Origin of the sequence: Alloalcanivorax sp. C16-1 (genome assembly GCF_046507805.1) — a bacterium.
In the GTDB taxonomy this organism is placed as follows: Bacteria; Pseudomonadota; Gammaproteobacteria; order Pseudomonadales; family Alcanivoracaceae; genus Alloalcanivorax.
Genome location: NZ_JBKFTK010000002.1, coordinates 564,660 through 773,237 on the forward strand (window position 1 = coordinate 564,660; position 208,578 = coordinate 773,237).

General features: G+C 67.4%; 187 protein-coding genes and 1 tRNA gene (1 of these 188 cut by a window edge). 109 read left to right on the plus strand and 79 right to left on the minus strand.

Annotated elements, in window-relative coordinates; translation table 11 throughout:
• The 5 genes from ACLD0W_RS09795 to ACLD0W_RS09815 all read right to left on the minus strand — a co-directional run.
• A protein-coding gene (locus ACLD0W_RS09795) for a hypothetical protein (RefSeq protein ID WP_410307294.1) crosses the window boundary here: on the minus strand, positions 1-8 show its start. The gene continues 661 nt to the left of window position 1, outside the view; only the first 8 of its 669 coding nucleotides appear in the window; it begins with the start codon at positions 6-8; its stop codon lies beyond the left edge, outside the window.
• Positions 9-85: 77 nt separating this feature from the next.
• A complete protein-coding gene (locus ACLD0W_RS09800) occupies positions 86-415 on the minus strand; it encodes a DUF3325 domain-containing protein (RefSeq protein WP_410307295.1) in 330 nt (109 codons plus the stop codon).
• Positions 412-2,019 carry a PepSY-associated TM helix domain-containing protein gene (locus ACLD0W_RS09805; protein ID WP_410307296.1) on the minus strand — a complete coding sequence of 536 codons (1,608 nt, stop codon included), beginning with the start codon at positions 2,017-2,019 and terminating at the stop codon, positions 412-414. Before ACLD0W_RS09805 ends, ACLD0W_RS09800 begins: the two co-directional genes overlap by 4 nt.
• A complete protein-coding gene (locus tag ACLD0W_RS09810; protein WP_410307297.1) occupies positions 2,016-2,312 on the minus strand; it encodes a DUF3649 domain-containing protein in 297 nt (98 codons plus the stop codon). The genes ACLD0W_RS09805 and ACLD0W_RS09810 overlap by 4 nt, the downstream gene beginning before the upstream one ends.
• Before the next feature lie 112 nt (positions 2,313-2,424).
• Positions 2,425-3,834, minus strand: coding sequence for an MATE family efflux transporter (locus ACLD0W_RS09815; protein WP_410307298.1), 1,410 nt, complete (start codon positions 3,832-3,834; stop codon positions 2,425-2,427).
• Between the two features lie 33 nt (positions 3,835-3,867).
• Here ACLD0W_RS09815 and ACLD0W_RS09820 point away from each other — a divergent pair, with 33 nt between their 5' ends.
• The 4 genes from ACLD0W_RS09820 to ACLD0W_RS09835 all read left to right on the plus strand — a co-directional run bounded on the left by ACLD0W_RS09820 (position 3,868) and on the right by ACLD0W_RS09835 (position 8,337).
• Positions 3,868-4,398, plus strand: a complete 531-nt coding sequence (locus ACLD0W_RS09820; RefSeq protein ID WP_410307299.1) for an elongation factor P hydroxylase — start codon at positions 3,868-3,870, stop codon at positions 4,396-4,398.
• Between the two features lie 82 nt (positions 4,399-4,480).
• Complete coding sequence (locus ACLD0W_RS09825; protein ID WP_410307300.1) at positions 4,481-5,002, plus strand: sigma-70 family RNA polymerase sigma factor; 522 nt, start codon at positions 4,481-4,483, stop codon at positions 5,000-5,002.
• Positions 4,999-5,997: a DUF4880 domain-containing protein gene (locus tag ACLD0W_RS09830; protein WP_410307301.1), complete on the plus strand. Its 999-nt coding sequence runs from the start codon at positions 4,999-5,001 to the stop codon at positions 5,995-5,997. Before ACLD0W_RS09825 ends, ACLD0W_RS09830 begins: the two co-directional genes overlap by 4 nt.
• A gap of 105 nt (positions 5,998-6,102) precedes the next feature.
• A complete protein-coding gene (locus ACLD0W_RS09835) occupies positions 6,103-8,337 on the plus strand; it encodes a TonB-dependent receptor domain-containing protein (protein WP_410307302.1) in 2,235 nt (744 codons plus the stop codon).
• A 66-nt stretch (positions 8,338-8,403) separates the two neighbouring features.
• On the opposite strand, the gene betT is transcribed toward ACLD0W_RS09835, so the two are convergent.
• The 10 genes from betT to arsC all read right to left on the minus strand — a co-directional run bounded on the left by betT (position 8,404) and on the right by arsC (position 18,612).
• The gene (gene betT, locus ACLD0W_RS09840) at positions 8,404-10,422 is read right to left on the minus strand and encodes a choline BCCT transporter BetT (RefSeq protein ID WP_410307303.1); all 2,019 of its coding nucleotides are present in this window, start codon (positions 10,420-10,422) and stop codon (positions 8,404-8,406) included.
• A gap of 114 nt (positions 10,423-10,536) precedes the next feature.
• The gene (locus ACLD0W_RS09845) at positions 10,537-11,865 is read right to left on the minus strand and encodes a DUF58 domain-containing protein (RefSeq protein WP_410307304.1); all 1,329 of its coding nucleotides are present in this window, start codon (positions 11,863-11,865) and stop codon (positions 10,537-10,539) included.
• Positions 11,862-12,845, minus strand: a complete 984-nt coding sequence (locus tag ACLD0W_RS09850; protein WP_410307305.1) for an AAA family ATPase — start codon at positions 12,843-12,845, stop codon at positions 11,862-11,864. The genes ACLD0W_RS09845 and ACLD0W_RS09850 overlap by 4 nt, the downstream gene beginning before the upstream one ends.
• Entirely contained in the window at positions 12,842-14,083 is a 1,242-nt protein-coding gene (locus ACLD0W_RS09855) for a DUF4350 domain-containing protein (protein WP_410307306.1), read from the minus strand. Before ACLD0W_RS09855 ends, ACLD0W_RS09850 begins: the two co-directional genes overlap by 4 nt.
• A complete protein-coding gene (locus ACLD0W_RS09860; protein WP_410307307.1) occupies positions 14,080-15,588 on the minus strand; it encodes a DUF4129 domain-containing protein in 1,509 nt (502 codons plus the stop codon). The genes ACLD0W_RS09855 and ACLD0W_RS09860 overlap by 4 nt, the downstream gene beginning before the upstream one ends.
• Positions 15,575-16,552 carry a stage II sporulation protein M gene (locus ACLD0W_RS09865; protein WP_410307308.1) on the minus strand — a complete coding sequence of 326 codons (978 nt, stop codon included), beginning with the start codon at positions 16,550-16,552 and terminating at the stop codon, positions 15,575-15,577. Before ACLD0W_RS09865 ends, ACLD0W_RS09860 begins: the two co-directional genes overlap by 14 nt.
• Positions 16,549-17,271 carry an RDD family protein gene (locus tag ACLD0W_RS09870; RefSeq protein ID WP_410307309.1) on the minus strand — a complete coding sequence of 241 codons (723 nt, stop codon included), beginning with the start codon at positions 17,269-17,271 and terminating at the stop codon, positions 16,549-16,551. Before ACLD0W_RS09870 ends, ACLD0W_RS09865 begins: the two co-directional genes overlap by 4 nt.
• A complete protein-coding gene (locus ACLD0W_RS09875; protein WP_204430393.1) occupies positions 17,261-17,602 on the minus strand; it encodes a DUF2069 domain-containing protein in 342 nt (113 codons plus the stop codon). The genes ACLD0W_RS09870 and ACLD0W_RS09875 overlap by 11 nt, the downstream gene beginning before the upstream one ends.
• Before the next feature lie 14 nt (positions 17,603-17,616).
• Complete coding sequence (gene wrbA / locus ACLD0W_RS09880) at positions 17,617-18,225, minus strand: NAD(P)H:quinone oxidoreductase (RefSeq protein WP_410307310.1); 609 nt, start codon at positions 18,223-18,225, stop codon at positions 17,617-17,619.
• A gap of 21 nt (positions 18,226-18,246) precedes the next feature.
• On the minus strand, positions 18,247-18,612 hold the full coding sequence (gene arsC, locus ACLD0W_RS09885) for an arsenate reductase (glutaredoxin) (RefSeq protein ID WP_410307311.1): 366 nt from the start codon (positions 18,610-18,612) through the stop codon (positions 18,247-18,249).
• Positions 18,613-18,714: 102 nt separating this feature from the next.
• Between arsC and ACLD0W_RS09890 the strand changes: the two genes are divergently transcribed.
• From ACLD0W_RS09890 to ACLD0W_RS09900, 3 genes are read left to right on the plus strand one after another with little or no spacing between them, the layout of a single operon-like run.
• Positions 18,715-20,007: a YihY family inner membrane protein gene (locus tag ACLD0W_RS09890; RefSeq protein ID WP_410307312.1), complete on the plus strand. Its 1,293-nt coding sequence runs from the start codon at positions 18,715-18,717 to the stop codon at positions 20,005-20,007.
• Complete coding sequence (locus ACLD0W_RS09895; RefSeq protein WP_410307313.1) at positions 20,000-20,284, plus strand: acylphosphatase; 285 nt, start codon at positions 20,000-20,002, stop codon at positions 20,282-20,284. Before ACLD0W_RS09890 ends, ACLD0W_RS09895 begins: the two co-directional genes overlap by 8 nt.
• Positions 20,281-21,159, plus strand: coding sequence for an alpha/beta fold hydrolase (locus tag ACLD0W_RS09900; RefSeq protein WP_410307314.1), 879 nt, complete (start codon positions 20,281-20,283; stop codon positions 21,157-21,159). The genes ACLD0W_RS09895 and ACLD0W_RS09900 overlap by 4 nt, the downstream gene beginning before the upstream one ends.
• A gap of 8 nt (positions 21,160-21,167) precedes the next feature.
• On the opposite strand, the gene ACLD0W_RS09905 is transcribed toward ACLD0W_RS09900, so the two are convergent.
• Entirely contained in the window at positions 21,168-23,162 is a 1,995-nt protein-coding gene (locus tag ACLD0W_RS09905) for a tetratricopeptide repeat protein (RefSeq protein ID WP_410307315.1), read from the minus strand.
• A gap of 82 nt (positions 23,163-23,244) precedes the next feature.
• Entirely contained in the window at positions 23,245-24,630 is a 1,386-nt protein-coding gene (locus ACLD0W_RS09910) for a GlyGly-CTERM sorting domain-containing protein (protein ID WP_410307316.1), read from the minus strand.
• A 219-nt stretch (positions 24,631-24,849) separates the two neighbouring features.
• Here ACLD0W_RS09910 and ACLD0W_RS09915 point away from each other — a divergent pair, with 219 nt between their 5' ends.
• Positions 24,850-26,355 (plus strand): fumarate hydratase, encoded by a 1,506-nt coding sequence (locus tag ACLD0W_RS09915; RefSeq protein ID WP_410307317.1) that lies wholly within the window; start codon positions 24,850-24,852, stop codon positions 26,353-26,355.
• Positions 26,356-26,525: 170 nt separating this feature from the next.
• Positions 26,526-27,368, plus strand: coding sequence for a hypothetical protein (locus ACLD0W_RS09920; RefSeq protein WP_410307318.1), 843 nt, complete (start codon positions 26,526-26,528; stop codon positions 27,366-27,368).
• 14 nt (positions 27,369-27,382) lie between these two features.
• On the opposite strand, the gene ACLD0W_RS09925 is transcribed toward ACLD0W_RS09920, so the two are convergent.
• The 7 genes from ACLD0W_RS09925 to ACLD0W_RS09955 form a co-directional block, all read right to left on the minus strand.
• On the minus strand, positions 27,383-28,360 hold the full coding sequence (locus ACLD0W_RS09925; protein WP_410307319.1) for an alpha/beta hydrolase: 978 nt from the start codon (positions 28,358-28,360) through the stop codon (positions 27,383-27,385).
• Entirely contained in the window at positions 28,354-28,728 is a 375-nt protein-coding gene (locus tag ACLD0W_RS09930) for a hypothetical protein (protein ID WP_410307320.1), read from the minus strand. The genes ACLD0W_RS09925 and ACLD0W_RS09930 overlap by 7 nt, the downstream gene beginning before the upstream one ends.
• The gene (locus ACLD0W_RS09935; RefSeq protein ID WP_410307321.1) at positions 28,725-29,183 is read right to left on the minus strand and encodes a MaoC/PaaZ C-terminal domain-containing protein; all 459 of its coding nucleotides are present in this window, start codon (positions 29,181-29,183) and stop codon (positions 28,725-28,727) included. Before ACLD0W_RS09935 ends, ACLD0W_RS09930 begins: the two co-directional genes overlap by 4 nt.
• Positions 29,173-30,690 (minus strand): acyl-CoA synthetase, encoded by a 1,518-nt coding sequence (locus ACLD0W_RS09940; protein ID WP_410307322.1) that lies wholly within the window; start codon positions 30,688-30,690, stop codon positions 29,173-29,175. The genes ACLD0W_RS09935 and ACLD0W_RS09940 overlap by 11 nt, the downstream gene beginning before the upstream one ends.
• 76 nt (positions 30,691-30,766) lie before the next feature.
• On the minus strand, positions 30,767-33,235 hold the full coding sequence (locus ACLD0W_RS09945; protein ID WP_410307323.1) for an NHL repeat-containing protein: 2,469 nt from the start codon (positions 33,233-33,235) through the stop codon (positions 30,767-30,769).
• Between the two features lie 92 nt (positions 33,236-33,327).
• Complete coding sequence (locus ACLD0W_RS09950) at positions 33,328-34,083, minus strand: enoyl-CoA hydratase/isomerase family protein (RefSeq protein WP_410307324.1); 756 nt, start codon at positions 34,081-34,083, stop codon at positions 33,328-33,330.
• Entirely contained in the window at positions 34,080-34,739 is a 660-nt protein-coding gene (locus tag ACLD0W_RS09955; RefSeq protein WP_410307325.1) for a TetR/AcrR family transcriptional regulator, read from the minus strand. Before ACLD0W_RS09955 ends, ACLD0W_RS09950 begins: the two co-directional genes overlap by 4 nt.
• 324 nt (positions 34,740-35,063) lie before the next feature.
• On the opposite strand from ACLD0W_RS09955, the gene ACLD0W_RS09960 reads away from it, so the two are divergent.
• The 6 genes from ACLD0W_RS09960 to ACLD0W_RS09985 all read left to right on the plus strand — a co-directional run bounded on the left by ACLD0W_RS09960 (position 35,064) and on the right by ACLD0W_RS09985 (position 40,956).
• The gene (locus tag ACLD0W_RS09960) at positions 35,064-36,287 is read left to right on the plus strand and encodes a substrate-binding domain-containing protein (RefSeq protein ID WP_410307326.1); all 1,224 of its coding nucleotides are present in this window, start codon (positions 35,064-35,066) and stop codon (positions 36,285-36,287) included.
• 72 nt (positions 36,288-36,359) lie between these two features.
• Positions 36,360-37,160: an ABC transporter ATP-binding protein gene (locus ACLD0W_RS09965; RefSeq protein ID WP_410307327.1), complete on the plus strand. Its 801-nt coding sequence runs from the start codon at positions 36,360-36,362 to the stop codon at positions 37,158-37,160.
• Position 37,161: 1 nt separating this feature from the next.
• Complete coding sequence (locus tag ACLD0W_RS09970; RefSeq protein ID WP_410307328.1) at positions 37,162-37,887, plus strand: ABC transporter ATP-binding protein; 726 nt, start codon at positions 37,162-37,164, stop codon at positions 37,885-37,887.
• A gap of 31 nt (positions 37,888-37,918) precedes the next feature.
• A complete protein-coding gene (locus ACLD0W_RS09975; protein WP_410307329.1) occupies positions 37,919-38,977 on the plus strand; it encodes a branched-chain amino acid ABC transporter permease in 1,059 nt (352 codons plus the stop codon).
• A 13-nt stretch (positions 38,978-38,990) separates the two neighbouring features.
• Positions 38,991-40,187, plus strand: a complete 1,197-nt coding sequence (locus ACLD0W_RS09980; protein ID WP_410307330.1) for a branched-chain amino acid ABC transporter permease — start codon at positions 38,991-38,993, stop codon at positions 40,185-40,187.
• Positions 40,177-40,956 carry a 3-hydroxybutyrate dehydrogenase gene (locus tag ACLD0W_RS09985; RefSeq protein ID WP_410307331.1) on the plus strand — a complete coding sequence of 260 codons (780 nt, stop codon included), beginning with the start codon at positions 40,177-40,179 and terminating at the stop codon, positions 40,954-40,956. Before ACLD0W_RS09980 ends, ACLD0W_RS09985 begins: the two co-directional genes overlap by 11 nt.
• Before the next feature lie 250 nt (positions 40,957-41,206).
• On the opposite strand, the gene minE is transcribed toward ACLD0W_RS09985, so the two are convergent.
• The 4 genes from minE to ACLD0W_RS10005 all read right to left on the minus strand — a co-directional run bounded on the left by minE (position 41,207) and on the right by ACLD0W_RS10005 (position 45,744).
• Entirely contained in the window at positions 41,207-41,461 is a 255-nt protein-coding gene (gene minE / locus ACLD0W_RS09990; RefSeq protein WP_138772247.1) for a cell division topological specificity factor MinE, read from the minus strand.
• Between the two features lie 2 nt (positions 41,462-41,463).
• Positions 41,464-42,276 carry a septum site-determining protein MinD gene (gene minD / locus ACLD0W_RS09995; protein ID WP_410307332.1) on the minus strand — a complete coding sequence of 271 codons (813 nt, stop codon included), beginning with the start codon at positions 42,274-42,276 and terminating at the stop codon, positions 41,464-41,466.
• Positions 42,277-42,313: 37 nt separating this feature from the next.
• On the minus strand, positions 42,314-43,030 hold the full coding sequence (minC, locus tag ACLD0W_RS10000) for a septum site-determining protein MinC (protein WP_410307333.1): 717 nt from the start codon (positions 43,028-43,030) through the stop codon (positions 42,314-42,316).
• Between the two features lie 257 nt (positions 43,031-43,287).
• Positions 43,288-45,744 carry an acyl-CoA dehydrogenase gene (locus ACLD0W_RS10005; RefSeq protein ID WP_410307334.1) on the minus strand — a complete coding sequence of 819 codons (2,457 nt, stop codon included), beginning with the start codon at positions 45,742-45,744 and terminating at the stop codon, positions 43,288-43,290.
• Positions 45,745-45,941: 197 nt separating this feature from the next.
• On the opposite strand from ACLD0W_RS10005, the gene ACLD0W_RS10010 reads away from it, so the two are divergent.
• The 3 genes from ACLD0W_RS10010 (at position 45,942) to ACLD0W_RS10020 (ending at position 48,959) form a co-directional block, all read left to right on the plus strand.
• Positions 45,942-46,844 (plus strand): tetratricopeptide repeat protein, encoded by a 903-nt coding sequence (locus tag ACLD0W_RS10010; RefSeq protein WP_410307335.1) that lies wholly within the window; start codon positions 45,942-45,944, stop codon positions 46,842-46,844.
• Between the two features lie 281 nt (positions 46,845-47,125).
• Positions 47,126-48,421 (plus strand): ammonium transporter, encoded by a 1,296-nt coding sequence (locus tag ACLD0W_RS10015; RefSeq protein ID WP_410307336.1) that lies wholly within the window; start codon positions 47,126-47,128, stop codon positions 48,419-48,421.
• A gap of 151 nt (positions 48,422-48,572) precedes the next feature.
• A complete protein-coding gene (locus tag ACLD0W_RS10020; RefSeq protein ID WP_410307337.1) occupies positions 48,573-48,959 on the plus strand; it encodes an SCP2 sterol-binding domain-containing protein in 387 nt (128 codons plus the stop codon).
• Positions 48,960-49,020: 61 nt separating this feature from the next.
• On the opposite strand, the gene ACLD0W_RS10025 is transcribed toward ACLD0W_RS10020, so the two are convergent.
• Positions 49,021-49,560, minus strand: coding sequence for a molybdenum cofactor guanylyltransferase (locus ACLD0W_RS10025; protein WP_410307338.1), 540 nt, complete (start codon positions 49,558-49,560; stop codon positions 49,021-49,023).
• A gap of 86 nt (positions 49,561-49,646) precedes the next feature.
• Between ACLD0W_RS10025 and ACLD0W_RS10030 the strand changes: the two genes are divergently transcribed.
• From ACLD0W_RS10030 to ACLD0W_RS10050, 5 genes are read left to right on the plus strand one after another with little or no spacing between them, the layout of a single operon-like run.
• Entirely contained in the window at positions 49,647-51,659 is a 2,013-nt protein-coding gene (locus ACLD0W_RS10030) for an ATP-dependent DNA helicase (RefSeq protein WP_410307339.1), read from the plus strand.
• Positions 51,637-52,299, plus strand: a complete 663-nt coding sequence (gene tsaB / locus ACLD0W_RS10035; protein WP_410307340.1) for a tRNA (adenosine(37)-N6)-threonylcarbamoyltransferase complex dimerization subunit type 1 TsaB — start codon at positions 51,637-51,639, stop codon at positions 52,297-52,299. The genes ACLD0W_RS10030 and tsaB overlap by 23 nt, the downstream gene beginning before the upstream one ends.
• A 58-nt stretch (positions 52,300-52,357) precedes the next feature.
• Positions 52,358-52,792, plus strand: coding sequence for an acyl-CoA thioesterase (locus tag ACLD0W_RS10040; protein WP_410307341.1), 435 nt, complete (start codon positions 52,358-52,360; stop codon positions 52,790-52,792).
• A gap of 12 nt (positions 52,793-52,804) precedes the next feature.
• Positions 52,805-53,602, plus strand: coding sequence for an undecaprenyl-diphosphate phosphatase (locus ACLD0W_RS10045; protein WP_410307342.1), 798 nt, complete (start codon positions 52,805-52,807; stop codon positions 53,600-53,602).
• 17 nt (positions 53,603-53,619) lie between these two features.
• A complete protein-coding gene (locus ACLD0W_RS10050; protein WP_410307343.1) occupies positions 53,620-54,336 on the plus strand; it encodes a class I SAM-dependent methyltransferase in 717 nt (238 codons plus the stop codon).
• Between the two features lie 25 nt (positions 54,337-54,361).
• On the opposite strand, the gene plsB is transcribed toward ACLD0W_RS10050, so the two are convergent.
• A complete protein-coding gene (gene plsB / locus ACLD0W_RS10055; protein ID WP_410307344.1) occupies positions 54,362-56,920 on the minus strand; it encodes a glycerol-3-phosphate 1-O-acyltransferase PlsB in 2,559 nt (852 codons plus the stop codon).
• 334 nt (positions 56,921-57,254) lie between these two features.
• Between plsB and ACLD0W_RS10060 the strand changes: the two genes are divergently transcribed.
• Positions 57,255-58,148 carry a DMT family transporter gene (locus tag ACLD0W_RS10060; RefSeq protein ID WP_410307345.1) on the plus strand — a complete coding sequence of 298 codons (894 nt, stop codon included), beginning with the start codon at positions 57,255-57,257 and terminating at the stop codon, positions 58,146-58,148.
• A 100-nt stretch (positions 58,149-58,248) separates the two neighbouring features.
• On the opposite strand, the gene ACLD0W_RS10065 is transcribed toward ACLD0W_RS10060, so the two are convergent.
• On the minus strand, positions 58,249-59,838 hold the full coding sequence (locus ACLD0W_RS10065; RefSeq protein WP_410307346.1) for an aldehyde dehydrogenase family protein: 1,590 nt from the start codon (positions 59,836-59,838) through the stop codon (positions 58,249-58,251).
• Between the two features lie 333 nt (positions 59,839-60,171).
• Between ACLD0W_RS10065 and ACLD0W_RS10070 the strand changes: the two genes are divergently transcribed.
• Complete coding sequence (locus tag ACLD0W_RS10070) at positions 60,172-60,372, plus strand: hypothetical protein (protein WP_410307347.1); 201 nt, start codon at positions 60,172-60,174, stop codon at positions 60,370-60,372.
• A 150-nt stretch (positions 60,373-60,522) separates the two neighbouring features.
• Here ACLD0W_RS10070 and dapE read toward each other — a convergent pair whose 3' ends face one another.
• Genes dapE through map form a run of 6 tightly spaced genes read right to left on the minus strand, consistent with a single transcriptional unit; the run spans position 60,523 to position 67,799 of the window.
• Positions 60,523-61,665 (minus strand): succinyl-diaminopimelate desuccinylase, encoded by a 1,143-nt coding sequence (gene dapE, locus ACLD0W_RS10075; protein ID WP_410307348.1) that lies wholly within the window; start codon positions 61,663-61,665, stop codon positions 60,523-60,525.
• Complete coding sequence (gene dapD / locus ACLD0W_RS10080; protein WP_410307349.1) at positions 61,665-62,699, minus strand: 2,3,4,5-tetrahydropyridine-2,6-dicarboxylate N-succinyltransferase; 1,035 nt, start codon at positions 62,697-62,699, stop codon at positions 61,665-61,667. Before dapD ends, dapE begins: the two co-directional genes overlap by 1 nt.
• A gap of 38 nt (positions 62,700-62,737) precedes the next feature.
• The gene (locus ACLD0W_RS10085; protein WP_410307350.1) at positions 62,738-63,085 is read right to left on the minus strand and encodes an ArsC family reductase; all 348 of its coding nucleotides are present in this window, start codon (positions 63,083-63,085) and stop codon (positions 62,738-62,740) included.
• Between the two features lie 2 nt (positions 63,086-63,087).
• Positions 63,088-64,269 carry a succinyldiaminopimelate transaminase gene (dapC, locus tag ACLD0W_RS10090; protein WP_410307351.1) on the minus strand — a complete coding sequence of 394 codons (1,182 nt, stop codon included), beginning with the start codon at positions 64,267-64,269 and terminating at the stop codon, positions 63,088-63,090.
• 18 nt (positions 64,270-64,287) lie between these two features.
• Positions 64,288-66,987, minus strand: a complete 2,700-nt coding sequence (locus ACLD0W_RS10095) for a [protein-PII] uridylyltransferase (protein WP_410307352.1) — start codon at positions 66,985-66,987, stop codon at positions 64,288-64,290.
• Positions 66,988-67,022: 35 nt separating this feature from the next.
• Complete coding sequence (gene map, locus ACLD0W_RS10100) at positions 67,023-67,799, minus strand: type I methionyl aminopeptidase (RefSeq protein ID WP_410307353.1); 777 nt, start codon at positions 67,797-67,799, stop codon at positions 67,023-67,025.
• Between the two features lie 308 nt (positions 67,800-68,107).
• On the opposite strand from map, the gene rpsB reads away from it, so the two are divergent.
• From rpsB to ACLD0W_RS10245, 29 genes are all read left to right on the plus strand, one after another.
• Complete coding sequence (gene rpsB / locus ACLD0W_RS10105; RefSeq protein WP_410307354.1) at positions 68,108-68,866, plus strand: 30S ribosomal protein S2; 759 nt, start codon at positions 68,108-68,110, stop codon at positions 68,864-68,866.
• Between the two features lie 64 nt (positions 68,867-68,930).
• Positions 68,931-69,809 (plus strand): translation elongation factor Ts, encoded by an 879-nt coding sequence (gene tsf / locus ACLD0W_RS10110; RefSeq protein ID WP_410307355.1) that lies wholly within the window; start codon positions 68,931-68,933, stop codon positions 69,807-69,809.
• Positions 69,810-69,998: 189 nt separating this feature from the next.
• Complete coding sequence (pyrH, locus tag ACLD0W_RS10115; RefSeq protein ID WP_410307356.1) at positions 69,999-70,742, plus strand: UMP kinase; 744 nt, start codon at positions 69,999-70,001, stop codon at positions 70,740-70,742.
• A gap of 2 nt (positions 70,743-70,744) precedes the next feature.
• Complete coding sequence (frr, locus tag ACLD0W_RS10120; RefSeq protein ID WP_410307357.1) at positions 70,745-71,302, plus strand: ribosome recycling factor; 558 nt, start codon at positions 70,745-70,747, stop codon at positions 71,300-71,302.
• A gap of 89 nt (positions 71,303-71,391) precedes the next feature.
• A complete protein-coding gene (uppS, locus tag ACLD0W_RS10125) occupies positions 71,392-72,177 on the plus strand; it encodes a polyprenyl diphosphate synthase (protein WP_410307358.1) in 786 nt (261 codons plus the stop codon).
• Complete coding sequence (locus ACLD0W_RS10130) at positions 72,171-72,995, plus strand: phosphatidate cytidylyltransferase (protein ID WP_410307359.1); 825 nt, start codon at positions 72,171-72,173, stop codon at positions 72,993-72,995. The genes uppS and ACLD0W_RS10130 overlap by 7 nt, the downstream gene beginning before the upstream one ends.
• A 17-nt stretch (positions 72,996-73,012) precedes the next feature.
• On the plus strand, positions 73,013-74,224 hold the full coding sequence (gene ispC, locus ACLD0W_RS10135; RefSeq protein WP_410307483.1) for a 1-deoxy-D-xylulose-5-phosphate reductoisomerase: 1,212 nt from the start codon (positions 73,013-73,015) through the stop codon (positions 74,222-74,224).
• Positions 74,218-75,531: an RIP metalloprotease RseP gene (rseP, locus tag ACLD0W_RS10140; protein WP_410307360.1), complete on the plus strand. Its 1,314-nt coding sequence runs from the start codon at positions 74,218-74,220 to the stop codon at positions 75,529-75,531. The genes ispC and rseP overlap by 7 nt, the downstream gene beginning before the upstream one ends.
• Entirely contained in the window at positions 75,528-77,900 is a 2,373-nt protein-coding gene (bamA, locus tag ACLD0W_RS10145) for an outer membrane protein assembly factor BamA (RefSeq protein WP_410307361.1), read from the plus strand. The genes rseP and bamA overlap by 4 nt, the downstream gene beginning before the upstream one ends.
• A 9-nt stretch (positions 77,901-77,909) precedes the next feature.
• A complete protein-coding gene (locus ACLD0W_RS10150) occupies positions 77,910-78,404 on the plus strand; it encodes an OmpH family outer membrane protein (RefSeq protein ID WP_410307362.1) in 495 nt (164 codons plus the stop codon).
• Positions 78,405-78,408: 4 nt separating this feature from the next.
• The gene (gene lpxD / locus ACLD0W_RS10155; RefSeq protein ID WP_410307363.1) at positions 78,409-79,425 is read left to right on the plus strand and encodes a UDP-3-O-(3-hydroxymyristoyl)glucosamine N-acyltransferase; all 1,017 of its coding nucleotides are present in this window, start codon (positions 78,409-78,411) and stop codon (positions 79,423-79,425) included.
• Between the two features lie 38 nt (positions 79,426-79,463).
• Positions 79,464-79,901: a 3-hydroxyacyl-ACP dehydratase FabZ gene (gene fabZ / locus ACLD0W_RS10160; protein WP_410307364.1), complete on the plus strand. Its 438-nt coding sequence runs from the start codon at positions 79,464-79,466 to the stop codon at positions 79,899-79,901.
• Between the two features lie 94 nt (positions 79,902-79,995).
• Positions 79,996-80,766, plus strand: a complete 771-nt coding sequence (gene lpxA / locus ACLD0W_RS10165; RefSeq protein WP_410307365.1) for an acyl-ACP--UDP-N-acetylglucosamine O-acyltransferase — start codon at positions 79,996-79,998, stop codon at positions 80,764-80,766.
• A gap of 10 nt (positions 80,767-80,776) precedes the next feature.
• On the plus strand, positions 80,777-81,931 hold the full coding sequence (lpxB, locus tag ACLD0W_RS10170) for a lipid-A-disaccharide synthase (RefSeq protein WP_410307366.1): 1,155 nt from the start codon (positions 80,777-80,779) through the stop codon (positions 81,929-81,931).
• On the plus strand, positions 81,928-82,608 hold the full coding sequence (gene rnhB / locus ACLD0W_RS10175; protein ID WP_410307367.1) for a ribonuclease HII: 681 nt from the start codon (positions 81,928-81,930) through the stop codon (positions 82,606-82,608). Before lpxB ends, rnhB begins: the two co-directional genes overlap by 4 nt.
• Positions 82,601-86,143, plus strand: coding sequence for a DNA polymerase III subunit alpha (gene dnaE, locus ACLD0W_RS10180; RefSeq protein ID WP_410307368.1), 3,543 nt, complete (start codon positions 82,601-82,603; stop codon positions 86,141-86,143). The genes rnhB and dnaE overlap by 8 nt, the downstream gene beginning before the upstream one ends.
• A gap of 114 nt (positions 86,144-86,257) precedes the next feature.
• The gene (accA, locus tag ACLD0W_RS10185; protein WP_410307369.1) at positions 86,258-87,229 is read left to right on the plus strand and encodes an acetyl-CoA carboxylase carboxyl transferase subunit alpha; all 972 of its coding nucleotides are present in this window, start codon (positions 86,258-86,260) and stop codon (positions 87,227-87,229) included.
• An 18-nt stretch (positions 87,230-87,247) separates the two neighbouring features.
• Positions 87,248-88,582, plus strand: a complete 1,335-nt coding sequence (tilS, locus tag ACLD0W_RS10190; RefSeq protein WP_410307370.1) for a tRNA lysidine(34) synthetase TilS — start codon at positions 87,248-87,250, stop codon at positions 88,580-88,582.
• A gap of 264 nt (positions 88,583-88,846) precedes the next feature.
• Complete coding sequence (locus tag ACLD0W_RS10195; protein WP_410307371.1) at positions 88,847-90,490, plus strand: CTP synthase; 1,644 nt, start codon at positions 88,847-88,849, stop codon at positions 90,488-90,490.
• Positions 90,491-90,502: 12 nt separating this feature from the next.
• Positions 90,503-91,351: a 3-deoxy-8-phosphooctulonate synthase gene (kdsA, locus tag ACLD0W_RS10200; RefSeq protein ID WP_410307372.1), complete on the plus strand. Its 849-nt coding sequence runs from the start codon at positions 90,503-90,505 to the stop codon at positions 91,349-91,351.
• A 24-nt stretch (positions 91,352-91,375) separates the two neighbouring features.
• Positions 91,376-92,665: a phosphopyruvate hydratase gene (gene eno, locus ACLD0W_RS10205; protein ID WP_410307373.1), complete on the plus strand. Its 1,290-nt coding sequence runs from the start codon at positions 91,376-91,378 to the stop codon at positions 92,663-92,665.
• A 39-nt stretch (positions 92,666-92,704) separates the two neighbouring features.
• Positions 92,705-93,031 (plus strand): FtsB family cell division protein, encoded by a 327-nt coding sequence (locus ACLD0W_RS10210; RefSeq protein ID WP_410307374.1) that lies wholly within the window; start codon positions 92,705-92,707, stop codon positions 93,029-93,031.
• Positions 93,006-93,737, plus strand: a complete 732-nt coding sequence (ispD, locus tag ACLD0W_RS10215) for a 2-C-methyl-D-erythritol 4-phosphate cytidylyltransferase (protein ID WP_410307375.1) — start codon at positions 93,006-93,008, stop codon at positions 93,735-93,737. Before ACLD0W_RS10210 ends, ispD begins: the two co-directional genes overlap by 26 nt.
• Positions 93,719-94,219 carry a 2-C-methyl-D-erythritol 2,4-cyclodiphosphate synthase gene (gene ispF / locus ACLD0W_RS10220; RefSeq protein ID WP_410307376.1) on the plus strand — a complete coding sequence of 167 codons (501 nt, stop codon included), beginning with the start codon at positions 93,719-93,721 and terminating at the stop codon, positions 94,217-94,219. Before ispD ends, ispF begins: the two co-directional genes overlap by 19 nt.
• A 2-nt stretch (positions 94,220-94,221) precedes the next feature.
• On the plus strand, positions 94,222-95,244 hold the full coding sequence (gene truD / locus ACLD0W_RS10225) for a tRNA pseudouridine(13) synthase TruD (RefSeq protein ID WP_410307377.1): 1,023 nt from the start codon (positions 94,222-94,224) through the stop codon (positions 95,242-95,244).
• Between the two features lie 67 nt (positions 95,245-95,311).
• Complete coding sequence (locus ACLD0W_RS10230) at positions 95,312-95,968, plus strand: protein-L-isoaspartate(D-aspartate) O-methyltransferase (protein ID WP_410307378.1); 657 nt, start codon at positions 95,312-95,314, stop codon at positions 95,966-95,968.
• Positions 95,965-96,882 (plus strand): DUF368 domain-containing protein, encoded by a 918-nt coding sequence (locus tag ACLD0W_RS10235; protein WP_410307379.1) that lies wholly within the window; start codon positions 95,965-95,967, stop codon positions 96,880-96,882. Before ACLD0W_RS10230 ends, ACLD0W_RS10235 begins: the two co-directional genes overlap by 4 nt.
• 34 nt (positions 96,883-96,916) lie before the next feature.
• Positions 96,917-97,669 carry a peptidoglycan DD-metalloendopeptidase family protein gene (locus ACLD0W_RS10240; protein ID WP_410307380.1) on the plus strand — a complete coding sequence of 251 codons (753 nt, stop codon included), beginning with the start codon at positions 96,917-96,919 and terminating at the stop codon, positions 97,667-97,669.
• Positions 97,670-97,671: 2 nt separating this feature from the next.
• A complete protein-coding gene (locus ACLD0W_RS10245) occupies positions 97,672-98,589 on the plus strand; it encodes a cation diffusion facilitator family transporter (RefSeq protein ID WP_410307381.1) in 918 nt (305 codons plus the stop codon).
• 48 nt (positions 98,590-98,637) lie between these two features.
• Here the strand turns inward: ACLD0W_RS10245 and ACLD0W_RS10250 are convergent, their stop codons facing one another.
• Together ACLD0W_RS10250 and ACLD0W_RS10255 are read right to left on the minus strand one after the other, a co-directional pair.
• Positions 98,638-101,355, minus strand: a complete 2,718-nt coding sequence (locus ACLD0W_RS10250) for an efflux RND transporter permease subunit (RefSeq protein WP_410307382.1) — start codon at positions 101,353-101,355, stop codon at positions 98,638-98,640.
• Between the two features lie 70 nt (positions 101,356-101,425).
• A complete protein-coding gene (locus ACLD0W_RS10255; protein ID WP_204429555.1) occupies positions 101,426-101,857 on the minus strand; it encodes an SRPBCC family protein in 432 nt (143 codons plus the stop codon).
• Positions 101,858-102,033: 176 nt separating this feature from the next.
• Between ACLD0W_RS10255 and ACLD0W_RS10260 the strand changes: the two genes are divergently transcribed.
• The 3 genes from ACLD0W_RS10260 (at position 102,034) to ACLD0W_RS10270 (ending at position 105,066) form a co-directional block, all read left to right on the plus strand.
• Positions 102,034-102,963, plus strand: coding sequence for a helix-turn-helix domain-containing protein (locus tag ACLD0W_RS10260; RefSeq protein WP_410307383.1), 930 nt, complete (start codon positions 102,034-102,036; stop codon positions 102,961-102,963).
• Positions 102,964-103,033: 70 nt separating this feature from the next.
• Positions 103,034-103,936: a fructosamine kinase family protein gene (locus ACLD0W_RS10265; protein WP_410307384.1), complete on the plus strand. Its 903-nt coding sequence runs from the start codon at positions 103,034-103,036 to the stop codon at positions 103,934-103,936.
• A gap of 14 nt (positions 103,937-103,950) precedes the next feature.
• On the plus strand, positions 103,951-105,066 hold the full coding sequence (locus ACLD0W_RS10270) for a 4-phosphoerythronate dehydrogenase (RefSeq protein WP_410307385.1): 1,116 nt from the start codon (positions 103,951-103,953) through the stop codon (positions 105,064-105,066).
• Here ACLD0W_RS10270 and ACLD0W_RS10275 read toward each other — a convergent pair.
• Complete coding sequence (locus ACLD0W_RS10275; RefSeq protein WP_410307386.1) at positions 105,041-105,211, minus strand: PA1571 family protein; 171 nt, start codon at positions 105,209-105,211, stop codon at positions 105,041-105,043. The genes ACLD0W_RS10270 and ACLD0W_RS10275 overlap by 26 nt on opposite strands.
• A 60-nt stretch (positions 105,212-105,271) precedes the next feature.
• Between ACLD0W_RS10275 and ACLD0W_RS10280 the strand changes: the two genes are divergently transcribed.
• From ACLD0W_RS10280 to ACLD0W_RS10300, 5 genes are all read left to right on the plus strand, one after another.
• On the plus strand, positions 105,272-106,417 hold the full coding sequence (locus ACLD0W_RS10280; RefSeq protein WP_410307387.1) for an ATP-NAD kinase family protein: 1,146 nt from the start codon (positions 105,272-105,274) through the stop codon (positions 106,415-106,417).
• A 271-nt stretch (positions 106,418-106,688) separates the two neighbouring features.
• Positions 106,689-108,272 (plus strand): ShlB/FhaC/HecB family hemolysin secretion/activation protein, encoded by a 1,584-nt coding sequence (locus tag ACLD0W_RS10285; RefSeq protein ID WP_410307388.1) that lies wholly within the window; start codon positions 106,689-106,691, stop codon positions 108,270-108,272.
• A 25-nt stretch (positions 108,273-108,297) separates the two neighbouring features.
• A complete protein-coding gene (locus ACLD0W_RS10290) occupies positions 108,298-115,563 on the plus strand; it encodes a DUF637 domain-containing protein (protein ID WP_410307389.1) in 7,266 nt (2,421 codons plus the stop codon).
• On the plus strand, positions 115,556-115,876 hold the full coding sequence (locus ACLD0W_RS10295; protein ID WP_410307390.1) for a hypothetical protein: 321 nt from the start codon (positions 115,556-115,558) through the stop codon (positions 115,874-115,876). The genes ACLD0W_RS10290 and ACLD0W_RS10295 overlap by 8 nt, the downstream gene beginning before the upstream one ends.
• 67 nt (positions 115,877-115,943) lie before the next feature.
• Positions 115,944-116,588 carry a hypothetical protein gene (locus ACLD0W_RS10300; protein ID WP_410307391.1) on the plus strand — a complete coding sequence of 215 codons (645 nt, stop codon included), beginning with the start codon at positions 115,944-115,946 and terminating at the stop codon, positions 116,586-116,588.
• A gap of 52 nt (positions 116,589-116,640) precedes the next feature.
• On the opposite strand, the gene ACLD0W_RS10305 is transcribed toward ACLD0W_RS10300, so the two are convergent.
• Positions 116,641-118,572 (minus strand): transglycosylase SLT domain-containing protein, encoded by a 1,932-nt coding sequence (locus ACLD0W_RS10305; RefSeq protein ID WP_410307392.1) that lies wholly within the window; start codon positions 118,570-118,572, stop codon positions 116,641-116,643.
• Positions 118,573-118,728: 156 nt separating this feature from the next.
• On the opposite strand from ACLD0W_RS10305, the gene ACLD0W_RS10310 reads away from it, so the two are divergent.
• On the plus strand, positions 118,729-119,697 hold the full coding sequence (locus ACLD0W_RS10310; protein WP_410307393.1) for a methyltransferase: 969 nt from the start codon (positions 118,729-118,731) through the stop codon (positions 119,695-119,697).
• Here ACLD0W_RS10310 and ACLD0W_RS10315 read toward each other — a convergent pair.
• The 3 genes from ACLD0W_RS10315 to ACLD0W_RS10325 all read right to left on the minus strand — a co-directional run bounded on the left by ACLD0W_RS10315 (position 119,694) and on the right by ACLD0W_RS10325 (position 121,568).
• Positions 119,694-120,566 carry a DNA ligase gene (locus tag ACLD0W_RS10315; RefSeq protein WP_410307394.1) on the minus strand — a complete coding sequence of 291 codons (873 nt, stop codon included), beginning with the start codon at positions 120,564-120,566 and terminating at the stop codon, positions 119,694-119,696. The genes ACLD0W_RS10310 and ACLD0W_RS10315 overlap by 4 nt on opposite strands.
• A 139-nt stretch (positions 120,567-120,705) precedes the next feature.
• Positions 120,706-121,008: an addiction module antidote protein gene (locus ACLD0W_RS10320; protein WP_410307395.1), complete on the minus strand. Its 303-nt coding sequence runs from the start codon at positions 121,006-121,008 to the stop codon at positions 120,706-120,708.
• On the minus strand, positions 121,005-121,568 hold the full coding sequence (locus ACLD0W_RS10325) for a type II toxin-antitoxin system RelE/ParE family toxin (protein ID WP_410307396.1): 564 nt from the start codon (positions 121,566-121,568) through the stop codon (positions 121,005-121,007). The genes ACLD0W_RS10320 and ACLD0W_RS10325 overlap by 4 nt, the downstream gene beginning before the upstream one ends.
• 30 nt (positions 121,569-121,598) lie before the next feature.
• Here ACLD0W_RS10325 and ACLD0W_RS10330 point away from each other — a divergent pair.
• Positions 121,599-121,672, plus strand: a tRNA-Gly gene (locus ACLD0W_RS10330).
• A gap of 236 nt (positions 121,673-121,908) precedes the next feature.
• Positions 121,909-122,928 (plus strand): isopenicillin N synthase family dioxygenase, encoded by a 1,020-nt coding sequence (locus ACLD0W_RS10335; RefSeq protein WP_410307397.1) that lies wholly within the window; start codon positions 121,909-121,911, stop codon positions 122,926-122,928.
• A 51-nt stretch (positions 122,929-122,979) separates the two neighbouring features.
• On the opposite strand, the gene ACLD0W_RS10340 is transcribed toward ACLD0W_RS10335, so the two are convergent.
• The 4 genes from ACLD0W_RS10340 to ACLD0W_RS10355 form a co-directional block, all read right to left on the minus strand.
• Entirely contained in the window at positions 122,980-123,618 is a 639-nt protein-coding gene (locus ACLD0W_RS10340) for a peroxiredoxin (RefSeq protein WP_410307398.1), read from the minus strand.
• Between the two features lie 160 nt (positions 123,619-123,778).
• Positions 123,779-125,245: a DUF3336 domain-containing protein gene (locus tag ACLD0W_RS10345; protein ID WP_410307399.1), complete on the minus strand. Its 1,467-nt coding sequence runs from the start codon at positions 125,243-125,245 to the stop codon at positions 123,779-123,781.
• 146 nt (positions 125,246-125,391) lie between these two features.
• Positions 125,392-126,429 (minus strand): AraC family transcriptional regulator, encoded by a 1,038-nt coding sequence (locus ACLD0W_RS10350; RefSeq protein ID WP_410307400.1) that lies wholly within the window; start codon positions 126,427-126,429, stop codon positions 125,392-125,394.
• A gap of 4 nt (positions 126,430-126,433) precedes the next feature.
• A complete protein-coding gene (locus ACLD0W_RS10355; protein WP_410307401.1) occupies positions 126,434-127,138 on the minus strand; it encodes an SIMPL domain-containing protein in 705 nt (234 codons plus the stop codon).
• An 84-nt stretch (positions 127,139-127,222) separates the two neighbouring features.
• Between ACLD0W_RS10355 and apbC the strand changes: the two genes are divergently transcribed.
• Both apbC and dcd read left to right on the plus strand, forming a co-directional pair.
• Positions 127,223-128,308 (plus strand): iron-sulfur cluster carrier protein ApbC, encoded by a 1,086-nt coding sequence (apbC, locus tag ACLD0W_RS10360; protein ID WP_410307402.1) that lies wholly within the window; start codon positions 127,223-127,225, stop codon positions 128,306-128,308.
• Between the two features lie 113 nt (positions 128,309-128,421).
• Positions 128,422-128,991: a dCTP deaminase gene (gene dcd, locus ACLD0W_RS10365; protein WP_410307403.1), complete on the plus strand. Its 570-nt coding sequence runs from the start codon at positions 128,422-128,424 to the stop codon at positions 128,989-128,991.
• A 6-nt stretch (positions 128,992-128,997) separates the two neighbouring features.
• On the opposite strand, the gene ACLD0W_RS10370 is transcribed toward dcd, so the two are convergent.
• The 4 genes from ACLD0W_RS10370 to purM are packed head-to-tail and all read right to left on the minus strand — an operon-like array spanning position 128,998 to position 132,101.
• Complete coding sequence (locus ACLD0W_RS10370) at positions 128,998-129,720, minus strand: DUF3108 domain-containing protein (RefSeq protein WP_410307404.1); 723 nt, start codon at positions 129,718-129,720, stop codon at positions 128,998-129,000.
• On the minus strand, positions 129,717-130,460 hold the full coding sequence (locus ACLD0W_RS10375) for a DUF3108 domain-containing protein (protein ID WP_410307405.1): 744 nt from the start codon (positions 130,458-130,460) through the stop codon (positions 129,717-129,719). Before ACLD0W_RS10375 ends, ACLD0W_RS10370 begins: the two co-directional genes overlap by 4 nt.
• Positions 130,411-131,061 carry a phosphoribosylglycinamide formyltransferase gene (purN, locus tag ACLD0W_RS10380; protein WP_410307406.1) on the minus strand — a complete coding sequence of 217 codons (651 nt, stop codon included), beginning with the start codon at positions 131,059-131,061 and terminating at the stop codon, positions 130,411-130,413. The genes ACLD0W_RS10375 and purN overlap by 50 nt, the downstream gene beginning before the upstream one ends.
• Positions 131,058-132,101 carry a phosphoribosylformylglycinamidine cyclo-ligase gene (gene purM, locus ACLD0W_RS10385; RefSeq protein ID WP_410307407.1) on the minus strand — a complete coding sequence of 348 codons (1,044 nt, stop codon included), beginning with the start codon at positions 132,099-132,101 and terminating at the stop codon, positions 131,058-131,060. Before purM ends, purN begins: the two co-directional genes overlap by 4 nt.
• 162 nt (positions 132,102-132,263) lie before the next feature.
• Between purM and ACLD0W_RS10390 the strand changes: the two genes are divergently transcribed.
• The 3 genes from ACLD0W_RS10390 to sthA are packed head-to-tail and all read left to right on the plus strand — an operon-like array spanning position 132,264 to position 135,518.
• Positions 132,264-133,376 carry a DUF2066 domain-containing protein gene (locus ACLD0W_RS10390; RefSeq protein ID WP_410307408.1) on the plus strand — a complete coding sequence of 371 codons (1,113 nt, stop codon included), beginning with the start codon at positions 132,264-132,266 and terminating at the stop codon, positions 133,374-133,376.
• A complete protein-coding gene (gene hda / locus ACLD0W_RS10395) occupies positions 133,373-134,059 on the plus strand; it encodes a DnaA regulatory inactivator Hda (protein WP_410307409.1) in 687 nt (228 codons plus the stop codon). The genes ACLD0W_RS10390 and hda overlap by 4 nt, the downstream gene beginning before the upstream one ends.
• 58 nt (positions 134,060-134,117) lie before the next feature.
• Positions 134,118-135,518, plus strand: coding sequence for a Si-specific NAD(P)(+) transhydrogenase (gene sthA, locus ACLD0W_RS10400; protein WP_410307410.1), 1,401 nt, complete (start codon positions 134,118-134,120; stop codon positions 135,516-135,518).
• On the opposite strand, the gene smrA is transcribed toward sthA, so the two are convergent.
• The 3 genes from smrA to ACLD0W_RS10415 all read right to left on the minus strand — a co-directional run bounded on the left by smrA (position 135,519) and on the right by ACLD0W_RS10415 (position 137,305).
• A complete protein-coding gene (gene smrA / locus ACLD0W_RS10405) occupies positions 135,519-136,112 on the minus strand; it encodes a DNA endonuclease SmrA (RefSeq protein ID WP_410307411.1) in 594 nt (197 codons plus the stop codon).
• Positions 136,113-136,287: 175 nt separating this feature from the next.
• Complete coding sequence (locus ACLD0W_RS10410) at positions 136,288-136,455, minus strand: hypothetical protein (protein WP_204429603.1); 168 nt, start codon at positions 136,453-136,455, stop codon at positions 136,288-136,290.
• A 97-nt stretch (positions 136,456-136,552) separates the two neighbouring features.
• Positions 136,553-137,305 (minus strand): glutathione S-transferase N-terminal domain-containing protein, encoded by a 753-nt coding sequence (locus ACLD0W_RS10415; protein WP_410307412.1) that lies wholly within the window; start codon positions 137,303-137,305, stop codon positions 136,553-136,555.
• Between the two features lie 236 nt (positions 137,306-137,541).
• Between ACLD0W_RS10415 and ACLD0W_RS10420 the strand changes: the two genes are divergently transcribed.
• A complete protein-coding gene (locus ACLD0W_RS10420) occupies positions 137,542-138,753 on the plus strand; it encodes an acetyl-CoA C-acetyltransferase (protein ID WP_410307413.1) in 1,212 nt (403 codons plus the stop codon).
• Between the two features lie 23 nt (positions 138,754-138,776).
• The gene (locus ACLD0W_RS10425; RefSeq protein ID WP_410307414.1) at positions 138,777-140,942 is read left to right on the plus strand and encodes a 3-hydroxyacyl-CoA dehydrogenase NAD-binding domain-containing protein; all 2,166 of its coding nucleotides are present in this window, start codon (positions 138,777-138,779) and stop codon (positions 140,940-140,942) included.
• 64 nt (positions 140,943-141,006) lie between these two features.
• Here the strand turns inward: ACLD0W_RS10425 and ACLD0W_RS10430 are convergent, their stop codons facing one another.
• The 7 genes from ACLD0W_RS10430 to ACLD0W_RS10460 are packed head-to-tail and all read right to left on the minus strand — an operon-like array spanning position 141,007 to position 146,710.
• Positions 141,007-142,281, minus strand: a complete 1,275-nt coding sequence (locus ACLD0W_RS10430) for an MSMEG_0569 family flavin-dependent oxidoreductase (protein ID WP_410307415.1) — start codon at positions 142,279-142,281, stop codon at positions 141,007-141,009.
• On the minus strand, positions 142,278-142,589 hold the full coding sequence (locus ACLD0W_RS10435) for an MSMEG_0570 family nitrogen starvation response protein (RefSeq protein WP_410307416.1): 312 nt from the start codon (positions 142,587-142,589) through the stop codon (positions 142,278-142,280). The genes ACLD0W_RS10430 and ACLD0W_RS10435 overlap by 4 nt, the downstream gene beginning before the upstream one ends.
• Complete coding sequence (locus ACLD0W_RS10440; protein ID WP_410307417.1) at positions 142,582-143,577, minus strand: sll0787 family AIR synthase-like protein; 996 nt, start codon at positions 143,575-143,577, stop codon at positions 142,582-142,584. Before ACLD0W_RS10440 ends, ACLD0W_RS10435 begins: the two co-directional genes overlap by 8 nt.
• 9 nt (positions 143,578-143,586) lie before the next feature.
• Positions 143,587-144,129 carry an MSMEG_0567/Sll0786 family nitrogen starvation N-acetyltransferase gene (locus ACLD0W_RS10445; protein ID WP_410307418.1) on the minus strand — a complete coding sequence of 181 codons (543 nt, stop codon included), beginning with the start codon at positions 144,127-144,129 and terminating at the stop codon, positions 143,587-143,589.
• Positions 144,126-145,229, minus strand: a complete 1,104-nt coding sequence (locus ACLD0W_RS10450) for an MSMEG_0568 family radical SAM protein (RefSeq protein WP_410307419.1) — start codon at positions 145,227-145,229, stop codon at positions 144,126-144,128. Before ACLD0W_RS10450 ends, ACLD0W_RS10445 begins: the two co-directional genes overlap by 4 nt.
• Positions 145,186-146,217, minus strand: coding sequence for a Nit6803 family nitrilase (locus ACLD0W_RS10455; RefSeq protein WP_410307420.1), 1,032 nt, complete (start codon positions 146,215-146,217; stop codon positions 145,186-145,188). Before ACLD0W_RS10455 ends, ACLD0W_RS10450 begins: the two co-directional genes overlap by 44 nt.
• A gap of 10 nt (positions 146,218-146,227) precedes the next feature.
• Positions 146,228-146,710 (minus strand): MSMEG_0572/Sll0783 family nitrogen starvation response protein, encoded by a 483-nt coding sequence (locus tag ACLD0W_RS10460; RefSeq protein ID WP_410307421.1) that lies wholly within the window; start codon positions 146,708-146,710, stop codon positions 146,228-146,230.
• Positions 146,711-146,939: 229 nt separating this feature from the next.
• On the opposite strand from ACLD0W_RS10460, the gene ACLD0W_RS10465 reads away from it, so the two are divergent.
• The 12 genes from ACLD0W_RS10465 to ACLD0W_RS10520 all read left to right on the plus strand — a co-directional run bounded on the left by ACLD0W_RS10465 (position 146,940) and on the right by ACLD0W_RS10520 (position 161,634).
• Entirely contained in the window at positions 146,940-148,340 is a 1,401-nt protein-coding gene (locus ACLD0W_RS10465) for a PLP-dependent aminotransferase family protein (RefSeq protein ID WP_410307422.1), read from the plus strand.
• A gap of 122 nt (positions 148,341-148,462) precedes the next feature.
• Positions 148,463-148,975 carry a GNAT family N-acetyltransferase gene (locus ACLD0W_RS10470; RefSeq protein ID WP_410307423.1) on the plus strand — a complete coding sequence of 171 codons (513 nt, stop codon included), beginning with the start codon at positions 148,463-148,465 and terminating at the stop codon, positions 148,973-148,975.
• Positions 148,972-149,250 carry a DUF6916 family protein gene (locus tag ACLD0W_RS10475; RefSeq protein ID WP_410307424.1) on the plus strand — a complete coding sequence of 93 codons (279 nt, stop codon included), beginning with the start codon at positions 148,972-148,974 and terminating at the stop codon, positions 149,248-149,250. The genes ACLD0W_RS10470 and ACLD0W_RS10475 overlap by 4 nt, the downstream gene beginning before the upstream one ends.
• A 42-nt stretch (positions 149,251-149,292) precedes the next feature.
• On the plus strand, positions 149,293-149,721 hold the full coding sequence (locus ACLD0W_RS10480) for a DUF6916 family protein (protein ID WP_410307425.1): 429 nt from the start codon (positions 149,293-149,295) through the stop codon (positions 149,719-149,721).
• Between the two features lie 3 nt (positions 149,722-149,724).
• A complete protein-coding gene (locus ACLD0W_RS10485; protein WP_410307426.1) occupies positions 149,725-150,240 on the plus strand; it encodes a phage tail protein in 516 nt (171 codons plus the stop codon).
• Positions 150,241-150,252: 12 nt separating this feature from the next.
• Positions 150,253-150,768 (plus strand): phage tail protein, encoded by a 516-nt coding sequence (locus ACLD0W_RS10490; RefSeq protein WP_410307427.1) that lies wholly within the window; start codon positions 150,253-150,255, stop codon positions 150,766-150,768.
• Positions 150,769-150,777: 9 nt separating this feature from the next.
• Positions 150,778-151,305, plus strand: coding sequence for a phage tail protein (locus ACLD0W_RS10495; RefSeq protein WP_410307428.1), 528 nt, complete (start codon positions 150,778-150,780; stop codon positions 151,303-151,305).
• Positions 151,306-151,408: 103 nt separating this feature from the next.
• On the plus strand, positions 151,409-158,284 hold the full coding sequence (locus tag ACLD0W_RS10500) for a choice-of-anchor Q domain-containing protein (protein ID WP_410307429.1): 6,876 nt from the start codon (positions 151,409-151,411) through the stop codon (positions 158,282-158,284).
• Between the two features lie 92 nt (positions 158,285-158,376).
• The gene (locus ACLD0W_RS10505; protein WP_410307430.1) at positions 158,377-158,988 is read left to right on the plus strand and encodes a biliverdin-producing heme oxygenase; all 612 of its coding nucleotides are present in this window, start codon (positions 158,377-158,379) and stop codon (positions 158,986-158,988) included.
• 8 nt (positions 158,989-158,996) lie between these two features.
• Positions 158,997-159,809, plus strand: a complete 813-nt coding sequence (locus ACLD0W_RS10510; RefSeq protein WP_410307431.1) for a hemin ABC transporter substrate-binding protein — start codon at positions 158,997-158,999, stop codon at positions 159,807-159,809.
• A 16-nt stretch (positions 159,810-159,825) separates the two neighbouring features.
• Positions 159,826-160,806, plus strand: a complete 981-nt coding sequence (locus ACLD0W_RS10515) for a FecCD family ABC transporter permease (protein ID WP_410307432.1) — start codon at positions 159,826-159,828, stop codon at positions 160,804-160,806.
• A gap of 3 nt (positions 160,807-160,809) precedes the next feature.
• On the plus strand, positions 160,810-161,634 hold the full coding sequence (locus ACLD0W_RS10520) for a heme ABC transporter ATP-binding protein (RefSeq protein WP_410307433.1): 825 nt from the start codon (positions 160,810-160,812) through the stop codon (positions 161,632-161,634).
• A 55-nt stretch (positions 161,635-161,689) separates the two neighbouring features.
• Here the strand turns inward: ACLD0W_RS10520 and ACLD0W_RS10525 are convergent, their stop codons facing one another.
• From ACLD0W_RS10525 to ACLD0W_RS10545, 5 genes are all read right to left on the minus strand, one after another.
• The gene (locus ACLD0W_RS10525) at positions 161,690-162,313 is read right to left on the minus strand and encodes a tetratricopeptide repeat protein (protein ID WP_410307434.1); all 624 of its coding nucleotides are present in this window, start codon (positions 162,311-162,313) and stop codon (positions 161,690-161,692) included.
• Positions 162,314-162,320: 7 nt separating this feature from the next.
• Positions 162,321-164,840 (minus strand): PKD domain-containing protein, encoded by a 2,520-nt coding sequence (locus ACLD0W_RS10530; protein WP_410307435.1) that lies wholly within the window; start codon positions 164,838-164,840, stop codon positions 162,321-162,323.
• Between the two features lie 28 nt (positions 164,841-164,868).
• Positions 164,869-167,640, minus strand: coding sequence for a TonB-dependent receptor domain-containing protein (locus ACLD0W_RS10535; protein WP_410307436.1), 2,772 nt, complete (start codon positions 167,638-167,640; stop codon positions 164,869-164,871).
• A 100-nt stretch (positions 167,641-167,740) separates the two neighbouring features.
• Positions 167,741-168,724, minus strand: coding sequence for a FecR family protein (locus ACLD0W_RS10540; protein ID WP_410307437.1), 984 nt, complete (start codon positions 168,722-168,724; stop codon positions 167,741-167,743).
• Positions 168,725-168,833: 109 nt separating this feature from the next.
• Positions 168,834-169,358 carry a sigma-70 family RNA polymerase sigma factor gene (locus ACLD0W_RS10545; protein ID WP_410307438.1) on the minus strand — a complete coding sequence of 175 codons (525 nt, stop codon included), beginning with the start codon at positions 169,356-169,358 and terminating at the stop codon, positions 168,834-168,836.
• 263 nt (positions 169,359-169,621) lie between these two features.
• On the opposite strand from ACLD0W_RS10545, the gene ACLD0W_RS10550 reads away from it, so the two are divergent.
• Positions 169,622-170,041 (plus strand): PaaI family thioesterase, encoded by a 420-nt coding sequence (locus ACLD0W_RS10550; protein WP_410307439.1) that lies wholly within the window; start codon positions 169,622-169,624, stop codon positions 170,039-170,041.
• Here ACLD0W_RS10550 and cynS read toward each other — a convergent pair whose 3' ends face one another.
• Genes cynS through ACLD0W_RS10570 form a run of 4 tightly spaced genes read right to left on the minus strand, consistent with a single transcriptional unit; the run spans position 170,042 to position 173,636 of the window.
• On the minus strand, positions 170,042-170,485 hold the full coding sequence (gene cynS / locus ACLD0W_RS10555) for a cyanase (RefSeq protein WP_410307440.1): 444 nt from the start codon (positions 170,483-170,485) through the stop codon (positions 170,042-170,044).
• A 47-nt stretch (positions 170,486-170,532) separates the two neighbouring features.
• Positions 170,533-171,879, minus strand: a complete 1,347-nt coding sequence (locus tag ACLD0W_RS10560) for an FAD-dependent oxidoreductase (protein WP_410307441.1) — start codon at positions 171,877-171,879, stop codon at positions 170,533-170,535.
• Positions 171,876-173,030, minus strand: coding sequence for an acyl-CoA dehydrogenase (locus tag ACLD0W_RS10565; protein WP_410307442.1), 1,155 nt, complete (start codon positions 173,028-173,030; stop codon positions 171,876-171,878). The genes ACLD0W_RS10560 and ACLD0W_RS10565 overlap by 4 nt, the downstream gene beginning before the upstream one ends.
• A gap of 57 nt (positions 173,031-173,087) precedes the next feature.
• The gene (locus ACLD0W_RS10570) at positions 173,088-173,636 is read right to left on the minus strand and encodes an OsmC family protein (RefSeq protein WP_410307443.1); all 549 of its coding nucleotides are present in this window, start codon (positions 173,634-173,636) and stop codon (positions 173,088-173,090) included.
• A gap of 539 nt (positions 173,637-174,175) precedes the next feature.
• Here ACLD0W_RS10570 and ACLD0W_RS10575 point away from each other — a divergent pair.
• From ACLD0W_RS10575 to ACLD0W_RS10595, 5 genes are all read left to right on the plus strand, one after another.
• Positions 174,176-175,018 (plus strand): ABC transporter ATP-binding protein, encoded by an 843-nt coding sequence (locus tag ACLD0W_RS10575; RefSeq protein ID WP_410307444.1) that lies wholly within the window; start codon positions 174,176-174,178, stop codon positions 175,016-175,018.
• Positions 175,019-175,045: 27 nt separating this feature from the next.
• On the plus strand, positions 175,046-176,299 hold the full coding sequence (locus ACLD0W_RS10580; protein WP_410307445.1) for an ABC transporter substrate-binding protein: 1,254 nt from the start codon (positions 175,046-175,048) through the stop codon (positions 176,297-176,299).
• The gene (locus ACLD0W_RS10585) at positions 176,296-177,117 is read left to right on the plus strand and encodes an ABC transporter permease (protein WP_410307446.1); all 822 of its coding nucleotides are present in this window, start codon (positions 176,296-176,298) and stop codon (positions 177,115-177,117) included. The genes ACLD0W_RS10580 and ACLD0W_RS10585 overlap by 4 nt, the downstream gene beginning before the upstream one ends.
• The gene (locus ACLD0W_RS10590) at positions 177,072-178,733 is read left to right on the plus strand and encodes a sigma 54-interacting transcriptional regulator (RefSeq protein ID WP_410307447.1); all 1,662 of its coding nucleotides are present in this window, start codon (positions 177,072-177,074) and stop codon (positions 178,731-178,733) included. The genes ACLD0W_RS10585 and ACLD0W_RS10590 overlap by 46 nt, the downstream gene beginning before the upstream one ends.
• A 107-nt stretch (positions 178,734-178,840) precedes the next feature.
• Complete coding sequence (locus ACLD0W_RS10595; RefSeq protein ID WP_410307448.1) at positions 178,841-179,431, plus strand: 2-hydroxychromene-2-carboxylate isomerase; 591 nt, start codon at positions 178,841-178,843, stop codon at positions 179,429-179,431.
• Here the strand turns inward: ACLD0W_RS10595 and ACLD0W_RS10600 are convergent.
• Both ACLD0W_RS10600 and ACLD0W_RS10605 read right to left on the minus strand, forming a co-directional pair.
• A complete protein-coding gene (locus tag ACLD0W_RS10600) occupies positions 179,428-181,131 on the minus strand; it encodes an ABC1 kinase family protein (RefSeq protein ID WP_410307449.1) in 1,704 nt (567 codons plus the stop codon). The genes ACLD0W_RS10595 and ACLD0W_RS10600 overlap by 4 nt on opposite strands.
• A gap of 86 nt (positions 181,132-181,217) precedes the next feature.
• Complete coding sequence (locus ACLD0W_RS10605) at positions 181,218-181,724, minus strand: hypothetical protein (protein ID WP_410307450.1); 507 nt, start codon at positions 181,722-181,724, stop codon at positions 181,218-181,220.
• Between the two features lie 293 nt (positions 181,725-182,017).
• Here ACLD0W_RS10605 and ACLD0W_RS10610 point away from each other — a divergent pair, with 293 nt between their 5' ends.
• The 3 genes from ACLD0W_RS10610 to ACLD0W_RS10620 all read left to right on the plus strand — a co-directional run bounded on the left by ACLD0W_RS10610 (position 182,018) and on the right by ACLD0W_RS10620 (position 185,680).
• On the plus strand, positions 182,018-183,019 hold the full coding sequence (locus tag ACLD0W_RS10610; RefSeq protein WP_410307451.1) for an AraC family transcriptional regulator: 1,002 nt from the start codon (positions 182,018-182,020) through the stop codon (positions 183,017-183,019).
• A 183-nt stretch (positions 183,020-183,202) separates the two neighbouring features.
• Positions 183,203-185,005: an alpha/beta fold hydrolase gene (locus ACLD0W_RS10615; RefSeq protein ID WP_410307452.1), complete on the plus strand. Its 1,803-nt coding sequence runs from the start codon at positions 183,203-183,205 to the stop codon at positions 185,003-185,005.
• A 57-nt stretch (positions 185,006-185,062) separates the two neighbouring features.
• Complete coding sequence (locus ACLD0W_RS10620) at positions 185,063-185,680, plus strand: hypothetical protein (RefSeq protein WP_410307453.1); 618 nt, start codon at positions 185,063-185,065, stop codon at positions 185,678-185,680.
• A gap of 17 nt (positions 185,681-185,697) precedes the next feature.
• Here ACLD0W_RS10620 and ACLD0W_RS10625 read toward each other — a convergent pair whose 3' ends face one another.
• Positions 185,698-187,233 (minus strand): cryptochrome/photolyase family protein, encoded by a 1,536-nt coding sequence (locus ACLD0W_RS10625; protein WP_410307454.1) that lies wholly within the window; start codon positions 187,231-187,233, stop codon positions 185,698-185,700.
• A gap of 150 nt (positions 187,234-187,383) precedes the next feature.
• Here ACLD0W_RS10625 and ACLD0W_RS10630 point away from each other — a divergent pair, with 150 nt between their 5' ends.
• From ACLD0W_RS10630 to ACLD0W_RS10655, 6 genes are all read left to right on the plus strand, one after another.
• Positions 187,384-188,424, plus strand: coding sequence for an AraC family transcriptional regulator (locus ACLD0W_RS10630; protein WP_410307455.1), 1,041 nt, complete (start codon positions 187,384-187,386; stop codon positions 188,422-188,424).
• Positions 188,411-189,283: a formyltetrahydrofolate deformylase gene (purU, locus tag ACLD0W_RS10635; protein ID WP_410307456.1), complete on the plus strand. Its 873-nt coding sequence runs from the start codon at positions 188,411-188,413 to the stop codon at positions 189,281-189,283. Before ACLD0W_RS10630 ends, purU begins: the two co-directional genes overlap by 14 nt.
• 15 nt (positions 189,284-189,298) lie before the next feature.
• Positions 189,299-190,339, plus strand: coding sequence for a 23S rRNA (cytidine(2498)-2'-O)-methyltransferase RlmM (rlmM, locus tag ACLD0W_RS10640; RefSeq protein WP_410307457.1), 1,041 nt, complete (start codon positions 189,299-189,301; stop codon positions 190,337-190,339).
• Positions 190,329-191,564 carry an MFS transporter gene (locus tag ACLD0W_RS10645; RefSeq protein WP_410307458.1) on the plus strand — a complete coding sequence of 412 codons (1,236 nt, stop codon included), beginning with the start codon at positions 190,329-190,331 and terminating at the stop codon, positions 191,562-191,564. Before rlmM ends, ACLD0W_RS10645 begins: the two co-directional genes overlap by 11 nt.
• Positions 191,557-191,799: a sulfurtransferase TusA gene (gene tusA, locus ACLD0W_RS10650; RefSeq protein ID WP_410307459.1), complete on the plus strand. Its 243-nt coding sequence runs from the start codon at positions 191,557-191,559 to the stop codon at positions 191,797-191,799. Before ACLD0W_RS10645 ends, tusA begins: the two co-directional genes overlap by 8 nt.
• A gap of 160 nt (positions 191,800-191,959) precedes the next feature.
• Positions 191,960-192,919, plus strand: coding sequence for a DegV family protein (locus ACLD0W_RS10655; RefSeq protein ID WP_410307460.1), 960 nt, complete (start codon positions 191,960-191,962; stop codon positions 192,917-192,919).
• Here ACLD0W_RS10655 and ACLD0W_RS10660 read toward each other — a convergent pair.
• The 4 genes from ACLD0W_RS10660 to ACLD0W_RS10675 all read right to left on the minus strand — a co-directional run bounded on the left by ACLD0W_RS10660 (position 192,907) and on the right by ACLD0W_RS10675 (position 197,205).
• Positions 192,907-194,460: a BCCT family transporter gene (locus ACLD0W_RS10660; protein WP_410307461.1), complete on the minus strand. Its 1,554-nt coding sequence runs from the start codon at positions 194,458-194,460 to the stop codon at positions 192,907-192,909. The genes ACLD0W_RS10655 and ACLD0W_RS10660 overlap by 13 nt on opposite strands.
• Positions 194,461-194,473: 13 nt before the next feature.
• Positions 194,474-195,367 (minus strand): carbon-nitrogen hydrolase, encoded by an 894-nt coding sequence (locus ACLD0W_RS10665; protein ID WP_410307462.1) that lies wholly within the window; start codon positions 195,365-195,367, stop codon positions 194,474-194,476.
• Positions 195,368-195,397: 30 nt separating this feature from the next.
• On the minus strand, positions 195,398-196,399 hold the full coding sequence (locus ACLD0W_RS10670; RefSeq protein WP_410307463.1) for an agmatine deiminase family protein: 1,002 nt from the start codon (positions 196,397-196,399) through the stop codon (positions 195,398-195,400).
• Positions 196,400-196,500: 101 nt separating this feature from the next.
• Positions 196,501-197,205 (minus strand): hypothetical protein, encoded by a 705-nt coding sequence (locus ACLD0W_RS10675; RefSeq protein ID WP_410307464.1) that lies wholly within the window; start codon positions 197,203-197,205, stop codon positions 196,501-196,503.
• Positions 197,206-197,400: 195 nt separating this feature from the next.
• Between ACLD0W_RS10675 and ACLD0W_RS10680 the strand changes: the two genes are divergently transcribed.
• Positions 197,401-198,636: a lipoprotein-releasing ABC transporter permease subunit gene (locus ACLD0W_RS10680; RefSeq protein ID WP_410307465.1), complete on the plus strand. Its 1,236-nt coding sequence runs from the start codon at positions 197,401-197,403 to the stop codon at positions 198,634-198,636.
• Positions 198,629-199,321, plus strand: coding sequence for an ABC transporter ATP-binding protein (locus ACLD0W_RS10685; protein WP_410307466.1), 693 nt, complete (start codon positions 198,629-198,631; stop codon positions 199,319-199,321). The genes ACLD0W_RS10680 and ACLD0W_RS10685 overlap by 8 nt, the downstream gene beginning before the upstream one ends.
• Before the next feature lie 160 nt (positions 199,322-199,481).
• On the opposite strand, the gene ACLD0W_RS10690 is transcribed toward ACLD0W_RS10685, so the two are convergent.
• Complete coding sequence (locus tag ACLD0W_RS10690; RefSeq protein ID WP_410307467.1) at positions 199,482-199,979, minus strand: DUF2062 domain-containing protein; 498 nt, start codon at positions 199,977-199,979, stop codon at positions 199,482-199,484.
• Between the two features lie 151 nt (positions 199,980-200,130).
• Here ACLD0W_RS10690 and ACLD0W_RS10695 point away from each other — a divergent pair, with 151 nt between their 5' ends.
• The 8 genes from ACLD0W_RS10695 to murB are packed head-to-tail and all read left to right on the plus strand — an operon-like array spanning position 200,131 to position 208,475.
• A complete protein-coding gene (locus tag ACLD0W_RS10695; protein WP_410307468.1) occupies positions 200,131-202,401 on the plus strand; it encodes a ComEC/Rec2 family competence protein in 2,271 nt (756 codons plus the stop codon).
• 22 nt (positions 202,402-202,423) lie between these two features.
• Positions 202,424-203,059, plus strand: coding sequence for a MotA/TolQ/ExbB proton channel family protein (locus ACLD0W_RS10700; protein ID WP_410307469.1), 636 nt, complete (start codon positions 202,424-202,426; stop codon positions 203,057-203,059).
• The gene (locus ACLD0W_RS10705) at positions 203,056-203,481 is read left to right on the plus strand and encodes an ExbD/TolR family protein (protein WP_410307470.1); all 426 of its coding nucleotides are present in this window, start codon (positions 203,056-203,058) and stop codon (positions 203,479-203,481) included. The genes ACLD0W_RS10700 and ACLD0W_RS10705 overlap by 4 nt, the downstream gene beginning before the upstream one ends.
• Entirely contained in the window at positions 203,478-205,229 is a 1,752-nt protein-coding gene (gene msbA, locus ACLD0W_RS10710; protein ID WP_410307471.1) for a lipid A export permease/ATP-binding protein MsbA, read from the plus strand. Before ACLD0W_RS10705 ends, msbA begins: the two co-directional genes overlap by 4 nt.
• Complete coding sequence (gene lpxK / locus ACLD0W_RS10715) at positions 205,222-206,205, plus strand: tetraacyldisaccharide 4'-kinase (protein ID WP_410307472.1); 984 nt, start codon at positions 205,222-205,224, stop codon at positions 206,203-206,205. Before msbA ends, lpxK begins: the two co-directional genes overlap by 8 nt.
• Before the next feature lie 13 nt (positions 206,206-206,218).
• Positions 206,219-206,992, plus strand: coding sequence for a 3-deoxy-manno-octulosonate cytidylyltransferase (gene kdsB / locus ACLD0W_RS10720; protein ID WP_410307473.1), 774 nt, complete (start codon positions 206,219-206,221; stop codon positions 206,990-206,992).
• Complete coding sequence (locus tag ACLD0W_RS10725) at positions 206,989-207,471, plus strand: low molecular weight protein-tyrosine-phosphatase (protein ID WP_410307474.1); 483 nt, start codon at positions 206,989-206,991, stop codon at positions 207,469-207,471. Before kdsB ends, ACLD0W_RS10725 begins: the two co-directional genes overlap by 4 nt.
• A complete protein-coding gene (gene murB / locus ACLD0W_RS10730; RefSeq protein WP_410307475.1) occupies positions 207,468-208,475 on the plus strand; it encodes a UDP-N-acetylmuramate dehydrogenase in 1,008 nt (335 codons plus the stop codon). Before ACLD0W_RS10725 ends, murB begins: the two co-directional genes overlap by 4 nt.
• Positions 208,476-208,578: the final 103 nt, after the last annotated feature.

The window sequence follows — 208,578 nt, forward strand, 5'->3', positions numbered from 1 at the left end:
TTTGCCATAAGAGCCTCCGCGTACGCCGCTGATTTCAGCGTAGACGCACAGCGAAAAGCGCGCAAGCGTTGTTTGTGGTCGGCGCTTAAACCACGAGCCCCACGCACGCCAGCACCGGCAGCACCAGCGCCAACGGCACCGCCAGCCGGGGGCGGTAGGGCAGCAAAAACACCAGCGGCAGCCCGGCCAGCGTGACCATGCCCAGGGTCATGGACAGGGCCAGCCCGGTGGGCCAGCGGTACTGGCAGCCGGCCATCATCAGTGCCAGCAGCGCCCAGCCCAGCACCCGGAACACCCGCAGGCGGCGCTCGCCGGGTTTGCGGCCGAGCATGGCCTCGTGGTGGCGTTTCATGGCCAGCGCCAGGGCGGTGAGGCCGGCGTAGCCGAGGGATCCGATCAACGGCAGCACGGTCATGAGGCGGTTTCCCCTTCGGGCAGAGCGCGGGCGGCGCGGCCCGCCCGCGCCGGTTTGCGCACCGGTCGGTGGCCGGCCAGGCGCCACAGGGCGTAGCCGGCCCCGGCGGCGATCGCCAGGCAGACCAGATCGAAACTGGCCAGGGCGCCGTGGCGCCAGGCGATGGCGCTGAACAGGTGGCTGTGGGTGGTGGCCAGGTTGACCAGGGGCACCGCCAGCCACAGCAGGGCCAGCGCCGCCAGTTGCTCGATCCAGCCACGCCGGTGCGGGCGCACCAGGGCGTGCAGCAGGGTGGCCAGCCAGGTCAGAAAGAACACGCGGATTTCCCAGCTCTCGCGGCCGGCCAGGTCGGCGGGCAGCAGCCGGTTGGCGATAAAGTACCCGGCCATGGCGGTCATCAGGCCGGTGATCGCGGCCATGTTCAGGCCGTTCACCAGGCGCAGGTTGAAGCCCGGTTGGCGGCCGCGCAGTTGCTGGCTGCGCTTTGACACCCACAGCAGCATGCCGGTCACCGCCATGGCCGAGCCGACCACGCCGAACAGGAAGAACAGCCAGCGGGTGGCCGGGTCGGCGAAGCGCGCCAGGTGCAGGTTCACCATCAGGTTGTAGATGCGCGCCGAAGCGCCGTCGTCGTACAGGCCCGGTTTCGTTTCCAGCAGGTCGCCACGGCCGTCGAACACCAGGGTGGGGTTGCCGCCCCGGCGCCGGTCGGTGATCGCCGCTTCCTTGCCGGTGCTGATCTCGATGCGGGCGTTGTCCCGGTTCGGCCAGCTCACGCTGATGCGTTGGGCGGGCTGGCCGAAGGTGGCCTCGGCCCGGTTCACCAGCGGCTGGATGGCGCCCACCATGGCCGCCGGAGAGCCGCCGGTGGCGACCGCTTCCTGGCGGGGAAAGACGTCGTTGAAGAAGCCCCGCCAGCCCTCTTCATAGGCCGCGTTCATGCCCCAGGGCATCAGCATCACCATGAAGATCAGCAGGCCCGAATAAGTGATCATGAAATGAAAGGGCAGTGCCAGCACGGCGGTGGCGTTGTGCGCGTCCAGCCAGGAACGCTGGCCTTTGCCGGGGCGGAAGGTGAAGAAATCCTTGAAGATCTTCTTGTGGGTGATCACGCCGCTGACGATCGCCACCAGCATCATCATGGTGGCCACGCACACCAGCCAGCGCGCCCAGATACGCGGCACCCCGTAGAGCTCAAAGTGAAAACGGTACAGGAAGTCGCCGCCCCGGCTGGCGCGCGGGGTCAGGATCTCGCCGCTGCCGGCGTCCATCTCCACCTGCTCGCCGTGCCGGCGCCCGCCGCCCTCGGCGGCCTCCGGGGTGTCCGGCTGCCAGCGCAGCTCGGCCACCGGGGACCGCTCTTGAGACAGGATGATGTCCCAGGCGCGCGCATCCGGCGCCGTCGTGCCCAGGGTCGCCCAGGCCAGTTCCGGGGTGGCTTCCGAGGCCACCGACTGGTGCAGCTCCGGGGCCATCCAGAAGGAAATCTCATCGCGGAAATACGCACTGGTACCGGTGATGAAGATGGCCACCAGCAGCCAGCCCAGCAGCAGGCCGCTCCAGGTGTGCAGCCAGGCCATGGATTGTCGCAGACCGCCTTTCATGCGCCCCCCAGCCAGGCCAGGGCGGCGCACAGGGCCGCCGGAATCAGAATGCCGCCCCAGGCCCGGGCCAGGCTGCGAGTGCCGAACGCCCACAGCACCGCCCCGGTGTAGATCACGAACGAGAGCAGGGTGCCGGTGAGCACCGCGTCCGCCCGCGCCATCGGCAGCCACAGGGCCAGAGCGGCGGTGGCCGCCGCCGCCAGGGCATAACCGCCGAACACGGCGACCACGGCACGCAAGGCCACGCCCAGGCGCGGCGAGCCGGCGAGCCGTTGGGAAGAAAGTTTGGACATGGCATCCCCGACGCCAGGATTAAATAAGAATCGTTATTATCCGCATATAGGAAAGGGATGCAATGGAGAATGCGTTCTTTGTCCGTCCGATCACGGCTGAAGCGCAACGCCGTCAGGCGGCTTGCTCCACGGTTGCCTCGTCCTGCCGCGCGGTCGCCGCCAACGGCTGCCGCAGCCGCCAGCGCAGGCGCAACGACAGCAGCACCGCGGCGGTGGTGAGGCCGGCCACCAGGCCGATCCAGAAGCCCGCGGGCCCCATGGCCGGCACCCACAGGTCGGTGAGGCCCAGCACATAGCCCAGCGGCAGGCCCACGCCCCAGTAAGCGAACAGGGTCATCACCATCGGCCAGGCGGTGTCCTCGAAGCCGCGCAAGCAGCCGTTGGCGCTGACCTGCACCGCGTCGGAGATCTGATACAGGCCGGCGAACAGCAGCAGATGGGCGGCCAGCTCGATGATCCCCGGATTGCCGGTGTAGATATGGGGAATCCAGGCGCGGGTCAGCATCAGCAGCAGACCGGCGGCCAGGCCGATGGCGGCGGTGATCAGCAAGGAGCAGCGCACCGCCACGGCCAGGGCATCCCGGTCGCCGCCGCCCCGGGCGCGGCCCACGCGGACGGTGGCGGCGATGGCGAAACTGAGCGGCAGCATGAACACCAGCGAAGTGAAATTCAGGGCGATCTGATGGCCGGCCACGGTCTCCGGACCCAGCCGGCTGATCAGCAGGGCGATCACCGAGAAGATGCTGACCTCGAAGAAAATCGACAGCCCCACCGGCAGGCCCAGGCGCAGCAGGTAGCCCAGGCTGGCCGGCTCCCAGTACCGCTGGCGCAGGGTCAGCCGGGCCGGACGGTAGATCGGGTGGCGCTTGATGTAGCCGCCCATCATCAGCGCCATGGACCACATCACCAGGCTGGTGGCCCAGCCGCAGCCCACGCCGCCCAGGGCCGGCAGGCCCAGCTTGCCGTAAATCAGCAAGTAGTTGGCGGGAATGTTGATCAGCAGGCCCGCCACGCTGATCAGCAGCACCGGCCGGGTGTGGTTCATGGCCTCGGTGTAGCTGCGCAGGGCCAGCAGCACGGCGGCGCCGGGCATGCCCCAACTGAGCGCATCCAGGTAGCCCTGGGCCAGCGGGCGGATCGCCGGGTCCACGTCCATCAGGTGCAGCACCGGCGCCATGGCGCGCAGAATCAGGGCGCACAGCAGCCCCAGCCCCAGCGCCAGCCACAGCCCCTGCTGGGCCAGCGGGTTCACCCGGTGGTAAGCTGCGCCGCCGAGATGGCGGGCCAGCACCGGGGTGGCGCTGGTCAGCACCCCGGTCATGAACAGGAACAGCGGTACCCAGATGCTGGCGCCCACCGCCACCGCCGCCAGATCAGCGGCGCCCACCCGGCCGGCCATCACGGTATCCACGAAGCCGTTGGCGGTCTGCGCCAGCTGGCCGCCGAGGATCGGCAGGGCGAGACGAAGCTGCGCGAGGTATTCACGACGATGCAAGGACATGGTGGACCAGGGTCGGGGCACGGGGCGGCTACCATACCGCAAAGCGGCGCGCCGGTGCACCGCGCCGCCGACCTGGAAGCGCTGTTCCACGACACCTTTCACGCCGACTTCGCCACGGTACTGGAAGGCGGCTTCGAGGAGCCCGTCTATCTGCCCGGCGCGCCCCACCGGATTCGCTATACCCGTGACTATTTCCGTAGCGCCCTGCACGAGGTGGCGCATTGGTGCGTGGCCGGCCCGCGCCGCCGGACGCTGGAGGATTACGGCTACTGGTATGCGCCGGATGGCCGTGACGCCGGCCAGCAGGCCCGCTTTCTGACCGTGGAGGTGCGACCCCAGGCGTTCGAGGCGCTGTTCTGCGCCGCCTGCGGGCACGACTTCCGGGTGTCGCTGGACAACCTGGACGGCGACCCCGGCGACGCCGATCGCTTCGCCGATGACGTGGAGCGCCTGGCCCGGCGGCTGATCGGGCAGGGACTGCCCGAGCGCCCGCGCCGTTGGGTGGCCGCCCTGGAGACGTTCTACGGCACCACCGACCGTTCCCTGGCGGCGCGTCTGAGTGCCGTTTTCCCGACCGCGCCCTGACCGCCCGGGGCTTGCCTCCCCTGGGCCCCTGCTTTATATTCCACTGCTATTGATAATTATTCCTATTTGTATTTGCAATCTCATGGCTGCCACCACCCTCAATGCCGCCCGCAGCGCCGATGTGGGCGCGCTCTACAATGATCACGCCCGCTGGTTGTTCGGCTGGCTGCGTGGCCGCCTTGGCGGCAACAACGCGGACGCCGCCGATCTGGTGCAGGACACCTACGTCCGCCTGATCGACTCCGGGCGCTACCCGCCGCCAGGGGAGGGCCGGGCCTTTCTGACCCGCATCGCCGGCGGTCTGGTGATCGATCTGCACCGGCGGCGCCGTCTGGAAAACGCCTATCTGGAAGCGCTGGCCGCCCGGCCGGCGCCGGTGGCGCCGTCCGAGGAGGAGCGCGCCCTGGTGCTGGACCTGCTGGTACGCCTGGATCAGGTGCTGGACCGGTTGCCGGGCCGGGTCAGCCAGGCGTTTCTGCTGTCGCGCTTCGAGGGCCTGACCTACGCGGCGGTGGCGGAGCGGCTGGGCGTGTCCCAGGCGGCGGTGCGCAAGTACATGCTCAAGGCCACCCTGGCCTGCCTGCTGGCGCTGGACGAGCCATGAGCGAGGCGTCCCATTCGCTGAGCCGTTATGCCCACCGCCACGGTCTCGATCCGGCCCGGCTGGAAGCCGCCCTGGACTGGCAGGTGAGCCTGTGGTCCGGCGACCCCGACGAGAGCCTGCGGCGGGATTGGGCCGCCTGGCTGGCCGCCCACCCGGACAACCAGCGGGCCTGGGCCCAGGTGGAGCGGCTCGCAGGCCGGCTTGGCGAGGTGCCCCAGGACGTGGGCCGCCACTCCCTGGCCCGGCGCGGTCCGCGTCTGGGGCGCCGGCAGGTACTCGGCGCCCTGGCGCTGCTGGGTGTGGGCGCGCTGACCGCGCGTGGCGGCTGGGTGCAGCGCTCCCTGGCGGACTGCCGGGTGGGGCCCGGCGAGCAGCGTCGCCTGACCCTGCCGGACGGTTCCGGGCTGATGCTCAATACCGCCAGCGCGGTGAACCTGGCGTTCCAGGGCGAGCGCCGCATCCGCGCGCTGCCCGGGAGCGAGATCGCCCTGGACAGCCGGGGCGCCGGCGGCACACCGCTGTGGATCGAGATGGCGGAGGTGCGGCTGGGCGCCGCCGACAGCCAGGTGGTGCTGCGGGATTACGGCGAGCGGCTAGGGGTGTCGGTGTTGGCGGGCCGGGTGAGTGTGCTGTCCGGGCCGGGCGCATTGAGGTCCATCGCGGCCGAACCGCCTTTGGTGACGACACTGGCCGGCGGGCAAGCCGCCTGGCTGTCCGCTGATGGGGTGCGGCGTTTCCCGCTGGACCGGGACGCGGCGCTGGACTGGACCCGAGGCGTGCTGCGCGCCGACCGGCAACCGCTGGGCACTTTCCTGGCCGAGCTGGGCCGCTACCGCCACGGCCTGCTGTATTGCGACGACGCGGTGGCCGGGCTGGTGGTGTCCGGCGCCTTTTCCGTGCGTGACACCGATTACACCCTGGAATCCCTGGCCCAGGCGCTGCCCATCGCGGTGCATTACCGCACTCCCTGGTTGGTGCGCGTGTCCGCCGCCTGAAAAAAAATCCATTTGGGCGTAGCACTTTTCCGATCTGGTTCGGGGTACCGGTATAGCCACCGGATTTTCACCGGCAAAAAACTCACCCCTGCAAAGGATCGGAGAATGAAGCGTTCTTCCACGTCACGGCGTCGTCTGCCCGCCGCCGGACTCAGCCTCGCCCTGTTCGTTACCGCTCTGGCGCCGCTGCCGGCGGCCGCCGCCGAGGCCCGTGATTACCGGATCGAAGCGGGCCGACTGGATGGCGCCCTGAGCCGTTTCGCCAGCGAGGCCGGCGTCACCCTGGTGATCGACGGTCGCCTCACCGACGGCAAAACCAGCGCCGGCCTGGAAGGTTCCTACCGGCCGCGGGCGGGCCTGGAAGCGCTGCTCGCCGGCACTGGCCTGGAAGCGGTGCGCCAGCCCAATGGCAGCTACCGGTTGCGGCGGCTGCCGGAGAGCGTCAAGGGCGAACACCGTCTGAATCAGATCAACGTGACCTCCGCCTCGGCCTCCGGCCGGGAAGTGGACGTGGTCAACGCGCCGGCCAGCATTTCGGTGATCGGCCAGGAAGAACTGGAAGGCAAGTCCTACCGGGACATCACCGAGGCGCTGCAGGATGTGCCCGGCGTATACGTGGACGACGGCCCGTCCGGCAAGGGCGGCACCGAGGAAATCTCGATCCGTGGCATGGACAGCAAATACACCCTGATCCTGGTGGATGGCCGCCCGCAGGGCTCCGGGCAGTCCTATTACAACGGTTTCGGCAGCGGCGCGGAATACGGCTGGTTGCCGCCGATCTCCGCCATCGAACGCATCGAGGTGATCCGTGGCCCGATGTCGTCCCTGTACGGCTCCGACGCCCTGGGCGGGGTGATCAACGTGATCACCAAGAAAACCCCGGACCAGTGGGGCGGCAACCTGACCCTGGAGCGCACCTGGCAGGAAAACCACGACTCCGGCGACTACCAGCAGCAGCGCTATTACCTGAGCGGCCCGCTGGTGGCGGACACCCTGGGCTTCACCGTCAGCGGCTCGCGCTACCTGCGCGACGAGGACGAAATCGAAAGCGGCTACCGCCAGTTCGACCGGGACAACACCACCGCGCGCCTGACCTGGACGCCGGTGGAAAACCAGTCCCTGTCCCTGGAGGCCGGTTACTCCACCCAGGAAAGCGAAGGCAGCGCCGTCAACACCGGCTCCGATTCCGAGCTGTACACGGTGCGCCGCCACCAGGCCATCAACCACGACATTCTGTGGCACGGCAACATCGACACCCAGAGCTGGGTGCAGCGCGAGGAGCTGGAAAACCAGACCCAGAACGCGCTCTACGAGCGGGTCACCGCCAACACCGCCACCGCCGTGCCGATCGGCGACCACGTGCTGACCGTGGGGGGCCAGTACCGTGAACAGAAAACCGAGAACCCGACCCGCGCCATCGGCGAACCGAACCTGGAACGCTGGGACATGGCGCTGTTCGCCGAGGACCAGTGGTTCGTCACCGATCCGCTGGCACTGACCGCCGGCCTGCGCTGGGTGGACGACGAGAACTACGGCAGCGAAGCGGTGCCCCGGGCCTACGCGGTCTATAACGTCAACCCGGCGTTCACCGTGAAAGGCGGTGTCAGCGCCGGCTATCGCACGCCGGATCTCAAGCAGGGCGATTCCAACTGGGTGGAAGGCGGCGGCGGCCGTTCCGTGGACGGCGGCGACATCGGTAACGACGATCTCAAGCCGGAAAAGAGCCTGACCTACGAACTGGGCGGCCACTGGCAGGCCGACAACGGCGTGGAAGCCTCGGTCACCGTGTTCCACACCGACTACGACGACAAGATCGAGAAGCCGATCCTCTGTGACCGCATCGACGGCACCGACGTCACCTGTCTCTATCAGGGCTACGACTACGAGAAGCTCTATCAGTACACCAACGTGGACGAAGCCCGCATCCGCGGCGCCGAGGTGACCTTCGCTTTCCCGATCGGCTACCGGGTGTCGGTGAACACCAACTACACCTTCACCGACAGCGAGCAATTGTCCGGCGCCAACAAGGGCAACCCGCTCAATGATCAGCCCCGTCACCGCGCCAACATCGGCGTGGACTGGCGCGCCAACGACATCACCCGGCTGTGGGCCAAGGCCCGCTACAAGGGCCGCGCGGAGCAGGTGGCCGGGCGCGGCGGCCTCACCGAGGAGTACCCCAGCTACACGCTGGTGGACACCGGCGTGGTGTACGGCCTGACCGACATCGTGGATGTGTACGCCAGCGTGCAGAACCTGTTCGACAAGACCGTGGGCAACGACAACTTCGGTCGTATCCTGGACGGTCGTCGCTACAGCGCGGGGATTTCGGTGAATTTCTGAGGGGGATCGCGACTAAAGTCGCTCCTACACCGCTTCCTTGTAGGAGCGACTTTAGTCGCGACGGTTTTATCGAAGCATGTGCAGGAAGTGCATGTGCTTCTCGTACTGATCCAGCACGTCGCTGATCACCTGCTCCCGGGTGAAGCCCATCAGGTCGTAGTCCTGACCGCCCTCGCGCAGAAACACATCGGCGCGGAAATACTGATCCGTATCCGCGTGCCGTTTGGAATGATCCAGCTGACGCATGGTGATCGACGGCCGCGCATAGCCGCGCACGCGCACGCCATAGATAAAGTCGGTTTCCCGGGCGTGGCTGACCACCAGGGTGGCGCGGTCGTCGCTCTCACGGACTTCCACTTCCAGGCCGTGGCCACGCAGCTCGTCGGCCACCGCGTTCAACGCCGGGGTCGCCACCTCGCGGACGAAATGCAGCACCCGGGCCCGGTTGGGGAAGCTCACCATGCCGCGCAGGCGGGTTTTCCAACCGCCGGTCACCGGCGTGTGGCCCACATGGATGGTGGCCGGCGCGGTGCCCAGGTTGGTCTGGAAACTCTGGCGGCGGATGCCCTCGATGCGCAGCGAACGCAGCAGGCCGAAACAGGCCAGCAGCAGCACCATGGCGAACGGCAGGGCGGAGGCGATGGTGGCGGCCTGCAGCGCCCCCAGCCCGCCGGCCAGCATTAGCGCGATGGCCACGATGCCCTCGGAGCTGGCCCAGAAAATGCGCTGCCACAGCGGCGTGTCGTCGTGGCCGCCGGAGGCCAGCATGTCCACCACCATGGAGCCGGAGTCCGACGAGGTGACGAAGAACACCACCACCATCAGCGTGGCCACCCCGGAGATAAAGCCGGACCAGGGGAACTGTTCCAGGAAGTGGAACAGCGCCACCGCCTTGTCGTTGTCCACCTGGGCGGCCAGTTCCGGGTAGGTGCCGTCCAGAATCATCTGAATGGCGGTGTCACCGAACACGGTCATCCAGAACAGGGTGAAGCCCGCCGGCACCAGCATCACGCCCAGGGCGAATTCGCGGATGGTACGGCCCCGGGACACCCGGGCGATGAACATGCCCACGAACGGCGACCAGGAAATCCACCAGCCCCAGTAAAACAGGGTCCAGCCGCCCATCCACTCCTGGGGTCCGTTCTCCGCCTTGGGCTGATAGGTGTAGAGGTTGAAGGTCATGTTGACCAGCTCGGACAGGTAGGCGCCCAGGTTCTGCACATAGGCCTTGAGCAGGAACACGGTGGGGCCCAGCGCCAGCACGAACAGCAGCAGCAGGAAGGCGAGGCCCAGGTTCAGCTCCGAGAGGCGGCGGATGCCGCCGTCCAGGCCGGTGACCACGGAAATGGTGGCCAGCCCGGTGATGCCGATGATCAGGCCGGTCTGCACCCATTCGTTCTTGGGAATGCCGAACAGATAGGTGAGGCCGGCGTTGACCTGCTCCACCCCGAAACCCAGGGAGGTGGCCACGCCGAACACGGTGCCGACCACCGCGAACACGTCCACCGCGTGGCCCATGGGCCCGTAGATTTTCTTGCCGATCAGCGGGTACAGCGCCGAGCGCAGGGTCAGCGGCAGGTTATGGCGGAAGCTGAAATAGGCCAGGATCAGACCGACGATGGCGTAGATCGACCAGGCGTGCAGCCCCCAGTGGAAGAAGGTGGCGCGCATCGCCTCCTTGGCGGCGGCGATGGTGCCGGGGTCCGCCAGCGGCGGGTCACTGAAATGCAGCACCGGCTCGGCCACGCCGAAGAACATCAGGCCGATGCCCATGCCCGCCGAGAACAGCATGGCGAACCAGGACGTATAGCTGTAATCCGGTTCCGAGTGATCCTTACCCAGTTTGATGTCGCCGTAGCGGCTGATGGCCAGAAAAAACACCAGCGAAATCAGAATCGCCACGGTCAGGATGTAGAACCAGCCCGCTTCGGAAATGATCCAGTCCTTGATGTCGGTGAAGAACGTTTCCGCGGTTTTCGGGAGGATCACCGAGAACAGCACCATGGCGGCGATGATCGCCACCGAGGAGAAGAAAACGGGCGGGTTGATCAGGACCTTGGGCCGGCTTTCCGGGGCTTGGGCCATCGTGGGGCTCTCCTTATCCATGGGCCGAAGTGAGGCAATCCCCAGAGGCTAACATAGCTTGTTCGTGAGCAAAGCGTGAGGTCGGATCGCGACGTCAGTCGCGATCCCTGGCGGCTAAAGACGCCCGGCCCGTTTCAATTGCTGATAGGCGTGGCCGAGGCGCTCGGCCAGGGTGGCCGGGGTGGCGGCCACCAGATGGGCGCCGGCATGGCGCAACCGCAGATGCAGATCGCGGCGCTGTTCGTGCTCGCGGGCGTCGGCGGCCACCCGCAGGGCGTCGTCCAGGTCCGTCACCGGCGCCTGGCGCAGGGCGGCCTGCTCGGGCAGCTCCATGTCCGCCACCATCACCAGGTGCCGGTGGCCGAGCAGGCGCACGGCGGTGAGCAGATCGTCCGCGTCCTCCGGTTGCACCCGGCTGATGATCACCACCAGCGCGCGGCGGGTCCAGCGTCCCTGGAACTGCCGCGCCGCCTGACTGAAGTCACTGGCCCGGTCCGCCGGCTGCACGTCGTGGAAGCCACGCAGCAGGCTCTGGATGCCGTGCTGCCCGTGCACCGGATCCAGCCAGCGCGGCTGCTCCCCGGAAAACAGCAGGGCGCCGGTGCGGTCGCCCTGGCGCAGCGCCGACCAGGCCAGCAGCAGGGCGGCGTTGAGGCCGTGGTCGAAGGCGGTCAGGCCGCCGATGGGCAGCGCCATGCGGCGGCCGCCGTCGAGCAGTATCCAGACGGTCTGGTTCTGCTCGTCCTGATAATGGCGGGTGATCAGCCGGCGGCGCCGGGCGGTAGCTTTCCAGTCGATGCGGCGCGGGCTGTCGCCGGGCTGGTAGTCACGCAGTTCGTGGAATTCCAGCCCCTCGCCCTGGCGCGGCTGCACCCGGTTGCCGAAGCGGCTGCGGCTGCGATCCACCGCCAGCGCGGCGCGGGAAATCGGCGAGAAGTCCGGGTACACCGGCACCGCCCGGTCCGCGGCGATGCGCCGGCGCGATTCCCACAGCCGGCGCGGCGACGGCAGCCACAACTCGATGGGGCCGAACCGCACGGTGCCGCGCCGGCTGGGGCGATAGGGGTAGTGGATTTCCACCTGGCGGTGGCCGGGCACCAGATCCAGGGCGCGGGGCAGGCCGGTGTCCACGTCGTCGTCCGGGTGATGGTCCGCCACCAGCCAGCGCTCCGCCTTGCCACCGGTCTCCAGGGTCAGGGTCACGGTTTGTGGCACGCCCACCGACAGCGCCGCCGGCAGGCGCCGGCTGGCCGCCGGCGTGGGCCGGCGCCGCAGCCTGAGCAGATCGTCCAGGGCCCACACCGCCAGCAGCCCGCCGAGCAGCGCCCAGCCCAGCAGCAACGGCAAGGCCAGCGGCGCCGCCCAGAACCGCCCCAGCAGCGGCAGCACGCCCAGGGCGGCCCAGACGAGCAGGGCCCGGATCAGCCGCGCGCCGGGTCTCATTGCCGCGGCGCCTCCACCTGTTCGAGAAGCTGCTCGAGCACGGATTCCACGGTCTGGCCTTCAATGTCCGCGTCCACGCCCAGGCGCAGCCGATGGCGCAGCACCGGCGCCGCCACCTGTTTGACGTCGTCGGGAACCACGAAGTCGCGGCCGGCCAGCAGCGCCTGGGTCTTGGCGGTGCGCGCCAGGGCGATGCTGGCCCGTGGCCCGCCGCCCTGCACCAGGCTGGGGTGGTCGCGGGTGGCGCGCACCAGCCGCAGGATGTAGTCCACCAGGGCGCGGTCGAGAATCACCGCGTCGGCCTGCCGGCCCAGGGCCAGAATGCCCTCGGCGTTGGCCTCCGGGGTGAGCTGGGCGGCGTCCAGGCTGTCCGGCAGGCGCCCGTCCAGCACCATTTCCATCATCCGTGCCTCGTCCTCGTGGCTCGGATAGTCGATCAGGATCTTGAACAGGAAGCGATCCAGCTCCGCCTCCGGCAGCGGGTAGGTGCCTTCCTGATCCAGCGGGTTCTGGGTGGCCAGCACCACGAACGGCGGCGCCAGCTCGAAGCTTTCCCCCTCGATGGTGATGCGGCGCTCCTGCATCACCTCCAGCAGGGCCGCCTGGGTCTTGGCCGGCGCCCGGTTGATCTCGTCGGCCAGCAGCAGGTTGGTGAACGCCGGGCCTTTGCGCACCCGGAAGTCGCCGCTCTGGCTGTCGAACAGCACATGGCCGGTGACGTCCGAGGGCATCAGGTCCGGGGTGAACTGGATGCGCTGGAAGTCCAGCTCCAGCACCCGCGCCAGGCTGCGCGCCAGCAGGGTCTTGCCGAGCCCGGGCACGCCTTCGATCAGCACGTGGCCGCCGGTGATCAGGGCGATCATCACCTGCCGGGTAATGGCCGGCTGGCCGATCAGCACCTGGTTGAGTTGCGCTTCAATGCGGCCGGCCAGGGCGGTGGCCTGGTCCGGGGTCATTTCCGCGGGAGTATCGGTGATCATAATCGGCTCCTGATCTGTTGCAGTACGGCCACCCGGCGAATCCAGCCGGGACGGTCCACCGGCGAGGCGTCGAGCGCCTCGCGCAGGTCGTGTTCGGGCAGCGCCAGCCGCTCCGCGGCCAGCGGCAGCGCCTGTTCCGGGTCCGGGTGCAGCAGTGCCAGCCGCCGTCGGGCGGCGTCGCGCAGCGGCGCCAGCAGGGCTTCGCCCTGGCCGGTGCGCCAGTGGAAATGGCCCAGGGCGCGCAGGTGCCCCAGGTAGTCGGTGGTGTCGCGGGCCGGCGGGCGCCACAGCGGGCCCGGTCGCGGCAGGCGCCGCCACAGCCACAGGGCCAGGGCCAGCACCAGCGCCAGGATCGGCGGCCAGGCATGTTCCCACAACCACAGCGGCAGGGGCGGCATGTCGATGCCCTGCACGAACCACACCGGCCCGCCGCCGTCGGTCAGCTGGCGCAGCAGCCAGGCGTGGTCGAAATAATGCAGGTGATCGTTGTCCCACAGCCGCAGTCCGGTGGTGGCGGTGACCCGGCCTTCGCCCACCGCCACCTGCACCAGCTTGAGCCCCTGGTCGTTGCCCGCCAGTACCGAGTAGTGCAAACCCTCGCCGCCCTGGTAGCCGAGCACCAGGGGATTGTCGATGCGCAGCCGGCGGGGCAGACCGTCGAAGTCCCGGGTCAGTGCCGGCGCCGCCCGGGGCGGCGCCTCGCAGGTCAGCCGTTCGCACTGGCGCCGGGTTTCCTCGTCGTCGTTGCCCAGGCAGTACTCCAGGAACAGGCTTTCCATGGGCTGGAAGCGGCCCAGCAGTTCGGCCATGGGGTCGTCGTCCGGATCCTTCTCGGGCAGCCGGCGGGCGTTGATGCCCACCTGCTCCAGCAGCGGGTCGGCGCGCTCCCGGTCTTCGTCCCGGTCGCCGTACACCGGCCGCGCCGCCACCACCAGATGGCCGCCGGCGGCCACCCAGGCGAGCAGCCCCTCGATGCGGTCGCGGCCCAGGTCGCCCCGGTATGGATCCATGATCAGGGTGGTGTCGGTGGCCGGCAGGGGGAACAGGGCGCGGGTGCTGAACACCCGGCGGGTGTCGTGGTGCCACTCTTCCAGCAGAGTGCGCGCCGCCAGATAGGGATCCCGGGCGGCGGCCTCCGGGTAGGCCGGGGCCATGTAACGCACCGGTTCGGTGGCCCAGTAATAGCCGCCCACCAGCGCCGCCACCGCCACCAGGAACAGCACCGTCCAGCGCTTCATCGCGGGTCTCCGGCGAGCGGCGGGCGCAACGCCCGCCAGCGCGCCATCAGATCGCGCACGGCCTGCTCGTCGCTGGGCCGGTGGGCCCAGGCGGTGCGGGTCCAGGCGTTCACCAGCGCGGTCAGCCAGGCAATCACCGGCGCGCCGTCCAGCGCCCGCTGGTAGGCGCGCAGGCAGTCCTGTTCGGTGGCGCCGGCGGTGAGCGGCAGCGGCCGATAGTGGAACAGGGTGACCAGACCGTCGCGCAGCAGCAGCGCCAGGGCGGCGCGCACGTCGCCCCGGGCCAGTTCCTGGTCGAGGGCCCGTTCCAGGTCCGCGGGCAGGCTCTCGGCGCGGGTGTCCAGGCCGGCCACGCGCACCGGCATCACCGGTTTGCCGTCCGCCCCGCGACCGCCGATGCCGGGCACATAGCGGCGCACCATCATCACGATCACCACCGCCAGCAGGGCCAGCAGCAGGTAGCCGAGGCCGGTGATCAGTCCGTCCGGTACGTTGAGCGGGTCCCGGCCGTCGCTGTCCGATTCCCGGTCCAGCAGCCGGCGCAGCAGGTCCTGCCACCAGCTGTCGCCGTCGTCGTCGCGCAGGGACTCGCGCAGGCGCCGGTCCTGGCGCTCCTCGAAGGGCATGAAGGTGTCCGAGGCGAGCAGGTCGATGGCCTGTTGTTTGGGGTCGGCCTGATCGGTCGCCGGTGCCTGCGCTTCCACCGGGTGCGGCGCGGCGCCGAACAGCACCAGCAGCAATGCCAGGGCGGCGCCGCCGCCGGCCCGGCGGCGGCGCTCGCCGATGCGGGTCAGGCCCAGCTGCAGGTCCCAGCCTTCCAGCCAGGTGCGCTGATTGAGATAAAGGGCGAAGGAGGTGGCCACGTAGAGCGGTTCGGTGACCGCCAGCACCAGATACCAGGCCAGATTGATAAAGCCCCACTGCAGCTGGCTTTGCTCCTGGAACCAGACGCTCCATTCCAGGTTGAACTGCCAGGGCACCAGCGTCATGGCCAGCACCACCAGGGCCACGGTCATGGCGTGTTCCAGGCCCAGCACGGTGAAGGTGAGCGTGCCGGCGCGCTGCCCCGGCGGTCGCAGCAGCACGGCGATACGCCCGGATACCCGCGCCCCCCGGTTGCCCTCCAGCTGCCAGACGCCGGTGAGAAAGCCCCGGGACGGGCTGAAGCGGCGCCAGGTGAGCTGGGCGGCCAGACCGTTGAGGCCGTACTTGGGAAAGGCACGCAGCAGGGTCAGCGGACCCGGATAGTCGTCGAACAGGGCGCGGCTGTAGAACGCCAGCAGGGGCCGCTCCCAGAGCGGCTTCAGCCACCAGAACAGCAGCAGCGGCCAGACGCTGCGGGTGGCGGCGGCGTAGCCCGCCAGCAGCGCGAACGGCAGGGCGGTGAACACCAGCCACACCAGGGAGGCCTGGCGCCACCAGCGCCGGTACAGCCGGGTGCCCACGTCCACCGCCTGCCAGCTGGTGCGGGGGGCGAGCCGGGCATTGATCCTATTCAGATCCATGACGGCTTCCTTGCGCGCGGCCAGCCAGCAACAGGTACAGCAGCACCAGGGCCCAGCACACCGCGCCCACGGTGTACTTGATCTGGGGGGCCAGTTCCCGGGACGACCAGAACGCCTCGATAAAGGCGGCGGTCACCAGCAGGAAAAACACCCCGTACATCACCGGCAGGCATTCCCGGGCGGCCCGACGAATGGCGTCCACCCGGCTCCAGGAGCCCGGCGCCAGCACCGCCCAGCCGAGCCGCAGGCCGGCGCCCCCGGCCAGACAGATGGCGGTCAGTTCCGGCGCGCCGTGGGCGATCACGAAGGTGAAGAACGGCTGCGAGGCGCCGGCCAGGCTCAGATGGGCGGCGGCGGCGCCAAAAAAACTGCCGTTGAACAGCATGGCGAGCAGCGCGCCGACGCCCAGCAGCAGCCCGCCGGCGAAGGTGCGGAAGGCGATGCCGATGTTGTTGTAGATGTAGTAGCCGAACATCATCACATCGTCGGCCCGGTCGCGGACGTCGGTGTCGCGCAGATCCGGGTGGTACATTTCCTCCAGGTCGGCCACCTGGTCCGGGCCCACCACCGTGTGCACCAGCTCCGGGTCGTACTGGATCAGGCCCCAGACCAGCAGCGCCGACAGCACGAAGGCGGCGCTGCTGATCAGGTGCCAGCGCCACTGCCGGCGCACCGCTCGCGGAAAGCCGGCGGCGAAAAACGCCGCCAGGCGCGGCAACAGCGGTGTGCGATGGCGGTAGAGCTGGCGGTGGGCGCGCAGCATCAGGTCGTTGAGGTAGTCCTGCAGGGCCAGGCTATAGCCGCGCTCCCGGGCCAGCGCCAGTTGATGGCAAAGGCTCTGATAGTCGCCGGCGAAATCGGCGGCGGCGCTGCCCGGCCGGCGGGTTTTTTCCAGGGTCTTGAGGGTCGCCTCCAGGCGTTCCCAGAGCGGCCGGTAACGCTGCTCGAACTGGCTCTGCCTCACCGCGCCGCTCCCTGATCGGATTCCCGGGCCGGGTCGGCGCCGACGGGTCCGCCGAGCACATGGCGGGCCACCCGGCGCAGTTTTTCCAGCGCCGCCGGCGCTGGCTGTTCCGGGTAGGCGAGCCGCGCCAGTTCCTGCTGGCGTTGCTCGGAGAGCGCCGGCGCCCGTTCACTGAAGGCCAGCAGCACCAGCTGATCCTCCCGGTCCAGGGGCCAGTCCGGGGCTTCGCCGGCGCCGCTCTCCCGGACCCGGGTGGCGGGTGGCGCCGGCAGATGGATCACCAGGGTGTCGGCGGCCAGATCACCGAGCCGTTGCTGGCGCGGCGAGATCAGCATCACCACGAAGCCGGTGAGATAGCAGATCGGAAACAGGTCGGCGGTGCGCAGCAGGTTGCGCACCAGGCTGCCGTTGAAGGTGAGCGGCGCGCCGTTACCGTGCACCACCGCCAGCTTCACCGCCCGTTTGCCGGGGGTGCGGCCCTGCCAGAGCATTTCGAAGAACACCGGGTAGAACCATTCAAGCAGAAACATCAGCAGCAGGTAGAGGCCGTAGCCGTGGCCGCCGAACAGCATCAGCGGGATCGACAGCACCAGCAGCACCAGCCCGCGCAGGGCCAGGTCGATGCCGTAGGCCAGGGCCCGCGGCAGCGGGCCGGCCAGCGAGAGAGAAAGACGGGCCCCCTCCGGCGTATCGATGTGCAGCTGGTCATCAATCCGCACGGCCGCCCCGGCGGATCAGCTGCATGGCGGCCAGGAACATCACCACCGTCAGCGATACCTGGACGATGGCCAGGGTGCGTTGGGGCGGCGGGTTCAGGCATTGCAGCACATAGCCACAGAAGTAGAACAGCAGCAGGAAACACAGCCAGGTGAGCGAGCGCGGATGCAGGGTGATCGGCGCCACCATCATCAGCAACAACGGCAGGTACAGCACCAGCGCCATGATTACCGAGGCGGCCAGTGGCGCATTGGGCGGCGTGAACCAGAATTGCGCGGCGATGCCGAGCAGCAATAGCAGCAGGTAGCAGCCCCGTAACACAAAACCCAGCATATTCATCCTTAACGTTATGGTGCCTGTAAAGGGCGGCCCATCTTGCGCGCCAGCTCCGCCAGGCGTTTCCCCAGGGCCCGGGCGATGGCGCTTTCGTCGTCGGTGGTGGTGGCGTCGCCGCGCTCGCCGGCCACATGGCTGGCGCCGTAGGGCGTGCCGCCGCCGGTGGTGCGCATCAGCGCGGTTTCCGAATAGGGCACCCCGGCCAGCACCATGCCATGGTGCAGCAACGGCAGCATCATCGACAGCAGCGTGCTTTCCTGGCCGCCGTGCAGGCTGCCGCTGGAGGTGAACACCCCCGCCGGCCGACCGATCAGGCCGCCGGACATCCACAGGTCACCGCTTTGGTCGAGAAAATACTTGAGCGGCGCCGCCATGTTGCCGAAGCGAGTGGGCGAGCCCAGCGCCAGCCCGGCGCAGCCGGCCAGGTCGTCCTGGGTGGCGAAGGGCGCGCCGCTGTCCGGCACCGGCGGGGCGGTGGCCTCATGGCTGGCGGACACCGGCGCCACCGTGCGCAGGCGCGCCTCCAGACCACCGGCTTCCACGCCACGCGCCACCTGCCGGGCCAGATTGGCCACCGCGCCGGTGCGGCTGTAATAAAGAATCAAAATATAATCGTGCATGGCGTCTGGTTTATCGCGGCTTCAGCCGCGATTCTCCCCGATCAATGCCTGGACGTTTTCCGGCGGGCGCCCCAGCACGGCCCGCTGGCCCTTGACCACCACCGGACGTTCCAGCAATTTCGGGTAACGCGCCAGGGCCTGGATCACCGTTTCGTCATCGGCGTCCGGGCTGAGGCCCGCTTCCTGGTAGTCGGCTTCCTTGACGCGCACCAGCTGGTGGGCGCTGGAAAGGCCCAGTTTATGGACCAGGTCGCGCAGGGTGTCGGCGTCCGGGGGCGTGTCCAGATATTTGATCACGCGCGGTTCGATGCCGGCGCCTTCCAGCAGCGCCAGGGTCTGGCGGGATTTGGAGCAACGCGGGTTATGGTAGATGGTGTACTGTGCCATGGTTCGACGCCGTTGTTTTGCCAGGATGCAGGGCATTGTACGGCACCGACCGCCCCCGGCAAGCCGGGGCGATGCCGATAGGAAGAGGAAGTGGACGACAGGGTGAAAACCGATCAGAACGATGCGCCCGTGATCCCGTTCCGCGCCCGCGCGGAATCGGTCTGGGCGTTTTTGAAATTGCTGCGCCGTCAGTTCGTGGAGGACGGCTGCCCCGCCGCCGCGGCGGCGCTGACCTATACCACCCTGTTCGCCATCGTGCCGATCATGACGGTGATGTTCGCGGTGATCGCCTCGATCCCGGCGCTCAACGAGCGCGGCATGGTGATCCAGAAATGGGCATTCGAATACTTCGTGCCGTCCGCCGGCAACCAGATTCTCGGCTACCTGGCCACCTTTACCCAACAGGCCACCAACCTGACCGGCCCCGGCGTGGTGATGCTGATCATTACCTCGGTGTTGATGCTGCGCACCGTGGAGCAGGCGCTCAACCGTATCTGGCGGCTGCCCAAGGCGCGCAAGGGCATGGTCAGCCTGATGACCTACTGGGCGGTGCTGTCCCTGGGGCCGCTGCTGCTGGGGGCGGGCATGGGCATTTCCTCCTACCTGACGTCGGTATCGCTGATCAGCGATACGGTGGCCTACTTCGGCGGCGTACGCGCCTGGCTGTCGGTACTGCCGTTCTTCTTTACCTTCGCCATGCTGGCGCTGCTCTATATCGTGGTGCCGAACACCTCGGTGCCGTTCCGGCAGGGGCTGCTGGGGGCGGCGGTGGCGGCCTTGCTGTTCGAGCTGGCCAAGGCGGCGTTCGCCCAGTTCATCAAGCACGCGCCCAACTATCAGGTGGTGTACGGCGCCTTCGCGGCGGTTCCGCTGTTCCTGCTGTGGATTTATATTTCCTGGATCCTGGTGCTGCTCGGCGCCGAGCTGGTGCGCACCCTGGTGGTGTTCCAGGAGCACCGCCGCAAGGTGCCGCGCACCCAGGCGTTGCTGCGGCTGCTGCGGGTGTTCTGGGAGCGCCAGCGCCACGGTCGGGTGCTGCGCAGCAATGAGGTGCGCCAGGTGATGCACGAGTCCGGCGTCACCCACTGGGACGAGTTCCGCAACCTGCTGCAGGACTGCAAGCTGATCAAACGCACCGAGGAGGGCGGCTACGTGCTGACCCGGGACCTGCGGCGGCTGACCCTGTCCCAATTGCTGGCCATGGTGCCCTGGCCGGCGGAGCAACAGTTGCGCGTCAACGCCCACGGCAAGGAGCCCTGGGAGGCGACCCTGAAACAACGCTGCGACGAGGCGCGGCGCGGCCTGCACCGGCCGCTGGAGTTCAATCTGGAGGCCCTGTTCGAAAACCGGGTCGACGAGTTCCCCACCAACGAAGGCGACAAAAAAGATGAATAATAATGCCGTGATTGCCCGGCAGGTCACTGTCCGGGGACGGGTGCAGGGCGTCTTCTATCGCGCCGCCACCCAGCAGCAGGCGCGCCGCCTGGGCGTGGCCGGCTGGGTCCGCAACCTGCCCGATGGCCGGGTGGAGGCCTGGCTGGAAGGGTCGGACCAGGCGGTGGATACGCTGATGGCCTGGATGCGCGAAGGGCCGGAGCAGGCCGAGGTCACCGGCCTGTGCGTGTGTGAGGTGACGCCGCGATCACTGAACGATTTCGAGGTCGATGCATGAAGCAGGTGGAACTGGTCAACGGACACCTGCGCTTTCCGGCGCTGCTCACCGGCGACGGCGAGCCGGTGATTCTGCTGCACGGTTTCCCGGACACCCATGAAAACTGGGCGGTGCAGATGAAGCTGCTGGCCGACGCCGGCTACACCTGCGTGGCGCCGGCTCTGCGCGGCTACGCGCCGTCCTGCCAGCCGGGCAGCGGCGATTATTCCCTGCACGCGGCGGTGGACGATCTGCTGGTGTTCGCCAATCAGCTGGGTGGCCGCGTGCACCTGATCGGCCACGACTGGGGCGCGGCGGTGGGCTACCTGGCCTGCGCGCGCTACCCGGAATCCTTCTGCACCTTCAGTGCGCTGGCGATCCCGCCGCTCAAGCGGCTGCCCAAGGCCCTGCTCAAGGTGCCCGAACAGATCAAGCTGAGCGGCTACATGCAGTTCTTCCAGCTGCCGGTGGCGCCGGAGGCCTGGCTCAAGCGCGACGGCCTGAGCGGCGTGGACGCGCTCTGGCACCGCTGGTCCCCGGACTGGGACCCGGGGCTCTATCTGGACAATGCCCGGCACACCCTGGGCGAGCCCGGCGTGCTGGGCGGCGCCCTGGGCTGGTACCGGCACCTGATCCGGCTGTGGCGCAAGGAGCAGCGGGAAGTGCAGGAATGGCTGGCTCTGGACGTGCGCGTACCTACCCAGGTGCTGATGGGCGAGAACGATGGCTGCATGAGCCCGAAGCTGCTGGATCACTGCCTCAACAACGACGACTTCCCCGCCGGCCTGTACGTGGAGCGGCTGGAAGCCGCCGGCCACTTTCTGCACCTGGAACGGCCGGAAGCCGTGGCCGAGCTGCTGATCGCCCACCTCAAGCGCGGTGAGTGCCTGGTCTGATCCCCGGATCAAGGCGCCCTCAGCATGATGTCCCAGGCGTCCTGCAGTTCAGTGATCGCGCGCGAGTCGTGAAAAATCGCGCCGTTGTGTTCGCGCAGAAGGGTGTGCCAGTGACCGCGCAGCGCCGGGTCGGTGGCGACGCTCACGGCCAGGTCCACGTAGTGGCCGGTGTCGCGGGCGATCAGGCCGGTGAGGCCCATGCGGCGGTACAGGCCGCTGGTGAAGTTGCCGCGCAGCAGCGGCGAGGGCAGGGTGATCAGCGGCACCGCCAGGCCCAGGGCGTCAAAGCTGGTGTTGGCGCCGGTGTAGTGGGGCGGGTCCAGGGCCACATCCACCTGATTCACCAACCCCAGATAGCGTTGCCGGTCCATGCGTGGCAATAGACTGACGCGCTCGGCCAGCGGGCCCAGGCGCCGTTGCAGGCGCTGCCGCAGCGGGGCGGTTTCGGCCCCTTCCTGGCTGCCGATCAGCAGCAGACGGCCGGTCGGGTCCCGCTCCAGAATCGCCGCCACCAGCGGGTCGAAATCCGGGTGGATTTTGCGCGGGTTCTGGTGGCACAGATAGAGATGCTCGTTGTCCGACAGGCCGAAGTCGGCGCGGCCGGGCGGGCGATCGGCCAGCCGGGGCGGTTCCGCCCAGGTGAACATATTGCCGGGCATGGTCAGCAGCGGTTCCCGGTAACGCTGTTGCGCGTCGTCGGTTTCCACCAGGTCCGAGGACAGAAAGAAATCCATGCCTGGAATGCCGGTGGTCAGCGGCCAGGCCCAGCTGGTGTACTGCAATGGCGCCGGCCTCAGCCAGGGCAGAAAGTAATTGAACGAGTCCGAGCCCACTTCCCAGTGATAGAGCAGGTCCAGCCGCGCCGCGCGCAGTTGTTCGGCGGCCTGGTCCACCCGTGGGCTGAGCGCCAGCCAGGTCAGGCCGTCGTCGCCCAGGGCGGCACGGGTCTGGCGCAGCGCCGGGCGGGTCACCGCCACCACGATGTCGAAGCGGTGCCGGTCCAGGCGCGGCAGCACGCCCCGCAGGCTACGGATAAAAATGCCTTCGTGGCCGTGGTTGACCACCATGCCGATGCGGCGCCGGTCGCCGCCGGCGCGGGGCGTGGGCGGTTCGAAAGCGGGCAGGCGCGGCGCGATCATGTCCGCGTAGGCGCTTTTCAGAAGGTGATCGTCGCGGCCCTGGTACATCAGGGTGGGGGGCGGCTCGGCGCCGCTGTGCTCCAGTAAGGTAAGGTCCAGTTGGCCGGGGCGGTCCCGCCAGCGCTCGATGGTGGCGGCGAAGCCGTTCCGCCAGGCGTCGATGGCGGCGTTGTCCTCGAACACGTCCGGGCACAGGGTGTCCGCGTGCAGGGCGTGCCACCAGTGTTCCGGTCTGAGCCCGGCCACGCGCCGGTAACCGTCGGCGGCCGCTTCGGTGTGCCCCTGGCGTTCCTCCGCCACCGCCAGGTTGAGATGGCCGTCGGTGTAATCCGGCGCCAGCGTCAGCGTGTCGCGCAGCACCCGGGCGGCTTCCGCCGGGTGGCGCTGGAGGATGTGCGCGCTGGCCAGGTTGTTGAGCACCTTCGCATGGCGGGCGCCCGGCAGGTGTTTCAGGGCCTGTTGGTAGCTGGCGCGCGCGTCGTCGTAGAGCCCCGCGTCCAGTTGGGCGTTGCCCTGGTTGTACCAGCCGTCGCCGTGGTCGGGTTGGCGGCGCAGCGCCTCGGCGTAGTGTGTCAGCGCTTCGTCGAGCCGTCCGGCGCCGCGCAGGGCCAGGGCCAGATTAAAGCGCGCCACCGGCTGGTCGGGCATCCGCGCCACGGCGCCCTCCAGCACCGCCACGGCGGCGTCGAACTGGCCCAGCCGCCGCAAAATCTCGCCCTGGTTGATCACCGCCGCCGGCACGTTCGGGTAGCGCGCCGCCAGCGGCGCCAGCAGTGCCAGCGCCTCCTCGAGCCGTCCGTCACCGGCGAGCGCCAGCGCTCGTTTCAGGGTCTGTTGCGGGGAGTCTTGGATAGGATCGCTCATGCAAAGCAACGATACCGGCATTGGCGCCGTTTAGGGAGAGCAACCGCCGACGCCCGGATGGGGCCGGCGGTTTGGTGACCGGCTAGCGGCGAACGCGGCGGCGCAGGGCCAGCAGGCCCAGGCCGAGCAGGGTCAGCAGACCGGTGGCGCCGCCGTTATCGTCGTCGTCTTCTTGCGGCGCCGGTTCCGGGTCAGGGCTTTCCGGCAGAGGCTGGACCAGCGCCTTGATCTCATGGGCTTCGCCGTCCTGCCGCTGGAACCACACCAGCGCCGCCATGGCGTCCGTGATCACCACCCGGGTGGCCAGGGAATAATCGACGGTATCCTCATCGCCACTGACAATGGGTACCGGAGCACCGACGGAGGCGTCACCGTCCACGCCGGCCACCAGACTGACCGGCGGCTGGTCTTGCCGCCAGTCGCTCCAGGTGGTGAGCAGCTGGTCACCGTACAGGGCCAGCCCCAGCGGCGGGATCGGCATCGATATCTCGGTATCGTTGGCGATCAGGAAGCCGGCGCCGGCGGTGCCGTCGGCCCGCCGGCGCTGGCCTTGAACGGAGGTCACCGGCTGGCTGTCCACGGCTTCCATTTGATGCCATACGCCCACGAAGCCGCCGTCCTCATCCGCCATCAGGGTGGGGTACACCTGGCTGAGGCTGGCGCCCTGCTGGCTGCCGTCGTCCAGGCGGAAGGGCGCCTGGTCCAGGGCGGTGCCGTTGATGTTGAAACGCTGTGCTTGCAGGACCTGGCCGTTGTCGTAGGCGCTCCAGGCCGCCAGCCAGGTGTCGCCGTGCATGGCCAGTGCCATGGGGAACAGGGTATTGCCGGCCTGGGCAAGGGTTTGGGAGTCGCCCATCGGCGTGCCGTCGGCATTGAACCGCCGGATCTGATACTGGAAGCGCTCGGTGTTGTTTTCCGGGTCTTCCAGGGTCCAGCCGAGGACGAAGGCGCCGTCCTGGTTCACCGCCAGCGCCACATCGCAGTGCATGCCGGAAGAATCGGGGGCCCATTGCATGATGCCGGGCATGCCCTCGCTGGGGAGCAGGATATAAGCCACGGTGTCGGTGCAATCGTTGCCGCCGACGTCCGCTTCCCAGGCCACCACCAGATCGCCGTCCGCATCGGCGGCCATCACCGGGTTGCTCAGGCTGATCGAGCTGGAGGGGTCGCTGTACACCGTCTGCGTACCGCCGATCGGCGCGCCGGTGCTGTCGAACCGCGCCAGCTTGATGGTTTCGTTGACATTGTCCAGGTTCCGTTCCAGCCAGGCCACCGCGAACCGGCCGTCGGGCAGGGCGGCCACGTCGAAGTTCTGCAGGCGCAGGTCGTTGTCGGCGGTATAGAGGGTGAGCGGGTCGCCGGGCGCGGGATCGTCCACCGGATCCGGTGCGGCGTGGGCGGGAGCGTGAAACAGAGCGGCACAGACCGCCATCGCCAACGGCGTGCGTTGGAAAGCAGTTGAAGACATCGGATTGTTCCCCCAAGGGTAAAATAGGCAGTAAAAGAAGTGGCCGGGGGCTTTTTTTAGAGATATTCCACCGCCGATCCATCGAGCAATATAGCATCTTTTTGCACATTCACCATTCGCATATCGCCCCGAGTCCGGGCAGGGCGGCCGGTGGGGTCGCCCGCTTCCCGCTGGCGACGTATAATGCGCGCCCCGAATCCCAGCAGTCAGGAGTGCCCCATGACGGTGATCCGCCAGGACGATCTGATTCAGAGCGTCGCCGATGCCCTGCAGTACATCTCTTACTACCACCCGGTGGATTTCATTCGTGGCGTCAAGGAAGCCTACGAGCGGGAAGAGAGCAAAGCGGCCAAGGACGCCATGGCGCAGATTCTGGTGAACTCCCGCATGTCCGCCATGGGGCACCGGCCGATCTGTCAGGACACCGGCATCGTCACCGTGTTCGCCAAGGTGGGCATGAACGTCACTTTTGAAGGCGACATGTCGTTGGACGATATGATCAACGAGGGGGTGCGCCGCGCCTACAACCACCCGGACAACGTGCTGCGCGCCTCGGTGCTGGCGGACCCGGACGGCAAGCGCGCCAACACCAAGGACAACACCCCGGCGGTGATCAACTACTCCATCGTCCCCGGTGACACCCTGGAAATCGATGTGGCCGCCAAGGGCGGCGGTTCCGAGGCCAAGTCCAAGTTCGCCATGCTCAACCCGTCCGATTCCGTGGTCGACTGGGTGCTCGAGCAGGTGCCGAAGATGGGCGCCGGCTGGTGCCCGCCGGGCATGCTCGGCATCGGCATCGGCGGCACCGCCGAGAAGGCCATGCTGCTGGCCAAGGAATCCCTGATGGACCCCATCGACATCCACGAGCTGCAGGCCCGTGGCGCGCAAACCCGTTCCGAGGAACTGCGCCTGGAACTGTTCGAGAAGGTCAACGCGCTGGGCATCGGCGCCCAGGGCCTGGGCGGCCTGACCACGGTGCTGGACGTAAAGGTGGCGGATTACCCGACCCACGCGGCCAACAAGCCGGTGGCGATCATTCCCAACTGCGCCGCCACCCGCCACGCCCATTTCGTGCTGGACGGCAGTGGCCCGGCGGACCTGAAGGCGCCGGATCTGGAAGAATGGCCGGACATCGCCTGGGGCAATGACGAGGGCGCCAAGCGCGTCAACCTGGACACGGTGACCCCGGAAGAGGTGCAAACCTGGCAGCCCGGCGACACCCTGCTGCTGTCCGGCAAGCTGCTCACCGGCCGCGACGCCGCCCACAAGCGCATGGTGGACATGATCGCCAAGGGCGAGGAGCTGCCGGTGGACTTCACCAACCGCTTTATCTACTACGTGGGTCCGGTGGACCCGGTGGGCGACGAAGTGGTGGGCCCGGCCGGCCCGACCACCGCCACCCGCATGGACAAGTTCACCCGCACCATGCTGGAGAAGACCGGCCTGATCGGCATGGTCGGCAAGGCCGAGCGTGGCGACACCGCCATCGAGGCGATCCGCGACAACAAGGCGGTCTATTTGATGGCCGTGGGTGGCGCCGCCTACCTGGTGTCCAAGGCGATCCGCAAATCCCGCGTGGCCGCCTTCGAGGACCTGGGCATGGAAGCCATTTACGAGTTCGAGGTGGAGGACATGCCGGTGACCGTGGCGGTGGATTCCACCGGCGAATCGGTGCACAAAACCGGCCCGGTGATCTGGAAAAAGAAAATCGCCGAATCCGCCTGACCCCGCCTTCCCCGTGCCGCCGCCGGGCGGCCGGGGAACCAAAACCAAGGCCCGTGTTCGTACAACACCGGGGAACGTGGAGCCGCCTTGCCGGTTCCACGTCTTGGTTTTCGTTTTCCGTCGTCAATTGGTTGTTCATGAAACGACGTTCGCCGTTTTGGCTTTTGATTGTGGGTGTGGGCAGTCTGGCGTTGTCCGGTTGTGCTTCCCTGATGGACTCCGGCGCCTCGCTGCTGGGCCGTGAACCGGTGCCGGCCCGGGTGGCCGGCCTGCCGCTCAGCGACCTGGCCACGCTGGGCATCGACGGCGGCGCCTGCGCGGAACTGGCGGAAGCCCGCCGCCAGGACCGCCGGGTCAGTGGCCGCTGGCTGCGCGAGGAGGGGCTGCCGGCCTGTGCCCGCCGCATCGAGCAGGCCCGTGAGGCGCGTCGCTACGACCGGGAGCTGGACCGGCTGGTGGAGCAGGCCTGGCAGGCCGAGCGGGCCGCCGAGCGTGAGCGGGCCCGCCAGCGGGCCGAGCGGCAGCGGGTGCGCGAGGCCATGGAAGCGGCCCGCCGCGACGCCGAGGAGCGCCAGGAGGCCAACCGCAAGGAAGACAACCGGTCGCGGTTGCGCGAGCGGCTCGCCGACGCCCACATCCTCACCATCCTCGAGAACGTGCCCGACCAGCCGCTGGCGTTTTCCCTGGGGCAGCCTTCCGAGCGCACCCTGAAGAATTTCCTCGCCTGCCTGGAGGTCGGCTATCCCAATCAGGGCTACCAGGTGGACCGCAAGGGCGATGACCTGACGGTGACCGCCCTGCAGGCGGACATGCTGCGCGGCGACGTGGACATCCGCGCCCATTTCGTCAATGTCTGGGACACCTGGATGCTGGAGTCCCTGCGCGTGGCGGAGATGACCGCCGACACCCCCCGGGACCGCTTCATGCTGGCGCAAAACCTGATGGCCGGGCCCTGCTACGGCATTGATGAGCTGCTCTGGCGTGGTGCCGATGAGGAAGGCAATCGCGGCTGAAGCCGCGATCCGCGTCAGCCGTTCAGAAACGCCCCGATCACCCGATAACTCTCCGCGCAGGCCTCCGGCACCAGATCCTCCAGATTCAGCCAGGCATGGATCATGTCCGGGAACGGTTGATGACGGGCGGCCACGCCGGCGGCGCGCAGCCGTTCCACGTAGGCCAGGCCCTCGTCGCGCAGCGGGCAGAAGCCGGCGGTGAGCACCAGGGTTTCCGGCAGCCGTTCGCTGATCGGCCTATGCAGGGGCGAGGCGTTCCGGCGCCGTTGCTCGTCCGGGGCGGCACCGTCCTGGAAATAGTGCTCGAAGTACCAGTGGATGCGCGAGGCTTCCAGCAGATAGCCGCGCCCGTTTTCGGCCACCGAAGGGTGATCCAGGGTGTAATCCAGACTGGGGTAGATCAGCGCCTGTTTGTGAATGCGCAGGTCCGGGTCGTCCTGGGCCAGGGCACTGACGGTGGCCGCCAGGGCGCCGCCGCCGGAATCGCCCACCAGGTTCAGCGTCCGCGTGACCCGGCGCCCCTGCCGGGCCAGCACCGGCCACAGGTGGCGGGCTACCGCCAGGCAGTCCTCCAGGCCCAGCGGATAGGGGCACTCCGGCGCCAGCCGGTATTCCACCGACACCACCAGTTGGCCACTGGTTTTCGCCAGCCGCCGGGCGATGGGGTCGTAGACGCTGACGCCGCCGGCCATATGGCCACCACCGTGCAGAAACAGGGTCACCGGTTTTTCCCGCTCCGGCGCCGGATCGTAGAGCCGCACCGGCACCGGGTAGGCGCCGGTGGGGATCATCACATCCCGCACCCAGGGCAGGTCCGGGCCGCGCGCCACCAGGGTGGCGGTCATCGCGGCCATGCTCTCGCGCACCGTCACCGGCGTGGCTTCCACGCCTCGGGCGGCCTGGTCGGCCAGCAGTCGGTTGAGGCGTTCCAACCAGTCGGCCAGGGCCGGGTGCGGCTGGTCGGCTTTCCGGGCGCCGGGGGGCGTCAGCATTGAAACAGCACCAGCGCTTCGCCGTCGCACAGCAGGCGGCCGTCCTCGCCCAGGCAGCGGGTTTCCAGATTCACCAGCGCCTTGTCCCGACGCAGGCGGCTCACCGCCACGCTGGCGGTGAGCGCTTCGCCGGGGCGGCCGTGGTCGTGGAAGCGCATGCTCTGCTTCAGGTAGTTGGTGCCGTGGCCGGGCAGTTCCTCGCCCAGCAGGTAGGAGAACAGGGCGGCGATCAACGGTTCCGGCACCGTGTCCCAGTCGCCGTCGAATTCCGCCAGCCGGCACCATTCGGCGATGTCGTCGTCGCTGTAACGGCGGGTCACCTCGGCGCGGTCGCCGATTTCCAGGGTGTTGAAGCGGGGCTGTGTCATGGGCGGGCCTCCTGGTTCGCCTTCCGGTTCAGCTTGAGCCGGCAACGGCCTTCCAGACAGACCTGACGGGATTCGTTTTCCACCCGGGTGATCAGCTCCAGCCGGTCGTTGGCGGGCGGTGCCACGATGTCCAGATGCACGGTGAGCGGTTCGCCGGCGAACGCCGGGTTGGGGAACATCAGGTCCTGGCTTTCCAGCTCGGCGCCCGGGTAGTTGTGCGCGATCAGGCCGCGCACCGCGGTGAACAGCAGCATGCCGTGGGACACGGTGGCGCCGAAGCGGGTGCCGGCGGCGTAGTCCGGGTCCACATGGATCGGATTGTGGTCGCCGCTGAGCGCGGCGAAGCGGTCGAAGTGCGCCTGTTCCAGGACCTGCTCGTATTCGGTACCGCCGATTTCCTGCTCGTAATCGTCGTCGTCGAACCCTTCGTCGTCGTAGCCGTCGTTATCGCGCATCACGCAACTCCTGTTTGGTGACTTTGCCCAGGGCATTGCGGGGCAGGGCGTCCACCCGCTGGAATACCTTGGGGACTTTGTAGCCCGCCAGCCGCTCGCGGCAAAAGGCGCGCAGGCTGTCCTCGCCCGGGTCGTCGGCGCCGGCGCGCAGGCCATAGCAGGCCTTGCCCACCTCGCCCCATTTTTCATCCGGCATGCCCACCACCGCCACCTCCGCCAGGGCCGGGTGCTGTTCGAGCACCTTTTCCACCTCGGCGGGGTAGACGTTCTCTCCACCGGAAATGTACATGTCCTTCCAGCGATCGACGATGTAGTAGCAGCCGTCCTCATCGCAACGGGCCACGTCGCCGCTGTGCAGCCAGCCGTCGGCGCGGATCGCCTCGGCGGTGGCCTCCGGACGGTTCCAGTAGCCCGGTGTGATATTGGGACCGCGAATCAGCAGCTCGCCGGCTTCGCCCTCGGCCACGTCCTGGCCATCGCGGTCGACGATGCGCACCTCGGTGAGCAGTTGCGGGCGACCCACCGAGCCGATCTTGTCGATCACCAACTCTTCATCCAGCAGAAACACGGTGGGTCCGGTTTCCGTCATGCCCATGCCGGTGCGCACGCGAATGCCTTGATCCACGTAGCGCTGCGCCACCGGCAGCGACAGCGGCGCGCCGCCGCAGCCCCAGGAGCGCACGCCCTTGAGACGGTCGCCGCTGAAGTCCGGATGTTCCAGCAGGGCCTGGTAGACCGCCGGCACGCCGAAGAAAATGGTCGCCCGGTTTTCCAGCACTTGCAGGGCCTGATCCGGGTCGAAGGCGCGCGCCACCAACACGCAGCCGCCGGCCAGGAACACCGCCGAGGAATACAGATTGATGCCGGCGGTATGGAACAGGGGCAGTACATTGAGCAGCACGTCGCGGCCGGTCAGGTCCACCGCCAGGCCGATGTTCAGGTAGTTGGCCATCATCATGCGGAAGGTCTGGATCACGCCCTTGGGCCGGCCGGTGGTGCCGGAGGTATAGAGCAGGTACCAGGGCGTGTCCGGGTCCTTGTCCGGGTGGGCGCTCAGGTCCGGTTGCACCGCCGCCAGATCCTGGTGGTAGTCGCGCTGGCCCCCGGTGGCGCCGTCCAGAGCCACCAGGGTCAGCGCCGGATGCTGGTCCGCCAGGGTGGCGGCCGCCTCGGCGAACTCGCCGCCGAAGATCAGCGCGCCGGGCGCGCAGTCCTCCACCAGCACGGTCAGTTCCGGCACCGCCAGCCGCCAGTTCAGCGGCACCAGGATCAGGCCGGCCTTGGCGCAGCCGAACAGCATGGCGAAGAATTCCGCGCGGCTGTGGCCCAGGAAGGCGAGACGGTCGCCTTCCTTCAGGCCCCATTGTTCGCGGGCGGCGGCGGCCAGCCGCGCGGCCCGCTCGTTGAACCGCGCATAATCGTAGCGTTCGCCGCTTTGCAGATCTTCCAGCGCCGGGCGGTCCGGCGTTACCCGCGCCCGGTGGGCGAGCAGGTCGAACATCTCCATTTTTTTATTCTCCCGGTTGTGCGGTATTCAGAGTATCGCGACTGAAGCGGAAGGCCGCCCAGTCGCGATCTGGCGATCAGGGATTCAGTTCCGACCAGTCGAACCGGGTGATGCGGTTGCTGATCAACGAGAACACATAGACGTCGCCGCCGCCCACGGCCACCTGCTCGGTGTCGAACAGACCGCCGGGGCGGGTGCCCAGATCACGGTCCAGCCAGTGGCCCTGGTAGGCGGGGCTGATCACGCCGGCGCCGTCGGGGCTGTAGTCGTCCGGATTGGCCCAGGCTCGCGCCACCATATTGAAGCCGTCGGCCACCACCAGGGCGTCCTGGGCGGCGTCGTAGGCGAGGCCGGCGGGCAGGAACAGGCGCTGCGGGTCCAGGTCGTCCGGATGGTCGTAGGTGCCGCCGCCCAGGCCGATCTGGCCGATCAGGGCGCCGTTGGCCGGGTTCAGCGCCTGGATGCGCTGGTTGCGACGGTCGGTGACATAGACCCGGTCGTCCAGGGCCAGCACGCTGCCGATCTGGTCGAAGGTGCCCGGCGCGCCCTGTTCGAAGAAGTCCGGGCCCAGGCTCCAGCTCTCACCCAGGTCGTTGCCCTTGGCGCTGTCCACGCCGCCGGCGTACCAGTTGCCGTCCAGGGTGCCGCTGCCGCTGTCGTAATCGAAGCGCCACACATAGTTGTCGAAGCTGGTGATATAGACGGCGTGCTCGTCGCCGCCCTGGGTGACGCTCACCGACACCGGGTAGTTGGTGTTGCTGGTGGACAGGCCGATTTCCGGCACCGGCAGGCCGCCGGTGCGGTAGCTCAGGTTGAACAGCTCTTCCAGATTGCCGTTGGCGTCGTAGATGCGCAGGCTGGCGTCGCCGATGTAGGGCCAGGGCAGGGTGGCGTCGGCGCCCACCAGCACCGCCACGCCTTCGCCGATGTTGCTGTCGGTGAAGGTGGCGATGCCGGTGACCCCGTAGCTGATGTTGGTGCCCGGGAAGCGGCCCTGATAGTTGCCGCCGCTGTCGTACATGTTGATGCGGGTGTTGGGCGTGTCGCTCACCAGCAGACGGTTCTTGCCGGCCAGCCAGGCCATGCCGCTGGCGGAATGCAGCTGGCCGGCCAGGGTGCGCGGATGGCCCCAGAATTCGTTGTTGGACACGGTGCCGACGCCGGCGGACACGGAGCAGCGCAGCAGGGTGGTGCCGCTGGAGTTGGTCCAGCATTTCTTGATGCGGTTGTTGCCGGAGTCACTGACCAGATGCACCCGGGCGTTGCTGTAGTAGTAGCCCCAGGAATAAATGTTTTCCCGATAGAAGCTGCCGTCGGCGCGGATCACCGGCACCAGATCGTTGGGCAGCTGGAAGGCTTCGTCCTCGGTGCCGGCGCTGGTGGGCGCGCGCATTTCCACCTGATGGATGCCGAGGCGGCCATAGATCCAGGCGGCGGAGGCGTCGCTGCTTTTGCTGGTGCGGTAGCGCACCGGGTTGGTGTCGCTGGTGCTGGCGAGATTGCTGAAGCGCAGGATGCGACCGCTGTAGGTGTCCGCCACGTAGAGGTTGCCGTCCAGGTCGGTGCGCAGCCCGCGCGGTCGTTTCAGATGGTCGGCGCTGCCGCCGTCGCGGAAGCGACCGATCATGTCGTCCAGGGTGAGCTGGCCGGTGGCGGTGTTGACGCGGAAGATCTTGATGCGGTTGTTGCCGTTGTCGGCCACGTACAGGTAGGTGGCGCCGTTGTCCGGTGACGTGTAGTAGGTCATCCCCTGGGGAATGCGGAAGCCGTCGCGTTTGGCCGGTTCGCCGGCGTAATCGTCGTAATAGGTGGAGTCGGTGCCGTAGTCCTTGTCCACGCCGCGGATGCGCGGGCCGGCGTCCACGTAGCGGCCGCTGCCGTCCTGGTGGCCCAGGGTCTGGATCAGGGTCACCTGATAGCCGTTGTCCGGGTCGATGCCGAACGCCTTGACCCGATGGTTGAATTCATCGGACACATAGATGAAGCCCTGCGGCGTGATGGTCATGTTGCGCGGCAGGTAGAGGTCCTCGCCGCCGCCGTGGCCGGGCTGACCGATGGAGGTGACGTATTCGAAACCGCCGGCGCTGCCGGCCACGGTGCGGAAAAAATGGATCTGCTGCAGGCCCACGTCGTTCACGTAGAGCCCGGCCAGCCGGCCGTCGTCCGCTTCGCTTTTCGACAGAAAGGCGATGCCCAGGGGCGCGCGGATCTCCGGTACCGAGCTGGCCGGGCTGTCGGCGGCCAGGGTGGTGTCGGCGTCGTCCAGACGGCCCACCAGGGCGCCATTCAGATTCAGCACCTTGATTTCATGGTTGCCCATGTCCGCCACGTAGACGCGGGCGCCGCTGGCGCCGCCGCTCAGCGAGTCGCGGTCATAGGTGACGGTGGTGGGGGTGTTGAACTGGTAGCGTTGCTGCACCGGCTCGCCGCTGAGTTCCGCGGAGCGGTCCTCGTCGGCGAAGGTGTCGAACGCGCCCGCGGTGAGGGGGATGGTAAGGGGCAGGGCGCCGAGTAACAGCGCGCCGGCCAGGGTTTTTGTTTTCATGATGCTCTCCCGTTGTGATTGTTGTTTTGCGTGCCGGGCGCAGGCGTCCGCCCCAAACGGCGGCCGGCGGCCGGGTTGATCCGAGAAAATCGTTATTTTTTCAGGAAGGCGGCCATGCCCCGGTCCGCCTCGTCGCTTTCTATTTGCTCCAGAAAATGCCGGTACTCGGCCTCCAGGCCGGCGGCCACGGTGGCCCGGTCCGGGCGGGTCAGGGCCAGGGTGCGGCGCACACTGCCAGGTTTGGCGTCGCGGATTTTTTCCGCCACCGCCCGTGCCCGGGCGCCGGTGTCGTCGGCGCCGGCGCGGTACTGCACCAGCCCCAGCCGGTGGGCCTCGTCCGCGTCCAGGCGGCGGTTGGTGAGCTGCACATCCAGCGCCCGGGCGCGGCCGATGCGCTCCGGCATCAGCGCGGTCCAGCCGCCGTCGGGGCTGAAGCCCACCACCGTGTACCAGGGCGCGAAGCTGGCCCGGTCGCCGGCCACGGCGATGTCGCAGGCCAGCACCAGACCCAGGGAGCCGCCGGTGACCAGGCCGTGCACCGCCACCACCGTGGGCACTGGAAGATCGAGCAGATCCAGCAGGGTGGCGTTAAGGGTGCCGACCACGTTTTCCGCGTAGGCGCGGCGCTGGTCCCGGGGCGTGTCGTGGAAGCCGGCCACATCGCCGCCGCTGGAAAAGGAGCGCCCCTCCGCGTCCAGAATCAGCACCGCCGCGTCGCTGTCACGGACCCGCGCCAGCTGGGCGCGGATCGCCTCCAGCAGGTCCGGCACCAGGGCGTTGTGGCGTTGTGGCCGGTTCAGGGTGAGCCGGGCGATGCGTTCTTCGATGTGCAGGGTGGCGGCGCTCATGGGTTCTTCTCCCGGCCGTCCAGGGTCAGGCCATTGCGGAACAGGTCGGAGATGGTGGCGACGATCTCGTCGAACGACACGTCCCGATCCCACAGGGCGTAGCGCAGACCGAGAAAGTTGGACATGCCCATCAGCGCCCACACCCGCACCTCGTTGTTGCCGGCGCGGATCTCGCCCTTGCGGGTGGCGTCGGCCAGCATGCGCAGATAGCCGCGCCCGAAGGCTTCGTAGTACTCGCGGTAGATGGACTCGTCCACGAACTGGGCCTCCTGCAGCACCCGGTACAGGGAAGGGTGCTCGAACAGGTACTGCAGGAAGGCGCGCAGACCTTTTTCCTCCGCCTGCAGCCGGTCGCCGGCGTCGACGATCTCGGCGGCCAGGTGAGCGCGCACCTGATGGCCCATGTCGCGCACCAGTTCGCGGAGGATTTCCTCCTTGCCGGCGAAATAGGTGTAGAAGGTGCCCTGGGCGACGCCAGCGGCGCGGGTGATGTCGCTGATGCCGGCGCGATGATAGCCAAGGGTGCCGAAGGTGTGCTCCGCCGCGTGCAGGATGCGGGCGCGGGTACGGGCGCCACGGGCGGTCTTGGGGGCGCCGGGGCCGGCGTCACGAGAGGCGGAGCCGGGAACGGTTTTGGCGTTGGCGGTCGTGGTCATGGGGGCCCGTGTTTTGTTCTTTGAAAGTTGAATCGGTATTCAACTAAATTAGGTTTGGGTGATCATTCTGTCAACTATGAAGACCTGAATTCAGGGCCGGAACAGCACTTGGAGGTGCACGCTGTAACGGCTAAATCACTGTATTTATAGGGGTTTAAGGGCGTCTTGATGGGGTGGGTGGGAAATATTCCACGGTCGTGGAATTTTTTTCGCCAGACTCTTGCAGAAAGGTGAATCAGTTGTCATATTGTTGGCGCACGCTCTCAAGAACAGCACAACAACAACTCACGGCCAACGGCCGGAACAAGAATAGGGAGAGATCCTATGAAGCGTCTGATTACCGCCACGGCCTTCACGCTCACCGCCCTGGCCGCCGCGCCCCTGGCGCAGGCCGCCGACTCCATCCGCATCGCCCATGTCACCGGCTTCACCGGCCCGCTGTCCGCCTACGCGGAGCAGCTCAGCGTGGGTCTGGAAATGGGCTTCGAGTACGCCACCGACGGCAGCATGGAGATCGAAGGCCGCAAGATCGAGATCATCGACAAGGACACCCAGCTGGATCCGGCCCGGGCCCGCTCCCTGGTGGAGGAAGCCTACGCCGAGGACGACGCCCAGATCGTGGTGGGTCCGGTATCCTCCGGCGTGGCCCTGGCCACCCTGCCGATCGCCGAGCAGTACGAGCGCATCATCATGCCCGAGGGTGTGGCCGACGCCATCACCGGCGCCGACTGGAACCGCTATGTATTCCGGGTCGGCCGCAACTCCTCCCAGGACGCGGTCTCCAACGCGGTGGCCCTGGGTGAGCCGGGGGTCTGCGTGGCCACCATCGCCCAGGACTACGCCTTTGGCCGCGACGGCGTGGCCGCCTACAAGGAAGCGATGGAAGGTCAGGGCGGTAAGGTAGTGCACGAGGAATACCTGCCCACCGACGCCACCGACTTCACCGCCGCCGCCCAGCGCCTGTTCAACGCGCTCAAGGACCGGGACGGTTGCGAGCAGGGCAAATACATCTTCGCCATCTGGGCCGGCAGCGCCAACCCGCTGAGCCGCATCCAGGACCTGCAGCCGGAACGCTTCGGCATCAAGCTGGCCACCGGCGGCAACATCCTGCCGGCGCTGGTGAGCTACTCCGAATTCCCGGGCATGGAAGGCGCCGGCTTCTACTACTTCGAGTCGCCCAAGAACGAGATCAACGACTGGTTCGTGAAGGAGCACTTCAAGCGCTTCGACGCGGCCCCGGACTTCTTCACCGCCCAGGGTTTCTCCCAGGCCATGGCGATCACCGCGGCGATCCGCAAGAGCAAGGGTTCCACCGACACCGAGGACCTGATCAAGGCGTTTGAAGGGCTGGTGTTCGAGACCCCGAAAGGCAAGATGATCCTCCGCGACGAGGACCATCAGGCCCTGCAGGAGATGTACCACTTCCGCATCAAGGCCGAGGAGCGTGATGACTGGTTCGCCGACCGCACCGTCACCGCCGGCGTGCCGGAGCTGGTGCGCACCATCGCCATCGATCAGATGAACATCCCGATCCGCAACAAGCGCTGAGACCAGGGGCGTGGCCCGGCTGGGCCACGCCACCGTCACCCGCCTTTTTCCGATCATACCGAGGGACCTCCCATGGCCTCCTTGCAACCCGAAACCGCCTCTCGTCCGGTGCTGGAAACCCGCGACCTGACCATCAACTTCGGCGGTCACGTGGCGGTCAATCAGGTGTCCTGTGCGTTCCACGCCGGCACCCTGACCTCCATCGTCGGGCCCAACGGCGCCGGCAAGACCACCTGGTTCAATCTGATTTCCGGGCAGCTGCACGCGTCCGCCGGCAGCGTGCGGCTGTTCGACGAGGACATTACCAAACTGGGCGCCGCCGCCCGCGCCGACAAGGGCCTGGGCCGCGCTTTCCAGCTGACCAATCTGTTCCCCAACCTGACGGCGCTGGAAAACGTGCGCCTGGCGGTGGCGTCGCGCCATCGCATCGGTCATGTGTTCTGGCAGATGGCCAGCCGCCGCCGCGATCTCACCGACCGCGCCGCCGCCTATCTGGAACAGGTGAACCTGGGCCGTCGCGCTGACGATCTGGTGGCCAATCTGCCCCATGGCGACCAGCGCAAACTGGAAGTAGCGCTGATGCTGGCGCTGGAGCCGGAGGTGTTCATGTTCGACGAACCCACCGCCGGCATGAGCGTGGATGAAGTGCCGGTGATTCTGGATCTGATCGCCGACATCAAGAACAAGCAGAACAAAGTGATTCTGCTGGTGGAACACAAAATGGACGTGGTGCGCTCGCTGTCCGACCGCATCGTGGTGCTGCACAACGGTGAACTGGTGGCCGACGGCGAACCCGCCGAGGTGATCGCCTCGCCCATCGTCCAGGAAGCCTACCTGGGCGCCACCGCCGATGAACCCGCCGAGGAAGCCTGATATGAGCGACCCGATTCTTTCTCTCACCGGCGTGCGCGCGGACATCGACCAGTACCACATTCTGCATGGCGTGGACCTGCGGGTGCCGAAGGGCGAGCTGACCGTGCTGCTGGGCCGCAACGGCGCCGGCAAGAGCACCACGCTGCGTACCATCATGGGCCTGACCACGGTGACCGGCGGCCAGGTGCGTTTTCGCGGCGAGGACATCACCGGCCAGCCGACGCCGCGCATCGCCCGCCAGGGCATCGCCTTCGTACCCGAAAACATGGGCATTTTCAGCCTGCTGACGGTGCGCGAAAACATGGTGCTGGCGGCGGTCAGCGGGCCCATGGACGAACAGCGCCTGAACTGGATTTTCGAACTGTTCCCGCCGATGAAGAAATTCTGGAACCGACCGGCGGGCAATCTTTCCGGCGGCCAGAAGCAGATGCTGGCCATTGCCCGGGCGGTGATCGAGCCCCGCGAACTGCTGCTGGTGGACGAGCCCACCAAGGGGCTGGCGCCGGCCATCATCAACGACCTGGCGGACGCCTTCGAGCAGCTCAAGGAGCAGCAGGTCAGCATTCTATTGGTGGAACAGAACTTTAACTTTTCCCGGCGTCTGGGCCAGTCCGTGGCGGTGATGAACGACGGCGGGGTGGTGTACGCCGGCCAGATGGCCGAGCTGGCCGACGACGAGGACCTGCAACAGGAGTTGCTGGGCCTCGGTCTGGGCGCGCATCAATAGGCGCGTATCAATCAATAAGGAGAACACTGTCATGTCGGCGCACGACGAAATTCTCGAACCGCGGCCCCAGGGCGCCCTCGCCCGCTTCCGCGCGTTCCGCGAGAAACGGCCGCACCTGTTTCTGCTGGTGCTGATGATGCTGGTGGCGTTTTTCATGATGGACCCGCGCACCTGGGTGGTGCTCACCATCAGCGGCCTGGCCATGGGCGCCATGGTGTTTCTGATGGCCTCGGGGATGACCCTGACCTTCGGTCTGATGAACGTGCTCAATCTGGCCCACGGCGCTTTTATTTCCCTGGGCGCTTTCGCCGGCGCCACGGTGCTGGTGCACTGGCTCAACGCCAGCGCCGGCGAGTCGTCGCTGCTGGCCAACCTGGCGGCGGTGGTGCCGGCGCTGGGCTTCGCCCTGGCGGTGGCCGGCCTGGTCGGGCTGCTGTTCGAGCGGCTGGTGATCCGGCCGGTGTACGGCGACCACCTCAAGCAGATTCTGGTCACCGTGGGCGGCTCCATCATTCTGATGGAAGTGATCCATGTGATCTGGGGCCCCAACGAGATTCCGGTGCCGCGCCCGGACGCGCTCACCGGCGCCTTTCTGGTGCCCGAGTCCTGGCCGGTGATCGGCGGCGTGGCCCTGGAAAAATACCGGCTGATCGCGGTGATCCTGGGGCTGGCGGTGTACGGCATGATGACCTGGGTGATCGAACACACCCGCACCGGCATCCTGATCCGCGCCGGGGTGGAGGACCAGGAGATGGTGGAGGTGCACGGCTACCGCATCCGTCTGCTGTTTCTGGGCGTGTTCGTGGCCGGCTCGGCGCTGGCCGGGCTGGGCGGCGCCATGTGGGCCATGTACCGGGAGATCATCACCGCGCACATGGGCGACGAGCTGATGATCTCGGTGATCGTGGTGATCATTCTCGGCGGGCTGGGCTCCATCAAGGGCTGCTTCTACGGCGCCGTGCTGGTGGGTCTGATCAATCTCTATGTGGGCTACCTGGAGCCGCGTCTGGCGGCGGTGGCCACCGTGGGTCTGATGGTGGGCGTGCTGATGTGGCGCCCCCAGGGCCTGATTCCGGTCATCAAGGTTTAAGGGGCGCCCGGCTATGATGCAACGACTGCTTTCCGGCGATTACCCGCGCAGCCGCGCGCTCACCGTGCTGCTGCTGATCATCGGCGTGAGCCTGGCGCTGGGGCCGTTTCTGTTCCCGGGCGTGCGCGCCTTCTCCATGCTCGGCATGATCTGCGTGTTCATTATCGTGGTGGCCTCCTACGACCTGATGCTGGGCTACACCCACATCGTGTCGTTCGCGCACACCATGTTCTTCGGCATCGGCGCCTATGGGGTGGCGATGGCCACCGACGCCTTCGGCAGCGGCTACGGCGCGCTGCTGATCGGCATTGGCGGCGCCTTGCTGCTGTCCATTCTGCTGTCCCTGTTGCTGGGTCTGCTGTCGTTGCGGGTCAAGGCGATCTTCTTCGCCCTGGTGACCCTGGCGGTGGCGTTTGCCTTTCTCAGCCTGGTGACTCAGTTGTACAACCTGACCGGTGGCGAGGACGGCCTGGCCATGCGCGTGCCCCGGGAACTGGGCCCGGCGTTCCGGCCGTTCGATGAGCCCTGGGTGGGCTTTGACGTGGTGGGCTTTTTCACCGGCCTGTTCAGCGACCCGGCCGGTGCTTTCCAGAATGCCCTGTTCGATGTGCGCATCAGCGGCAAGCATCTGATGTATTACGTGGCCTTCGTCAGCGCGGTGCTGGTGTTCCTGTTCCTGCTGCGCATGGTCAACTCGCCGTTCGGCCGGGTGCTGCAGGCGATCCGCGAGAACGAATTCCGCGCCCAGGCCCTGGGCTACCGCACCGTGTTTTACCGCACCGCGGTGGTGATCGTGTCGGCGCTGCTGGCGACCCTGGCCGGGGTGCTGTTCGCGCTGATCAACCGCTACGTGAACCCGGAGAACACGCTCAACTTCGAGCTGATGGTGTTCATCCTGCTGATGTGCGTGATCGGCGGCATGGGCACCCTGTACGGCGCGGTGGTCGGCACCGCCGTGTTCCTGCTGGCGCAGAACTATCTGCAGGACCTGCTCAAGCTGCTGGCCGGCGGCGCCGAGCCGGGCAGCCTGCTGGAACATCTGGTGGGCCCGGACCGCTGGCTGCTGTGGTTCGGCCTGCTGTTCGTGCTCAGCGTGTATTTCTTCCCCACCGGGATTGTCGGCCAGCTGCGGCTGTGGGCGGCGCGCCGTCGCCAGCGCCGCGCCGGCGGCCGGGTGGCGGACCAAGGAGAACAGCATCATGCGTCTTAACGACCGTGTAGCGATCATTACCGGCGCCGGCCGTGGTATCGGCCGGGGAATCGCCGAACAGTACGCCCGGGAAGGGGCGCGGGTGGCGGTGGCGGATCTGGAAGCCGCCACCGCCGAGGACGCGGCGGCCGCGATTCGCGCCGCCGGCGGCGAGGCCATCGCCGTGACCATGGACGTCACCGACGAGAACGCGGTGGACAGCGGCGTACAACGGGTGATCGACACCTGGGGCCGTCTCGACATCGCCATTGCCAACGCCGGGGTGCAGCACATTGAAGCCCTCGACAAGCTGTCCCTGGCCGACTGGCGCAAGGTCACCGCCGTGCATCTGGACGGCGCCTTCCTGCTGACGCGGGCGGCGCTGCGCCATATGTACCAAGGCGGAGGCGGCACCCTGCTGTACATGGGCTCGGTGCATTCCCTGGAGGCGTCGCCGTTGAAGTCGCCCTACGTGGCCGCCAAGCACGCCCTGTTGGGGCTGTGCCGTTCGGTGGCCAAGGAGGGCGCCGCCCACGGCGTGCGCAGCCACATTATTTGTCCGGGGTTCGTGCGCACGCCGCTGGTGGAGAAGCAGATTCCGGAGCAGGCCCGGGAACTGGGAATCTCCGAGGAAGAGGTGGTGCGCAACGTGATGCTCAAGAACACCGTGGACGGGGAGTTCACCACCGTGGAGGACATCGCCCGGCTGGCCACCGATCTGGCGGCGTTTCCGTCGGCGGCGCTCACCGGTCAGTCGTTCGTGGTCAGCCACGGCTGGCACATGGGGTAGGGCGGTCGATAAAGGGTCCGGGGGCCGGTTCCGTCCCTGGAACCTGGAGATCGATCAGGCCTTCGGAGGGGTCGCAGAAAAGGAAAACCTGAAGGGGCCCGCCGGACCACTGAATGTACTGTACGGAAGGACAGTAGTCAACGAAGCGAGCGGATTTGGCAAAGAAAGACGGGAGAGCCGTGCGCGCCGGGGGAGATCCCCGGCGCTTTTTTTTGCTTCACGGCCGATCGCGGCGGGACCACCGCCAGGGTTATTCCTGCTCGGGCAGGGTGATGTTCAGTTCCAGGATCTCGCAGCCGGACTCCCGGTCCAGCTGGATGTTGACCGCGTCCTGGTCCACCGGCACGTACTTGCGCACCACCATCAGCAGCTCTTCCTGCAACTGCGGCAGGTAGTCCGGCCCGCCCCGGGTGGAGCGCTCCCGGGCGACGATGATCTGCAGGCGTTCCTTGGCCACCGACGCCGATTTTTCCTTCTTGGGTAGCAAATAGCTGAAGATGCTCATCGTTACCCTCCGAACAGTCGGCCGAACAGGCTTTTCTTGGCGCTGGTCAGGAAGCGGTGCTCGCGTTCCTCGCCCAGGAAGCGGGCGACCGCGTCCTCGTAGGCCTGACCGGCATCGGATTCCGCGTCCAGGATCACCGGCGTGCCGCCGTTACTGGCATTGAGCACCGCCTGGGATTCCGGGATCACGCCCAGCAGATCGATGGCGAGAATCTCCTTCACGTCCTCCACGGACAGCATCTGGCCGCTTTCCACCCGCTGCGGGGAGTAGCGGGTCAGCAGCAGGCGGGCGGGAATGTCGCCTTCGCCCTGTTCCGCCTTGCGGGTCTTGCTGGAGAGGATGCCCAGAATACGGTCGGAATCGCGCACGCTGGACACTTCCGGGTTGGTCACCACCACCGCCTCGTCGGCGAAATAGGCGGCGGTGAGCGCGCCTTTCTCGATGCCCGCCGGGCTGTCGCAGATGATGTATTCCATGCCCATGTCCTTGAGGCCGTTGAGCACCTGCTCCACGCCTTCCAGGGTCAGGGCGTCCTTATCGCGGGTCTGGGAAGCCGGGAGGATAAACAGGTTCTCCACGCGCTTGTCCTTGATCAGACCCTGCTTGAGGTTGGCGTCGCCGCTGATCACGTTGACCAGGTCGTACACCACGCGGCGTTCGCAGCCCATGATCAGATCCAGGTTGCGCAGGCCCACGTCAAAATCGATCACCGTGGTTTTGTGGCCGCGCAGCGCCAGGCCGGTTGCCAGGGCCGCGCTGGTGGTGGTTTTGCCCACACCCCCCTTGCCGGATGTTACGACCACGATTTTTGTCACGATCTCGTCTCCTTGAATGAGTGTTCGCGGGGCGGCGTTACTTGCCGCTCAGCTCGACGAAGCGCATGGCGTCGCCGTCCAGAGTAATTTGCACCGCCTTGCGGCGTTGATTATCGGGCAGATCCTCGGCCACCCGGTAGTGGCCGGCGATGGACACCAGTTCCGCGTCCAGGTTCTGACAGAAGATACGCGCCGAGGTGTCACCGCGCACCCCGGCCAGGGCGCGCCCGCGCAGGGTGTTGTAGACGTGGATATGGCCCTCGGCGAGCAGTTCCGCGCCGGTGCTCACCGGCGCCAGCACGATCAGGTCGCCACGGCTGTAGATCTGCTGTCCGGAGCGCACCGGTTGTTCCACCAGCAGGGTCTCGGCGGCCGCCGCCGGCGCCGCCTCGCTGGCCGGCGCCGGTTCCGCCCGGGCCACGTCGCGGCCACCGGCCAGGCTGATGCTGCCCAGCCCGAGCATGGCGGCGGTGTCGGCGTCGAGATGGGCGTTGCGGGCCAGGGCCACCAGGTTCACGCCCAGGCCGCGCAGGGTGTCCACGGCGGACAGCAGCTCGATCTGATTGACGTCCTCCGGGGTGGCCACGTCGATCACCACCGGCGCGTCACGCAGCCACTGGGCCGCGTCCTCGAGCCGGCGGCCCACTTCGCGGTGCAGGGTATTGGGGTCCAGGTCCTTGAGCTGAAGGACCGTCATCATCAGCATGCGGCCCTTGAATTCGAGAACCGCTTTTTCTTCGGAAGCCACTGTCATTGGAGGGTGTCTTGTACCGAATGGGTGGACGCCGGCGCGAAGCGCGGCGGCCGGCGACGGAACGGGAGAAGCCTAGTCGAAAGCGCGATCCGGTGAAAGCCGCGTGACAGCGGCGCGTTGTTAAATTTGGCGGCAATGGGACCGGATGGGCAGAAAAACGCCGAGAATAAGAATAAAGGCGTAGGTGGCTGCCGCCCGTCCACGAAAAAGGCCGCCCGAAGGCGGCCCGTTTCGTTTCTTCTCGAGCGCGGGACCGGTCAGACCGGCCGCGCGGTGTGCATCTGCACTTCCTTGAACTCCTTGTCGAAGGCGTCGGTGAGCAGACAGTCATAGCGCATCTCGTCGTACTCCAGGATCGCCTCCACCTTGTCGGAGGGGATGATGCCCTGGGCGGCGGCGTCTTCCACCTTGGCGCGCAGGGTGTCGCCCTGGAGCTTGCCCTTGATGTCCGCCTTGTAGAACGCCTCGAAGTCCGCTTCCACTTCCAGCAGCTTGTTGTAGGTGGTTTCCACCCGGCCGATGCTGTCGTTGGGGTCCTGGGAAATGTAGGCGTTGGCGGCCAGGGCGTCGCGCACGCTGGTGGGGTTCATGATCTGCTCGCCCAGGGTGCGCACCAGCACGTCGTCCGGTTTGTGCGCCAGACAGGGGCGGCCCAGCGGGAAGAACAGCGCCTTGAGCACCCGCGCCACGCCGAAGTAGCCGAAGTTGCGGCAGAAATCGTCGATGGCGTCCTGGGCCTGGCTCAGCGAACGACGCAGCGCATAGGTGGCGTGGGCGTCGTTGGCCTCGTCCCGGGGCAGGGTGGCGTGGTACTTGAGGATCGCGCAGCTGACCAACAGATGGCTGTGCAGATCGCCGAGCCGCGCGGACACCATCTCGCGACGCTTGAGGTCGCCGCCCAACAGGGCGAAGGCCACGTCCGAGAGGCTCGCCAGCACCGCGCTGTAGCGGGTGATCAGGCGGTACCAGGGGGCACTGAAGCTGTCCGCGTTGGCCGGGATGTCGGCCAGCTTGGAGCCGGTCAGGCCGAGCACGATGCCCCGGCTGATGTTGCCCAGGGAGTGGCCGGCGTGCTTGAAGAACAGGTGCTCGAACTGCTTGAAGCCGCGCTCCTGGTCCTCGTCCTGGATCGCCTGCAGTTCGTCGTACAGGTACGGATGACAGCGCAGCGCGCCCTGGCCGAAGATCATCAGCGAGCGGGTCAGGATGTTGGCGCCTTCCACGGTGATCGCCACCGGAATGGACTGGTAGGGCAGCGCCATGAAGTTGCGCGGGCCCATCTGCACGGCGCGGCCGCTGGCGATGTCCATGCCGTTGTTGATCAGGATCCGCATCATTTCCGTGGAGTGGTACTTGGCCATGGCCGTGACCACCGAGATGGTGCCTTCTTCCAGGCCCCGGGTGACCAGGTGCCGATAGGCTTCCAGGGTGTAGGCCAGACCGGCCACCTGGGCGGAGGCTTCCTGCACGCCCTCGAAGTGGCCCACGGCCACGCCGAACTGGCGGCGGATGCGCGCGAAGGCGCCGGTCATGCGGTAGCCCATCTCGCCGCTGGCGGTGGCCAGGGCCGGCAGGGACACGCCCCGGCCGGCGCCCAGGCATTCGATCAGCATGCGCCAGCCTTTGCCGGCCATTTCCGGGCCGCCGATGATGGCGTCCAGGGGCACGAACACGTCGGTGCCGTTGATCGGGCCGTTCATGAACGGGGAGCCGCCCGGGTTATGGCGACGGCCGATTTCCACGCCCTCGGTGTCGGCGGGCAGCAGGGCACAGGTAATGCCCAGCTCGTCCTGGTCGCCGAGCAGGTGTTCCGGGTCATACAGTTTGAACGCCAGGCCCACCACCGTGGCCACCGGGGCCAGGGTGATCCAGCGTTTGGCGAAACTCAGGCTGATGCCGAGCACTTCCTCGCCGTCCACGGTGCGCTTGCAGACCACGCCCTTATCGGGAATGGCGCCGGCGTCGGAGCCGGCTTCCGGGCCGGTCAGGCCGAAGCAGGGGATTTCCTGGCCGGAGGACAGGCCGGGCAGCCAGCGCTGCTTCTGTTCCTCGGTGCCGTACTTGGCCAGCAGCTCGCCCGGGCCCAGGGAGTTGGGCACCATGGCGGTCACCGCCGTGGTCAGTGAGCGGGTGGCGATCTTGCTCATGGTGCGGCTCTGCGCGTAGGGGCTGAAGTCGCGGCCGCCGTATTCCTTGGGAATGATCAGGCTGAAGAAGCCCTTGGTCTTGAGGAATTCCCACACTTCCTCGGGCAGATCCTTGAGCTCGTGGTAGATCTTCCACTCGTCGAGCATGTCGCAGAGCTCTTCCACCTCATTGTCGATGAAGGATTGCTCCTCCTCGGTGAGCTGGGTGAAGTTGGTCTTGGAGAAGTCGTCCCAGTCCGGCTTGCCGCCGAACAGCTCCGCCTCGAACCAGGTGGCGCCGGCCTCGATGGCCTCGCGCTCGGTGTCGCCGATGGGCGGCATCATCTTGCCGAGCATGTTGAACACCGGGCGGGCGATCAGCTTGCTGCGCAGGCCCGGATGGTTGAGCACCAGCAGCACCGCCGCCAGCAGGATCAACAGAATGGGGTTGTACAGCCACGACGCCAGCAGGCCGCACAGCAGCCAGACGACGGCGAAGACCACGCTCCCGGTGGTCAACGTCAATTGCGCATAAAATATGGCCAACAAGGTGCCGGCCAAAATCAACAGGGCCAAAAGGCTCAGCATGGTCATCTCCTTTGCCAGGATGCGTGCTCGAGAGTGGATACCCTAAAACGCTCCCTACGTTACCGGGACAGTATGCAGAGGGCGTGAACGTCTGTACCAGTGTACCCTTCCGCCACCGCTTTGTTGGCGCTTTAACAGTATTTAATCTGTTTATGGCCCCTTGGAATTCCGTACAATTGCCGCCAATCAAGGAAACCTTGAAAACCTATCTCTCGGCACAGGAGTCCACGGTGCAGGACAACGCTTCGATCATCGATGTCACCGAACAGAACATTCAGCAGTTGCTGGAGGGCTCGCGGCAGGTGCCGGTGCTGTTCGACTTCTGGGCGTCCTGGTGTCAGCCCTGCCAGCAAATGGCGCCGCTGCTGGAGAAGCTGGCCGGCGAATACCAGGGCAAGTTCGTGCTCGCCAAGGTCAACGCCGACGAGCAGCAGAACATCGCCGCCCAGTTCGGCGTGCGCAGCCTGCCGTCGCTGAAGCTGGTCTATCAGGGCCAGCTGGTCAGCGAGTTGGACGGCGCCCAGACCGAGGGCGCCCTGCGCCGCTGGCTGGCGCCGGTGGTGGACCCGGACGCGGCCCAGGCGGAACAGGAAGAGCAGTTTCTGGAGCAGGTGCGCCAGGCCATCGAGGCCGGCCACGGCGAACAGGCCGAGCAGGCCCTGCGTCAGACCCTGCAGGAGCAGCCGGACAAACACGCTTTCCGCGCCCTGCTGGTGGAATATCTGCTCGGCGAGGGCCGCGTTGACGAGGCCCAGTCGACGCTGGCCGAGGTGGTCGAGGACGTGGAGGAACTGCGCCCGTTCCGCGCCCGGTTCGCGTTGTTGGACAAGCTGGAAGGCGGTAACGAAACCCTGCGTGACCTGGCCGCGCGCATCGACAACGACCCGGCACCCGCCGACCTGCACGCCTACGGCCTGCGCGCCGCCGCCGCCGGCCAGTTCGAGGCCGGCCTGGAGGCGCTGCTGACCCTGCTGCGGGACCACCCGGACTATCAGGACGGCGTGGCCCGGCAGGCCCTGCTGGAAGTGTTCGAGTGCCTGCCCAAGGGTGACCCCATGGCCAGCCGCTACCGCCGCAAGATGTTCACCTATTTGCATTGAACCCCGCCGCGGGCTGACCGGCCCGCCTCTTTCTGGCGCAGTTAAACCCCGCTTAGACGCACGGAAATGGTGCCTCTAAGCGGGGTTTTTGCGTTTTATTGGTGCAACAGTGGCCGTGTTTCCGCGGCTTTGCGGGCGAGAGTCGTGGTCCGATCCCGGTTTGAGGGGTTTGGGGATCTGGCCTGATTCTTGTATGCCCTTTCCCGGTGCAGAGCCGTCGGGGTGCCTCCCGGCGGTGCAATTCCGGCCGTTGTTCGGCCTCGAGGACCGGGAAACCAACCATGAAAATAATCTATCGCGTGGCGGCGCTGACCGCCCTGATGCCGTCGGCGGCTTTCGCCGACACCCTGGACAAGAGCGATACCGCCTGGATCATCGCCGCCACCGCCCTGGTGCTGTTCATGACCCTGCCGGGGCTGAGCCTGTTCTACGGCGGTCTGGTGCGCGCCAAGAACGTGCTGTCGGTACTGATGCAGTGCTTCGCCATTGCCTGCGCGGTGTCGCTGGTGTGGCTGATCGCCGGCTATTCCCTGGCGTTCGCCGACGGCGGCGGCGCCAACGCCTGGATCGGCGGGCTGCAGCACGCCTTCTTCGCCGGCATCGACCGGGATACCGTGTCCGGCACCCTGCCGCAGAGCCTGCACGGGCTGTTCCAGATGACCTTCGCCATCATCACCCCGGCGCTGATCGTCGGCGCCTTCGCCGAGCGCATGCGCTTCGGCGCCATGCTGGCGTTCTCGGTGCTGTGGGTGCTGGGCGTTTACGTGCCGGTGTGCCACTGGGTGTGGGGCGGTGGCTGGCTGGCGGAGCTGGGACTGTACGACTTCGCCGGCGGCACCGTGGTGCACATCACCGCCGGCGTGGCCGCCCTGGTGGCGGCCATGGTGCTGGGCCGCCGCAAGGACTGGCCCGGCCAGGCCATGAAGCCGCACAACATGACCATGACGGTGATGGGCGCCGGCATGCTGTGGGTGGGCTGGTTCGGCTTCAACGGCGGCTCGGCGCTGGCCGCCGACGGCAACGCCGCCATGGCCATGCTGGTCACCCATATTTCCGCCGCCGCCGCCTCGCTGGTGTGGATCACCCTGGAGTACGTGAAGTTCGGCAAGCCGTCCGCCCTGGGCATCGTCACCGGCATGGTGGCCGGGCTGGGCACCATCACCCCCGCTTCCGGCTTCGTGGGGCCGGGCGGGGCGCTGATCATCGGTCTGGCCGCCGGCGTGGTGTGCTTCTATATGGTGCTGGTGGTCAAACAGAAGTGGCGCATCGACGATTCCCTGGATGTATTCCCGGTGCACGGCATCGGCGGCATGCTGGGCACGGTGCTGGCCGGCGTGTTCGCCTCCACCGGCCTGGGCGTGTTCTCCGGTTACGGCTTCGCCAGGCCGGAATACGGCATGCTGGAGCAGGTGGGCGTGCAGGTGCTGGGCGTGGTGGTGACGATCGTCTACACCGCGGCGATCACCTGGCTGCTGCTCAAGCTGGTGGGCCTGTTCACGCCGCTGCGGGTGAGTGCCGAGGAGGAAAGCCAGGGGCTGGACATCGCCCTGCACGAGGAGCGCGGCTACGACCTGTGAGCGAAGGGCGCGTTTTTGGCGCCCTGAAACCCTTTTTGGCGCTCCGAAACCATTGTCAGCCCCGGGGCCTTTCGATAAGGTACGGAAAAGTTTCGAACGCTCGTTTGAATTGGCCCGGGCGTCGAAGCGGCATTCAACCAAGGAGATAACAATGAGCGTGGAATTTCTGTCCGACGAATGGTTCGCGAAGGTAAAGGAAATCCGTGAATCCGCCGGCGATGTGCAGGCCCCCCCGGCGCTCGCCGACCTGGTCATCAACATCAATGTGAAAACCGACGACGGCGAGAAGCACCTGGCCCTGGTTGGCGGCATGATCGAGGAAGGCCAGCACGACGACGCCTCCACCACCCTGACCCTGCCCGCCGATCTGGCCAAGCGCATCTTTATCGAAGGCGACCAGTCCGCCGGCATGCAGGGCTTCATGAGCGGCCAGATCAAGGTCGACGGCGACATGAGCAAGCTGATGTCCCTGCAGTCCGCGCAGCCCACCGACGATCAGAAGCAACTGATGAAGAAGATTCAGGAAGTGACCGCCTGATTCCGCTTCACCTCGGTGAATCGAAGACGCCCGCCTCGCGCGGGCGTTTTCTTTTCAGCGATCAGAGCCGGTTGCGGTTCTCCAGCCGCCCGTCGATGCGCACCACCTCGTGGGGCACCCGGTCCAGCCAGCCGCGCACGCTGCGCCCGCCCTGGTCCAGATACTCGCTGATCGACGGCACCCAGCGTTCGCCGTGCAGCCCCAGACACAGCGGCTGCGGGCCCCGGTCGTCCTCGATCCGGCGCACCCGGCCCGGGTCCAGGCCGTCCAGCAGCAGGCCGGGCAGGGCGGCGGGGGGCGCCAGCAGGTCGCAGGGCAGGCACAGTATCGGGCCGTCGCCGCAGGCCGCCAGGCCCGCCTCCAGGCCGGCCATGGGGCCGCAGTAGCCGTCGCGGCGGTCGCTGACCACGGTGTCGGCGCGCCGCCGGTAGGCGTCCAGGTGGCGGTTGGCGCTGATCACCACCGGGCCCGGCGGCGCCACCGCCGCCAGCAGGTGGTCCACCAGCGGCCGGCCGTTCACTTCCACCAGCCCCTTGTCCTGGCCGCCCATGCGCCGGCCTTCGCCGCCGGCCAGAATCAGCAATGTATAGAAAACATCCATGAAGTGGTCCTATTGGGAGTGGGCGAAGTTATCCGCTATCCTCTGCGCCCAGGCATCGCCGAGCCCGCAGCCGCACGAGACCGCCAGTGAACAGCGCCCGCGACTATCTTAACGACATCGACCGTTTCGGTCGCTTGCTGCACGGCTACCGGCCCCGGGAGCCGCAGCTGCTGATGGCCGACGCGGTGGCCGAGGCCATCGATAAGCGCGGCACCCTGTTGGTTGAGGCGGAAACCGGCACCGGCAAGACCCTGGCCTATCTGCTGCCGGCGCTGTTGTCCGACGGCCCCACGCTGGTGTCCACCGGCACCAAGAGTCTGCAGGATCAGTTGTTCTTCAAGGACCTGCCGATGGTGCTCAAGGCCCTGGGGCTGCCGCGCAAGGCGGCGCTGCTCAAGGGCCGCGCCAACTATCTGTGCCCCTATCGGCTGGAGCTGCACCAGGAGGAAGCGCGCTTTCTGACCCGCGAGACCGCCGAGCAGCTGCAGGTGGTGGCGCACTGGGCCTCGCGCACCCGCACCGGTGACATCGCCGAGCTGAAGCAACTGCCGGAGGACGCGCCGGTGTGGCCCTGGGTCACCAGCACCGCGGACAACTGCCTGGGCACCGAATGTCCGAAATACAGCGAATGCCCGTTGATGAACGCCCGCAAGGAGGCCCAGGAGGCGGACCTGGTGGTGGTCAACCATCACCTGTTCTTCGCCGACGCGGCGCTGCGCGGGGAGGGCGTCTCCGAATTGCTGCCCAGCGCCAATACGGTGATCTTCGACGAGGCCCACCAGCTGCCGGAGGTGGCGGCCAACTTCTTCGGCGATTCGCTCAGCACCCGTCAGGTCCAGGAGCTGGGCCGGGACGCGCTCTCCGAGGCGGCGCATTCGGCGCTGGACCTGGCGGAGCTGAACCAGCGCGTCTCCGCCCTGGACAAGGCCGGCCAGGACCTTCGCCTGAGTCTGGGCGAGCAGGAACGCCGCGCGCCCTGGTCCGAGGTGGCCGAGATCAGCGCCGTGCAAGAGGCCGGCGAGGCGCTGCTGGACGCGCTCATCGACCTGAACGATTTTCTCGAGCCCCAGGCGCGCTCCAGCCGGGGCCTGGAGTCCTGTGCCCGGCGCGCCGCCGAGCACGTGCTGACGCTGAAGTCGATCCTCGACGCCAACGGCCCCAACCGGGTGTACTGGTTCGAGACTTTCCGCCGCACGGTGGTGCTGCACAGCACGCCGCTGTCGGTGGCCGCCCAACTGCGCGCCCAGCGCGAAAAGCACCCCTGTGCCTGGGTGCTCACCTCCGCCACCCTGTCGGTGGCCGGCCGCTTCGAGCACCTGCAAAAGCGCCTGGGCCTGGACGAGGCGGACACCCTGCGGCTGGAGAGCCCGTTCGACTTCAAGCGTCAGGCGGTGTTCTACGTGCCCGAGGGGCTGCCGGCGCCGTCCTCGCCGGACTACACCGCCAGCCTGACCCGGGCCATGATCCCGGTGATCCAGGCCGCCGAGGGGCGCACCTTCTTTCTGTTCACTAGCCACCGGGCCCTGCGCGAGGCGGCGGCGCTGCTGCGCGAGGCGAAACTGGATTACCCCTTGCTGGTGCAGGGCGAAGCCGGGCGCCGGGAACTGCTGGACGACTTCCGGCGTCTGGGTAATGCGGTGTTGCTCGGCACCAGCAGTTTCTGGGAGGGCATCGACGTGCGCGGCGAGGCCCTCAGTTGCGTGATCATCGACAAGCTGCCGTTCGGCTCGCCGGGGGACCCGGTGGCGGCGGCGCGCATCGAGCACATCAACCGCACCGGCGGTAACGCCTTCCGCGATTATCAGCTGCCCCAGGCGGTGCTGGCCCTGCGCCAGGGCGCCGGCCGGCTGATCCGCGACCCGGACGACACCGGCCTGCTGGTGGTGGGCGACCCGCGCCTGGTCACCAAGGGCTACGGCAAACTGTTTCTCGACAGCCTGCCGGGCATGACCCGCACCCGCAAAGCGGAAGTGGTGCAGCGGTTCTTTCCGCACATCGCCAAACTGCAGGCGCAACGGCTGCAACAATCGCAAACCGGCGAGGCGCCCACCGCGCCCGCCCCGCAAGAGCAAAGCCATGACGCACATTCTGGCCATTGAGACCGCCACCGACGCCTGTTCCGTGGCGCTGTACCGCGACGGCGCGGTGCTGGAGCGCTTCGAACCCGGTGCCCGCCGCCAGACCGAGCGGGTGCTGCCGCTGGTGGACGACCTGCTGGCGGAGGCCGGCATCGGCCTGGGCGCCCTGGACGCGCTGGCGTTTGGCCAGGGGCCGGGCGCCTTCACCGGGGTGCGGGTGGCCACCTCGGTGATCCAGGGCCTGGCCTTCGCCCGCGACCTGCCGGTGGCCGGGGTGTCGACCCTGGCCGCCTGCGCGCTGGCCGCCTTCGACGTTCATCCCGACCGGCCCCGGGTGCTGGCGGCGTTCGATGCGCGCATGGGCGAGCTCTATCTGGGTGCCTATCAGTGTAACGCCGACGGCGTGGAGACGTTGCTGGCGGACGGCCTGTTCGACCCGGACGACGTGCCGGCCCTGGACGGCGAGGACTGGCTGCTGGCCGGCTCCGGTGCGCTCTACCAGGAGCGCATCGCCGCCCGCGTCACCCTGGCGGCGGTGGACCAGACCATTATGCCGCGGGCCTCGGCGGTGGCGCGGCTGGCGGCGCCGCTGGTGCGGGCCGGATTGACGGTGCCGGCGGAACAGGCGCAGCCGGTGTATCTGCGTGATCGCGTGGTTTGATATCGGCGCTGATCGCGGCTGAAGCCGCGATCAAGCCATGCTTGAGGAGAGAGGGACGATGATCGAGTGGGACCTGCCCAACGTGCATGAACTGGAAGTGGTGGTGGCGCCGGAATCCATCGACGTGCTCGGCCATGTGAACAACACCGAGTACCTGCGCTACATGGAAAAGATCGCCTGGCAGCACACCCAGGTGCTGGGCCTGGGCTGGGACGAATACCAGCGCCTCAACCGCTGCATGGTGGCGCGCCACACCGAGGTGGACTACCTGGCGCCGGCCTACCAGGGCGAAAAGCTGCGCATCGGCACCTGGATCGTGGAGAACGACCAGCGCATCAGCATCACCCGCCGCTACCAGATCGTGCGCGACGCGGACGGCCTGACGCTGCTGCGCGGGCGCACCAAGTGGGTGTGCGTGGCCCTGGACTCGGGCAAGCCCCGTCGCATGCCCCCGGAATTTCTCAGCGGCTACCGGGTCACCGCCGACGAATAAGGACCTCGCCGAATGGACAACTTTCAGGCGCTGATGCTGGCGCTGATTCAGGGACTGACGGAGTTTCTGCCGATCTCCAGTTCCGCCCATCTGATCCTGCCCTCCCAGGTGCTGGGCTGGCCGGATCAGGGCCTGGCGTTCGACGTGGCGGTGCATCTGGGCACGCTGCTGGCGGTGCTGGTTTATTACCGACGCGATGTGTGGGCGATGACCCGGGGCGCCGGCCAGGGTCTGGTGGAGCGGCGCGTCAATCCGGACCTGCGGCTGGGGCTGCTGGTGGTGCTGGCGACGATACCGGCGGTGGCGGCGGGCTTTCTGCTCAAGGACCTGATCGAGAACGAGCTGCGCTCGGCGGCGGTGATCGCCACCACCACGGTGGTGTTCGGCGTCGCCCTGTGGCTGGCGGACATCTGGGGTGCCCGCCGGCGCGGCGTGGACCAGCTGGGCGTGGGCAGCGCGCTGCTGATCGGCGTGGCCCAGGCGGTGGCGCTGATTCCCGGCACCTCGCGCAGCGGCATCACCATCACCGCGGCGCTGGCCCTGGGCTTCCGCCGCGAGGACGCGGCGCGCTTCTCGTTCCTGCTGTCGATTCCGGTGATTCTCGGCGCCGGCCTGCTCAAGACCAAGGACCTGCTGGAAAGCCGGGTGCCGGTGGACTGGATGCACATGGCCCTGGGTGTGGTGGTGAGCGCCGTTACCGCCTATCTGACCATTCTGTTTTTCCTGCGCCTGCTGGACCGCATCGGCATGCTGCCGTTCATGCTGTACCGGCTGCTGCTCGGCGCCGTGCTGTTCCTCTGGTTCGTATGACCGTCGGGTTGGGCCGCTTGCCCGGCGCCCCGGCCGGGGCCGGCGGTGAGCCGGTGGCGAGCGCGGAGGCGGCGCGGGAACGGGGCCTGGCCCTGGTGATCGGGCCCGCCGGCGAGGACGGCGCCCTGTCCCTGTGGGACCCGGCCGCCCGCGCTTTGCCGTTGAAAGTGGACTTGGTCGGCGGCCGTCAGGGCTACCGGCTGGCCGCCGAGCGCACCCGCCACGAGCGGTTGATCAAGGCCCTGGGCAAGCCCCAGGACGGCAGGGACCGGGTGCTGGATCTGACCGCCGGCCTGGGCCGGGACGCCGCCCTGATGGCGGCCGCCGGTTTTGACGTGACCCTGGTGGAGCGCCAACCGGTGCTGCACGCGCTGCTGGCGGACGGCCTGACACGGGCCGCCGGCACCGACCTGGCCGGGCGCCTGAGGTTGCTGCCGGCGGGCGAGGCGGCGGCGATGACGTTGCCCTCCGGCCTCTGGCACGGGGTGTATCTGGATCCCATGTTTCCGGCGCGCGGCAAGAGCGCGGCGGTCAAACAGGACCTGCAGTGGCTGCAGCGTCTTTGCGCCTATCCGGACGCGGCGGAGGAGGCGGCCCTGCTGGCCCGCGCCCGGGGGCTGGAGGCCCGCCGGGTGGTGGTGAAGCGGCCGCGCAAGGCACCGCCGCTGGCCGGCGTGGCGCCGCACCACAGCCACGAGGGCAAGACCGTGCGCTTTGATATCTACATGCCGTAGGAGCGGTGGTTAGCCCGGGGCGGTGCTATTTGCCGGCTTCGGTGCCCTTGGCCGGATTGCCGTCCCGCCGTTTCGCCTCTTCTTTTTCACGCTCGGCGGTTTTCGCCAGGGCCTCTTCCAACTGCGGCACCCGGGTGACGCGCTGAATCGCCTGGCTGATGTCCGCGCTGAGAATGCGACGGGCCTCGTCGTCCAGGGCGCGCAGGTTGTCGCCGAAGTGCAGATGGTCGGCGTCGTCCAGCCACACCAGCCCGGTGTCGAGCAGCTGGCGGATGAAGTTGCGCAGCACCACCTTGTCGAAGAACTCCGGTGAATTGAACTCGTAGAGCAGCGACAGGCGCTGGGCGGTGTGGTGGGCCAGGTCGCCGAGCTGGTCGGTGGTGAGCTTGCCGTCGCCGTACTGCACCAGCAGGCGGATGGTCAGGTAGAACCGTTCCAGGGACGGCATCACCGTCTGCCCCAGATGGGCCAGCATGTCCGAGGCGTGGGTGTGGATGGCGGCGCCGTGCAGGCAGTGGTCCTCGCGGGTGACCAGGCCGTGGGCTTCCAGCACCGTGGCGATGCGTTCCACCGCCGCCGGCAGGTCCTGGTCTTCCCGCCAGTGCAGGAAGTACTCGTTGCGGAAGAACGGGTAGAGCAGGGTGATCATGCTCTGCAGGGTGTCCAGGCCGATGCTGCGGGCGTTCAGGAACAGCGAGCAGATCAGCCCCGGCAGGATGAACAGGTGCAGGCTGTTGTTGCGCACGTAGGCCATCTGCAGGGCGGTCTTGGGATCGGTGGTGACCACGTCGCCCAGCGGGTGGGGCACGCGGATCAGGAACTCGTGCTCCAGGCCGTACTCGATGATGGTGTCCGGGTCGGTCTCCGCCAGCCGCGCCTGATCGCTGTAGGGCGCCTCGTCGAGCAGGTTGATATAGAGCTGCAGCTGCTGGCGCAGCTGCTGCAGATCCATGGTGTGCTTGGGGGTGGCCAGCAGCGCTAGGCTGATCAGGTTCACCGGGTTGGCCACGGCGGCGGCGTTGATGCCGGTGACCACGTCGCGGCCCAGATCGTCGACGGTGCGCTTGAACCAGTCCGGGGTGTCGTGCACGCCCAGTTCCTCGTTGCGCCAGCCTTCCCGGTGGTCGTCCAGATGGTCCACCAGCTTGATCGGCTCGCCGAAGTTCACGTGCACCTGGCCGAAGTGGCTGCGCAATACCTTCAGGGATTTCACCAGCCGGAAAATCGATTCCTTCTTCTTCTTGCCGCCGCCCAGTTCGCCCATGTAGGTGCCGGCCTCGATGACTTTTTCGTAACCGATGTAGACCGGCACGAAGGCGATCGGCTTGCGCGCGTCGCGCAGGAAGCTGCGCACGGTCATCGCCAGCATGCCGGTGCGCGGCGGCAGCATGCGGCCGCTGCGGCTGCGCCCGCCTTCCACGAAATACTCGATGGAAAAACCACGGGTGGTGATGCTGTGCAGGTACTCGTAGAACACCGCCGCGTAGAGCGGGTTGTCGCGGAAACTGCGGCGCATGAAGAAGGCGCCGCCCCGGCGCAGGATGGTGCCCACCACCGGCAGGTTCAGGTTGATGCCGGCGGCGATGTGCGGCGGCACCAGGCCATTGCGGTAGACCACGAAGCTGAGCAGCAGGTAATCAATGTGGCTGCGGTGGCAGGGCACATAGATCACCTCGTGGTCGCGGGCCACCTGGGTCAGGTGGTCCAGATTGTAGAGGCGGATGCCGTCGTAGAGCCGGTTCCACAGCCAGTTGAGGAACAGCTCCAGGGCGCGGATCACGGTGTGCGAATAGTCGGCGGCGATCTCCATGGCGTAGCCGCGCGCGCGGGCCAGCACTTTGTCCTCGCTCTCGTTGTTCTCGGCGGCGGTGTGGGCGATGGCCTCGCGCACCGACGGCGCTTCCATGATGGCGTTGCTGAGCGTGCGCCGGTGGGACAGGTCGGGGCCGATGGCCGCCTCCTGCTGGCGGCGGAAATGCACCCGCAGGATGCGCGAGGTCTTGCGCACCACCTGATCGTCGGAGCGGCACTGGTCCATCACCTGTCGCAGGGACACCGGCGAGCTGAACTGCACGTACAGGTCGCGGCCCTGGGTGAGGATGATCAGGAATTTCTTGATCACGCCCGGGGGGGCCCAGGTGTCGGAAAAGATGATCCGCCACAGAGAATTTTCCTTCTCCGGCTGGCGCCCCCAGAACACCGACACCGGCACCAGCTGCACGTCCAGCTCCGGATTCTGCTTGAGGCCGGCCACCAGGCGCTGCAGGCGGGCGGGGGTGATGGCGCGCCGCTGACGGGCCACCGACACCTCGCGCTTATAGACATGGAAATAGCTTCGCGACAAATGCTGCTTGCCCAGGGTCAGGGATGCTTTGGGAGCGCTCAGACCCAGGCGTCGGGCGGCCTGATCGGCCACCGCCGCGTCCGCCACGGACCGGTCGCGAAGCACATACACCACCGGCTTGTCCGGGTCGAGCTGCAGCTCCTCCGGATCGCCGGGCAAAGCGCGGATCCGCGTGCACAGGCGCATGAAAGCGCGGATCAGCAGGAAGAAGAGTCGGTCCAGTCCAAACCAGGGCGTCATAAGGCCAAAATCGCGGCAAATGGACCGCCGATTCTACACCCACGGGGTCGGACCGCGCTAACCGGTTGTTTTGCCGAGCTTCTCGTACCCAGGAGAGCGGGTACGAGGCGTTAGGGGGTGGTTTGCAGGGGCAAAAGCATGGTTTAAGCGAGAAAGGGGGGCGATCTTTAACGGCAATTTTGATGCCCCGAAATCACGCGCTAAGAGCTGTATAACCTGTCTCCGGAACAAAAAACCCGGGAAAATCAAAGCGTAACCGGGGTCTGACCCGGACCAATGCGGGCGTGCTACATTGCGGCGGGTTTTTTCTATTTCATGGTGCGGGGAGGTGGGTGTGTCTGATTCTTTGCCGGGGGCGTCGGTGACGTCCGCGCCCCGGCCCGTTACCGGCGTGCTTCTGATGGCCACCGGTGTCGCCATCCTGCCGTTGATGGACGGACTGGCCAAGCACCTCAGCCAGGACTATCCGGTGCTGCAGGTGACCTGGGCTCGTTACCTGTTTCATTTCCTGCTGCTCGGCGGCTTGCTGCTGTGGCGGCTGCCTTTGCGCGCGTTGATTCCGAAGCATCCCGGTCTGCAGATGGTGCGCAGCGCTTTTCTACTCGCCACCACGCTGTGCTATTTCGGCGCCATCGCCTACCTGCCGCTGGCCAATGCCCTGGCCATGGCGTTTCTCGGGCCGCTGGTCAGCACCGCGCTGGCGCCTTTTCTGCTCGGCGAGCGTGCGGGCGCGCGGGGCTGGCTGGCGGTGGCGCTGGGCTTTGCCGGCACCCTGGTGGTGATCCGGCCCGGCTTCGGGCACTTTCATTGGGCCTATCTGCTGGGGCTGGGCGCCGGTGTCAGCTACGGGCTCTATCAACTGGCCACGCGTCGATTGTCCGGCAGTGGCCGGCCCTCGGTGACACTGTTCTACACCGCCGTATTCGGGCTGGCGGTGCTGTCGCTGGTGGTGCCCTGGGTGTGGCGTTCGCCGGACCCGGGCGGCTGGGGCCTGATGCTGGTGATGGGCGCGGTGGGTGCGCTGGCTCACTTTTTAATTATTCGCGCTTTCGAACACGCTCCCGCGCCGATGCTGGCTCCGGTGAGCTACATGGAAATGGTCTCCGCGGTCACCATCGGCTGGCTGGTTTTTGGCGATTTCCCGGATGCCTGGACCTGGCTTGGCATTGCTCTCATCGTGACCAGCGGTCTTCTGCTTATCCTCCGGTCGGGGCGCGGTAACGCCTGATTTTTGAGAGGTAAAAGGGCCGTTCAAGCCCCCTGTGAGCTTGTTTTCTTATCGCAAACGCCAGGGAATCAAAGGGTTGCCGTGGTCCGACCCCGGCGGGTCAGTCGGTGTGCCATTTGGTGAACATTTTGCGTAGGAGGAAGGGGGTGAGTTTGAGACTGGCGCCGAGCCATTGCAGGGGGCCTTTGGGGAAGGCGAAGCGCAACGCATTGAGCAGGCCGCGGTAGGTGGCCTGGTCGAAGGGGTACCACCAGAGATTACGTTGGGTGGCGAGCAGATCCCAGTTGATCACCTTGGCGTTGGTCATTTCCAGCAGGCCTTCCGGGCCGTGGGTGCGTCCGATGCCGGATTCTTTCCAGCCGCCCCAGGGGGCTTCCGAGAGGCCGTGGGTGTAGAGGTGGTCGTTGATCGTGGTGACGCCGGTTTCCAGTCGGGCGGCGAGGGCGCGGCCTTTTTTGGTGTCCGTGGTCCAGATTGACGAGGTCAGGGCCAGGTTGGAGCGGTTGGCTTTTTCGATGGCCTGCTCCGCGTTGGCGACCTTCTCCACGGCGATGATCGGCCCGAAGGTTTCTTCGCACACGGTGAGCATGGTGTCGTTGACGCCGGTGAGCAGAGTGGCGGGGAAGAAGAAGCCTCGCTCCACGTCGCCCACCGCCTGGGACTGGGCTTCGATACGCGCGCCCTTGGCGAGGGCGTCTTCCAGATGTTGTTGCACGGTGCGCAGCTGGCCGTCGGTGGTCAGGCTGCCCACGTCCACGTTGATGTCGTCGGTGGTGGGGCCGTGGCGTAGAGCACGGGTTTTCCTGGCCAGCAGCGCGACGAAATCGTCGTGCACGGGCTCTTCCACGTAGATGCGTTCCACGCCGCCGCAGCTCTGGCCGGCATTCTGATAGCCGGCCCAGGCGGCACCGTTGGTGGCGCGCTCCAGGTCGGCGTCTGCCAGCACGATCATGGGATCGTTGCCGCCCAGTTCCAGCGACACCGGTGTGAGGGTTTGCGCGGCCTGGGCCATGAGGGTTTTGCCGGCGGGCACGCTGCCGGTGAAGAACAGTTTATCGATGCCGTTCTCGAAAAACGCCGTGGCCACCTTCGAACCGGAGCCGACCACATGCTGGAAAAGCCCCTCCGGCAGTTCGCCGGCGGCGACGATCCGCTCGATGGCGCGCCCCACCGCCGGGGTGGCGGCGGCCACTTTGAGCAGGACGGCGTTACCGGCCATCAACGCCATGGCCACTTCGCCGAATGGAATCGACAGGGGGTAGTTCCAGGGACTGATGATGCCCACCACGCCCAGCGGCAGATGCTCCACCGTGGTTCGCTTATTGGCGAACAGCAAGTGACCGGCGGCGCGGCTTTTCGGCGATAGAATCCGGCCGGCGTGCTTGCCGTACCAGTTGCAGGCCAGGGCGCAGGGCAGTACTTCGGTGGCCAGGGCGTCCACGCGGGTTTTGCCGTTGGATTCGCTTACCGTGCGAGCCAGGTCCTCGGCCCGGTCGACGATGTAGTCGCGCATCAAGCGCAAATGGCGGGCGCGTTCCTTGAATGACTTGGCTGCCCACTGCCGCTGCGCCGCGCGGGCCTGTGCCATGCGTTCGGGCAGGCTCGCCAGATCGCTCAGATTGAGTTCCGCCACGGCGGCGCCGGTGGCCGGATTGTAATCAGTAACGGTGCCGGGGGTGGTCTCGATCATGGTGGCTCCTGACAAAGGCTCTCAACGGCCCTGATAAGAGCACAAAGCCCCCCCGCCGCAAATGGCGACACCGTCACCTCACCCCGGCCTCGGGGTCGGACCACAGTAACTATTTGATTTTTATATTAATTGGGTTATCTGGATCACCGATCCAGAGGCTTAGGGCAGCATTTTCGGGCCTGAAAAGACGCGATAACGACGGCCTGCAGGAGATATCTTAGAGACCTGATTTTGCCGGCCCAAATGCCCCTCTAAGGGCTCCCTGCGCTATCATGGATCCAGAAAAGGTTTATCAATCAGAGGGTTGGGGCGGTCCGACCCGGGCGAGGGGTTATGCTAGAGCAGTATGGAGAGTGGTTGCCGTTGGCGGTGACGTGGGTGTTGGTGTGTACGTTGTTGAGCTTCCTGATTGCGCGGCATAAGGGGATGAAGCCGGTGGTACCCACTGCCGCCGGCTTCGTGGCGGCGTTCATCCCCATTGTGGGGCTGATCTATCTGTTGGTGCTGGGGATGCGCGAGACGTCGGTGAAGTAGCTGCCAAGGGCCGGCCCCCGGGCTGGCTCGGGGGCTGCCCTGCTCCGGCCATGGGAAACGACCGTTAGAGGCCGTTTTCGGAGGGCGATATCCTGATCTAAGCCCTTCCTGCCGCCTCAAAAAGAAGAAAAATGACCGGAAATCAAGGGGTTATCGTGGTCCGGCCCCGGGGAGCAGGTTTTGGAGGAGGCGGTGGTAGATGTGGGTGAGGGTGTCGAGGTCGGCGATGTCGGTGTGTTCGTCCACTTTGTGGATGGTGGCGTTGACCGGGCCGAGTTCCACCACCTGGGCGCCGGTGGGGGCGATAAAGCGGCCGTCGCTGGTGCCGCCGGCGGTGGACAGTTCGGTGTCGCGGCCGGTGACGTCACGGATCGCCGCCACGGTGGCGTCCACTAACGCGCCGCGGTCGGTGAGGAACGGCTGGCCGGAGAGCTTCCACTCAATCTCGTAATCCAGGCCGTGCTGGTCCAGCACCGTCTCGGTGCGCCGGCGCAGTTCTTCCTCGGTGAGCTCCGTGGAGAATCGGAAGTTGAACACCACTTCACAGGCGCCGGGAATCACATTGGTGGCGCCGGTGCCGGCGTTGATATTGGAGATCTGAAAGCTGGTGGCCGGGAAGAAGTCGTTGCCCCGGTCCCATTCGGTGGCGGCCAGTTCCGCCAGGGCGGGGGCGGCGTCGTGCACCGGGTTGCGGGCCAGGTGCGGGTAGGCCACATGGCCCTGCACGCCGTTCACGGTGAGCACGGCGCCCAGGGAGCCGCGCCGACCGTTCTTGATCACGTCGCCCACGGTGTCGGTGGAAGAGGGCTCGCCCACCAGGCAGTAGTCGATGGCTTCGCCCCGGGCCTGCAGGGTTTCCACTACCTTCACCGTGCCGTTCACGGACGGGCCTTCCTCATCGGCGGTGATCAGAAAGCCCAGGCTGCCGCCGTGGTCCGGGTGGGCGGCGACGAAGTCTTCCACCGCCACCAGCATGGCGGCGATGGAGCCTTTCATGTCCGCCGCGCCACGGCCGTACAGCTGGCCGTCTTCCTCGGTGGGGACGAAGGGGTCATGACGCCATTGTCGGACCGTGCCGGTGGGCACCACGTCGGTGTGGCCGGCGAACACGAACAGCGGACCGTCGTCGCCACGCCGGGCCCACAGGTTGCGGACTTCCTCGAACCACAGGGTTTCGCAGCGGAAACCCAGGGCTTCGAGTTTTTCGATCATCCAGTCCTGGCAGCCTTCGTCCTCGGGGGTCACCGAGGGGCGGCGGATCAGTTCCTTGGCGTAGTCCAGCGTTCTGCTCATCAGTTGTGCTTGTGCAGTTCTTCGTTGAGGGCGATGGCGCTTTTGTTGGTCTGGCATTGCACCGCGCCGGTCACGGAGTTACGGCGGAACAGCAGGTCGGATTGGCCGGCCAGATCGCGGGCCTTGACGGTGTCGGCCACGTCGCCGTTCTCATCGAGCACTTCCACCTTGGTGCCGGAGGTAATGTACAGGCCGGCTTCGATGGTGCAGCGATCGCCCAGGGGAATGCCGGTGCCGGCGTTGGCGCCGAGCAGGCAGTTTTCGCCCAGGGAGATGACGATGTTGCCGCCGCCGGAGAGGGTGCCCATGGTGGAGGAGCTGCCACCCAGGTCGGAGCCCTTACCGACGAATACACCGGCGGAGATGCGGCCTTCGATCATGCCCGGGCCTTCGGTGCCGGCGTTGAAGTTGATAAAGCCTTCGTGCATCACGGTGGTACCTTCACCCACATAGGCGCCCAGGCGGATGCGCGCGGTGTCGGCGATGCGCACGCCGGCGGGCACCACGTAGTCGGTCATCTTGGGAAACTTGTCGACGCTGTTCACTTCCAGCAGCGTGCCGTTGAGGCGCGCCAGCAGTTGCCGCTCGGGCAGTTCGTTCAGGTCGATGGCGCCTTCGCTGGTCCAGGCCACGTTGGGCAGCAGCGGGAAGATGCCGCTGAGCACCACGCCGTGGGGTTTGACCAGGCGGTGGGAGAGCAGGTGCAGCTTGAGGTAGGCCTCCGGGGTGGACGCCGGCTCGGCATCGGTTTCCAGAATGGTGAGCACCACCGGGCGCTCGCTTTCCTGGAACGCGATGGCGTAGCTGGCTTCGTGTTCGAAGCCGGCTTCGCGCCATTCCCGGGCGAGGTGCTGAATCTGCCGGTGGGTCAGTTCCAGGGCGGCGTTGCCGCCTTCGTAGCCCACTTCCTCGCGGACCACTTCCACCAGTTTCGGGTCCGGTTTCAGGGAGGGGTCCGGGTAGAACACTTCCAGCCATTGCTCGTCGCGGTTCTTGGTGCCGCAGCCCAGTGCCATTGCGAAAATCGTGCTCATGTCGTTCTCCTCTAGCGTGGCGCGTCCGGCGCCCGCGCTTAATGAATCAGTGTCTTCCACTCGTCGGCGTTGAAGCCGGCGCGCAGGTGTTTGTCGGTACGCAGGATCGGCCGCTTGATCAGGGATGGATTGGCCAGTGCCTGCCGCGCGGCGCTGTCGGCATCCATGTTTTCGCGCACCTCGGGGTCCAGCTTGCGCCAGGTGGTGCCGCGACGGTTGATCACCGTGTCCCAGCCCAGTTCCGCGATCCATTCCCGCAGCGCGGCCTCGGGCACGCCGTCCTTGCGATAGTCGTGGAAATGATAGTCCACGCCCTGTTCGTCCAGCCAGGTGCGGGCCTTCTTCATGGTATCGCAGTTCTTGATGCCATAGATGGTGATCGCCATGGTCACAGCCTCTCGATCAGGGCGCGGATGCGTTGCGCGCCTTCGATGCATTGGTCCAGCTCCGCCACCAGCGCCATGCGCACCCGGTTCTTGCCCGGGTTGCGGCCGTCCACCGTGCGCGACAGGTAACGCCCGGGCAGCACGGTGACGTTTTCCTCCGCCTTGAGGCGACGGGCGAAGGTTTCGTCGTCCACCGGCGTCTTCGGCCACAGGTAAAAGCCCGCGTCCGGGGCGGATACCTTAAGTGGCTCGCCCAGAATGTCCAGCACCGCCTTGAATTTCTCGTTGTAGAGCGCGCGGTTGGCGGCCACGTGCGCTTCATCGTTCCAGGCGGCGATGCTGGCCAGTTGGTGATGCACGGGCATGGCGCAGCCGTGGTAGGTGCGGTAGCGCAAAAAGCTCGCCAGGATGTCGGCGTCGCCGGCCACGAAACCGGAGCGCAGGCCGGGCAGGTTGGAACGCTTGGACAGCGAGTGAAACACCACGCAGCGGCGGTAGTCGTGGCGGCCCAGCTCCGCGCAGGCCTGCAGCAGGCCCGGCGGCGCCTTGTCGCGGTAGATCTCCGAATAGCATTCGTCGGAGGCGATCACGAAGTCGAACTTGTCGGCGAGCTGGATCAGCGCCTTGAGCTGGGCGGTGCTGAGCACGGCGCCGGTGGGATTGCCCGGGCTGCAGATAAACAGCAGCCGGGTGCGTTTCCAGACCGCTTCGTCGACGGCGTCGAAGTCCGGTTGCAGGCCGCTGGCGGCGGTGCAGGGCAGGTACACCGGCTCGCCGCCGCCGAGAAAGGCGGCGCCTTCGTAGATCTGATAGAAGGGGTTGGGCATCAGCACCAGCGGTTGCTGGTCCCGGTCGAGCAGCGCCTGGGCAAAGGCGAACAGGGCTTCCCGGGTGCCGTTCACCGGCAGCACCTGGCGGTCCGCGTCCACGCCGCTGAGTTTGAAGCGGCGGGTCAGCCAGCCGGCGATGGCGGCGCGCAGTTCCGGCAGCCCGGCGGTGGCCGGGTATTTGGCGAGCAGGGCGGTGTTGTCGCGCAGCACCTGCTGGACGAAGTCCGGCGATGGGTGCTGCGGTTCGCCAATCGACAGGGCGATGTGCGGCTTGTCCGCCACCGGCAGGCCGGCGAACAGGGCACCGAGTTTTTCAAACGGGTACGGATGCAACCGTTCCAGATCGGGATTCATGGTGTTCCTTGTCAGGGGCTAGATAGTGACGGAGAGGGCATCGTCCTTGCTGCGATCGTCCAGTTCCTGGATCAGGGTATCGCGCAGGCGCTCGCACAGACCCGGGTCGGACACCGGCTGGCCGTCCAGGTCGGTGACGAAGAACACGTCCTCCGCTTTTTCCCCCAGGGTGGCGATGCGGGCGTTCTGCACCAGCAGTTCAAAGCGCACGAAGATGCGGCCGATGTGCGCCAGCAGGCCGGGACGGTCCAGGGTCTGCACGTCGACCACGGTGCGGTCGTTGACGATGTCGTTGCTGATGGTGATCTGGGTGGGCACGTCGAAGTGCTTGTTGCGACGCGGCATGCGCCGGCTCACCGTGGTGCCGAATTGCTCCGGGTGCTTGAGCGTTTCGGTGAGCGTCTTGCGGATATGCTCGATGCGCGGCCAGTCGTCGCCGATGGGCGTGCCGTGTTCGTCGAGCACGATATAGGTGTCCAGGCTGAAGCCGTCGGCGCTGGTGATAATGCGCGCGTCCATGATGGTCAGGCCCAGGCTGTCCAGGGCGTTCACGGTGGCGGCGAACAGATTGCGGGTGTCCGGGGTATAGATAAAGATCTGCGACCCGCCTTCCGCCTGGTTGCCCTGCTGGCCGGTTTCCGATTCGCGGATCAGCACCAGCGGGTCCCGGTCGTTGCTGCGCTCCAACAGCGCCTCGGTGTGCCAGGCGATGTCCCAGGGCGTTTCGCGCAGGAAGTATTCGTCGCCGATATTGGCCCACAGGGCCTCGATGGCCTTGATGTCGTGGTCGCGCTCGGCCAGCAGCTTGAGGGCCTCGTCGCGGGTCTCGTCGATCCAGTCCTGCTTGTCCTGGGGATTGTTCAGGCCCCGGCGCAGGGCGCGCTTGGTTTCCAGGTACAGCTGACGCAGCAGCGAGGCGCGCCAGGAATTCCACAGCGCCGGATTGGTGGCATTGATGTCGGCCACGGTCAGCACGTACAGATAATCCAGATGCACCAGGTCGCCCACGGTGCGGGCGAATTCGTGCACCACGTCCGGGTCGGAGATGTCCTTGCGCTGGGCGGTGACGCTCATGGTCAGGTGATTGCGCACCAGCCAGGCCACCAGCTTGGCGTCCCAGCTGGTCAGGCCGTGGCGCTGGCAGAAGGCGATGGCGTCGTCGGCGCCCAGCTCGGAATGGTCGCCGCCGCGGCCCTTGGCGATGTCGTGGTAGAGGCCCGCCACATAGAGCAGCTCCGGCTTGGGCAGGCGGTAGAACACCTCGCAGGCCACCGGGAAGGCGTCGCGCTGGTCCTCGTAGCGGAAGCGGCGCATGTTCTTGACCACCAGCAGGGTGTGGGCGTCCACGGTGTAAATATGAAACAGGTCGTACTGCATCATGCCGACGATGCGGCCGAACTCCGGCAGGTACTTGCCGAGAATGCCGTAACGCTTCATGCGGCGCAGCTGGGTGAACAGGGCATGGGGGCTGCGCAGCAGCTGCATGAACAGGGCGCTGTTGGCCTTGTCGTTGCGGAAGTCGTCGTTGATCAGCCGCCGGCAGTGGATCAGCTCGCGTACGGTGGCGGCGCGGATGCCTTTCAGGTCCGGGTTCTGGGCCATCAGCACGAAGGCTTCCAGCAGCGCCGAGGGGTGCTTGCGGAAGATGTCCGGGGCGCTCATTTCCAGGTAGTCGTTGCGCACCTGGAAACGACGGTTGAGCGGGCGCACCTTGTCCGGCTCGCCGGCACGCAGGATCACCTCGTCGAACAGCTGCAGCAGCATGTCGTTGAGCACCGACAGGGCCAGGGCCGCCCGGTAGAACTCCTTCATGAACAGTTCCACCGCCAGGTTGGCGTTGGAATCCTGGTGGCCCAGGCGCTCCGCCAGCTGGCGTTGATGGTCGAACAGCAGCCGGTTCTCATTGCGGCCGGTGAGGCTGTGCAGCTGCCAGCGCACCCGCCACAGATAGTCCAGACAGCGGCTCACCGCGTCGAACTCGGTGCGCGTGATAAAGCCCGCTTCCACCAGGGCTTCCAGGCTGTCACCGCCAAAGTGCCGTTTCGCCACCCAGGCGATCATCTGCACATCGCGCAGCCCGCCGGGGGCGTTCTTGAGATCCGGCTCGAGATTGTATTCGGTGTCGTTGAACTTGCGGTGCCGGGCGGTCTGCTCTTCCCATTTGGCGGCGAAGAAGCGGTCGGTGGGCCACATGCGGTCCGGTCCGGTGCGGTCGGACAGCGCCTGGCGGACCCGGTCGTCGCCGGCCAGGGTGCGCGCTTCCATGATATTGGTGGCCACGGTGATGTCCTGGCCGGCGAGCGTCTCGCATTCATCCAGGGTGCGCACGCTGTGGCCGATTTCCAGGCCGATGTCCCACAGGAAGGTAACGAAGCCTTCCAGGGCGGAGCAGGCATCCTGGGCCGGCGTATCGCGGAACAGCACCATCAGATCCACATCCGAGTGGGGGTGCAGCTCGCCACGGCCATAGCCGCCCACCGCCACCAGCGCCACGTCCTGGAAGCCGTCCAGCCCGAACAGGGACCAGGCGGCCACCAGCACCCGGTCCACCAGGCGGGCGCGCCCATGGACCAGCTCGGCGATCGGCACCTGGTCGAAGGCCTGGTCCAGGCGCGCCTGGCCCTCCTCGAGAAAGGCGCGGGCGCGCTGGCCGGGTTGCTCGCTGTCGCGCAGGGCGGCGAGCAGCTGGTCGGGGCTGAGCGGAGGCGTTAAATCCATAGCGGCGGCATTACGTCCTTAAACAGGGGGCGGCCTTAATAAAGGTCGGTTTCTTCCTGACGGGCGGTGAGCACTTCATAGCCATCGGCGGTCACCGCCAGGGTGTGCTCCCACTGGGCGGACAGCTTGCGGTCCTTGGTGACCACGGTCCAGCCGTCCGGCAGCACCTTGTTGGCGGCCTTGCCGGCGTTGATCATCGGCTCGATGGTGAACACCATGCCTTCCTTCAGTTCCAGGCCGGTGCCGGGCTTGCCGTAGTGAAGCACCTGGGGCTCTTCATGGAACACCTGGCCGATGCCGTGGCCGCAGTATTCGCGCACCACCGAGAAGCGCTCGGATTCCGCCAGTTTCTGGATACGGTGGCCGATGTCGCCCAGGCGCACCCCGGGTTTGACCATCTTGATGCCGGCCAGCATGCACTCGCGGGTGGTGTCCACCAGGCGCCGGGCCAGCACCGAGGGCTCGCCCACGTAGAACATCTTGCTGGTATCGCCGTGCCAGCCGTCCTTGATGACGGTGACGTCGATATTGATGATGTCGCCTTTCTTGAGCACCTTCTTGTCGCTGGGGATGCCGTGGCAGACCACGTGGTTCACGGAGGTGCACACGGATTTGGGGAAGCCCCGGTAGCCCAGGCAGGCGGGGATGGCGTTCTGCTCGTTGACGATGTGGTCGTGGCAGATGCGGTCCAGTTCCTCGGTGGTGACCCCCGGGCGCACGTGCTCGCCGATCAGGTCCAGCACCTCGGCGGCCAGGCGGCCCGCCTCGCGCATTTTGGCGATGTCGTCCGGGGTTTTCAGCGTGACATTCATGGTGAAAAGGGAAACTCCAGCATTTTCAGTGGCTTGGGCGGCTGGAAAGCGGGCGGCGTCGGGGTGTGCCGGCGGCTTTTCCGTTGCCCGTGAAGGGGGGCTGTGGTATAAAGCGCGCGCCTTCCTCGATCCCGGCGGCCAGGGCGCCGCCAAACGGTGCGCCATTGTACCCGCTGGGTGTCGGCGAAGGGAAATCACACACACGCTCCGGCACATGGCTCTGGGTGCCCCAGCGTCCTTCGGGACGCTCCTTCGGGAAGGGGGTTGAGTCATGGGGGGCGTGGAGGCCTAACCCAGGAGATAACCTAATGAGCGTAACCATGCGCGATATGCTGAAGGCAGGCGTGCACTTCGGCCACCAGACCCGTTACTGGAATCCGAAGATGAAGCCTTACATCTTCGGCGCACGCAACAAGATTCACATCATCAATCTGGAAAGCACCCTGCCGCTGTTCAACGACGCCATGGCGTTCCTGAACAAGCTGGCGGCCAGCAACAACAAGATCCTGTTCGTCGGCACCAAACGCGCCGCGCAGAAGGCGGTCCGCGAGGAAGCCCAGCGCTGCGGCATGCCGTACGTGGATCACCGTTGGCTGGGCGGCATGCTGACCAACTGGAAGACCATCCGTCAGTCCATCAAGCGCTATCGCGACCTGGAAGCCCAGGAGCAGGACGGCACCCTCAACAAGCTGACCAAGAAAGAAGCGCTGATGCGTCACCGTGAGATGGAGAAGCTGGAACGCTCCATCGGCGGCATCAAGGACATGGGCGGCCTGCCGGACGCGCTGTTCGTGGTGGACGTGGACCATGAAGACATCGCCGTTCAGGAAGCCCGCAAGCTGGGTATCCCGGTGGTGGCCGTGGTCGACACCAACTCCAACCCGGATGACATCGATTACGTGATCCCGGGCAACGACGACGCCATCCGCGCCATCCACCTGTATGTGCAGGCAGCCGCCGACACCATCCTGGAAGGCCGCGAGTACGCCCAGACCCAGGGCGGCGGTGACAGCGAGTTCGTCGAAGTCGAGGACGCCCAGGCCGAGAACGAGCAGGCCGAAGGCTGATCACCCGGGGCGGGCCACGGCCCGCCCCACGCATTCCCCGAATTCAAAGTTTCAAGAGGTAAGCATGGCTGCTGTAACTGCTGCAATGGTGAAAGAGCTCCGCGAGCGCACCGGTCTGGGCATGATGGAATGCAAGAACGCCCTGGTCGAAGCCGGTGGTGACATCGAGAAGGCCATTGATGATCTGCGCAAGTCCGGCCAGGCGAAAGCCGCCAAGAAAGCCGGTCGTACCGCCGCCGAGGGTGCCGTGGTCGTGGCCACCAGCGACGACAACAAGCGCGCCGTGATGGTGGAAATCAATTCCGAAACCGACTTCGTGGCTCGTGATGACAACTTCCTGGGCTTCTGCGACAAGGTGGCCGCCGCCGCTCTGGCCGCGGACGAAGTGGACGTCGCCAAGATCGCCGAACTCAGCGTTGAGGGTGGCGGTACCGTGGAAGAGGCCCGTCAGGGGCTGGTTCAGAAAATCGGTGAGAACATCCAGGTGCGTCGCGCCGTGCGTCTGAGCGCCGAGGGTGTGGTCGGTTCCTACGTGCACGGTGGCAAGATCGGCGTGCTGGTGGCTCTGACCGGTGGCGACGCCGAGCTGGGCAAGGACGTGTCCATGCACGTGGCCGCGGTCAGCCCGATGGTGGTCAAGTCCGACGAAGTGCCCGCCGAAGTGCTCGACAAGGAGCGTGAAATCATCCGCGCCCAGCCGGACATGGAAGGCAAGCCCGCCGAGATCGTCGAGAAGATGGTCGGTGGCCGCATCAACAAGTTCCTCAAGGAAGTGAGCCTCAACGATCAGCCGTTCGTTAAGGATCCCAACACCACCGTGGGCAAGCTGGTGAAAGACGCCGGCGCCGAAGTGGTGGCCTTTGAGCGCCTGGTGGTGGGCGAGGGCATCGAGAAAGAAGAAGTGGACTTCGCCGCTGAGGTAATGGCACAGGCGAAAGGCTGAGCGCCTTCTGTGTCTGAAGTACGAAAAACGCCTTGTTGGCAGGACCAGCAAGGCGTTTTTTTCGACCGGTCGCCCGGCACCCGGTGGCGCACCCTTGGCGCGGGCGACCCCAAATGGTTTCATTAACCGCCGGAGCATCACCGGCGGTCGGACAAACGGCGGGTATTCATGAGTGGCGGAGAACAAGAGATGGCCAAGAGCAAGGAGCGCTCGCCGCGCTATAACCGTATTCTGCTGAAGTTGAGCGGTGAAGCGCTGGCGGGTGAAGAGGGGTTCGGTATCGACCCCCGGGTGCTGGACACCCTGTCCCTGGAGATCGGCCAACTGGTGGGCATCGGTGTGCAGGTGGGCCTGGTGATCGGCGGTGGCAACCTGTTCCGTGGCGCCGCGCTGCAGACCGCCGGCCTGGACCGGGTGGCCGGCGATCACATGGGCATGCTGGCCACGGTGATGAACGGTCTGGCCATGCGCGACGCCCTGGAGCGCTCCAACATTCGTACCCGATTGATGTCAGCCATTCCCATGAGCGGCATCGTGGAGCATTATGACCACCGCAACGCCAACCGGCATCTCAAGAACGGCGAGGTGGTGATTTTCTGCGCCGGTACCGGCAATCCGTTCTTCACCACGGACTCCGCCGCCTGCCTGCGCGGCATCGAGATCAGCGCCGACGTGGTGCTCAAGGCCACCAAGGTGGATGGTGTCTACAACGACGATCCGGTGACCAATCCCCAGGCCGAGAAGTACGAGCGTCTGAGCTACGACGAGGTCATCGACCGCAAGCTCGGCGTCATGGACCTCACCGCGATCTGTCTGTGCCGCGACCACGACATGCCGTTGCGCGTGTTCAACATGAACAAGCAGGGCGCGCTGCTCAACCTGATGCTGGGCGGCAGTGAAGGCACCCTGGTGGAAGCCGCTAGAGAGGAATAAAGGTGATCGACGATATTCAGAAAGACGCCCAGTCGCGCATGAGAAAAAGCCTGGAAGCGCTGGACGTGGCCCTCAAGAAAACCCGGACCGGCCGGGCCCATCCGAGTCTGCTGGATGGCTTGCACGTGTCCTACTATGGTTCGGACACGCCTCTCAACCAGTTGGCCAACATTTCCGTGGAAGAGGGCCGTACCCTGCTGGTCACGCCGTTCGACAAGTCCCTGGTGCCGGACATCGAAAGGGCGATCATGACCTCGGACCTGGGCCTGAACCCGTCCACCGCCGGCGTGGTCATCCGCCTGCCGCTGCCGCCGCTCACCGAGGAAACCCGCAAGGGCCTGGTGAAGCACGTGCGCGCGGAGGGCGAGCATGCAAAGGTGGCGATTCGCAATATCCGCCGTGACGCCAACGGCGACTTCAAGGATCTGCTCAAGGAGAAGGAAATCTCCGAGGACGAGGCCCGCCACGGCGAGGAACAGATCCAGCAGCTCACCGACAAGATGGTGGCTGAAGTGGACAAGATGCTGAAGGTCAAGGAAGAGGAGCTGATGACGGTGTAAGCGGACGGGGCCCCGCCCCTCCGGCCGTTGTCCGAATACAATCGAACGGTGACGTCGGGATGCCGCTGGTCGGCAGCCCGACCTTTTTTATGGACGATAAAAAACCCGACTCCTCCGCACCGGATATCGATAGCCACCAGGGCACGGTGCCCCGCCATGTGGCGATCATCATGGACGGCAATAATCGCTGGGCCCGCCGTCGCGGCCTGCCCGGCGCGGAGGGCCACCGTGCCGGCGAACGCACCCTGCAGAAGGTGATTCGTCGCGCCGCCCGCCACGGCGTGGAAGTGGTCACCCTGTTCGCCTTCAGTTCCGAAAACTGGCGCCGCCCGCAGGACGAGGTCAATCACCTGATGGGCCTGTTCGTTAACGCCCTGGGCCAGCGCGTCGACCAGCTGCACGACAACCGGGTGCGGTTGCGTTTTATCGGCGACCGTTCCGCCTTCGACCCGGCGCTGCGCGACGGCATGGCGGAAGCGGAGGCGCGTACCGCCGGCAACGACCGCATGACGGTGGTGGTGGCGGTCAATTACGGCGGCCAATGGGATCTGGCCCAGGCCGCCGCGTCCCTGGCCCGGGAAGCGCGCGACGGCGGGCTGGACCCGGACCGCATCGACACCGCCGCTCTGGACCAGCGGGTGTCCACCGCCGACCTGCCGCCGCTGGATCTGTTGATCCGCACCGGCGGTGAACAGCGCCTGAGCAACTTTCTGCTGTGGCAGGCGGCCTACGCGGAGCTCTACTTCACGCCGGCCCTGTGGCCGGATTTCGACGGCGACGAACTGGACGCCGCCCTGGCCGATTACGCCGGCCGACAACGCCGGTTCGGCCGTTCCGGCGAACAGCTGGACGCCGACGGAGAAGCGGAATGCTGAAATTGCGGGTGATCACCGCCCTGGTACTGCTGCCGGTGGTGCTGGGCGCCGTGTTCGGCCTGGAGCGCCTGCCGTTCGCCGTGGTCGCCGGGGCGTTTTTCCTGGTCGGAGGCTGGGAATGGGCCGGCATGATCGGTCGCCTGAGCCCCCCCGGGCGCCTGCTCTGGTGCCTGTCGCTGGCGGTCTTGATGGCCGCCGCCGAGCTGTTCCGCCCGGCCTGGCTGTTCACCCTGCTGCCGTTGTGGTGGCTGCTGGCGCTGGCGGCGGTACTGGGCTACCCGCGCAACGCCCGCTACTGGTTCCGTCCGGCGGTGATGGTGCCGGTGGGCTGGCTGGTGCTGGTGCCGTCCTGGATGGCGGTGGTGGAGCTGCAGGACCACGGCGCCCTGGGGCTGGCCGGCCCCTGGGCGCTGCTGTTCATTCTGGTCTGGGTGTGGGCGGCGGACACCGGCGCCTATTTCGCCGGCCGCGCCCTGGGCCGCCACAAGCTGGCGCCCCGGGTGAGCCCGGGCAAGACCGTGGAAGGGCTGGTCGGCGGCGTGCTGCTGGCGCTGCTGGTGGTGGCCGCGGTGTTCTACACCGGCTGGCTGGAAGCGCGGCTGCCGGCGCTGATGCTGGCGGCGTTGCTCACGGTACTGGCGTCGGTACTCGGTGACCTGTTTGAAAGCATGGTCAAGCGCGAGCGGGGCATCAAGGACAGCGGCACGGTGCTGCCCGGACACGGCGGCATGCTGGACCGCATCGACAGCGTCACCGCCGCGCTGCCGGTGGCCCTGGCCGGCCTCAACTGGTTCGGTCTCCCCGGGGGCCAGCTTTGAGCGGGGATACAACAGCCCTGAGCGGGGACAAGACTGCCCTGAGCGGGGATACAACAGCCCCCGAAGCGGTTACCATTCTCGGCGCCACCGGCAGCATCGGGCGCCAGACCCTGGACGTACTGGCCCGGCACCCGCAACGCTATCGGGTGATCGGCCTCACCGCCGGCCACCGCTGGCGGGAACTGGCCGAACAGTGCCTGACCTGGCGCCCGCGTTTCGCCGCCCTGGCCGACCCGGCGGCGGCGGAAACGCTCCGGAACCATCTTCGGGAGGCCGGGTCAGACACCGAGGTCCTGGCCGGCCATGAGGGCGTGGCCCGGGTGGCGGCGCTGGACGAAGCGCACACCGTGGTGGCCGCCATCGTCGGCGCCGCCGGCGTGCGGCCGACCCTGGCGGCGGTGGAGGCGGGCAAGAAAATCCTGCTCGCCAACAAGGAGACCCTGGTGGTCACCGGCGCCTTGTTCATGGACGCGGTGCGCCGCCACGGCGCCACCCTGTTGCCGGTGGATTCGGAGCACAACGCCATCTTCCAGTGCCTGCCCCGCGAGGGCGTCGGCCCCGGGGTTCGGCGTTTGCTGTTGACCGCGTCCGGCGGGCCCTTTCTGGGCTGGGATCGGGGGCGACTGGAAGCGGTGACGCCGGAACAGGCGGTGCGTCACCCCAACTGGGACATGGGCCCGAAGATTTCCGTGGATTCCGCCACCCTGATGAACAAGGGGCTGGAATTCATCGAGGCGTGCTGGCTGTTCGACGTACCGCCGGCGCGCATCGACGTGGTGATTCACCCGCAGAGCGTGGTGCATTCCATGGTCGAATACCTGGACGGTTCGGTGCTCGCGCAAATGGGCACCCCGGACATGCGCACGCCGATCGCCTGCGCCCTGTCCTGGCCGGAGCGGCTGGAATCCGGTGCCCCGGGCCTGGATTTCCGGACCCTGGCCGGGCTCGATTTCCGGGCGCCGGACGACGCCGCCTTCCCCTGTCTGGGGCTGGCCCGCCAGGCGATGCAGGCGGGCGGCGCCGCCACCGCGGTGCTCAATGCCGCCAATGAAGAGGCGGTGGCCGCGTTTCTGGACCGGCGGCTGGGCTTCAACGGTATTCCGGCGGTGGTCCAGGACACCCTGGCCGCGTTGCCGGCCCCGGATTGCGCCGACGTGGACGCGGTCATGAATGTGGATAGCGAGGCCCGGGTTGTGGCCCGGCGCCTGATCAAGGAGTGGGCATGCTGACGCTGTTGGCCTTTGTCGTCACCATCGTGGTCATCGTGGCGTTCCATGAGTGGGGCCACTTTCTGGCCATGCGTGCCTTTGGCGTGCGCGTGCTCACCTTCTCCGTGGGCTTCGGCCCGCGCCTGGCGCGCTTCACCGACAAGAAAGGCACCGACTGGGTGATCAGCGCGATCCCCCTGGGTGGCTTCGTCAAGCCGCTGGACCGGCGCGACGGCGAATTGCCTCCGGACGCCCGCGACGACGAGGAATTTTCCGGCAAACCGGCCTGGCAGCGGGTGATCACCTACGCCGCCGGGCCGGTGTTCAACTTTATTCTCGCCTTCCTGATCTACTGGCTGCTGATGATGTCCGTGGGCCAGCGCGACAGCCTGGCGGTGATCGGCCAGCCGGTGGCTCAGTCGCCCGCCGCCGAGGCCGGTTTCCAGGCCGGTGACCGCTGGCTGGCGGTGGACGGCCGCGAAGTGGAAGGCTGGCAGGACGTGATCAGCGCCCTGGTACTGCATCTGGGCGAGGACGCGCCGGTGCCGGTGAAGGTCCGCGAGGCGGACGGCGACATCGCCACCCGGCCGCTGGACATGGGCCGCTGGTCCGCCGAGCCGGACCAGTCGCCGCTCACCGTGCTGGGGCTGCGCCCGGCGGTACAGATTGGCCGCATCGCCGAGGACAGCGGGGCGGTGCGCTCCGGGGTCCGGGTCGGCGATCTGGTGCTGACCACCAACGGCGAGCCGGTGGAAGGCTGGGGCGCCTGGCGTGAGCTGCTGCAGAACAGCGCCGGCCAGGCGCTGCCGGCCACCGTGCTGCGCGACGGCCGGGTGCTGGACCTGACCCTATATCCACAACCGGTGGATTATGAGGGCACCACGGTGGGCCAACTGGGCGTGGGCCCCGGCGGCCTGGTGGAACACACCTATGCGCCGGCCCAGGCGGTGGGCGCCGCCGCCGACCGGTTCGGCCAGCAGGTCAATGTGATCTGGGCCAGCGTGGTCAAGCTCTTCACCGGTCACTTGCCGCTGGACAGTCTCGGCGGCCCGGTGACCATTGCCCAGGTGGCGGGAGAAAGCGCCGCCGTGGGTTTTGCCAGCTTCCTGATGTTGCTGGCCTACCTGAGCATCACGCTCGGGATCATCAATTTGCTGCCCGTGCCCATGCTGGACGGTGGCTGGATACTCTTCGGCATCATTGAAATGATTCGCGGGCGCAGCCTGCCTGAGCGGTTTTTGACCACCGCGCAGGGCGTGGGGCTGACGCTGGTGGTCAGTTTCATGTTGTTGGCCATCTATAACGACCTGGTGCGACAGTTTTCATGAATTTCGCCGCAAATACCTCCCTGAGACGCCTGCTGGGCGCCACCCTGGTTATCGTCTGTTTCTGTATCTTCTTTCCGGCCCAGGCCCAGACCGAGGCCGGCCTGCCGTTCAAGGTCCGCGACATCCGTGTCGAGGGCCTGCAGCGGCTGCCGGTGGAGCGGGTCTACGCGGCCCTGCCGATCCAGGCCGGTGACACCATCGACCAGGCGGCGGTGCGCGAGGCGGTCAAACGCCTGTTCGCCACCGGCAACTACGAAAACGTGCAACTGGGCCGTGACGGCAACGACCTGGTGGTGGTGGTGGCCGAGCGGCCGAGCGTGGCCCGCATCGAGCTGGAGGGCAACAAGTCCATCGAGGAGGAAGACCTGCGCAAGGGTCTGACCCAGGCCGGCCTGGCCGAGGGCGAGGTGTTCCAGCGCTCCACCCTGGAGGCGATCTCCGGCGAGCTGGAGCGGCAGTACATCGCCCAGGGCCGCTACGGCGCCGACATCGAAACCGAGGTGACGCCGCTGCCGCGTAACCGGGTGGCCCTGAAGATCACCATCTACGAAGGCAAGGCGGCGCGCATCAGCGACATCAATATCGTCGGCAACACCCTGTTCAGCGACGAGGAACTGCTGGACGGCTTCGAGCTGAGCCCGTCCCACTTCTGGTCGTTCATCAAGGGCGACGACAAGTATTCCCGCCAGCGCCTGGCCGGCGACCTGGAGCGCCTGCGGTCCTACTACCTGGACCGGGGCTACATCAACTTCTCCATCGAATCGACCCAGGTGTCGGTGACCCCGGACCGGGAGCGTGTGCTGATCACCGTCAACGTGGCCGAGGGCGAGCAGTTCCGCGTCAACGACGTGCAGCTGTCCGGCGACCTGGTGGTCGACGAGAAAGAGCTCAAGCCGCTGGTGGTGATCCAGAAAGGCCAGGTGTTCAGCCAGCAGCTGGTCACCTACACCAGTGACCTGATCAAGCGTCGTCTCGGCAACGAGGGCTACACCTTCGCCGAGGTGCGCGGCGTGGAGCAGGAAACCGGCGACGGCGACACCGTGGACGTGACGTTCTACGTGGACCCGGGCCGTCGCGTATACGTGAACCGCATCGGCTTCAGCGGCAACATCAAGACCGAGGACGAAGTGCTGCGTCGCGAACTGCGCCAGTTCGAGGACGCCCCGGCCAACACCTCGCTGATCGATCTGTCCCGCGAACGTCTGCAGCGGCTCGGCTATTTCTCCACCGTGGAAGCGGACACCGACCGGGTGCCCGGCGCCGACGATCTGGTGGACGTGAACTACGACGTGCAGGAGCAGCCGTCCGGGTCGATCGGCGCCAACGTGGGTTACTCCGACGCCTCCGGCGTGATCTTCGGTGCCAACATCAGCCAGAACAACTTCCGGGGCAACGGCAACCGGGTATCGTTCTCCCTGAGCCGCAGTGACATCCGCGACTCCTACAGCTTCTCGCACTACAACCCGTACTACACCCTGGACGGGGTGAGCCGTGGCTTCAGCCTGTTCTATTCGAAGATCGACTTCGACGAAACCCGGCTGTCCTCCTACGCGGCGGACCGCGCCGGCGGCAACGTGACCTTCGGTTACCCGATCTCCGAGTACACCCGGCTGAACTTCGGCGCTGGCGTGGAGCAGACCAAGGTGCAGCGCGGCGACTACATCGCCGTGGCCATCGATGACTTCCTGGAGCGGGAAGGGGAGAAGTTCAACGAATTCAAACTGAACGCTTCGCTGCGCACCAGCACCCTGAACCGGGGCATCCTGCCCGACCGCGGCTGGGCCAGCACCTTCCGGCTGGAAGCGGCGGTGCCCGGCTCCGACTACCTGTTCTACAAGGCCAGTTGGGAAGGGGAAAAATACTTCCCGATCACCAACAACTGGACCGTGCGCACCCGCGGTAACGTGGGCTACGGCGACGGCTACGGTGACGACCAGGGGCTGCCGTTCTTCGAAGCCTACTACGGCGGCGGCATCGGCTCGGTGCGCGGTTACGAGTCCCGTTCCCTGGGGCCGCGCTCACCGGCGCTGTACTACGTCAACGAAGGCGTCAACGATCCCGATCCGGACCCGATCGGTGGTAACCTGCTCACCGAAGCCAGCCTGGAGCTGATCTTCCCGACCCCGTTCGCGGCGGAATCGCGCAGCGTGCGCACCTTCCTGTTCGTGGACGCGGGCAATGTGTTCGAAACCAAGTTCGACAACGGGCTCGACGAGTTCGACACCCACGAACTGCGTGCTTCCGCCGGTATCGGCCTTAGCTGGCTGACCGCCATCGGTCCGCTGAGTTTCAACCTGGCCACGCCGCTCAACGACCAGGCCGGCGATGACACGGAAGTGTTCCAGTTCTCCCTGGGGCAAACCTTTTAGGAGTGAATGATGAAAAAAATATTGCTTGCCGCTTTGCTGATTGTTCCCGCCCTGGCCGCCGCCGAACAACGGATCGGCGTGGTCGATCCGATCGGCGCTCTGCAACAGGCGGATGAATTCCAGGACCGCTTCGGCAAACTGGAATCCTCCCTCAAGGACGAGCAGTCCCGCCTCGACCGCCTCGGCGGCGACGTGGAAAAGCTGCGCGGTCGCCTGGAAAAAGAGGGCATGACCATGAGCGAGGACGAGCGTCAGGACCTGCAGACCCAGGGTCAGCAGAAAATGATTGAGCTGCAGAACCTGCGCCAGTCCGCCCAGCGCAAGCTGAACAAGGGCCAGCAGGAAATCCTGGAAGTCATGGAACCCAAGCTCAAGCAGGCGGTGGAAACCGTGGCCGAGCGGGAAAACCTGGATGTGGTGATGAACGCCCAGGCGGTGGTGTACGTGCAATCCAACATGGACATCACCGACGCGGTCACCAAACAACTCAACAGCATGAAGTAATCCAATGTCGGTGACTCTGGCTTTTCTCGCCGAGGAACTGGGCGCCGAACTGCACGGCCCGGGGGACCTGACGGTCACCGGGCTCGGTACCCTGGCCTCCGCCCGCGGCGACCAGCTCAGCTTTCTCGCCAATCCCCGCTACCGCTCGCAGCTGGAAACCACCGGCGCGGCGGCGGTGCTGTTGCGCGCCGATCAGCTCGAGCATTGCCCGGTGGCGGCCCTGGTGGTGGCCGATCCGTACATGGCTTACGCGCGCATCAGCCGGCATTTCGACACCGCCCCGGTGGCCCCGCCGGGGGTGCACCCCTCGGCGGTGGTGGATCCGTCGGCGCGGGTGCCGGCGTCCGCCAGCGTCGGGCCCAATGTGGTGATCGACGCGCAGGTGGTGATCGGCGAGGGCGTGGTGATCGGCGCCAATACGGTGATCGGCGCCCGCAGTGAGATCGGCGACGGCTGTCATCTCTGGCCAAATGTTACAATTTACCATGGTGTCACCATCGGGCCGCGCTCTATCATACACGCCCATTGCGTGCTGGGTGCCGACGGCTTCGGCTTCGCGCCCGGTGCCGACGGCTGGACCAAGATCGCCCAGGTGGGTGGGGTTCGCATCGGCGCTGACGTGGAAATCGGCGCCGGCACCACCGTGGACCGGGGCGCCATCGACGACACCGTGATCGGCAATGGCGTGATTCTGGATAATCAGATCCAGGTGGCCCACAACGTGGTGATCGGCGATCACACCGCCATCGCCGGCAAGGTGGGCATCGCCGGCAGCACGCGCATCGGCGCCCAATGCATGATCGGCGGCGCCGCCGGCCTCTCCGGTCATCTGGAAATCTGCGACCGGGTTCAGATTCTGGGCATGTCCCTGGTCTCCCGTTCGATCACCGAGCCGGGCACCTACGGTTCCGCGCTTCCGGTGGACAAGCAGGACCGCTATCGTCGTAACGTTGCCCGATTCCGGCATCTGGACGAACTGCACCGTCGGGTGCGTAAACTGGAGCGTGACGCCGGGGAATAGCGTCGCGCACGCTCCCTGTCTTTGGTTGGATAAAGAACATGATGGACATTCATGAGGTGAGGGAATACCTGCCTCACCGCTATCCCTTTTTGCTGGTCGACCGCGTGGTCTCCGTGGAGCCGGGTAAGCGCATCGAGGCTTACAAGAACGTCTCCATCAACGAGCCGTTCTTCAACGGGCACTTCCCCCAGGAACCGATCATGCCCGGCGTGCTGATCATCGAGGCGCTGGCGCAGGCCTCCGGGATCCTCGGGTTCGTCACCGAGAACAAACGCCCGGCGGACGGTTTCATCTATCTGCTGGTGGGCACCGACAAGGCACGCTTCAAGCGCCAGGTGGTGCCCGGCGACCGGCTGACGCTGCACTCCGAGTGGCTCACCCATCGCCGCAACATCGCCAAGTTTTCCTGCCGCGCGGAAGTGGACGGCAAACTGGTGGCGGCCTGTGACCTGCTGGTGGCCGAACAGCGAGTGTGAGTAGCCCCAGGGGCTGTCGCTAGAGGCGGCGGCCCCGGGGTATACTCCTCGCCTTTCCATCCCATTCGCAACGCCAGGGCGGAACCCCCCGACCATGATTCATCCCACAGCCATTATCGACCCCAAGGCGGAACTGGCCAGCGACGTGGAAGTCGGCCCCTATTCCGTGATCGGCGCCCATGTGACCATCGGCGCGGGCACCGTGATCGGGCCGCACGTGGTGATTCAGGGGCCTACCACCATCGGCCGCGACAACCGCATCTTTCAGTTCGCCTCGGTGGGCGAGGAATGCCAGGACAAGAAGTACCGCGGTGAACCCACGCGCCTGGAAATCGGCGACGGCAATGTGATCCGCGAGCACTGCACCCTGCACCGGGGCACCGTGCAGGACGAAGGCATCACCAGCCTGGGTAACAACAACCTGCTGATGGCTACCGTGCACGTGGCCCACGATTGCCGCATCGGCAGCGACAATATTTTCGCCAACACCACCGGCATCGCCGGCCACGTGAAGATCGGCGATGGCGTGATCCTGGGCGGCATGACCGGCATCCATCAGTTCTGCCGCATCGGCTCCTACGCCATGACCGCCGGCTGCAGCCTGGTGCTCAAGGACATTCCCGCCTATGTGATGGTGGGCGGCAATCCCGCCTCCGCGCGCAGCATGAACTTCGAGGGCATGCGCCGGCGTGGCTGGGACGCGGACGTGATCGCCACCCTGCGGCGCGCCTATAAGACCGTCTACCGCCGTGGTCTGACCCTGGAGCAGGCCATCGCCGAGCTGGAACCTCAGCAGGACGGCTGTCCGCCGCTGGCCCTGTTCCTGGATTCCCTGCGCGCCTCGGAGCGCGGCATCACCCGCTAAGGTATCCGCCATGGATGCCCGTCAATCCCCGCTGATTGCCCTGGTCGCCGGTGAAACCTCCGGTGACCTGCTGGGCGCCGGCCTGATCGAGGCACTGCGCCGGCGCTGGCCGGACGCCCGCTTTATCGGCGTGGGCGGCGAGCGCATGGCCGCCGCCGGCCAGCACAGCCTGTTCCCCATGGAAAAACTGTCTGTGATGGGCATCACCGAGGTGATCCGCCATCTGCCGGAGCTGTTCCGGCTGCGCCGGCAACTGGTGGACGACCTGCTGGCCCGCCGCCCGGCGGTGGTGATCACCATCGATTCCCCGGATTTCACCCTGGGCGTGGCCAAACGGGTCCACGCCGCCGGTCTCAAGACCGTGCATTATGTGAGCCCGTCGGTGTGGGCCTGGCGCCAGGGCCGGGTGACGGGCATCCGCCGGGACGTGGACCTGATGCTCACGCTGTTTCCGTTCGAGGCCCGCTTCTACGAAGAGCACGGCGTGCCGGTGGCCTTCGTCGGCCACCCGCTGGCGGACATGATCGAACTGGAGGTGGACGCCCGGGCGGCGCGCCGTGAACTGGGGCTGGCGGAAGAGGGCCGTATTCTCGCCGTGCTACCCGGCAGCCGGGGTGGCGAAGTGGGACAGTTGATGCCCGATTTCACCGACGCCATGGTGCGGCTGCGGGACCGTTATCCGGACCTGCGTTTCGTGATTCCCGCCGCCAACGGTGCCCGCCGGGCCCAGATCGACGCCGCCCTGGCCGGCACCGACCTGCCGGTGACGGTGGTGGATGGCCAGGGCCGCACGGTGATGGCCGCCGCCGACGCGGTGATGATGGCCTCCGGCACCGCCACCCTGGAAGGGATGCTGCTGAAGAAGCCCATGGTGGTGGGCTACCGGCTCGGCGCCGTGACCTTCGCCATTGTGTCGCGGCTGGTGAAAAGCGACTATGTGGCCTTGCCCAATCTGCTGTGCCGCAAGCCCCTGGTGCCGGAGCTGGTGCAGAAGGATCTGAGCGGCGCCGCCCTGGCGGACGCCGTGGCCGTTTGGCTGGACGATCCGGACGGGGTGGCCCGTCTGAAGGACGATTTCACCCGGGTCCATGAGCAGCTGCGCGGCGGCGCCAGCGAAAAGGCCGCCACGGCGGTGGCGGCGCTGCTGGAGGAAATGCCCCGATGAGCCGCGCCTTCGCCGACCCGTTCGCCGAATACGAGCTGCCCGAGCCGTACCGGCCCAGTGCCTTCGCCTGGCGCGCCGGCATGCAACTGGCCGGCGTCGACGAGGTGGGTCGCGGGCCGCTGGTGGGCGCGGTGGTCACCGCCGCCGTGGTGCTGGACCCGGCGCGGCCCATCGATGGCCTGGCGGATTCCAAGAAGCTCACGCCGGCCCGCCGTGAGCGGCTGGCGGTGGCGATCCGCGAGCGCGCCCTGGGCTGGGCCCTGGGCCGCGCCGAGCACCACGAGATCGATGAACTGAACATCTACCACGCCACCCATCTGGCCATGGTGCGCGCGGTGGAGGCCCTGGCCACCCGGGTGGACGCGGTGCTGGTGGACGGCAACCGCAGTCCGGTGTTCGCCTGCCCGGCGGAGGCGGTGGTCAAGGGTGACGGCCGGGTGCCGGCCATCGCCGCCGCCTCGATCCTGGCCAAGGTGGCCCGCGACGCGGAAATGGTGGCGCTGCACCGGCGCTACCCGCTGTACGGTTTCGACCGCCACAAGGGTTATCCGACCGCCCAGCACCTGTCGGCGCTGCGCGAGCACGGCCCGTTGGCCGAACACCGGCGCTCGTTCGCGCCGGTGGCGGCCTGCTTCGACGTCATTCACCCCACAGCCCGGGAGCCCGGCTTTGACTGAACCCCGCTTCGTCCATCTGCGCGTACACACCGATTACTCCCTGGTGGACGGCGTGGTGCGCGTCAAGGAGCTGATCAAGGCCTGCGGCGCCCAGCGCATGCCGGCGGTGGCGGTCACCGATGAAAACAACCTGTTCGCCCTGATCAAGTTCTACTCCGGTGCCATGAACGCGGGCCTCAAGCCGATCATGGGCGCGGACCTGTGGGTGCAGGCCGACGACCCGGAGGACGAGCCGTCCTATCTGTGCTGCCTGGTGCAGAACGAAGAGGGCTACCGCAACCTGACCCTGCTGATCAGCCGCGCCTGGCAGAGCAACCAGCACCGGGGGCGGGCCCTGATCCGCCGGGAATGGCTGCTGGAACTCAACGAGGGGCTGATTTTGCTGTCCGGCGCCCGGGTCGGCGATGTGGGGCGGTGGCTGCTGTCCGGCAAGACCGACCAGGCCCGGGAGCGGGCGGCGGACTACCAGCGCGTGTTCGGCGACCGTTTTTACCTGGAGGTGCAGCGCACCGAGCGGCCCGGCGACGAGGATTGTCTGCACGCCAGCGTGGCGCTGGCCGCGGAGCTGGGGCTGCCGGTGGTGGCCACCAACGACGTGCGCTTTATCCGTCCGGAGGACTTCGAGGCCCACGAGGCGCGGGTCTGCATCCACGACGGCAACGCCCTGGACGACCCGCGCCGCCCGCGCAAGTACTCCGAGCAGCAGTACCTGAAAAGCGAGGAGGAAATGGCGGCGCTGTTTTCCGATCTTCCCGAAGCGCTGGAAAACAGCGTGGAGATCGCCCGCCGCTGCACCCTGGACATCCGCCTCGGCGAAAACTTCCTGCCAGAGTTCCCGATCCCCGAGGGGCTGACCATCGAGGAATATTTCGGCAAGGTCTCCCGGGAGGGCCTGGAGGAGCGCCTGGCGGTGCTGCTGGACCGCGCCGACCCGGACTACGACGCCAAACGCCAGCCCTACGACCAGCGCCTGCAGTTCGAACTCGACATCATCAATCAGATGGGTTTCCCCGGTTACTTCCTGATCGTGGCGGACTTTATCCAGTGGGGTAAGCAGCACGAAGTGCCGGTGGGCCCGGGCCGGGGCTCCGGCGCCGGCTCCCTGGTGGCCTATGCCCTGGGCATCACCGACCTGGACCCGATTGAATACGACCTGCTGTTCGAACGGTTCCTGAACCCGGAACGGGTATCCATGCCCGACTTCGACGTGGACTTCTGCATGGAGAAGCGCGACCGGGTGATCAACTACGTGGCCGACAAGTACGGCCGCGACGCGGTGAGCCAGATCATCACCTTCGGCACCATGGCCGCCAAGGCGGTGGTGCGCGATGTGGCGCGGGTGCAGGGCAAGCCCTACGGCATGGCCGACCGCCTTTCCAAAATGATTCCCGGCACCCCGGGCATGACCCTGGCCAAGGCCCTGGAGCAGGAAGACAACCTGCGCGAATTCCTGGAAGACGACGGCAACCCGGACAAGGAAGCGGTCAACGAGATCATGGAGATGGCCTTCAAGCTGGAGGGCCTGACCCGCAACGTGGGCAAGCACGCCGGCGGCGTGGTGATCGCGCCCGGCAAGCTCACCGACTTCGCGCCGCTGCACTGCGACGAGGAAGGCGACAACCTGGTCACCCAGTACGACAAGGACGACGTGGAGGCCGCCGGCCTGGTCAAGTTCGACTTCCTCGGTCTGAAGACCCTGACCATCATCGACTGGGCGGTGAAGGCCGCCAACGTGCGCCGCGAGCGGGAAGGCGAGGGTCCCCTGGAGATCGAGCGCATTCCGCTGGAGGACAAGCCCAGCTTCGATCTGCTCAAGAAGGGCGACACCACCGCGGTGTTCCAGCTGGAAAGCCAGGGCATGAAGGAGCTGATCAAGAAGCTCAAGCCCGACGTGTTCGAGGACATCATCGCATTGGTGGCGCTGTACCGGCCGGGGCCGCTGGAATCCGGCATGGTGGACAACTTCATCAACCGGAAACACGGCCGCGAGCCGCTCGCCTACCCGGACCCGCAGTACCAGCACGAATGGCTGGAGCCGATCCTCAAGCCCACCTACGGGGTGATCCTGTACCAGGAACAGGTGATGCAGATCGCCCAGGTGCTGGCCGGCTACACCCTGGGCGGCGCCGACATGCTGCGCCGCGCCATGGGCAAGAAGAAGCCCGAGGAGATGGCCAAGCAGCGGGAGATCTTCGAATCCGGCGCCAAGGACAAGGGCATCGACCCGGACCTGGCGATGAAGATCTTCGACCTGGTGGAGAAATTCGCCGGCTACGGCTTCAACAAATCCCACTCCGCCGCCTACGCCCTGGTGGCCTACCAGACCGCCTGGCTGAAGGCCCATTACCCGGCGGAATTCATGGCCGCGGTGATCTCCGCGGATATGCAGAACACCGACAAGGTGGTGACCTTCATCGACGAGGCCAAGTCCATGGGCCTCAAGGTGTTGCCGCCGGACGTGAACTCCTGCGGCTACCGCTTCACGGTGAACCCGGAGGGCGACATCGTCTACGGCCTGGGCGCCATCAAGGGCCTTGGTGAAGGCCCCATCGAGGCCATCGTCAGCGCTCGGGGCGCCAGCGGCGAGGAGGGCGACACCGGGCGTGCCTTCGAGGACCTGTTCGATTTCTGCCGCCGCATCGATCTGAAGAAGATCAACAAGCGCTCCCTGGAGGCGCTGGTGCGCGCCGGCGCCCTGGACAAGCTGGGGCCGAATCAGCACTTCAACGACCGCGCCGTGCTGATGGCCACCCTGCCGGACGCCATCGCCGCCGCCGAGCAGGACGCCCGCAACCAGGCCGCCGGCATGATGGACCTGTTCGGTGGCGGCGACGACGACCACAGCGCCACCACCGAGGTGGCCTGGAAGCCGGCCCGGGACTGGAACGACGAGATCCGCCTCAACGGCGAGCGCGACACCCTGGGACTGTTTCTCACCGGCCACCCCATCGACCAGTTCGAGACCGAGGTGCGCCAGTTCGTCAGCAACCGCCTCAACGCGCTGCAGCCCACCGGCAAGGGCGAGGCGGCCACGGTGGCCGGCCTGGTGGTGGCGTTGCGCATCACCCGCAGCAAACGCAGCGGCGAGCGCATGGCGTTCGTCACCCTGGACGATAAAACCGGGCGCCTGGAGGTGTCGGTGTTCGGCAAGACCTTCGCCCAGTACGGCGAGCGGGTGCAGAAGGACGCCCTGCTGGTGGTGCGTGGCGGCGTGCGCATGGACGACTACACCGGCGGCTTCAATCTGGTGGCCGACGAAGTGATGGACATGCGCGAGGCGCGCGCCACCTTCGGTCGCCGGCTGCGGGTCAAGGTGCCGGTGGACGACAGCCTGCCGGCCACCCTCAACCGCACGCTGGCGCCGTACCGGGCCAACGGCCAGGGCGGCGGGCTGGCGGTGCTGCTGGACCTGAGCCACCGGGAAGCGGACGCGGCCCTGTTCCTGGGCGAGGACTGGCGGGTGATTCCCCACGAGTCCCTGGTGGACGACCTGCGCGGACGTTATGGCGATGAAGCGGTGACGCTGGAATACTGATCGGCGGAAAAGCGGGCCGCCGGTAACAACTTGCAACCTAAGAAGCGACAGCGTCCCTCGACGCTGTCCGGCGCTTGCGGCTACACTTGTCCGCACTATGGAAAGGGGTAGCACATGAATCCGAACTTCCTCGAATTTGAACAACCCATCGCCGATCTGGAAGCGAAAATCGAGGAACTGCGGCTGGTGGGCAGCGGCAGCGAGGTCAACATCTCCGAGGAGATCAGCAAACTCCAGGAGAAGAGCATCACGCTTACCGAAAACATCTTCGGTAATCTCAGCGCCTGGCAGATCTCCCAGTTGTCGCGGCATCCGAAACGGCCCTACACCCTGGATTACGTGCAGCGCCTGTTCGGCGGCTTCGACGAACTGCACGGTGACCGCAGCTTCGCGGACGACCCGGCCATCGTCGGCGGTGTTACCCGCCTGGACGATCGTCCGGTGATGGTGATCGGTCACCAGAAGGGCCGCGAAGTGAAAGAGAAGGTGCGCCGCAACTTCGGCATGCCCAAGCCGGAAGGCTACCGCAAGGCCCTGCGTCTGATGGAGATGGCCGAGCGCTTCAAGATGCCGGTGCTCACCTTTATTGATACTCCCGGGGCTTTCCCCGGTATCGACGCCGAGGAGCGCGGCCAGTCCGAGGCCATCGCCCGCAACCTGCGCGTGATGTCCCAGTTGAAGGTGCCGATCGTGGCCACCGTGATCGGCGAGGGCGGCTCCGGCGGCGCCCTGGCCATCGGTGTATGCGACCATCTGCAGATGCTGGAATACTCCACCTATTCGGTGATCTCCCCGGAAGGCTGCGCCTCGATCCTGTGGCGCAGCGCCGACAAGGCGCCGGAAGCCGCCGAGGCGATGGGCGTGGACGCCGGTCGTCTGCACGAGCTGGGCATCGTCGATCAGGTCATCAAGGAACCCCTGGGCGGCGCCCATCGGGACTACGACCAGGCCGCCGATTCGGTGCGCCGGGCCCTGGTGGAACAGCTCGCCGGCCTGTCGGAGCTGTCCGTGGAAGATCTGGTCGAACGCCGCTACCAGCGTCTGATGAGCTACGGCAACGTGACCAGTGAATCGGTGGACGACTAGTCCCCGACCGACCCGACCATGGCCCCGCGCCGCGATATTTCCCTGGATACACTGACCACCGACCTGGCCCGGCGCGCCCCGCCCGGGCCGCTGTGGCTGGCCTTCAGCGGCGGCCTGGATTCCACCGTTCTGTTGCATGCGCTGGCCGGCGCCGGCCTCGGCCCGCGCCTGACCGTGGCCCATGTGGACCATGGCCTGCACCCGGACAGCGCCGCCTGGGCCGGGCACTGCCGCCGCCAGGCCGCCGCCCTGGGCCTGGCCTTTGAAACCGAACGGGTCACCGTGGCCAGCACCGGTGGCCTGGAAGCCGCTGCCCGGGAGGCTCGCTACCGGGCCCTCGCGGCCCGCGCCCGGGGCGCCACCCTGATCACCGCCCATCATCGGGACGACCAGGCCGAGACGCTGTTGCTGCGGCTGCTGCGCGGCGCCGGTGTGGCCGGCCTGGCGGCCATCCGTGAACACGGCGACTGGCACGGCGTGCCGCTGTGGCGCCCGCTGCTGTCGGTATCCCGCCAGCGGTTGGCGGCGCTGGCGGAGCAGGGCGGTTGGCCCTGGCTGGAAGACCCCAGCAACCAGGATCAGAGTCTCGACCGTAATTATCTGCGTGGCACCGTGCTGCCGGCGCTGACCGCCCGCTGGCCGGCGGCGGCCCGGCGCCTGGCGGTGGCCGCGGGCCATCAGGCGGAGGCCGCCGACCTGCTCGCCGAGCGCGCCGCCGAGGACGCCGCCGCCCTGGGCGCGGAGCCGGACCGGCTGCCCCTGACCGTGACCGCCCTGAGCGGCCCCCGCCGGCGCAATCTGCTGCGCTGGTGGCTGACGCGGGCCGGCGCCGGCACCCCCGGCCAGGCCCTGCTGGCCCAGATCGAGACGTTGCTGGCGGCGCCGGCGGACCGGGCCGCCCGGGTGGCATGGGGGGGCTGGCAACTGCGCCGCTTCGCCGGCCAGCTGTATCTGCTGGAACAGGCGGATCTGACGCCGCTGCACGGCGAGCGGCCCTGGCCACCGGGCAGCGGTCCCCTGACGTTCGGTGCCTGGCGGCTGGTGCCGGCGCCGGATGGGGAGTGCGCCGCCGGCGAAACGGGCGCCCGCCCCACGGTCTGGCGGCCACGGGACGCCGGCCCCCTGCGGCTGGCACCGGCCGCCGGTGGCGAGCGCCTGCACCGCAACGGCTGCCACCAGCGGGTGGCGGAACTGTGGCGCGCCGCCGGGGTGCCGCCCTGGCGGCGCGCCCAGTGGCCGCTGGTCTACGAAGGCGAGGCGCTGCGGTGCGTGCCCGGGGTGGGCGTGGCGGACGCCTGGCGCGGGCGGGCGTTGGAGACCTGGGCGTTGGTGGCGAACCCGGATCGCGACTGAAGCCGCGCTCGCTCCGGCGTACCTTTTACACCTCCAGGCCATCATTCCGGTTCCCTGGGCGAACCCGTTCTGTTACCATTTCTTCCCATCCTGACGTCGCGCAAACCCCTGATATCAGAGGGGTTCCGGCCATCGACGGCCCGATCCAACGCATCCAGAACAAACAACCTTTGCCCAGCCTCCCGGGCAAGGGTATTTTTTTGGAGTGTGGTCGCGGGCTGCTCGGAGACGCGCACGTTCAATCCATGAGCGACTGGTGGGTGCATGGCACGTTTTATTTTCGTCACCGGCGGGGTGGTGTCCTCTCTGGGCAAGGGCATTACCTCGGCGTCCCTCGCTTCCTTGCTGGAAGCCCGTGGCCTGCGGGTCACATTGATCAAAATGGATCCCTACATCAACGTGGACCCGGGCACCATGAGCCCGTACCAGCACGGTGAGGTGTTCGTCACCGAGGACGGTGCCGAAACCGACCTGGACCTGGGCCACTACGAGCGCTTTATCCGCACCCGGTTGAGCCGCCGCAACAGCTTCACCACCGGCCGCGTCTATCAGGACGTGCTGGACAAGGAGCGCCGTGGTGAATACCTGGGCGCCACCGTGCAGGTGATTCCGCACATCACCGACGAGATCAAGCTGAAGATCCAGGAAGGCGCCGGTGACGCCGACGTGGCGATCGTGGAAATCGGCGGCACCGCCGGCGACATCGAATCGCTGCCGTTCCTGGAAGCGGTGCGGCAGATGCGCGTGGAGCTGGGCTCCAGCCGTTCGCTGCTGGTGCACCTGACCCTGGTGCCGTACATTGCCTCCGCCGGCGAGATCAAGACCAAGCCCACCCAGCACTCGGTGAAGGAGCTGCGCTCCATCGGCCTGCAGCCGGACATACTGGTGTGCCGGGCGGACCACCCGATTCCCCAGGGCGCCCGCGAGAAGATCGCGCTGTTCACCAATGTGGAAGCCCGCGCGGTGGTGTCCTGTCCGGACTCGAAGACCATCTACGCGGTGCCCCGGGTGCTCCACGAGCAGGGCATGGACGACATCATCGTCGAGAAATTCGGCCTCGATCTGCCGGCCCCGGACCTCACCGAGTGGGACCGGGTGGTGGAAGCGCAGCTGAATCCCGAGCACGAAATCACCATCGGCATGGTGGGCAAGTACATCGATCTGGCGGATGCCTACAAGTCGCTCAACGAAGCGCTGATGCACGCCGGCATCGCCACCCGGGCCAAGGTCAACATCCGCTACATCGACGCCGAGGACATCGAACGCCACGGCACCGGTGAACTGAACAAGGTGGACGCCATTCTGGTGCCCGGCGGCTTCGGCGACCGGGGCACCGAGGGCAAGATCGCCTCGATTCGCTTCGCCCGCGAGAACCGCGTGCCGTACCTGGGTATCTGCCTGGGCATGCAGCTGGCGGTGATCGAGTACGCCCGGGACGTGGCCGGCATCAGTGATGCCCATTCCACCGAGCTGAAGCCCGGTACCCGCGATCCGGTGGTGGCGCTGATCACCGAGTGGACCCGCGAGGACGGCGCCAAGGAGCTGCGCTCGGAAGCGTCCGACCTGGGTGGTACCATGCGCCTGGGCGGCCAGGAATGCGTGCTTGAGGAAAACACCCTGGCGGCGCACTGCTACGGCAAGACCCACATTATCGAGCGGCATCGTCACCGCTATGAAGTGAACAACAATTACCTGCCGCAACTGGAAGCGGCCGGGCTGCGCATCGCCGGTCGTTCCCACGACGGCGAGCTGGTGGAAGTGATCGAGGTGCCGGACCATCCGTGGTTCGTGGCCTGCCAGTTCCATCCGGAATTCACCTCCACGCCGAGGGACGGCCACGGCCTGTTCCGGGGTTATGTGGAAGCGGCCCTGGCGGCCCATCTGGCCGCCGGCAACGACCAACGGTAAAGGACACCGCCGATGACGGATTCCATCACCCTGCGCCTGGGCGACCGGGCGTTTGGCAACGACCAGCCCATGGCCCTGTTCGGCGGCATGAACGTTCTGGAATCCCGGGACATGGCGATGCGGGTGGCCGAGGCGTACGCCGAAGCCACCACCGCCCTGGACATGCCCTGGGTATTCAAGGCCAGCTTCGACAAGGCCAACCGCTCCTCGCTGCACTCGTTTCGCGGGCCGGGCCTGGACGAGGGCCTGAAGATCTTCGAGGAGATCAAGGACACCTACGACTGCCCGATCATCACCGACGTGCACGAGCCGTATCAGGCGGCGCCGGTGGCCGAGGTGGCGGACATCATTCAGTTGCCCGCTTTTCTGGCGCGGCAGACCGATCTGGTGGTGGCGATGGCGAAGACCGGCGCCATCATCAATATCAAGAAACCCCAGTTCATCGCCCCCCACGAAATGAAGCACATCCTGCACAAGTGCGAGGAGGCCGGGAACGACCGGCTGATCCTGTGCGAGCGCGGCTCCTGTTTCGGCTACAACAACCTGGTGGTGGACATGCTCGGCTTCGGCATCATGAAGCAGTTCCGCTACCCGCTGTTCTTCGACGTGACCCATGCGCTGCAGATGCCCGGTGGCCGCGCCGACTCCGCCGGTGGCCGTCGCCAGCAGGTGGCCGAGCTGGCCCGCGCCGGCATCAGCCAGGGCATCGCCGGCCTGTTCCTGGAAGCCCACCCGGACCCGGACAACGCCAAGTGCGATGGCCCCTGCGCCCTGCGCCTGGACCGGCTGCAGCCATTCCTTGAGCAAATGCAAACCCTGGATAATGCCGTCAAGGCGTTGCCCGCCTTCGACAATCACTGAGTTCGTATCTAGAGAGACCGACCCATGTCCAAAATCGTCGACGTCAAGGCCCGCGAGATTCTCGATTCCCGCGGCAACCCCACCATCGAAGCCGATGTGATCCTGGAGTCCGGCCACAGCGCCAGCGCCTGCGCCCCCAGCGGCGCCTCCACCGGCTCCCGGGAAGCGCTGGAACTGCGCGACGGTGACAAGAGCCGTTACCTGGGCAAGGGCGTGACCCGCGCGGTGGGCAACGTCAATTCCGAGATTCGTGAACTGCTGGTGGGTGTGGACGCCGCCGACCAGCGCGGCCTGGACCAGGCCATGATCGACGCCGACGGCACCGAGAACAAAGGCAACCTGGGCGCCAACGCCATTTTGGCGGTGTCCCTGGCCGCCGCCAAGGCGGAAGCCCTGGCCCAGGGCAAGCCGCTCTACGAATACATCTCCGACCTGCAGGACGACGACAACGAGTACTCCCTGCCGGTGCCGATGATGAACATCATCAACGGCGGTGAACACGCGGACAACAACGTGGACATCCAGGAATTCATGATCCAGCCGGTGGGCGCGCCCACCGTGGCCGAGGCGATCCGCTACGGCGCCGAGGTGTTCCACGCGCTCAAGGGCGTGCTCAAGGCCCGCGGCCTGAACACCGCGGTGGGCGACGAGGGCGGCTTCGCCCCGGACCTGCCCAGCAACGAGGCGGCCCTGGAAGCGATCATGGAAGCCATCGACAAGGCCGGTTACAAGGTCGGTGAGGACATCACCCTGGCCCTGGACTGCGCCTCCAGCGAGTTCTACAAGGACGGCCAGTACGTGCTGGCCGGCGAGAACCGCAGCATGGACTCCGCCGGCTTCGCCGATTACCTGGCCGAGCTGTGCGACCGTTACCCGATCATCTCCATCGAGGACGGCATGGACGAGTCCGACTGGGACGGCTGGAAGATCCTCACCGAAAAGCTCGGCAACAAGGTGCAGCTGGTGGGCGACGACCTGTTCGTCACCAACACCAAGATCCTCAAGCGCGGCATCGACGAGAAGGTGGCCAACTCGATCCTGATCAAGTTCAACCAGATCGGCTCCCTGTCCGAGACCCTGGACGCCATCAAGATGGCCAAGGACGCCGGCTACACCGCGGTGATCTCCCACCGCAGCGGCGAAACCGCCGACACCACCATCGCCGACCTGGCGGTGGCCACCGCCGCCGGCCAGATCAAGACCGGTTCCCTGTGCCGCTCCGACCGGGTCGCCAAGTACAACCGCCTGATCCGCATCGAAGAGGAACTGGGACGTGCCGCTTACAACGGCCGCAAAGAATTCCGGTTCCTGTAAGCCCTTGAAGGCCGGTCTGCCGACGGTCGGGGAGGGCGCGTGAAGCTTTCCCCGGCGCGCCAGGTGGTGCTCGCCGTGCTGGCCCTGGTGCTGCTGGGGCTGCAGGCGCGGCTATGGTTCGGGGAAGGCAGCCTGCGTCATGTGGCGAGCCTGAAAAAGCAGGTCGAGACGCTGACCGGCGACAACGCGGAGCTGGCCGAGCGCAACCGGCTGATGGCCGCCGACGTGCGTGACCTGAAGGAAGGCACCGAAGCGGTGGAGGAAATCGCCCGCAAGGATCTCGGCATGATCCGCGACGGCGAAACCTATTTCCTGATCGTGGAACCCGGGGACCGCGCCAGTGACGCCCAGCAAGACTCTCAATAGACCGCTCTACGCGGTGGTGCCCGCCGCCGGCGTCGGTGCGCGCATGGGCGCCGGCCTGCCCAAGCAGTACCTGAGCCTGGACGGGCGCACCGTGGCCGAGCACACCGTCACCCGGCTGCTGGCGTTCGCGCCGATCCGCCGGGTGGTGGTGGCGGTGGCCGAGGGCGACCCCTGGTGGCCGCAGCTGAGCGTGGCCCGCCACCGCCGGGTGCGGTCGGTGGCCGGCGGCGCCAGCCGCGCCGACTCGGTGCGGGCCGGGGTCAGGGCGGTGCTGGACGAGGACGCCGACGCCTGGGTGTTGGTGCACGACATGGCACGGCCGCTGGTGCGGCTGTCCGATGTGCAGTCGCTGGTGGCCCGTGGCGCCGACAGCGACGACGGCGCCATCCTGGCGCGGCCGGTCACCGACACCATCAAGCGCGCCGACGCCGCTGGCCGCATCGACGCCACTCTGGACCGGCGCCACATCTGGCGGGCGCTGACCCCGCAACTGTTCCCCGCCGGCGCGCTGTACGACGCCCTGGCCGGGGACCTGTCCGCGATCACCGACGAGGCCTCCGCCCTGGAGGCCGCCGGCCGGCATCCGGCCCTGGTGGAAGGTCGCGCCGATAACATCAAGATCACCCTGCCCGAGGACCTGGCGCTGGCGCGCTTCTACCTCGCGGCCCAGGAAGAGGAGGGGCTGGCATGGCGACCCCTGGCCTAGATTCCCTGCGCATCGGCAATGGCTTCGACGTGCACGCCTTCGACGACCAGGGCGACCACGTGATGCTGGGTGGCGTGCGCATTCCCCATTCGCGCGGGCTGAAGGCCCATTCCGACGGCGACGTGGCGCTGCACGCGCTCACCGACGCGCTGCTCGGTGCCCTGGCCCTGGGCGACATCGGCCATTACTTCCCCGACACCGACCCGCGATGGAAGGGCGCGGACTCCGGAAAACTGCTGGCCCGGGTGATGCAGGACATCACCGGCGCCGGCTGGCGGGTGGCCAACGTGGACCTGACGGTGATCTGCCAGGCGCCCAAACTGGCGCCGCACCTGGACGCCATGCGTGACCGCATCGCCGCCTTGCTGGGCTGTGACCGGGGCCGGGTGTCGGTGAAGGCCACCACCACCGAAAAGCTGGGCTTCACCGGCCGGGGTGAAGGCATCGCCGTGCAGGCTTCGGCACTGTTGTGGAAGGAATAACCGTGACCGACACACCACCGGCCACGCCGGCGGCCCACGGCGGCCCCGCCGGCAGCGCCCTGTTGCGGGTGGAGGCGGCGGACTTCCGCGTCGACGAGATCATGACGGTGGTGCCGGACGGCGAGGGCGAACACCTTTGGCTGGACATCGAGAAGACCCACTGGAACACCGAGGACGTGGCCCTGTGGCTGGCGAAACAGGCCGGCGTGCACCGGCTGGCGGTGGGCTACAGCGGCCTCAAGGACCGCCGCGCCGTGACCCGGCAATGGTTCAGCCTGCATCTGCCCGGCAAGCCGGACCCGGACTTCGAGGCCGCCGAGGGGCTGGTAATCCACCGCGCCGTGCGTCACCGCCGCAAGCTTAACCGGGGCACCCACCGGGGCAACGCCTTCCAGCTGCGCCTGCGTCAGGTGGAGGCGGATCGGGACCGGCTGGCGGCGACGCTGGCGGCGGTGGCCGGGCAGGGCGTGCCCAACTATTTCGGCGAGCAGCGTTTCGGCCGCGACGGCGCCAACTGGAGCCGTGGCCGGGCCTGGCTGCTGGGCGGCGAGGCGCCGCGCAAACGTACGCTGCGCAACTTCTGGTTGTCGGCGGTGCGCTCCGGCCTGTTCAACGCGGTGCTGGCGGAGCGGGTGCGCGACGGCGTCTGGGACCGGCTGCTGGAGGGCGACCTGCTGCGCCCGGACGGCAGCCGTGGCCTGTTCGCCGCCGACGAGGACACCACCTCGGCGGCCCGGGTGGCCGCCGGCGAGGTCCATCCCACCGCCCCTATGCCGGGGCGGGCGGGCATGGCATCATCGGCGGCTTGTCAGCGATTGGAACAGCGGGTGCTGGCGCCCCACGACGGGTTGATCGCGGCCCTGGCGGAACTGGGCCTGGACGCGGAGCGGCGCGCCACCCGCCTGCCGGTGACCGGGCTGGAATGGGGCTGGGCCGGTGATACGCTGGAGCTGGCTCTGCGGCTGCCCACCGGCGCTTTCGCCACCTCGGTGCTGGCGGAGTTGTTGACCACGACCACACCTTGAATCAAACAATCAATTCGGCGGGGGCCGGACAGCGGACGGGAACCGGATGGGGGATCCAGCAACGGACATGGACACGGAATTGCGCGGCATCGGCATGACATCGGCGAGAACCCGGGAGCGGCTTATCAACCGCCTGCGGGACGTGGGCATCGCGGACGATCGGGTGCTGGAGGTGATCCGCACCACGCCGCGCCATTACTTTATCGACGAAGCGCTGGCCCACCAGGCCTACGACGACACCGCCCTGCCCATCGGCTACGGCCAGACCATTTCCCAGCCCTGGGTGGTGGCGCGCATGACCGAACTGCTGATCGCCGAGCGGGTGCCGGAGAAGGTGCTGGAAATCGGCACCGGCTGCGGCTACCAGACCGCCGTGCTGGCGGCGCTGTGCCCGCAGGTGTACTCGGTGGAGCGCATTCGCCCGCTGCAGGACCAGGCGCGCCAGCGGCTGATCAGCCTGGGCCTGGCGCGGGTGCAGCTGAAGCACGCGGACGGCGGCTTCGGCTGGAAGGCGGCGGCGCCCTTCGACGGCATCCTGGTGGCCTGCGCCCGCCCGGAGATCCCCCGCGAACTGCTCGATCAACTGGCCGACGGTGGCCGCCTGGTGATGCCGGTGGGTGATCGCACCCAGCATCTCACCGTGGTGGACCGGGTGGGCGATGAGATTCGTACCCGGCAGCTGGACGCGGTGCGCTTCGTGCCGTTCCAGCGGGGCGTGCAATGAGTTTCCGGCCCGGGGTGTTCCTGCGCGGCCTCGCCATGGGCGCCGCCGATGTGGTGCCCGGCGTGTCCGGCGGCACCCTGGCATTGATCACCGGCATCTATGAAGAACTGATCGATACCCTGGGCGGCATCGGCCCGGGTTTGCTCGGCGTGTGGCGCCGGCAGGGCTTCGCCGCGTTCTGGCGGGCCGGCAATTTTACCTTCCTTTTCACTCTGCTGGCCGGGATTGTTACCAGCATCGCGCTGCTGGCGCGGCTGATGACCTGGCTGCTGGAGCACCATCCGGTGCCGGTGTGGGCGTTCTTCTGCGGACTGATTCTGGCCAGCATTTTCCTGGTGCTGGCGCCGCTGAAAAAACGCGGCCCGCCGCAATGGCTGGCCTTCGTGGTCGGCACCGGCGCGGCGGTGGCGATCAGTCTGGCGCCGGGGCTCACCGCCTTCGGCGTGTCGCCGCTGATCTTTTTTCTGGGCGGCGCGGTGGCCATCTGCGCCATGATCCTGCCCGGCATCTCCGGCAGTTTTATCCTGTTATTACTGGGTTTGTACCCTTCGGTGCTGGCCGCGGTGGACGCCGGTGACGGGCCGCTGCTGCTCAGTTTCGTGGCCGGTTGCGCCCTGGGTTTGCTGGCGTTCGTGCGGCTGCTGAAATGGCTGCTGCACCATTACCACGACACCGTGATGGCGTTGCTCGGCGGCTTCATGGCCGGCTCGCTGGTGAAACTCTGGCCCTGGCGGCTGCCCCTGGACCAGGGCGTGGCGGAGCGCTGGCTGTGGCCGGCGGACTACGCCCGCGCCACCGACGGCGCCAGCCATCTGGGGCTGGGGCTGGCGATGATGGCGGTGGGGCTGGTTCTGGTGTGGCTACTCTCCTTTGCCGCGCCCGTGCATAATGAGGCGACCCCAACGGACGAGTAGTCTTTTGCGTGTTTGTCTTGTCACAATTCTGTTGATGACCCTGACCGGTTGCGCGGTGAGCAGCCCGCCGCCGGTGGTGGACATCTACCAGCAGGACCAGCGCGCCGGCAAGGTGACCTCCGGCCAGCACCGGGTGCAACGGGGCGAAACCCTGTACTCCATCGCCTGGCGCTACGGCTGGGACTACCGCTCCCTGGCCCGGGCCAATAACATCGGCGCGCCGTACACCATCTATCCCGGCCAGGTGATTTCCTTCGCCGGCGGCAGCCCCCGGGAAACCACCCCGGAACGGCCCGCCGCCTCGACCCCGTCCCGCCCCACTTCTTCCGCCGGGTCGTCTTCCTCGTCCACCGCCTCCACCCCCACGCCGGCACCGCCGCCGCCGAAGACCAGCAGTCCGTCCGCCACCGGGCCGGTGAACTGGCAGTGGCCGGCCAGCGGCGACGTACTGGAGCGTTACTCCAGCGCCGCCGGCGGTCGTCGCGGCATCGCCATCGGCGGCCGCGAGGGCAGCCCGGTGGTGGCCGCCGCCAGCGGGCGCGTGGTGTACCGGGGCAGCGGCCTGACCGGCTACGGCAACCTGCTGATCATCAAGCACAATGATCGCTGGCTGAGCGCCTACGCGCACAATAAGAAGTTGCTGGTGAAAGAGGGCGACCGGGTCGACGCCGGCCAGGAGATCGCCACCATGGGCGCCAGTGGCACCCTGCACACCCAGCTGCATTTCGAGATTCGCAAGGACGGCCAGCCGGTGGACCCGCTGGCCCTGTTGCCAAGGAAATCCTGACCATGCACGAACCGCTGGACGACCATCAGGCCCGCCGTTTGCTGACCCTGGCGGCCAGCGCCTCGGTGGCCACCGCGCTGATTCTGATCGCGGTGAAAAGCGTGGCCTGGACGCTCACCGGGTCGGTGAGTCTGCTGGCCTCGCTGATCGATTCGATCATGGATTCCCTGGCCTCGCTGGTGAACTTCGCGGCGATCCGCTATTCCCTGGTGCCGGCGGACGACGAGCATCGCTTCGGCCACGGCAAGGCCGAGGCCCTGGCCGGTCTGGGCCAGTCGTTGCTGATCGCCGGGTCGGCGCTGTACCTGCTGCGCGAGGCGGTGCTCAAGCTGCTCGATCCCCAGCCCCTGGAGGCCACCGGCCTGGGCGTCGGCGTGATGGTGTTCTCCATCGTGCTCACCGCGCTGCTGCTGGTGGTGCAGAAATACGTGGTGCGCCGCACCGGCTCCACCGCCATCGACGCGGACTCCCTGCACTATCTTTCCGACCTGGCGGTCAACGCGGGCATCATCGTGGCGTTGGTGCTGAGCGGTTTCGGCTTTATCGAAGCGGACGGCCTGGTGGGGCTGGTGATCGCCCTCTACATTTTTTATTCCGCCTGGAAGATTGGCTGGGACGCGGTACAGCTGTTGCTTGACCGGGAACTGCCCGGCGAGGTGCGTGACGTGATCGGCACGGTGGTGGCGGAGCACGCCCAGGCGCTGGGTTTCCATGACCTGCGCACCCGCCAGTCCGGGCGCACCCAGTTCATTCAGCTGCACGTGGACATGGACGAGCGGCTGTCGCTGCGCGAGGCCCACGACCTGGGCGAGCGCATCCGCGCCGACATCGTCGCCCATTATCCGGCGGCGGAGGTGATCATTCACCACGACCCGGTGCCGAACCCGCCGCACGTTTCCGTCGACCCGGATCGCCGCTGAAGCGGCACGCCGCTCGGCCGCTGCTACCGGGCCGGGCGACGCTCCGCGTCAGCGGTCCTCGGTTTCAGCGGCGATCTCGGTGGTGGCCGCCACGCGCAGCTTCGGCTTCACGGTGATCAACAGCGCCGGCAGCAGCGTCAGGTTGCTGAGCAGCGCCACCAGCATGGCCAGCCCGGTCAGCAACCCGAAGTACACCGTCGGATTGAAGTTGGAGAACGCCAGGATCGAGAACCCGGCGATGATCACCAGCGAGGTGTAGTACATGGCCTTGCCGATGGAGGCGTGGCAGCGGCGCATGGTGGCGGCGTAATCCCGGTCCCGGGGCCACTCCTCGTGGAAACGGTGCACATAGTGGATGGTGTCGTCCACGGCGATGCCGATGGTGATGGCGGTAATGGTGATGGTCATCAGATCCAGCGGCAGACCGATCCAGCCCATCAGGCCCAGCACCGTGGCCGCGCTCACCAGGCTTGGCACCATGCTGATCAGCGCCACCGGCAGGGACCGGAACAGCAACAGCAGCATCACCATGATCGCCACGAACACATAGCCCAGCGTCTTGATCTGCGAGTCGAACAGGCTCTGCAGCATATTGTTGTAGAGCACCATGGCGCCGGTCAGATGCACCTGCTCCGGTTGCAGATCGAACTTCGCCACCAGATCGTCGTTGATCTTTTCCAGCAGATCATTGCGGTTCAGACCCGGGTAGGAATCCACCACCCGCACGCTGATGCGGATCTGCCGGCCGTCGTCGGACAGGTAGGGGCGCACCAGCTGGCCGCGCAGATCGTCGGGAATGAAACTGGCCAGCAGCATCAGCTGCACATAGCTGAGCGGACCCTCGTTGATCTTCTTGGCCACCTCGTAGGTGGTGGCGATGGACAGCACCTTGCCGGTTTCCGGCAGGGACTTCAGATAGTTCTCGATCTCGCTGATCCGATCCAGACGCTGCGGCGTGTACCAATAGGCGCCTTGCAGGTCCGGGCCGCGATCCTCGGCGTTCGCGTCGCTGCCGGAGGCGCTGCTGGCGAACGGGTCCTCGCCGCCGCCGAAATCATCTCCGGAGCCCGAGGTCTGCGCGAACGGGTCCTGCTCCACGGCGCCGAAGCCGTCGCCCTGGCCGGTGCCGCGGTCGCCGCCGTTCTGGCCGGCGGGGCCGTCGAAGGGATCCGCTTCCACCCGGGCGAAGCCGTCCGACTCACCGGTGCCGGACCGGGCGGAAGACGTGTTGGCCCCGGTATCCGCGTCGCGCGGCGGCGCGTCGATAACGATGTCCAGGGGCGTGGTGCCGCCCAGCTTGCGGTCGATCTGCAGCATGCCCTGGTAAATTTCCGTGTCTTCCTGGAAATAGTCGATAAAGCGGTTTTCCACGGTCAGCCGGGTCATGCCCCACAGGGCCGCCGCCAGTCCGACCACGGTAAGCAGCAACAGGGCGGCGCGGTGGCGCTCGGTGAAGCCGGCGAAGCCCAGGGTCAACTGCCGGGTCAGGTCACGACCCTGACGGGGCTGGCCCGGTGACAACCGGGCGAGCAGGGCGGGAAACACCAGGAAGCAGGTCACCAGGGCCACGCCCAGGCCCAGGGTCATCATCCAGCCGAAATCGATCACCGGGCGGATATCGCTGATCACCAGGGAGGAAAAGCCCACCATGGTGGTCAGGATCATGTACACGCTCGGGCGCATCATGTGCGCGGCGGTCTCGCGCAGCAGCCAGGCCTGGGTGGCGTCCGGATTCTCTTCGTGCAGTTCCCGGTAGCGCACCGTCAGGTGGATGGTGATCGACATGGTGATGATCAGCAGCAGCGACAGATAGTTGCTGCTGATCACGGTGACCTTCCAATCCATGAAACCGAGCCAGCCGGTGACCACCAGGGCGGTCACCGCGCAGCAGACCAGCGGCACCACCACCCAGCGGGGCCGCCGGAAAACCAGGAACAGCGTCAGAATCAGGAACAGCAACACGCCCAGGCCAAAGATTTCCAGATCGGACTGGATAAAACCGATCATGTCCGAGGCGATCATCGGCACGCCGCCCAGGAACAGCTGGGCCTGATCCCGGTAGCCGTCCATGATGCCGCGAATGGTTTCGATGCGCTGGCTGGTGCGTGCCTGCACCTGGCTGTTGTAGTCGCTGAAGGTGGTCGCCACCTGTTCCAGCTCCGCCGCTTCGGCGTCATTCAACTCGCCCTGGCGCTCCTTCTCGCGCAGGGCGTTGCGGCGATTGAGCAGCTCGAAGAACCGCTCGTCGCGCTGGAAGGTGATCAGCATGGCGGTGGTGCGGCCGTCGTCGCTGACCAGCAGATCCTCGTAAAGCGGGTTCTCCTCGGTGAATTCGCGCTTCGCCAGATTCAGGTCCACGTTCTCGTCGAGCAGGGTGCGGTAGCCGTCGGACAGCTCGGTGAATTCCACCTTGGGACTGAACAGCAGCGGCACGTCCAGCAGGCTGTACACCGAGGCCACCTGGTCCACGTCTTTCAGTTCGTTCTGCAGCCGTGCCACGTGATCGAGGGTATCGCGCTGGAACAGCGGGCCGTCCTTGGGCGTGTAGGTGACCACCAGGAAATCGCTGCCGCCGTACTGCTTGGCGATTCCCCGGTAATATTCCAGGGCCTGATCGTTCTCCAGGGTCAGGGATTCCGCGGAAGCGTCCAGCTTGAAGTGGCGGGCCTGCCAGGCGGCGGTGCCGCACACCAGCGCCACCACCAGCAGCCAGAAAACGGGGTGGCGCAGCACCAGGGCGCAATAGGCGCGGAACAGTCTGGACATCATTGGGATTCCCCCTGGTGCTTAAAGTGAGTGCGTAAAGTGAGTGCTTGAATGAGTGCCGTGGAAGCGGCTAGAACATGGCCGCGAATTCGGCGGCGAAGCGCTGGTCGAAGCGGTGAATCAGGCGACCGGCGGGCAGCGTCAGCAGGGTCAGCAGGCCCTCGGACCACTCTTCCTGATGCACCCGGCAACCGCCGGCGCCGTCGTCCAGGAAGGTGAAGCGATGGATCAGCCGGGCCATGGGCAGATCCAGCCCCCAGGCGATGCATTCGTTTTCGCGGTACTCGTGCACCCGGACCACCACCGGCGCCGGCGGCAGCCGGGGCAGATCGGCGACGAACAGCAGGGCGGCGCCGGGCCGCCACTGGCCGCCGAACAGCCGTGCATGGCGCACCACCGAACACCAGTCGGACCAGTCCTGGACCTGACTGAACAGGGAAAACGCCTGGCGGGGGGAAGCGCGGGTGCCGGTCACTTCGTCGATGAAGTAGCGTTTCAGCATAACGTCCTCGTTCTTCGTGGCTTCCAAGAGTACCGATCCTGTTTGCCGGTCACCAGCGGCTTGTGCCGGGGGGCTTGACCGATGCGACGGTGGCCGGGAATCACCTGGTCAATGCAGGCGTGGTGCCATCATCGTCCCATAGGGGACGTCGAATAATAATGAAAAGAGGGAACGTCATGGTGGGAAAGCACCCGCCCGCCTCCGGGGTCGATCCGTTTTCACGCCGGGAACCGCTTGACCGGTTGCTCGACGGTGGTGTCGGCACGGAGCGGGACCCGACCCGGGGGCTGCGGCTTGGCCGTGGGCAACACTATACCCGGCTGCGTCTGCCCGGCCACTTGATGGCGGCCTCGGGCACCCTGGAGCAGGCCCTGCAGGCCTGGTTCCATTACAAGGACTTGCTGGTACCGCATCTGGACTTCCGGCTCACCCGGGGCGAACACCATTGCGCCCTGACCGTGGACGACGGCGACGGGCCGGACACCGCCGACGACCCGGCGCGGGACGATCTGCTGGTCACCACCCTGGTGGCGGTGGGCCGTTCATTGCTGGGCGGCAAGCTGCCGATCCATCGGGCCATGATGCGCCGGCCGGTGCCCACCGGCCTGAGCGACTACGAACGGTTCTTCGACTGCCCGCTGCGCTTCGGCGCCGCCCGCAACGGCATCGAGTTTTCACCGGCGCTGCTCGGCCAGCCCCTGCCCGGGGCGCGGCCGGCCTACCGGCGCCGCCTGGAGTACCGGGCCGAGCGGCTGCTGCTGCAACGGCAGCGAGAAGGGGGCGTCGTGGCGCGGGTGCGGGAGCGGCTGAGCGCCGGCCTGGGCCTGAGCCAGGGGGCGCTGACCGTGGAGCGGGTGGCCGCGGATCTGGGCATGACCCCGCGCACCCTGCAGCGGCGGCTGCGGGAGGAGGGGGTTCAGTTCGCGCGGCTGCGTGACCAGGTGCGGATGCGCTGCGCCTGCCAGCGGCTGCTGGAGAGCGGTTGCGATATGCAGGCGCTGGCCCTGTACCTGGGCTTTTCCGACACCGCCAACTTCTATCACGCCTTCAAACGCTGGAAAGGCTGCGCGCCCGGCGAATACCGGCGCCGCGCCCTGAGCGGCTGAGCGGGCCGACGGAAAGCGCCGGGCGAGCGGGGCTGGCCCGGTGCCCGGGCCGGCGCCTATGATGGCGGCCATGACTCAGCATGACCGACCCTCAACGGTTCTGGACCGGGACCGGGCACAACGGGAATTGGACACCCTGTGGGCGTGCCCGCCGGGCAGCTGCCGGCTGAGCCTGTCCGCCGGCGGCGCCACCGGCCAGACCGGCGCCCTGGACCGGGACGGGCGGCGCTATTTCTTCAAGTGGTTGCCCGACGAGGATGCTCTGGCGGCGGAGGCGGACGGCCTGCGCACGCTGGCGCCGGCCATCCGCGTGCCGGAGGTGGTCCACCAGGGGCCCCTGGCCGGCGGCCACGCCCTGATTCTGGAGTGGTTGGACACGCGGGCGTTGGGCCACCGGGAGTGGGCGCGGTTCGGTGAGGCCCTGAGAGAAATGCACCGGGTCACCGGCGCGCGCTTCGGCCATCACCGCGACAACTGGATCGGCGCCACGCCTCAGTGCAACCGACAGGAAGACGACTGGGCCACCTTCTTCGTGCACCGGCGCCTGGCCCCGCAACGGCGGCTGGCCCTGGAGCGGGGCCTGCCGGCGGACATTGCCGACGCCGTGGAAGCGGTGATGGCCCGCGTACCGGAATGGCTGGACGGCCTGGCTATCCGGCCGGCGTTGCTGCACGGCGATCTCTGGCACGGCAATCTGGCGGCCCTGGCCGATGGCACCCCGGTGGTCTACGACCCGGCGGTGTACCACGGCCACGCCGAGACCGACCTGGCCATGCTGACCCTGTTCGGCAGCGTGCCGGACGCTTTCTACCGGGCCTACGGCCAGAATCCCCGGGAACCGGAATTCCAGCATCGCGGCCGGCTTTACAACCTGTATCATCTGCTCAACCACCACAACCTGTTCGGCGCGTCCTACACCCGGGCGGTCCAGGACACCGCCGAGGCGCTGTTGCGAAACCGGTTGCGGTCTTGAGGAGAGAAACCCGAATGCAGATCGTCGCCGACGAAAACATGCCCGCCCTGGAGAGCTTTGAGCGCCGGGGCACCGTCACCCGCGTCAACGGCCGTACCCTGACCCGCGAGGCCCTCGCCGACGCCGAGGTGCTGCTGGTGCGCTCGGTGACCCGCGTCGACCGGGCGCTGCTGGAGGGCACCCCGGTGCGCTTCGTGGGCTCCGCCACCATCGGCACCGACCACGTGGACCGGGCGGCGCTGGACGCGCTCGGCATTGCCTTCGCCCACGCCCCCGGCTGCAACGCCCGGGCGGTGGCCGAGTACGTGCTGCAGGCCCTGCTGCTGGCCTGCCAGCGCCAGGGCCGGGTCCTGCACGAAAGCCGGGTCGGCGTGGTCGGCCTGGGCAATGTGGGCGGCCGGGTGGCCACCTGGCTGAACGCCCTGGGCGCCACCGTGATCGGCTGCGACCCGCCGCTGGCCCGTGGTGGCGCCCGCGCGCCAGTGCCGCTGACTGGTCTGGACGCGGTGCTGGACGCGGATCTGATTACCCTGCATGTGCCGCTCACGCTGGACGGAGAGGACGCCACCCGGCATCTGCTCAACGCCGAGCGCCTGGCCCTGCTCGGGCCGGAGCAGACTCTGATCAGCACTTGCCGGGGCGCGGTCGTCGACAACCGGGCCCTGGCCCGGCAACTGGCCGCCGGCCAAGGGCCGCTGACGCTGCTGGATGTGTGGGAGAACGAACCGCGCCCGGACCCGGCGCTGCTCGAACGGGTATGGCTGGGCTCGCCCCATGTGGCGGGCTACAGCGTGGAAGGGAAATGGCGTGGCACCGCCATGCTTTACGATGCCTGGTGTCGCTGGGCCGGTGAAGCCGCCCCCGGCGCGACCCCGCCAGTGAGCGGCGAGACCCTGGATGCGCCGGTCCACGATGAAGCGGACCTGCTGGCGCTGCTGCGACGGGCCTACCGCCTGCACGAGGACGACCGGCGTCTGCGCGAGGCGCTCGCCGGCGACGACCCGGGCGCCGCCTTCGACGCCCTGCGCAAGCATTATCCGCCCCGTCACGAACTGCTCTACTGGCGCCACCAGGGCGAGGTGGCGGCGCCGTTCAAGCCGCTGGTCAGCCGGCTTTTCGCGCCGGCGTAGGATAGTGCCAGGCTTGCTCCAGCTCTTTGCAGGCTCGCAGGATCATGGCGTCGGTGATGGGGATTTCGCGGCCCTGTTCGTCGACCACGGCGGCGCCGTTGAACTCCCGGCGGCTGGAACCCTGTGAATAGTTGAGACGGTGCATGGCGATTTCTCCGCTGTGTTCCCTGACGCGGCCATTGTTCAAAAAAGGTGTGATCGTTTTATGACAAACCCGCCTGAACCGCTGATTCTCGGTGTGCTGGTCAACCCGTTCGCCGGCCTCGGCGGGGCCGTCGGTCTCAAGGGCAGTGACGGCACCGACACCCGGGAAGAGGCCCTGCGCCGGGGCGCTGAACCGATGGCGGTGGCGCGCATGACCCGCGCCCTGGAGGCGGTGGCCGATCAGGCCGGCCACCTGCGCGTGCTCACCTGGGGCGGCGATATGGGCGAGCACAGCTGCCGGGCCGCCGGCCTGCCGGCGGAGGTGCTCGGCACCTCCCCGTCGCCCAGCGACGCGGAACACAGCCGCCAGGCGGCCCGCGCATTGCTGGACGCCGGCGCCCAGCTGCTGCTGTTCGCCGGCGGCGACGGCACCGCCCGCGACCTGGTGGACGCGGTGGGCGAAGCGATCCCGGTGCTGGGCGTGCCCGCCGGCTGCAAAATGCACTCGGCGGTCTATGCCATCAACCCGGAGGCCGCCGGTCGGCTGCTGGCGGATCTGGTCCAGGGCGGCCTGGTGGCGCTGCATCAGGCGGAAGTCCGCGACATCGATGAGGACGCCTTCCGCCGCGGCGAGGTGCGCGCCCGCCACTACGGCGAACTCCAGGTGCCCGCCGAAGGCCGCTACCTGCAGCAGGTGAAATGCGGTGGCCGCGAAGTGGAGGATCTGGTGGTCACCGAAATCGCCGCCTCGGTGATCGACCACCTGGAAGCGGACACGTATTACCTGGTGGGCTCCGGCTCCACCGTGGCCACCGTGATGGAACAACTGGACCTGCCCAACACCCTGCTGGGCGTGGACATCGTGCGCAACCAACAGCTGGTGGCCGCCGACGTGGGCGCCGAACAGATCCTCGAGATCATCGGCGATGACGCCCCGGCCCGCGCCCTGCTCACCGTGATCGGCGGCCAGGGCCACCTGTTCGGCCGCGGCAACCAGCAGTTCAGCCCGGCGGTGATCCGCCGCCTCGGCAAGGCCAACATCCAGATCCTGGCCAGCCGCACCAAACTCGCCACCCTGGACGGCCGCCCCCTGGTGGTGGACACCGGCGACCCGGACCTGGATCGCCAGCTGTGCGGGCTGTGGCCAATCACCAGCGGCTACGAGGACACCTTGCTGTACCGGGTGGCCACGGACGCATCGGAGTGATCCGGCTCGCCGCGCCTGTGTGAATGAGTTCAAAAAAACATCCTTCAATACGCATTTTCTTGCTCTTCCTCTGGATCGATGGGGCGCGCTTCCTATACTGAGCTTCGGAATAAAGTCTGACCCTGTGTAAACCGGTGGGGGCCGGAGGGCGGACATTGCCAAGGAACCAGGCTCGGGGGAAGGAACCATCAAGCTCTTCATTTCCGTGCTGTGCGCGACCGCTCTGGCCGCCGTCGGGACCGCTGCGGCGCAGCCCGATCCACAGCAACGCATGTACGACCGTCTGCAACAGCAGGAACAGTTACGCCAGGAACAGCGCCTCGAGGAAATGCGCGTGCCCGGCGAGCGACCGGCGATACCCGCGCCGCGCCCCGAGGGCGCCGCATCGGATCACTGCTTCCCGATCGATCATTTCACCCTGACCACGCCAGACGGCGACGCGCCGCCGTTCGGCGCCTGGCTGGCCGCGGTTCTGCTGAAATGGCAAGGCCGCTGTCTCAGCCTTACGGACATTCGCGGACTGCAATCGCTGCTGACCAACCGCCTGATCGAGCGCGGGTTCATTACCAGTCGGGTGTTGCTGCCGGAGCAGGACATCGACGATGGCGGGCTCACTCTGCTGGTGGTGCCCGGCCGCGTTGAAGCCCTGCGCGGTGAGGGGATCAGTGACGCCCTGCTGCGGCGGGCCGTGCCGTTGTCGCCGGGGGATCTGCTCAACCTGCGCGCCCTGGAGCAAGGCGTGGAGAACCTGGCCCGGCTGCCTCACCTGGACGCGGAAATGGATCTGGCGCCGGGCACGGAGCAGGGCGATACCGTGGTGCTCGGCCGCGCTGACTGGCCCCGTGCCTGGCAGGGCAGCCTGGTGGTCAACGAGAAGCACTACGGCGACATCACCCACGGTACCGGGCAGCTGTCCCTGGACTGGGGCAGTCCCTTCGGTCTTGCCGACCGGCTGTCCCTGGGGCTGAACAGTGACCTGGACCGGGAGTTCTCCGACCGGGCCTGGGGCGCCAGCCTCGATTACGACGTCAGCCTGGGCTACTGGAACCTGGCCGGAGGTTACAGCCGGCAGGCCTATCAAAGCGACGTGGCCGGCATTTTCCAGCGCTTCGATTCTTCCGGCATCACCGAGATTTCCCGCCTGGAACTGACCCGGGTGCTGCATCGCTCGCAGCGTACGCGGTTGTCGCTGACGCTGCTGGGCGCCTACACCCGGGTGGGCAACCGCATCGAGGACACCACCATCCAGGTGAGCAGCTACCGGTTGCGCACCGGCGGATTACGCTTGAGCGGCAAGTCCCGGGTGGGGGAGGTGCAACTGGCCGGCAGCCTCACCGCGGAACGCGCCTGGGCCGCCGGCCCGGCCACCGACCTGCCCGTGGGGGCGCAGGTGGCCGACCCGATTCATAGCCGTTACCAGCTGTTTCTGTCGGCCAGCCGCTTTTTCCCGGACTGGTACGGGGCCTTGCAAGTCCGCCTCAACGGACAGTACAGCCGCGACGCCCTGTTTCCCTCCGAGCGCCTGTCCCTGGCTTCCGCCGCCGCGGTCCGTGGCTACGACAGCCTGTCCGTGAGCGGCAATTCCGCCGCCGCCGGCACCGTGCAGTTCGACCTGTATCCGCCGCTCACCGGCCCGGTGAGCCTGAAGCCTTTTGTCGCCTGGGATCTGGGCGTGGTGCCCGGCGATCGCCCCGAGACGGAGTTCGCCCGGTTGTCCTCGACCACCGCCGGTCTGGCGGTGGGCTATCGCGACCTGCAACTGACCACGCAGGTGAGCTGGCCTTTGCAGCAACATTCAACGGAGATGACGGACCATGAATACACAGCCCTGGCAAGTCTGTACGTTCAGTTCTGACGCCCACGGAAGGGCACGGCCGGCGTTGGCGTACGCGCTCTCGCTACTGCTGCTCTGGCAGCCGCTGCTGGCCGCCGCCGACGGCGTGACGCCCACCGCCGGCGGTGTGGACAAGGCCGCCAACGGCGTGCCGGTGGTCAACATTCGCAACCCCAATGGCGCCGGCGTCTCGCACAACTTCTACCAGGACCTCAACGTCGGCCGGCAAGGCATGATCCTGAATAACGGGAGGGGACTCAGTCAGACCGAACTGGCCGGCTACATCGAAGGCAATCCCAATCTCAAAAACGGGTCGGCCCGCCTGATCCTCAACGAAGTGATCGGCGCCAATCCTTCCGCGCTGAACGGCTACCTGGAAGTGGGCGGCGCCCGCGCCGACGTGGTGATCGCCAACCCCAACGGCATCACCTGTAATGGCTGCGGCTTCATCAATACCGACCACGCCACCCTGACCACCGGCCGCGCCCTGATGGATGCGGACGGCGCCCTGCGGGCCTTTGATGTGCAAGGAGGGCGTATTCACATCGGCGCGGACGGCGCCAATACCGGCAATGTGGATCGCTTCGACCTGATTGCCCGGTCGGTGTCGCTGGCCGGCGCCATCAACGCCGACCAGCTTAATGTGATCGCCGGCCGCCAGCGGGTGGACCCGCGAACGCTGGCCACGGAAGGGCTGTCGGAGGAGAGCCTGGACGGCGAGATACCCGCCTTCGCCATTGATGCCGCCGCCCTGGGCGGCATGTACGCCAACCGTATCCGTCTGGTCGGCAACGAGAAGGGCGTGGGCGTGCGTCTGGACGCCCCGGTGGCGGCGCAGAACGGCGATCTGACGCTGAGTGCCAATGGTCGCCTCAGTTTCAGCGCCTTGAGTGCCTCGGACTCGGTGCAGTTGGCCGCCGCCGATGTGACCGCCAACGGCCATCTGGTGGCGGGGGATCGGATCGACGTGCAGGCCGACGCCTGGCGGGCCGTGGCCGGAACCACATCCGCCGAGGTGGTGGAGATGGCGCTGGACTCGGTGCGGCTGGACGCCGGGGCGGGATGGTTGGGCGTGGACCGATTGACGGTCCATGCGGACAGCATCGACAACGCCGGTGAGCTGGCCGGCAATACGCTCTCTATCCGTGCCACCGACCGGCTCGATAACCGGGGCGCAATCGTCGCCGGTGGGGAGGCCCGGGTTGAAACCGGCCACCTGGATAACGAGGGCACGCTGGCGGCCAATGGGGATCTGCGCATCACCGCCGGCACCGTGCGCCAGGACGGCGCCGCCACCGCCGGCGGTGAACTGCGCATCGACGCCAGCGGACTGGAGAGCACCGCGCGCAGCGAAACCGTCGCCGACGGGACACTGCGTGTTCGCGCCGACGATGTCACCCAGCGCGGCCTGATGCATGGCGGCGAGCGGCTCGATGTGGAGGCTTCCTCGGTCAGCCACCTGGACGGGCGGATGCAATCCGCCGGCGAGGTGCGGGTAAAAGCGGACAGCCTGGAAAACCGCGCCTTGATCAGTGGCGCCGGGAGCGTGGAGATCGAAACCGGCACCCTGGATAACCGGGGCACCGTGGTGGCCGAGCAGTCACTGACGGTGGCGGTGGACGACAACCTTAACAACACCGGCGACCTGCAGGGGCTGAGCGACGTGACCGTGACCGCCGGAAGCCTGGACAATGACGGAAACCTGCTCGCCGTCGGCGACCTAACGGTGGGCACCGACGGCAGGCTGGAAAACCGGGGCTCCCTGCAGGCGGAAGGGGCGCTGGCGGTGGATGCCGGTGACGCCCTGATCAACACCGGGGACCTGCTCACCAATGCGGACCTGAGTGCGCGAAGCGCTGGCCTGTTCCAGCAAACAGGGCGGCTGATCGCCGGCGGCGATGCCGCCTTGAGCGGTGCCGAGCTGGTCAACGGGGGCCTGGTCAGCGTGGTCGAGCGGCTGCTGCTCGGGCACGGTGAAATCACCAACCACGGTACCCTTGAGGCCGGCGGCCTGCTGTCCGTGTCCGAGCAGGTGGCCGTGCTGGACAACGCCGGTGTGCTGCGCAGCGACGGCGATCTGCGGATGGCGGCGCAGCGGGTTCACAACCGGGATGGCGGCGCGGTCACCGCCGTGGGGCATGTGGTCGCCGAGGGCGTGGACCGGCTTACCAACCAGGGGCTGATCATGGCGCGGGGGGACCTGGCGCTGCGGGTGCGGGAACTGCTCAACGAGCGCGCCGCCGACGCCGGTGCCCGGCAGGGTACGCTGGGCGCCGCCGGCCAGGTGTTGATCGAAGGCGAGCGGCTGCTTAATCGGAACGGCGCGCTGATCGGCAGTGGTGGTGCCATGACGCTGCGAGTGATCGATACCCTCGACAACGACCGCGCCGATATCGTCGCCAACGGCGATCTGTTGATCGCGGCGGACGAGGCGCTGGCGAAGACGGGTCGCGTCAATAACCACTCCGGCACCATCACCGCCAATGGCGGAGATCTGTCGATTTTCACCCGCTATCTGGATAACAGCCGCGAGGTGATCCTGGGCAAGAGCGAACCGCTCAGCGGCCTGGCGGCACTGGAAATGATGCTGGTGGGCCTCTCCAAGGACGACGTGGCGCTCAGCGAGGACGACTGGGTCTTTATCCACGATCCGGATCTTTCCTCGGCGCTGGTGCGCTTCGCCAGCAACGGCGGCGCCCGCCAGGCCTGGGTGGATTACTGGGTCGAGCAATACACGGATTACATCAACGGCCAGATCGGCGGCCTGCTGAGCGAGGCGGATGTGTTGTTTATCCAGGAGACCCTGCGCGGCACGCGCGAGGACACCATGATCGGTACCCAGCCGGCAACCTTCTATCACGGCCCCAGCGAAGCGGATGACGCCACCGATAACCCGCTGGCGGAGAGCTTCTATGTGGTGGCCCGCGTCACCCAGCTGCTCAAGGAGCGCGCGCCCCTGAAATATCAGCGTTTTCTGGCGCATACCCGCGCCAAGCTGGAGAGCGAGGACGGTGGCGGCCTGTACCTGCGTAATTTCACCTGCGGCACCCGGCGGGCCGATTGGAGTGACGGCGTCTCCTGTGACAACGGCAGCATCTCTTACTTCCGCTTTGGCGACGAACTCTACGACGACGTCATCGCGCCCGGCTCCGAGGCGGTGCAATCCGTGCTCTCCTCCGGCGGCGACCTGACGGTGGTCGCGGATACCCTGAACAACGCCTACAGCACGCTCGCCGCGGCGGGCAATATCCACCTGGAAGGGGACCGCCTGATCAACAAGGCGCTGGAACTGAAGCGGCACGGCAGCCTCTACACCGGCCGTCGTGAATGGCACAACGCCAAGGACGCGCCGGCGCCGGGTGCCGGCATGGTCGCCATCGACGTGCGCGACATCAGCGTCGGTCTGGGCGAGCAGGTGGCCAGCGTGATCAGCGCTGGCGGCGACCTGACGCTGGATTTCCAGGAGGAAGCGGGCAACTACACCGAGGAGCGCCACGATCAGGAGGTGGTGTTCGACGACGGTGACTATGGCGACGGCGGATCCGGCGAGCCCGGTGATGGCGGTGCCGGCGGTGACGGTCCCGCGCCGGTGGCCTGGGACCTGAGCGAAGACAGCCGTGTCATCGATACCGTCAACGCGGGCCTGCGCGACATTCTCGACCACCGCAGCAGCCTCTACACCGTGGTGGACGACGCGGATCACCCCTACCTGATTGAGACCAACCCGCTGTTCGCCACTCTGGATGGTTTTCTGGGCTCCGGCTATCTGCTTGATCGCCTGGCGCTGGACCCGGACCGGACTTCCCGGCGCCTGGGCGACAGCTACTACGAGACTCGGCTGATTCGTGACGCCGTGCTGGCCGCCACCGGCCGCCGCTTTCTGGACGGCGATGTGGATTCCGACCAACAGCAGTTTCAACGGTTGATGGACAATGCGCTGCTTGAAGCGGAGCGCTTGGAACTGGCTGTGGGCGTGGCCCTCACCCCGGAGCAGATTGACGGTCTCCGCCAGGACATGGTGTGGATGGAGGAGCGGCAGGTGGACGGTCACGCGGTGCTGGTACCGGTGCTTTATCTGGCCCCGGGCAGCAGCCGGCTAACCGCCGAGGGCGCGGTGATCGCCGGCGACACCGTCAATGTGCGGGCCGGCGGTCTCGGCAACAGCGGCATCATCGCCGCCGCCAACGGCCTGAACATCCAGGCCGGCAACAAGGGCGTGGTTAACCTGGAAGGCACCCTGCAAGCGGGCACCGGCCTGGCCATCGATTCCCGCGGCGATGTTAAGAACCAAAGCGGCACCGTCCGCGCCGGCCTGGTGTCGATTCGCAGCCAGGGCGACATCATCAATGAGTCCTGGACCGAGCAAGTGGTCACCGAATGGGACCACGGCACCCACGGCCGTACCCGGCACGGCGACGCCGGTCTGATCCAGGCCGCCGACATCGTGTCGCTGGACGCGGGCGGCGACATCGCCGTCATCGGCAGCCGCGTGCAGGGTGATACCGTGGGGCTCAATGCGGGCGGTGACGTACGCATCGAAAGCCAGACGCTGGAACGGGGCTTCGACGGGCAAGCCAACGGCGGCCGTTACCAGACCCGCACCACTGAACAAGTCGCCAGCCAGGTGGACGCCACTGGCGACCTGCTGATTACCGCCGGCCGCAACATCGGCATCACCGCTTCCGACGTCAGCGCCGGCGGCAACGCCGCCCTCGCCGCCGGTGGCGACGTGATCATCCAGTCCGCCGCCGACCGGGACTACGAAAACTACCACCGGCAAACCCGCCAGGAAGAAAAGCAATACACCCACGACACCGTCCGCCAGCGCAAAGCCGCCGTCGGCGCCGGTGGCTCGCTCACCGTCGACGCCGGCAGAGACCTGCTGGTGGCCGGCAGCGACCTGGCCAGCGGCCAGGATATGCACCTGGCGGCGGGCGGCGGCATCGCCTTCCTCGCCACCCGCGACAGCGAATACCATCTGGCAAAAAGCGAAAAGGACGGCGACTACGGCGCCCACAGCATGCGCCGGGACGAAGTGACCCGCATCGACCACGTCACCAGCACCGCCACCGCCGGCGGCGACCTCACTCTGACCAGCGACGGCGACCAGCTCTACCAGGCCGCCCGCCTGGAAAGCAGCGGTGACACCACCCTGAAAAGCGGCGGACACATCACCTTCGAATCGGTGAAGGACCTGGTCCAGGAAAGCCACGAAAAAAGCCAGGGCGACCTGGCCTGGCAGAAGATGGAAGGCCACGGTTTCACCGACGAAACCCTGCGCCAAACCGAAATCGTCGCCGCCGGCAACCTGGCCATCGACGCCGCCGAAGGCCTCCACATCGACGTCAAGCAAGTGGACCAGCAAACCGTCGAGCAAATGATCGACGGCATGGCCGCCGAAAACCCGGACCTGGCCTGGATGAAGGACGCCTACCAACGCGGTGACGTGGACTGGCGCCAGGTCCGCGAACTCCACGACAGCTGGGAATACAGCAGCCAGGGCATGGGCCCCGCCGCCGCCCTGGCGGTGACCATCGTGGTCGCGGCCGCGACCGCTGGCGCGGCCAGCGCTGCGGTAGGCGGCATGGCCGGTGCCACCGCCGGGTCCGGCACCGCCATGGCGGCCGCCAGTACCGGCGTGGCCGCCGGTTGGGGCAATGCCGCCGCCACCGCCATGCTGGTCGGCGCCGCCAGTACCGCCACGACCAGCACCATCAACAACGGCGGTGATCTGGGTGCCACCCTGGACACCCTGGGCAGCGGAGACACCCTGCGCGGTTTGGCAGTGGGCGGCCTCACCGCCGGGCTCACCTCCGGCCTTTTGGACCCGGCCTTCGACAACATGAACTTCGGCAAAGCCGCCGGCATCCAAAGCGACTCGATCAACTCCATCACACGGGGCTTCGACCTGGGCACCGCCCAGGGAGCCCTGGGCTTCGCGGCGCACAGCGCCGGACAAGGCCTGATCAACGCCGGTGCCACCGCCGCCATCCAGGGCGGCAGCTTCCAGGACCATTTGATCGGGAACCTGGAAAGCCAGGGCAATAACGTGCTTTCGGCGTTGGCCTTCAATCAGGTGGGCTCCCTGGCTGACCGGCTCGCGGAAGGTGCCGGGACGGGTGGAGATGCCCTTGGCTTTGACTTGTTTGTGGAGGGAGGTTTGGGCCGCACCGGACTCCATGCCCTGACTGGAGGCGCCGTTACCGGGCTCACTCAGGGCGACTTCGCCAGCGGCGCCGCCGGCGCCGGCGCCAACCAGTTCCTTTCCGGTTCCCTGGATACTCTCTCCAACGGAAACGCGGCACGCACCGCGGCGGCACAACTGGCGGGCTTGGGCGGCGCCGCGCTGGCGGGCGGTGACGTGGAAGCCGGCGCCTGGGTCGCCAAGCAGGCGGACACCTACAACCGCCAACTGCACAAAGCGGAACTGAAGCTCATTGCGGATCATTACAAGGAATATGCAGTAGAAAGAGGAATATCGGACGAGCAGGCTTTGAAGGAGCTGCTTTATCAAGCTCAGAGTCAGGTCGATAGCGCCTATGCGGAAGATGGCGGGCAGCGCGACTTGGCGATTCTGAGTGGTTACGATCAACAGGCCGCCGGTGATTTTCTTTCGGGCCTGGCAGGGCATTCCGGAGCCATATCCCATGACGATGGTGAGGTGACGGCGCCTTTCGAAGCGACGGCGGAGCAGTATGACAACAGCTACGTTAACGCGACGCATCTTCACAATATCGAGGACGGCGCCTATGGAGAGGAATTGTTTGGCTATCCAGCGCCGATTCTGACGAACATGGGATCTGATATTGGGGCAGGGGAGTACCTTGATGCCCTCGGTCAAGCGCGGCTAAACGCCGCTGATGCGATGTTCTCGCAAGGAGCGACGGTCTTTGGTGGAGCTCTATTGACACCTGTCGCCGCCAGTATCGGTAGTGCTGCTACTGTGCAAGTGCCTTTTTGGAGTGGGGTTGGGGCTCAAACCGCTGCAACGGGTTCTCGTGCGCTAGGTGCCAGGCTGATTGTAAATACGGCTGCCGCAGAGGAAGGTCTTGCGGCAGCGGCATTGAAGTCTAATATTATTATAACCGATATGGTTTATGGTGGTGGCGCATTAACAGAATATTATGTCGCGGGGGGTAGTGTGGCCGGATTCATCGATGGCGTTGTTGGTTGGACGCCGGGGCCTCCTGCCTATGTGCCAGATGGAATTCCAGTTAGTCCTTTTTTTACTCCCATTAAAGCTGGTCAGGAGGTTGGTGCGACCGTGAAAGGTGCTCTCTATTTTTATACAAAAAAGGTGGGCAATGACTGATCAAGTGCTGGCCTTTAAGATCCTTCTTGCGATTTTCTTCGTCGTGGGCCTTTTGATATTTTACTTTCTAAGGAAATACAGGGTTTTCCTCTCCGACCGTGCCTGTATTTATGTCAGTATCGCTATTGCTATTCATGTATACAATTTTTTTCCCCTGTTTATGGAGGGGGAGTTGGTTTCCTATAGGGATGGAGAAAAGACAAGCTCTTTAGAACTTTTTGGTTTTTTGGTTTTGGTGTCTCTTGTTCCTTATTGGATAGCCGTTTTGTCGGAAAGATCGCTGAGAAAAAAGCTCGATAAAGACGGGGGGTAGGGCTCTGCCCTGCCAGGGTGTTTTTTAAATGGAGCTTTAATTTTAAACGGAAAGGAAGGGAAGTGTTATGCGTATTGCTTTTGTGTTTGCCGTGACATTGGGGGTGTCCGGTTGCGCATCGGTTAAGCCGGTGAATTTGGATCTGGCTGATTTGACAGAGAGCGGTGCCCGCGTAGTGGCTACCACCGAACGGCCGATGCCCGCTTTGTCGGCCATCACTCCCACCAAGGCGCAGTTCGGTTTTCTGGGAGGGATGGCGATGGCCTCGGCAGGTAAGAGAATCGTTGAGGAGAATGGCGTTGACGATCCCGCCGTCCGCGTATCCAGTGAGTTGGCCGATCAGCTGGCGGAGGCGCTCGGCGCCGAGGTGATGTCGGAAGGCCCGGGTATGGTGGAGGCCGGTGGACAGCCCGACGTGCTGGTGGATGTGCAGACCCGCGTTTGGCAGTTGATTTATTACAAGTCGGCCTGGGGAACGTACTCGATCACCTATCGCGCCAAAGCACAATTTATCGACGCGGACACGGATACCGTTTTGGGAACGGGCAGTTGCAGCGTGCGGCCCGAAAAAGGTTCCGAGTGGACCGCGGGTTATAAAGACTTCGCGGAGAATCGGGACGCCATCCTGACCCGCACTCTGGCTTTCGTGGCACGGCAGTGCGCGGCACAAATTGGCGGTCAGCTTGCCGCCGTTGCGGATACTGACGGGTAAAGGCTGTCGTACCCGTTATCGAAAGGCCCCGCTTTGCGGGGCCTTTTGCGTTCTAGTCCTCGATCATCGCCAGGGAGTAGGGCGTGCCGCTTTCCGCCGGCAGGAGCAGCATGGCGGTGCGGTTTCCCGGGTTGCCGTGGAGGCCCTCGAAGAGCACCCGGTAGGTGAGCACCGCCTGGACGTAGTCGCGGGTTTCGCGGAACGGGATGGATTCGATCCAGACGTCCACCGGCACGGCCTCATCTTCCTCGGCCAGCCATTGGGCGATGCGGCCGGGGCCGGCGTTGTAGGCGGCCAGGGCGAGCAGGCGGTTGCCGTTGAAGCGGTCGAGCAGGTCGCCCAGGTAGCGGGTGCCCAGTTCGATGTTGGTGGCCGGGTCGAGGACCTGCCGTTCGGCGGGGACGCCCTGGCCCGCTTCGCGCGCCACCTTGGCGGCGGTGCCGGGCATCAGCTGCATCAGGCCCATGGCACCCACCGGCGAGCGGGCGTTGGGGTAGAAGGCGCTTTCCCGGCGGGCGATGGCCATGGCCAGCCAGGGGTCAAGACGGTGGCGGCGGCCGGCTTCCTGGAAGCGTTGCTGGTGGGCCGCCGGGAAGCGCCAGGCAAGTACGTCCCAGGCGCGGGCCTGGATCGAGGCCTGCACGGTCAGGTCGTACCAGCCGGCGTCCAGGGCGTATTGGGCGAGCTGGCGCTGGCGGGTCTCGTTGCTGTGCCACATCAGCCAGTTCCACTCGCTCCAGGCCAGGCCCGGTTCGTCCTGCTCGCGCAGCAGCTGGATGCGGGCCAGGGCGGGCAGGTCGGGCAGGGTCTGGTCGCCGGTGGGCACGGCGTTGCTGAAGCGATAGGGCTCGCCGATGCGGTCGGCGGCCAGGAACCCGTAGAAGTTGCGTTGCGCGGCGGCCTGCTGCCACAGGCTGCGGGCGCGCTGGTCGTCGCCGTTTTCCTCGGCGGCGCGACCGGCCCAGTACAGCCAGCGGCTGTCCTTGCGTTCCGCCTCCGGCAGCAGGGCGATCCAGTCCGGCAGTTCGTCCCACTCCTGCTCGATCACCGCGCGCCGCGCGCGTTGATCCACCAGGCTGTCGCCGCCGTGGTCGCGCAGCCAGCCGTCCAGCCAGTCGCGGTTGTCCTCGATGCCGCGGATGGTGGAGTACCAGGCGATGCGCTGGCCGGACCGCTCGATCAGGGCGGCGTCGGTAAAGCCCAGATCGCCCAGATCGTCCTCGAACCATTCCCGGGCTTTGACGGTGTCGGTGTAGGCGAGACGGCGGAAGCCAGCGGCCAGCAGCACCTGCCGCTGGTCGTCGGGCAGGCTCTTCGGAATCCCGGTGAGCTGCTGCGGGTCGCCGTACAGGTCCAGCAGCCAGTCGGCGGCGGTGCCGTAGGGCTGGTCGTCGAGCATCGGGCGCAGGTAGCGCATCAGGCCCGGGCCGCGCTCGTAGAACGCCAGCTCCATGCGCTGCCAGATTTCCGCCTGGCCGATCACGCCCCGCTCGCGGGCGGCATTGAAGATGGCGTCACAGGCGGAGGGGCGCGAGTTGCCGGACAGCCACAGTTCCCGGGCCCGGCTCAGCGCCTGTTCGTTGCCGGCCTGCCATTGGGCGCGCCAGTACAGGCAGTTCAGTTCCAGGGAACGGGGCGGCTCGTCGTAGACGGCGCGGGCCGCGTCCCAGCGGTTATCGCGGGCGTAGGCCACCAGGGCCAGCTGGCGGATGTCGTTGGGCAACGGGGAATCCGGGTAGCGCCGCGCGTAGTCGGCGACCCGGTCCGGGTTGAGATCCGGCAGGGCGGCGCGCAGGCGGTGAAAGTCCAGATAGGCCTGCAGGGGGTGATCGTCGCCCAGGCGGGCCTGTGCCCGGCTCAGCCCTTCCCAGTCATCGTTGCGGGCGGCATGCAGCGCCTCTTGAAAAGGGGTGTCGGCGGCCAGCGCCGGAAACGAACAGACGCTGGCGAGCATCACCAGTGCCAGAACTGCGGAACGGACCATCCTTTGCCTCCACGACTGCATCTAACCGCCCCATTCTAGCCAGGGGGCGGGGTGTTCCGCGTGGTCTTTATGTAAAACTTCGCCGCCACGGCCTGGAAATGGGTATCGCCGACGGGTTCATCTATACTGCCCGGCTTGATCGCGTTAGAGACCTTTATGGAAAACAGCACGCAACTGCTTTGGCGCCAGCAAGAGAGCCTGGCCGACCGCCGGGTCCTGGTGACGGAGGCCAACGACCCGGCGCTGGCCGATCTGCCGGCCGGGCAGCTCTACCTGCACGCCGACGATTACACGGTGGGCGCGCACCAGTGGGCGCCGCTGCCGACCCTGCCGGACGATGTGGATCTGGTGATCCTGCCGCTGCCCAAGGCCGCCGAGCGTCTCGAGCTGTTGCTGCGCGCCCTGGCGGGCCAGATCCAGGCGCCCTTGGAGCTGTGGCTGGTGGGCCCCGCCAAGGGCGGCATCCGGGGCGGGGTGACCCGCCTGTCCCGGTTCGCCGACGAGGTCGCGCTGCTGGACAGCGCCCGCCACTGCAAGCTGTACAGCGCCCGTCTGCGGCCCGGGGACACGCTGAGCCTGGAGCAGGTGGCGTCGCTGATCACCCTGGACGATCTGCAGGTGGTCAGTTACCCCGGCGTATTCAGCCATGGCCGGCTGGACGAGGGCAGCGCGCTGCTGCTGGACGCCCTGGCGGAGGGGCTGCCCCGGGGCAAGGTGCTGGACATGGGCTGCGGCGGCGGCGCCCTGAGTGCGCGGCTGGCGCACAGCGGCTGCCAGGTGACCGCCACCGACGTGAGCGCCACCGCCGTGGCCGCCGCCACCGCCACCCTGGAGCGCAACCATCTGCAGGGTAAAGTGGTGGGCGGCGATCTGTACGAAAGCATCGGCGCCCGCTTCGAGACCATCGTCACCAACCCGCCGTTCCACGATGGCCGCGACCGCACCATGGCCATTACCCGGCGGCTGATCCGCGAGGCTCCGGAGCATCTTGGCGACAACGGCACCCTGTGGATGGTGGCCAACCGGGAGCTGCCCTACGTGCAGTGGTTGGACGAAGCCTTCAAGCACGTCCAGGTGGTGAGCGAGACCAGCCGCTTCCGGGTCTACCGGGCGGTGCGCACCTAGCGCACATAGCCCGGTCCTTCTCTGCGGGTGCGCAGGTAGCTGGCGAAGCGGGGCAGGCCGTTCTTGGTGTGGCCGTGGAACTGGTAGGTGACGACGCTGCCGATGGGCGGAGGCTGGGCACGCTGCGCGTCACTGAAACCGGTGCCCAGGCGAAAATGCCGCCCGCTGGGGGTTTCCACCAACAGGGCGCCCATCAGACCTTCCAGGCGCCCTTCGCCGGGCAGATGCGCCACCACCCGGCCGTCCTCGTCCTGGTAAGGCTTGAGCTTGAGCAGATCGTCGGACCGGTAGCCCCGGTACGGCGCCGAGCCGCGATGCAGCATCAAGCCCTCGCCACCGATGGCCACCACCTGATCCAGATAGTCCATTAACTGTTCGCGGTTCGCCACGCGCCGCTGGGGCACCCGCTTCAGGTGGGGCGCGTCGAGTCCGTCGAGCAGCTCGCGGAGGGCCGCCAGGCGCTGGTCGAACGGCCCTCCGGCGTCGGGCAGGTCGAACACCATGTAATGGATGTGCTGCCACTGCTCGGGCCTGGGCCGGGCCCGTTGCAGCGCGCCCATCAACCGGCTGAAGGTGCCGCGCCCCTGCCACAGCTCACCGTCCATGGGCACGTCCGGAAAGCCGTCGGTGAAGCCCGGCGGGGTGGCGATCACGTGGCCCTGGCGGCTGATCAGCCGCCGGCCGTCCCAGTAGGCGCGCACGCCGTCCAGCTTTTCGCTGACCCAGTAGTCCGCCGGGTCGACGTGGTCCTGGTAGACATTGGCGAGCATCAGCGCCGGCTGGCTGCGGCCATGGCCCACCGTGGCCGCCACCGCGAAGAACACCACCACCATGGTGACCACGAAGAAGAGAATCGGTCGGGATATCATCCTTGGCTCCCTGTTCAGAACATGAACAGACAGTCTTGCCCGGTACGGGCCCGGCGGGTATCGCCGGAAGGATGAGCGTGCTGTAGGAAATCGCCGCTTTGCGGGTTAGGAAAAAGCGTACAGGGGGCGGGGCCGGCGTTTAACCGGCCCGGGTCAGATCCTGAAAACGCAGCCCGGTGGCTTTGACCACGGCGGTCATGGTTTTCAGGGTGGGGTTTCCTTTCGGTGAGAGTGCCCGGTAGAGGCTCTCGCGGGACAGCCTGGCCCGGCCCGCGATCACCGCCATGCCGCCCTGGGCTTCCACCACGTGACGCAGCGCCATCAGAAAGGCCGCCTCACCGTCCGGTTTATCCAGTTCATCGAAGGCGGTTCGCAGATAATCCAGCGCCATGGCCGGGTCATCGCGAAGCATGGCCACCACCGCATCGTCGTGTCGTTTCATCGGTGCCTCTTCCGGTAGTCCGTCAACCTTGCCCTGGCTTGTTCGATATCCGACTGCTGCCGCTTTTTATCACCACCGGTCAGCAACAGCACCAGCGCCTCGCCCACCCGGGCGTAATACACCCGATAGCCGGGGCCATGGTCCACCCGCAGCTCCATGACCCCACCGCCCACGGCTTTGCTGTCGCCGGCGTTGCCCAGCGCCAGCCGGTTGAGCCGGGTCAGCACCCGCATGGCGGCCCGACGATCCTTGCGTTTCAACGCCTCCAGCCAGTGCTGGAAAGGATCATGGCCATCGACCGTCAGATAATGAGTCAGGTGGAACATGAAAGTAGCCTGAAAGCGACAGATTATCCAGAAAAAGATTGTCCAGAAGGAGTAAGCCGGGCGGGACCGGACCTGATGCCTGGTCGTCGGCCACCACCGCGCGCTTCTTCGAGTCTTGCCGGGTAAGCGCTCGGCGGGTATCGCCGGAAGGATGAGCGTGCTGTAGGACATCGCCGCTTTGCGGGTCAGGAAAAAGCGTACAGCGTCACGCGACGGCGCGGTGCTGGACAGCACGCCCCATTCCCGGTGTAATAGCCCCCCTTCGCGGGTGTAGTTCAATGGTAGAACGGCAGCTTCCCAAGCTGCATACGAGGGTTCGATTCCCTTCACCCGCTCCAAACCAAAAAGGGTCGCGCAAGCGGCCCTTTTCGGTTTGGAGCGGGTCTTTTCCAGTGCATCCGTTCCTTTCCCACGACCCGACTTGCGCTGACTTGGCGCAGCGTCCTCTCTTAATTGCCGCCGATTCCCCGATTTTTTGCCGACAAAAAATGGCACGTTGCTTGCAGTTTCTTGTTATGGAAAGCCTGTTATCGAAAGCCGGGCTGGTCAGTGTCCCGGCACATTGGAGGATGCCATGAGCAAGCTGCTTGAAGTGCCGGTGATCGATATCGCCCGGTTCCGGTCCGGCGACGCGGACGACCGACGGGCGGTGGCCCGGGAGGTGGATCGGGCCTGCACCGACATCGGTTTTCTGATCATCGACGGCCACGGCGTGGACCCGGCTCTGATCGAGCGGACCCGGGCGGTGTCGCGGGAGTTCTTCGATCTGCCGGAGGCGGAGAAGCGGCGGGTGGCGCGGCCCGGGGTGGATGTGTCCCGGGGCTACACCGGCCTGGAGGACGAGTCGGTGGCCCGTTCCCGGGACGCCACCGCCACCCAGGGCGATCTGAACGAGAGCCTGATGATCGGGCCGGTGGACCGGCCGGACGAGGCCTATGCCACGGCGCCCGCCGCCGGCCAGCATTTCGCGCCCAATATCTGGCCGGAGCGGCCGGCGGCGCTGCGGCCGGTGTGGACCGAGTACTACCGGGCCATGGGCGATCTGGCGGCCACCATCATGCGGATTTTCGCGCTGGCGCTGGACCTGGACGAGAACTATTTCGACGACAAGATCGACCGGCACATCAGCCGCCTGCGCCTGCGCAACTACCCGGCCCAGGCGCAGGCGCCCAAGCCTGGCCAGATCCGCGCCGGCGCCCATTCGGACTACGGCAGCCTGACCATCCTCTGCACCGAGGACAAACCCGGCGGGCTACAGGTGTGCAACGCGGAAGGGGAGTGGGTGGACGTGCCCATCGTGCCGGGCACCTTCATCATCAATATCGGCGACCTGATGGAACGCTGGAGCAACGACCGCTGGGTCTCCACCCTGCACCGGGTGGTCAATCCGCCGGCCGGGGCGGGCGGCGCGGCGCGTCGGCTGTCCATCGTGTTCTTCCACAATCCGAACTACGACGCGCGCATCGAGTGCCTGCCCAATTGCGCCCGGGCGGGCGAGCCGCCCCGTTACCCGGCGACCACTTCCGGCGAGCACCTGCGATCCATGTTCGTGACCACGCAGAATACCGCCCCGGCGGCGGCAACGGAGGCGTAGCGGGGGAGGGTGGCCCGGCGGAACCGCCGGGCCGCTTCAGAGGGAAAAGGTTCAGCCGCGCTTGGGCTGTTTGACCATGCGCAGGTAGGGTTTTTTCTCGTCCCAGCCTTCCGGGAACAGCTTGCCGGCTTCCTCGTTGTTGAGGGAGGGCACGATGATCACGTCGTCGCCGTCGGTCCAGTTCACCGGGGTGGCCACCTTGTAGCCGTCGGTGAGCTGCAAGCTGTCGATCACCCGCAGGATCTCGTCGAAGTTACGGCCGGTGCTGGCCGGGTAGGTGATGGTCAGACGGATCTTCTTGTTCGGATCGATCACGAACACGCTGCGCACCGTCAGGGTGTCGTTGGCGTTCGGGTGGATCATGCCGTAAAGATTGGCCACGCTGCGGTCGGCGTCGGCCAGCAGCGGGAAGTTCAGAGCGCTGCCCTGAGTTTCCTCGATGTCGCCGCACCAGGCGTTGTGGTCTTCAAGCGGGTCCACGGACAGGCCAATGGCCTTCACGTTGCGCTTGTCGAATTCCGGCTTGAGGCGCGCCACTTCACCCAGTTCGGTGGTGCACACCGGGGTGAAATCCTTCGGGTGCGAAAACAGCACCACCCAGCTGTCGCCGGCCCAGTCGTGGAAGGAAATCGGGCCGTCGGTGGAATCCTGTTTGAAATCCGGGGCGATATCGCCGAGCTGCAGTGCCATGGTGTGGTCTCCTGGTTCTGATGGATCAGGCGGGGCGCCCGCGGGCGCCCCGTCGCTGGTCCATCAAACATAGAGACTTGTGCGCCGGCTTTAAAGGGGCGACGAAAGAAGGAAACGCGCTAAGCAAATAGCGTTAGCTTCCTCGGCAACACCTTCCCGGTCAGACCACGGCGATACGCTGCTGCAACCGGTTGAGGGTGCGTGCCTCCAGGCGATCCAGCCGTTCCCGGCAGGCGCGGAAGGTGCGGCTGATGCGGGTGGTGTTGCCGATCATCCAGATTTTCGGCCAGGTGGTACGTTCGCCGGCGCGGATAAAGGCGCGCACGTCCTTCACCGAGGGGTTGCTGAGTACCCGCAGGGCATTCAGCGGCTGGCGCGGCGGAATCAGGTTGATGTCGCCGATATAGCGCTGCCGGACCACGGTCTGGGCCTTGTCCACGATCAGGCCCAGGTCGTTGGATTGCACCCGCCGGCGCACCAGTTCCAGACCGTAGTGCAGGTTCATGGACACATTACGGATGGCCCAGTCGCTGAGCGTGCTGAAACTGGAATCGGTGCGTTCGCTGCGTGGCAGGAACGGCACCACATGGGGGTTGGTCTGGCTGACGATGGAATGGTTGACGCCGAACAGCCGTGACAGCCGGCGGATCGGCAGGTCGTCCTGGATCGAGCCGTCCACGAACTTGCGGCCGGGAATGTACGGCACCCGCTCGCCCTCGATGTTCTTCGCCCACAGGGTCACCGGCGGGTAAATGCCGGGGATCGCGCAGCTGGCCAGGGCGGCCTTGCGGATCAACACGTTCGGCGAGGTGCGCCAGTTGAGCAGCCGGCTCTGCTGATTGCGGTCGTAGGGGCTGACGGTGATGTTGATCTCGCGGCCGGTCTTGCGGTACGCCTCCTCGAAGGTCAGATCCTGGATGTTTTCCTCCAGGCAGGCCTCCAGGTGGTCGCCGTCCAGCACCGGCGTGCCGCGCAGCAGCCCTTTCCAGCCGATCGCCCGGAACGCTTCCAGGTAGAGGTTTTCCGGTTCCAGCTTGGCGGCCAGTTCGGTGTCGTTGTGGCTGCCCACCACCGAGGCGACGATGCTGCCGGCGCTGGAGCCGGAGATCACCGAGGGCAGCAGGCCCTGTTCCCACAGGGTCTTGACCACGCCCACATGAAACAGCCCCAGGGCGGCGCCGCCGGACAGCATCAGGCAGCTCTGTCCGAAGGCGGCGCCGGTGGTCTCGAAGAAATCCAGCTTGCGCTTCAGGCCGAAGTTTTCGAAATCCCCGTCGCACAGGTACTCCAGCGCCGTGCACACCTCATCCAGATAGCGCTCGATCAGCCGTTTGGTGCCCACCCGGGTGTGGCCGTAGAGGGCCGGGTTGGAAATATTGCCGAGGTTGCCGTGCAGGCCCTCGTGCAGGTGAAACACCAGTTTGTTCACGTCGCCGCGCTCGCGGGCCTGACGGATCTGCCAGAGCCGGTTGCGGATCAATTCATAGTCGTAATGGGGGGAGCGGTCGATCTCCTTCCAGTCGTCGGCCCCGGAGAGGCGATCGTGTTCGCGGCTGGCTTCCAACCATTCCTGGTAATTGCTGGCGTGCTCGATGGCGCGCTCAAGCTGTTTGAGCGAGCGTTTCATGCGGTGCTCCCGTCTTATCGTCTTGTCGGGCTTATTGTCGTTCGCGAGATAATCGTTTCACGAGTGTAGCGGCGCGCCTCCCGGCAACAATACAAGGATTGTCCGACAAAAACGTAATGATTACATCAGGCAATGTTAGAGACGAGTCAGGATAACGCTTCCACGTGCGCCTGCCGCCGCCACTGGCCCGGGGTCAGGCCGGTGTGGCGCTTGAAGCTGCGCTGGAAGCAGCGGATGTCCGCATAGCCCAGGTCCAGGGCGATGTCGGTCTGGGAGAGGTCGCTGTCGCGCAGTTGCTGGCGGGCCCGCTCCATGCGCACCTCGTCGAGAATGCGCTGCCAGCCGGTGCCCTCGGCGGCCAGGCGGCGGTGCAGGGTGCGGGTGTTCAGGCGCATGGCCCGGGCCACCTGATCCCGATCGGGAAGCGGGCCGCCCAGGGCGGCCTGCAGATACTGGCGCACCCGTTCGCCCAGGCTGGTGGCGATGCCGAGAGCGCGCAGTTGACGGGCGGCGTGGGCTTCCAGGGTGGACAGCAAGGTGGCGTCCGGCTGGCGCAGGGGGTAATCGAGCATCCGTGGATGGCCGATCAGCGCGGAGTAAGGCCGCCGGAACCGCACCGGGCAGCCGAACACGCGCTGGTACTCGTGCACCTCGTGCAGGTAACGGGGCTCCGGATGTTCGAACCACACCTCATCCGGTGCCAGATGCAGGTCGCCGGTGAGCCAGCGGGTGTAGTGCAGCCAGGAGCCGAGCACGTTGTCGATCAGGTGCCGGCGCGCCGGCTGGCGGGGGTAGCGGCAGTGCCAGAGAATTTCCGAGCGGTCCGCGTGCAGGCGGGTTTCGGTGGTGCCCATGTCGCCGACCAGCTTTTCGTAGCGGGACACCTTGGACAGGGCCTCGCCGATGGTGGCGGCGCTCATGGCGATGTAGCCCATCACGTTGTAGGAACCGGGCTGCACCAGTTCGCAGGTGTGCAGGCCGAACAGCGGGTCGTCGCTGCGCCGGATCAGCTCGTTGAGCAGCCGCTCGAAGCGCCCGCCGCGAATGCGCGCTTCCGGATCGGCGAGTTCGTCCTCGGTGAGGCCGGCCGCCGCCAGGGCCTGGTCCACGTCCACCTCGCGCGCCCGGGCGCTGGCCAGGTACTGGCGCAGCGCCGCCACCGAGATAAAGCCCAGCGGGTCCATGGGGTTATTTCAGCACGAAGGTGATTTGCACGTTGGCGCTGACGTTCTGCTCGCCGGGGCGATAGCTTTCCGTGCTCTCGTCCTTGGCCATGGCGGCACGCATCATCATCGGCTGCGGCATGGTGTAGCCCTGGGCGTTGATGATCACCGCCTCGCCCAGCTCGCGGCCGGCGGCGCGGGCCAGAATGCCAGCCTTGTCGCGGGCGTCCTTCACCGCCTTTTCCAGTGCCTGTTTGGCCAGCTCGTCGGCGTTGCTGATTTCGCTGCCGGCGGGGCGCACTTCCTGGATGCCCTGGCCGGCCAGGCCGTCCGCCAGCCGCGCGTAGCGGTCCACGCCGGACACCTTGAACGTCACTTCACGGCTCACCTGGTGGCCGATCAGCTTGCGCTCCGGCTGGTATTGCCATTCCTGGCTGATCTGGATGTCGCTGGCGGTGACGTTCTTTTCCTCGATGTCCAGATCGTCCGCCAGATCCAGCATCGCTTGCACCTGCTCGTCCACCGTGTTTTTCATGGCGGCGATGTCATCGCCCCGTTCGCGGGCCACCGCCACCAGTGAAAAGACGTCCGGGCGCGCCTTGACGCTGCCTTCGCCGGACACGCTGACGGTGTCGCGGTCGGCCGCCGGGGCGGTGGTGGTCTGCGCGCCGCAGGCGGTAAGCGTCAGCACGGCCAGCAGGCCGGCGAGCAAATGAGCGGGTTTTGCCATGGTGTGATCTCCGTTTCGTTGAATGCTGGTTCGCCTTCGCCTGCAACTTTATCATTCCCCTCCCGGATGCAGGAGGTTCCGAACATGCGAATCGAACAGGCGATTAGACAGTCCCTGACGAATTTGATCCCCGACGATCTCGGCGTGGACCTGATCAGCGCCGGCGCGGTGGGCGATATCGAGGTCGACGACCACCGCGCGCGGGTGGTGGTGCGCCTGGGCTATCCCTGTGAATCCCGGCTGGCCGACCTGCGCGAGCGGATCGAAACGGCGCTGGCGCCGGTGCTGGAAGGCCGCGCCCTGGACCTGGACCTGGCGGTGCGCATCCGGCCCCACCGGGCCCAGCACGATATGCCCTCCATGCTGCAGGTGGCCAATGTGATCGCGGTGGCGTCCGGCAAGGGCGGGGTGGGCAAATCCACCACCGCCGTCAATCTGGCGCTGGGATTGCAGGAGGAAGGCGCGCGGGTGGGGTTGCTGGACGCGGACATCTTCGGGCCCAGCCAGCCGGTGATGCTGGGCTTGCCCAAGGGCACCCGCCCGGAGGTCCGCGATGGCAACAGCTTCGTGCCGGTGATGGCCCACAGTCTGCAGACCATGTCCATGGGCTATCTGATCACCGAGCAGACGCCGGTGGTGTGGCGTGGCCCCAAGGCCAGCGGCGCGCTCACCCAGATGATGCAGCAAACGCTGTGGAAGGGCCTGGACTACCTGATCGTGGATCTGCCGCCGGGCACCGGCGACATTCAGCTGACCCTGGCGCAGAAAATGCCGGTGGCCGGGGCGGTGGTGGTGACCACGCCCCAGGACATCGCCCTGCTGGACGCCATCAAGGGCGTGGAAATGTTCCGCAAGGTGGATGTGAACGTGCTCGGCGTGGTCGAGAACATGGCGGTGCACATCTGCTCGAACTGCGGCCACGAGGAGCACATCTTCGGCCAGGGCGGCGCCCTGCGCATGAGCCGCGAATACGATGCCCCGGTACTTGGCTCGCTGCCACTGTCGTTGCGCATCCGCGAGCAGGCCGACGGTGGCACCCCCACCGTGGTGGCGGAACCGGACAGCGCCGAGGCGCGTCTTTACCGCGATACCGCCCGACGTCTGGCGGCGCGCCTGTCGCTGACCCGGGAAGGGCGGCGCCCGTTTCCCAAGGTGGTCACCCAGCATTGAGCGGGAGCGGCCGGGCGGCGTTCCGCTTTAGCCGCGATCAGCCCGGGGCTGTTTTTCATTGCACGCTTGGGTACCATTGCCCGATTCCGTCGACATCGACATAAAGGACTCCCATGAGCATCAAAGCCGACCGCTGGATCAAACGCATGGCCCTGGAACACGGCATGATCGAACCGTTCCAGGACGGCCAGGTACGCACCGATGCCAACGGCGACAAGCTGATCTCCTACGGGGTGTCCAGCTACGGCTACGACGTGCGTTGCGCGGACGAGTTCAAGGTGTTCACCAACATCCACTCCGCCACCGTGGACCCCAAGCACTTCGACGAAAAGAGCTTCGTGGACATCAAGGGCGACTACTGCACCATTCCGCCCAACTCCTTCGCCCTGGCGCGCACCGTGGAATACTTCCGCATTCCCCGTAATGTGCTGACCATCTGCCTGGGCAAGTCCACCTACGCGCGCTGCGGCATCATCGTCAACGTGACGCCGCTGGAACCGGAGTGGGAAGGGCACGTCACCCTGGAATTCTCCAACACCACCAATCTGCCGGCGCGCATCTACGCCAACGAGGGCGTGGCGCAGATGCTGTTCCTGGAATCCGACGAAATCTGCGAGACCTCCTACAAGGACCGCGGCGGGAAGTATCAGGGGCAGAAGGGCGTCACCCTGCCGCGCGCCTGAGGGCGATCACTCCGGCTGTGACTCGGGAAGCGGCCCGTTGTATTCCCGCATGATCAGCTCCCCGTGCAGCAGGGCGCTCTCGATATGGCGGGCCTTGACCACCATATAGCCCACCTTGGGCGCCACCCAGAACAGGGTGCGGCGTTTCTCGTCCTTGTCCTTGTCGCGTTTTTTCTCCACCACCAGGGTGTCCAGCTTGCCCATGGGCGTGTCGATGGTTTCCCGGTCCACCACCACGAAGTGATGATGGCGCAGGTCGTCGCCGTACACGCTGGTGGCGTCGTATTCCTTGTCGCCGCTGGCGAACACACAGCGCGCGCGCAGCAGCATGCTCAGTTCGTCCAGGGCATCGTCGGGGATCGGGAAGGCTTCGATGCCTTCCTCGGATTCACTGATCACGCCGGGTTTATCCCAGTCGAAATCGGTGTGGTAGTAGCGGTGCTTGCCGAAGCCGTTGAACTCATGTTCGTAGCGCTCGGTGCGCGGGGCGCACTGATTCCAGTGGAACCAGCTTTCTTCCCGGTTGTTCAGCATCCAGGAGTGCGCTTCGAACAGCATATGGTAGCGGTCCTTGCCGGCCACCGGCTCCAGCAGCAGGGTGGCCTTGATCGGCGTGGGGATCTTGTTGACGAAGATGCGGTACTCGGCGGAAAACGGTTGCAACGGCGCGGCCATCACCAACGGCGCCCACAGCGACAGCAACGCCACCACGGCGAGCCGCGCTCTCATGGCAGGTTTTCCAGGGTCAGCACATGGCGGCCGTCGTCGTTGCGCTGCACCAGCTGCACCAGGGCAAAGTCATGGTCCGGCGCGAACCACAGCCAGGTCTGGCGGCCGCTGTCGTCGTCGCGCACCCGGCGCACCTTGGTGGCGGTGACTTCCTTGCCGTCGATTTCCACCGCTTCCTTGCCTTCCACCTGGTAGCGCTGGGTTTCCACGCCGCGTTCGTCGGCCACCGCCAGGGTCATGGCGCGCTCGCCTTTGAGCAGCATGCATTGCAGCGCCAGTGGCAGGGCGATGTCGTCGGTGGCGTTGCCGTCGGTTTTGTAGCGGTAGGGATCGTGCTTGCTGCGCTCGCTGGTGGCTTCGCCGCTGGTCGCGTCGATGCGCAGTTCGGCCGTTTTCACCCGACCCAGGCCGGCGCGGCGATAGCTGTAATAGCGGGTGACCGGCACGCAGCCTTCCCAGGCGAACACCGAGGTCTCGCGGATCTCGCCGAGGAAATTACTGGCCAGCACTTCCATCTTCCAGGTGCCGTCGCCGGCGGCGGTCAGCGAGCGGGTGGCGCCCACCGTGAACGGGAAGCCGGCGGCTTTGAGACGATACTCTGTGTTAAAGGCGGCCACCGGCGGATCGGCGGCGAAAGCGGCGTTGCTCAGCAGCAGCGCGGCGGCGAGCAGGGCCAGCCAGCCACGGTGTTCACGGGGTCGCGTCGAGGCGCAGGCCCTCGGCGGGCAAGGGTTCACCATCCAATTCCACTCCCTGGTCGGTCAGTTGCAGGCGGCCTTCGGCGCGCCAGCGCAGTATATGAGGGTACAGCCTGTGTTCCTGCTGCTGAACCCGTTTGGACAGGGTTTCCACGCTATCGTTCTCGCGCACCGGCACGGCCGCCCGGGCGATCAGCGGGCCGCCGTCCAGCTGTTCGGTGACGAAATGCAACGAACAGCCGTGTTCGGCGTCGCCGGCGGCCAGTGCCCGGGCGTGGGTGTCCAGGCCGGGGTAGCGGGGCAGCAGGGAAGGGTGGATGTTGATCAGGCGGCCCCGGTAATGGGCCACGAACGGCGCCGACAAAATGCGCATAAAGCCGGCCAGCACCACGGTGTCGGCGCCGTGGGCGTCGATCCGCTCGACCATGGCCCGGTCAAAGGTTTCCCGGTCCGGGTGGTCGCGATGGTCGATCACCGCCACCGGCACGCCGGCGTCCCGGGCCACGGCCACGCCGTTGGCGGCGGGCCGGTTGCTGAGCACGAGGGACACCGTGGCGGGCAGGTCGCCCGCCGCGATGTGATCAAGAATGGCCTGAAGGTTGGTACCGGCGCCGCTGATCAGCACCGCGAGCCGGTGGGTCACGAACCCAGGCCCTGCAGGGACACTTCCGGCTCGTCGTTGTCGCTGGCGCGGATCTCGCCGATCAGGAACGGGGTCTCGCCGGCCGCCTGCAGCAGCGCCAGGGTCTGGTCCACGGCCTCTTCCGGCACCACCACGGTCATGCCCACGCCACAGTTGAAGGTGCGGTACATCTCCGCCGCCGGTACCTGGCCCTGTTCCTGCAGCCAGCGGAACACCGGCGGCCATTCCCAGGCACCGGTGTCGATCACCGCGCGGGTGCCCTTGGGCAGTACCCGGGGCAGGTTCTCGGTGAGGCCGCCGCCGGTGATGTGGGCCAGGGCGTGCACCGGCACCTGCTTGATCAGCGCCAGCAGCGACTTCACATAGATGCGGGTGGGCGCCAGCAGCAGGTCGATCACCGGCTGGCCGTCGACCTCGGTGCTGTCGGCCTGCTCGAGAATACGCCGCACCAGGGAATAGCCGTTGGAATGGGGTCCGGAGGAGGCCAGGGCGATCACCTTGTCGCCGGCCGCCACCGCGGAGCCGTCGAGCACACCGTCCCGTTCCACCACGCCCACGCAGAAGCCGGCCAGGTCGTAGTCCTCGCCCTGGTACATGCCCGGCATCTCGGCGGTCTCGCCGCCGATCAGCGCGCAGCCGGCCTGTTCGCAGCCTTCACCGATGCCGCTCACCACCCGGGCGGCGGTGTCCACGTCGAGCTTGCCGGTGGCGTAGTAATCCAGGAAAAACAGGGGTTCGGCGCCGCCCACCACCAGGTCGTTGACGCACATCGCCACCAGATCGATGCCGACGCTGTCGTGGCGGTCGTGCTCCATGGCCAGGCGCAGTTTGGTGCCGACGCCGTCGGTACCGGCCACCAGCACCGGGTTTTTGTAGCCTTCCGGCAGGGCGCACAGGGCGCCGAAGCCGCCCAGGCCGCCCAGCACTTCCGGACGCTGAGTGCGCTTGGCCACCGGGCCGATGCGTTTCACCAGCTCGTTGCCGGCATCGATGTCCACGCCGGCGTCGCGGTAGGTCAACGGCCGTTTCTGTTCGCTCATTTGGGGGCTCCTGGGGGTCGTGAAGGCCGCGTATTCTAGCAATGCCGGCCCCCGGGGAGAACCGCGCCGGCAATATTGTTACCGGCGGGGAATCCGGTTCGCCAGAAAGGGTCGGATCAGGGATAATGGCGCGCGTTCACAAAACCGGCTTTGGAACTGTCGATGTATCGCTTGTTGTTGATTCTGGTGGTGGCTCTGATCGGCGCCGCGCCGGCCTGGGCGGCGGAGGCCGGCCAGGTCTCGGTGCCGCTGCGCGGCGATGCGCCGCAGGGCGACGAGGCCCGCCGTGACGCCCTGCAGCGGGGCCTGGAAACGGTCATCACGCGGCTTACCGGGCGCGACCGGGTGGCCGATCTGCCCGGCGTGGCCGAGGCCCTGGCGGAGCCGCAGCGCTGGCTGTCGCGTTATTCCTATGAGGACGGCGAGCCGCCCCGGCTGCGGGCGGTGTTCGACGAGCGCTCCCTGACCCGTTATCTGGCTGACCAGGGCACCCCGGTGTGGGGCGGCGAGCGACCGCCGGTGCTGGTATGGCTGGTCACCGAAGGCACCGGTCGCGGCGATCTGGTGACCGCCGGGGATCCGCTGGCGGAGCGCCTGCGCGCCGCCGCCGGCCGCCGCGGCGTCTCGCTGCTATTGCCGGAGTGGGATCAGCGCGATCGGGATGTGGTGGCGGTGGCCGACGTGCGCGGCCGCTTCGACGGGCCGGTGCTGCAGGCCTCGCGCCGCTATGACACCGACTGGGTGGCCACCGGCGTACTGTACGGCGGCGCCTCCACCACGCTCAACTGGCGGCTACTGGACAACGGTGACCAGGTGGCCGGCCAGCGCGCCAGCGCCGCCGACACCGACGCCGCCCTGGACGCCTTCGTGGGCGCCCTGGCCGATCAGATCGCCGAGCGCTATTCCCTGGGCGGCGAGCCCGGCGGCAACCCGGATCACGGCGGCCCCGCCCCCGGCGCCTCGGACGGCGGGGTGGCGCCGCCGCCGGTGCTCACCGGCGACGCCCCCACCGGCGACGTGTTGATCCGCGACGACCGGGTGGTGACCGTGCGCGGCGTGCGTACCCTCAAACAATGGCACGACCTGTACCGGGCGCTGGCCGACTCGGGTCCGGTGCGCGGCGTGGCCCTGCGGGTGGCCAGCGACGACCGGGTGCAGTTCGAGCTGGACTTCTCCGGCGGCCGCTCGCAACTGGAGCGGCTGATGGCCGGCGTGGCCGGCCTGACCGCCTGCGGCGACGCCGGCGCCCCACCGCTGACCTACTGCCTGCGATGAGTCAGTTGCCGCTGGCCCTGGAACTGCGAGAGGGCCATACCCTGGATAACTTCCACGCCGGCCCCAATGGCGCGGCGCTGGCCACGGTGCGCGCCGCCGCCGACGGCGAGGAGCGCCAGGTGTTCGTATGGGGCGGCGCCGGCCAGGGCCGCAGCCATCTTCTGGAAGGCGCCGTGCGGCGCGCCCAGGAGCAGGGCCGTGATGCCTGCCTGCTGCCCGCCGGCGAGCTGCTGCCGCTGGTGCCGGAGGTGCTGGAATCCATGGAGCAGTTCGACCTGCTGGCGCTGGACGACGTGGACCGCTTCGCCGGCCACGCCCAGTGGGAAGAAGCCCTGTTTCATCTCTACAACCGGGTGATGGCCGGTGGTGGCGTGCTGCTGTTCAGCGCCGCCGCCGCCCCCGGCGCGCCCCGCTGGCTGTTGCCGGACCTGGCCACGCGGCTGGCGGCGGGGCCGGTGTTCCGGCTGCAATCGCTGAGCGAGGAGGAGCTGGCGTCGCTGCTGGCGGAGCGGGCCCGCGAGCGGGGCCTGAAGCTGGGCGCCGAGGTGGCGCGCTTCATGGTGATGCGCAGCGAGCGGTCACCGGCGCTGCTGCTGGAGCGTCTGGCGGTGCTGGATCGCACCGCCCTGGCCCGGCAGCGGGCGCCGACCATTCCCTTTATCAAGGATGTGTTCGGCTGGTAGCGCGGCGCCGGCTCCGGCAACGATCAAACGCCTGAATCGACCAATCAACGAGGGGTCTATGGATATCAGTTCGGGATGGGACCTGGTGGTGCTGGGCAGTGGTCCGGCCGGGGAAGCCGCCGCCATGCAGGCGGCCAAGGGCGGTCTGCGAGTGGCGGTGATCGACCGCCGCGAACAGCTCGGCGGTAACTGCACCCATTGGGGCACCATCCCCTCCAAGGCGCTGCGCCACCAGGTGCGCCAGGTGATCCGCTCGCAGCGCAACCCGCTGCTGCGCGGGCTGATCAATCCGCGCCAGGTGCGCTGGCAGGATCTGATCCAGCGCTCCGGCGAAGTGGTGGATTCCCAGGTCCAGGTGCGCGGGGATTTCTATATCCGTAACCGGGTGCGGGTGTTCGCCGGGCGCGGGGAGATTCAGTCCCCGGGCGAAGTGCGCGTGGACGATGACGCCGGCCGCCAGTGGCTGCTGCGCACGCGCAACATTCTGATCGCCACCGGTTCACGGCCCTATCATCCGGACGACGTGGACTTCGATCATCCGCGCATCTACGACTCCGACACCATCCTGCGCATGAACCACACGCCGCGCCATATTCTGGTCTACGGCGCCGGCGTGATCGGCTGTGAGTACACCAGCATCTTCACCGGTCTGGGTATGCGCGTGGACCTGATCAACGCGCGCCAGCACCTGCTCGATTTCCTGGACACGGAAATCTCCGACGCGCTCAGCTATCACCTGCGTGAGCAGGGCGCCACCATCCGTCACAGCGAGCAGTATTCCAAACTGGTGGCGGACGACGACGGCGTCACCCTGGAGCTGCAATCCGGCAAACGGCTGCGCGCCGACGCCCTGTTGTGGAGCAACGGCCGTTCCGGCAACACGCAGAATATGGGGCTGGAGAACATCGGTCTGGAGGCGAACAGCCGGGGCCAGCTGGCGGTGGACGAGCGCTACCAGACCGCCGTGGAAGGCGTCTACGCGGTGGGTGACGTGGTCGGCTGGCCGTCCCTGGCCAGCGCCTCCTACGACCAGGGCCGTTTCTGCGCCGCCGGCATCGTCGACGGCGGGCCGGTGAAGCAGGTTACCGACGTGCCTACCGGCATCTATACCATTCCCGGCATCAGTTCCGTGGGCCGCACCGAGCAGGAGCTCACCGAGGCCCGTGTGCCCTACGAAGTGGGGCAGGCGTTTTTCAAGAATCTGGCCCGCGCCCAGATCACCGGGGAGCGGGTGGGCATGCTCAAGATTCTGTTCCACCGGGAAACCCTGGCGGTGCTCGGCATCCACTGCTTCGGCTACCAGGCCATGGAAATCGTGCATGTGGGCCAGGCGGTGATGCGCCAGCCGGCGCCCAACAACACCATCAACTATTTTATCGACACCACGTTCAACTATCCGACCATGGCCGAGGCCTATCGGGTGGCGGCGATCAACGGCGTCAATCGGGTAAAAAGATAGCTATCGCTGGGCGCGGCTGCGTTCATAGAAAAACTCGCGGTTTTTCTGGCTGGCCTCGCCGGTCTTGCGCAGCAGCGCCAGGGTGACGCCGGCGCCGCCCTGGTGGGGCGGGGCGCTGTGAAAGGCGAGCACCTGATCGAACTCGCTCAGCCAATGCATCACATAGCTTTTCAGCAGGCCCGGGCGTTCGCTGTGCTGGCCCTTGCCGTGATTGATCAGCACCGTGCGCTGTCCGTTCTGCTGGGCTTCGCGGATAAACAGGTAAACCTGATCGCGGGCCTCCATCAGACGCACCCGGTGCAGATCCAGGCGCGTCTGCGGATCGTACTTGCCCAGCCGCAGCTTGCGGTAGACCCCTTCCTGCACGCCGTTTTTCTTAACGCCGACGATGTCGTAGGGGCCGGCCTCGGGCACCCGCTCGGGCACGGTCAGGGGGTTGGGATCACGGTTGGGGCGGGCGGTGGCGGAGGCGCGTCGCAGCCGCTGGGCCAGGGTGGGTTCCCGGCGGCGCTGCTCGCGCACCCGGTCGTCGTCCGTGAGGGGGGCCACGCCGGCCATTTCACGGCGGAACAGGTCATCGTCGTAATCGCCCATGGCTCCTCTCCTCGAAACGCGGTCACAGGTCGGGGCTCGTCCTACCAGAAGCTCGTCCTACCAGAAGATAGTAGCAACCCCGTTGATCGCTGGCACCCCGGCCCGCGCGCCGGCAAAGCGAAAGCGCGGAGCAGCGGCGGGCTGCTCCGGGCGGTGGGGCCGGCGGAACGCGGGGTCAGTGCGGCTGGCGTTGCGGGCGGGAACGGCCCTGTGGCGCGGCTTCCTCGTCGTCGAGGTGGTGCCGCTGTTGTTTGGCTTCCCGTTTACGGCGTTCCTTGCTGACGCGCTGGTGTTCTTCTTCCCACTCGCGGGCGTCGTAGTCATCAAATTGGCGACGACTCATGTTCACTACTCTTTAAGCTGTGTTGTGGACGGGAGCGGGCTCCCAATCCCTATATAGCACCGAAAACGGATGTGGAGAAGGTCCCCGCGCACCTTTTTTAGCGGGCGTAACGGGTCTGTAAATAATCAAGAATACGCCGCGACTCGAACAGCTCCTCACCGGTGTTGGGATCGATCAGGTAGGGCACCGCCACGCGGCCCGCCCGGGCCAGCAATTCCTGGCGGTGTCGCTGGGTGGGCAGATACGCCATCTCCAGGGCCTTGCGCATGGGCAGCAGCACCCAGTCCTGCCATTGATCGCGCCCGCATTGGCGCAGCAGATACGGCAGCTGCAGCTCGCACAGCCGCTCGCGCACCAGCCGCGCGAAGGGGCTGCCCTCGAAGGAATAGAGAATCAACGGCTGCTCGGGGACCTCCGCCTCGCGGGCGCGCAGCCCGTGGCCGGCGCGGGTCAGCGACGCGGCCATGGACGCGGCGGCGCGGGCCCGCAGGCGCCAGCCGCCGGGGGCGGGGCGCTGGCCGTATTCCCGGTACAGGTAGTCGATGATATCGGCGGATTCGTACAGCGCCACGCCGGTGTTCGGGTCCATCAGATAGGGGAACAGCTGCTTGCCGCCGAGCCGTTCCACCAGCGGCCGATAGCGGTCGCCGCCCTTGGGGCAGGGATGGATCAGCACGTCCAGATCCAGCTCGGTGAGCGCTTCGCGCACCAGCCGGCAAAACGGGCAGCCCTCCATTTCGTACAGTTCCAGGGGCTCCGCCGGCTGGCGGGCCGCCGGGCGGGTGGCGATGCCACGGCCCTGCTGGGCCAGGCTGGCGGCCAGGGAACGGGCCTCATCCAGGGAAAGCATGACGATCTCCTGTGTCGATTTTGGGGGCTACCCTGGGGGCGTCCCGCGCGGCTTGCAATGGCCGCCGCGCCGCCGCGTCCTTCGCTGGCCGTTCCGCTCAGGGCCGCTGAGCGCTCCTGTCATTGCCGCGCCGGCGGGGCTGGGGCACCCTGGCCGTCTACTGTTCATCGACGCCGGTGCCGCCGGGCCCCGCCCGCGCCGCGCCGGTTACTGCCCAAGGCGAGAGGAAAGGTTACATGACCGAAGCCTATATTTATGACGCTATCCGTACCCCGCGGGGTCGCGGCAAAAGCGATGGTTCCCTGCACACCGTCAAGCCCCTGGATCTGGTGGTGGGCCTGATCGACGAAGTGCGCGACCGCTTCCCCAACATGGATGTGAACCGCATCGACGACGTGCTGCTCGGCGTGGTCACGCCGGTGGGCGACCAGGGTGCCTGCATCGCCAAGACCGCCGCCCTGGCCGCCGGCCTGCCGGACACCGTGGCCGGTTACCAGCTCAACCGGTTCTGCGCCTCCGGCCTGGAAGCGGTCAACACCGGCGCCCAAAAAGTGGCGTCCGGCTGGGACGACCTGATCCTGGCCGGCGGCGTGGAAGCCATGAGCCGCATTCCCATGGGCTCCGACGGCGGCGCCTGGGCCATGGACCCGATCACCAACTACAACACCGGTTTCGTGCCCCAGGGCATCGGCGCCGACCTGATCGCCACCCTGGAAGGCTTTTCCCGCCGGGACGTGGACGAATTCGCCGCCGAGTCCCAGGCCCGCGCCGCCAACGCCTGGGAAAAAGGCTACTTCCAGCGGTCCGTGGTGCCGGTCAAGGACCGCAACGGCATGATGGTGCTGGAAAAGGACGAGCATATTCGTCCGGGCACCAGCGCCGATAAGCTCGGCGAACTGAACCCCTCCTTCGCGGTGATGGGCGAGATGGGCGGCTTCGACGCCGTGGCCCTGCAAAAGTATCACCAGGTGGAGAAGATCAACCACGTGCACACCGGCGGCAACTCCTCCGGCATCGTCGACGGCGCCGCCCTGGTGGTGCTCGGCAACGAGCAGGTGGGCAAGGATTACGGCATGAAAGCGCGTGGCCGCATCGTCGCCACCGCCATCAGCGGTGCCGATTCCACCATCATGCTCACCGGCCCGGCGCCGGCCTGCCGCAAGGTGCTGAAGAAAGCCGGCATGACCGTGGATCAGATGGACCTGGTGGAAATCAACGAAGCCTTCGCCTCCGTGGCCATGCGCTTCATGAAGGACATGGGCCTCAGCCACGACAAGGTCAACGTCAACGGCGGCGCCATCGCCATGGGCCACCCGCTGGGCGCCACCGGCGCCATGATCCTGGGCACCGCGCTGGACGAGCTGGAACGCCGCGACAAGAAATTCGCCCTGTGCACCCTGTGCGTGGGCGGCGGCATGGGCATCGCCACCATCATCGAGCGCCTGTAACCCAACGGATTCGGAGACACATCATGAGCGATCAAGAGAGCACCATCCGCTGGGAACAGGACGCGGACAATATCGTCACCCTGATCCTGGACGATCCCCAGCAATCCGCGAACACCATGAACGAGCGCTACATGCGTTCCATGGAAGAAACGGTAAGCCGTCTGGAAAAAGAGAAGGACAACATCGCCGGGGTGATCATCACCTCCGCCAAGAGCACCTTCTTCGCCGGCGGCGATCTGCGTGATCTGTCCAAGGTCACCAAGGAAAACGCCCCGCAATTCGCCAAGGGCGTGGAAGCCGGCAAGGCCCAGCTGCGCCGCCTGGAAACCCTGGGGAAACCGGTGGTCGCGGCCCTCAACGGCACCGCCCTGGGCGGTGGCCTGGAAATCGCCCTGGCCTGCCACCACCGGGTGGCGCTGAACAACCCGAAAGCCCAGTTCGGCTTTCCCGAGGTAACCCTGGGCCTGCTGCCCGGCGCCGGCGGCGTGGTGCGCACGGTGCGCATGCTGGGCATTCAGAACGCCCTGATGCAGGTGCTGATGCAGGGCCAGCGGCTGAAGGTCGAGAAAGCCAAGTCGGTGGGCATCATCGATGACATCGCCGAAAGCGAAGAGGCGATGCTGGCCAAGGCCCGGGAGTGGATCAAGGCCAACCCGAAAGCCAAACAGCCCTGGGACGAAAAAGGCTACAAGATCCCCGGCGGCACCCCGAGCACCCCGGCGTTCGCCCAGAACCTGCCGGCGTTCCCGGCCAACCTGCGCAAACAGCTCAAGGGCGCCAACTACCCGGCGCCGCGCAACATCATGGCCGCCGCCGTGGAAGGGGCCCAGGTGGGCTTCGACGACGCCTTGACCATCGAAGGCCGCTACTTCGTGGAACTGGCGCGCAGCCAGGTGGCGAAGAACATGATCAACGCCTTCTTCTTCAATCTGCAGGCGATCAACGCCGGCGCCAGCCGTCCCAAGGATGTGCCCAAGTACAAAGCCGAGAAAGTGGCGGTGTTGGGCGCGGGCATGATGGGCGCGGGCATTGCCTACGTCACCGCCCGCTCCGGCGCCCGGGTGGTGCTCAAGGACGTTTCTATGGAGAACGCGGAGAAGGGCAAGGCCTACTCCGAGAAGCTGCTCGACAAGGAAGTGTCCAAGGGCAAGATGAGCCAGGAGAAGAAAGAAGAAATTCTGGCGCGCATCACCCCGGCCGCCGACGCCAAGGCCCTGGAAGACGTGGACTTCGTGATCGAGGCGGTGTTCGAGAACACCGAGCTCAAGCACAAGGTGTTCCAGGAAATCGAGGACGTGGTCAACCCGGACGCGGTGCTCGGCTCCAACACCTCGACCCTGCCGATCACCGGCCTGGCCGAGGGCGTGAAAAAGCAGGACAACTTTATCGGCATCCACTTCTTCAGCCCGGTGGACAAGATGCCGCTGGTGGAAATCATCCGTGGCAAGAACACCAGCGACGAAGTGCTGGCCAAGGTGTTCGACTACACCTTGCAGATCAAGAAAACCCCCATCGTGGTGCACGATTCCCGGGGCTTCTTCACCAGCCGCGTGATCGGCACCTTTATCAACGAAGCCATCGCCATGGTCGGTGAAGGGCAGAACGCCAACTCCATCGAACAGGCCGCCACCCAGGCGGGCTACCCGGTGGGGGCGCTCAAGCTGATCGATGAGATCAACATGAAGCTGTCCCTGAAGATCGCCGGCGAGTACAAACAGGCCGCCGAGAAAGGCGGCGGTGAAGCGCGGCAACACCCGGCGCTGGCGGTGATGGAAAAGATGGTCAACGAGCTGGACCGCCCGGGCAAACTGGACGGCAAGGGCTTCTACGAGTACCCGGAAGGCGGCAAGGCCCACCTGTGGCCGGGCCTGAAGGAGCAGTTCCCGGCCCGGGAGGCGATCCCGTTCCAGGACATGCAGGAGCGCATGATGTTCGCCGAGGCCCTCGAGACCGTGAAGTGCTTCGAGGAAGGGGTGATCGATTCGGTGGGCGACACCAACATCGGCTCCATCTTCGGCATCGGCTTCCCGGCCTGGACCGGCGGCGTGGTGCAGTACATGAACCAGTACGAGGGTGGCCTGCGCGGCTTCGTGGCCCGTGCCGAGGAACTGGCCAGCACCTACGGCGAGCGCTTCACGCCGCCGAAACTGCTGGTGGAAAAAGCGGAAAAGGGCGAGATCTTCAAGTAACCACCACGCCGCTTCCCGCGACCCGAAAGCCCCGCCGCAAGGCGGGGTTTTTTTTGTGCAGGCATCAGGCGATACCGGCCAGGTATTGCTCGCGCAGGGGCAGCCGCGCCGCCTCGATGTGATCCACCAGATGTTCCGCGTCCTCGGCGATGGCATAGATACGCCCCGAGCCCCAGGTGTGCAGCCACGGCAGGCCCAGGAAATACAGGCCCGGGCTGGCGGTGACGCCGCGCCGGTGTTTGGGGTAGCCGGTGGCGTCGAAGGCCGGGGCGTCGATCCAGGAAAAGTCCGGCGCATAGCCGATGCACCAGATCACGGCGGCGATGCCTTCCGCTTCCAGGTCCAGTTCCCTGTCCAGGTCCCGGGGCGGTTGCCACACCGGTTCATAGGGTGGCTCGGTGGGCGCGTCGATGCCCTGGCGGGCGATGTAATCGTCGATGCTGTTCTTGATGCGCGCGTTGGTGGCGTCGGCCTGGTCCAGGTTTTTGCCCAGGTCATCGCCGAAGCGGGCCTGGCCGGCTTCCACGTTTTCCAGCCGTCCGTGCAGGCGCATGCCTTCCAGGGCGAAGCGGCGCAGGTCGATGTCGCGGCCACCGTCGCGGCCGGTGACGTAGTGGTTGGCCTTGGCGCGCACCTGTTCCTCGGTGAGGTGCGCCTGCACCGGAATTCGGTAGTGGCCCATATCGTCGAGCCAGTCCACCACGTCGCGGCCCCGGTAAAAGCGGGACACCCGGGGCGCCGGGCCCACCGCCAGATGCACCCGGCGGCCGGCCAGGTGCAGGTCCTCGGCGATCTGGCAGCCGGACTGGCCGGTGCCCACCACCAGCACCGGGCCTTCCGGCAGCGCCTCGGGGTTACGATAGTCGGAGGCGTCCAGCTGTTTGATTCGCGCCGGCAATCGGCGCGCGTAATCCGGCACCTTGGGCCGGTGGTAGCTGCTGATCGCCATCACCACCTGGTCGGCGGTGAGCGGACCCCGGTCGGTGTCCAGGCGGTAGCCGCCCACCGGCAGGGCACGCACCGCCTGGACGGTAATGCCTTCGATCAACGGCGGCTCGAAGGCGGCGCGGAACCGTTCCATCCAGGCGACGATCTCGTCCTTCACCATGAAGCCGTGGGGATCGTCGCCGTCGTAGGGATGATCCGGCAGCCGGCACTGCCAGTTGGGCGTGACCAGGCAGAAGCTGTCCCAGCGTTGTGCCTTCCAGGCGTGGAAAGCCTGCTCTTTTTCCAGCACCAGATGCTCGATGTCCCTTTGCCGGAGCAGATAGCTGGTGGACAGGCCGGCCTGGCCGCCGCCCACCACGATCACCGGGTAATGGCGTTTGGCGAAGGTCATGGGGTTTCCTCCTCGGTGGTGGCGGCACCCACCCGGGTCACGGTGACCCGGGCATCGGCCTGATCGGCGAATTGCCGGCCCCGGGTTTCCAGGGCCAGCAGCTGGCTGTCGGCGCTGGTACAGCGGAAGCCGTATTTCTGCTCGACGCGGTCGCCGGCCAGGGTCAGGGCGTCCCGGCTCAGGGTCAGGAATTCCGCCAGCGGGTAACTCTCGCCGGCGCGCAGAAAATCGTGGATCACGGTGGACGGGGAGTAGCAGCGCTGTTCGCTGTGGTCCGGCCAGCGCACGTTGAAATGCACTTCAGGCATGGTGGCCTCCTTGACGGGAAAGTGGGGAAGACGTGGCGAAAGGGCGGCCCAGGTACGGGGTTTGATGATGGTTCCAGAACGGGCGCCGTTGATCGCCAAGGCTCAGGGTCAGTTGGCCGCCGGCGGTGACCCGGCCGACCTCGGCCACGGCCAGGTCCCGGGCCTGGAAGCGCCGGCTCACCTCGGCCACCCGGTCCGGGGCCACCGCCAGCACGAAGCCATAGCTGGGGAAGGTGCGCAGCCAGCGCGACAGGGGCACCTCGGCCGGCCGGGGCAGGGCATCCAGGTTCAGGTCCGCGCCCACCCCGGAGGCTTCCAGCAGCATCAGGGCGGTGCCCACCGGCCCGGCCATGGAAATGTCCTTGCCGGCCCGGCACAGGCCGTCCTCGGCCAGCCCCGGCAGGATGGCCAGATCACCGCGCAGCCGCGCGCCGGGGGCGTCGCTGCTGGCATCCCAGTTGTCGCCCACGGCCCGGTAGCGGCCGCGCAGGTCACAGGCCACCAGCAGGGTGTCGCCGGGGCGGGCATCGAAACTGGTGAGCAGGGCCCGGGCGCGGCCCAGGATCGCCACCGACAGTTGCGGCCGGTCGCAATGGGCGTTGCTGTGGCCGCCCACCAGGGGGACGCCGTATTTGCCCGCCGCCTCGCGCAGCCCGGCCAGGATCGCCGCGCTCTGATCGTCGCCCCGGCTCCACAGCGCGTCGGTGACCGCCAGAGCGCGGCCGCCCATGGCGGCGATGTCGCTGACGTTCACCATCACGCCGCAGTAGCCGGCGAAGAACGGCTCGGCGGCCACGAACTCGTTGACGAAGCCTTCCATGGCCATCAGCAGGAAGCCGTCGCCGTCGGCCAGAGCGGCGGCGTCGTCGCCCAACGGCAAGTGGCCGCTGTCCAGGCCGGCGAGGCCGGCCATCACCGGGCGGATGTCGGCCTTGTGGGCGAACGCCGGGGTCGCGCGCAGAATGGTGATCAGCGTCTCCAGATCCACGGCGCCTCCCTAGGACGCGCGCCGGCCGGTGGCCAGCAGCGGCAGGCGTCCCTCCGGCAGGGGCGGGTAGTGGGACAGCCGCGCGCGCATCAGCACATGGTCGCGACCGTGCAGCGAGAGGGGACGCAGGCTGTCCCAGTGCAGGGCGCGGAACAGCGCTTCGTTGGCGGCCTGCACCTGGGCGAAGAACGCCTGGCAGCCGCGCGCCCGGGCGCTGCCCACCGCCAGCCGGATCAGGGCGCTGCCCAGGTGGGCGTCGCGCCGATAACCGCGTGCCACCGCCAGCCGCGAGCCGTACCAGATGCCGGGGCGGTCGCTGTGGATGCGCACCGTGCCGACCACCTCGTCCGGGCCGCCGGCCACGTAGGCCACCGCCACGATGGTCAGGGCGCGGCGGTCCAGGGCATCGCCGTCGTCGCCGTCGAACAGCCCCTGCTCGGCGCAGAATACCCGGCGGCGCAGGTCGCGGGCGGCCTGGTGTTCCCAGGCTTCGGAGGTCAGCTTCACCGCGTACTCGCGGCTGCGAAACGGGGTCACCGGCTCCAGGATCATGAGGCCTGCTCCACGTCTTCGAAGGCGGAGAGGGACGAGCAGGCGCCGCAGCGGCCGCAGCCGGCCTTGATGTCCGCCGAGCGCAGGCCGCCGCCGCGCAGCAGTGCGCCCAGCGGCTCCAGAATGCGGCGCATGTGCGCCGCCGAGGGCGAGGGGTGATGTGCCAGCGGCGTGCCGGAAATCGGCACGAACGGCACCACGAACGGGTACACGCCCAGTGCCACCAGCCGCTCGCACAGGGCCAGGGTGTCGTCCACGGTGTCGCCCAGGCCGGCCAGCAGATAGGTGCTCACCTGGCCGCGCCCGAACACGTCCACGGCGTCGGCGAACGCCTCCAGATACTGGTCCACGCTGATCGACGCCTTGCTCGGCATGATCGTTTCGCGCAGGGCCGGGGTGGCGATCTCCAGGTGCATGCCCAGGCTCTCGATGCCGCTGTCGCGCAGCCGCCGGAACCAGGCCCGGTCGTCCGGCGGCTCGCACTGGCCCTGGATCGGCAGCTCCACGGCGGCGCGCACGGCGCTGGCGCTGTCGCACAGGACCCGGGCGCCGCGATCCTGCAGGTTGGGGGTGCCGGTGGTCATCACCATGTGTTTGACGCCGTCCAGCTCCACCGCCGCCTTCGCCACCTCGGCCAGCTGCGCCGGCGTTTTGTGGGCAATGGTGCGGCCCTCGTCCAGGGACTGGCCGATGGCGCAGAACTGGCAGGACACCTTGCGGTTGTTGTAGCGAATGCAGGTCTGCATCACGGTGGTGGCGAGCACGTCCTTGCCGTGCAGGGTGGCGATGTGGGAATAGGGCACGCCGTCGGCGGTGCTCAGATCATAGAAGCGTGGCCGGGCGGTGAACGCCATGCGCGCGATTTCCCGGCCACCCCGGGTGACCCGGCTGCCGTCCAGTTGATAGGGGGAGTCGCCGGCGCCGGCGGTGTGCACCGGAATCATCACTACCTTGCCGCCGATCTCCACCGCCTTGTGGTCGGAGGGGCCGGCGCCGCCACGGCGGCTGGGGGCGCCGGCGGACGGATCGCTCAGCCGCACGCCCCGGGTCTGCAGATCATTGATGAGCCGCTGATTGAAGCGGGTACTCTTGCTGCTCATGCTCATCGCTCCCGATGGGGGCCCCGGCGGCGTCGCCGTGCGGGCCGTGAATATCCTGCAGGTCATGGACGGTGGCCGCCGGGCGGCGGTCGATCAGCAGGCTCAGCAATTCCGGGCGGGCGTAATGCCCCACGGAATCCATCATCCGCTTGCGCTTGAGAATCAGGGCCAGGTCCAGGTCCGCCACGCACAGCCCCTCGCCCTCGGTGACCGGCTCGCCCAGCACCTTGCCTTCCGGCGACACGATCATTGTCATGCAGCCGCCGCGCAGGGCTTTTTGCTGCGCCGGGTCGTCGGTGATGGCCTGGATCTGGTGCTCCTCCAGCCAGCCGGTGGCGTTGACCACGAAGCAGCCGGACTCGGCGGCGTGGTGGCGCATGGCCGCCTCGATCTGATCGGCGAACACCGGCCCCACCATGGAACCGGGAAACTGGGCGCAGTGGATTTCCTCGTGCTGGGTCATCAGCGCGTAGCGGGCCAGCGGGTTGTAGTGTTCCCAGCAGGCCAGGGCGCCGATGCGGCCCACGGCGCTGTCCACCACTTGCAGGCCACTGGCATCGCCCTGGCCCCAGATCATGCGCTCGTGATAGGTGGGCGTGATCTTGCGGCGTTTTAGCAGCAGGCGGCCGTCGCCATCGAGCACCACCTGGGTGTTGTAGAGCGTGCCCCGGTCCCGCTCATTGACCCCCAGCACCACCACCATGCCGTGGCGGCGGGCGCGCCCGGCGACCCGGTCGATCTCCGGGCCCGGCACCGTCACCGCCCGCTGGTACAGGGCGAGGTGGTCCGGGCCGGAGAACGCCGGGGCGCGCACGAACGAGAAGTAGGGGTAGTAGGGCACCAGGGTTTCCGGGAAAACCAGCAGCTGCACACCCCGTTCGGCGGCGGCGTCGATCCAGTCACAGACCTTGTCCAGGGTGCCGCCGGCGGTGTCCAGGTCCGGCGCGATCTGCGCCGCCGCCGCCCGTACCGTCCTTGCCTCGTTCATGGCGCCCTCCTTACAGGGTCCAGGTGTCGAGGATGAAGGCGTTGTCCCGGCGATGGAGCAGCACCAGGTCCAGCACGTCCAGTGGATTGATTGGTTTTATTCCCTCAATCAATGAAGGCTCGCCGTGCCCGTAGAGGGCCTGGAGCGCGAACCGGCAGGCAAATACCTTGCCGCCTTCGCCCATGAACTTGGAGAGCTGGTTGTTCACCGCCAGGTGGCCCGGGAAGGCCTCGTCGCCCAGGGTCGGGAACCCGCGCTGCAGGCCCAGGGTGACGCCGGGGCCGTACAGCAGCACCGAGGTATCAAACCCTTTGCGCAGCAAGCGCGTCGCCTGCAGCATGTTGACCAGGCCGATGGAACCCTCGAAGGCCACGGTATGGAAGGTCACGAGCGCTTTCTCGCCGGGTTCCGCCTTGACGTCCTCGAACACCTTCTCTTCGTAGTCGACGAAGAAGTCGCCTTTCTGATGCGCTGCTTTTTCTACGGTGGGCATAGCCGCCTCCCTCTGCGTATGTCGTTGTGGCGCCCGTGATCGGGCACTGGCAAACAACTGCAATCAAGATGCCAATCAAGTGGTAAATTGATTGATTGGTTCGGGCCGTTATGGCCCAATGGGCGGCGTTTGGCCGGGGTGCGGCGATGGTGCCCGGGCCGGCGACCAATCAAAGCGGTAAGCGGCGCCCGTCACCCCCCGGCGCCGGTGAACAACCCTGGTGCAGAGCATGACCATCGATAGTGCGAAACAGGACGGCTGGCGGCCGCAACTGAAGACCGGGGGCAAGGCGGTGTACCTGCGCATCGCCGACGCCATCGGCGACGATATTCTGGCCGGCCGGCTGACCGTGGGCGAACGGCTGCCGCCGCTGCGCGATCTGGCGGCGGCGCTTAACCTCAACTACGCCACCGTGTCGCGGGCCTACAACGAGGCCCAGCGACGGGGGCTGATCTACTCGCGGGTGGGGCAGGGGTCCTTCGTGTGCCAGCCGGGCCGGCTCAGCCGGCGCAGCGCCAGCGCCGCCCGCGCCGTGGACATGACCATGAACCTGCCGCCGGAGTCCCGGGACCCGCTATTGCGCGAGCGCATGGAGGCGGGGCTGCGTTCCCTGGGGCCGGATCTGCAGCCGCTGATGCGCTATCAGGAGTTCGGCGGCTCGCCGGAAGACAAGGCGGCGGCGGTGGCCTGGCTGCAACGCCGCCCCCTGCGGGTCAGCGAGGACCGGGTGCTGGTGTGCCCGGGGGTACAGAGCGCGCTGCTGGCGGTGCTGGGCAGTCTGGCGCGGCCCGGCGACGTGGTGCTGTGCGAATCCCTGACCTATCCGGGCCTGCGCGCCATCGCCGGCCAGCTCGGCATTCGCCTGGTGGGGCTGCCGCTGGATGAGGATGGCTTCGACCCGGACGTGCTGGCGCGGCTGTGCGCCGAGCATCACCCCAAGGCGCTGTACTGCAACCCGGTGCTGCTCAACCCGGCGGTGGTGACGCTCAGCGAGGAACGCCGCCATCGGGTGGCGCAGATCGCCCGCAAGCACAACCTGCCGATCATCGAGGATGACGCCTACGGTTTGCTGCCCAGCCACCGACCGCCGGCGCTGGCCAGCCTGGCGCCGGAACTGACCTACTATCTTTGCGGCTTCAGCAAATCCCTGGGGGCCGGGCTGCGCGTGGCCTACCTGGCGCTGCCCTCGGCGCGGCTGCGGTCCCGGCTCACCGTGACCCTGCGCGCCACCACCGTGATGGCCTCGCCGATCACCGCCGCGCTGGCCTCCTGCTGGGTGCAGGACGGCACCGCGGATCTGGCGCTGTCGCTTACCCGGCGCGAATCCCAGGCCCGTCAGGCCCTGGTCACCGAGATTCTCGCCGGCGCCGATTACCGCTCCCACCCGGAGGCGTTCCACGTCTGGCTGAAGATGCCCGAGCCCTGGAGCCGGGTGGCGTTCGCCGCCCGGCTGCGTGCTCAGAACATCAACGTGGTGGTCAGCGACGCCTTCGCCCTCAATGGCAAGCCGCCGGAAGCGGTGCGCCTGTGCCTGGGCGGTCCGGCCAGCCGCCAGGACCTGGCCCAGGCGCTGCATCTGATCGCCGACGCCCTGGAAGAACCGGGCGCCGCCAGCGCCGGTTTCTTCTGACCCCCCCTAAACAGGGGTAGTGGCGGGGTGCCATCGGTCATGCTAATGTCCCGTTCTCGATCGTTAAGGGGACGGAGCCGGATAACTGAATAACAGGCCCCGACCCGGATTGTGGGGGATAAATGCTGACCGGAACCTTTGACCTGCCCGGCGGGTTGACGTTGCGTCCTGCGCGGACGTCCGACACCGCCTTTCTGCGCGAGCTGTACGCGGCCACCCGGTCGGATCTGGGACTGCTGCCTGAAGCCGAGTTCGCCGCCTCCCTCATCGATTTGCAATTCAACGCCCAAACCGAGGGCTACGGCCGTGATTTCCCTGATGCCATGCATTTCATCATCGGCCTGCACCAGGACCGTATCGGTCGGTTGATCCTGGATTTCAGCATCGGCCGCGTGCACGTGGTGGATCTGTCGTTGATTCCCGCCGCCCGTGGCCAGGGGCATGGGGCTTCGCTGCTGCGGGCCATGCAGCGTACCGCCGAGCGGGTGGCCGCGCCGGTGATGCTGGCGGTGGACCGCGGAAACGCGGGTGCCCGTGAGCTCTACGTCCGGCTCGGTTTCCGCTCCGAAGGCGCCCGTGGCGACTTCCATGAAGCCCTGGTGTGGTGGCCGCCGGCCGTGGAGGCCCGGGCATGAGTCTGACCCTGACCCTGACCCAGGCCCGGGCGGCTCTGGATAGTGGCTTCGTGCTCGATCTGACGCCGCCGTTGACCCTGTGGTTGCGGGAGGTGAATCCGGTCACCGGCCCCGGTGAGGCCTTTTCAATGATTTTCCATGCCCCGGCGGAGCCGGCCCTGTCGCAGCAAACCTACCGCCTGCGCCACGAGACGCTGGGCGAGCAGTGGCTGTTCCTGGTGCCGCTTTCCGAAGGGGGCGAAGGTGCCGTCTACGAGGCGCTGTTCAATAACTGAATCCGACCGGCGTAAGCCGGCATGTTGATTGTGGGGGAAAAGATGGACCGACGCGCCTTTCTGGTCGGGGTGGCGACCTTGCCCATGTTGATGGCCGGCTGTGGCGGTGGTGGCGGCGGCGATGCCGCCGCCGAGCCCGTCACGCCGTCGCTGGAGGAGGCGCGCTCCCTGAGGGCCCGCCTGTTCCGTTCCCTGGAGGGACAGACGTTTTATCTGGGCCACCCCACCTACGGCGTGGTGGACGCCGTGCTGGAGCAGGTGGTGGACCACACCGTGGACGATACGGTGGAGCAGTTCATGCTGGATTTCTCCACCGCCCCCGGGGTGGCTCTGCCCGAAGGCCGATGGCCCCTGGAGCACCCCACCGCCGGCCGCTTGACCCTGTACATCCAGCCCGCCGGCGATGACCTGGAAAGGGACCACTACCGGGCGGTGTTCAGCCAGCTCAATGATACCGGCGAGGAGGAATAACCCATGTCTGAACCCTTCGTGGGCGAGATCCGCCTGTTCGCCGGTAACTTTGCGCCCCGGGGCTGGGCGTTCTGCGACGGCCAGTTGCTGGCGGTGAGCCAGAACGACGCCCTGTTTTCCCTGCTCGGAACCATCTACGGCGGCGACGGTCGGACCACCTTCGGTTTGCCGGATCTGCGCGGGCGCGTTCCGGTGCACGCCGGTCAGGGCTCCGGCCTCGCCGCTCGGAGTTTGGGGAGTTCCTGGGGAGTGGAGAAGGTGGTCCTTAACGGCAACCAGATACCTGGCCATGAGCACCGGCCAGGGGGCACCGCGGCGGCGGCCAGCAGCCGCTTCCCCGAGGGCAATGTCTGGGCCGGCGCGCCCAATGCTTCCTACCGGCGGGACACCCCGGACCAGACCATGGCCGCCGGCCTGGTGGAGCCGGCCGGTGGTGATCAGTCGCACAACAACATGATGCCGTTCCTGGGGGTGCACTTCATTATCGCCCTGTTCGGCATCTACCCGAGCCGAACTTAGGAGGGCCGCGCCATGTCCGAACCCTTTCTCGCCGAGATCCGCATTGTCGGGTTCAACTTCGCGCCCCGGGGCTGGGCCTTTTGCGATGGCCAGCTTCTGCCCATCAACCAGAATCAGTCGCTGTATTCCCTGCTGGGCACCACCTATGGCGGCGACGGACAAACCAGCTTCGCGCTGCCGGATCTGCGCGGCCGCGCTCCGACTCACCCCGGCAGCGCCGCTGGCGACAGCATCGTCCAGGGGGAAGCATTCGGCGCGGAAACGCACACCCTGAGCGAGGCGGAAATGCCGGCCCACGGCCATGGTGTTCGCGCCAGCAGTGAGTCCGCCAACGCCACCACTCCGGGCGGCCACACCTGGGGAGTGACCAGCCAGGCGTTTTATGGCCCGGCGGCGGGGTTGGCCATGGCGCCCGGGGCGGTGGACGCCAACCGGAGCGGTGCCGTGCAGGCCCACGAGAACTGCCAGCCGTCGCTGGCGCTGAACTTCTGCATTGCCCTGCAGGGGCTGTTTCCGTCCCGGAACTGAGAGGCGACCATGTCCGAACCCTTCATCGCGGAAATCCGCATCTTCGCCGGCAGTTTCGCGCCCCGTGGCTGGGCGTTCTGCAACGGTCAATTGCTGCCGATCTCCCAGAACACGGCGCTCTTTTCCCTGGCTGGCACCACCTACGGTGGCGACGGGCGCAGCACCTTCGCGCTGCCGGACCTGCAGGGCCGCGCGCCCATGCACCCTGGCCAGGGGCCGGGTCTCACCGACCGCCGCCTGGGCGAAAAGGGCGGTGCCGCCACCGTGACGCTCACCGAAGCGCAGATGCCGGCCCATGGCCACGGTGACATCCGCGCCAGCAGTGGCGGGCCGGACAGTGCCTCGCCGGACGGCGCTATTTGGGCCGGGGACCGGCGCAGCCGGGCCCGGCTATACAGCGACGGCGTCGCCGATGCGCGCATGGCGCCGGAGGCGCTGCAAACCGCCGGTGGCTCCCAGCCGCACAACAATCGCCAACCTGGCCTGGGACTCAACTTCATCATTGCCTTGGTGGGGCTTTACCCGTCCAGGTCGTGACGCGCGGCGCGCCGCGCCTTTGCTATTTTTGGGGGACAATGTGAGAACCAATAAAGGAACCGCTCGGCCCCGTGGCCGGGCCGGGCTACTGGGACGTGCGCTGGTGACTCTGGGGCTGCTGGGGCTGGCCTCCCTGTCCCAGGCGCTCACCCTGACGGTGAACAGCAACGCCGACGCTGCCGGCGGCGATTGCCAGGGGGGCGGCGTTTGCACGCTGCGCCAGGCGGTCACCGAGGCCAACGCCATTCCCGAGAGCAGCGAAGCGCTGGTGACCATCAACCTGCCGGTGGGGACCTACACCCTCGGCGCCACCCTGGTGATCGAGCGTGCCATGACATTGGTCGGTGGCGGCGGTGACCAGGACGCGGACCCCACCGCCACCATCCTGCAGGCGGGCACCGCCGCCGGGGAGGCGACCAATGGCCAGCTGTTCCGCATCAATCCTTCTTACAGTAACGCCTTCGACACCCGCTTCGCCGCCCTGTGGCTGCGCCATGGCCACAACAACAGCAACGGCTACGGCGGCGCCCTGGACTGGGACGGCAGCGAGGACGCCGCCGGCAACGGCGCCGGCACCCTGACCCTCTACAACACCCTGTTCACCGATAATGTGGTCGACAACCCGGCCGGCACCGGTGGTGCCGTGGCCGCCTTCTACGGCGCCCAGGTAAGGGTGGAGCGCTCCGTTTTCCGCGACAACCGGGTGGAGCACAACGGCACCCCGACGGGTGATAGCGGTGCCCTGTCGGTGAGCCACACCGGCACCGTGATCCTGGACCGGGTCGCCATCGACGGCAACCGGGCCGGCAGCGCCGGCGGCGTCGGCCTTTATCAGATCGGCACCCGGGCGGAGGTCATCGCCAGCACCCTGACCGACAACCAAGCCGCCAGCGGCCCCGGCGGCGGTTTGGTGATCGCCGATCTGGACGGCGAAGCACACCTCACCAACAGCACCTTCTCGGGCAACCGCGCCGCCACCAACGGCGGCGGCCTGAATCTGGCGCCGGCGGCCGGCGCCTCCGAGCTGCGGCTGGTGCACGTCACCGCCACCGGCAACACCGCCGATAGCGGCGGCACCGGCAACGGCCGGGGCGGCGGCCTGAACGTGGCCAACGGCAACGCCCCGGTGACCCTTTACAACACCCTGGTGGCGGTCAACCGTCTGGGTAACGACGATGCCAGCGACGTGGGCGGCGATCTGGATGGCAACAGCGCCCACAACCTGGTCGGCACCGGCGGCGCCGGCGGCCTGGTGGACGGTGTCCAGGGCAACCAGGTGGGCGTGGCCGAACCGGGCCTGACGGAGCTGGCCGACAACAACGGCTTCACCCGCACCGTGGCCCTGGCCAACGGCAGCCCGGCCCTGGACGCCGGCGATGCCGGCCTGCCCGGCGCCAATCTCGCCACCGACCAGCGCGGCTGGCGGCGGGCGGTCGCCGCGGCCTCGGCCACCCCCCTGGCGACCCCGGACATCGGCGCCTACGAGGCCCATCCCACCCTCAGCCTGATCGCCGATAATGAGATCCTTGGCCTGCTCGAGGGCGCGCCCACCCGGGACCTGGATTTCTATGTGGGTGATGCCGACCAGACCCCGTTGCTGACACTCAGCGTGAGCGCCGACAACACCACCCTGTTGCCCGCATCCGGCCTGCGGCTGAGTGGCAGCGGCAGCGCCCGCACCCTTTCTCTGACCCCGGCGGAGGGAGAGTACGGCACCACCACCGTGACCCTGACCGCCACCGGCTACGACAATAACGGTGGCGTCCAGGAAAGCCAGCAAAGTCAGGAGACCTTCCAGTTCCGGGTGATCCCGCCACCGGAGCTGACTCTGACCAAGACGCACAGCGGCGATTTCCACCAGGGCCAGACCGGCGCCACCTACACCCTGACCGTGGGCAACCAGGGCCCGGGGGACACCCTGGGCAGCACCGTTACCCTGACCGACAGCTTGCCCGCCGGCCTGTCCGCCACCGCCCTGAGCGGCACCGGCTGGACCTGTACCCTGGCCACGGTGAGCTGCACCCGTGACGACGTGCTCGACAACGGCGGCAGCTATCCGTCGGTGACCCTGACCGTGGACGTGGCCGGCGACGCCGCCGCCAGCCTCACCAACCAGGCCATGGTGACCGGCGGCGGCGACGTGGACGGCGCCACCGCCACGGACCCCACCAAGGTCCTGGTGGCCACCACCACCGCCCTGGCCACCGGCGGCGCCAGCGCCTACGGGCAGACCATCAACCTGGTCGCCACCGTGAGCCCGGGCAGCGCCACCGGTAACGTCAGCTTCGAACGCGCCAACGGCACCGGCTGGGATAGCCTGGGCACCGCCACCCTCAACGGCGGCACCGCTGTCTTCAGCATCCCGGACGGTTACGGTGTCGGCGCTTATACGTTCCGGGCCCGTTATCCCGGCGACGACGATCACTACCAGAGCGGCCCCACCAGCACCGGCCATACGGTCACCAAGGCCGACCAGACCCTCACCTTCTCGCCGCCGTCCACGGTGACCTTCGGCGACAGCGCTTTCACCCTCAGTGCCAGCAGCGACGCCGGCCTGACGCCCAGCTTCGCCAGTTCCGACAGCGACGTGATCGCGGTGAGCGGCAGCACGGCCACCATCGTCGGCGCCGGCAGCGTGACGCTCACCGCCAGCCAGGCGGGCAACGGCAATTACAACGCGGCCACCCCGGTGAACCGCACGGTGACCGTGGACCCGCGTGCGGTGACGCTCACCGTCACCGACACCGACCGCACCTATGACGGCAGCCCCAAGGCGGTGACCGTGACCACCACCCCCGCCGGCGTGCCGGTGACGGTAACCTATGACGGCGGCGCCACCGCGCCCACCGACGCCGGCGACTACGCGGTTCACGTGGAGACCGACGACGGCAACTACGCCGGCGGCACCGACGCCACCCTGACCATCGCCAAGGCTGGCCAGACCGTTACCTTCCCTGCGCTGGCCACGTACACCGTGGGTGACGACGCCTTCGCCCTGGGCGGCAGCGCCTCCTCCGGGCTGACGGTGAGCTACGCCAGCGACAACCCAGGCGTGGTCACCGTCAGCGGCGGCACCGCCACCGTCATCGGCGCCGGCAGCGCCACGATCACCGCCAGCCAGACGGGCAGTGACAACTACCTGCCGGCCGACGACGTGGCGCGCACCCTGGTGGTGGAAAAAGCCACCCAGACCATCACCTTCCCGGCGCCGGCCCCGCTCATCGTGGGAGATCCGGGTTTCAACCTGGGCGCCAGCGTGGACTCCGGCCTGACCCTGAGCTATGCCAGCGCCACCCCGGCGGTGGCCACCGTGGACAGCGCCGGCAACGTGACGCCGGTGGGCGCGGGCAGCACTGAACTGACCGTGTCCCAGGCCGGCAATGACGACTACCTGGCCGCCAGCGTCAGCCGCACCCTGACCGTGGCCAAGCAGGGTCAGACACTGACCTTCGACGCCATCGCCGACCAGGATTACCCGGGTTCGCCGATCCAGGTGCCGCTCAGCGCCCGCAGCGACCGGAGCCTGCCGATCACCTTCCGGGTGGACAGCGGCCCGGCCAGCGTGGCCGGAGACACCCTCACCGTGAACGGCACCGGCACCATCACCGTGGTGGCGGAGCAGGCTGGCAACGACGAAGTGGCCGAAGCCAGCACGACGCGCAGTTTCCAGTCCCGCGCCGCCGATGACGCCAGCTGGACCGTGGGCAACTGCGCCGACGGCGGCGAGCCGGACAGCCTGCGGGTGATTCTGGGTAACGCCGTGGACGGCAATACGGTGGGCTTCCGGTCCGGCCTGGACTGCACCGGCGCCAGCACCATCCGCATCGCCGATGGCGGCACCCTGGTGATCGACCAGGCTCTGGACATTGACGGCCAGGGCGCGGACATCGAGATCAGCGGTGAAGGCCGGGTCGGTGTTCTGAGCGTGGCCGCCACCGCCGGTCCGGTGCGGGTGGCGGGCCTGACCCTGCGTGACGGCAATGCCGCCTTTGGCGGTGGCCTCAACGCGGAGAATCTCGGCGGCACGCTGACCCTGGAGGCCCTCAGTCTGATCGACAACCGGGCCGGCAACCGGGGCGGCGCTCTGAACCTGGTTCTGACCGGCGCCGGCGCCGAGCTGACCAACCTGACCCTGGCCGCCAACAGCACGGACGGGCAGGGCGGGGCGCTCGCCGTGACCGCGAACAGCGCCCTCACGGTCACCGCCAGCCATCTCAGCGTCACCGGCAACAGCGCACCGCTCGGTGCGTTCGCCGACCTGCGGGGGCCGGTGACCCTGGCGTTGGGTAACAGTGTGGTGGCCGGCGATGCCGCCATCATCACGGCGGCGCTGCCCGCAGACCCGGCCGGGGTGCCCACGGTGGCCCTGGACCACTCGGTGGTCGAAGGCGGCTATGCCGCCGGAACCGCCATCATTGACGCCGCGCCGCTGTGGACCCGGCAGGGCGATCTGTTCGCGTTGCTGCCCGGCAGCCCGGCCATCGGCGCCGGTGACACCGGGCGGTGCGCCGCCGCCGATCAGCGCGGCGTGGCCCGCACCGGTCGCTGTGACGCCGGGGCCTGGCAGTCGCGCGGCTTCACGCTGACGCTGGCCGGCGGCGACGATCAGGAAACCCTGGTGGACGCGGACTTCGACGTGCCTCTGTCGGTGACCGTGACCAGTGGCCAGAACGAACCGGTGGCCGGCGGTGAAGTCACCTTCACCGCACCGGCCACCGGGGCCGGCCTGGACGGCGCCCCGCTGACCGCAGCCATCGACGCCGAGGGCCTGGCGTCCGTGACGCTCACCGCCAACGGCGTGGTGGGCGAGTACCTGGTCAGCGCCGATGCCGCCGGCGCCGACGCGCCGGTGACTTTCAATCTGGAGAACCGTCCCATCGGTACCGAACTGACCCTGGCGGCGGCGACCCCAGCCACCGTGAACACGGACTTCGACCTTACCGCCACCCTGAGTGCCGACGCGGCCCTGCCCAGCGGCGCGGTGGATTTCCAGATTGAGGACAACGGCACCTGGACCGACCTGGGCAGCCGTGCCCTGGCCGCCGACACCGCCGTCTACACCATCAGCGGCGGCCTGGCCGCCGGTGAGTACCGGTTCCGGGCCCGCTTCCCGGGCAACGCCACCCACGAAGCCAGCGACTGGGCGGAAGCCTCCGGCGCCGTCTATCCGCCGCTGGCGGTGGACGATGGCGGCGGCGCGCCGCTGCCCGCGGGCGGCGACCGCACCCTGACCATCCAGGGTGGCGAGGGCGGTGACTACCTGGTGGACGTGCGTGCCCCGGGTGGCGGTCTGTCCAGCCTGACGCCCGCCTGTGGCGCCGGCACCTGCACGGTGCGCTTCCAGGCGCCGGACACCGGCGCTTTCGCCGGTACCTATCAGGTCACCGTGATCGACCGCGAAACCGGCTGGCAACGTGTGGTGGAGATCGTCGTGCCATTGTCGGTGAGCGCGGACCGGGCCACCCTGCTGAGCCTGGACCCGCAACGCCACTCCGCCGCCGTCATGGTCACCGGCGCCGCCCCCGGCGCTACCGTCACCCTGTCCCCGGACGCCATCGCCCAGGGCGCCGGCATTCAGGCCGACGGCCCGGCCAGTGCCGTCGATGAGGCCAGTGGCGGTAACCCGGCCGGCTTCACGGTGACCGTGCCGGACGGCCTTGCCACGGCCTTGCCGGTGACCCTGACCGCCGCCTCGCCGGGACTGACGGACGGCAGCCTGGACATGCGCGCCGAACCGGCCACCGTGTACCAGGGCATGATCCTGGACCCGCTGGGGGCGCCCCTGCCCGACGCCGAGGTGGTGCTGCTCCAGGAGACCCGCGCCCGTGCCTTGTTGCCGCCCCTGGAGGATGAGAATGGCGAGCGCTATCTGGCCACTAGCGACATCAACGGCGACTTCGTGCTCTACGCCCCGCCGCCGAACGCCGGCGCCGTCCACTGGCTGGAAGCCACGGCGCCCTACTACGTGGCCACCCGCCGGGAGGCCGCGGACTGCGCCGTGTCGCCCTGCGTGTTGACGCTCACCGCCGCCGAGGACGTGGCCACGCCGCGCTTCACGCCGCCGGCCGGCGCCTACCCGGGCGGGGTCACCGTGACCCTGGAAAGCACCACACCCGGGGCCACCCTGCGTTACACCCTGGACGGCACCACACCCAGCCTGAGTCATGGCATCGAGGTGGCCAACGGCACCCGTCTGACCGTGGAAACCGACACCACCGTGAAGGTGATCGGCTACCAGGCCGGGCTGAACGTGTCCGAGGTGGCCAGTGCTCGCTACACCATCACCGCCGTGACCGTGGACAGCGGCGGCGGTGCCGGCGGTCTGGCCTGGTGGTTGCTGGCGCCGCTGCTGCTGTGGCGGGCCGCCGGCGGCCGCCGCGCCGCCGCGCTGGCCCTGGCGGTGCTGATGCTGGCGCCGCCCCTGGCCCGCGCCGAGGGCCTGTTCCTGGGCGCGGAACTGGGTCAGGCCCACAGCCGGGCGGACACCGGCGACATCAATGAAAGGCTGGCCCGGCGCGGGCAGGCCGGGGAGGCGCGGGTCGGCGACCGCCGCCGCGTCGCTGGCCGGTTGTACGTCGGTTACCAGTGGGGCGGGCGTTGGGAAGCGCAACTGGGCTACACGGACCTCGGCGAATTGGCGGTGGCCTACGACAACACCGGTCCGGTGTCCGCCGCCGCTCTGGCCGCCGCCACCCCGGTGGCCGGCCAGGGCCTGGAAGCCAGCGCCGGCCACCGCTGGGCCCTGAACGACGCCTGGTCCCTGGCCGCCCGCCTGGGGTTGATCCACTGGCGCGCCGAGCTGGACGTGGCCGGCGACGAACGCACCCGCTGGGGCACCGGCCTGGTCCTTGGCGCCGTTGTCGAACGACGGTTGACCGACAACTGGGACGCCACCCTGTCCTGGACCCGTTACCGACTGGCAGGGGAAGACACCGATCTGCCGGCCCTGGGCGTGCGTTACCGGTTCGCCGCGTTCTGAGACTTTTCTGGGAAAAAATCCGTTCTCGTTCGTTTTAGGGGGGAAAGGGACCTGAATGGCCCACCCCCGTTTGACGACCACGAGGAACGCTAATGACCACGCTTGCCGATCCGGCCCAAGCCGACCGCACTCTGTCCGCCCGCCTCAAGCAGGAAACCCACGCCATCCATGACGCGCTGGACAGCCGCATCAGCGCCCTGTCGCCGTTTCTGGACCGCGCGCACTACGCACGTTTCCTGCGCGTGCAGCTGCGTTTCCAGACCGCCACCGCGCCGCTCTATGAGCGTGACGATTTGCAGCGCCGGTTCCCCGACCTGTTGGAGCGCAGTCGGGTGGATCTGATCGAGGCGGATTGCCGCGATCTGGGCCTCGCCGAGGCCGACATCGAGGCGGACCGCGCCGCCGGCTGGGCGGTGGCCATCGAAGACGGCGACGCCGTGATCGGCTGGCTGTACACCAACGAGGGCTCCAACCTGGGCGCCGCCTTTCTGTTCAAGCGCGCCCGGAAGGAACTGGACCTGAGCGCCGACTTCGGCGCCCGCCATCTGGCCGGCCATCCGGACGGTCGCGGCCTGCATTGGAAGCGCTTCAAGGCCCAGCTGGACGAACTCGGCCTGAACGATGGGCAGCAGGATGAGGCGGTGCGCGGCGCCCGGGCCGCGTTCGCGTTCGTGCGGGAATCCGTGGAAGCGGTAATGGCATGAGGGCTGGCATGCGAGTTGTGATCGGGCTGCTGGCCCTGTGTCTTTCGATAGCCGGTCAGGCGCAGCAGCGTCTGGTGGTGGCCGGCGGCGAACTGACCGAAATCGTTTATGCGCTGGACGCCGGCGACCGGCTGGTGGCGGTGGATTCCACCAGCAATTACCCGGCGGCGGCGCGGCAATTGCCCAAGCTGGGCTATGTGCGGGCGCTGCCGGTGGAGGGCACCCTGGCCCTGAAGCCGGACCTGGTGCTGCTGTCCGGGGAGGCGGGCCCGCCGCCGGCGGTGGCTCAGCTGAAACAGGCCACGGAGGTGCGCTTGATCGACCCGGAGTGGAGCCCGGCCGGGCTGCTGGCCCGGGTGGAGCAGGTCGCCGAGGCGCTGGAGTTGCAAGCGCGCGGCGAGCAATTGAACGCCGGTCTGCGCGAACGCTTCGCCGCCCTTGATCAACGGCTGCCGCTGGCGGACCCGCCGCGCACCCTGCTGGTGCTGTCCGCCGGCCGCCACGGCGTGCAGGTGGCGGGCAAGGGCACCCAGGGCCAGGCCCTGCTGGATGCCCTGGGGCTGCCCAATGTGACCGATGGCGAGGGCTATAAACCGCTCAACGCGGAGGCGGTGCTGGCCGCCAATCCGCAGTTGATCATCATCGCCGAGACCCGGCCGGGCAGCTTCCAGCCGGAGCAGTTGCCGCTGCTGGAAAGCACCGACGCCGGTGCCCACGGCCGGGTGCTGGTGGATGACGGCATGCGCCTGCTGGGCTTCGGCCCGCGCCTGCCGGACGCCATGGAAGCGGTGCTGGAGGTGGCCACCGGTGAGGGCCGCTGAGCCCCGGCGCTGGCCGGTGGCACCGACCCTCGCCGCGCTGGCCGCGCTGCTTGCCCTGGGCATGGTGATCGCCGCTCTGGCCGGCCCCTTGTCGGTGGCCCCGGTGACCCTGTGGCGGGGTGTCTGGGAAGGCAGCGACCAGCCCGGCTACCTGGTGGTGCGTGACCTGCGGCTGCCGCGCATTCTGATGGCGGCCCTGGTGGGCGCGGCGCTGGCGTCCACCGGCGCCGCCCTGCAGGGCCTGTTCCGCAACCCGCTGGCGGACCCGGGGTTGATCGGCATCTCCGCCGGCGCCGCCCTGGGGGCGGTGTCGGTGATCGTGCTCGGTGGCGGTGCCCTGGGCCCTCAGGCGCTGCCGGTGGCCGCTTTCGCCGGCGCCCTGGTCACCACCTTCCTGATGTGGCGCATCGCCAGCCGGGGCGGCGAAACCCGGGTGGCGCTGTTGCTGCTGGCGGGCATCGCCATTGGCGCCATCGCCATGGCGCTCACCGGCGTGCTCACCTTCATGGCCGACGACAACGAGCTGCGCACCCTGACGTTCTGGGCCATGGGCAGCCTGGCCCACAGCCGCTGGTCCGACGTCGCCCTGGTGGCGCCCTGGCTGTTGGCGGGTATCGTGCTGATGCCGCTGCTGGCACGGCCGCTGAACGGTCTGATGCTGGGCGAGCAGGCGGCCCTGCACCTGGGCCACGCGGTGCCCCGGGCCAAGCGCGCGGTGATGGTGCTGGGCGCGGTGTCGGTGGGCGCGGCGGTGGCCGCCGCCGGCCAGATCAGTTTCGTGGGTCTGGTGGCCCCGCATCTGGTGCGGCTGCTGATCGGCGTCGATCACCGCTGGCTGATCCCCGGCGCCGCCGCCCTGGGCGCGGTGCTCACCGTGTTCGCCGACACCCTGGCGCGCACCCTGGTGGCGCCGGCGGAACTGCCCATCGGCCTGGTAATGGCGTTGCTGGGCGGTCCTTTCTTCCTGGTGTTGTTGCTGCGCCGCCATGGAGTCTGAGCGATGAGTGAGGTGTTATTGGAGGTCACCAACGTCACGGTGAAGGCGGGCGAGCGGACCTTGTTGTCCGATATCACTTTCCAGGCCCGCGCCGGCGAACGGCTGGCGCTGCTGGGGCCCAACGGCGCCGGCAAATCCACCCTGATGCGCGCCCTGGCCGGCGACCTGACCCCGGACGCCGGCGCCGTGACCCTGCGGGGCAGGCCACTGCCGGACTGGCCACTGGCGAAGTTGGCGCGGCGTCGTTCGGTGATGCTGCAACACACCCCGGTGGGGTTTCCGGTGCGCGTCGATGAAGTGGTGGCCCTGGGGCTGCCCGGGCGGCGCCATGGCAACGCCGGCGATGCGCTGGTGGGCCAGCTGCTGGACCGGTTCGGCGTCGCCCATCTGCGCGGGCGGGCCTACCCGTCCCTCTCCGGCGGCGAGCAACAGCGGGTGCATCTGGCCCGCGTGCTTGCCCAGGTATGGGATACGCCGGGGCCGCGCCTGCTGCTGCTGGACGAAAGCACCTCGGCGCTGGACCCGGCGCAGCAGTATCGGGTGCTGGAGACGCTGTCGGGGCTGGCGGAGCAGGGCGGTTTTCTGATCGTGCTGGTCTGCCATGATCTCGCCCTGGCCGGCGCCTTCGCCTCAAGAGTGCTGATGCTCGACCAGGGTCGGCTGCTGGCGGATGATCTGCCCGCCCGGGTGCTGACCCCGGAGCGCCTGGCACGGGTCTATGGGCTGCGAAGCCGCTGGCTCGAGCACCCGGATGGGCCGGTGTTGCATGTGGAGGGCGCCTTGCCCCGCTCGGGGGTGGAGGGTCAGTCCCGGTCGTCCATGCCGTAATACCGAATACCAATCAGGAACAGCGCAGGTCACATCCGCATCGCGGCTGGTGTGCTCAGGGCGCGTCTTCCCCCGCCTCCTCTCTCTCACGGCGAAGTTCTTGTGCTTGCTGGCGGTACTGTTCCGCCTGGCTATCGCGCCTCAGGGTACGGTACAGCGAGGACAGATTGTCGAGCACCAGGAGCAGCTGTTCCCGGGGGACGGAGGGCTGCGCCTCCAGGATTTCCCGGGCCTGCTGGTAGAGCGGTTCGGCCTTGCCGTACTGGCGTCGCATATACAGAGCCGAGGCGAGGCCGTTGAGGGCGTCGGCGCGCAGCCGGGGAGAACCCGCTTCGGGCAGACCGTCGAGCACCGCCCGGTAGGTTTTTGCCGCTTCCCGGTATTGCCGGCGGGCGAGCTGGGTGGCGCCGAGGCTGGCCCTGATGCGGGCGACCTCCAGGCTGTTTGGCCCGAAGTGCTCATCCAACAGGGGCAACAGTTCCCGGTAGTGCCGCGCGGCCTCGTCGTAGCGGCCGGCGGCATGCAGGGAGAGAGCCTCGTCGTTGAGCGCCTGGATGTGTTGCGGGTCGGCCGCCAGGGCCGGTGTGCCCAAGGCGAGCACGACGCCCAGATAAAGGGGCTTGAAATCAACAATCATGAGGTGCTCCATCGGGCGCGATCCCAGGATCGCGCCCTTCATGGCCGGTTCAGTAACAGGCGGGCTGATACTCGAATCGCCAGCCGGGTTTCTCGGCGATTTCAAAGGTGTAGGTCATGCCGATCAGAACATTCTGGTCATAGGGCCGGTCCGGGTCCGGCGAAATATTGCCGGCATTGATGTAATCGTTGGCGTCCGCCGGCGCGTTCAACGCCAGACTGAAGTCGATGCTTTCGCCTTGCCCGATCACCATGCCTTCGCTCAAGCCGACGAAACCGCCGGAGAAGACCTGGGCGCCGTCCCGCGTGGGTGTGGCGACCCGCAGGTTGGTGATGGTGTAGCTGCCCTGGTAAGCGGTCAGCCGATAGTTCTTGATAACGTTGTCCCCTTGCTCCAGCTGATGGGAGAACACCGGGAAGCTGGTGTCGTCGTGGTGCCAGTAAGGGAAGGCGCGTTGGAAGGGCAGGGCGTCGGCGCCGTGGAGGGTGGTCATGTTCCGGTCCCAGTAGTTCAGTTCGGCGGAGTAGTAATCCTCCAGCATCAGGCTGGGGTAGTCCGCGCGCTCGACCGCTCTGAAAGACAGTGTCTGTGGTTCGGAGGTTTCGATGCCGTCGCTGACCACGGCGGTGGCGTTGTAGGTGCCCGGGATCGTGGGCGTGCCCGGTGCGAAGGTGGCCTCCACGCCGGCCTCGGTCAGGTCACTGCCCACCGGTTGGTCCAGGGTCCACAGGTAGTACAGGGTGTCCAGGTCCGGGTCCACCGCGTTCTGAGCGTAGAAGGTCAGCGCTTCGCTGCCGCCGATCACGTAGGGCTGGTCGGTGTCGTTGAAATGGGTATTGCGGCGACGCGCCATGAAGTGATCGTTATCGTTGCTGATGCTGCCGATCACCGGCGGATTGTTTTCCGATTTGGCGAGCACCCGCCCATAGGTGGTCGACGTGGTGGTACTGGTCACGCCATGGCTGTCGCGCACCGCCAGCAGCACCATGTAGATGCCGGGCCGGTCGGCGGTGAGGCCGGCGCGGGCGTTGCTCAGTACCGCGCCGTCGGGGCGGGTCACATCCCGGAAACGAAGCTGGGCGTTGCTGCCATCCGGGCGATCGAGAAGATGCCAGTGATAGGTGAGCCGGTTGTCGTCCGGGTCGGAGCTGGTGGAACCGTCAAACCAGGCGTCGGAGCCGACCATGATGGTTTGCGAGTCCAGCGTCATGGCCGCCGACGGGGCGCGGTTGGCGCCGGTACGGGCGATGAAGGTGCGCCGCGCGGGTTCGCTGTCGGCTTCGCCATCATTGACCACCATCTCCACGGTGTACTGGCCTTCCTCGGTGGGCGTGAAGCTGAACGAGCCCTGGCCGGTCAGATCGCTTTGCGCGTAACCCGCCGGCGTGCTGATCCACTGGTAGCGCCGGTTGCCGCTGCTGATGCGGGTGCCGTCGATGTCGTAGGAATTGCCGCTGGACCAGATCGTGTCGCCGAGCTCCACTTCATTGGCCTGGCCGGGCGTGATGAAGCCGATCCGGGGCGTGCCCTGGAAGGTCGCCACCGGCGGCGTATTCGGCGCGCCTTGCGGCGCCGTCACGGTAATGCTGGCATTGCTGAAATTGCTGATGGAGGTGCCGTCGTAGACCACCAGATAGGCGTCCCAGGTACCGGCCACGTCCGGGGTGAGGGTGGGCGTGGCGGTATCGTGATCCTGCAAAGCGGTTTCCACGGTCAGGGCGGAGCCATTGGGAATCCAGATCGGAGCGAAACCGGTGTCGCTGCCAGGACTGATCATGTACCAGCGATAGCTGAGTTCATCGCCGTCCGCATCGGAGCTGCCGGAGCCGTCCAGGGTCAGGGTCTGGCCGCGTTCGACGGTATAGGGCCCGCCGGCGTTGGCCACCGGTGTGGTGTTGGCTTCGCTGGCGGTGATGGTGAGGGTCAGCGGGGCACTCGCCCGCTCCTGATAATGAACCACCAGCGTCACGCTGTACTGGCCGGCCACGTCCGCGTAGAAACTGGTCATGGCGGTGCCGGTTTGCGCCAGCATCGCGGTGCTGTCGGTGGGCGCTGATTCCAGGGTCCACTGATAGGTGAGCAGGGCAGCGTCGCCGCCGGTGGGCGGCACGCTTTCGCCACCGTCCAGTAACACGGTGGTACCGATCAGTTCGTGGTATTCGGTTTGCGCGATGGCCACCGGGTCCGGGTTGGTGGCGGTGATGATCACCCGGTCCTGGCGGCTGTCGGCGGTGCCGTCATTGACCACCAGATCGGCCGCGTAGGTGCCGGGCAGGTCGGTGACCAGCTGGGGCTGCGCCACGCTCTCATCGGAGAGTTCGGCGGTGCTTCGGGCGGGCTTATCGGCCAGGGTCCAGGTATAGCTCAGTTCGGCCTCGGATCTCGGCGAATGGCTGGCGGACCCGTCCAGGGTCACGGTGCCACCCATTTCCACGGTTTGATCGGGGCCGGCGTTGGCGACCGGTCTTTCCACGGCGTCGCCGCCATCGCTACCGCCACCGCCGCCGCCGCAGGCGACCAGCAGCAAGGTGGCGAAGAGAAACGCGCACGGTGTTTTCAGGGATTGCATGGACTTGTCTCCATTGGAGTGGTGATGTTCAGAGGTTCAGCGTCACGCTCAAACGGGCGGTGCGGCCGGGGGCGGGCACCAGACCCAGGCCCAGCGCATCCAGGTAATACTGGTCGGTGACGTTATCGACGTTGAAGTCGACGCTGAGGGTGTCGTTGGGCTTCCAGCTGGCGTACAGGTCGACGATCCGATAAGCGTGCCAGGGCACCGGGCTGAGAAAGCCGTAGGAGGTCTGATCGTCGAATTCCGGTGTCTCGGTGCGCTCTCCCATGAAGGTCACGCGGGTGCCGATGTCCAGCCGGCGCCGGAACAGGCGGGCGCCCAGCGTCGCGGAGGCATGCCATTCCGGCGGAATCATGTTGTTGAAATAGGAATTGGCGACGCCGTAGTCGTTGCAGCGGTCGCGCCGGTAGCTGCCGTAATGGCACACCTCGATGTGGTCGTACCGGGTGCCGCCGAGCTTGGTGTAGGCGAAGCCGGCGTCGTACTCCAGGGACAGCTCGGTACCGCGCAGAGAAACGCTTTCGATGTTGCGCACCACGAAGGTCTGGTTGCCTTCCTCCCAGAGATTCGGGGAGGTACGCGTGAGATAATCCTCGGTGAGGTTCTCGAAGCGGGCCAGCTTGACCGCGAGCCGGTCGCCGCCCAGAAAGACGTCATGGCCCAGAAAGTTGATACCCACTTCCCGGTTGGTGGCATGCTCGGGCTTGAGCGGCACGTCCAGGGCCGGCGCTACCGACCAGCCCTGGGTGGCCTCGAACAGACTGGGCATGCGCAGCGCCTCGGCGTGCCGCGCATAGAACTGCAGGCCGTTCATCCAGGGTTCCCAGGCCACGCTGAACACCGGGGCGCTGCCGCTGTTGCGGGTGCGATAACGAATCGGATCGCAGGCGCCGTTACCGTCGTCGTCCACGCAGAACACGCTTTCTACGTAGACAGTGTCGACCAGATTGCCGTCGTCGTCGTAGAGGTTTTCCTGGTGGCCCTCCGGCACGACAAGCTTATCGTCCTCGGTTTCTACCCGGATATAACGGATGCCGGCATTCAGGGTAAGCGGACGTACCGGCTTCCATTGCCAGTTGAAAAAGGCGCCGAGCTCGTCCCGGTTACCGATGCGGCCGAAGGCGGTATTGCGCGACGGATCGTTGTCCGCGTCGGCGGGGACGCGGGTATCGATGTCCTCCCGTTGCGCGGTGAGGCCGTAATTCAGGGTGTGCTCGCCGGCGAAGGAAATCGCGGTTTCATTGCCGAGGTCTCCGCCCCAACGGTCGTAGCGTTCCGGGGTGGGCGTGGCGGTGAACATGCCGTACACATCCTCGGAATAGCTGCGGTTGAGGCTGCGGGTGTGGGTATGCCAGAGATTGAAGCTCAGATCCAGCCAGGCCTTGTCCACCGGGTCCCAGCGGTAGCGGCTGGTGTAGGTGTGGGCGGTCACGGTGCTGTCGTCGGTTTGTTTGATCTGGTCGAACCAGATCAACTGGGACGGCATCAGCTCACCGTATTCGCTGTCATAGCGCTGGTAGCCCAGTTCCAGGGTCTGGTCCGCCGGCAGGTAGACGTTGCTTTTCAACAGCAGGGTGTTGCTGCGCAGGTTGCTGTTGACGATGCGCTCCTCGCCGCGGAACCGGGAGGCGCCTTCGCGGATCGCGGTGACTTCCGTATAGAACGGCAACTCCCGGTATTCCAAGGCCACTTCCGGAGTAGGGCCATGGGCGCCGGAATAGTAGTTGCCCTGATTGCGTTGCGCGTAGGCGGCCACCAGGTCGAAGCTCTCGAAGCGCCGGGCGGCGGCGATGCTGCCCGACCAACTGCGCATGTCCAGCAGGCCGGGGCGGTCCATGCCCTCCGGCGAACCGAACTGCTCCGGCAGCGCGTTCTCGCCCTGGCACAGGCTGGCGACCGCGCAGTCCACGTAATAGGTGCGGCCGGTGCCGTCCATCCCCGCCGGTGTGCCGCCGGGCGGGGCCGCGCTGCTGTTGCCCATGGCGCCGCCACGCAGCCGCAGGCCCCAGTCCTTGCCCGGCTTGATGATGTCATTGGCGCCAATGGTGCGCATGCTGACCACACCGCCGGTGGCGCCACTGGCGCCGGCGTCCATCACCGGGCCCTTGTCGATATTGATGCTGGCGATCATGTCGGGATCGATATAGGTGCGTGACGATACGCCGGCATAGCCCCTGTACACGGTGGTTTCCTGGCGGGCCCCGTCCAACAGTACCGGCACGCGCCCCTGGCCCTGCATCCCGCGAATATTGATGTCCAGGCCGCCGCTGTTGCGGTTCTCGCCGACCAGCACACCGGGCGTGCCCTGGAAAATGTCGCCCACTGAAGTACCACGGAAGCGTTCGATCTCCCGCTGTTCGATCACGTTGGCGGAGTGGGCGCTGCGGTAAACCCCGTCGGAGGCCACCGCCTTGCCGTGCACCTGCACCGGCGCCAGGGTGAAGCCGGCGGTGTTGGACAACGGATAAATCACCGCCGCCTGGGGGGCGGTGGCGCGCCAATACAGTTCGGTGCCGGCGAGCAATCGGGTAAGCGCCTGGTCGGCGGGTAACAGGCCATCCACCGCCGTGGACTGTCGGCCCTCGGCCAGCTCGGAGCGTAATGACACCTGCCAGCCGGACTGGCGTGCGAAGGCGCTGATGGCGCCCGCCAAAGGCTGAGCGGGGATCTGAAACATACGGTCGTGCCCGACCACGGCGCTTGGTTCCCCGTGGTCGGGTGTGGCGGCGTGACTCACCACCGGCGTCAGCCCGATCAGTACCAGCGCCAGCAGTCGGCAAGGTAGCGGTGGGACCATGAAACGGCTCCTGTCCAGGATGTCGAGAATGAGAGTTATTCTCTTGAATCCTTAAGACGCGGCAGCCGCCGGATTTTCCCAGAAAATATTCAGAGGTGGGTCAGGGCAGGACCAGGTGGGGCAGCAGCGGCGCGGAGAGCACCTTGCCCTGGTGGGGTTCCACCAGATTGTTGAGCGCGCGATCCGGCGTCGACAGGTCGTAGGCGCCGGTCACGCGGCGCGCGCCCAGCGCTTCGCTGGTCAGCACGATGCCGTGATCATCGTAGCGGCGCAGGGTGGCGATCACGTCGGCGATGGCGGCGTCGACCACGAACAGCCGCCGCTGCCGCCAGCCGCCCACATCCTCGATGGCAAGCCGGCTTTGCCGTACTTCTCCATCGTGGGAGAGCGACAGTTGCTGGCCGGGTAGCAGGTCAGCCAACGGCCGGGGCTGGTCGGTGCCACGGTCGGTGACCCGCACCTTGCCACTGGCCACGCTCACGGTATCGGAGAGGGCGCCGATGGCCACATTGAAGCGCGTGCCCAACACCGTGATCTCCATCTGCTCCGCACGGACCACGAAGGGGTGGCGGAGATCCCGGGTGACATCGAAGAAGGCTTCGCCGCGCAGCAGGGTGACGCGCCGTGCGCCGTCGGCGAAGTCGACCTGGATGGCGCTGTCGGCGCCAAGATGGGCCTGGCTGCCGTCCGGCAGGTTGACCAGGCGGGTGACGCCCACCGGTGTGATCTGGTCGGCGCGCCAGTGCAACAATAATCCGGGCAGCAGGGCCACCAGCAGACAGGCCGCGATCGCCACCGCGGCGATGCCATGGACCCGGGACCGGCGCCGCGGAGGGCGGGCGGCGGTCCCGGCGACATGGTCGTTCGGTTCATCGACGCCCAGCGTGGTCTGGGGGGGAAGGGCGCGCAATAACCGCCACGAAACACGGGCCTGTTCCCAGGCGTCACGGTGCAGTTCACTGTCTTCCAGCCATTGCCGGTGACGTTGACGCAGGGCCTCGCTTTCGGGCTCGGCCTGCAAGCGCAGCAACCAATCCATGGCCTGGCTGATGGCCTGTTCCCGCGGCGTCGTTTCCTCTGTCATCGTCCCGTCCTGCTGTGCTGTCCCCGGAGGAAAAGTGCTGACCATGATAGGCGGTCGTCCCTTATATGACGAATGAAAGGCGGGATTTGCTCAGACGGCGGGCCCGACCCTAGTGGTCTGTCCCGGACCGATTGGCTTTATCAAGATGCAATGCCACTTTAACCATTCCCTGGTGTACCAGGCGTTGCGCGGAAGAGGTTGAAACACCCAGCGCGTCCGCGATGTCCTGCAGGCGGGCGCCCCCCAGACGGTGCATTTCCAACGCCTTGCGGGTGTTTTCCGGCAATGTCGCCATGACCTTGGCCACTTCGCTCAACTGTTCTTCATTGAGCAGGCTGCGTTCCGGTTCCGGCAGGGGGGCGGGCGCCATCCATTCCAGGTTCGCATCGTACTGATCGTGACGGTAGCGGCTCTCCAGGTTGAGACGCCGGCTCAGGTCCATGGCCAGATTGCGGACGATGCGGTAGAGGTAATGAGCGGGCTGGCGAGGCATATTGGCGCGCGCGAAGCGCAGCCAGGCATCCTGCACCACTTCCTCGGCGGCATCGCGGCTCCCGGTCAAGGGAATGGCGTAGTTGATCAGGGCGGCGCGATGCTCAAGGTAGACCTTGAGTTTGTCGTTGTCCCCGTTCATTCGCCAGCACCCCGAGTGCAAAGAAAGAGAGAACTTTATTTTTAATGAGAATCATTGTCAATTGGAGGCATGGCCTCCCACGCGCAGTTGGATAGCCGTGACAACCACCCCGCGGCGGTCTATACGGTGCTGCCGCGCGGGAACCCGGCGGGCCAGTGGCACCATGCGGAGCAATCCGCCGGCCGTGACCCACGGGTTCCCGCGCTGGTCAGGCGCGGCCTGATCGGCAATGCTTTGGGTTTTCGCCGTTGGAGGAAAACGCGATGACCAATTTCGAGCGGGTGGCCGAATTGATGGGCCCGCCGTTCCTGCGCCTGCTGGGCGTGGAGGCGGTGTCCATCGAAGAAGGGCGGGTGGTGTCCCGGGTGGCGATCCGCGAGCAGCTGCATCAGCAAAACGGCTATGTGCATGCCGGCGTGATCGGCAGCGTCGCCGACCACACCGCCGGCGCCGCCGCCGGCACCCTGCTGGATGAGCATCACATGCCGCTGACCGCCGAATACAAGGTCAACCTGCTGCGCCCGGCCACCGGCGTGGCCCTGGTGTGCGAGGCCACCGTGCTGAAGGCCGGGCGGGCGATCACCGTGGCGGAATCCGAGGTGTTCGCCGAGGACGGGCAGGGTGGCCGCAAGCTGGTGGCCAAGGCCACCGTGACCCTGTCCATCGTGCCGGTGCGGGGCTGATCAAAAGACCTTGTAGGGCAGAAACTTGCCGGTCATCAGGATTTTGACCCGGTCGCCTTTCGGGTCTTCCTCGCGCTGGATGTCCATGTCGAAATCGATGGCGCTCATGATGCCGTCGCCGAATTCCTCGTGGATCAGTTCCTTCATGGCGCACCCGTACACGTGCACGGCTTCGTACAGGCGGTAGATCAAGGGGTCGCGGGCGTCGGTCTCGCCGCCCTTGGACGGAACGATCTGCAGCCAGGCCACCGCTTCGTCGGAGAGGTCGAACAGTTCGCCGACGGTGGCGGCCTGCTGCTTGTTCATGGCCATCTGGCCGAGGCAGGCGGCGGTGGTCCATTCCTTGCTGTTGCCGACGGCGTCGGCCACCGCCTTCCAGGTGAGGCCCTTGGCCACCTTGGCGGCGCGGATCATTTCGGTGACTTGGGTTCGGTTGCTGATCATGGTGGTGTCTCCATTGATGGGTAGGAAAATGGCAAGGCGGCCAGACCTCAGGCCGCGTCCCGCCGGGATGGGCGGCCCACCGTCAGGCTGGCGGTGGTTTCGCCGTCGCGGCACTGGCGCAGGGCCAGGTAATCGTCGTTTTCGTGTTCCACCTCCCAGTCCAGGGCCGGGTCCGGGGCGCCGCGCAGCACGATGGGCAGGTGCCGGGTTTTGAGCCGCACCACCGGCGCCTGGTGGCGGTAGCCCGGGTGCGGGCGGTCGAGAAGATGGTGGGCGATGGCCTCCGCCTGGCGGGGGATCGGTTCGATAAAGCGGCACGGGGCGCCGTCGATGCTGATGCAGTCACCGAGCGCGTGGATGCCGGGTACGCTGGTGGCCAGGGTGTCGGCGCTGACCGCGATACCCCGGTCGAACGCCAGCCCCGCCTGGCGGGCCAGGCGCGACTCGGTGATCAGACCGGTGGCGGCCACCACCTGATCCACCGCCAGCGCGTGGCCGTCTTCCAGATGCACGGCGCGGCCCGGCGCCGTGGCCGTGATCGCGGCCACCCGGGTGGTCCCCAGGAACGTCACGCCCAGACTTTGCAGATGTCGCGCCAATCGCTCCACCGCCGGCGCCGGCAGCAGGCCGGCCAACGGGCCGGTTTGCTGATCGATCAGGGTCACCGCATGGCCGGCGTGGGCCAGGTCCTCCGCCAGCTCACAGCCGATCATGCCGGCGCCGACCACCGCCACGCGCCGGGGCGCGCCGTCCAGGGCGGTTTGCAAACCGGCCCAGCCGTGCAGGTGGTTGATGCGCCAGCAAAGCTGCTCCGGCAGGGCCGGTGGCAGGGCCGGGCGGGCCCCGTGGGCGAGCACCAGGGCCCGGTAGATGAGCGTGCCCCGGGTGGTGCGCAGTTGCCGCAGCGCCGGCGAAATGCCCACCGCGAAGGTCTCCGCCAGCAGCGTCACGCCCAGGCGCTGGGCGGCCTCCCGGCCACTTTCCCGGGCCAGGGCCGGCGCGCGCAGGCCGCGGCTGAGCGCCACCGACAACTCCGGCTTGTGGTAGACATCGCCCTGGCAGGCGGTGACCAGGGTGATCGGCACCTCCTGATCCAGCGCGCGCAGCGCCTCCACCAGACTCCAGCCGGCGAGGCCGGCGCCGACCACCACGATGCTGTCGCGGGACGGGGCCACCGTCGGCGCGGCCGGCGCGGGGGGCGCCGCCGGAGGGTCGTAGAGTTCGAAGTCGCCCTTGCCGACGCCGCACAGCGGGCATTCCCAGTCGTCGGGGATGTCCTCGAAGCGGGTGCCCGGCGGCAGGCCGCCGTCCGGGTCACCCTGTTCCTCGTCGTAGATCAGGCCGCAGGCCAGGCAGATGTACTGGCGCCAGGGGCGCTCGTCGGGGGCGTTCATTCGCAGGGCTCCTCCCCGGCCGGCCATTGCTCGCGGCACAGCCGGTCCATTTCCCAGCGCAGGTGTTTGATCGCCGGGGTGACGATGGCCACGAACTGCGCCTCGCGCAGGCGCCGCTGGGCGGCGGCGGACAGGGCGTAGCCGCGCGCGCCCTGGTGCAGCATGGCGGACTGGGCGGCGCGCAGGGCGAAATCGGCGCCCTGGGTACGCAGGTCGAGCACGTCCAGCAGATAGTCGCGGCTGTCGTCGTCGGGGGTGGCGGCCAGCAGAGTGGCGCGGCGCTGCAGATCCTCCAGCTCCGCCTGCAGGGCATCCGGGCGTTGATCCAGAAAGCGATTGACGTGGCCGAGCTGGCCCTCCACCTCCAGGATCGAGTCCAGGCTGCCCTGGGCCACGCCCAGGGCCATGCCCGCCTGCAGCAGAATGAAGCCGGCGCGGACCTCGGCGATAAAGGGGCGGGCCGGGTCGGCGATCAGTCGCTCCGCGCCCACCGGATAGTCTTGCAGGCGGATGCCCCAGGTGCTGCTGCCCTCCATGCCCGAGAAGGTGGGGCAGGGCCGCAGCTCGACCTGATCGTCGCATTCCAGCAGGAACATGATTTCCCCCTGGATCCGGTCCCGGTCGTCGCGAACCTGGGCCAGGGCGCCGCAGTACTGGCCCGGTGCGATGTGGCTGACCCAGGGCAATACGCCACTGACCCGGTAACCGCCGTGGCCGTCCGCACGGGCGCGCAGCGCCATGCGCTCGATGCCCGACAGCGCCTTCATCGGGTTGGACAGGGCGGTGCCGCCGAAGCGGGTGCCGCGCCGATGGGCGTGCAACCGCGCGCCGGTCAGTGCCGGGTTGCCGGAGCGTTCCATGTACAGACCGCACACCTGGTGGGCCCAGACCAGGAAGCCGGTGGTGCCGCAACGGCGCGCCACCCGCAGCATGGCACCGATGGCCAGATCGAAACGGGGGTGCTCGCCCAGGTGGGCGTCCAGACCGCCGGCCTCACCCAGGGCGCGCATGATCTCCAGCGGATAATGGCCTTCCTGGTCGATGCGGTAGGCGAGGGCGGCCAGCGGGCCGTCGGCGATCTCCTCGACCCGTTCGAGCAGGGCGGCGTCGCTGTCCGGCGGCGTGACATCAAGGGGTTGGGCGCTGTTCATGGGCTCCTCCCTGGGCGCCGGCGCGAAGCCGGTGCCGATGTGCGTGGATCGGGCCGATTACTCGGCCAGAGCGATATCGAAGGCGATCGGGTTGCGCATGCTGTTGGCCACCGGCGAAAAGTAGTTGGCCTGTTGCACGATCTCGTCGAGTGCTTCGCGGTCGGCGTCGCCTTCCACCAGCACGCGCACGCGGATCTCCTGAAAGCCCATCTGCGAGGGAATGCGGTGGGCGCCGCCGGCGCCCCAGGCGGCGCTGTTACCAATATCACCTTCCAGGAACAGCTCCAGCCGTGACAGCTTCACGTTCTTCCAGGTGGCCACCGCGGTGATGCCCACCGCCAGGCAGCCGCCCAGCGCGGACAGCACGATCTCGCCCGGGGCCGGTGCCGTGTTCTGGCCGAACAAATGCAGGGGCTCGTCCACCACCACCGCCTCGTGGTCGCCCACGTAGGAGAGCGTGCGGTACTGGCCTTCGCACACCGTGTGAACCTTGTTGGTGCCACGGGCCTGGGGGTTGTTGCGGCCCTTTTCGGCGAAGCCGAGCAGACCGTCGCGGTCGATGGGACGCAGATGGGTTTGAACGGTGTTGGCGGTTTGTGTGCTCAAGGGACTCTCCTGGTTAATCGGTCCTGGTTAATCGGTCCTGATTGATCGGCGAAACGGGCAACGGGCCCGCGAACGGGGCCTCTGTCAGTGCCTACATCGCAAGGGCTGTGCCAGAAGCGGCAAAGGCCGGGAATGAAACCGCGAAAAGACGAAAAAAGCCTTTCTGTTCAGCGATCTATGGAAGTCCGAGCCGGCGCGTCACGAAGGCGCGAGGCCCCACCGGCGAGCGGTGCCTGCCTACGAAAAGCGACAAAGCGCAACAATGTCCGTGTTTGTCGGCGGACATTGTCGTCGTCCCCGGCCGAGGGCGGCGCCCGATCCCACCGGACGGCCCCGCCGCCGCCCGCGTCCGGATCCCGGGCGGCTCGTGGTCCGACCCCGGCAAGTGGTTGTTTTGGTGGGGGTTTGTTGGGGGTTTGGGGCGTTTGGGGGCGTTAGCGGGGGTTTTTGGGGGCGGTTTTGTGGGCGGGCTGGCATGGAAACTGCTCTTCACTTTCCGTCGACCCGTTCAGGGGCCCGTTGCCAGCCGGAGTACGAAGATGGGAGCCACCATTCACCTCAATGCCATCACGCATCGCTACAAGGCGGGGGCGGCCACCGTTCTCGAGGACATCGACGATCAGATCAGAAGCGGCGAGCGCGTGGTGCTGATCGGCCGCAGCGGCTGCGGCAAATCCACCCTGCTGCATATGATCGCCGGGCTGCTGATGCCCGCCGAGGGATGCGTGAAGATCGCCGGTCGTCAGGTGGTTCGGCCTTCCGCCAAGTGGAACATGATGTTCCAGAAGCCCTCGCTGTATCCGTGGATGAACGTGCGCGACAACGTGGGGCTGGGGTTGCGGTTCGCCGGCGCCGGCAAGGCCGAGATCCGCGCGCGGGTGGCCGGGCTGCTGGAGCTGGTGGGGCTGGCCGACAAGGCCGGGGCCAATGTGCAGAGCCTGTCCGGCGGCCAGCAGCAACGGGTGGCGCTGGCACGGTCGCTGGCCACGCGGCCGGACGTGCTGTTGCTGGACGAACCTTTTTCCGCCCTGGACGCCTTTACCCGGGCCAGCCTGCAACAGGAAGTGGCCGGCATCTGCGGCGATCTGGGCATCACCCTGGTGACCGTTACCCACGACATCGACGAGGCCATCCTGATGGCCGACCGGGTGCTGATCATGGGCCAGAATCCGGGGCGCATCGAAACCCGGCTGGCGGTGGACCTGCCCTGGCCGAGGGATCCGGGCAGCGTGGATTTCCAGCAGCGCCGGCGGGCGCTGATGGAGCAATTCCAGCAAAGCGACCAATTCCAGCAAAGCGATGACGGCCAACGGACCGAGCGTCCGCCGTCGTCGGCACAGGACCGGGAAGGCGCCCCCTGGCGCCGCGTCAGCAACGGCTGATTCCAACCCACCCGAGGAGAGCGATTGATGAGTGATTCCTGCCACCACCACGGAGACGGCGACGCGACGCTGCCCACCTGCGAGTCCTGCGACACCGGCCTGAGCCGGCGCGATTTCATGCGCGACATCATCGCCGCCACCGGCGCCGGCATGTTCACCGCCGGCGGTCTGGGGCTGAGCCGCCAGGCGTTCGCCGCGGAGGCCGATCCGGTGCTGAAGATCGGCTATATCCCCATCGTCGATGCCGCCGTTCTGCTGGTGGCCCATGCGCGCGGTTATTTCGAGGAAGAGGGGGTCAAGGCGGAGCGGCCCACCCTGATTCGCGGCTGGTCGCCGCTGGTGGAAGGCTTCGCCAGCGGCAAGTTCAACCTGGTGCACTTTCTCAAGCCGATCCCGATCTGGATGCGTTACAGCAACGACTTTCCGGTGAAGGTGATGTCCTGGGCCCATGTGAACGGCTCCGCCATCGTGGTCGGCCGCCACACCGAGGCGGAGGAGTTCGCCGATCTGGGCGGCACCCAGATCGCCGTGCCGTACTGGTATTCGATGCACAATGTGGTGCTGCAGATGGGCCTGCGCCAGGCCGGCCTGACACCGGTGATCAAGGCCCAGGGCGAGCCCCTGGGGGCCAGGGAAGTGAACCTGCAGATCATGCCGCCGCCGGACATGCCCGCCGCCCTGGCGGCGCGCAAGATCGACGGCTATATCGTCGCCGAACCCTTCAATGCCGCCGGTGAGCTGCTGGCCGGCGGCAAGGTGTTGCGCTTCACCGGCGACATGTGGAAGAACCACCCCTGCTGTGTGGTGTGCATGAATGAAAACCAGGTGGCCGCCCAGCCCACCTGGACCCAGAAAGTCATGAACGCCCTGGTGCGCGCCCAGAATGACGCCCAGCAAAACAAGGCGGAGGTGGCGAAACTGCTGTCCCGGGACGGCGAGGGTTATTTGCCGATGCCGGCCAACGTGGTGGAACGCGCCATGACCCACTACAACCCCGGCGACTATCAGCATCCGGACGCCATCCGCCACCCGGAATGGCACACCGGCCGGGTGGACTTCCGCTCCTGGCCGTACCCGTCCGCCACCCGCTTCATCGTCGAACAGATGAAGGACACCCTGGTCAGCGGCGACACCGGTTTTCTGCAGGCCCTGGACCCGGACTTCGTGGCCGGCGATCTGGTCGACGACCGCTTCGTGCGCAAGTCCTTGATCGCCTTTCCCGGTGGCAAGCGGGACGACGACGAGGATCCCTTCGTCCGCGAGGAGGTGATCCGCGTATGAATACCCTCGCTTCCCGGGCGCGCCCCACGGCATCGGCCTGGCCGTCCCTGTGGCGTCGGGTGGCGCCCTTGGCCTGGCCACTGGGCGGCATTGCCGTGATGCTGTTCGTGTGGTGGCTGGGCGGGCTCTACCTGGCCGGCAACCCGGACACCCTGATGTTCGCCAGCTTCGCCCCCGGGCCCACCTTCGCCGCCCTGTGGCGGATGCTCGGCGAGGCGGCGCTGTGGGACGCCATCGGCGCCAGCCTTTACCGCATCGGCGCCGGCCTGTTCTGGGGGGCGCTGATCGGCATTCCGCTGGGCATTCTGATCGGCTACTTCTCCCTGGCCATGCGCATGGCCAATCTGCCGTTCCAGTTCCTGCGCATGATCAGCCCGCTGGCCTGGATGCCGTTGGCGGTGCTGATCTTCGACACCTGGGACGGCGCCATCGTGTTCCTGATTCTGATGGCGTCGCTGTGGCCGATCGTGTTCTCCACCGCCCATGGCGTGAAACGCATCGATCCCGGCTGGTTCAAGGTGGCCCGCAACCTGGGCGCCGACAGCCTGCAGATGCTGCGCCGGGTGATCCTGCCGGCGGTGATGATGGACATGATGGCCGGTATCCGCCTGGCGGTGGGCGTGGCCTGGGTGGTGCTGGTGCCGGCGGAGTACCTGGGCGTCACCAGCGGCCTGGGCTATGCCATCAATGATGCACGCGACACCCTGGACTACGCGGCACTGACCGCCGTGGTGCTGGTGATCGGGGTGATCGGCTACGCCCTGGACAGCCTGTGCGTGATGCTGATGCGGCGTTTCAACTGGCAACTGGAGGGCTGATGCTCGACGGCGGGCCGCGCGCCCCGGACGGGGCCGCCGGCGACGAGGACGTGGATCTCACCGTGCTGCGCGAAGCGGCCCGATTGATCGGCCGCGCCGAGTCGCCGGAACTGGCGATCAGTGGCATTCTGCGGCTGCTGTCGCAGATGCTGGGCCTCAACCGCGCCCGGGTGATGCTGCCGCGCATCGACGATGCGGGCCTGAGCATCCGCTATGCCTACGGCCTCACCGACGAGGAGCGACAACGGGGCCGGTACCTGGCCGGCGAGGGCGTGGCCGGCCGGGTGATGCGCACCGGCCAGCTGGCGGTGGTTCAGGACATCGACCAGGAACCGCTGTTCCTGGGCCGCGCCGTGCGCCGCCGCACGTTGCCCGACGAGATCGTCGCCTACATCGCCGTGCCGCTGATGGACGGTGGCGTGCCCATGGGGGTGCTGGCGGCGCACCGCTTGCGGCAGCGGCCACGCAAGATCGACCGCGACCTGGGCACCCTTCAGACCATCGCCGTGTTCATCGTCCAGATTCTCAAATTCAACGCCCTGCTGGAGGCGCGCACCGCTCATCTGCGCGATGAGAACCGCCAGCTCAAGGACGCCCTCAGCAGCGCCCGGCCGGCCCACGGCATTCTCGGCGAAAGCGAGCCCCTGCGCGCGGCTCTGCACAACGCCCTCAAGGTGGCGGACACCGAGGTCACGGTGCTGATCACCGGCGAGTCCGGCACCGGCAAGGAGCGTTTCGCGGAACTGCTGCATGACCAGAGCGGCCGCCGCGATGGCCCCTTTCTGGCGATCAACTGCGCCGCCATTCCCGAGCCGCTGCTGGAGTCGGAACTGTTCGGCCACGAACGGGGCGCCTTCACCGGCGCCAACGCCTTGAAGAAAGGCAAGATCGAAATGGCGGACGGCGGCACCCTGTTCCTGGACGAGATCGGCGACATGAGCCCGGACCTGCAGACCAAGCTGCTGCGGGTGCTGGAGAAACGGGTGATCCAGCGGGTCGGCGGCAACCGCGACATTCCGGTCACCGTGCGCATCCTCGCCGCCACCCACAAAAACCTGCAGCAGGCGGTGAACGACGGACGCTTCCGGCTGGATCTGTATTACCGGCTCAATGTGTTCCCGCTGCATCTGCCGCCCCTGCGCGAGCGCCAGGGCGATGTGCGTCTGCTCACCCGACATTTTCTGTATCGCACCAACCGGGAATACCGCCGCAATGTGGTGCTGGGCGACGGCGTCCTGGAGCGGCTGCAGGGCTACGCCTGGCCGGGCAACATCCGGCAGTTGGAGAACATCATCCGCCGGGCGGTGCTGATGGCGCGGAGAGAACAGGTGTCCGCCGCCGATGTGGAGGCGATCCTGGCCCAGGAATCCAGTATCGAGCAACGGGCACCGGCGGCGGATCATCCGCCGCCGACGGCGCCCTCGGTGCCGGCCGCCGTGGCGCCGACCACGGTGCGTCCCTATCGGCGGGTCCGCCCACAGGACGGTGATCTGCTGCTGGGCGCTCTGGAAGAGGCGGGCGGCAACAAGGCGCGGGCGGCCCGGGCGCTGGGCATGACGCCGCGCCAGTACCGCTATCATCTGGACCAGCTGGGCCTGACCAGGCGCCCTCGCTGAGCCCGGGCAAAAAAGCCGACGGGGTGCGAAATGAGCAAGCGGAGAGTGAAGCGACGCCGGCTTTGCGCCTAAACTGGAGGTTTGTGGGGAGCCAGCGGGGAGCAACCATGGCCGAACTGGAATTCTGGTTCGATTTCGCCAGTCCGTACGCCTATCTGGCGGCGGAAACCATCGGGCCCGCCGCCGCGGAGGCGGGCGTGGCGGTGCGCTGGAAGCCGTTTTTGTTGGGGCCGATCTTTCAGGAACAGGGCTGGCGCGATTCGCCGTTCAATCTGTTTCCCGCCAAGGGTCGCTACCTGTGGCGGGATCTGCAACGGGAGACCCGGCGGTTGGGGGTCCCTTGGCAAAGGCCGGCGCGGTTTCCGTTCAACAGTGCCCTGGCCACCAAGACCGCCACCTGGATCGAGCCGGAGGCGCGCCTGCCGGCCTACTGCCAGGCCCTGTTCCGGGCCGGCTTCGCCGAGCGTCGCGACCCGGCCGCGCCCACGGTGGTGTCCGCCTGCCTGCGCGCCGCCGGTCTGGACGACGGGCCCCTGGAGCGGGCGCTGGCCGAGGAGGGCGGCCAGCGCCTGCGCGCCGACGTCAACCTGGCCCGGGAGCGGGGCATCTTCGGCGCCCCGTCCTTCGTGGTGAACGGGGAATTGTACTGGGGCAACGAACGGCTGACGGCGGCGCTCGAGCAGGCCTGGATGGATTAGTTCACACTGCTTGCAGGCCTCGCGGCGGCCAGCGGTCGCCAGCGGCGCCACCAGGGCGCCGGGTCGGGGCGCGGCGCCGGCCCGGTGTCGCCCAGGGTGGCCGGGTTGCTCAGGTAGGCCAGCACCAGCCGGGCCACGTCGACCCGGGGCTGGTAGTGCAGGAACAGCCCGCCCAGGGTGCCGAACACCCGCGCCAGCATCACGAACTCCGGCGGGATTTTTTCCACCGGATCGTCGCCCATGCGAATCAGCAGCTCACGAACCCGGGCCATCACCTGTTCCGGGCCGGGCCATTCGGTGCCCTCATTGCCCGCCGTCAGCAGCGCCTCGCGCAGTTGGTCGAGCAGGGCGTCGGTGAAGGCCAGCAGGGTGTCCGGCTGGCCGCTGCGGGTGGCGAATCCCAGTTCGTCCAGGGTCCCGGCGATCACCTGGCGCTCGCCGACGATGGCCGCCTGCAGCACCCGCAAATAGCCGCGCCGGAAGGATTCCGGCAGGTCGATGGCGCAACCGAAATCCAGTACCACCAGACGGCCCCCGTCGTCGACCAGCAGATTGCCGGGATGGGGATCGGCCTGGAACACACCGCCCACCAGCACCTGGTGAAACCAGGCGTCCAGCAGGGTGTGCAGGGTATCGGCCACGGCCTGTTCGCGGCCCTGTTGCCGGTATTCGTCGAGCACCGTGGTCAGCTTGCGGCCCTGGATGAACTCACTGGTCAGCACCCGCCGGCCGCACAGCGCGTCCACGGTGGCGGGCACCGTCACCGCCGGTTTGTCGGCCAGGGCGGCGCGTACCTGGCGCATGGCACGGGCCTCGCCGCGGTAATCCAGCTCGTCGCGCACGGTGCGCTGAATCTCGCCGATGATGGTGTCGAAATCCATCGGCGGCAGAGCGCCGCGCACGCTGTCGATAAAGATTTTCAGCAACGACAGATCCAGTTCGATCACCTCGTCCAGGCCGGGCCGTTGCACCTTCACCGCCACCTCGCGACCGTCCGGCAGACGGGCGCGGTGCACCTGGCCGATGCTGGCGGCCGCCAGTGGTTCTGGCTCGAACTGGTCGAACAGCTCTTCCAGGGGCGCGTCGAATTCCGCTTCGATCACCGCCCGCACCGCCTCGAAGCTCTCCGGACGGGCCTGGTCCTGGAGCTGGGCCAGTTCCTCCACCCAGGCGGCGGGCAGCAGGTCCGGGCGGCTGGAGAGAATCTGGCCGATCTTCAGAAAGGCGCCGCCCTGTTCCAGCGATGTCTTCCGGAAGCGCCGCGCGTTCTTGCGATGCAGGGCGTCCAGGGCCGCCTGTTGCATGCCGGACGGCAGAAAGGCGGAGCGGGTGCCCCACAGGCGGTAGCTGGCCAGCACCCGGGTCAGCATCCAGCCGGTGATCGACAGCCGCTTGAGGCGGGCCGGCCAGCGCTTCACTTCGCGGGCCAGTTCCTGGCACTCCTCGGCCACGCCGCCGGCGCCGCTCTCGAAGGCGCGCCAGGCGACCAGGGCCTGGTCCGCCAGTTGCCGGCCCTGCCAGGCGGTGCGCTCGATGGCCTTCAGCGTGCCTTCCAGGACCGCCAGCCAGGCGCGCAGGCCGCCGTCGCGCTGGTGGCCGGAGAAGGCTTTCAGGGCCGGCCAGTCCTGCCCGCTGGTGGTGGCGCCGGCGGGCGCATGGCTGGCGGGCGGCGCCGGCGCGGTGTGCTCGGTAACGCTCATGGAATGCCCCTTCGTCATTTAATGTAGTACAAAATAGGACAGGTCCCAGCGTCTGGCAATGGCAATGTGAACACCTGTTACAAAAATCAGTCGTCGGCGTCCCGGGCCAGGCAGTCGTGGCACAGCCACACCACCGGCGCCGCCGGTTCCGTGGTCAGGCCGCGCAGGGCCTGGTGGCCCCGGGGCAGGGCGATGCCGCAGCGGGTGCATTGGGTGGGCCGGTTGACGATCACTTCCTGCCAGGCGTCGACGCTCTCCAGCAGAGCCCGGGCCACGGTGCCGCCCTGGTCGGCGGGCACGAAGGCGACGGGCTCCCGGGGCTGGCCCTTGGCGGCGGAGGCCAGGCGGCGGGCGTCCCGGGCCACGTTGTCCACCAGTTGCGAGGAGTCGGCGACGATGCCGTCCACCAGCCGGAAGCTGTCTTCCAGCACGTTGCGGATCAGATGGGAGACGGTGACCCTTTCCCGCTCGGCGGCGGTACGCAGGCTGTCTTCCAGGTCCTGGGGCACGCGGGTCTGGATCACCCGGTCCTTGCGTTCGCCGTCCGCCGAGGGGCGGCGGCCACGGCGGCGTTGGCGTGGCGTGTCTTTCATGGTGGTGGGACCCTGGTGGTGAGGGGGGCTGTCCAGTCTGGCGGACAATGTACTACAAAAAAAGAGGGCGGTGCTTTTGCGGTGGTGTCTTTTGTTAACGGTGACCGCTGTCTCCGCTGCCTTGAAATCCCGCTCTTTGTCAGGATATTTTCAGCCTGCCGGACGACGGGTGCGCGGCAAGAATAATAAGGCGAAGGTGTATCATGGAAAGAGACACTCCCTGCATTCCCCTGGGACACATACAGACCTATTTTGATTTACGAAAAAGCCTGAGGCTGGAGCCGGACTGGCTATTGAAAAAATCCCACCTGACCATCGATGAACCGCATGAGCTTCTTGAGGTGATCATTGGTATCGATCAGCAGGTGTTTTATCGGAACGCCGGCATTGATTACCGCCCCGACGAACAAAACCGCTTTGTCAGCGCCGGGCAGGTCGTGGCGCTGGTGGATCAGGCGGTAAAAGCCCTGAAAATGCCCTATCTGGGGCTGGCCATGGGTAACCTGATGACCATTTCCCACCACGGCATGGCCGGGGTGGCCGCTGTGACCCAAACCACCTTGATCGAGTGTCTGCAGGTGATTTCCCGCTTCTGCGATGAACTGTTTCCGCCCCTCTCCATGGCCCCGCGCATCGAAGGTGGCTTGGGGATTTTCGCCCTCAGGGAAGAGATTTCCCTGGCCCCCTACAGCCATTTTTTCTTCGAGCTGAACATGGTGAGTTTCTACAACATCATGTGGCACCTTATCGATAAAGAGCGCCATGACTTCCGCGTGGATTTCCATTACCCGGAGCCGGCATGGGGGAATATCTATCGTCGCTATTTCAAGTGCCCGGTGCGGTTTAACCAGCCGGAAACCCGCATCGTCGGCCCGGCCAGCTTGGCCGAGGCGGAACTGCCACTGGCCAACCGGCTGATGGCCATGTCGGCGGAAAAGATCCTGTTCGAGAATATTCCCACACGGGCCTGGCGGTTTTTGCCGCTGCGCCTGCGCCGCATGCTGTTGCGCTACTATGGCGCTTTCCCATCGCTGGAAAATGCCGCCTCGGAGATGGGCATGAGCGGGCGCACCCTGCGACGCAAACTGGCGGAGGAAGGCACCAGCTACCAGAAGGAACTGGACCGGGTGCGCCAGCGACTGTCACGGGAGTATTTTGCCCGTGGCGGGCAGTCCATTACCGAACTCTCGATGATGCTCGGGTTCGCCGATTCCTCCGCGTTTGCCAAGGCATTCCGCCGCTGGACCGGGCTCTCCCCCAGCGAATTCATGGAGAAAGACCCCACCGCGCGCTGACCGCCCCGGCCGTCTCTCCTCACCCCCGCCCGGCGCCGCCGTTAATCGGTGGCCATATTTAACCGATAAATGTCCTGAATCATCCTGCACCGGATGGCCCGGCTGATTAGCTTTCAGCTACCCGGTGTGCGTTTACGTTGGGCGCCGCCGGTTGGATATAAAAAAATTCATAAGGAGACTCTCATGCGTAAGACTAAAAAACCGGCCTCCCCCTTGCTGGCGCTGGTGGTTTCACTGGGCATTACTCCGCTCACCGTTCACGCGGCCATGGTCGGCCCGGACGATATGAGCTTCTACGACCCGCCCCAGATGACGTCCGGCGCCCCCGGCGACCTCACCTGGTACCGGCAAACCACCGTGGACCTGGGCACCGGCGCGGTGGCCCACCAGGCCTGGAACCTGGTCTACCGCTCCACCGATGCCAAGGGCGACGGCAACCGGGTGACCGGTACCGTCCTGGTTCCGGACAGCCCCTGGCAGGGCGCCGGGGAACGACCGGTGATCAGCTATGCGGTGGGCACCCACGGGCTCGCCCAGCGCTGTGCGCCGTCCCTGCAGATGGCCGACGGCACCGACTACGAGAACGCCAATATCGCCGCCGCCCTGCAGGCCGGCTATACCGTTCTGGTCTCCGATAATCCGGGCTATACCACCGGCGATACGCCCACTTACATGTCCGGCGCCGCCCAGGGTCACGCGGTGCTGGATATCGTACGGGCGGCCCGCCAGCTGCCCGGCAGTGGCGTCACCGGCAACACCCGGGTCGCCGTGTGGGGGTACTCCCAGGGGGGCCAGACCTCCGCCCGGGCCGGTGAACTGCAACCGGATTATGCCCCGGATGTGGACCTGGTGGCGGTGGCCTCCGGCGGTACCCCGGCGGACTTCTTTGACACCGCCGATTACCTGAACGCCAGCACCGGTTCTTCTTTTCTGCTGCAGGCGGTGATCGGCCTGGCCGAGCAATATCCGCAGGGCATTCCGCTGGACACCCTGGCCAGCCCCTACGGCAAAGCGGAAATCGAGAAGGTCAAAGCGGACCAGTGTGTGTTCGACACACTGTTCGACTACATGAACAAGGACATCGCCGAATACACCGTCGGCAACCAGTCGCTGGGCCAACTGATCAGCATTCCCTCCGTCCATGACACCCTGGAAGAGCAGGCGCTGGGCGGTGAGAAAATGCCGGTGCCGATTTACCAGTACCACGGCACCGCGGATGAGTTCATTCCGCTGGAGCAGCATCTGGAGCTGAAGAAAAAATACTGCCGGAAGTTCAGCAACGTGACCTTCGGCGTGTACCCCAGTGAACACATTGTCACGCAGTTCCAGGCCGCGCCCACGGTGCTGGCATGGCTGGACGACCGCATGGCCGGCCAGTTCACCCTGGGCACCTGTCTCACCCTGAAACCCAGACCCACCGCCAATGCCAACCCGGGCGGCGGCGATTTCGTGGTTACCCTGGACCAGTGGCCGCTGGACGCCAATATTCATCTCGCCACCCTGGATCAGGACGTGAAGTTGCCGGAGGAATCCACCTTTACCGCCGACACCAACATGACCGCCGGCACCCTGGACGGTGATCTGTCGGTCCCGGACTTCTCCACCAAGCTCAACATCGTGCTTCCCCTGGATGTGAATCTGTCCGTGGAGCCCAGCAGCGGCACCAGCGGCAGCGCGTCACTGGATAATCAGGGGCAACTGCACGTGGACGGCCAGGCGTTCGCCAATATCACGGTGAAGTCCGCGGGCTCCGGCGTGCTACAGATTCCCTTTGGTTGCAAGACGGAAAGTCCGGTGGCCTTCCCGGTGGTTTTCGACGGCCCGATCTCCGATCTTGGCGCGGGCAATCTGACCTTCACCGGCACCACCACCTTCCCGCCCATGAAGAGCTGCGGCATGTTCAACAGCCTGTTCACCACTCTGATGTCAGGGCCGGGCCAGGAGTACTCCTTCAACGTCAGCCCGCCGGCGCCCACCACCTGGTAATGGCGGCAACACCCGGGGCGCCGCGGGTCCGCGGCGCCCTCTGATCAAGGAGGCATCATGAATAGATTGAAATGGTCGGGAGTGCTGCTGGTGGTCCTGGTGGCCGGTGCCGCACTGCTCCGGTGGCCGTTGTCCGGCAGCCCGGAAGCAACCCACCGCCCCAGCCCCGATACCGCCGCCAGCCCCGGTGGCGAGGCGCGGACCGGGCAGGACGACGAGCACTATCCGGAGCTGGTCCGGCAGCAGGAACAGGCCGCCCGGGCCGTGGAACATCAGCTGGGAAAACCGGAACTCAGTGGTCCGGTCAGCGAACGTCCGGATTTTGTTTCGCCGATGGAATGGCGGGTGCTGAAGAGTGTGGCCGCCGGCAACGCCGACAGCGACCGGGAGCTGACGCGACTGGTCAACCGCATACGTTTCGCCAAGTTGCGCGAGCACTGGGACAAGCTCCAGGGCGGCAACCAGGCGGATCAGCGCCACGCCGTCGCCAGGCAGCTGCTTGATGATATTCCACGGCGCGTGGAGCAACGGGAAATGGACAGGTCCCAGGCCCAGCAACTGCAGCAACAACTGCTCGCGGACCTGATCAGCGATCCGGAACAACGCCGCCAACGGGCGGCGGAAGAAGCCAGACGCATCGGCATTACCTTTGAGATGCGGGCTTCACAAAGCTGATTGATCAAACGTCGCGCCTACAGGTCTTCCGGGTGCTTCAGCAGGGCGTCGGCGCGGGCCAGGATGGCGCGGCGTTTGTCGGGGTCCATGCGCTCCCAGTTCTTGTACACCCGGCTCATGCGCGGGTGCTTCTCGAAACGGCGCCGGTGGCGCTGGATAAAGTGCCAGTAGAGGCTGTTGAAGGGGCAGCTGTTGTCTTCCTCGGCGCTGCTCACCTTGTAGGCGCAGCCGGCGCAGTAGTCGGACATGCGCTGGATGTACTTGCCGCTGGCGGCGTAGGGCTTGGAGCCCAGGTAGCCGCCGTCGGCGTGCATCACCATGCCCAGGGTGTTGGGCAGTTCCACCCATTCGTAGGCGTCCGCGTAGACCGCCAGATACCACTCATGGATCTGCTTCACGTCCACGCCCAGCAGCAGCGCCAGGTTGCCGGTGACCATCAGGCGCTGGATATGATGGGCGTAGGCGTGTTCCCGGGTGGCGCGCACCGCTTCCGCCACGCAGCGCATTTTTGTTTCGCCGCTCCAGTAGAACCAGGGCAGGTCGGCGTGGCTGTCCAGCCGATTCTCCTCCTTGTAGTCGGGCATCATCAGCCAGTAGATGCCGCGTACGTATTCACGCCAGCCAAGGATCTGGCGGATAAAACCCTCCACCGCGTTGAGCGGCGCCTGGCCCTGCTGGTAGCGGCGTTCGGCGGCCTCGCAGACGTTGAGCGGGTCAAGCAGGCCGGCGTTGATGTACAGGCTCAGCAGGCTGTGGAACAGGAAGTCGTCGCCTTCGGTCATGGCGTCCTGGTAGTCGCCGAAGTGGGGCAGGGCCTGCTCCAGAAAATGGTCCAGGGCCTGCTCGGCCTGGCTGGCGGTGACCGCGAACCAGAATGGCTCCAGGTCGCCGAAGCGGTCCGGGTAGTGTTCGGCCACCTGTTCGATCACCTGGCGGGTGGTGGCGTCCGGCTCGAAGCGCGGCGGCCCGGGCAGCCGGTGCTTGCCGTCGTAACGCTTGCGGTTGTCGGCGTCGAAGTTCCAGCGGCCGCCCACCGGTTCGCCGTCCGGTTCCATCAGCAGGCCGGTGCGGCGGCGCATGTCCCGGTAGAAGAATTCCATGCGCAACTGCTTGCGGCCGGCGGCCCAGTCGCGAAAGGCGTCCAGGGAGCACAGGAAGCGGCGGTCCTCCAGCAGCCGCACCGATAGCCCCAGACTTTGCGGCCAGCGCCGCTTCATGGCCTCGCGCAGGCGGTATTCGCCGGGTTCGGTGATCAGCACTTCGCCGATATCCTGGCCCTCGGCGCTGCGGCGCAGGGCCTCGCACAGGTCGCCCAGGCCCTGGTCCAGCTCATAGTAGTCCACGGTCCAGCCCTGCCGGCGCAGGCGGGTGGCGAAGTGGCGCATGGCGGCGAACAGAAACACCATCTTCTTGCGGTGGTGAGGCACGTACTCCGCTTCCTCGCGGACTTCGGCCATCACCACCCGGTCGCGGCCCGGGTCGCCTTCGGCGAGGCTGGTCAGGTCCGGGGTGAGCTGGTCGCCGAGCACCAGAATCAGGCGGGGGCGGGGCATGAAACGTCCTTGGCCGGGGTGGGGATGCCCAGCATAGCGCGCGGCCATCAACATCGGGTCAAGCCAACGGCCATGCCAATCGGCCCCAGTTTCATTATCATGGGGCGCTCGCCCGGCCAGGGCGGGTTTCCGAGAGTATCAGGACGGTCCATGATTCAGCGACGAACCATCAATGTGCGGCGCGTGGTGAAGGTGCTGCAGGGCGCCGCCCGCGGCGGCGTCAGCATCCCCGATCTGCTCGACCAGTGCGGCATCGAACGCCGCCTGTTGGAGGAGCCGGAGGCGCGCATCGAGCGCGACACCTTTATCCGGCTGATGCTGCGGGTGATGGAGCAGACCCAGGACGAGTTCCTGGGCTTCGGCCAGGGCCGCAAGTCCAAGCCCGGCACCTTCTCGATGATGGCCCACGCGGTGATCAACTGCCCGAATCTGCAGGCGGCGGTGGAGCGCGGCATCGATTTCTACGCGCTGTTCGATCTGAGCATGGACAGCACGCTGGTGCGCGATGGCGACCAGGCCCGGCTGATCACCCGGGTGGATCCGCGGCTCGACTTCCGCGACGTGATCATCGAGGCGATGCTGTTTCTGTCCCTGCGTTTCATGAGCTGGCTGGTGGGCAAACCGGTGGAGCCGGACGCCGTGTATCTGGACTATGAGCCGGTGCGCGAGGACGACGAATACCGTTTTATGTTCGATTGCCCCACCTACCACGACAGCGAGGTGAACCAGGTGGTGTTCCCGGCCCATTATCTGGACCTGCCGCTGGTGCAGAACGAGCTGTCGCTGTCCAAGTTCCTGCGCGATTCCCTGGCCCGGCTGTTTGACGGCAAGGTCCACAACGTGGGCCTGCCGGCGCGCATCCGCGCCATTATCTCCGATGAGTACGGCAACCACTTTCCCGACTTCGGGGAAATCTGCGAAAAGCTGGGCATGACCCCGCAGACCCTGCGCCGCCGGCTCAAGGAGGGCAACACCAGTTACCAGGAGATCAAGGATTCGATCCGCAAGGACGCCTCGGTGTACTACCTGTCCAAGCCGGAACTGAGCATCGACGAAATCGCCCTGTTGATGGGCTTCAGCGAAGCCAGCTCGTTCCACCGGGCGTTCAAGAAATGGACCCACCAGACCCCGTCCGCCTACCGGCGGCTTTATTTCGGCGATGCACACGGAGACCTCAATGACCGCCGCTGACGACGCCACCGCGCGCCTGCTCGTAACCTGCCCGGACCAGCCGGGCATCATCAGTGCCGTTTCCACGTTCCTGTACAACCACGGCGCCAACATCACCGATTTCGATCAGCATTCCAGCGATCAGCAGGACGGCACCTTCTTCCTGCGCCTGGAATTCCAGACCCCGGACCTGGACTGCAGCCACGAGGCCCTGGCCAACAACTTCCGCAACCGGGTGGCGTCGCGCTACGGCATGCACTGGCACATCAGCCCGCCCGGCGCCAAGAAGCGCATGGCGATTCTGGTATCGCGCCACGACCACGTGCTGATGGACCTGCTGTGGCGGGTGTCCCGGGGCGACATGCCGGCCACCATTCCCATGGTGATCAGCAACCACGACGACCTGCGTGACGAGGTGGAACGCTTCGGCATTCCCTACCACCACATTCCGGTGAACAAGGACAACAAGGCGGAGGCGGAAGCCCGCGCCCTGGAGTTGCTGGACGGGCAGGTGGACCTGATCGTGCTGGCCCGCTACATGCAGATCCTGAGCCCGGAGTTCGTGGCCCGGCATCCGCACCGCATCATCAATATCCACCACTCGTTCCTGCCCGCCTTCGTCGGCGCCAATCCCTACCAGCAGGCCTGGGACCGGGGCGTGAAACTGATCGGCGCCACCAGCCACTATGTCACCGAGGACCTGGACCAGGGCCCGATCATCGAGCAGAACGTACAGCGTGTCTCCCACCGCCATTCCCCCGCGGAACTGCGTGGCCTGGGCCAGGACGTGGAACGTCAGGTCATGCTGCGCGCGGTGCGCTGGCACCTGGAGGACCGCATCATCGTCGACGGCAACAAGACGGTGGTGTTTGTTAAGTAGACGGCAGGAGTCGTGATGTCATCCCATGAGGAAATGTTCCTGGCCCTGTGCCGGCCCGGGTTCGAGTCGGATCTGGCGGCGGAGCTTAGCGATCGTTGCGCGGAGCTGGGGGCGTCCGGTTACCCGCGCACCAGCGACGGCAGCGGCTATGTGCTGTGGAACAACCTGCAGGGGGACCCGGACGCGTTGCTGCAAACCGGGCTGGTGTTCGGGCGCTCGTTCTACCCGCTGACGGCGTCCTTCGAGGATCTGCCGGAGCAGGACCGCATCGGGGCCCTGTGGCCGGAGCTGCAGCTGCAGGGGCCGTTCTCCGAGCTGTTTCTGGAACACGCCGATACCAATGCCGGCCGCGAACTGGGCGGCTTTCTGCGCGGTTTCCGCAAGGCCCTGGAGCCCAAGCTGCGCAAGGCTGGCCTGCTGCGCGGCAACGCCGACCGCCGTTTGCATCTGTTTTTCAACGATTCCCGCCACGGCCATATCGGCGTCAGCCCGGCGGGCATCCCGCTGCCGGAGGGCGGCCTGACCCGCCTGCGGTTGTCGCCGGAGGCGCCCAGCCGCTCGGCGTTGAAGCTGGAGGAGGCGCTGTTGCGCTTCGTCGGCCGGGGCAAGCCGCCGGGCCTGCACACCGCCGTGGACCTGGGCGCCGCCCCCGGCGGCTGGAGCTGGCAACTGGCGCGCCTGGGTCTCAAGGTCACCGGCGTGGACCACGGCAAGCTGGCGCCGGCGCTGCTGGACGAATACCCGGTGCGCCATGTGTCCGGCGATGCCTTCACCTGGCGCCCGGAGCGGCCGGTGGATCTGGTGGTCTGCGATGTGGTGGACAAGCCCGCGCGCACCGCCGCGCTGATGCAGAAGTGGCTGGAGCAGGGCTGGGCGCGGGTGGCCCTGTTCAATCTCAAGCTGCCCATGGCGCGCCGCTACCGGGAGAGCCAGGCCCTGCTGGAGCGTCTGGCCAGCGGCCTGGAACGGCAGCGCCCGGGAGCCCTGATCCAGGCCGCGCACCTCTACCACGACCGGGAGGAAATCACCGTCTGGGTGGACACCCGTGCGCCCTGAGCGGGGCGCGATTCTGCTCGGCACCCTGGCGGCGCTGTATTTTCTGCAGGGGCTGCCCGCCGGACTGCTGGCGGACGCGGTGCCGTCCCTGGGCCGCGAGAGCGGCCTGTCCCGGGAATGGATTGGCCTGGCCGGCCTGGCGGCGCTGCCCTGGGTGCTGAAGTTCTTCTGGGCCCCCTGGGTGGACCGTCTGGGCCGGGGCCGGCCGGATCACCGCAAACGCTGGATTCTCGGCTGCCAGGCGGTGGTGATGCTGGTGCTGGTGGCGCTCGCCCTGGGCGAGCGGGCGTTCTGGTTCGGCGCCGGTTTCCCGCTGTTGTTGCTGGCCCTGTTGGTGCTCAACAGCGCCAGTGCCACCCAGGACATCGCCACCGACGGCCTGGCGGTGCGGCGGCTGAGCCACGACCTGCGCGGGCCGGGCAACAGCGTGCAGGTGGTGGGTTACAAGGTGGGGCTGATGTTCAGCGGCGGGCTGCTGCTGATCGGCAACGATTGGATCGGCTGGCGGCCGGTGCTGCTGTTGATGCTGGCGCTGTCCCTGCTGTTGCTGATTCCGGTGCTGCGCTTCGCCGAGCCGGCGGACACCACGCCGGCGCCGGCGCCGGCGCGGCCCGGGGCCGGTTGGTGGTCGCGCTATTTTCTCGATTTCTGGCGGCGTCCCGGCCTGGGAGTGTGGGCGGTGCTGCTGATCGGCTACAAGATCGGTGACGGCTTCGGCTCGCGCATGATCAAGCCGTTTCTGGTGGACCTGGGCTGGAGCCAGACCGCCATCGGCCAGCTCGACCTGATCAGTTCGCTGGTGGGGCTGGCCGGCGCCGTGCTGGGCGGGCTGAGCCTGGTGTGGCTGAGCCGGCGCGGCGCGCTGATCGGCTTTGGTCTGCTGCAGGCGCTGGCGTTTCTGGCGTGGATGGCGGCGGCGCGCGGCGACCCGTCCTGGATCTGGCCGGCGGCGCTGTTCGAGCAGTTCGCCGACGGGCTGTCCACGGTGGCCCTGTTCGTGGTGATGATGGATTACTGCCGGCCCGGCCGGGAGGGCACCGACTATACGCTGCAGGCGTCCCTGTTTCCGCTGGCCGCCGGTCTGGCCACCCTGGTCAGCGGCCACAGCGCCACCGCCTTCGGCTACGGCGGGCACTTCCTGCTTGCCGCCGCCCTTGGCGGGCTGGTTATAATGGCCGCCCTTTTCTGGACCGCCCCCGGGGAAGCCGATACCCGCCATGACTGATATTCAAGCCCACCATCACCTGGACGCCACCGGCCTGCTGTGCCCCGAGCCGGTCATGATGCTGCACGGCAAGGTGCGCGACATGGCGCCCGGCGAAGTGCTGGAAGTGCGCGCCACCGACCCCTCCACCGAGCGCGATATCCCCAAGTTCTGCCAGTTTCTCGGCCACCGGCTGCTGGACAGCGGCCGCGACGGCGAGCTGTACCTGTACTGGATCGAGAAAAAGCCCGCCTGATGTGCGCCGGCGGCCTTGCCGCCGCGCCCGTGCGCGGCAGGCCGGGCGCCAATTGCGTTGCCGCTGTTTTCCCTTAGGTTGATCGTTGGAGGTTCGCCGTCCGCGGGGTTCGGGGTGCGGTGGCGGGCACGGCCAATAACAACAAGACTGGGGAACGATCATGCGTATCGGTATCGTCGTGGATTCCACCTGCGATCTGCCGGAAGGCTATTTCCGCGATCACAATATTCGCATCCTGCCCATTTCCGTGCGGCTCGGCGACGAGCTGCTGGTGGACAAGCGGGACAGCACCGACACCGCCCGGTTCTACCGGGATCAACTGGACTCCAAGGGCCGGGACGCGGAATCGATTCCGTTTTCCGTGGACCAGATCCGCTCGGTGTTTCTTGATGAACTGGTGCTCGACTACGACCTGGTGTTCTGCATCACCGTGTCCGGCAAGCGCAGCCAGATTTTCGACAACGCCACCCAGGCGTCCTTCTCGATCCTCAAGGAATACCAGAAGGTGCGCGCCGAGGCCGGTGTGCCCGGGCCCTTCTCCATGCGCGTGATCGACAGCAAGACCCTGTTCTCGGGCACCGCGGTGCTGGTCTGCGAGGCGGTGGAACTGATCCGCAGCGGCGCCAACCGCAACGCCATCCGCCTGAACATGGACCAGATGATCCCGCACATCTGCGGCTACATGGTGCCCGAGGACCTGGGCTATGTGCGCGACCGGGGCTTCAAGAAGGGCGAGCGCAAGCGGCTTTCGGACTCCATGCGCGGGCTGGCGCTGACGGTGGGGTCGGCGCTGTCCATGCACCCGATCATCCGCATCCACGGCGGCGAGGAGAACCCGGCCACCGTCAATCGCAGCTACGAGAAATCGGTGCGCCGTCTGTTCGAACACGTGGCCGCGCGCATTCGCGGCGGGCATCTGATTTCCCGCCATGTGTGCCTGAGCTATGCCGGCGACATCGAGCGGGTGCCGGCCATGCCCGGTTACGCGGATCTGAAGGTGGCGGCGGAGGAGCGCGGCGTGCGCCTGCTGATCTCCACCATGAGCCCCACCGGCGCCATCAACGTGGGCGCCGGCTGCCTGTTCGTGGCCTACGCCAGCGAGAACGATCAGTTCGAGTAGCGGTTCGTGGCGTAGCTTTTCACCAGCATCAGCACCAGGCTGCCGGCGGCGCCGAGCACGATCACCAGCCCCGGCAGCCCGGCCAGATTGGCCAGCATTTTGATGCCGTCCACCCCCAGGTAGGTGGCGCTACTCCAGCCCACCGCGCCGATCACCGCGCCCCACAGCAGCTTGATGGTAAAGGCGGTGTCCATCTCCCGGGCGGTCACCGAGCGGGTGCACAGCCCGCCGATGGCGTCGGTGTTGGAGTCGGTGGCGGTGATGAACGAGATCACGCAGGCGACGATGAACAACAGGCTGACCACGAACCCGCCCGGCAAGTAGGCGAACATCTGATAGGCGATGGCCGCCAGCCCCCGGTCCTCGTAAACCCGGTACAGCGCGGCCTGATGGTGCGCATCGAAGTACAGCGCCGAGGCGCCGAAGGTGGAGAACCACAGCACGCCGAAGGCGGACGGCAGCAGCAGGTTGACCAGAATGAACTGGCGCACCGTGTAGCCGCGGGCGATCTTGCCCAGAAACAGGCAGGACAGCGGCGCCCAGGCGAACCAGCTGGCCAGGAAGGCGGTGGTCCACCAGCCGGACCACTGGCTGCCCGGCGGCTCGTCGAGCATCAGGTGGCGGCTCAGGAATTCCCGCGCGTAGAGGCCCAGGGACTCGCCGCCCAGGTGGGCCACGAACCCGGCCGGGCCGGCCACCAGCAGGTAGACCATCAGCGCCAGGAACAGCACGGTATTGAGGCGCGCCAACAACTGGATGCCGCCGGCCAGGCCGCTGGCCGCGGACAGCAGCGCCACCGCGACAATGAAGGTGGCGGTGAGCGCGTGGACCCGCGCGCCGGCGTCGATGTCGAACAGTGCGCGCAGGCCGTCGCCGATCAGCAGCAGGCCGCCGCTGAGCACCGCCGACATGCCCACCACCACCGAGAACAGCACCAGGCCGTCCACCGCCTCCGAGGCCGGGCCGCGCAGGCGGTCACCCAGCAGCGGGCGCAGCAGGGCGTCCACCGAGAAGCCGTAGCCGTGGTTGTGGAAGCCCAGGGCGAAGGTCAGCGCCGCCACCGTGTAGATCGCATAGGGCACCAGGGTCCAGTGCACGAACACCGTGGACAGGGCGAAGCGCTGGGCCGCCTCGCCGCCGGGGGCGAGCCCGGTGAACGGCGGCGGTTCGTGGAAGTGCACCACCGGTTCCGCCACCGCCCAGAACAGAATGCCCATGGCGATCACCGTGGTCAGCGACACCGAGAACCAGCGGAACGGCGAATAGATCGGCCGCGCGTCGGCGCCGCCCAGGCGGGTGGCGCCCAGCGGCGACAGAAACACCAGCACGCACAGCACCAGCAGGCCCAGGGCGGCGTACAGGAACACCGGCGACAGGGTGTCGATCAGCAGCCGGTTCAGGTAGGTGGTAAGCGCGACGAAGCGCGCCTGGTCCACGGCGATCAACGCCAGCGCCGCCACCATCGCCAGCAACGCCGGCCAGAAGGCGATCGGCTTGAGCCGGAATCGGGCCAGCCAGGCGGCGGCGTGGGCGCGGGCCACGGGCGGCGCGCCGTCAGTCCCGGAAGCGCTTGGTCAGATCGCCGTAGGCGTCGATGCGGCGGTCGCGCAGGTACGGCCAGATGCGGCGCACCGCCTCGCTGCGCCCGGTGTCGATGTCGGCCAGCAGTACCTGTTCGCCGTCTTTCCCGGCGCGCGCCAGGAACTCGCCCTGGGGCCCGCACACGAAGCTGTTGCCCCAGAACTGGATGCCGCCGTCGCCGTTCGGCGCCGCCTCGAAGCCGGTGCGGTTGGCCACCAGCACCGGCAGGCCGTTGGCCACCGCGTGGGCCCGCTGCACGGTTACCCAGGCGTCCAGCTGCCGGGCCTGCTCCTCCACCTCGTCGGTGCGGTCCCAGCCGATGGCGGTGGGGTAGAGCAGCAGGTCGGCGTCGGCCAGGGCCATCAGCCGCGCCGCTTCCGGGTACCACTGGTCCCAGCACACCAGCACGCCGAGCTTGCCGACGCTGGTGCGGATCGGCGTGAAGCCGGACTGGCCGGTGTTGAAGGTGGCGTCGCCGGGGGTGAAGTAGAACTTCTCGTAGAAGCCCGGATCGTCGGGGATGTGCATCTTGCGGTACAGCCCCACCAGATTGCCGTCCCGCTCCAGCACCACCGCGGTGTTGTGGTACAGGCCGGTGGCGCGCTTCTCGAACAGGCTGGCCACCAGCACGATGTTCAGCTCCCGGGCCAGGGCGCCCAGGGCGTCGGTGCTGGGCCCGGGGATGGTTTCCGCCAGATCGAACACCGAGGTGTCCTCGGTCTGGCAGAAGTACAGGCTGCGGTGCAGCTCCTGGAGCATCACCAGTTCCGCGCCGGCGGCGGCGGCCTCGCGGATTTTCTCCATGGAACGGTTCAGGTTGGCGGCCGGATCGGCGCCGTTTTGCTGCTGAACGACGGCAACGCGCATGGGCGGGCGGCTCCTTTCAAGGGGGCGGATTTACAGAATGCCTTGCGGCAGTTGCATGGTCACGCAGTGCAGACTGCCGCCCTGTTCGATCAGCGGCCGGCAGGGAATGCCCTGCACGGTGCGCGGGCCGGCCACCGCCGCCAGGGCGTCCAGGGCCGCCCGGTCGGTGGCGCAGCCGTACACCGGCACCAGAATTTTCTCATTGGTGATCAGGAAGTTGGCGTAGGTGGCCGGCAGACGGTCGCCTTCCCCGTTGTACTGCGGCACCGCCATGGGCAGGCGCACCAGGCGCAGGTCGTGGGCCGAGGCCAACGCTTCCAGTTCACCGGCCATGGCGGCCAGCTCGCCGTGGTGCGGGTCGGCCGGATCGTCGCAGCCCACGTAGGCCACGGTGGTGGGGTCGACGAAGCGCGCCAGGGTGTCCACGTGGGCGTCGGTGTCGTCGCCTTCCAGTTCGCCGTGGTCCAGCCACCAGATGCGCGTCACGCCCAGGGTCTCGCGCAACCGGCTTTCCAGTTCCGCCTCGCTGAGCAGCGGGTTGCGGTTAGGATTGCGCAGGCAGGCCCGGGTGGTGAGCAGGGTGCCGCGGCCATCGGTGTCGATGGCGCCGCCTTCCAGCACCAGGTCCACCGCCTGGCGGGGGGCGCGCCAGGGCAGGGCGGCGTTGACCGCGTCGTCCCGCTGGGCGGCGAATTTGTGGCCCCAGCCGGTGAAACGGAAATCCAGCAGCGTCAGCACGCCGTCCCGTTGCACGCTGATCGGCCCGAAATCCCGGGCCCAGGTGTCGTCGAACTCGACCTGCTCGATGCGCAGCCGGGTCAGGTCGGCGCCGGCGTCCGCCAAACGCTGGCGGACCTGGTCGGCGCTGTCCCCGTTACGGCACAGCAGCAGCACCGCCTCGTGGTCGAGCACGGCGGCGATCAGGGCGGTGTAGGTGGCGTGGGCGGCGTCCAGCTGGCCGGCCCAGTCGGTGTCGGCATCCGGCCAGGCCAGCAGTACGCCCCACTGGGGCTGCCATTCGGGCAATAACATGGGACCACTCGTTCGAGGATAAACGGCGGGATTGTCTGCCCGGTGCCGGGCAGCGTCAATAGCGTGCCCGGCGGGAGGGTCAGAAGGAGAGCAGGGGGCGGTCAGTCGGCGTCGGCGCGCAGGGAGCGGCGCACCGGCGGCGCCTCGGCGCGGGGCTCGTCGCCGTCCTCGGCAGTGCCCCGGTCGTTGTTGTCCTGGTCCTCTTCCTCATCAATGACGATGCGGCCGGAGACCGGATCGAAGCGGAAGTGGCCGGCGTTCTCGCCGTCCCGGTCACCCTCGGCGGTTTCCCCGGCGTCCGGCCGGGTATCGTCGCTTCGCCGTTGCCCGGATTCCTCGGCGCGGGCGCGCACCGCGGTGCTGCCCGGCGCGGTGTTGGACTCGTCGGGGCGATCCTTGTCGTTACGGCGCCGCTCTTCCCGGCGATCGTCGGCGTCGTCGTCACTGTCCGCGTCTTCGTTGCGCACCGTGGACCGGGTTTCGATCTGCGCCTCCTCGTCCTCCACGTCCGGCGGCAGAGGATGGCCGGCCTGGCGCTCCAGCTCGGTGGTGCCCGGCTGCCCGTCGTCGGCGACCGGTTCGCGCACGCTGTGCAGCACCTTGTCGTTTTCGAAATAGACGGTGAAACCGGGGTAGTACCAGCGGCTGATCGGCGGCTGACCCACCGGCGCCCGGCGGCTCTGCGGCTCGCCATAGTGCTGGAGCACCTGGGCCTGGCTCATGCCACGGCTGGGGCCGTCGTCGGCCCACGCGAGTAACGGATACAGGAGCAGCGTGGCCAGCATCGCGGCTAGAGCGGTCTTCATGGTGGTGTTCCCCCAGTCATTGGTCGTCCTGACCGTAAGCATCCACAGTCTGAACCTTTGTTCAAGTGTTACGGTCCTAGGACAGCCCGAAAATTTAATAGGAGAGTGCCGGATCGTCGTGGATGCCGGTCACACCCTCGCTTCCCCGCGCGGGTGTCTGGCGCCGCCCGACGGTTTAGTGCTTAAATGCGCGCCATGTTTCGACCCTTTGCCCTGTTCGTGGGCCTGCGCTACACCGGCGCCCGCGCCCGTAACAGTTTTATCTCCGTGATCACCCTGATCTCCGCGCTCGGGCTGATGCTCGGTGTCGCCGTGTTGATCACCGTCCTGTCGGTGATGAACGGCTTCGACCGGGAATTGCAGACGCGCATCCTGGGGATGGTTACCCATTTGTCCATCCACGGCCGCGAGCCGGTGGAGGACTGGCAGGCCCTGGCCGACCAGGTGCGCGGCTATCCCGGCGTGGAAGCGGCGGCGCCGTTCGTGCAACTGGAAGGCATGCTTACCCATAAAGGCAACGTGGCCGGCGCCCTGATCAACGGGGTGGACCCGGAGGCGGAGCAGCGCGTCTCGATCGTCGGCGAGATGATGTGGGAGGGGGATTTCAACGCCCTCCGCGCCGGCGACTTCGGCGTGGTGCTGGGCTACGGCCTGGCGCGCAAGCTGAATGCGGAGGTGGGTGACAAGATCACCCTGGTGTTGCCCGAGGCCAGCGTCTCCCCGGCCGGGGTGATGCCCCGCTTCAAACGCTTCCAGGTGGTCGGCGTGTTCCGTGCCCGTGCCGAGGTGGACGGCCTGTACGCCTATGTGTCCAGCGCGGACGCGGCGGTGCTGCACCGCCGGCCCGGCACCGTGCAGGGCATCCATCTGCGCCTCAGCGACCTGTTCGCGGCGCCGGAAGTGGGCTGGCAATTGCAGCAGGCCCTGGGCCGGGATTACTACACCACCGACTGGACCCGCACCCACGGCAACCTGTTCCAGGCGATCCGCATGGAAAAGAGCATGATGACGCTGCTGCTCAGCTTCATCGTCGCGGTGGCCGCCTTCAATATTATTTCCAGCCAGGTGATGCTGGTCACCGAGAAGCGCGGCAACATCGCCGTGCTGCGTACCCTGGGCGCGTCGCCGGGCACCATCATGCGCATCTTCATGGTGCAGGGGGCGGTGATCGGTCTGGCCGGCACTTTCCTGGGCACCGTGCTCGGGGTGCTGCTGGCCAACAATGTGAGCGACCTGGCGGCCTGGATCGAGAAGACCTTCAACACCCGGCTGTTCGATGCCTATTTCGTCAACTACCTGCCGTCGCAGCTGGAGTGGAGCGATGTGGGGGCGATCGTCGCCATCGCCATGGTGATCACCTTCGCCGCCACCCTCTATCCGTCCTGGCGGGCCAGCCGCGTGCAACCGGCGGAGGCGCTGCGCTATGAATGAGATCGCCCGCGACGCGGTGCTGGCCGCCGAAGGCCTGATCAAACGCTACCCGGAAGGGCGCGGCGAGCTGGAAGTGCTGAGCGGCGTGAACCTGACCGTGCGGCGCGGCGACACCGCCGCCATCGTCGGCGCCTCCGGCTCGGGCAAGTCCACCCTGCTGAATCTGCTCGGCGGTCTGGATGCCCCCACGGAAGGACGCGTGGCCATCGGCGGGCAACCGCTGGCCGGTCTCGGCGACCGGGCCCTGGGCAGCATTCGCAACCGCTACCTGGGCTTCGTCTACCAGTTCCACCACCTGTTGCCGGAGTTCACCGCCCTGGAGAACGTGGCCATGCCGCTGCTGATCCGCGGGCTGCGACCGGCGGAGGCCCGCGAGCGCGCCGCCACGCTGCTGGAGCAGGTCGGCCTGGCCGCCCGGGAAACCCACAAGCCCGCCATGCTCAGTGGCGGCGAGCGTCAGCGGGTGGCCATTGCCCGCGCCCTGGTCACCGACCCGGCGCTGGTGCTGGCCGATGAGCCCACCGGCAACCTGGACGAGCGCACCGCCGATCAGGTTCAGGAGCTGATGCTCGACCTCAACCAACGGCTCGGCACCGCCTTGCTGATCGTGACCCACGATCACCGCATCGCCGGCCGCTGCCAGACCCGCCACGAGCTGCACGAAGGGCTGCTGCGCACGCTGTAGCCCGGGCGCGGCTTGTAAGCTCCTGCCTACAGAATTTGTTCCAAAACGCTGACGGCTCTCACCTTAAAACGCTGACGGCTCTTACCTCAATCCGCTGACGGCTCTTGTCACAAACCGCTGACGGCTCTTGTCTCAACCCGCTGACGGCTCTGCCCCCCGGTCAGGGGTTACCCTGATCCGGGTCGTGGCGGCGGCGGCGGGCGCGCAGGTTCCAGCTGCGCACCACCGCCAGCCGCCAGGACAGCTTCACCGCCAGCCAGGCGGCCAGACCGGCCAGGGAGGCGCACAGCAGGGAGCCCACCCACAGCGGCACCAGCTGCTCCACGAACCAGGCCACGTCGATGCCGTGGGGCGGGCTGGGCTCCATGCCCAGCAGCCAGGCGCCGATCCGGTAGGTGAAGTAGAAAATCGGCACATAGGTGACCGGATTGGAAATCCACACCAGCACCACGGACAGCGGCAGGTTGCAGTGGAAACGCACCGCCAGCAGGGCGGCCAGACCCATCTGCAGGGGGATCGGCAACAGGCCGGTGAAGACGCCGATAAAGGCAGCCCCGGCCAGGGAATGACGGTTGATGTGCCAGAGATTGGGGTCCGACAACACCTCGCCCAGAAAGCTCAGGGACTTGTGACCCTTGAGGCGCTCGGGGGAGGGCAAATATTTTCGGAATAACCGTTTCGGCATGGGCGACTGCTTTCCCGGCGTCGGGGGATCCGTACGAGGGTTCCGGTTGCGGGCGCTATTATGCCGATCCTGAGCGGCGGCGCCTACACCTTGAAGGGATAGGGTGCCTTGAGGGAGCGCAAGGATGCGATACCTGTTGCCCGCCGCGGCCCTGGTGGCGGCGGTCTGGAGCGGCGCGAGCTGGCCGGTGTGGCTGCCGCTGCTGGTCCTGGCCGCCGGCTTGGCGGGCGCGGGTGCGCGGCGCAAGCCGCCGTGTTCCGGTCGATGGGCGCGCACGATACTGGCCACCGCCCTGGCCGGCGGCCTGGGGCTGCTGGCACTGGAGCAGGGACTGGCGGCGCGGCTGCCGGCCTCGCTCAACGGCGAAACGCTGGCGGTGCAGGCGCGGGTGGTGGACCTGGTGGAGCGCCAGCGCCGGGTTCGCTACGACGAGCCGGTGAACTGGCAGCGGCTGACCCTGGAAGTGCGGCTGTTGGAAGGGCGAGGGCGCTGGCCGGGCCGCCACCGGGTGCGGGTCAGCGCCTGGGGGCCGCTGCCGGCGCTGGGCGCGGGGGACCGTTTCGAGGCCCGGATGCGGCTTTATTTTCCCCATGGCTGGCACAACCAGACCGGGCCGGACACCGCCCGCCGCGATCTCGCCGAACGCATCGACGCGGTGGGGGTGCTGGCGGCGGTGCAAGGGCCGGTGCACGCCGACGGCGGCCTGCACGCTTTCCGTGAGCGGCTGGCTGACCGGTTGCGGGCGCGGCTGGCCGCCAGCCCGCTGGGCGCGGCGGTGGTGCCGGCGCTGGTCACCGGCGACCGCCGCGGGCTGGACCGGCCCTTGAAGGACCTGTTCCGCGCCACCGGCACCGCCCACCTGCTGGCCATTTCCGGCCTGCACCTGACCCTGGTCACCGGCCTGCTGTGGTGGCTGGGACGGGGTCTGCTGGCGCCGTTGCTGCAGTGGCTGTGGCCGGCCTGCCGGCGGCTGACACTGGCCCAGTTGGCCTGGGCGCCGGCCCTGGCCGGGGCGCTGGGCTACGCGGCGCTGGCCGGGTTCAGCCTGCCCACCCGGCGCGCCCTGATCATGGTGGCGGTGCTGGCCCTGTGCCGCCTGCGGCGCCGCTGGCCGGCGCCCGCCGAGGGGCTGGCCCTGGCGCTGCTGGCGGTGCTGCTGGCGGACCCGCTGGCGGCGCTGTCCACCGGTTTGTGGCTGTCGTTCGGCGCGGTGGCGGCGATCCTGTGGCTGTTGGAGGGCGGCGGCCGGCTGCCGGTGATGGTGGCCCTGCCGCTGCCCATGGCGGTGGCCGGTGCCGCCCTGTTCGGCGACTGGGCCTGGTGGAGCCCGCTGGCCAATCTGCTGCTGGTGCCGTTGTTCAGCGCCCTGGTGGTGCCGGCGGCGTTGCTGGGGGCACTGCTGGATTGGGCGCCGGCGCTGCATGCCGCCGCCACCGGGGTGGAACTGGCGGTGGCCCTGATGGCGGTGATGGCCGGCTGGCCGGCGCCGCGGCTGCCGGCGGCCTCCGGGCTGGCGGCCCTGGCGGTGGGCGGCGCGCTGATGCTGTGGTTGCTGCCGGCCTGGCCCTGGCCGCGCCGTCTGCTGCCCTTGTGCCTGTTGCCCTGGTGCTGGCCGGCCAGCACCGCCCCGGGCCCCGGCCAGGTGGACCTGATCCTGTTCGAGGTGGGGCAGGGCCAGGCGCTGGCGCTGCGCACCGCCCGCCATCTGGTGCTCTACGACCTGGGGCCGGGCTGGGAAGGCGGCTCCGCCACCGGGTCGGTGCTGGTGCCCTGGCTGCGCCGCCACCGGCTGACGCCGGACCTGACCCTGGTCAGCCATGGCGATGGCGACCATGCCGGCGGCCTGGCGGACCTGCCCGACCCCGGACGGTTGCTGAGCGGCGAGCCGGACCGGGTGCCCGGCGCGGAACGGTGCCGGGGCGGCCAGCACTGGCGCTTCGACGGCGTCGACTTCCGGGTGCTGTGGCCGGACCGGCGGCCCTGGAGCGGCAATGACGCCAGCTGCGTGCTGCGGGTGGACGCCGGCGCCGCCAGCGTACTGCTCACCGGCGACATCACCACCGCGGTGGAGTACCGGCTGCTGGGCTCCGTGGCGCCGGTGACGGTGCTGCAGCTCGGCCACCACGGCAGCGCCTCGTCCAGCGCCGACGCCTGGGTGCGGGCCCTGCGACCGCGCTGGGCGCTGGCCTCGGTGGGCTACGCCAACCGCTTCGGGCACCCGGACGCGGCCCTGGTGCGGCGCCTGGAAGCGGCCGGGGTCACGGTTCTGCGCACCGACCGGGCCGGTATGATTGTGTTTCGCCTGGGGGGCCCGGATAATGCCGCGCTTATAACAAAGTGGCGCCGGGACCATGAGCGTCCCTGGCACCGGCCCGCGCGCGGGCAGGTTTGGTGAACGTCGCAAAGGGGATCTTTACGTGCAGGATCTAGTGCAGTCCGGGGGCTGGATGATGCTCCCGATCCTGATCGGTTCGGTGGTGGCCCTGGCCATCGTGGTGGAACGGTTCTGGACCCTGCGTCCGAGCAAGCTGGCGCCGCCGGAAACCCTGGCCCAGGTGCGGGTCTGGCTGCAGAAGGGCCAGCTCAACGCCCAGCGGCTGGCCGCCCTGCGTGAACAGTCGCCGCTGGGGCGCATTCTCGCCACCGGCCTGGCCAATGCCCGCCACGGCCGCGATATCATGAAGGAAAGCATCCAGGAGGAGGCCGCCGGCGTGGTCCACGACCTGGAGAAATACCTCTCCACCCTGGGCTCCATCGCCGCCATCGCGCCGCTGCTGGGCCTGCTGGGCACGGTGATCGGCATGATCGACGTGTTCGCCGCGATCATGATTCACGGCACCGGCGACGCCGCCCAGCTGGCCGGCGGCATCTCCCAGGCACTGCTGACCACCGCCGCCGGTCTGGTGGTGGCGATTCCGGCGATTTTCTTCCACCGCTTCTTTCTGCGCCGGGTGGAGGAAATCACCGTGAGCATGGAACAGAACGCGGTGCATCTGGTGGATCTGGTGCACGGCGACCGGGAAGCGACCCCGGCGGCCGGAGCGGCGTCGTGAAATTCCCCCGGCCCCGTCAGGAGCAAGCGGAGGTCAACCTGACGCCGCTGATCGACGTGGTGTTCCTGCTGTTGATTTTCTTCATGGTGTCCACCACCTTCACCCGCGAGACCCAGCTGTCGCTGACCCTGCCGGAGGCGCAAGGCACGCCCCCCGAGGCGCAGCCGGAGGCGGTGCAGGTGCTGGTGTCGCCGCTGGGCGACTATCTGATCAATGGCGAGAAACTCGCCGACAACAGCGAAGCGGGCCTGCGCTCGGCGCTGCTGCGGCTGGGCCAGGACAAGACCACCCGGCCGATGATCATCACCGCCGACGCCAACGCCAGCTATCAGGCGGTGGTACGGGTCATGGACGTGGCCGGGCAGCTCGGCTTTGATAAGCTGTCGCTCACCACTCGCGAAGCCGACGATGAGGCGCAATGAGCCAATCTCTCCCGGATGATGCCTGGCAGACCTACAAACGACTGCTGAATTACGTCAAACCCCACTGGCTGATCCTGTTCGCCAGTTTCATCGGTTACGCGATCTACGCCGCCACCCAGGCCGGCGCCGCCCAACTGGCCGGCTATCTGGGCGAGACCGTGGTCAACCCGGAACCGCGCCGGGTGCTGATCGTCTCCATCGCGCCGTTCTTTATCGCCCTGGCCCAGGGCATCGGCCAGTTCATGGGCAGTTATTCCATGACCTGGGTGGCCCAGGAGATCGTCTACCGGCTGCGCAACGACGTGTTCGGCCATGTGCTGCGGCTGCCCCAGTCGGAGTACAACAACAACGCGTCCGGGCGCATCATGTCGAAGATCATCTTCGACGCCCAGCAGGTCACCAGCGCCGGCACCGACGCCATTATCGTGCTGCTGCGCGAGGGGCTGACGGTGATCGGGCTGATCGCTTTCCTGCTCTACCAGAACTGGAAGCTGACCCTGATCCTGCTGGTGATGGCGCCCCTGGTGGGCACCGTGGTGAGACTGACCAGCAAACGCTTTCGCCACATCAGTCGGCGCATCCAGGCGTCCATGGGCAATATCACCCAGTTCCTGGGGGAGGCCATCGAAGGCAATCAGGCGGTGAAGATTTTTGGCGGTCAGAAGCTGGAGGCGGACCGTTTCCACGCGGTGAGCCGGCGCTTTTCCCGCCAGAACACCAAGCTCAACGCCAGCAAGATCGCGTCCACGGTGATCGTGCAGCTGTTCGTGGCCGCCGCCATCGGCCTGGTCACCTACCTGTACATCACGCTGATGGGCGAAGCGCTGACGGTGGGCGGCTTCCTGTCCTACATCGCCGCCGCCGGCATGGTGCAGAAACCCCTTAAGCAGCTCACCGATGTGAACGTGAAAATCCAGCGCGGCGTCACCGGGGCCTCATCCCTGTTTGAATTGATGGACCGCCCGCCGGAGCCGGATGTGGGCGGCCGTGACCTGCCGCGCACCCACGGCGACATCGAGTTCCGCGACGTGACCTTCGGCTATGACCCGGCCCATCCGGTGCTCAACAACCTGTCGTTCTCGGTGAACAGCGGCGAGACCATCGCCCTGGTGGGGCGTTCCGGGGCCGGCAAGAGCACCATTTCGGCCATGTTGCCCCGCTTCTTCGATCCGGATTCCGGCCAGGTGCTGCTCGACGGCGTGCCGCTGCCGGACTACCAGCTGGCGGCGCTGCGCCGGCAGATCGCCATGGTCAGCCAGAAGGTGGTGCTGTTCAACGACACGGTGCGCAACAACATCGCCTACGGCGAGATGCGCGACGCCGATGACGCCGCCATCGAGGAGGCGGCGCGCAACGCCTACGCCTGGGACTTCATTCAGAGTCTGGAACACGGCCTGGACACCGAGGTGGGCCAGGACGGCGCCCAGTTGTCCGGTGGCCAACGGCAGCGTTTGGCGATCGCCCGGGCATTGCTCAAGGACGCGCCGATCCTGATTCTCGACGAGGCCACCAGTGCCCTGGACACCGAGTCCGAGCACCATATCCAGCAGGCCCTGGAGCGGCTGATGACCGGGCGCACCACCCTGGTGATCGCCCACCGCCTGTCCACCATCGAGAAAGCCGACCGCATTCTGGTGCTGGATCAGGGCCGCCTGATCGAGCAGGGCAGCCATCAGGAGCTGCTCGAGCGCAACGGCCTCTATACCCAACTCTACAAGATGGACTTCGCCGACACCGACCATGGCTGATTGGGCGCGCCGCATCGAGCAGGGCTGGTACCGGGGCAGTCCCTGGCTGACCCCGCTACGGCCCCTGGGCTGGCTGGTGGGCCGGGTGGCCCGCCGCCGGCTGGCGCGCTTCCGTGAGCAGGCGCCGGTGCCGCCGGTGCCGGTGCTGGTGGTGGGCAACGTGACCGTGGGCGGCACCGGCAAGACGCCGCTGGTGATTGCGCTGGCGCGCCGCGCCACCGAGCGCGGCCTGAACGTGGTGGTGATCTCCCGGGGCTATGGCGCCGACGGCGGCGATTACCCGATCAGCGTCACCGCCGACGACGACCCGGCCCGGGTCGGCGACGAACCCCTTCTGATTGCCCGCCGGGCCGCCGTGCCGGTGGTGCTCGACCCGAGGCGCGACCGGGCCCTGGAACGGGCGCTGCGCGAGCACGGCGCCGATCTGGTGATCAGCGACGACGGTTTGCAGCACTACGCGCTGCCGCGCTCCGCCGAGGTGGTGGTGATCGACGCGGACCGGGGCCTGGGCAATGGCCGTTGCCTGCCCGCCGGGCCGCTGCGCGAGCCGGCCTCGCGGCTGGAGGCGGTGGACTTCCTGCTCGCCAACGGCGGCCCCTGGCCCGGCGCCACCACCATGACCCTGGAGCCGGCGGACCCGATCCGATTGAGCGACGGCGAAAGCCTGACGGCGGACGGGTTCCTGGCCCGTTTCCCCCGCGTGCACGGTGTCGCCGGCATCGGCCACCCGCGGCGCTTTTTCCGCACCCTGGAAGCGCTGGGGCTGGCGGTGACCCCGCATGCGTTCGCCGACCACCACGCCTTCCAACCGGCGGATCTGGCGTTCGGCGACGATCTGCCGGTGATCATGACCGAAAAAGACGCGGTAAAATGCCAGGGTTTCAACGACCCGCGCCTGTGGACGCTGCCGGTGCGGGCGTCGCTGCCGCCGGGCACCCTGGACGCGATTCTCGACCGGGCCCTGGCCGGCCCCTGATGGAGCAGCAAGCATGAGTTTCCTTGTCATCGTACCGGCCCGTTATGCCTCGTCGCGGCTGCCCGGCAAGCCGCTGGCGGATCTGGCCGGCAAGCCCATGGTGACCCGGGTGGTGGAGCGCTGCGCGCGGAGCGGCGCCCGCGAGGCACTGGTGGCCACCGACGATGAACGGGTGCGCGACGCGGTGGGCGACGCGGCCCGGGTGGTGATGACCCGCGCCGATCATCCGTCCGGCACCGACCGGCTGCAGGAAGTGGCGGAGCAACTGGGCCTGGCCGACGACGACATCGTGGTCAACGTGCAGGGCGACGAACCGCTGATCCCGCCGGCGGTGATCGACCAGGTGGCGGAGAATCTGGCGCTGCACCCGGACTGCCAGATGGCCACCCTGTGCGAGCCCATCGACAGCGCCGAGGACCTGTTCAACGCCAACGTCTGCAAGGTGGTGTTCGACGTCAACGGTCGCGCCCTGTATTTCTCCCGGGCGCCGATTCCCTGGCACCGGGACGGCTTCGCCGGCGGCACCGGCGCCGACCTGGACCTGAGCGGCGGGCGCTGGTGGCGGCACATCGGCATCTACGCTTACCGGGTGGGCTTTTTGCACCGCTTCGTCGGTTGGCCGCCGGCGCCGTTGGAGCAATTGGAATCCCTGGAACAGCTGCGGGCCCTGGCCAACGGCGCGCCGGTGCACGTGGCGCCGGCCCGGGAGCCGGTGCCCGGCGGCATCGACACCGAGGCCGACCTGGCGCGCATGCGCCGCTATTTGTCGGAGGCTGACCGCTTATGAGTACCCCTTCCGTTTCCGTTCTGTTCGTGTGTCTTGGCAACATCTGCCGCTCGCCCACCGCCGAGGCGGTGTTCCGCCGGCGGGTCACCGACGCCGGCCTGGAGGCGCGCATCCACATCGACAGCGCCGGCACCGGCGATTGGCACATCGGCAAGGCGCCGGACCGGCGCGCCAGCGCCGCCGCCGCCCAACGCGGCTATCAGCTGGACCGGCTGCGTGCCCGTCAGGTGAGCGCGGAGGACTTCCGCCGTTTCGACCTGATCCTGGCCATGGACGACAACAATCTGGCCGACCTGCAAGCCCTGCGTCCGGCGGACGACGACGCCCTGCTGGCGCGTTTCCTGGACGTGCTCGGCGAGGACGGCCCCCATGAGGTGCCGGACCCGTACTACGGCGGCGACGATGGCTTCGACCAGGTGCTGAACCTGGTGGAGAAGGCCAGCGACCTGTGGCTGGAGCGCCTGCGGGAGCGGCTGTGATCGAACGGAACGCGGATCTGTCCGGCGCCAATACCCTGGCACTGCCGGCCCGCGCCGAGCGGCTGGCGCGCCCGGCCAGCGGCGAGGCGCTGGCCGAACTGCTGGCCGGGCGGCGCGCCGATGAGCCGCTGTACGTGCTGGGGCAGGGCAGCAACCTGGTGCTGGACGGCGATCTGCCGGGCCTGACGGTGATCCCGGCCCTGGACCGCATCGACTACCGGGTGGAGGGCGACCAGGCGCGGGTCATCGCCGGCGCCGGCGTGGTCTGGGACCGGCTGGTGGCGGACACCGTGGCGCGTGGCTGGCGCGGTCTGGAAAACCTGTCGCTGATCCCCGGCACCGCCGGCGCCGCGCCGTTCCAGAACATCGGCGCCTACGGCGTGGAACTGGCGGACGTGCTGGAGAGCGTGGACGCGGTGGCGGTGGCCAATGGCCGGCCGGTGCGCTTCAGCGCCGCCGAGTGCGAGTTCGATTATCGGGACAGCCTGTTCAAAAGCCGGCGGCGGGGCGAATTCATCATCACCGCCATCACCCTGCGGTTGCGTCGCCACGGACCCTGTCGGGTGGATTATGGCGGTCTGGCGGCGCGCTTCGGCGACGCCGATCCGGCCAGCCTGGACCCGGCGGCGGTACGGGCGGCGGTGATCGAACTGCGGCAAAGCAAATTGCCGGACCCGGCGGTGCTGCCCAACGCGGGCAGCTTCTTCAAGAATCCGGTGGTGTCCGTGGCCCATTATCAGCAACTGAAACAGAGCGAGCCGGAGCTGGTGGCTTTCGCCCACCGGGACGGCCACAAGCTGGCCGCCGGCTGGCTGATCGAGCGGGCCGGTTGGAAGGGGCGGCGGCTGGGGCCGGTGGGCATGCATCGGGAGCAGGCGCTGGTGCTGGTCAACCATGGCGGCGCCCGGGCCGCCGATGTGCGGGCCCTGGCTGGGGCGGTGCGCGCCGATGTGGAGGCGCGGTTCGGGGTCAGCCTGGAGCAGGAACCGATTCCGTTGCCTTGAGGGGGTTGCCGTCAGCGGGGGCGCGGCTCAGGGCGCGACGCCCTTCCGGGAACGCCGTGAACCCGTCCCTGGGGGCTCCCTTTCGAACGTCCTGTTCTCAAGG

Excerpts from the sequence above, each read along its gene's own strand:
- ACLD0W_RS10370 (WP_410307404.1), bottom strand. The coding sequence starts at position 129,720 with ATGAGAGCGCGGCTCGCCGTGGTGGCGTTGCTGTCGCTGTGGGCGCCG.
- ACLD0W_RS10475 (WP_410307424.1), top strand. The coding sequence starts at position 148,972 with ATGAGTCTGACCCTGACCCTGACCCAGGCCCGGGCGGCTCTGGATAGT.
- ACLD0W_RS10045 (WP_410307342.1), top strand. The coding sequence starts at position 52,805 with ATGGACAACTTTCAGGCGCTGATGCTGGCGCTGATTCAGGGACTGACG.
- ACLD0W_RS09900 (WP_410307314.1), top strand. The coding sequence starts at position 20,281 with ATGAAGCAGGTGGAACTGGTCAACGGACACCTGCGCTTTCCGGCGCTG.
- ACLD0W_RS10420 (WP_410307413.1), top strand. The coding sequence starts at position 137,542 with ATGACCGAAGCCTATATTTATGACGCTATCCGTACCCCGCGGGGTCGC.
- lpxK (WP_410307472.1), top strand. The coding sequence starts at position 205,222 with ATGGCTGATTGGGCGCGCCGCATCGAGCAGGGCTGGTACCGGGGCAGT.
- ACLD0W_RS10680 (WP_410307465.1), top strand. The coding sequence starts at position 197,401 with ATGTTTCGACCCTTTGCCCTGTTCGTGGGCCTGCGCTACACCGGCGCC.
- ACLD0W_RS10605 (WP_410307450.1), bottom strand. The coding sequence starts at position 181,724 with ATGAAAGACACGCCACGCCAACGCCGCCGTGGCCGCCGCCCCTCGGCG.
- cynS (WP_410307440.1), bottom strand. The coding sequence starts at position 170,485 with ATGATCAGCAACCGAACCCAAGTCACCGAAATGATCCGCGCCGCCAAG.
- ACLD0W_RS10560 (WP_410307441.1), bottom strand. The coding sequence starts at position 171,879 with ATGAACGCCCCCGACGAGCGCCCCTGGCGCCAGTACATCTGCCTGGCC.
- ACLD0W_RS10355 (WP_410307401.1), bottom strand. The coding sequence starts at position 127,138 with ATGGCAAAACCCGCTCATTTGCTCGCCGGCCTGCTGGCCGTGCTGACG.
- ACLD0W_RS10260 (WP_410307383.1), top strand. The coding sequence starts at position 102,034 with ATGGTGGGAAAGCACCCGCCCGCCTCCGGGGTCGATCCGTTTTCACGC.
- ACLD0W_RS10425 (WP_410307414.1), top strand. The coding sequence starts at position 138,777 with ATGAGCGATCAAGAGAGCACCATCCGCTGGGAACAGGACGCGGACAAT.
- ACLD0W_RS10520 (WP_410307433.1), top strand. The coding sequence starts at position 160,810 with ATGAGTGAGGTGTTATTGGAGGTCACCAACGTCACGGTGAAGGCGGGC.
- ACLD0W_RS09800 (WP_410307295.1), bottom strand. The coding sequence starts at position 415 with ATGACCGTGCTGCCGTTGATCGGATCCCTCGGCTACGCCGGCCTCACC.
- wrbA (WP_410307310.1), bottom strand. The coding sequence starts at position 18,225 with ATGCACGATTATATTTTGATTCTTTATTACAGCCGCACCGGCGCGGTG.
- ACLD0W_RS10580 (WP_410307445.1), top strand. The coding sequence starts at position 175,046 with ATGAGTGATTCCTGCCACCACCACGGAGACGGCGACGCGACGCTGCCC.
- ACLD0W_RS10470 (WP_410307423.1), top strand. The coding sequence starts at position 148,463 with ATGCTGACCGGAACCTTTGACCTGCCCGGCGGGTTGACGTTGCGTCCT.
- ACLD0W_RS10630 (WP_410307455.1), top strand. The coding sequence starts at position 187,384 with ATGATTCAGCGACGAACCATCAATGTGCGGCGCGTGGTGAAGGTGCTG.
- ACLD0W_RS10390 (WP_410307408.1), top strand. The coding sequence starts at position 132,264 with ATGTATCGCTTGTTGTTGATTCTGGTGGTGGCTCTGATCGGCGCCGCG.
- dcd (WP_410307403.1), top strand. The coding sequence starts at position 128,422 with ATGAGCATCAAAGCCGACCGCTGGATCAAACGCATGGCCCTGGAACAC.
- ACLD0W_RS10240 (WP_410307380.1), top strand. The coding sequence starts at position 96,917 with ATGACCCTGACCGGTTGCGCGGTGAGCAGCCCGCCGCCGGTGGTGGAC.
- rnhB (WP_410307367.1), top strand. The coding sequence starts at position 81,928 with ATGAGCCGCGCCTTCGCCGACCCGTTCGCCGAATACGAGCTGCCCGAG.
- ACLD0W_RS10670 (WP_410307463.1), bottom strand. The coding sequence starts at position 196,399 with ATGTTATTGCCCGAATGGCAGCCCCAGTGGGGCGTACTGCTGGCCTGG.
- ACLD0W_RS10445 (WP_410307418.1), bottom strand. The coding sequence starts at position 144,129 with ATGATCCTGGAGCCGGTGACCCCGTTTCGCAGCCGCGAGTACGCGGTG.
- purU (WP_410307456.1), top strand. The coding sequence starts at position 188,411 with ATGACCGCCGCTGACGACGCCACCGCGCGCCTGCTCGTAACCTGCCCG.
- ACLD0W_RS10375 (WP_410307405.1), bottom strand. The coding sequence starts at position 130,460 with ATGGTGAACCCTTGCCCGCCGAGGGCCTGCGCCTCGACGCGACCCCGT.
- ACLD0W_RS09950 (WP_410307324.1), bottom strand. The coding sequence starts at position 34,083 with ATGAGCGCCGCCACCCTGCACATCGAAGAACGCATCGCCCGGCTCACC.
- ACLD0W_RS10410 (WP_204429603.1), bottom strand. The coding sequence starts at position 136,455 with ATGAGTCGTCGCCAATTTGATGACTACGACGCCCGCGAGTGGGAAGAA.
- arsC (WP_410307311.1), bottom strand. The coding sequence starts at position 18,612 with ATGGCACAGTACACCATCTACCATAACCCGCGTTGCTCCAAATCCCGC.
- dapD (WP_410307349.1), bottom strand. The coding sequence starts at position 62,699 with ATGAGCACGATTTTCGCAATGGCACTGGGCTGCGGCACCAAGAACCGC.
- ACLD0W_RS09940 (WP_410307322.1), bottom strand. The coding sequence starts at position 30,690 with ATGGAGATGTTCGACCTGCTCGCCCACCGGGCGCGGGTAACGCCGGAC.
- ACLD0W_RS10265 (WP_410307384.1), top strand. The coding sequence starts at position 103,034 with ATGACTCAGCATGACCGACCCTCAACGGTTCTGGACCGGGACCGGGCA.
- ACLD0W_RS10685 (WP_410307466.1), top strand. The coding sequence starts at position 198,629 with ATGAATGAGATCGCCCGCGACGCGGTGCTGGCCGCCGAAGGCCTGATC.
- lpxB (WP_410307366.1), top strand. The coding sequence starts at position 80,777 with ATGGATGCCCGTCAATCCCCGCTGATTGCCCTGGTCGCCGGTGAAACC.
- ACLD0W_RS10450 (WP_410307419.1), bottom strand. The coding sequence starts at position 145,229 with ATGAGCAGCAAGAGTACCCGCTTCAATCAGCGGCTCATCAATGATCTG.
- ACLD0W_RS10095 (WP_410307352.1), bottom strand. The coding sequence starts at position 66,987 with ATGGATTTAACGCCTCCGCTCAGCCCCGACCAGCTGCTCGCCGCCCTG.
- ACLD0W_RS10540 (WP_410307437.1), bottom strand. The coding sequence starts at position 168,724 with ATGACAGAGGAAACGACGCCGCGGGAACAGGCCATCAGCCAGGCCATG.
- ACLD0W_RS10480 (WP_410307425.1), top strand. The coding sequence starts at position 149,293 with ATGGACCGACGCGCCTTTCTGGTCGGGGTGGCGACCTTGCCCATGTTG.
- ACLD0W_RS09905 (WP_410307315.1), bottom strand. The coding sequence starts at position 23,162 with ATGAGCGATCCTATCCAAGACTCCCCGCAACAGACCCTGAAACGAGCG.
- ACLD0W_RS10565 (WP_410307442.1), bottom strand. The coding sequence starts at position 173,030 with ATGAACAGCGCCCAACCCCTTGATGTCACGCCGCCGGACAGCGACGCC.
- msbA (WP_410307471.1), top strand. The coding sequence starts at position 203,478 with ATGAGCCAATCTCTCCCGGATGATGCCTGGCAGACCTACAAACGACTG.
- dapE (WP_410307348.1), bottom strand. The coding sequence starts at position 61,665 with ATGAGCAGAACGCTGGACTACGCCAAGGAACTGATCCGCCGCCCCTCG.
- ACLD0W_RS10280 (WP_410307387.1), top strand. The coding sequence starts at position 105,272 with ATGACAAACCCGCCTGAACCGCTGATTCTCGGTGTGCTGGTCAACCCG.
- ACLD0W_RS09850 (WP_410307305.1), bottom strand. The coding sequence starts at position 12,845 with ATGATCACCGATACTCCCGCGGAAATGACCCCGGACCAGGCCACCGCC.
- ACLD0W_RS10295 (WP_410307390.1), top strand. The coding sequence starts at position 115,556 with ATGACTGATCAAGTGCTGGCCTTTAAGATCCTTCTTGCGATTTTCTTC.
- tusA (WP_410307459.1), top strand. The coding sequence starts at position 191,557 with ATGACTGATATTCAAGCCCACCATCACCTGGACGCCACCGGCCTGCTG.
- ACLD0W_RS10430 (WP_410307415.1), bottom strand. The coding sequence starts at position 142,281 with ATGACCTTCGCCAAACGCCATTACCCGGTGATCGTGGTGGGCGGCGGC.
- bamA (WP_410307361.1), top strand. The coding sequence starts at position 75,528 with ATGAATTTCGCCGCAAATACCTCCCTGAGACGCCTGCTGGGCGCCACC.
- hda (WP_410307409.1), top strand. The coding sequence starts at position 133,373 with ATGAGTCAGTTGCCGCTGGCCCTGGAACTGCGAGAGGGCCATACCCTG.
- ACLD0W_RS09915 (WP_410307317.1), top strand. The coding sequence starts at position 24,850 with ATGACGGTGATCCGCCAGGACGATCTGATTCAGAGCGTCGCCGATGCC.
- ACLD0W_RS10270 (WP_410307385.1), top strand. The coding sequence starts at position 103,951 with ATGCAGATCGTCGCCGACGAAAACATGCCCGCCCTGGAGAGCTTTGAG.
- sthA (WP_410307410.1), top strand. The coding sequence starts at position 134,118 with ATGGATATCAGTTCGGGATGGGACCTGGTGGTGCTGGGCAGTGGTCCG.
- lpxA (WP_410307365.1), top strand. The coding sequence starts at position 79,996 with ATGATTCATCCCACAGCCATTATCGACCCCAAGGCGGAACTGGCCAGC.
- ACLD0W_RS09830 (WP_410307301.1), top strand. The coding sequence starts at position 4,999 with ATGAGCGAGGCGTCCCATTCGCTGAGCCGTTATGCCCACCGCCACGGT.
- ACLD0W_RS10250 (WP_410307382.1), bottom strand. The coding sequence starts at position 101,355 with ATGTCCAGACTGTTCCGCGCCTATTGCGCCCTGGTGCTGCGCCACCCC.
- ACLD0W_RS09855 (WP_410307306.1), bottom strand. The coding sequence starts at position 14,083 with ATGAAGCGCTGGACGGTGCTGTTCCTGGTGGCGGTGGCGGCGCTGGTG.
- ACLD0W_RS10575 (WP_410307444.1), top strand. The coding sequence starts at position 174,176 with ATGGGAGCCACCATTCACCTCAATGCCATCACGCATCGCTACAAGGCG.
- ACLD0W_RS09980 (WP_410307330.1), top strand. The coding sequence starts at position 38,991 with ATGATGCAACGACTGCTTTCCGGCGATTACCCGCGCAGCCGCGCGCTC.
- ACLD0W_RS10435 (WP_410307416.1), bottom strand. The coding sequence starts at position 142,589 with ATGCCTGAAGTGCATTTCAACGTGCGCTGGCCGGACCACAGCGAACAG.
- ACLD0W_RS09860 (WP_410307307.1), bottom strand. The coding sequence starts at position 15,588 with ATGGATCTGAATAGGATCAATGCCCGGCTCGCCCCCCGCACCAGCTGG.
- ACLD0W_RS09970 (WP_410307328.1), top strand. The coding sequence starts at position 37,162 with ATGAGCGACCCGATTCTTTCTCTCACCGGCGTGCGCGCGGACATCGAC.
- ACLD0W_RS09805 (WP_410307296.1), bottom strand. The coding sequence starts at position 2,019 with ATGAAAGGCGGTCTGCGACAATCCATGGCCTGGCTGCACACCTGGAGC.
- betT (WP_410307303.1), bottom strand. The coding sequence starts at position 10,422 with ATGGCCCAAGCCCCGGAAAGCCGGCCCAAGGTCCTGATCAACCCGCCC.
- ACLD0W_RS10255 (WP_204429555.1), bottom strand. The coding sequence starts at position 101,857 with ATGCTGAAACGCTACTTCATCGACGAAGTGACCGGCACCCGCGCTTCC.
- ACLD0W_RS09945 (WP_410307323.1), bottom strand. The coding sequence starts at position 33,235 with ATGAAAACAAAAACCCTGGCCGGCGCGCTGTTACTCGGCGCCCTGCCC.
- rseP (WP_410307360.1), top strand. The coding sequence starts at position 74,218 with ATGCTGACGCTGTTGGCCTTTGTCGTCACCATCGTGGTCATCGTGGCG.
- ACLD0W_RS10550 (WP_410307439.1), top strand. The coding sequence starts at position 169,622 with ATGACCAATTTCGAGCGGGTGGCCGAATTGATGGGCCCGCCGTTCCTG.
- ACLD0W_RS09965 (WP_410307327.1), top strand. The coding sequence starts at position 36,360 with ATGGCCTCCTTGCAACCCGAAACCGCCTCTCGTCCGGTGCTGGAAACC.
- ispF (WP_410307376.1), top strand. The coding sequence starts at position 93,719 with ATGGCGACCCCTGGCCTAGATTCCCTGCGCATCGGCAATGGCTTCGAC.
- ACLD0W_RS10510 (WP_410307431.1), top strand. The coding sequence starts at position 158,997 with ATGCGAGTTGTGATCGGGCTGCTGGCCCTGTGTCTTTCGATAGCCGGT.
- ACLD0W_RS10460 (WP_410307421.1), bottom strand. The coding sequence starts at position 146,710 with ATGCCCACCGTAGAAAAAGCAGCGCATCAGAAAGGCGACTTCTTCGTC.
- ACLD0W_RS09925 (WP_410307319.1), bottom strand. The coding sequence starts at position 28,360 with ATGCTGACGCCCCCCGGCGCCCGGAAAGCCGACCAGCCGCACCCGGCC.
- ACLD0W_RS09825 (WP_410307300.1), top strand. The coding sequence starts at position 4,481 with ATGGCTGCCACCACCCTCAATGCCGCCCGCAGCGCCGATGTGGGCGCG.
- minE (WP_138772247.1), bottom strand. The coding sequence starts at position 41,461 with ATGAGCATCTTCAGCTATTTGCTACCCAAGAAGGAAAAATCGGCGTCG.
- ACLD0W_RS09985 (WP_410307331.1), top strand. The coding sequence starts at position 40,177 with ATGCGTCTTAACGACCGTGTAGCGATCATTACCGGCGCCGGCCGTGGT.
- ACLD0W_RS09930 (WP_410307320.1), bottom strand. The coding sequence starts at position 28,728 with ATGACACAGCCCCGCTTCAACACCCTGGAAATCGGCGACCGCGCCGAG.
- ACLD0W_RS10665 (WP_410307462.1), bottom strand. The coding sequence starts at position 195,367 with ATGCGCGTTGCCGTCGTTCAGCAGCAAAACGGCGCCGATCCGGCCGCC.
- ACLD0W_RS09810 (WP_410307297.1), bottom strand. The coding sequence starts at position 2,312 with ATGTCCAAACTTTCTTCCCAACGGCTCGCCGGCTCGCCGCGCCTGGGC.
- ACLD0W_RS10245 (WP_410307381.1), top strand. The coding sequence starts at position 97,672 with ATGCACGAACCGCTGGACGACCATCAGGCCCGCCGTTTGCTGACCCTG.
- ACLD0W_RS10040 (WP_410307341.1), top strand. The coding sequence starts at position 52,358 with ATGATCGAGTGGGACCTGCCCAACGTGCATGAACTGGAAGTGGTGGTG.
- ACLD0W_RS10655 (WP_410307460.1), top strand. The coding sequence starts at position 191,960 with ATGCGTATCGGTATCGTCGTGGATTCCACCTGCGATCTGCCGGAAGGC.
- ACLD0W_RS09960 (WP_410307326.1), top strand. The coding sequence starts at position 35,064 with ATGAAGCGTCTGATTACCGCCACGGCCTTCACGCTCACCGCCCTGGCC.
- tsaB (WP_410307340.1), top strand. The coding sequence starts at position 51,637 with ATGACGCACATTCTGGCCATTGAGACCGCCACCGACGCCTGTTCCGTG.
- ACLD0W_RS10725 (WP_410307474.1), top strand. The coding sequence starts at position 206,989 with ATGAGTACCCCTTCCGTTTCCGTTCTGTTCGTGTGTCTTGGCAACATC.
- ACLD0W_RS10490 (WP_410307427.1), top strand. The coding sequence starts at position 150,253 with ATGTCCGAACCCTTTCTCGCCGAGATCCGCATTGTCGGGTTCAACTTC.
- ACLD0W_RS10415 (WP_410307412.1), bottom strand. The coding sequence starts at position 137,305 with ATGCTTTCCCTGGATGAGGCCCGTTCCCTGGCCGCCAGCCTGGCCCAG.
- tsf (WP_410307355.1), top strand. The coding sequence starts at position 68,931 with ATGGCTGCTGTAACTGCTGCAATGGTGAAAGAGCTCCGCGAGCGCACC.
- uppS (WP_410307358.1), top strand. The coding sequence starts at position 71,392 with ATGGACGATAAAAAACCCGACTCCTCCGCACCGGATATCGATAGCCAC.
- ACLD0W_RS10335 (WP_410307397.1), top strand. The coding sequence starts at position 121,909 with ATGAGCAAGCTGCTTGAAGTGCCGGTGATCGATATCGCCCGGTTCCGG.
- ACLD0W_RS09835 (WP_410307302.1), top strand. The coding sequence starts at position 6,103 with ATGAAGCGTTCTTCCACGTCACGGCGTCGTCTGCCCGCCGCCGGACTC.
- ACLD0W_RS10545 (WP_410307438.1), bottom strand. The coding sequence starts at position 169,358 with ATGAACGGGGACAACGACAAACTCAAGGTCTACCTTGAGCATCGCGCC.
- accA (WP_410307369.1), top strand. The coding sequence starts at position 86,258 with ATGAATCCGAACTTCCTCGAATTTGAACAACCCATCGCCGATCTGGAA.
- kdsB (WP_410307473.1), top strand. The coding sequence starts at position 206,219 with ATGAGTTTCCTTGTCATCGTACCGGCCCGTTATGCCTCGTCGCGGCTG.
- lpxD (WP_410307363.1), top strand. The coding sequence starts at position 78,409 with ATGTCGGTGACTCTGGCTTTTCTCGCCGAGGAACTGGGCGCCGAACTG.
- ACLD0W_RS10070 (WP_410307347.1), top strand. The coding sequence starts at position 60,172 with ATGCTAGAGCAGTATGGAGAGTGGTTGCCGTTGGCGGTGACGTGGGTG.
- tilS (WP_410307370.1), top strand. The coding sequence starts at position 87,248 with ATGGCCCCGCGCCGCGATATTTCCCTGGATACACTGACCACCGACCTG.
- pyrH (WP_410307356.1), top strand. The coding sequence starts at position 69,999 with ATGGCCAAGAGCAAGGAGCGCTCGCCGCGCTATAACCGTATTCTGCTG.
- ACLD0W_RS10455 (WP_410307420.1), bottom strand. The coding sequence starts at position 146,217 with ATGAACGAGGCAAGGACGGTACGGGCGGCGGCGGCGCAGATCGCGCCG.
- ACLD0W_RS10465 (WP_410307422.1), top strand. The coding sequence starts at position 146,940 with ATGACCATCGATAGTGCGAAACAGGACGGCTGGCGGCCGCAACTGAAG.
- minC (WP_410307333.1), bottom strand. The coding sequence starts at position 43,030 with ATGACAGTGGCTTCCGAAGAAAAAGCGGTTCTCGAATTCAAGGGCCGC.
- ACLD0W_RS10235 (WP_410307379.1), top strand. The coding sequence starts at position 95,965 with ATGAGTTTCCGGCCCGGGGTGTTCCTGCGCGGCCTCGCCATGGGCGCC.
- ACLD0W_RS09975 (WP_410307329.1), top strand. The coding sequence starts at position 37,919 with ATGTCGGCGCACGACGAAATTCTCGAACCGCGGCCCCAGGGCGCCCTC.
- dapC (WP_410307351.1), bottom strand. The coding sequence starts at position 64,269 with ATGAATCCCGATCTGGAACGGTTGCATCCGTACCCGTTTGAAAAACTC.
- ACLD0W_RS10585 (WP_410307446.1), top strand. The coding sequence starts at position 176,296 with ATGAATACCCTCGCTTCCCGGGCGCGCCCCACGGCATCGGCCTGGCCG.
- ACLD0W_RS10300 (WP_410307391.1), top strand. The coding sequence starts at position 115,944 with ATGCGTATTGCTTTTGTGTTTGCCGTGACATTGGGGGTGTCCGGTTGC.
- ACLD0W_RS10195 (WP_410307371.1), top strand. The coding sequence starts at position 88,847 with ATGGCACGTTTTATTTTCGTCACCGGCGGGGTGGTGTCCTCTCTGGGC.
- ACLD0W_RS10695 (WP_410307468.1), top strand. The coding sequence starts at position 200,131 with ATGCGATACCTGTTGCCCGCCGCGGCCCTGGTGGCGGCGGTCTGGAGC.
- ACLD0W_RS10320 (WP_410307395.1), bottom strand. The coding sequence starts at position 121,008 with ATGAAACGACACGACGATGCGGTGGTGGCCATGCTTCGCGATGACCCG.
- ACLD0W_RS10530 (WP_410307435.1), bottom strand. The coding sequence starts at position 164,840 with ATGCAATCCCTGAAAACACCGTGCGCGTTTCTCTTCGCCACCTTGCTG.
- ACLD0W_RS10065 (WP_410307346.1), bottom strand. The coding sequence starts at position 59,838 with ATGATCGAGACCACCCCCGGCACCGTTACTGATTACAATCCGGCCACC.
- ACLD0W_RS10615 (WP_410307452.1), top strand. The coding sequence starts at position 183,203 with ATGCGTAAGACTAAAAAACCGGCCTCCCCCTTGCTGGCGCTGGTGGTT.
- ACLD0W_RS10230 (WP_410307378.1), top strand. The coding sequence starts at position 95,312 with ATGGACACGGAATTGCGCGGCATCGGCATGACATCGGCGAGAACCCGG.
- apbC (WP_410307402.1), top strand. The coding sequence starts at position 127,223 with ATGCGAATCGAACAGGCGATTAGACAGTCCCTGACGAATTTGATCCCC.
- ACLD0W_RS10485 (WP_410307426.1), top strand. The coding sequence starts at position 149,725 with ATGTCTGAACCCTTCGTGGGCGAGATCCGCCTGTTCGCCGGTAACTTT.
- eno (WP_410307373.1), top strand. The coding sequence starts at position 91,376 with ATGTCCAAAATCGTCGACGTCAAGGCCCGCGAGATTCTCGATTCCCGC.
- smrA (WP_410307411.1), bottom strand. The coding sequence starts at position 136,112 with ATGGGCGATTACGACGATGACCTGTTCCGCCGTGAAATGGCCGGCGTG.
- rlmM (WP_410307457.1), top strand. The coding sequence starts at position 189,299 with ATGTCATCCCATGAGGAAATGTTCCTGGCCCTGTGCCGGCCCGGGTTC.
- rpsB (WP_410307354.1), top strand. The coding sequence starts at position 68,108 with ATGAGCGTAACCATGCGCGATATGCTGAAGGCAGGCGTGCACTTCGGC.
- ACLD0W_RS10495 (WP_410307428.1), top strand. The coding sequence starts at position 150,778 with ATGTCCGAACCCTTCATCGCGGAAATCCGCATCTTCGCCGGCAGTTTC.
- ACLD0W_RS09875 (WP_204430393.1), bottom strand. The coding sequence starts at position 17,602 with ATGCTGGGTTTTGTGTTACGGGGCTGCTACCTGCTGCTATTGCTGCTC.
- plsB (WP_410307344.1), bottom strand. The coding sequence starts at position 56,920 with ATGACGCCCTGGTTTGGACTGGACCGACTCTTCTTCCTGCTGATCCGC.
- ACLD0W_RS10675 (WP_410307464.1), bottom strand. The coding sequence starts at position 197,205 with ATGAAGACCGCTCTAGCCGCGATGCTGGCCACGCTGCTCCTGTATCCG.
- ACLD0W_RS10625 (WP_410307454.1), bottom strand. The coding sequence starts at position 187,233 with ATGCCCCGCCCCCGCCTGATTCTGGTGCTCGGCGACCAGCTCACCCCG.
- ACLD0W_RS09955 (WP_410307325.1), bottom strand. The coding sequence starts at position 34,739 with ATGACCACGACCGCCAACGCCAAAACCGTTCCCGGCTCCGCCTCTCGT.
- ACLD0W_RS10310 (WP_410307393.1), top strand. The coding sequence starts at position 118,729 with ATGGAAAACAGCACGCAACTGCTTTGGCGCCAGCAAGAGAGCCTGGCC.
- ACLD0W_RS10535 (WP_410307436.1), bottom strand. The coding sequence starts at position 167,640 with ATGGTCCCACCGCTACCTTGCCGACTGCTGGCGCTGGTACTGATCGGG.
- ACLD0W_RS10505 (WP_410307430.1), top strand. The coding sequence starts at position 158,377 with ATGACCACGCTTGCCGATCCGGCCCAAGCCGACCGCACTCTGTCCGCC.
- ACLD0W_RS10020 (WP_410307337.1), top strand. The coding sequence starts at position 48,573 with ATGAGCGTGGAATTTCTGTCCGACGAATGGTTCGCGAAGGTAAAGGAA.
- ACLD0W_RS10005 (WP_410307334.1), bottom strand. The coding sequence starts at position 45,744 with ATGCTGAGCCTTTTGGCCCTGTTGATTTTGGCCGGCACCTTGTTGGCC.
- ACLD0W_RS10085 (WP_410307350.1), bottom strand. The coding sequence starts at position 63,085 with ATGGCGATCACCATCTATGGCATCAAGAACTGCGATACCATGAAGAAG.
- purM (WP_410307407.1), bottom strand. The coding sequence starts at position 132,101 with ATGAGCGAACAGAAACGGCCGTTGACCTACCGCGACGCCGGCGTGGAC.
- map (WP_410307353.1), bottom strand. The coding sequence starts at position 67,799 with ATGAATGTCACGCTGAAAACCCCGGACGACATCGCCAAAATGCGCGAG.
- ACLD0W_RS10275 (WP_410307386.1), bottom strand. The coding sequence starts at position 105,211 with ATGCACCGTCTCAACTATTCACAGGGTTCCAGCCGCCGGGAGTTCAAC.
- ACLD0W_RS10150 (WP_410307362.1), top strand. The coding sequence starts at position 77,910 with ATGAAAAAAATATTGCTTGCCGCTTTGCTGATTGTTCCCGCCCTGGCC.
- ACLD0W_RS10315 (WP_410307394.1), bottom strand. The coding sequence starts at position 120,566 with ATGATATCCCGACCGATTCTCTTCTTCGTGGTCACCATGGTGGTGGTG.
- fabZ (WP_410307364.1), top strand. The coding sequence starts at position 79,464 with ATGATGGACATTCATGAGGTGAGGGAATACCTGCCTCACCGCTATCCC.
- ACLD0W_RS10340 (WP_410307398.1), bottom strand. The coding sequence starts at position 123,618 with ATGGCACTGCAGCTCGGCGATATCGCCCCGGATTTCAAACAGGATTCC.
- ACLD0W_RS10285 (WP_410307388.1), top strand. The coding sequence starts at position 106,689 with ATGTACGACCGTCTGCAACAGCAGGAACAGTTACGCCAGGAACAGCGC.
- ACLD0W_RS10305 (WP_410307392.1), bottom strand. The coding sequence starts at position 118,572 with ATGGTCCGTTCCGCAGTTCTGGCACTGGTGATGCTCGCCAGCGTCTGT.
- ACLD0W_RS10345 (WP_410307399.1), bottom strand. The coding sequence starts at position 125,245 with ATGAAACGCTCGCTCAAACAGCTTGAGCGCGCCATCGAGCACGCCAGC.
- kdsA (WP_410307372.1), top strand. The coding sequence starts at position 90,503 with ATGACGGATTCCATCACCCTGCGCCTGGGCGACCGGGCGTTTGGCAAC.
- ACLD0W_RS10595 (WP_410307448.1), top strand. The coding sequence starts at position 178,841 with ATGGCCGAACTGGAATTCTGGTTCGATTTCGCCAGTCCGTACGCCTAT.
- ACLD0W_RS09895 (WP_410307313.1), top strand. The coding sequence starts at position 20,000 with ATGAATAATAATGCCGTGATTGCCCGGCAGGTCACTGTCCGGGGACGG.
- ACLD0W_RS09910 (WP_410307316.1), bottom strand. The coding sequence starts at position 24,630 with ATGTCTTCAACTGCTTTCCAACGCACGCCGTTGGCGATGGCGGTCTGT.
- ACLD0W_RS10015 (WP_410307336.1), top strand. The coding sequence starts at position 47,126 with ATGAAAATAATCTATCGCGTGGCGGCGCTGACCGCCCTGATGCCGTCG.
- ACLD0W_RS10600 (WP_410307449.1), bottom strand. The coding sequence starts at position 181,131 with ATGAGCGTTACCGAGCACACCGCGCCGGCGCCGCCCGCCAGCCATGCG.
- ACLD0W_RS10620 (WP_410307453.1), top strand. The coding sequence starts at position 185,063 with ATGAATAGATTGAAATGGTCGGGAGTGCTGCTGGTGGTCCTGGTGGCC.
- ACLD0W_RS10130 (WP_410307359.1), top strand. The coding sequence starts at position 72,171 with ATGCTGAAATTGCGGGTGATCACCGCCCTGGTACTGCTGCCGGTGGTG.
- ACLD0W_RS09935 (WP_410307321.1), bottom strand. The coding sequence starts at position 29,183 with ATGCGCGATAACGACGGCTACGACGACGAAGGGTTCGACGACGACGAT.
- ACLD0W_RS09845 (WP_410307304.1), bottom strand. The coding sequence starts at position 11,865 with ATGAGACCCGGCGCGCGGCTGATCCGGGCCCTGCTCGTCTGGGCCGCC.
- ACLD0W_RS10525 (WP_410307434.1), bottom strand. The coding sequence starts at position 162,313 with ATGAAGGGCGCGATCCTGGGATCGCGCCCGATGGAGCACCTCATGATT.
- ACLD0W_RS10350 (WP_410307400.1), bottom strand. The coding sequence starts at position 126,429 with ATGGACCCGCTGGGCTTTATCTCGGTGGCGGCGCTGCGCCAGTACCTG.
- ACLD0W_RS10025 (WP_410307338.1), bottom strand. The coding sequence starts at position 49,560 with ATGGATGTTTTCTATACATTGCTGATTCTGGCCGGCGGCGAAGGCCGG.